Raw genomic sequence first — 189,361 nt, 5'->3', positions numbered from 1 at the left:
CGGTAAGGTCAGGTCGGAACGGAGCGGATTCCGAACGACCTTCGGAGGCGGCCTGTCCGCCCTCGTAACGAGGCAGTATCCGAAACGCTGACGCGGTGAACACGAATCCTCGAAGGGTTTGTCGAGTGCCCGTCGGTCTGAGAAAGCCCAACGATACCTCCGAGTCTGACGACGTTTCAGCGACTCCCTGCTGGCAAAAACAACAGATGGGAGTCACCAACACCGAGGATAGGAGTAACGGCCACTTGGCATGGCCAGTCAGCCACCGACCACGACTACTGGGTTAGATGTGAACTCCCGTGAAGTGGCGAAGTCATGGTTGCGAACCTGAAACTCCCACCGCTCGGGATTCCTCCGCCTTCAGGCGGAGGAGGATGTCAATGGTCCAAATGCCTCATTCAAGCCAGTAAGCGCGTTGGAGAAGCGAATCGCTTCTTCAAGGCGCTCACGGTCGTTCGTGATCGCCCAGTGATTCTTGCGGTGTCGGACCAGGCCGCGACTCTTTAATCGGCTAAGGTTCGTCGCAACCGTGTTCGGGTCGCGATCAATGGCCGCAGCGATCTCACTCCGCTTCCACGCCTTCTCATCATTCTCAAGAAGGAATTTGACGATAGCTTCTCCAGTGGTGAGTTCTTTTCCACCTCCCGCTTCTTCGAACTCATCGATTTCCATTGGCATGGTCGCTGTTACCCCGTGCCACTGTAAAAGTGTGCTGCCGTGAACTGTGATTCTGTGGTGAAGAGGCCATTCAGCTCTTAACCAACACAAGTCGGTTGGACAGCGAATTGTTGGTTAATACGCTGGAGGAGAAAGGAATCAGCCATTGTGCTGACCATCTGGCGCCTGCCACGCATTCTCGCCGAATGTTTAACACATCTGAAATTGAACTCCTGGGTGGAAGGAGAGTCACACGCTCCTCCTTCCCCCCTAATGACCGACAGTCCGCCGGCACTTGGACACTGTCCGAACTGCGACCGTGAGATCACAGCAGCGTGGACGCTCATCGAATACGAACAGGCGGACGGAGAGACAGGTGTTTTCGCGGAATGTCCCTTGTGTGACGAAGTCGTGAGGCCGGAGTAAGTAGACAGGTCCCGTACTACGGTGCTGAGCCAGGTTCGATACTCGAAGCAGGTTGGATAGTATATTCAATCACAATGCGCTCATACGTTACCGCCGTTACATACTAAGTCAAACGTAGTATCGAAACGAAATTTAATTATTTTGGGCTCTATAGTTTCGCTAGACGTGAAGCCGACGACTCCGTTATAAATGACTGTGTTAATCGTCGAGTTCCTCGGCGACGGAGTCCGGAACCGCGTCCGGGCCCCCGGCCGCGGCGTCGGCGATGTCCGCCTTCTCCGGCCCCTCGGTCTGCGACGTGAACTCGGGGTCGAACAGCCGGAGCGCGGTCCGGATCGTCTCCCAGTCGTCCTCGCCGGCGGCGTCCCGGAGCGAACGCGTCGGCGCCGCGAGCAGCTGGCCGACCAAGGCGTCCGCTAGGTCCGCGACCGTCTCGCGCTGCTCGTCGGTCAGATCGCCCTGCGCCTCCAGCTTCGACATCGCGCGGTCGAGTTCGCGCGCCTTCACCCGATCGGCGCCGGCGTACATCGCCGAGATGGCGTCGTCCGCGCGCTTACGCTTGTACGCCTCCAGGATGCGGTCGAGCTCGTCGTCGATGATCGACTCGACCTTCCGAGCCTCTTCGGCGCGGCTCTCTCTGGTCCGACGGGTGACGTCTTCGAGGTCGTCGATGTCGTAGACGGTGACGCCCTCGCGGGCGCCGGCCGCGGGGTCGACGTCGCGGGGCTGCGCGATGTCGATACAGACGAGCCGGCCGGCGCCGTCGACGTACGATGGGTGGACGACGAGGTCGGGGCTCCCGGTCGCGGTGACGACGAGGTCGGCCTCGGGGATGATCGCGGGCAGGTCCGCGAGCGACACCGCCTCCGCGGGGGTATCGACCTCCTCGACGACGAACTCCGCGTGCGGCACCGTGCGGTTCGCGACGACGATCTCCGAGACGGCGGTGTCGTCGAGCGTGCGGGCCGCGAGCGTCCCCATCTCGCCGGCACCGACGACGACGGCCGACCCGTCGGTCAGGTCGATCTCACTCGCCGCCAGCCGGACCGCCGCGGAGCCGAGCGAGACGACCCCCTCGTTGATCTCGGTCTCCGTCCGCGCGCGCTCGCCGACGTGGAGCGCCTTCGTCACGGCGTCCTTGAGAACGGGGCCGATCCCGCCGGCGGACTTCGACTCCTCGTAGGCCTCGCGTAGCTGGCCGATGATCTGGTCTTCGCCGAGCACGAGCGACTCAAGCCCGGAGGCGACGCGCATCAGGTGTTCCAAGCTCTCTTCGTGGTCGAGCCGGCGGACCGCCCCGCCGCGCACGTCCGGCGCGAACGTCGATAGCGCCGTCGTGCCGTCGACGGTCCGGTCGGTGACGACGTACGCCTCCGAGCGGTTACAGGTCTGTACCGCGAACGCCTCCTCGACCCCTTCGCGTGCGAGTAGGTCCGAGACGGTCGCGCGGACGCCGTCGCCGCCGGCGGCCTCGATCTCGTCGACGGTGGCGTCGGCGTGGGCGACGCTCACGCCGGCGATCGCACCCGTCTCTCTCATCGGTCGAGTACCTCCTCGATCACGGTGTCGGCCTCTTGCCGTCCGTTGGATCTCCCCTTTTGTAAACCCTTCCAAACCCCCCGGGATCTGACAACGCGCCGGACCGCTTCCCGACGTTTCTCGGGCGCCACGCCGGCGGATTTCAGCTCCTCGCGGATCTCTCCCGAGAGCGCCGCCATCTCGCCGGCGCCCTCGATCTCGGCCTCGATCCGCTCGCGTAACGCCTTCGCGAGCGCGGGGCTCGTCCCCCCCGTCGAGAGCGCCACGGTCACCGGGTCGTCCTCGATCGTCGCCGGCACCACGACGCTCCCGGGGTCGCGGCCGCCCGAGACGTCCGTGCGGTTGACGAGTTTTCCCCGGTCGAGCGCGGCCGCCTCCACCGCGGCGTTGACCGCGGCGTCGTCGGTCGCGGCGACCGCGAGCGCCGGGTCGAGCCGCTCGATCCAGTCGGCGACGGCGTCCGCGTCCGGCGCGGCGCGGACCAGTTCGATCGGTTCATCGGACCCGGACTCGCCGTCGCCGGCCTCTTCCGCGAGCGACACCAGCCGCTCGTCGAACTCGGGACTGACGACGACGACGCGCGCGGCCTCGTCGAACCCCCTCGCCTTCCGCGAGCCGACGGCGCCGCCGCCGAAGACGACCACCGTCTCGCCCGAGAGGTCGTGGTACAGCGGCGTCACGGCGCACCTCCGTGCGTCGGAGATCGGCGGGTCACGCCGTGTTGCTGTCCGCCCGGTCCGCGATGCGGATGCCGGTCTTCTTCAGGATGCGCGTCGAGAACAGGGTGTCCCAGTCGTCGGCGCCGACGTCCCAGTGCTCGTCCATCAGTTCTCTCACCTCCGCGATCCGACGCTCGCTCTCCGCCTCGGTGCGGCCGTGCGTCATCGCGAAGAAGTTGTACTCCCAGACGCCCGCGTGTCGCGGCCGCTCGTAGCAGTGCGTGACGAAATCCAGCGCCGCAACGGCGGGACCGACCTCGTCGAGCGCGTCCTCCGGAACGTTCCAGACCGTCATCCCGTTCTCCGTGTAGCCGAGCGCGTAGTGGTTGGGGATGACGCCGACGCGGCGCACCTTCCCCTCGCGCTCGAACCGCTTGATCGTCTCGATCACCCAACCGAGGTCGGCGTCGAGTGCGGCCGCCACGTCGGCGTACGGCGTCTCGGTCACCGGCAGCCCGCCCTGGATCTCGACGACGAGGTCGCGCTCGTCGGGCGTGAGCGTCCCGCGGTCGCTCGGCTCCACGGCGGGCCCCAAATCCGACAGGTCGACGTCGCCCTCGGGGACCGGCCCGTCGACGAGGAACTTCGCGCCGACGTGGAACTCCCGGAGCTTCGGGAGGTTGTACGTCTCCTGACCCGTCGCGGCCTCTATCTCGGCGAGCACCTCCTCGACGCGGTCGCTCCCGTCCTTGTCGGGGTCCGGGTGGTCCGCGACGCTCACCACGAACCACATGTTGAGGTGGGGGTGTTCCCGCTCGTAGTTGTGCGCGACAGCCGTGAACTCGTTAACGGTGTCCGCGATCGCCTCGTAGCGGTTCTCCGGAGCGTGCATCGCCACGAGCGAGGCCGCCCCGCCGATCTCCTCGGCGTTGACGAGCGCGCCGAACCGCGAGAGGATTCCCTCCTCGTCGAGCTCGCGGACGCGCTCGCAGAGCGCCGGCCCGGTCACGTCGACGCCGCGCTCGCGGAGCGCGGTCGCCGCCGCGTCGAAGGGGCGCTCCGTCACGGGGAAGCCGCCCTGGAACGCGTTGATGATCGCGCGGTCGAGCGCCGTCAGGTCCGCGTCGACCTCTTGCATGAGACGAGTTCGGAACCGAGCGAGAATAAGCGATCCGGCCTGCCTCCGCGGAGCTACTCCTCGGCGTCGCGCGCGATGTCCGCGAGCGACGACCGCGGGCCGCGGGTCGCGTCGTACACGGCCCGCTCGCCCGGGATCCGGAGGCCGTACAGCTCGCCGGGCACCACGACGTCGAGGACGACGCTGTCGCCCGGCTCCCGGCCGTTCGCGTCCAGCCACGCGACCAGCCGGTTCGTCCCCTCGCCGCCCTCGCGGGCGAGCCGCCGGTTGTCGAACGCGCCGCGGAGGAGCCTCCCCTTCGAGTCGGCCGCGACCCGCGCGTGGTACTCCTCGCGGTCGAACGCGACGCGAATACGATCACCCGCGCTCACGCCGAGCGCGTCGCAGGTCCCGGACTCGACGCGCCCGTCGAGCGCGTCGTCCTCGGGGAGCCTGACGCAGGGCCGGCGAGTGCCGCCGCTCCGGGCGAGCGAGACGCGAACGGAGGAAACGTCCTCGCCGTCGGAGGGAACGCGAGGCATCGGGGCGCCGTTACTCGTCGGCGTCGTCCGCGTCGCCCTCGCCGAACGCGGCCGCCACGTCGCCCTCGCCGTCGACGACGCTGGCGTTGATCTGTGCGACGTCGTCGTCGATCTCGCGACCGCGGACGGTGATGCGCTTGCGCTCGCCCTCGCGGGACGGCTCGAAGCCCACGCCGCCCTCTAAGAGGAGCTCCTTCAGGCGCGTGCCGGAGACGTCCTCGCGCATCGGGCGCCCGGTCTCGTCGGAGCCGCCGGTGAGTTCGATGGTGTGCTCGGGGAGCCCGACGGCGTCGCCGCCGATCTCGTCGCCGAGTTCGCGACCGAGGAATCGGTTGGCGTCCTGTCCGTCGACCTCTCGCTGGAACGTCTCGCCGGTCTCGGGGTCGGCGACGACGACTTTGAATTCTGCCATGCGCGAACCCAGTCCCCCGCGCATAAAAAGCACGTCGAAACGTCGGAACCGCGCGCCGCGCCGCGCTCAGCCGTCTGCCCCGTCGACGCGTACGTTCCGCCGCTCGCCGTCGCCCCACGGACCCTCGACGAACGCGGCCTCGACCGCGCGGGCGACGGCCTCCGGGTCGTCGGGGCCGCCGGCGCCGGCGACGCTCCCGACCGATTCGGGGTCGAACGGCACGTCGAGCGCGTCGTAGACGGGGTCGGTGACTCGCGCTATCGGACCGGAGTCCGCCGCCGAGACGACGAGGACGCCCGCGACGAGGGCCGCGTCGGCGCGGACGCGCTGAGCGAGGCCGGCGACCTTTCCGCCGGCGGTCGCGTTCTCTCCGCCCGCAACCCGGAGCGAGTGATCCCCGGGACAGAACGCGGCGGACGGCTCTCCCCGGACCACGTCGGCGCCGAGGCCGCCGAGCGCGTCGCGGAGCGTCGCGGTCGCGGTCTCGTACCGGGAGTCGATCGACCCGCGCCCGTCGCCGGTCGGCACCGCGACACCGAACGAGAGCGTCGACCCGGTGTACGCGACCGCGCGCCCGCCGACGTCGCGCTCGACTACCGGGAAGCCGGCGTCGCGCGCCGCGCGCTTTGCCGCCTCGAAGCCGGGCTCCCGAGCGTCGCGCCGGCCGAACGCGACCTGTCGCGGCGGCGCGGTGACGCGCACCGCGGGGACGCCTTCCGCGGCGGACGCGAGCAGGTCGGCGGTCGGCTCACGGTCCGCGGCCGGCGTCGCGAACTCGCCCCTGTACACGCGCATATCGAGCCCGAAGCCCGCGGCGCACAAGCGCTTTGCGCCGAGCGCGGCGGTGTGCCGCCCACGCTCGCAGCGCGCGGAGACGAGGATGCCCGACGGCCGGGGCGTGACACAACAGTTTTGTCGGCCCTGAAAGTGGTACACGTATCGATGAGCGACCTCGGCGCGCTGCCGGTCCAAGCGTACCTGACCGCCTGCCTGCTGGCGGGGGTCATCGGGCTCTGGCTCGGCCGGGTCGCGTGGCGGGAGCGCGACGAGCCGGGCGGGCTCGAGGTCGCGCTCTACCTGTTCTGCGGCGGCGGCGTCTCCCTCCTGTACGCGCTCCGAGTCGCTGCGCCCGGCGAGGTCGCGATGACGGTCGCGCTCAACCTCGCGACGCCGCTTTTGGGCGCGCTGCCCGTCCTCTGGATCCTCTTCGCCTTCGCGTTCACCGGGAACGACCGCTGGCGGACGGAGAACCGGATCGTCGCGCTCGCGACGCCCGCCTTCGTCTGGGTCCTCCTCGCGTGGTCGAGCGGCACCCACGGGCTGGCCCGGCGCTCGGTGGTCCCCGTCGCCGACGGCCCGTTCACGCTGCTCGGGTACGAACTGGGTCCCGCCGGGGGCGCGTTCGTCCTCCTCGCGTACGGGCTGTGCGTCGCCGGCGCGCTCCTGGTCGTCGACCTCTACGAGCGGACCGGGAACCGCTATCGGCTCCAAACGTTCGTCGTGCTGCTCGGCACGCTGTTCCCGTTCCTGGCGGGCGTGGCGACGTTCGTCGACCTCGGGAGCTACGCGCACCTCTCGTGGCTGCCGACCGCGTTCGTGATCCACGGCGTGTTCCTCTACGGCACCGTCTTCTGGCTCGGCACCCTCGACGCCGCGGTCGTCGCCCGCGACACCGCCGTCGAGGTGATGCAAGACCCCGTCATCGTCTCCGGCTCCGACGGCCGCATCCGCGACCTCAACCCGGCCGCAGAGGCGATCCTCCCGCCGGACGCGGTCGGCTCGACGCTGTCGGAGGCGTTCCCGCGCCTGGAGGTCGGCGTCGAACACCCGACAACTATCGGCGACCGCCAGTTCGACATCCAGGAGAACCCGATCACCGACCCGCGCGGGACGGACCGCGGACACGTGTTCCTGCTCCGGGACGTGACCGCGCGCGAGCAGCGACAGCGCGAGCTCGAACGGCGAGAGGCCGAGCTCGAACGGCAGAACGACCGATTGGCGGAGTTCGCCGGAGTCGTCTCGCACGACCTTCGGAACCCCCTCGCCGCCGCGTCGGCGGCCGTCGAACTGGCCCGCCAGCGCGGCGACGACTCGGACGGCGCCTTAGAGCGGGCCGCGAACGCCCACGACCGGATGGACGACATGATCGAGGGGCTGCTCGCGCTGGCGACGGCGGGAGAGACGGTCGACGACCTCGACCGCGTCTCGCTGGACGGAACGGTAAGGCGCGTCTGGTCGCGGCTCGAGACCGCGGACGCGACGCTGACCGTCGAGGGCGACGCGACCGTCCTGGCCGACCGCGACCGCCTCGAACAGCTGACATCGAACCTGTTCCGCAACGCGATCGACCACGCGGGCGAGGACGTCGCCGTCACCGTCACCGTCGCGACGGACGGCGACGCGGTCGCGCTCGCGGTGGGCGACGACGGCCCCGGGATCCCGCCCGAGGAGCGCGAGCGCGTCACCGAGCGCGGAGTGTCGCTCGGCGGCGGTACCGGGCTCGGGCTGGCCATCGTCGGCGACATCGTCGAGGCCCACGGCTGGACGCTCTCGGTCGCCGAGTCCGACACCGGCGGCGCGCGCTTCGTGATCGAGGGGATGGAGGCGGCGGACTCGTGACGGGAGCGCCGGCGGACGGGGACGACGGGGACGCCGCCGACGACGACGCCGAAGCCGACCCGCACGCGGCGACCGTCGCGCTCCCGGCCGCCGTCGTCGAGCGGTACGAGAAGTTCTCGCGGTTCAACTCCCCGTATCCCGCCCACGACCGCGGGCACGCGGTGGACCTCTATCCCGGCGACGGCGTCGGGCGCTCCCCGGTCGCCGGGGTCGTCCGCGAGGTCCGGACCGTCGGCTGTCCGGACCGCCCCTACGCGGCCGACGAGGACCACCTGATCGTCGTCGACCTCGCCGACGAGTGGTGCGCCCGCGCCGACGCCCAGCCCGGAACCGTCGCGCGGATCCTCCACGTGATCCCCGAGGTGGCTCCCGGCGACCGAGTCGCCGTCGGCGACGCGCTCGGCCCGACGACCCGCTCCGGCTTCTTCGGGCAGTGGGTCGACGACCACGTCCACCTCGGCTTCCGTCCGCCGGACGCGGACCCCCTCCGAGCCAGCGGATCGCTCCCGGTCGCGGCGGATCACCCCGTCGAGCCGGTCGCGTGGGACGGGACGGGAAGGGTCGTCGAGCGCGGGCCGACCCATGTCGTCCTCGACGGGCCGCGGCGCGGGGCCGACTCCGCCCCGCCGTTCGCGGCGCTCGCGAGCGACGAGGGCGTCCCGCTCGACGGCGGACTGACGCACTACGCGGGCGGCGGGACGTTCGAGGGAGCGGGAGAGGCGCCGCCCGTGCCGACCGAGCCGGTGACCGCAGCGAACGGAACGACGCTGTCGCTCTTCGGGACCGAGGTCGGAACGGTCCGAGCGGACGGCACCGACGCCGGGGCGCCCCGCGTCGAGTGGGCGCCCGTCGACCTCCTCGCGAACGGCGAGCGCGTGACCGGACTGTCGCTGTTCGCGGCGCGCGGCGACCGCTTCGGCGTCAAGGTGGTCTGCCCGGACCGCGAGTTCGCGCTCGGCGAGTCGGTGACGGTCGAGGTCGCCCCGAGCGAGGACCCGATCCGGCTCGGCGTCGGCTGAGTGCGGTCGTCAATCGATCGCCGGTTGTCGCGCGTTTCCGGGGGCTACAAGCCGTCCCGGAAAGAGTCTCGGACATGGACCGTACGGACATCGCGGCGATGGAGCCGCTCCCAGACGCGGCGACCGACTTCGTCAGGCGGAAGCTCGAAGACGACCACGGCTACCTCTCGTGGCTGAACACGTCGGTCGAGGTCATCGAGCGCGGCCGCGTCGTGCTCTCGATTCCCTTCGACGAGAAGCTCACGAACGCCGGCGGGCGGACGATCCACGGCGGTGTCGCGGCGACGCTGATCGACACCGCGGGCGGCGTCGCGCAGCGCACGACGTTCGAGGACCCGCTCGACGGCGACGTCGCGACGGTGAACCTCAACGCGAACTACCTCCGGCCCGCGGACGGCGACCTCCGGGCGGAGGCCGAAGTCGTCCGGGCCGGCGGCTCGATCGGTGTCAGCGAGATGACCGTCACCGCCGGTGACGCGAGGCGGGAAGCCGAGGGAGCCGGCGAGAGCGACGGTGACCGCACCGAGGTCGTCGTCGGTCAGGGCTCGTTCCGGCTGTTCCGCGAGTAGCCCGGGAGGTCGGCGAGGATCGCGTCGAGACCGGGGTGACCCTCGGCAGCGACCGCGCCGTCGGCGCCCGCAGCCCCGGCGGCGGCGTCAGCGTCGCCGTCGGCGCCCGGACCGCCGAGCTCCGCCGCCAGCGCCGCGACCGGCTCGCGGTCGACGCGCTCCGGAGCGGCGCGGACGACGACCGACTGCTCGCCGAGCGGAACGAAGTCGCAGCCGAGCCGTTCCGCGGTCTCGCGGAGTCCGAGGCCGGCGTCCGCGTCGCCGGCGGCGACCGCGCGGACCGGGCTCTCGAACGCCTTCGCGGCGCGCTCGTAGCCGTCGATCCGCTCGGCGAGCGCTCGGCGGCCGGCGTCGCGCTCGTCCGCGAGGTCGTCGAGCGCCGCGTCGAGGCTGCGCCGGAGCCCCGAGACGGTCGGCCGGTTTCGGAAGCGGAGGTCGCGGTCGACGAGGTCCGCGAGCCCCGTCACGCCCTCGGGGTTCCCGTCGGGGACGGCGAGGCCCCACTCGCGGCTCCAGCCGCCGAGCGCCTCGGCGTCGACGTCGCGGTCGGTCGGGCCGGCGGTCACCGCCACGTCGGGGACGCCGTCGCGGAGGCGGCGGAGTCCCTCGCGCGAGCCCACGGCGAGGTATCTCGGATTTTCGAGCCGGTCGAGCAGGCGGTTGAGCGCGGGGTCGTCCTCGCCGACGCCGAGGAGGGTGGGCGGACGCACGTCGGGCGAGAACAGGTCGACCGAGACCGTCTCGCCGACGTCGAGGTACTCCGTGTCCGGGTCGACCGCGACGACGCCGTCCGCCTCAACGAGGCTTGTCGTCGCGCCCGACCCCTTGTCGACCGGGTAGACGAGCGGGCGGTCGTCGCCCCCCTCCGTCGCGGCCTCGTCGAGGTCGAGCAGTCCGACCGGCATCAGCCGGAGGCGCCCCTCGCCGTAGCGCTCGCCGACGCCCATCCGGCCCTCGACGGTCGCCGTCGCCGGTTCGGGCTGGCCCGCGGCCTCGCGGATCGCGGGCGCGACGAACGTCCGGAAGATGGTGAGCGCGGACACCGGGTAGCCGGGGAGGCCGATGTACGCCGACTCGCCGGTACGGTCGCTCCCCCCCGCCGCCTCGCTCCCGCCGCGGTCGAGCCGCCCGACAAGCATCGGCTTGCCGGGCTTGACGGCGACGCCGTGGAGGAGCAGCTCGCCCCGCGCCTCGATCACGCGGTAGATCACGTCGACCGCGCTTGCCGAGGTCGACCCCGAAGAGAGGACGAGGTCGCACTCGTCGGCCGCCCGGCGGAGCAGCCGCTCCATTTCGTCGTAGTCGTCGCCGGCGTGCGGGTAGAGCACCGGATCGCCGCCCGCCTCCTCGACGCCGGCGGCGATCGTCGTCGAGTTCACGTCGTATATCTCGCCGCGCTCGGGGTCGAGCTCGTCGCCCGGCCGGACGAGCTCGTCGCCCGTCGAGACGATGCCGACGCGCGGGCGACCCTTGACCGGGACCTCGTCGACGCCGAGCGCGGACAGCAGCCCGATCTCGCGGGGCGTCAGTCGCGTGCCCGGACCGAGCGCGCGGGCGCCGGCGGCGATGTCGGTCCCCGCGGTCATCACGTGGTCGCCGGGCGCGACCGAGGTCCGGACGGCGATCTGCGAGGCGCCGTCATCGTCGGCATCGTCGCCCGTGCCGACCTCGTCCGTCCGCTCAACCATCACGACCGCGTCCGCGCCGTCGGGCATCACGGCGCCCGTGGAGATCTCCGCGCAGGTGCCGGGTTCGACCGCGACGTCGGGCGCCGCGCCGGCGTGGACCGCGCCGATCAGGTCGAGCTTGGCGGGATCCGCCTCGTCGGCGCCGAAGGTGTCGCGCGCGTGTACCGCGTACCCGTCCATCGAGGCGCGGTCGAAGCCCGGGACGTCGATGGCGGCATCGACCCGCTCGGCGAGGACGCGCCCGCGGGCCTCGCGCAGCGGGACCGTCTCCGGCGTGGGAGAGAGGTCGAGGGAGTCGACGGCCTCCCGGGCGGCCTCGGGGGTCGCGAGGTCGCGGAACTCCTTGCGGTCGCTCACGGCGTCACCTCCCAGAGCTCGACATCGACCGGATCGCCGGCGTCGAGCCCCTCCCGCGGCTCCGGGACGACGACCCAGCCGTCCGCGAGCGCGACGCTAGAGAGGATGCCGGAGCCGCTGGCACGGGTCGGCGTCGCGGTCGGGAGCGCGCCGTCGCTCTCTTCGTCTTCGTCGGGGGACCCGAGCGTCACCCGCGCGAACGTCCGCACGCCGGGCTCGCTCGCCACCTTCCGTTCGAGCGTCGCGCGCCGCGTCGGGAACGCGTCGGCGTCGGTCCCGCCCGCGCGCTTCATCGCGGGCCGGAGGAACTGGGCCGCGTTGACGATGCACGCGACCGGATACCCCGGGAGCGAGACGACCGGCGTCCCCTCCGCCGCTCCGAGACACACCGGGTGGCCGGGCTTCAGGGCGACGCCGTGGACGAGCACCTCGCCGAGGCCGTCGACGACCTCTGGGATCAGGTCCCGCTCGCCGACGGAGGAGCCGCCGGTGGTGACGACCACGTCGGCGTCGAGGTCGGCTTCGACTGCCTCGCGGAGCGCGTCCGCGTCGTCGGTGACGACGTCTCGGTACCGCGCCTCGCCGCCCCAGCGCTCGACGAGCCGGGAGACGGTGAGCCCGTTGGTCTCGATCACCTCGCCCGGGTCGGGGTCGGACTCGACTAACTCCTCGCCGGTCGGGATCACGGCGACCTCGGGCGGCTCCCGGACGGGGACGCTGTCGAGGCCGACCGAACGCAAGAGCCCCAGATCCGAGGGCCGGAGGACGTGGCCGGGCTCGTAGAGCCGCTGGCCGTCCGCGACGTCCTCGCCGGCCTCGCCGACGTTCTCGCCGGTCGCGACCGCGTCGAACACCTCCACCTCGTCGCCGACCGCCTCGACCTGTTCGATCATCACGACCGCGTCCGCCCCCCCGGGCACCGCGCTGCCGGTGTGGACGCGCACGGCCTCGCCGGGCGCGACCGCGTCGGCCTCGGCGGACTTGGCCGCGAGGACAGCGGGCGAGCGGTCGCCGGCGCCGAAGGTGTCGCTCGCGCGGACCGCGTACCCGTCCATCGCGGCCCGGTCGTACCCCGGCACCGGCGCGGGCGCGTCGATCGGTTCGGCGACGACGCGGCCGTCGGCCGCCTCGACCGGGACCGACTCCGTCCGTTCGTGCGGGGTGACGGCGTCGAGCAGCGTCGCCCTCGCGTCCGCGACTCGGGTCCGCCGCTTGAACCCGGACTCGCGTCTGTCGTGGCTCATACGATTCCATACGCGGCCGCGGGCAAAAACCCCGTTCTCCCCGGTCGCCGTCGCCCCGGTCTCGGTGTCTCAGGCGAACCAGGAGAGGAACCGCCGGGTGCGGTGGACCGACTGGAGCGCGGCGACCTTCGCGGCCACCGCCCCGTCCACCGCGGTCCGCTTGGTGGCCCGCGCGCCGCGGGCCGCGCCGGTCCGCGCGTAGTACGCAGACCGGCGCCCGGCCGCGCCGACGTAGTGTTTCACGGCCATCCGGATCGGCGCGCGACGGCCCTCGACCGTCGTCGTGCCGCGGCGGATCGCCGCCAGCACGTCGTCGGCCGTGACCTCGCGGACGGACTCGGCGCCCTCGACCGTCAGTTCGGTGAACGCCCGGCCGACGTACTGGAGGTGGTGCGCGTCGCTCGCCGCAATTCCCGGGTAGCCGTGTTTCGCCGCGAACCGACGCGCGCGGCGGTTGCGGTATCCCGTGAACAGCCACGCGTTGAACACCTCGATGGCGTCGACCTCGGCGACCGGCGCGGCGGGCTCCGACTCCGGGTCCGGCTCCGTTCCGACCACTCCGGCGTCGGGGGCGCCGTCAGCCGCGACGGGTTCGTCCGCGTCCTCGGCCGATCCTGGCGTCGGAATGTTGCGCTGGCGGACGCCGTGGCGCGACCGCTGGAACGGGTGGGGGACGATGGCGACACCGCCGCGGTCGCCGATCCAGCGGACCGTCTCGGCGTAGGGGCGCCCGCGGGGCGGCATCCGCTCGACGCCGATCGCCAGCAGGTGGCCGTGCGCGGTCGACACCTCCACGCCGGGGATGCCGATCAGCCCGTACTCGGAGGCGATCTCGGCGGCGCGCTTCGACTCTCGGATCACGTCGTGGTCGGTGATAACGACCGCGTCGAGTCCGATCTCGGCCGCGTGTTCGAGTATCAGCTCGACCGGCTCGTGGCCGTCGTAGCTCCCCTCGGAGTGGACGTGTGGGTCGATGCTGACGGTGACGCGAGACACGCTCGGACTACGCGGCGGGAGGTATATAAATGGGCGAACGACGGCCGTCCGACGACTGACTCCCAGGCATTCATAAATTGATTCGCGGTGGCGCGTGCCTTCGAGCGGCCGCCCTCGGCGGCCGCGAGGAGCACGCGCGAGGGACGCGGTGAGCGCTCGGAGAGCGCGAACCGCGAGGCTGGGGAGGCGTGAGGTGCTGTGCGGTGCCGGGCGGGACTCAAAGGGGCAGCCGTGAGGACGGCGCAGACGACGTAAGTAGCGTGGCGCTACGCGCCACGGAAAGCCGGCGGCAAAGCCGCCAGCGACACCGCAGGAACGAGCGCAGCGAGTGACGAGGAGCGCAACGAGTGTGCGCCGTCCTCACGGCTGGGGCTTTGGCGGTGTTCGTCGTCGATCCGTTGTCGGCTATTTATAAGCAAGCGGCTGGGGCTTCGGCAATGTTCACCACCGAACCGTTTTTATAAACAACACCGAACGCAATTCGCTCGATTCAGCCGAACAGACCCTTAATCCGGTCGACGACCGAGCCGCCCTCGTCGTCTTCCTCGGCCTCCTTCCGCTGCTGTTCGCGCAGCTCGCGGAGCTTCGCGGCCTGATCGTCGGTCCCCTGACCGCTGTCGGTCTTCACGTCGCCGCCCTGGAGACCCTTCAGCTCGGAGACCGCGTCGTTGACCGTGCCGGAGGTCGTCCGCGTCTCGGTGGCGGACCCCGCGAGCTTCTCGGTGTCGACGTCCGCCTCGTCGACCGCGCCCGTGTTCAGCTCCAGCCGGCGCGTCTCGGAGCGCTCGACGCCGCCCCACGTCAGCTCCGCGTCCTCCAGCTCGCGCTCGATGTCGGCGCGGACCGACTCTTCGGTGACCGCCTCGCCGTCAGCGCCCGTGGCTCCCGACCCGCCGGCGTCCGCGGCGTCGGCTCCGGTGCCCGCACCGGCCGCCGCGCTCCCAGCGGCCGCGCCGCCCGTCGCGCGCTCGACGCGGTGGGCGACTAAGGCGCCGCCCGTGGCGCCGATGACCGCCACCAGCCCGACGGTGTAGACCGCGACGACCTGCGCGCTGTAGTCGGGGTTGGGGACGACGTTCCAGTTGTACGGATACGCCCAGACGAACGCGCCGGTGCCGACGAGCGTCACCGCGACGCCGGCGCCCGCGAGGTACAGCATCCGGCGGTCCACCGGCAGGAGGACGACGATGCCGAAAAGCAGCGCGGGGAGGCCGACCGCGCCCGCGACCGCGGCGACTTCGCGGACCGCGTACGTCGAGAGCGCGGTCGGGTCAAGCGTCGCGCTGTAGAGGAACACGACGACCCCGATCACCCCGAGCGCGATGCCGGCGGAGAACAGCCCGAACCCGGCGTACACGTCGATCGTCCGGTCCGGGTCGCCGACGTAGCGACGGTAGTACTCGATGAGGACGTTCTCGTCGTCCGCTTCGCTCATATCCGAACGTTTCCGCCGAGTGTAATGAACGTTTCCGCCGAGTGTCCCGACTGTTGCCACGGCCGCGCGGTCGACCCACCGGCCGCGTCGCGGCCCTCCCCCGCCCGATCCGTGCGTTTTTCACCGCGGGCGATAAGGCTACACGCGAGAATCCGTGACGCTTGAGTGCCCCCGCTGCGGCGCCAGCCTGTCGTCGCTCTCGCTCGGCGCCGCCACCGCGGTCGCCTGCGACGACTGCGGCTACGCCGACGTCGAGGCCGACCACTCCGGCGAGCCGGAGTTCGCCGAGAGCTGGGCGGACGCGCTCGCGCGCTTCGAGGAGAATCAGTAGCCCCCGACCTACGAACCAGTCGCCGCCGATCCACGAACCAGTCGCCCCTGACCCACACCATGCCAACGCTCGACATCACCGACGACCACGCCGACCGGATCGAGGCGCTCCGCGAGGAGTTGGAGGCGTCCCACGCCGGCCCGTACGCCTCCGTCGACCGCGAGGACACGCTCGCGTACCTGCTCGACCTCGCGGACGCCGTCGAGGACCCCGACCGCGTCGCGGCGCCCCAGAGCGGTGACGGGAGCGACGACGAGCCAGTCGAAACCACCGACGCCGCGGCCGACTCGGTGGCGTCCGCGGTCCCGTACGACCGCGACCGAGCCCGCGAACTGCTGACGGCGCGGAACCGACGGGACAGCGACCCCGACCCGGACGACCCGATGGACCTGTCCGACATCGCCGCCGCGTTCGATATCACCGGGCGCAGCGAGATGACGAAGGACGAACTCATCGACGCGATCCTCGACGCGGCCGAGGAGCTGGCCGCCGACCCCTTCGCGGGCGTCGATATCGACCTCGACGGGGATTCGGAAGCGGCCGGCGACGACGCGTCTGGCGACGACGGGGACGACGCGTCTGGCGATGACAGCGACGACTCCGCGGCCGACGAGGGGAGCGACGGCGACGACTCCGCGGCCGACGACGGCGGCGCCGGACAGCTAAACGCGATGATGAGCCTCCTCGACACCCACGACGACAAGTGGCGGGAGGCGGACGGCGACGCGCGGTACGAGGTCGACCTCCCGGACGGGAGCGTCGAGACGGCGCGGACGAAAGACGACGTGCGCGCGCTGCTGTTCAGGAACTACTGACCACCACACCGACCCATGGGATTCATCGACGCGGTCCGCGCGTGGCTCTTCGGCGCGGACGACGACGCGGAGGACGCCGGCGAATCGGGCGACGAAACGACGCCGAGCGGCGGCGACGAGGACGGCCCGAACGCGACCGACGCCGCCGAACCCGACGGGCTCGACCCCGCGGCCGCCACCGAGACCCGAACCGCGAGCGCCACCGACGACGCGGTCGACGCCCTTCGCGACGTCCGGCGGTCGCAGGAGGCGGCGGAGTCGTCGGAACCGGGAGGCGGGGTCCAGACAGGGTCCTCGAACGAGGGGGACCAGCGGCCGCCGGACGACGGCCGTACGAAGCCGGCGGACGACGGCGGTACCAACGGTTAGGTACCCGGAGGCGTACAGGGGAGTATGACAGACGCGGACGCGCCCGGCGACGCCGGCGAGTTTCAACACCTCGACGACCTCCCCGACGACCCGACCGACCGGGAGTACGTGGAGCGGACGATCAGGCTCTCGGAAGAGGCTGTGGAGGCCGGCAACACGCCGTTCGGCGCGCTGCTCGTCCTCGACGGCGAGGTCGTCGGCGAGGCGCACAACGAGACGCGGACCGAGGGCGACGTGGCCGCGCACCCCGAGCTGACGCTCGCGCGGTGGGCCGCGCGCGAGCTCGAAGCCGACGAGCTCGCGGAGTGTACGATGTACGCCAGCACGGAGCCGTGCCCGATGTGCGCGACCGCGATCCACTACGCGGGGATCGGTCGGGTCGTCTTCGGCGTCGACGGCGAGACGCTCGGCGAGCTCTCCGCCGACGTGGTGCCGATTCCCCTCGAAGAGGTGATCCGGCGCGCGGACGGCGACACGACCGTCGAGGGACCGATCGCCGTCGACGCCGCGATGGCGGTCCACGACGACTTCTTCCGCAAGTCGTGAACGCGGGATCGGGCTCCGACGATGCGAGAGAATCCGACGACGGCGCGACGGAGACCGACGCCGACAACGCGAGAGAGACCGCCGCCAGCCACGCGGCCGCCGCCGGCTCCTCGGCAATCCTCTCCGTCGGCGCCGCGGCGATAGACGAGTGGTATGCGGTCAGCAACCTCCCGGCGCCGGACGGCGGCGCGTTCGCGCACGAGGTCACGTCCGCGTTCGGCGGCGTCGGCGCCAACGTCGCGGTCGCGCTCGACCGCCTCGGCCGCGACGCGGGGCTCGTCAGCCGCGTCGGCAACGACGAGTACGGGCGGCGCGCGCTGGCGTACCTCGCCGAAACCGGCGTCGACGCGAGCCACGTCGCGGTCGGCGACGACCCCCACACGCGGTCGCTCATCCTCTGCGACCCCGACGGGGAGCGCGCCATCGTCACCGCGGGCGAGAGCTTCCGCGGCCTCCGGCTCGGCGACGACGCGCTCGCGGCGATGGCCGACGCCGACGCCGTCTTCCTCACCGCCTACGCCCCCGACCGCGCGGCGCGGCGGGTGCTCGACCGGGTCGAGTCGCTCCGGGAGAGCGCGGCCGAGTCGGGTGACGCCCCGCCCGCGCTCGTCTTCGATCTCTCCGGCCCGGTCGAGGAGCTGGTCGGGCGGGGGACGGAACCCGAGACGATCCACCGGTTCCTCCACCGAGCCGACCTGTTCGTCGCCGACGGGGTTGCCGCGCCCGCGTTCTTCGGCTCGGCAGCGGCCGCGGTCGAGCGCATCGCGGACGCGCAGACCCGGGCGGTCGGCATCGATTCGGGACTCGGACCGCGCTCGCGACGCGGCCCGACGTGGCCCCGCGCCGTCCTCACGCACGGCGCGGACGGGATGACGGCGATTACGGGCGGTGAGGCGGCCGAGTTCGACGCGTTCGACGTCGAGACGGTCGACACGACCGGCGCCGGCGACGCGTTCACCGCGGGGCTGATCGACCGGTGGATCGCGGAGGGAGCCGAGGAATCGTCTGCCGACCGCGACGCCGTCGCTCCCGGCGTCAGGTTCGCGGCCGCGGTCGCCGCGATCAACTGTACGAGCCGGTTCACCCAACCGGGGCTCCCGACGCGGAGCGAAGTCGAGTCGTTCCTCGCGGAGGGGGGGATCGATCCCGACGGGAGCCGATAGCAAAGGCTGGACTCGGACGAATCACCGCACCGCGTCGGCGGCCGCAACGAGGTCCGCGACGCGGTCGGCGTCGACGGGGCCGGTCGTCTCGCCGCCCTCCTTAAGCGCGGTGCCGACGATGGCGCCGTCCGCGACGCCGAGCAGGTCGGCGACCGTCTCCGGCGTGACGCCGCTGCCGACGAGGACCGGCGTGTCGAGGCCGTGGCGCTCGCGCTCTGCGACGACCGCCTCAAGGGCCCCTGCGTCGACCGCCTCGCCGGTCCCGGCGCCGGAGGCGATGACGGCGTCGGCGAGGCCGCGCTCGGCGGTGTCGGCGAACGACTCGGCGGTGTACCCCTCGGGCGTCAGCGGCGCCGAGTGCTTCACGTCGGTGTCGGCGAAGACGCCGACGTCGACGCCGAGGCGGTCGCGCAGGCGGAGCGTCTCGTGGGCGCGCCCTTCGACGATCCCCTGATCTGTGACGCGGGCGCCGGTGTGGACGTTCACGCGAACGAAGTCGGCGCCGACTGCGGCGGCGACCGAGAGCGCGGCCTCGGCGTCGTTCCGGAGGACATTGATCCCGAGCGGGAGGTCGGTTTCGTCGGCGACCGCGGTCGCGGCGCGCGTCACGCCGGCGACGACGTGGGGCGGGACCTCGTCGGGGTAAAAGGGCGCGTCGCCGAAGTTCTCGATCACGATCCCGTCGACGCCGCCGCGGTCGAGCGCCCGCGCGTCGCTCGCGGCCCGGTCGACCGCCGCGCGCATCGCCTCGCGCCCGTCATCTGGCGCTCGGGGGGCGCCGGGCAGCGGCGGGAGGTGGACCATGCCGAGCAGCGGCGCGCCCGTACCGAAGGTGGATTCGAACTCCATCGTCGGGGCCGAGGAGACGCCCGGACAAAAGCCTCCCCACAGCGTTTAGGCCGCCGGCCGCGTGGGGCCGATCGAGATGGGAATCGACGCGACGACGCCGAACGACGGGGACGTGACGCTCGTCTTCTCGCTCGGCGCCGCGCGCTCGCTCGCCGACCCGGCCGCGGCGTTCGCCGACGCGCGCCGGTGGAGCCGGCACGTCGGAATCGTCGCGAACGAGGCGGACCGGGTCGCGGCGTTCGCCCGCGACCACGGAGTCGACAACGATTACGAGCTCACGCAGTGGGACAAGTGGGGGACGCTCGCAGACGTCCGCGAGGAGAGCGCCGCCCCGCGGTACGTCTTCGTCGGCATCACCCGCGCCGACGAGCGCGTCGCGACCGAGACCGGCTACGAGTTCCTGCGAGTCGACGAGGCCGCCGAGAAGGCCGGCTGGGAACTCTCGGAGCCGGGTGCGACGGGAGCCGGGGGCGCAGGCGGCGGCGACGCGGGGGGCGACGGGCGCGACCTCGGGCGCCTCGGCCGACTGCGCCGAGCGGTCCGGGACGCGCTCTCTCGTTTCCGGTGAGCTCCGGTCCCTGTTCGTCGGGACCGGCGGGCCTCGCCCGCGGAAGGTACAAACCGCTGGTCGCCCAATGTGGGGTATGTCCTCACCGCTCGCGGACGAGCCGGTCGAGCCGGCCGACGACGACGCGGAACCGCTCAACGCAGACGAGTGCGCCGACTACGTCGCCGAACTGGGCGACGCCTGGGAGGTCGTCGACGACCACCACCTGGAGGCGAGCTACGAGTTCCCCGACTTCGAGACGGCGCTGGCGTTCACGAACGACGTGGGCGAGCTCGCCGAGGCGGAGTGGCACCACCCGGACATCGCGCTGTCGTGGGGCGAGGTCGGGATCGAGATGTGGAGCCACGAGGTCGGCGGCCTCACCCGCGCCGACTTCGTGATGGCGGCGCGGATGGACCGTCTGTACGCCGACTACGACGAGTGACCGGGGGCCTGACCCGGCACATCAACGAACGGGTTTAAACCCCTGCCGGCGAAACGACAGGTAATGAGCGAGAACGTCTTCCTGGTCCCGATAGACCCGGAGAACTTCGACCGAACGGTCCGGTCACCCGTCGATCTCACCGACTACCCGGATCGCCCCGAGCCACTCGCGGACCTCGACGAGACCCGCCTGTGGGCCGTCGACGACGACAGCGGTAACGGGTCGACGTTCGAGAAGATGGGGGCGGGCGACCTCCTCCTGTTCTACGCCGACGACGAGTACGTCGCGACCGGCCGCGTCGGCGAGGCGTTCGCGGACGACGACCGCTGGGCGAGCGGCACGTTCTGGACCGCGTTCCCGACCACCCGGGTGTACACGGTCACCGACTTCAACGCGGTCTCCGCGTCCAAGCGCGCCGTCAATCGCATCTTTGACTACTCGTCGTCGTACACGCCCGGCTTCATGCGCGTCGCCGACAGCCGGGTGAACGCGGACCTCTCGTCGATCGAGTCCGCGCTGGAACACTACACCAAGCGCAACGCCTGAGCGAGGGCCGCCGGACCACTTCTCAACCGTCGATCACGTCGGTGAGCGCCGCGTACGCCGGCTCGTACGCCGCCGCCACGCGGTCGGGGTCACCTCGAACCTCGCCGGCCAGCGCCGGCAGCGCGACGGTCGCGAGCGGTTCGATCATCTCCGTCACCGCGTCGACGTGCTCCTCGCGGGACCCCTCGCGCGGGCTGCCGGCGGCGACCGCGCGGGCCTTCGCGTAGCGGTCGCCCGCGTAGATCCGGGCGCGGCCGGGGTCGACGACGGCGACCGCGTCGGCCGTGACCGGCCCGTCGCGGGGGAGCGTCCCGGCGACGTCGGCGTACGACTCGACGACGACCGGGACCGGCGTGCGCGCGACGCGCTCCGCGAGCCGTTCGATCGCGGGGAGGTGCGACTCCGCCATCACCTCGTTGAAGGCGGGCACGTCTCGCACGCGAGTCGCGTCCGCGAGCGGGAGACGCTCGGCGAGCGCGTCGGGGAGCAGCCCCGCGTCCTCGGCCGCGCCGTTGACGACGAACCGCGTGCCGGAGTCGGTCGTGACGCGGTCACAGAGGAACGTGCGGTCGGCGTCGCCGAGCATGCCGGTCCGGCCCGGCGTCGGCTTCCAGAGCCGGTGGACGGGGTTGATCGACTCGGGCGTGACCGCCGAGGGCGACGGCGCGGCGTCGTCGACCGGCGCCAGCGCGCGAGTGTTCGCGGTCGCGAGGGTGCGGGCGTCCTTCCCGTAGAGGCGCCCCGCGTCGGTCGCGACCCGGTAGTCGTCGTGGTCGAACCAGAAGTCATTGCCCGCGCGTGGCTTGACGCCGACCGCGTCGCCCGCGCGTTCGGCGAGGTGCGCGACTAACCCCGCCGAGAAGGTGGTCTTCCCGGCGTCGACGCGCGCCCCGCCGGCGACGAGGTAGGTCGGCGGACCGGACGGGTCCCCGGTCACGCGGACTCGTCGGTGGCGGTTTCCCCGTCTGGTTCCTCATCCGTCGCGAGCCCGTAGTACCCCGGCCCGTCCTCAGACAGCGGCTCGGCAATCACCATCTCCTCGGCGTGGACCATCACCCACGGGACCGCCCAGTCGACCAGCACGGCCTCGGTGTCGGGGTCGACCTCGGCGTCCGGCTCTACCCCCTGAAGGAGGCGACCGATCTCGGGGATCGTGTACATCTGGTCCGGCTCGAACAGCTCGGCGGGCTCGTAGAAGTCGCACGGGTAGGTGGCGTCGAACGCCGATTTCGGTTCTGGCATGCGCGAGGATACGCGACCGCGTCCGTAAACGCTGCCGATACGGTTCGAATCGAGGCGATGACACGCAGTACAATGCGGTGGCGCGTGCCTGCGAGCGGCCGCCCTCGGCGGCCGTGAGGCAGCACGCGCGAGGGAGTCGCGGCCGCTTAAAAGCGGCCGCGACGAGGCTGGGGAGGCGTGAGGCTGCGGTGCTGTGCGGGGCGGGGTGGGGCTCAAAGGGGCAGTCGGCTCCGGGAAGACGGCCGAAGTAAGCAGCGTGGCGCTACGCGCCACGGGTAGCCGGCGGCAGAGCCGCCGGCGACACCGCAGCGAACGGAGTGAGCGAGGAGCGTGGTTCGAGAGAGCAAAGCTCTCTCGTCATCCCGAAAATCAGAGATTTTCGGGCGACAACGAGGCCCTCGACCGGAGCCGACTGGGGCTTTGGGGGTGTTTGCCGCCGATCCGTAGTCAGCCATTTATAACCGGGCGGCTGGGGATTTGGAAGTGTTCTCCGCCGATCCGCGGTTAGCTATTTATAAGCGAGCGACTGGGTATTCGGAGATGTTATCCGCTGATCGACCGCCGATTACTGACAAACCAGCCGGTCTCAACGAATCCGTCACTCCTCGGGCGACGTACTGCGAAAAATGCGGATCTCGACGCGCGTAACGCGTCCTCTCGAACGCGCTTACTCGAACAGCTCGACGGCCTGCTCGTAGCGATCCGACGGCTCCTCCCAGTCGACGACCTCGAAGAAGTTGTCGACGAACTCGCCGCGAGCCGGGCCGTAGTCGTGGTAGTAGGAGTGCTCCCAGACGTCCAGCGCGAGAATCGGGTGACCGCCCCAGACCGCGCCCTGGTCGTGCTTGTCGACCACGACGTTGCGAAGCTGGTTCGAGAACGTGTCGTACACCAGAAGCGCCCAGCCGCTGGCCGCGGAGGCCGCCGCCTCGAACTCGCCCTTCCAGGCCTCGTACGAGCCGAAGTCCTCCTCGATGCGGTCGGCCAGCGAACCCTCGGGCTCGTCGCCGCCCTCCGGCGACATGTTCTGCCAGAACAGGTCGTGGAGGATGTGGCCCGAGGAGTTGTGGGTCACGTTGCGGATGGCCCCGCCGGACGAAGAGAAGTCGTGGGACTCACGGTTCTCTTCGAGCGTCTCTTCGGCGGAATTCCAGCCGTTTACGTACCCCTGATGGTGGGTGTCGTGATGCCATTCGAGCACCTGCTCGGAGATGTGCGGTTCCAGCGCGTCGTAGTCGTACGGAAGCGGATCGAGTTCGTAGCTCATGTCTGTATCACCTATCACGAACATGTGCCGGAAACCTGTTAAAGATAATGCGGCACGCGGTACCACGCGTCACCGGACGTGAGTGTTACCGGTCGCTTCAGGCGATCAGCGGTGTGGTAGCGGTTCCGGGAGACAGGAGCGCGAGCCCGGAAGCCAGTCCTGACCGACGGACGGGACGAAGGTGTAACCGATTTAAGTTACTCCTAGACGGGCCGCGTCCGAGGCGAAAATGTGCCGGACGCGCTACTGTGGGACTGGGATTTCGAACCACGGTCGCTCCCTGCGGTCGCTCTCTGATTCGAATCCCGCACGGTTCTCGCGCGGCGCGAGAGTGCGCCGCGCTCGACACGGTGGGACTGGGATTCGAACCCAGGAAGCCGTGAGGCTACCTGCTTTCAAGGCAGGCGCAATGGGCCACTCTGCCATCCCACCAGTTCGGTCGTCTCGACGGAGTCGTCCGGTCCAGCGCCCGACCGTCGGTGGTACGACCGGGCGAGCAGAACTGGAACCGACGGAAATCACCGCGACGAGACGTTGTCGGATGATCACTCCCGAGGAGTTTGAAGCTATCGTTCTCTCGGCTTCTCGCCGGGCGATCCGGCGGGAGCCGCTTGTCGAGCGCACCGAGAGAAGGAGCAACCTACTCGGCGGCGGCCGACCCGCGTCGGCTCCGGACCACCTCCATCAGCGACTCGTCGATCGTCACGCTGCCCCGGGTCACGCGGACCCAAGCGGCGATCAGAGCGAGCAGCGCAAGCGACGGGAGGCCGAGCAAGAGCAACTCCACCGGCCCCGATCCGAGACTCCGTTCGAGCCGGACGAGCGCCGGGAACCCGCTGCCGGCCTGCCCGAAGACCGACGCGACCCAGAAATTCGTCGCGAAGTGGAGCCCGACCGGGAACGCGAGGCTCCCGGTGAGAACGTAGGCGGCCGCGAAGTAGACGGCCGCTGCCATCGCCTGCCCGGCGGCGAAAAGCGGGGTCGCGCCCTGCGCGGCGACGAGCGCATGCGCCGGACCGAAGACGAGAACGTTCGCGCCGCCTGCGGCCCAGACCGCCCGCCGCGGGGACAGCCCGCGCGCGGCGAGCCCCTCGCTCGCGTTGAGGATGAACACTCCCCGGAAGAGCAGCTCCTCCCAGAGTCCGATGGCGGCGAACGCCAGCGCCGTCGCCGCGACCGCGACGACGACCGCCGGGGCACCGTTGCCGCTCGCGACGCCGGGAGAGAGGGTCTCGACGACGCGTCCGGACCCGGTCGCGAGCAGCAGGCCGGTGAGCAGCCCCTGAAAGACGCACCCGGCCGCGACCGCCGCAAGGAAGTCACGCGCCCAGCGACGGTCCACTTCGAGCCCGTACCCGCGGAGTGGCCGCTCGCCGGGGACGAGCGAAGCCACCAGCGCGTACGCTCCGAGGGCGGCGACCACGAGTAGCGCCACCGGTCCGTTGACCAGCACGCTCGGCAGGTCGACGCGTTCAAGCAGGCGCCCGCCGCCGAGCAGGACGCCGAGGACCACGCCGAACCCGAGCAGGATCCGCCACGTCGCGCGTATCCGACGCCGATCGCGGCCCCACACTACCCGTCGGACCACGTCCGTCGCTGACAGCGCCATCGTGACAACTGTATTACGAGTGATCGAAAATAAAACTCCGGGCCGCTCGGCCGCGTTCGCCGGTCTCAGTCCCGAACCAGCCGCTGCTCGCCGTCCTCGACGATCACGTCTAGCCCCTTCTCGTGGACGAACGCCGCCGTGTAGTTCGGCACCACGCGCTCGGCCGCGAACCGCGCCCGCAACATGGGAACCACGTCGAGCAGGTCCTCGCCGGTCTCCAGCGAGGGCGACGGTTCCACGAAGTCCACCGAGCGGTCCGCGTCGCGGCCGCGCTCCGCGAGCGTCGGCAGCGCCGGCGCCTCGAACGCGCCGTCGAAGTCGATCGGCTCGGTGAAGCCCGCGTAGTACGCCCGCCCGTTCGACGAGGGGCCGAGGACGATCTCGGTCGTCCGCAGCTTCATCGCCGCCGAGTCGACGTTCGTCCGCGAGAGCAGCGGCGCGGTCGGGGTGACGACCGCGACGGAGTCGGCGCCCTCCTCGCGCAGCAGGTGCGTGACGGTGTTGCCGGCGCGCGCGCCGAATGAGGAGCCGACCTGCCGCTCGAAGCGCACCTCGTCGGTCCCGCCGAGGGTGTCCGCGACGAGCGTCCGCAGCTCCGCCTCCGGGCTCGTCTCGGTCCGGTACTCGGCGGGAAGGTCGTCCTCGTCGGGGAAGTTGACGAGGAGCTCGCCGCCGGAGCGGTCGACCGCGAGGACGGCGTCGCGGAACTGCGCCTCGTAGAGGTCGGCCGCCTCGGCGGGCGACAGCGGCGTCGACTCGGCGATCGCGGCTCCGACAAGCCCCTCGCGGGGCGGGTTCGCCAGCAGGGCGACGACGGTCATACCGGATCGCGGCGCGGGAGCGCCTTCAACTCGCCGCTTCGATTCGGACGGAGGCCGGCGCAGAAGTGACCCGCCCGGAGGCGGCCGGGCGACCGGGACCGATCAGGAGAAGTCGCGCCGCATCGCGATCTCGAACCACGGGCAGAGTCGGAGCTGCCGGTACAGTCCGGGGTTCTCGTGGAGGTGGTCGTAGTCGGCCCACAGCATGCCGCCGATCTCCTCGTCGTCCGGGTCCAAGGCGGTGTCGTCGAGGGTGACCTTCAGCACCGCGCACACCTCCCACTCGACGCCCTCGTTGGGGTAATAGCGCTTGTACTCGAACTTGTCAGTCACGCGGAGGTCGTCGTACTGGTCGGGCGAGATGCCCAGCTCCTCTTCGAGGCGCTGCTCTGTGGCGTCCTCCTGGGACTGCCCCTCGACCGGGTGGGAGGCGACCGTGCCGTCCCAGTGGCCGTCCCACAGTCGCTTGTTCGGCGCGCGCTGGGCCAACAGGATCCGACCGTCCCTGTCGAAGACGAGGCAGGTGAACGCGCGGTGGCGGATCCCGTCGCCGGTGTGCGCGTCGAGTCGGTTCACCGTCCCCTGCGCGACGTCCTCAGGGTCGACGGCGATGACGTCCTGAAGCGCGTTCTCGTGGTCCGTCTCGCTCTCGCCGCCGGTGTCGCTCGCGCCGGTGCCGGCGGGGTCGCCCGGCTCGCCCGCGTCTTCGGAACTCATGCGCGGTACGTCGCGGACCAGCGCTAATAAGGATTCGATACGGCGGCCGAGCGTCCCCACCCGCCGCCGGCGAACCCCCAATTTCTCCCGACGTTCCGCCCGCCTCCCGCCGGCGAACCCTCCGATTCCTTCCGACGTTCCACCTGCCTTCCGCCGGCGAACCCGCTGCTTCCCGCCGGCGCTTCGACGCTCTTAACCGCGTCCCGGCGCTACTAGCCGCGGATGAGTGACCCGGCGCTCGACGTTGTCGAGTTCGTGTTGACGACGCACTTCTACACGCAGGACCGCGACCTCGACGAGAACGACCTGCCGCCGCGCTTCCGGCAGGTGTTCTGGTCGGCCGACGCCGCCGAAGATGCCCCCGGCGGCGTGGAGCGACCGCTGAAGGCGACCGACGAGACCACCCGCACCGCGACCGGCGTCGAGCGGCCGTGGGAGGCGGTCTCCGACCTCCTCTTCACCCAGCGGACGGAGTTCTCCGGCGAGATATCGCTGACCCAGCCGTCGATGGGGCTGGAGTGGTACCGCGACCGCGCGGGCGACGACCGGATCGCCGGGAACCCGACGATCGTCGCCGCCATGGAGGCCGCCGAGGACCTGACGGCGCCGGTGACCCGCGAGGAGGCCCGAGACGACGTGCGACCGGTCCAGGCGGACCGCGTCTGGATCGACGCGCTGCTCGCGGAGTACTTCGACGAGGACGAGGACGGGGAGATGCTCGACCTCGTCAACGTCCGCGCGCCCGAAGAGATCGAGACGACGCTGGCCGATCTCGTGTTGACCGGCGACCAGGAGGGCGAGATCCAGAAGATCGTCAAGGCGATCGAACACCGCGAGTACCTCGCGGAGATCGGCCTGCGCGAGATCGGAAAGCTGCTGTTCGTCGGCCCGCCGGGCACCGGGAAAACCACCGTCTCGCGTGCGCTCGCCCACGAGCTCGGGCTCCCGTTCGTCGAGGTGAAGCTCTCGATGATCACGAGCCAGTACCTCGGCGAAACGTCGAAGAACGTCGAGAAGAGCTTCGAGGTCGCCAAGCGGCTCTCGCCGTGCATCCTCTTCATCGACGAGTTCGACTCGGTGGCGAAGACCCGTCGCTCGGACGAGCACGCCGCCTTGAAGCGCGCGGTCAACACCCTCCTGAAGTCGATCGACGAGGTGTCGCTGGTCCGCGACGAGGTCCTCCTCATCGGCGCGACGAACCACCCGGACCAGCTCGACGCCGCCGCGTGGCGCCGGTTCGACGAGATCGTCAACTTCCCCAAGCCGGATCGAGACATGCGCGCGGACATCCTCCGCGTGGTGACAAAGGAGATGAAGATCGCCGACTTCGACCCCGAGGAGGTCGCCGACCGGACCACCGGCCTCACCGGCTCCGACCTCCGGATGGTGCTCCGGGAGGCCGTCCTCGGCGCGCTCACCGAGGACCGGATGACGATCACGCAGGCGGACGTGATGGCGGCGGTCGCGGACTTCGAGGAGCGCGACAACCTCAAGAATATGGACATGATCGACGGGGAGGGCGCCGAGGTCCTCGGCGAGACGGGCTCGAACGACGCACACGACCACGGCGATCACGACCACGATCACGGCGACCACGACCACGGCGGGGAGGGCGGCCGCGACGAGGGCTCCCCGGACCCGACCCGCGGCGCCGAGCCGCAGGGACGGACGCAGGACTGACGCGCGTCTCCTTTTCCGCGGCCGGAATCGGACCACCCGCGAACCCGGCGATTCAGCGGCGGACGCCGACGACCGTGTAGCCGAACCCGCGGTCGACGATCCGCGGATCGAGGCCGGCGTCGTCCATCGCGGCCGCGAGGTCGCTCGGCGTTCGGAACCGCGAGTCCATTCCGATCGCGTGCTCGCCGGCGACGAGCAGCCGGCCGAGCGGGTGCGCCGGGTCGAACTCGCGGACGACCAGGGCGCCGCCGGGCGCGAGCACCCGCGCCGCCTCCGCGAGCGCTGCGTCCTGATCCGGCAGGTGATGAAACGCGTCGACGACCGTGATCGCGTCGACGCTCGCGTCGCGGAACGGAAGTCCCCCCGCGTCGCCGGCGACGCCGGAGAGCCCGCGGCCGCGACGCGCCCGCGAGAGCATCTCGACGGAGGCGTCGACGACCGTGATATCGGGACCGGTCAGCGCGGCCGCCGCGCGGCCCGACCCGCCGCCGACGTCGAGGAGGCGCTCGATCGGCCGCGCGGCGTGGTCGAGCCCCGCGGCGAGCGCCTCGCCGTCCGCCGGCGGCATCGCGAGGTCGTACAGCGGCGCCACCCGGTCGAAGAAGTCCACGTCGCCGAGTCCGTACATGGCAGAGACGAGCGCGGCGAGGGTCAAAGAGCCACCGGCCTATTTACGCTCTCGCCGCCGTACGGCGCCCATGGAGTACGCGCTCGTGTGCCCGCCCGGCGAGGGGGAGACCCTCCGGCTCGACTACCGGGCGTTCGCGTACGCCGGAAAGTTCGTCGTCGGCGCGCCGGGCAAGTCGGTGATCCGGACGCCGGACGGGCGCCCGGCCGCCCCCGACTGGGAGCCCGACGAACCGCTGCCCGACACGGTCGACCCCGCGGCGTTCGACGAAGACGTGATCGCGGCCGTCTCGTTCTCGTCCGACCGGACCGACCCGGCCTGCTGTCGGCTGCGGTACGTCACCGTCCACGCCGCGCGGCGCGGCGAGGGTATCGGCCCGCGGCTGATCGACGAGACCGTCGCCGACCTCGCGGTCGCCGGCTTCGACCGGGTGCGGATCGCCGTCAACAACCCGTTCGCGTACGAGGCGTGCCACAAGTGCGGCTTCGCGTACACCGGCGAGCGCACGGGGATCGCCGAACTGGAACTGGAGCGCCCGGCCGGGTCGCCCGCGGACGTCGACCCCGAGCGCTACCGCGAGGGGCTGGCGGCGTTCCGCGAGACGGACGGGGAACTGAGCCGGGCCGAGCGCCGGTTCGTCGCCGAGCGACTGGAGCGCGGCCCGCCGCAGGTGGAAGGCGGGACGGACTCCGCGAGGGAGCGCTAGTTGAGCGCCCAGATCGCGTAGTTGAGCGCGGTCGCGAAGGAGACCCACGCGAGATAGGGGAGGAGCAGCGCCGCCGCGCGGCGGTCGACGCGGTCGAAGGCCCGTATCGTCGCGACGACCAAGGGGAGGAGGACGACGAGGACGACGAGCCCGAGGTCCGGGCGTTCGAGTCCCCAGAAGACTGGCGACCACGCGACGTTGACGACGAGTTGGACACTGAACAGCGCGAGCGCGGTCCGAACGCGTCCCGTCGGCGCTCCGCCGTCGCGCCCGGCGAGGGAGACGAGCGCGGCCGCGGCGCCGCACAGCGCGTACAGTATCGGCCAGACGACGCCGAACGCCCAGCCCGGCGGGTAGAACGCCGGCAGTTCCAGCGACGCGAACCACGCGCTCTCGGTCGCGGTGAACGGGACGCCGAGCGCGCCGATCAGGTTGACGGCGACCGCCGCACCGGCGATGCGGAGCGCGTCGCGTCGGTCCGGGAGTCGGGAGGTCGCGGTCGTCGCCATGGGGTGACGTTCGCGGGGAGCGGGCTTAAATCCGGCTCAGATCGCGTCGTAGTCCTCGCGGAACGTCTCCAGCGTGGCCGCGAGCACGCCGATCACGATGGGGCCGACGAACAGCCCGGTGAACCCGACGGAGTAGATACCGCCGAACACGCCGAGGAGGATGACCGCCGGGTTCAGATGCGCCTGCTGGTCGATGACGAGCGGCCGAGCGTAGTTGTCCACCATCGCGATCACCGCGACGCCGTAGACGGCGAGGAATATCCCGGCGGTCACCTGATCAACGATAACGAGGTAGGCGGCCGCCGGCCCCCACACGAAGAAGGCGCCGATGAGCGGCAACAGCGCCAGCACCGCCATCACGAACGTCCAGAACACCACGTTCGGGATCCCGGCCGCCCACAGGCCGACCCCGGCGACCAGCGCCTGGAGCAGCGCGACCGAGATGTGACCGATGACGACGCCGCGGGTCATCACGTCGACGCGGTCGACGAGGTCGGCGGTGACGTCCGGGGGAAGCGGGCTCGTGTCCCGGATCCACTTGACGAACGCCGGGCCGTCGATGAGGGTGTAGTACACCAGAAACAGCGCGAGCGAGAGGCCGACGGACGCCCGGATCGTCGTGGTGAGCACGCCGCTTAAGCCGCCGAACAGCGTCTGGATGAGGAGTTCGCCGATCGTCTGGAGCGCGTCGCCGACCTCCGGGTCCTGACCCGTGATCGCGGCGATCTCCGCTTCGATCGCCGCGACGTCGACGGAGGACTCGCCCGCCGCGATGGCGGTGAGGTCGCGGACGAACACCCACGTGATGTACGCGAGCGGGAGGATTACGGCGACGATGGCGGAGAAGATGAGAGTCAGCGCCGACAGCATCTGCCCGAAGCGCTTCGAGATGCGCCGGCGGAGCCAGCGGGTGAGCCGGCGGTGGAACGGGTAGAGGACGAACGCGAGGATCGCCGAGGCGACCACGTACTCGACGAACGGGAGGATGACGAAGAGGGTCAAGAGCGCGACCGACCCCATGAGGAGGAGGAGGAACGATTGCCCGCGGTTCATAGGCCACCGTGTTTCCGGCAGAGTATAAACGTGGCCGGCGACCGGACGCGACCCCCGCGTTACGCGGAACCGGCGGCAGAACGGAACGAAAGAGAGCCGAAACTTCGAGCCCGCTCAGGCGCTCGCCTCGTCCTCGTCGAGTCCGGGCGCGGTCGCGGGGTCGACCTCGTCCGGCTCCTCCGTGTCGCCGCCGACGACCGTCTCCCCGTCGTCGGTCTCGACGTACACGTCGTCGGCGAAGCCGGCCAGCGCGTTCTCGTACTCGGGCTCGTCGAGCTTCTCCGGGGTCTCTGGCGCCTCGACGACGCCCTCGGGCGGGCGGAACTCACCGAGCGGGTCGTCGATCGTAATCGAGTATCGGGAGAAGAAGGACTCGTACCGACGGTAGTGGGGCTCCAGCTCTTCGCTCGGGATCTCCATCATCTCCGTCCAGCCGTGGTTGAAGAAGTCGAAGTTCGCCTGAATGTGGGTGATCTCGCGGGCCTCGGCCTCCGGGAACCCCGCCTCCAGCGCGGCGACGTACGTGTCCATCGTCGCGTCGAAGAAGCTGTCGAGGTGGTCTCGGCGCTCCTCGCGGCGCTCCTCGTCGGCCTTGTTGAGGAAGATGCTCGTGTGGAGGTCGACGAGCTTGTCGTTGGCGACGTCGCCGACGACCGGCGTGGTCAACGCCTTCTTGGCGGCCCAGTGGCGGATGTTCTGCCGGATTTTCATACGCTTCGTTGGGACGGGACGCTCTTGAATCTGTGGCGTCGGAGCCGAGTCCCCCGACTCGCTCCAGCCGCGAGCGGGCGGCGCGTGGTCGTGTGCGACGCCGACCCCGCCGCGGAACTGTTATTGCGCTCAGAGAACAATATTGCGGTAGACATGGCAATGAGTGAGAGCGACGACGACTGGGCGGCGCAGGTGGAGGCACAGCGACGGGCGAAGGTCCAGCAGTTCCGCGACTCGGCGCGGTCGCCGCTGCCGGTCTCGATGCGCGGCGACGCGTTCCCCGGACTGGCGTACTTCGACCCGGACCCGGCGTTCCGGTTCGAGCTGCCGGTTCACGAACACGACGAGAAGGAGACGGTCACCGTCGAGACGACCGCCGACGGCGAGCAGACGTATCGCCGCTGGGGGGAGTTCCGCTTCGAGGTCGACGGCGAGGCAGCGATGCTTCAGGCGTACCGACCGGCCGACGGCGCGGACCGCTTCTGGGTGCCGTTTCGCGACGCGACCAGCGGCGAGGCGACGTACGGCGCGGGGCGGTACCTCGACTTGGAGCCCGACCGCGACCGCGTCGACGGCGAGTGGATCGTGGACTTCAACCTGGCGTACAACCCGACCTGCGCGTACAACCACGCGTACGAGTGCCCGCTCGTCCCGACGGAGAACTGGCTCGACGTCGCGATCGAGGCTGGCGAGAAGGACTTCCCCGCGGAGCCGGCCGGCGCGGACCACTGATCGGTCGGGCGCGACCGACCCCGGAGCCGGCGCAGAAGCGCTTTTTGCGGCGATTGCGGGAGATTCTCACGCTGCGAGACGCGGATGACAACCCACATTAACCATGAATCCGAACGCCCGCCCATGAGCGATTCGTACGTGATCGTCGGTGACGGTATCGCGGGCGCCTCGGCGGCCGAGACGCTCCGCGAGGAAGCGCCCGACGCCGAGATCACGGTTCTCACGGACGAGGGTGAGTCCCTCTACAACCGGATTCTGATCAAGGAGTACGCGAAAGGGAAGCTCCCCGAGGCGCCGATCTCGATCCACCAGGAGGACTGGTACGACGAGCACGACGTCGACCTCCGACTCAACACCGTCGTCGTCGACATCGACGTCGAGAACGACGCGGTCCACACCCACGCGGGCGAGACGTTCGAGTACGACTCCCTCCTGCTCGCGATCGGCGGCACGCCCCAGCAGCTCCCCGTCGGGAACGCGGACGCCGACGGGATCCACCACTTCTGGACGTTCCAGGACGCCCGCCGGATAAAAGAGAGCGTCGAGGGCGCCGAGAAGGGCGTCATCGTCGGCGCCGGCCTGCTCGGCATCGACTTCGCGGCCATCTGCGGCGCGCAGGGCGTCGAGGCGAAATACCTGATGCGGGGCGACAACTGGTGGCGCTACGCGCTCTCGGAGGAGGGCGCCGAGATCATGCACGAGGCGATGCGCGAGCGCGGCGTCGAGCCCGTCTTCGGCTCCGGGGTCGACCATTTCGAGGTCGACGACGACGGCCACGTCGAGGCCGCGGTCGACCCGAACGGCGAGCGCTACGAGTGCGACTTCGCGGGCGTCGCCATCGGGCTGAACTTCAACACCGAGCTCGTCGAGGAGACGCCGCTGGAGCTCGACGACGGCATCGTCGTCGACGAGTTCATGCGCACGAACGTCGACAACGTGTTCGCCGCGGGCGATATCACCACGTTCAACGACCTCATCCTCGGCGATCGGGCGAAGAACGGCTCGTGGGGCTCCGCCAAGGAGCAGGGGACGATAGCGGCCCGCAACATGGTCGACTACGGCAGCGAGGCGTTCGAGTGGGTCTCCTCGTACTCGATCACCCACTTCGACTTCCCGTTCCTCTCCTTTGGCCACCCGACGCTCGGCGACGACTCGGTGGAGGCGACCACCGCCGAGGGCGAGTGGCGCCGCGTCGCGCTGAAAGACGGCAAGGTCGTCGGCGGCGTGCTCATCGGTGACCTCTCGCCGCAGTCCGCGTTCAAACAGCTGATGCGCGAGGGGCGCGACGTGAGCGAGCAGACGGACCGCCTCATGGAGCCCGGCTTCTCGGTCGACGACCTGGCGGCCCCGACCGAGCAGTAGCCCGCCGGCGCCGCCCCGTATCGGCGGCCGCCGATCGCGGCGACGGCTTCGCGGCGAGCGAACGCTCCCGGTGCTTTTTACCGTGGACGCGCCTTCCCTTTTTATATGTCATCCGGATCGTCACGGCCCCCCGCCGGCTTTTTCGCCTCCTTCGTCGAGGGGTGTTCCGATCCGGTCGTCTCCGTCGACGGGACGGGGGCGATCGTCTACGCGAACGCCGCCACCGAGGCGGTCCTCGGGTACGATCCGTCCGACCTTCGCGGCCGCGAGCTCTCGTCCCTCGTCGCCTCCGAGGCGGCCGACGAACGCGCCCGGTCGGTCCGCGAGCGGCTCGCACGGGTCGAGGGGCTCGGCGACTGCGGGAGCTTCTCCGTCCCGGTCCGACACGCGGACGGCCACACCGTGACCTTCTCCGTCCGGTTCCACGAACACGCCGCCGGAGACGAGCCCGGCGGCGACGGAAGCGATACCGTCCCGGACGCGGCGGCGGGCGACTCCGACGCGGCGGCGGGCGACTCCGACGCGGCGACTGTCGACATCGACGCGGAAACGGACGACTCCGACACCGTCTACACGGGGATCTTTCGGGACGGCGTCGAGGAGGTCGGCGGAACGGTGACCGAGACGTTCCGGAACCTCGTCGAACACGCCGGCCACGCCATCTACGTCACCGACACCGACGGGACGATCGAGTACGTCAACCCGGCGTTCACGGACCACACCGGCTACGAGCCGGAGGAGGCCCTCGGCGAGACGCCGGCGATCCTCAAATCCGGCGAGATGCCCGACGAGTACTACGACGGGCTGTGGTCGACGCTGCTGGACGGCGGGGTGTGGGAAGAGGAGATAATCGACCGCCGACGGGACGGCGAGCCGTACCACGCCCATCAGACCATCGCGCCCGTCACCGACGACGACGGCGAGGTGTCCCGGTTCGTCGCGATCCAGACGGACATCACGGAGCGGAAGGCGGCGATGGGACAGCTGAAACAGTACCGGGACATCGTCGAGCGGCTCGACGACCCGGTTCTCCTCCAGAACCGCGACGGGGAGTTCGAGCTGCTGAACGAGGCCGTAAGCGAGTTCGCCGGGATCGACCGCGAAGCGCTGTACGGCACCGACGAGTTCGCGTTCATGGACCCGGAGACGGCGGCCGAGATCGACGGGCGGCGGCGAAAGGTGCTCGAAAACGAAGAGATGAGCGAGTACGAGATATCGCCGACGTTTCCCGAGAGCGAGCGCGAGGCGACGTTCAGCACGCAGCGGTACCCCTACTACGACGCCGACGGCGAGCTGGCCGGGACCTTCGCCATCTGCCGCAACGTCACCGACCGGAAGGTTCGCGAACGGGAGTTGGAGCGGTACGAGCGCGCCATAAACGGCGCGACGGACCTCATCGCCGCGGTCGACCGCGACGGGCGGCTGCTGTTCGCGAACCCGCAGTACCGCGAGTACCACGGGCTGGGCGACGGTGACGTGACCGACCTGACGCTCGCCGACGTCGTCCCGGAGGAGGGGTACGACGACGTCGAGCGACAGGTGGAGCGGGCGCTCCGCGGGGAGTGGGTGGAGTACCGGACGACGCGGACCCACCCGACCCGGGGGAAGCGGACGTTCGACGTCCGGTACTACCCGCTCGACAGCCCCGACGAGGAGGCGCTCGCCGGGGTCGTCGGCGTGCTTCGGGACGTGACCGACAGCGAGAATCGCGCGCGGCAGCTCAGGGTCGTCGACCGCGTCCTCCAGCACAACCTCCGGAACGCGCTGACCGTCGTCCGCGGCCGGGCGGAACAGATCGCGGCGGGCGAGACCGAGCCGGGCGCCGCCGCGGAGTACATCGTCGCGCGGGCCGACGACCTCCTCGAGACGAGCGAGAAGGCCCACCACATCACCGAGATACTGAGCGACGCGGCGGAGACGGAGCCCGTCGACGTCGGTCGCGTCGTCAGACAGGTGGCCGCCGCGGCGGCCGACGAGTTCCCGAGCGCGACGGTCGACGTCTCGGTGCCGGACGACGGGGTCGCGACGGCGTCCGCGACGACGTGGCTCTCGCGGGCGGTCGACGAGCTGATCCGGAACGCGGTCGTTCACCACGACCGGGACCGACCGACGGTCGGCGTGTCGGTCGAGGTTCGTCCCGACGCGGTCGAGGTACGGGTCGAGGACGACGGACCGGGGCTGACCGAGATGAACCGGGACGTGCTCGTCGACGGCACCGCGGTCGACGCGTTGTACCACGGCAGCGGGCTCGGCCTCTGGCTCGTCTACTGGGTCGTTCAGCAGTCGGGCGGCTCGGCCGCGGTCGCGGACGCGGAGCCCCGCGGCACGGCGGTCACGGTCACGCTCTCCCGGGCACGCGACCGAGTCCCAGACAACTGAGGCGTCACCGTCGCGTTCGCGGCGGGGCGACGCTCGTCGGCGCGAAACGCTTATGATTAATCGTGTTATATGGTACCACATGTCACTAAGGGACACCGGGCGACGAGTACGGCTCCGCCGCACCGGTCGCGTTCCGGCCGACGCGCGGGTGCGCCACTACGACGAACTGGACGACGAGGAACAGGGCGTCGTCCGGGAGTTAGCGGGCAAGCCGTGGACGGCGCCGGAGACGGGGGACCTCGACGACGGCGACGTGGTGAAGTTCACCGACTACTACCGAGTACGGTCGCGGTGAGGGCGGCCGCGTCGCGGGGTGCGGTCGCACGGCGGTGATGGGTCGGGGGCGCGCAGTGTATCGGTCGCGGGCGCGGCCGCCCGGAAGCGAAGTTGTTTTCGCCGGCGGGGAGCTAGCGGAGCCATGGACAGCGGCGGATCCACAGACATGACGCTCGCGTTCGAGTTGGAGGCGCTGAAAGCGCTCGCGGACCCCAACGCGGTGTTCAACAACGCCCGACAGTGGACCGAGTACGTCGGGGTCGTCAGCGAGAAGCCCACCTACGTCGTCACGAACTTCACGCGGAAACACCGCGTGCGACAGGACTTCTTCTCCGGCCCGCGCGGCGTCGAGGAGAGCTTAGAGAACATCAGCGGGCAGTTCGACACGGACCGTCACGTCTTTGTGGGGGTCGACGACGAGGACGAGGCGGTCGCCGAGGCGACCGGCTGGGAGTTCCTCGGCGTCGAGGACGCCGCCGAGGCCGCGGGCTGGACGCTCGCGACCGGCGAGGCGACGGACGAGGCGCCCGAAGAGCAGACGCGCGACGACTGGCCCTGAGGAGACCGGGAGGTGTTTTGACGCGGGCGACGAATGCGGTGCCATGAGCGACGACCACGGCCACGACGAAGGCTCCGATCACCACGGCCACGACGAAGGCTCCGACCACCGCGAACACGAGGAGGGTTCTGACGACCACGACTCTCACGACCACGACTCTCACGACCACGACTCTCACGACCACGACTCTCACGACCACGGACACCAGCACGGCCACGACGCGGACTCCGACCACCATCACCACGACGTCGACTCGGTCGCGGCCGCGGTCGTCACGGTGTCCTCGTCGCGCACCGCGGAGGAGGACCCGGCCGGGAACTACATCGCGGACGCGTTCGAGGCGGCGGGCCACGATGTCGTGGTCCGCGAGCTAATCGGTGACGACTACGACAGCGTTCAGGGGGCCGTCGACCGCCTCGCCCGTCGGAAGGACACGGACGTCGTGGTGACCACCGGCGGGACGGGAGTCACGCCGGACGACGTCACACCGGAAGCGGTTCGGACGCTGCTCGCGAAGCCGCTCCCAGGGTTCGGCGAGCTGTTCCGCCGGCTCTCTTACGAGGAGGTCGGCACGCGGACCATCGGGTCGCGCGCGACGGCCGGGGTCGTCTCCGCCACCGCGGTGTTCTGTCTGCCGGGCTCCGAGAACGCGGTCCGACTCGGCGTCGACGAGATCATCCTCCCCGAGGTCGGCCACCTCGTCGGACTCGCCGGACGCGGGCTCGACGACGAGAAGGAAAGCGAGGACGAGGAAGGCGACGGCGAACCGTCGGACGAGAGCGCCTGACGCGCCGACGCTTCAGACCCCGGTGAGGAAGTTCCTGATGAGGTCGTGGCCGGATCCGGTCAACACGCTCTCCGGGTGGAACTGGACCGCCTCGATCGGGTACTCGCGGTGGCGGATCCCCATCACGATGGACTCACCGTCGTGGTCGGTGGTGGCCGTCACCGCGAACGCGTCCGGCACCTCGGTGGCCGCGAGCGAGTGGTAGCGGCCGGCCCGGAACCCCTGGTCGAGCCCGCGGAACACGCCCTTCCCGTCGTGGTCGACGGGGAACGCCTTGCCGTGGACCGGTTCGGGGGCGTGCCCGACGGTCCCGCCGTACTCGTAGACGGCGGCCTCCAAGCCGAGACAGACGCCGAGCGTGGGAACGGTCCGGGAGAGTTCGCGCAGCACCGACATGGTCACGCCCACGTCGCGGTCGTTCTTCGGGTGACCCGGCCCCGGGCTAACGATCACCGCGTCCGGATCCGCCGCTTCGATCTCCGCGAGCGACGCGGTGTTCTTGAACACGTCGACGGCGACCGGCTCGCCGTCGATCGTCTGGTCTGAGACGTACTCGACGAGGTTGTACGTGAACGAATCGAAGTTGTCGACGACGACGACGTTCATCGCTCCGCCTCCGCGCCCGTGGTGACCGGGTCGCCGTCGGCAGACCCCTCGCCCGCCTCGCGAATCCGGTCGATCGCGGTCAACACGCCGTCCATCTTCTGTTCGGTCTCCTCGTACTCCGCGGCCGGGTCGGAGTCGGCAACGAGGCCCGCGCCCGCCCGCACGCCGACGACCGACTCCTCGCCCGACTCGTCGAGCGTCGCGGTCCGGATGACGATCGCGAAGTCGGCGTCGCCGGTCCACGAGTAGTAGCCGACGCCGCCGCCGTACGCCTCCCGCGGCGTCGTCTCGAGGTCGTCGATGATCTCCATCGCGCGGACCTTCGGCGCGCCGGTGAGCGTCCCCGCCGGGAACGTCGCGCGCGTCGCGTCGAACGCGTCCGCGTCGGCCGCGAGCGTCCCCGTCACGGTCGACTCGATGTGCTGGACGTGGCTGTACTTCAACACGTTCATGAACTCCTCGACGCGGACGGAGCCCGGCTCCGAGACGCGCCGCACGTCGTTGCGCGCGAGGTCGACGAGCATCGTGTGTTCGGCGCGCTCTTTCCCGTCGGCGAGCATCTCGCCCGCGAGCCGCCGGTCCTCGACCGGGCTCGTGCCGCGCGGGCAGGTGCCCGCGATCGGGTTCGAGACGACCCGGTCGCTCTTCACCGACACGAGCGTCTCCGGGCTGGCGCCGACGACGCTCCGGTCGTCGTGGCGAAGCACGTACATGTACGGCGAGGGGTTCACGTCGCGCAGCGCCGCGTACAGCCCCAGCGAGTCGACCTCGCCGCGGAGCTCCCGGCTCCGCGAGATCACGCCCTGGTAGATGTCGCCGTCGAGGACGTGCCGTTTCGCCTTGCGCACCGCCTCCTCGTACTCCTCGCGCGGGTCGGCGGACTCCTCGCGCACGCGGACCCCGTCCGGGTCGGGCGGCGACGCGGCCTCCAGTTCGGCCGCGACGCGTTCGGCCTCCGCGACCAGGTCGTCGTAGACCGCGCCCGGGTCGTCGTCGACGCCGATCACGGGCGTGAACACGAGTTCGGCGCCGCCCTCCTTCTCGTCGAAGACGACGGTCCGGGTCGTGAGCGCGAACTCCGCGTCGGGAAACTCGGTCTGCGGGCGCTCGACGCCGACCTCCTCTAACCAGAGGTCGTAGACAGCCTCGTACGCGAGGAAGCCGACGAACCCGCCTGAGAGGATCTGCCGGTCAGTGTCGGGGAATCCCCGCAGGCTCACGTCGGGGAACGCGGCGCGAACGCGGTCGACCGCGTCGCCGGCGGCGGGGCCGAGGTCGCCGGGGCTCGAACTGCCGGCAGCGGTCGAACTGCCGGCAGCGGTCGAACTGCCGGAGCCGCCGGTGCCGACGAACTCCGCCGCGGGCCCGAGTTCGGTCACCTCGGTGCGGTCCGGGTGGACGGAGACGATCGCTTCGGGGTCGTATCCGACGAACGAGTACCGGGCGTGCTTGTCCGCCTTCCCGCCCGAGGTGAACGCCCCGTCGGGGTCGCTAGAGGCGACCTTCTCGCCGGACTCGAGGAGGAAGCCGTACGGCCCCTCGCCGACGAGCGTCGCGTACGCGCCCAGCGGGGTGACGTCGGCGTCGAGCGCTGCCGACGCGCGGACGACGACCGGCTTCTCGGCGTCGGCGGCGAGCTCGACGAACTCGGCCTTCGAGCGGTCGAGTGGGGGGTCCGGGTCGCTCATGCCAGCTCCATCTCCCGGCCCGCGTTCGCGACGAAGCGGGCCACCGCGTTGTGGTCCTTCCGCCCGCCCTCGATCTCGACGCCCGAGGCGACGTCGACGGCGAATGGGTCGGCGACGCGGACGGCCTCGGCGACCGTGTCGGCCGTGAGCCCGCCCGCCAGCACGACGGGCGTGGTGAGCCGGGCGGCGAGCTCGCCCGTCGCGCGCCAGTCGTGCGTCTCGCCGGTGCCGCCCGCCCCCGAGTCGTCGGTTGAGTCGACGACTAGGGCGTCGACCGCGCCGTCGAGCTCCCTTGCGCGGGCCGGGTCGTCGGCGTCGACCGTGAGCAGCACCCTGCGCTCGGTCTCCGCGCGGATGTACCGCAGCTCGTCGACGGTCCACTCGCCGTGGAGCTGGATCGCGTCGGGCGCCACCGTGCGCGCGAGTTCGACCGCGCGCTCGGCGGAGTCGGGCATCGTCACGAGCGTGCCGGTGACGAAGGGGGGCACGGCCGCGAGCAGCTCGGCGGCCGTCGCCGGGTCGACCTCGCGCGGCGAGTCGACGGGGACCTCGGTGATGACGCCGACCGCGTCCGCGCCCGCCTCGACCGCGGCGCGGAGGTCGGCCTCCCGAGTGATCCCGCAGATCTTCACCCGCGCCATCAGTCGTCGTCCTCCGCGGTCGTCTCCGGGCCATCAGTCGGCGTCGATTCCGCGTCGGCCGCGAGGGACTCGCCGTCGCCGCAGAGCGCCGCGAACTTCTCCGCGGCCGCGCCGGAGTCGATCGCCTCGGCGGCGCGCTCGACGCCCGCCGCGAGCGTGTCGGCCTCGCCGGCGACGTAGATGGCGGCGCCGGCGTTCGCGAGGATGAGGTCTCGCTTGGGGCCCGTCACGGAGCCGTCGACGATCCCCCGCAGGTCCGCGGCGTTCTCCTCGGGCGTCCCGCCCGCGACGGCTTCGATCGGGGCGCGATCGAGCCCGAGGTCGGCTGGCTCGATCGTGAACTCCGTCACGTCCTCGCCGTCGACCTCGGCGGCGACCGTCTCCGCGTGGATCCCGATCTCGTCCATGCCGGCGCCGTGGACGACGAGGGCGCGCTCGACGGGCATGTGCGCGAGCGACCGTGCGATGACGGGCACGAGGTCGGGGTCGTAGACGCCGAGCACCTGCGCGTCGGCGCCGGCGGGGTTCGTGAGCGGGCCGAGGACGTTGAAGATGGTCCGCATCCCGAGCTCCTTGCGGGGGCCGATGACGGCCTTCATCGCCGGGTGGAAGACGGGCGCGAGCATGAAGCCGATCCCGTCTTCCTCGATCGCGTCCTCGACGGCCGGCGGCTCGGCCTCGACGTCGGCGCCCGCGACCTCCAGCACGTCCGCGCTCCCCGAGGAGGAGGAGACGGAGTAGTTGCCGTGCTTGGCGATCGGCACCCCGGCGCCCGCAGCGACGATGGCGGCGGTCGTCGACACGTTGATCGTGTCGTAGTCGTCGCCGCCGGTCCCGCAGGTGTCGACGAGCGGCGCCCGGTCGGGCTCGATCGTCCGCGCCGCGTCGCGCATCCCCTGCGCGAACCCGGCGATCTCGGCCTCGGTCTCGCCCTTCGTCCGGAGCGCGGCGAGCAGCGCCCCGATCTGGGCCTCGGTCGCCTCCTCGAAGACGAGCCGCGCGGCCTCGCGCGCCTCCTCGACAGTGAGATCCTCCCCGTCCGTCACGCGCTCGACCGTGTCGTTGAGATTCATTGTGTCCACCGATGTAGTATTCCGCGTTGTGATGTACAAGTGTGTACACTGATTTAACGCTGTCGCCGCGACGTGAAACGATAGCACGCGGAGGAGAACGGGGCTGACGCGGAGGAGAGAGGAGGCTGACGCGGAGGGAAGCAACGCGGAGATCAGCAGCGCCGCGGCCGGCAGCGGCGACGGAGTCGTTACGCCGCGTCGAGCGCGGTCGACCCGTCGGCCTCGACGACGACGACCGGGACCTCGGCGTCGCCGACGACCGTGTCGGTGGTGGAGCCGAAAACGAAGCGGCCGACGGTTCCGGTCGTCGGCGCGCCCACGACGACCAAGTCGTAGTACGCCGACTGCTCGACGACCGCGCCCGCCGCGGTCCGATCCTCGACGAGCCACCGGTCCGCCCGTTCGAAGCCGCCGAGCCTGTCCTCGGCCGCGTCGAGGAGCCGCTCCCCGGCCACGGCGTAGTCGCTGGCGTCCGAGTCGCCGTCGGCGACGGCGGTCCCGCTCGCTTCCCCGTCGGGTCCGGCGTCGGCGAGCGCCGCGTCCGAGGGGACGACGTGGAACAGTTCGAGCCACGCGTCGGTGGCCGCCGCGATTTCTCGGGCCACGTCGACGGTCGCCCCCGAGTGGGGGCCGGGGCCGACCGCGACGAGGACCGAGGAGACGCGGTCGGGGCGCGCCGCGCGGTCGGCGCCGTTCAGCGACACGTCGGCAGCCGTCGGGACGTCGCTCGCGTCGTCGACCGCCGGTCGGATCACGGAGTCGCCGACCGCGGGCGAGCCTGCGTGGCCGGCTCCCCCAGTCCCGGCGGAACCGCCCGACTCGCCGCGGGCGCCGCCGTTTCGGGCCCCACCCTCTCGGGCGTTTCCGCCGCCGGCGTCGCTCCCGTTCATACCCGAACGTCTGACGCTCGTCAGATAAATCCCGTTGGTTCCCCGTTGGTGACCGGTTCGAGACGGGCTGCCGTCGGGCCGAACCGGGGCGCCGGGTCGGGAGGTCCGGCGCGCGCTACTCGCGGAAGAACTCGTCGCGCTCGAACGGCTCCGCCTGGCCCTCGACCGCGAGGACGTCGAGCGCGGTCACCTCGGCGCCGACGCCGAGCAGGCCGGCGAGGCTCGGCTCGGTCCGGCCCTCGTCGCCGGAGATCAGCTCCTTGATGTAGAGGCCGCCCTCGCCGCGGATCTCGACGGTCGCGTGGCGCGGGTCGTCGCGTTCGGCGGTCGCCTCGTACACGTCGCGCTCGCGGGTGATGCTCGCGCGGCGGTGGTCGACCCGGTTCGGCGTGTACTGCTCGACGGTGGCTCCCTCCAGCTCGGCGACCGCGTCGGCGAGGGCGTCGGCGTCGACGTCCGCGTCGAAGGTCACCTGTGCCCGGTAACGCTTGCCGGCGTCGTGCTCCTTCACGCGCTCGACCATGTCGTAGGTCGCGAGGCGGAGCCCCTCGACCTCGACCGCGCCGTCGGCGAACGCGTTGATGTCCGACTGGAGGCGGTCGGTGTCGACCCGGCGTCGGCGCGGCTCCTCGACCTCGATCACGAACGGGCGCCCGGTGCCTAACATCAGCGCGTCGACGTCCTCGCGGCCCGCGCCGTGGAACGTCGCCTCGGTGCCGTCCATCACGTCCTCGACGATCGGCGCGGTGTACTCCTCGACGCTGTCGTCGTAGAGGTAGCCGGAGCCGCCGCAGTGGTCGCAGGGGTCCGCGCCCTGCCGCCCGGAGCCCTTACACTCGCGGCAGGGCCACTCCGTCTGGGGAATGTCGCGCTCCAGTTTCCTGTAGCGGCCGTAGACGAACGTGGAGTTGATCTTCGCGTCGACCGCGTCGTCGGCCAAGTCGATCGTGAACTGGACGTCCGGGCGGTCGAAGGAGACCTCGGTGTCGGTGAGCCGGCCGAACCGCTTGCCGACCTCGCGGTTGAACTCCGACTTGAACGGTTCGCCCGCGTCCTCGTCGAGGCCGGCGTCCGCGCGGAGCAGCGCCTCGTTCTCCTCGATGAGCGGCGGCGGGCGCGTGCCGACGTTGTACGTCGCGAACTCGATCCCCTCGACCGCCTCGGCGGCGCGCTCGGCCCATTCGTCGAACTCTGCGCAGCGCCCCTCACAGACCCAGCAGTCCGCGACCGCGACCGGCTCGTGGTCCTCGTCGTCGCGCAGCGAGAGCGACACCCGGAGCGCCGAGCCGCGGTCGGCGTTCGACAGCCCGAAGCTCCGGCCGGCGACGAGCCGGCCGAGACAGGCGTCGCACACCGGCCCGGTCTCGGTCGCGCGCGCCGCGACGTCGAGTACGTCCATACGCCCTCCAACGCGCCGCGTGGTAACTGTCTTACTACTCGGTCGGGGTACCGTCGTTCACTTCGGTCGGGAGAGAACGCCGCAGTCGGATCGTTCAATGTCGCCCGGGCGGAGGAACTCGTATGGGAACGCCACTCGACTCGCGGGAGGAGCAGGTCGCCGAGGTCCTCGACCGGCTCTACGAGGAGTACCCCGACTCGACCATCTCGCTCAACTACTCGAACCGCCTCGAGCTGCTCATCGCGGTCATCCTCTCGGCGCAGTGCACCGACGAGCGCGTGAACAAGGTCTGCGGCGAGTTGTTCGAGGCGTACGAGACGCCCGAAGACTACGCGAACGCGCCCCAAGAGGAGCTGGCGGAGGCGATCAACTCGATCACCTACTACAACAACAAGGCGAAGTACATCCGCTCGGCGTGCGCGGACATCGCCGAGGAACACGACGGCGAGGTCCCGGACACGATGTCGGAGCTGACGGAGCTGGCCGGCGTGGGCCGCAAGACCGCGAACGTCGTCCTCCAGCACGGCCACGACGTCGTCGAGGGGATCGTCGTCGACACCCACGTCCAGCGGCTCACGCGCCGGTTGGGGATCACCGAGGAGGAGCGCCCCGAAGCGATAGAGCAGGACCTGCTCGATATCGTCCCCGAGAGCGACTGGCAGCAGTTCACCCACCTCATGATCGACCACGGCCGCGCGACGTGCACGGCGATCAACCCCGACTGCGCCGACTGCGCGCTCGCCGACGTCTGCCCCTCCGAGAAGGGGGACGGCGACGTCGACCTCGCGAGCGGCGAGGCCTGGTAGGCGAGGCGTGGGAGGCAAAGCGTGAGATACGAACCGATAGCGTTCGGGAGGTAGTATTTAAAGCCCCCACCGATGGGGGGAACCGGCGGAATCCGTCTCGGCGAGGGGGAACCCGCTTTCCGATTTATACGTGTCTCCGGCGTATCCAGAAGTGAGGAGAGACACAATGTCCACGAAAACCACAAACGAGTTCGGCGGGGAGATAGGCGGCGTCACGTTACTGGGGAAGGCGCACTCGCTGTCGGCGCTGTTCATCGTCCTGCTCCGGGCGACCATCGGCGGGATGATCCTGTTCGCGGGCCTCGGCAAGGTCTCCGAGTGGCCGTTCGACGCCGCGGGCTACCTCGCGAACGTCGGCTCGGCGAGCCCGGTCAGCGGGATATACGCCGCGATGGCGTCGAACGCCGCGCTGATGGAGATCGTCAACGTCGTCGTCCCGGTCACGCAGCTGCTCATCGGCGCGGCGCTCATCACCGGTGCCTTCGTCCGCCTGGCCGCGCTCGGCGGGGCGATGCAGATGATGCTGTTCTACCTCGGCGGGTGGAGCGGCGAGGCGCTCGCCCTGTTCGACTCGACGCTGGTGTACGCGATGGTGTTCCTCACGGTCGCGGCGTTCGGCGCGGGCCGCGTCCTCGGCCTCGACGCCTACATCGAGGAGTTCGAGGTGGGCGGACAGGCGCTCGTCGAGAAGTTCCCGGCGCTCCGGTACGTCCTCGGCTGAACGGGGGCGAGACCGGGCGAGGGGAATCGGGCGGTGACGGCTCACCGCCGACTCGTTTTCGAGACGCGGAGTACAGTTCGGTCGGTTCGATTTTCGTACTCGATTTTGTAACGGAGAGGGGCCGCGTTGCTACCGCTCATTTATAAATGAATGACTGTCGATCGGTGGAGAACACCTCCAAAGCCCCAGCCGTGAGGACTCGATGCGCTCCCTGCGGTGCTTACTGCGGCGTGCTTCGTCCTCACGGCTGCCCCTTTGAGTCCCACCCGCACCGCACAGCACCGCAGCCTCACGCCTCCCCAGCCTCGCCGCTCGCTTCCTCCGGTCGCTCGCGGCGTCCCTCGCGCGGTGCTGCTCGGCCGCAAAGCGGCCTCGCAGGCACGCGCCACCGCGACCGCCAGTTGTTTATAAGTGAACGAGTCGACTGCGCGGACTATTTAAATATGTATTCGCGACACCGACGCTCCGCTTCGGGTTCCAATCCATATAAGACCGCGCGGGCGGAACGGAGGCGTAATGCAACTCGGTTCGCGGGACGCGTTCTCCCGGATGGGGACGCTCGGCATCGAGGAGGAGTTCTACATCGTCGATGCCGACGGCTACCCCACGTCCGGGACGGACGACCTCGTGTACGGCCGCGACCCGCCGGCGGCGGTGCCGGAGGGGTTCGACCACGAGCTGTTCGAGTGTACGATCGAGGCCCAGACCGAGACGACCGAGGACACCGCGGAGGCCGCGGACGCGCTCGCGACGGTCCGCGAGGCGCTCGTCGACCACGCCGCCGCGGACGGGTATCAGATTGCGGCCGCGGGCCTCCACCCGGAAGCGAAGTGGCGCGAGCTCGACCACGTCCAGAAACCGCGGTACCAGGCGCAGTTGGACCGCATTCAGTACCCGCAACACCGGAACACGACCGCGGGGCTCCACGTCCACGTCGGCGTCGACGACGCGGACAAGGCCGTCTGGGTGGCGAACCGCCTGCGGTGGCACTGCCCGGTCCTGCTCGCGCTGTCCGCGAACTCCCCGTTCTGGAACGGGTTCGACACCGGGCTCGCCTCGGCCCGCGCGAAGGTGTTCGAGAATCTCCCGAACACCGGTATCCCCTCCGCGTTCGACGATTTCGACGCCTTCCAGCGGTACGAGCGCCGGATGGTCGAGACGGACTCCATCGCGGACCGCGGCGAGCTGTGGTTCGACGTGCGCCCCCACACTGGCCACGGCACCGTGGAGGTGCGCGCCCCTGACGCCCAGCGCAATCCCGAAGTGACCCTGGCGCTCGCCGAGTACGCCCGCGAGCTGGTCGTCGACTACGCCGAGCGGTACGAGGACGGCGAGTCGCCGCCGGCGCTACGCCGCGAACTCCTCGACGAAAACAAGTGGCGCGCGATCCGGAACGGCCACGACGCCGCGTTCGTCGACCGCGACAGCGAGGGAACCACCTCGCTCGGCGAAGTCGTCGACGCCGAGTGCGACCGGCTCGGGATCGACGGCATCCGCGAGGTGTACGAGGCGGAGAGCGGCGCCGCGCGCCAACGCCGGATCCGCGAGGAATCGGGCGCCGACGCGCTGCGCGCGGACCTCCTCGTGGAGCCCTGAGCCCTCACGGAGACGTGGACCGCCTCGGGAGGCCGCCGCATCGGCCGTCTCGGCCGCGTCGGCCGCGGCAGCGGGCACTGCGCCGGGAGCGCGTTTCGTCGGAATAAAAGCGACGAGAAACCCTTTTGACCGCGTAGCCCCCAGCTTCCAGCATGACCACGGACGATTCACCGATTGACCCGGTCGACGACCCGGAGGAGTCGCCGACGGAGCGGACCCGCGAGGAGCTTCGGAAGACGAAAGAGCGGCTCGGCGAGGGCGCCGACAGGGCGGTAAAGGGGTTCGACGACAACGTCGTCGACCTGCTCGCGTGGCTGCTCGACACGGAGACGCGCGCGCGGATCTACGTCTACCTCCGCGACAACCCCAACAGCACGAGCGACGAGGTCGCCGACGGCACGGGGCTGTACCCCAGCACCGTCCGCGAGGCGCTCGCCGAGCTCCACGACGAGGGCACCGTCGAGCGCGGCAAGCGGAAGGCGGAGGGCGCCGGCAACAACCCCTACGAGTACGAGGCCATCGCGCCGAGCGAGCTGGTCCGCGGCGTCGTCGGCGACGTCCAAGCGGAGCTGAACGCGGTGTTCAACCTCGACCGCCGGCTCGGCGGCGAATCGCCCGACGGCGACACCGAACCCGTCCAGATCTCCGTCGACGGCGAGGAAGGCACCGAGGGCGAGAGCGGTGACGACGAGGCCGACGACGAAGACGTGCGGGAGGCGGACGAGGGCGCCGGCGACGACGAAGCCGAGAGCGACGACGAAGCCGATGGCGACGACGCTGACGCCGACGAGCCGGCGAACTGAATCGGCCGACGACTCGACCCCGCAGGCCCGATCTCGTCTGTCCCGACCCGACCCACCCGCCCGCGGTTCGGGACCTTTTAAGTTCGACCCGCGCAACGGAGACGCATGAACGTCGCGCTGGGGGGTACGTTCGACCCCGTTCACGACGGCCACCGTAAGCTGTTCGAACGGGCGTTCGAGCTGGGTGACGTCACCGTCGGGCTCACCTCCGACGAACTGGCGCCGGAGACCCGGCACGTCGAGCGATACGTCCGCCCGTACGACCGGCGCGAGCGCGACCTCGAAGCGGAGTTGGCCCCGCGGGCCGAGACGCACGACCGCGAGTACGAGATCCGCGAGCTGACCGAGCCGACCGGCATCGCGGTCGAGCCGGAGTTCGACGCGCTGATCGTCTCTCCCGAGACGAAGGCCGGCGGTGAGCGTATCAACGAGATCCGCCGCGATCACGGGCACGACCCCCTCGATCTGGTCGTCGTCGACCACGTCGCGGCCGAGGACGGCGAGCGCATCTCCTCGACGCGGATCGTCGCGGGCGAGATCGACGAACACGGCAACCTCACCCCCGACCGCGAGGGGCGGGGCGCGACGCGTCCGGAATGACGGGCGACGATGCGACTGAGGGAGACGCGGCCGCGTCGCGCCGCGCGGCGCTCCGCCGGATCGCGGTCGGCGAGACCGGCTTCGAGCGGGCGACGGTGTGGAGCGCGGTCGGCTTCGCGCTGTCGTACGTCGCCTTCGACGCGACGGCGGCGGTCGGCCTCGGCGGCGCGGAGACCGCCGGCCTCTTGGCGGCCGTGACGGCGATCGGCGCGGTCGCGTTCGCCGCGACCGGCGGCGGCGCGCTCCCGGCGATACTGCTCGCGTACGGACCGTTCGCGGGGACGCTGCTTCGGGAACTGGGCCCGGAGCCGTACGTCCTCCCGCTCGCGTCCGGCAGCCCGGCCGCGGCCGCGTTCACCGCCCCGCTCGCCCTCGCCGGCGCGGTCGCGGTCGCGGTGGGCGCCGCGTCGGCGGTCGTCGGCTACCTCCTCTCCCGAATTACGGCGTCGCGGTAGCGTCACTACGCGAACCGTTGTCTCAGCCGTCGATTTTCCCGTTCAGAACCTTCGCGGCGACGAGTATCGGGTCCCACACCGGACTGAACGGCGGCGCGTACGCGAGGTCCAGCCGCTCGACCTCAGCGACGGTCATGTCCGCCTCGATCGCGGTCCCGAGCGTATCGATCCGGATCGCCGCGCGGTCAGTACCGACGATGCTCCCGCCGAGGAGCCGCCCCGTGTCGCCGTCGGCGACGAGCGTCACGTCGGTCTCGGCCGCGCCCGGGTAGTAGCCGGAGCGCGACCCCGCGGTCACCGTCTCGCTGACCGGGTCGAAGCCGGCCGCCTCGGCCTCTTCTGGGTCCAGTATCCCGACGCGGGCGGCCTCGGTGTCGAACGCTTTCACCGCCGCGGTGCCCGCGATGTCGCCGACGAGCGTCGGGTCGCCCGCGACCGTCGCACCGATGGCGCGCCCGGCGCGATTCGCGGTGAGGCCGAGCGGGACCCAGTCGGGTTCGCCCGTCACCGCGTGGCGCGCGGTCGCGCAGTCGCCCGCGGCGTACACGTCCGGCAGGCTGGTGCGCCCGTGGTCGTCGACGCGGATCGCCCCGCCCGCGCCGAAGTCCACGCCGGTGCCCTCGAGGAGGTCGGTGTTCGGTCGGATCCCGACGCCGACGACGGCCATGTCGACGGGGACGCGGTCGGTGGTCGCTCCGTCGGCGTCGCCCCCGATCTCGACCGCCTCGATCCGGTCGTCGCCGACGAGCGCCTCGACCGGCGCGTCGGTGTGGACCGTGACCCCCTCGGCTTCGAGCGCCTCCTCGACGCGATTTCCGACCGCCTCGCCGAACGGCGAGAGGAGGTGGCCGGAGCGGTGGAACACGTGGACTGAGAGCCCGCGCTCCGAGAGCGCCTCCGCGACCTCGACGCCGACGTACCCCCCGCCGACGACCGCGGCGGTCTCGGGCGCCGGCATCGCCGCGTTGCGGTCGACGCGCTCGCGGTCGACCGCGCTCACGTCGGCGCGCTCCGGGTCGTAGGCGTCCGGCTCGGCGACGTACGCGTCGATTGCGGCCGCCGCGTCCATGTTATGCAGCGTGAACGCGCCGTCGACGCCGCGCACGTCGAAGAATCCGGTGGTCGCGCGCGCGCCGGTGGCGACGAGCAGGTCGTCGTACGCCTGCTCGAACCGATCGCCGTCGGTCGTCTCGACGGTGACGCGCTTCGCGTCGGGGTCGACGGCGACGACCTCGCTGCCGCGCCGGAGGTCGATCCCGCGCTCGTCGACGTCGCTCGGGGACAGCGAGAGGAGGTTCGACATGCGGTCGACGTAGCCGGCGATGAAGTAGGGCATCCCGCAGTAGGCGTACGAGATCCACCGGCCCTTCTCGAAGACGACGACCTCGCCGTCGGGCGCCTCGCGCCGGAACTTGCTCGCCGCGCTCAACCCGGCCGCGTCGGCCCCGACGACCACGAACGGATCGCTCATAGCCGGACATCGACGGGACGCGTGAAAAAGTCACGCCGCCGGTGCGGCCCGAACGCGCGGCCGGGTGAGTGCGGCCCGAACGCGCGGCCGGATAAGTGCGGCCTCCCGCGGCCGGATAAGTGCGGTCTCCCGCAGTCGGCGCCGTTCAGTTGTCCTTGTCGTCCGCCAGTCGCGAGAGCGTCTCGCGGGCGTTCGCGACGGCCTTCTCCTTTTTCGCCGGGTACGCCTCGACTTTCGTGCGGACGGTGAGCCCCGGACCGAGCCGAACCTCATGGCGGAACGCCGCCTGCTTGTCGAGGCGGAGGAACAGCGCACAGTTGTCGTCGACGCGCTCGTCGAGTTCGTCAAGGACCCGGTCGAGGTCCTCCAGCTCGGCGAGCCGGTCGAGCACGTGTCGCATCTCGTCCGCCCGTTCGACGCGCGCCGAGAGCACAACGATCCGGTCCCCGTGGTGGCCCGCGTTCTCGACGCGGTCGAGTTCGACGTCCTCGGGCAGCAGGGAGCGGAGCGCCTGCTCGACGCGTTTGACGTCCTCAGTGGCGTACGAGAACGCGCGGAGGTCGACGTAGTGGAAGGGGACTTTTGCCATGCGGTACGGTGGGGCGGCGTTACTCCTCGCTCTCGACGGCGTCGAGCGCGTCCTCGGGGACGCCCGTCTCCTGGCCGTCCTCGAAGCTGACCGTGTACGTCGCGTCGCCGAACATCGTCTCCATCACCTGCGTAATCGTCCCCGTCTCGCCGTCGTACTCGCTGTGTTTGTCGTGGAGCACGACCTCGTCTTCCTTCTCAAAGCTCATGGCGTCTCGTTCCGCCGGGACGGTTAAAAGCGCGCGGATCCCGACCGCGGCGACGGGTTCGGACCCGCGGAAGCGACGGGGCGTCGCCCCGGATCGCCTCACAGAATCGCGACCAGCGCCGCGCCGAACGCGATCATCAGCGCGAGCCCCACCGCGAGCCAGACGACGGCGCTGTCGACGGCGAGCGCGACCGCGACCGCGGCGGCGACCGCGAGCAGCCCGAAGGCCGCGCCCGCGACCCCGCCGCGTCGGACCAGCCGGTCGAGCGCGTTCACCGCCTGCTGTCGGGGCGGCACGTCCGGCGTGCGCTCCGGAGGCGCCGAGAACCGTTCGTCGACGGCGACCGACTCCTCGGGAGTGTCGGGCGAGGGGTCGACCCGCACGTCGACGTACGTCGTGTTCGACCCGTAGCCGGTGACGATCTTCAGCTTCCCGCGGACCCGTTCGTCGACGTCGGCCGTCCTGACGTGGACGTGGCGGGTGGCCTCATCGCCGACGAAGTGGTTGCCCTCGTCGAGCGCGGCCACCCGGTCGAGGTCGTCGTCGAAGTGGAGGTGTACGTGCGTCGAGCGCCCGGTGTTCTCGAGCACGACCGGAAACGGTCCGTCGGTGACGAACGAGTCCGGCGCGTCGATGTCGTGGACCGTCTCCCCGTTCAGTTCGACGTCGAGTGTCGGCACGGCTGAGACCACGGCCCCGTACTAAAAAAAGATTCACACGATCGAGGGGTTTTCGGGGGCCGGAACCGGCGTCAGAGTCGCCGACTCCGTTCCGGGGGAAGCGCTACGCCGCGGCCTCTTCGCGCATGTCCGGCGGCAGGAGGTTCGGGATCCCGTCCTCAATCGGGTACGTCTCGCCGCACTCCGTACAGGTGAGCGTCCCGGCGAGGACCTCCTCGTCGTCCGCGTCGTCGACGTCGAGTTCGAGGGGCGCCTTGTCGAGCGGGCAGCAGATCACGTCCATCAGGGATTCCTTCATACCGCTCGGTTGGGTTGGACCGATAAAAAAGCGTGCGGGTCGCGGCCGGTGCGACGCGGCCGGCGCGTCCGAGCGATTCGGGCGGGGCGGCGCCCGAGGGGTCCGAAGCGGCCGCCGCGTCCGAGCGGGATAATAACCTCTTTGCCGTCGCGTGCCCCCCTCCGTGATATGGGAATTCCGGCGGAGCGGATCGAGCGGCTGTTCGCCCTTGCCCGCGAGGCGGTCGTCGACAACGAGTACGACCGCGCCCGCGAGTACGTCGCCCGCGCCCGCCGGATCGCCGAGCGGAACCGCTGTGGGATCCCATCGGAGCTCTCCAGGCGCGCCTGCGACGACTGCGCCGTCTACCTCCGACCGGGAAAGACGAGCCGCGTCCGGACGCGACCCCGTCGCGTGGTCGTCCGCTGTCGGGAGTGCGGGGCGACGGCGCGGTACCCCTACGGGGGGGAGTGATCGCAGCGGTCGCTGGTCTACGACGCTACCCTCTCGACGTGGCCATCGTGTCGCCGGTCGAACCGGGACACCGAAACGACTAATTCGTGTTTCGGGGAACACGGGGACTGTGACCGGATACGACGCGGTTCTCTTCGACAACGACGGCGTCTTAGTCGAGCCGCCGACCCACGAAACGGCGGTCGAAGCGACGCGGGAAGCGTTCGACGAGGTGGGCGTTCGAGACCCGAGCCAAGCACACGTCGACGACATCGTACACGGGACGACCGTCGAGAGACTGCGTGAGATGTGTACCGCCTACGGCGTGGACGTGGAGACATTCTGGCGAGCCCGCGAGCGGCTGGACGAGCAGTCTCAGTTCGAGAAGTTCGAGTCGGGGTCACGTACGCTCTACGACGACGTTCGGAGCATCACGAACCTCGAGCAACCCCGGGGCGTCGTGAGCAACAACCACCACAGCACGGTCGAGTTCGTGTTGGACTTCTTCGACCTGCGGCAAGCGTTCGACACCTATCACGGCCGAGAGAAGACCGTCGAGAGTCTGGACCTGAAGAAACCGAACACGCACTATCTCGACCGGGCGGTCGCGGAGCTCGGCGCCGAATCGGTGCTCTACGTCGGCGACAGCGAGAGCGACGTGAGAGCAGCGCACCGGGCCGGGTTGGATTCGGCGTTCGTCCGGCGGCCACACTGCCGGGAGACGAACCCCTCCGTCACGCCCACCCACGAAATTGAGTCGCTCCGCAATCTCGTGGCCATAACGGACGCGTGAGTGAGAGGGTGACCCCGGCGGCGCGTGCCCCCGAATCGAACTGACGATCCGTGTCCATCCAGAGTCGCCGGAACGAGTCGAGTAAAATGGACGAACTCCACCCTCGAGGACGGATTACCGAGCGCGCTCGCGCAGCGAAGCCAGCACCGCGGCGGTGCCGTCCATGAACCCCTTCCCGGCCACCTCGTCGGCGGCCTCCCGGGCGGCGGCGTCCGCATTGGCGACCGCGTACGACTCGCCGGCGACGCCGAACGTCGAGACGTCGTTCTCGCTGTCGCCGACCGCGACGAACGCGGCGGGGTCGAGTCCAAGCGCGTCGGCGACGACGCGGAGCGCCCGTCCCTTGCTCACGCCCGTCGACTTGACGTGGTAGGCGTAGCCGGTGTCGACGACCTCCACGTCGTCGACGGCCGCGGCGACCTCGCGCAGGAGCGCCTCGTCCGCGTCTGTCGAGAGCGCGACCTCCGTCTCGCGCCAGCGGTTCACCGTGTCGCCGTCGCCCCACCCGATCTCCCCGCCGCGCTCGCGGAACGCCTCGACGACCGCCCGCGCCGCGTCCGGGTCGCCGACGACCGTCGTCTCGCCGTTGACGTACGCGACGCCGCCGTTCTCCGCGATCACCGTCTCCTCGCGGCCGAGGAAGTGCGCGAGCGCGACCGGGTACGGGAACGCCTTCCCGGTGGCGAACACGATCGGCGCGTCCCACGCGGGCAACAGCTCGAAGGCTCGCGGGTCGATCCGACCGGTCGGCGTCGTCAGCGTGCCGTCGATGTCGAGCGCGAGGGGCGGAACCATACCCCGAGTCGGCGACTCGGCGACAACTGTCTTCCGTTCGATCGGTTCTGTTACGTAGCGGAGTCAGAGCGACTGGGAGGTTATTTATAAGCCGAGCCGAGGTGTTGCTGTCGGCCTTTATAAGTAGTTCGCGAGTTGGCGGTGATGAACTCCAAAGCCCCAGCCGCTCGCTTATAAATGGTTGGTGGAGAATCGGGAACGAACACCTCCAAAGCCCCAGCCGCGACGACTCGCGCGGCTTGCTGTGCTCCTCGCTCAGTCGCTTCGCTCCTTCGCTGCGGTGCTTACTGCGCCGTGCTTCGTCCTCGCGACTGCCCCTTTGAGTCCCGCCCGACCGCGACCGCACAGCACCTCACGCCTCCCCAGCCTCGCGGTTCGCTCGGGGCTCTCTGCGGTCGCCCCTCACTCACCGCGTCCCTCGCGCGTGCGACTCGCGCCCTGTCGGGCGCTCGCAGGCACGCGCCACCGCCTATATATTTATAAGCGATTGCCGCCGTCGCCTACGCCTTTAAAAGAACCGTATCGCTGCTGTTGATCCAGTTGGGTCGGCCCCGCGGCCGCTATCCGGTCCGGACGCGTCGGTCGAACAGCTCCCGGAAGACGACCGTCGGGAAGATCGGCACGAGCCGACTCGGCGGGCGGCCCTTACCGTCGCTCTGGTGGACGGTGACGCGTTCGAGCAGGCCGCCGTCGGCCAGCTCGTAGAGCACGCGCCGCACCGTCGACGCGGAGAGGTCGACGCCCGGGCGCGCCGCGATGGCCTCGGTCGCCACGCCGACCGTCGACCGCTCCTCCTCCGAGAGGCCGGCGAGCTCGTAGAGGAGCCGCTGGCGGCTCTCGGGGAGCGCGAGCACCCGCCCCAACGACACGCAGGGGCGGGGGACGCCGTCGATGCCGGCGTCGACGTCGCCCGAGCGGATCGTCGACGCGCCAGCCCGCTCCGCGTTGACCGCCGCGCCCATCACGGCGGCGAGCGCGTCGTGGGCGTCGCCCGCGGCCCACTCGACTATCTCGCGGATCTGGTCGTGGGAGAGCGCGTCGCGGCCGAGCCCGGTCGAACACCGGCTCGTCAGCAGCTCGACGAGCACGTGTCGGCGGTACTTCGCGAACTCGACGGTGGTCTCCGGCTCCCAGTCGATCGCGTCCGGCGGGTCGCGGCCGAGACAGGCCGGGGTGATCCGCTGGCCCACGTCGGTGAGCCAGTCGATGAGCGTCGCCGCCGTCGGCGTCTCGGTCTCGTTCGTGTGGTCGACCGCGACGACGAGGTCGGGGCCCGTGCGCATCGCGTCGCGCAGCGAGTCGGCCAGCTCCTCGGTCCCGATCCCGTGGTCCGGAACGGGGTCGTCGCTCATCGCGGCCAGCATCGCGTGGTACAGCCGGAATTTGGTCGACGCCTTCCGGGCGTCGACGTAGACGAACCCCGGGATCGTCGGCTCCACCGCCCGCGTGCTCGTCTGGATCGCGCGGCGCGGACCGCTGTGGCTCGCGAGCCGGCCGAACAGCGCCGAGACGACCGCCGACTTCCCGCTCCCCTTCGGGCCGTACACGTAGACGCTCGGCGGGAGCGACCCGGTGAAGGCGGGCTCGAACACGTCGAGGAGCCGCTCTATCGCCGGCCCGCGCCCGACCGGCGAGTCGACGTGCCTGACCGGCGAGATGGCCTCGAAGTCGGCGAGGACGCTCATGCCAGCGTCGTAGCCGAGCCGTCGTTCGATCCGGTCGTCGATATTCACGGTCGGCCCTCCGGGACAGCCGCACAAAACCGCCCCGACTCGGGACGGGCCGACGGCTCCCGGGGCGGACCGAATCGCGCTCCCGAGCCGCCGCCTACCAGTGAGCCGGCTTGTACCGATTGATGACTACCGTCGAGACGACGAAGACGACACCGCTGATGAGGCCGGCTATCACTCCGACCGCGAGCCGGACCGCGGGCGTCCCCTCCGAGACGACCGCCATCACGGCCGCCACGACCCCAATCACGATGAGGAGGTTCCGTCGGTCCCGTCGGTCCAGCCCGATCCGATCCAACATACCACGTCATCCTGGCCGGGGAAGTTAAACGCCCCGCGTTCGCCCCGCGACCGCCGCCCGCCCGGCGGGCGGACGGCGGCGCGGTCGACTCGGGTCGACGAGCGGGGTCGCCCCGATGGAAACCTATACGACCGTCGGGCGAACTACGACGGGTATGTCGAACGATCCGGCCGTGGAGACGCTGCACACGGTCGACGACCGAAGCAAAGTCGTCGCCGTCCTGTCGACGGCGGCCGCGTTCGGGGCCGGGATGTTCACGATCGGCGACATCGAGTTCGTCTCGATCGCCGCGGCCGCGGTCGGCGTCGGCGTCCGGTTCGGTTCGGTGTGGTGGGGTGCCCGCGCCTTCGTCGAGCGCGAGGCGGCGACGGTGGCCGAGCAGCCGACCGCCGGGAGTTTCCACCACGGAGCGCTCGGCGTCGCGCTCGCGACGGCCGGCAGCCTGGCGCTGGTCGCCCGCTACCTCGGCGGGGCGGTGTCGACTGTCGCCGTCGCCGCCGCCGCGGTTGCCGTCGTCGCGTTCCTCGTTCTCTCGGCGCTGCTCCCCGAGGAGTGACGTTCGCGCGCGAGCGCACTCGCTAGGACACCGGTCGCTGTCCGGGTGGTTCCGACCGACCACGGGTGAGCGAAGTGCCATAATAAAAATACTGCCGAGAGCGGCGTCGCGTTAGATCCCCGTGCCGGGAATCCAGACGCCCCAGTTGAGCAGGCCGGCGATGACCAGCAACCCGATCGTCAGCGTCCACACCACGATGGCGGCCGCCGGCGGGTCGAAGTGCGTGTCGGAGTGGGCGTAGAACACGCGCTGGCTCGCTTCCCCGACGACCGCGGAGAACATGCCGAACACCGCGCCGAACAGCAGCGCCGGCGCGGCGCCGAACGCCAGCGGCGCGGTCAGGTCCGCGGCCGACAGGTCGGTGAGCATGAGGATCCCGTCCTGCCACGTCGCGAGGAAGGCGGTCGCGCCCGCCAGCGTCATGTGGTGGGTGACGGGGATGCGGTCGACGCCGAGGTTCAGGAACAGCAGCGACGCTGCGCTGATCCCGAAGCCGGCGAAGACGGCGATGAGGCCGTGCCCGCCGCTTATCATGTTGTACGTGATGACTGCCGCACCGAGACCGGTGAAGAACCCGATCGCGGCGACGTGCGACCACTTGTACATGTTCGGCAGCCACGGCTCGACGGCGAGCCGGTCCTCGCTGGCCTTCCCGCCGTCGCCCTTGACCTCGCCGGGGTCGCGCATCTCCTCGCGCTCGAACGGTCCCATGTCGAAGTAGCCGTTCGCCTTGTCGCTGACCGTGCCGACGATGCTGTACCCGAAGACGGCCCGGACGACGATCGCGCTGATGACGATGCTCACCGGGATCGGGTCGACCGGCAGCGCGAGCTGCCGAGAGAGCTGTTCGATGAGGACGCCGAAGACGCCGAAGACGGCGCCGACGGCGAGGATGTCCGGTTTACTCCCCAGCGCGAAGCCGATGTCCTTCGCGTTGTGGTAGTCGAATCCGGATTCCATATACCCCTTATTGGCCGCGTAGCCGGCCGCCGCCACGCCCCCCGCGAAGGAGATGTGCGGCCCGAACACCGGCCCGAAACCGACGTCAACCCCGAAGCCCCCGCCGCCGAGCGACCCGCCGATGACGAGGAACCCGGTGAAGATGAACGCCGGCAGCGCGCCGAGCGCCGCTCCGAACGCGCCGCCCGCGAGCGCCCCGAGGAGGATCCCGGGGTTGGTGAGGCTGTCGATGACGTCGGTCGGGGCGCCGGGCTCGTACCCGACCTGTAGCACGGTGTCGGCCGCGATGGCCAACTCCGGTAGCAGTTCGACGCTCATTTACTCCTCCTCCTCGTCGTCGATCGCCCAGTTCTTCGAGCGCTCGACCGCGTCGTCCCAGCGGCTGTACAGCTTGTCGACCTCGCCCTGTGACTTCTCGGGGGTGGACTCGCGGTCGACCTGCCAGTTGTCGCGCAGTTCGTCCACGTTGTCCCAGTACCCCACCGCAAGCCCGGCGGCATACGCCGAGCCGAGCGCGGTCGTCTCGTCGACCTCCGGTCGCGCGATGTCCGTCTGGATGATGTCGGACTGGAGCTGGCAGAGGAAGTTGTTCTTGACCGCGCCGCCGTCGACGCGGAGCGTCGTGGTCTCCACGCCGGAGTCGGCCTCCATGGCCTCGGCGATGTCGCGGGTCTGGTAGGCGATCGACTCGAGCGTCGCCCGCACGATGTGCTCCTTGCCGGTGCCGCGGGTCATCCCGACGATGGTCCCGCGGGCGCGGCCGTCCCAGTGCGGGGCGCCGAGCCCCGTGAACGCCGGGACCATGTAGACGCCGTCGGTCGAGTCGACCGACCGAGCCAGCTCCGCGGTCTGGGCCGCGTTGTTGATCAGGTCGACGTCTTCGAGCCACTCGATGGCGGCGCCGGTGATGAAGATGGACCCCTCCAGCGCGTACTGGACGGGCTCGCCGGACATCTGGAACCCGATCGTCGTCAGCAGTCCGTGATCGGACTCGACGGCGTCGGTGCCCGTGTTCATCAGGTAGAACGAGCCGGTGCCGTAGGTGTTCTTCGCGTCGCCCTCGTCGAAGCAGGTCTGCCCGAACAACGCGGCCTGCTGGTCACCCAGCGCGCCCGCGACGGGGACCTCCTCGCCGAGGAAGCCGTCGGGGTCCGTGTGTCCGTAGTAGTCCTCGTCGGACGAGGGGCGTACCTCGGGCACCATCTCCTTCGGCACGTCGAACTCGTCTAAGAGCTCGTCGTCCCACTCCAGGTCCCGGATGTTGTACAGCATCGTCCGGGATGCGTTGGTGACGTCCGTGATGTGGTTCCCCGTCAGGTTGTAGATGAGCCACGAGTCGATGGTACCCATCACGAGCTCGCCGGCGCGGGCCCGGTCGCGCAGGTCGCCGCCGCGGGAGCTCTGCATCTTGAGCGGCTCCGCGTTGTCGAGGATCCACTCGGTCTTGGTCGCAGAGAAGTACGCGTCGGCCTCGAGGCCGGTCTTCTCGCGGATCTCCTCGACTTTCCCGTCGTCTTGAAGCTCCTCGACGCGGTCGGTCGTCCGCCGGTCCTGCCACACGAGGGCGTTGTGGACCGGTCGGCCGGAGTCTTTGTCCCAGACGATCGTCGTCTCGCGCTGGTTGGTGATCCCGATGGCATCGAGCTGGTCGGCGTCGAGCCCCGCGTCCGCGAGGCCGTCGAGGACGACCTGTTGGGTGTTCTCCCAGATCTCTATCGGGTCGTGTTCGACCCATCCCGGGTTCGGGTAGATCTGTTCGTGCTGTTCGTAGGCGTTCGCGACGACCTGGCCCTCATGGTCAAAGACCATGAATCGGGTGCCGGTCGTCCCCTGGTCTATCGCACCGACGTACTGTGTCATGTTGTGGATCCCTCCTGTGGCGCTGGTCCGTGTGCGGCGGTGACCGGGTCGCCCCCGCCGTCGGGGGCGATCCCGGAGCCGCGTTCGCTGTCGCGTCGCGCGACCGATCGGTCAGACCCGTCCGGAGCCGACCCGAGGCGGCCGCGAGGCGTATCGACGCCGCCGCGACATATCTTCACGGAAGCTACCACGCCGGTCGTGAACATAATGTACTACCATAATAATCTTCCTGTTGAAATCCGAACTTCGCCGTGAGTGAAAAAGTGTAATATAAAAACCCATCGGCAGCGACAGGGATTACAGTACTTGAATGACCCTGATAGTTATGGGTAGGACACCTCGGGAGGTAAAGTAAAGTGGTCGTGGTCCAAGGGCCTCGCATGGACAGACAAGTGGACGTCGTCGTCGTCGGTGGGGGGTCGACGGGGTGCGGCGTCGTCAGGGACCTGGCGCGACGCGGGCTCGACACGGTCCTCGTCGAGAAGGGGAACCTGACGCACGGCACGACCGGACGGATGCACGGCCTCCTCCACAGCGGCGGCCGCTACGCGGTCTCGGACCAGAAGAGCGCGAAGGAGTGTATCGAGGAGAACATGGTCCTCCGCGACATCGCGGCCCACTGCGTCGAGGAGACCGGCGGGCTGTTCGTCAAGCGACCGGAGGACTCCGAGGAGTACTTCCAGGAGAAGTTAGAGGGGTGTAAGGCGTGCGACATCCCGGTCGAGGTGATCGACGGCGAGGAGGCGCGCCGCCGCGAGCCGTACCTCGCGCGCGACGTCGAGAAGGCGATCGCCTTGCCCGACGGCGCGGTCGACCCGTTCCGCCTGTGCGTGTCGAACGCCGCCGACGCCCGCGAGCACGGCGCCCGGATCGAGACGCACGCCCCGGTGACCGACGTGCTCGTCGAGGACGGCGAGGTCGTCGGCGTCGAGATCGAACACGAGACCGGCCCCGGGAAACGCGTCCATCACGAGCCCGGGACGACCGAGGAGATCCGCGCCCGCCACGTGGTCAACGCGACCGGCGCGTGGGCGGGCAACGTCGGTGGAATGGCCGGCGTCGACGTGGAGGTGCGCCCCTCGAAGGGCGTGATGACGGTGATGAACACCCGGCAGGTCGACACCGTGATCAACCGCTGCCGGCCGAAGGGCGACGCCGACATCATCGTCCCCCACGAGACCGCCTGTATCCTCGGCACGACCGACGAGGAGGTCGACGACCCCGAGGACTATCCCGAGGAGGACTGGGAGGTCGACCTGATGATCGAGACGCTCTCGGAGCTCGTGCCGGCGCTCGAAGACGCCCGGACGCTCCGCTCCTTTTGGGGCGTCAGGCCGCTCTACGAGCCGCCGGGAACGGGCACCGAGGACCCGACGGACATCACCCGCGACTACTTCCTCCTCGACCACGGCGACCGCGACGACCTCCCGGGGATGACGACCATCGTCGGCGGGAAGCTCACGACCTACCGGATGATGGCGGAGTCCATCTCCGACCACGTCTGCGAGGCGCTCGGCTATGAGGCGACCTGCGACACCGCCGATGCGCCGCTGCCGGGCTCGGAGAGCGAGGCGCGCATGGCGGAGCTGATGGACGAGTTCGGGCTGCGGTCGCCGGTCGCGCGGCGCTCGGGCCAGCGGCTCGGCTCCCGGGCCGACGACGTGCTCGACGAGTACGACCCGAACCCGATCGTCTGTAACTGCGAGAGCGTGACCCGCGCGGAGGTCCAGGACGCGATAGGCGAGGCGGGCTCCGACCTCAACGCGGTCCGCCTCCGGACCCGCGCCTCGATGGGCAACTGTCAGGGCGGCTTCTGTACGCACCGCATCGCCGCGGAGCTCGCCGAGGAGTACCCCGAGCCGGTCGTCCGCGACGCCGAGGACGAGCTGTACCAGGAGCGCTGGAAGGGCCAGCGCCACGCCCTGTGGGGCGAACAGCTCTCGCAGGCGATGTTGAACCACCTGCTCCACGCGACGACGATGAACCGCGACGGCGACCCCGCGAGCCTCGACGGCGAGGTCGACTTCGGCGCGTTCGACGCCGGACCGGAGTCGCCGGACGCCGCCGATACCGACGAGTCCGGATCGGCCGGAACTGCGGCCGCCGACGGTGGCCGCGCAGACGACGACGCGGCTACCGACGGGGGTCGCTGATGGCGATAACCAGCGACGTCCTCGTGATCGGCGGCGGCCTCGCCGCGGTCACGGCCGCGGTGTCGGCCGCCCGAGAGGGCGCCGACGTGCGGCTCGTCTCGCACAAGGCGAGCACGCTGCGGCAGGCATCCGGGCTGATCGACGCGCTCGGCTACGTCCCGGCGACGGAGCCGGCGAAGCCGCTGCGCGACGGGCCGCCGACCGCGGGCCGGAACCTCGACCCCGACGAGTGGCCAGACCCCGAGGGGCCGCTCGCGGACCCGTTCGACGGGATCGACCGGCTTCCGGAGTCGCACCCGTATCGAGTCGTGGGTGGCGAGGCGCTCCGCGATGGGCTCGACCTGTTCGACGACCTCGCCGGCGACGCGTACCGCGGCGGCCACACCGACCGCAACGCGCTCGTTCCCACCTTCGGCGGCGCGGTGAAGCCGACGGCGCGGTACCCCGCAGCCGCGGAGGCGGGGCTCGCGAGCGACGACCGACCGATGCTCGTCGTCGGGTTCCGGTCGCTCACGGAGTACGACGCGCGCGCCTTCGCGGGGCGGCTGGAGGCAGCGGGCGTCCCGTTCGACGTCGCGGGCGCGGAGGTCGAGTTCGCGGAGGCGTTCCGCGCCGACGCGAAGATAACCCGGCTCGCGAAGGCGCTCGACCACGACGAGGCGATCGACGGGACCCCCGCCCGGGAGGCGCTCGCGAAGGCGGTCTCGCCGCACCTCCACGACGTGGTCGACGGAGACGGCGGCGTCGACCGCGTCGAGCGGGTCGGCTTCCCCGCGTTCCTCGGCGACGACGAGGGCGAGGAGGTCCGCGAGGAACTCGCCGACCGGCTCGGGGCCGACGTCTTCGAGATCCCGATGGGGCCGCCGAGCCTCCCGGGACTCCGCTTAGAGGACCGGCTGTTCGACGCGCTCGACGCCGAGGGGGTCCGGTTCGAGACCGGCAACCCCGTCGTCGGCGTCGAGTCCGCGGCCGACGGGCGAGTGGAGGCGGTCGCGGTCGACCGGAAGGGGCGGACGGCGCCGTACGGCGCCGACGCGTTCGTACTGGCGACCGGCGGCCTCGTCGGGAAGGGGCTCGACTCCGACCGGGAGGGCGTCCGGGAACCGGTGTTCGACCTGTACGTCGACCAGCCGGACGACCGGTACGAGTGGTTCGTCGACGACGCGTTCGGTGACCAGCCGTACGCGCGGTTCGGGGTTCGGCCCGACGAGCGGTGTCGGCCCACGGACGCCGACGGTGAGGCGCAGTACGAGAACGTGTTCGCGGCCGGCGGGGTCGTCGGCGGCGCGGACGCGGCGAGAGAGAAGTCCGCGAGCGGGGTGTCGCTCGCGACCGGCCTCGAGGCCGGGCGGCAGGCGGCGACGGAGGCGAACCAATGACACGACACACCGAGGACGACGACGCGGGGGACGCGAACGGGGCGAACGACCGGAGCGGCGACCGCGAGGGAGGTCGCGAGAACCCCGGCCGCGGGGGGTGCGGCTGCGGAGAGCCCGCCCCCGGCGTCCCGCAGGCCGGCCGCGACGAGCAGCCGTCCGTCTTCGTCACCGACGGGGGGGACGTTCCGGAGGCGGACGTGACCGACGACCGCGACGCGGCGCGGACCGGCGGGGAGTCGACAGCCGACCGTGCCGCGACCGACGGCGGCGTCGAGAGCGCGTCGGGCGGGACCGAGAGCGCGACCGGCGGGACCGACTCGGCGGAGCTCGACCCCGAGGCGTACGACCCCGTCGACGTGTTCCCCGGCGGCGACCTCGACCTCCGCGAGGGGGCCGACTCCTGTTACAAGTGCACGAGCTGTGACACCTCGTGTCCGGTGGCGGAGGTCGACGACGAGTTCCCCGGCCCGAAGTTCCAGGGCCCCGAGCAGTGGCGACTCAAGCGGAAGGAGGACCACGACATCGACGAGTCGATCACCTCCTGTTCGAACTGCATGCGCTGTGACGACGCCTGTCCCTCCTCGGTGCCGCTCTCGCAGATGCACAACGAGGCGCGCGGGCAGTACGTCGAACGGCAGATGGAGAAGCTCTCCGTCGAGTACATTCGGAACCGAATCTTAGCCAACTACCGCACGTCGGCGAGCCTCGCGAGCATGTTCCCGCGGACGGCGTCGTTCGCGATGAACTTCGGCCCCGCGCGGTGGGCGATGGAGAAGGTGATGGGGATCCCCAAGGAGCGCGACTTCCCCGAGTTCGCCACGGAGACGTTCCGCGAGTGGTGGAAGGCACGCGGCGGCGCGAACGTGGAAAACTCCGACAAGCGCGTGGCGTACTTCCACGGCTGCTACTCCAACTACAATACTCCCGAGGTCGGCAAGGCATTGGTCTCAGTCTACGAGCACTTCGGCTACGAGGTGATGGTGCCGCCCCAGAAGTGCTCGGGCACGCCGATGTTCGCGAACGGGATGCTGAAGGACGCCCGCCGGCACGCCGAGACGAACGTCGAGAACCTCGTGGAGGCCATCGGCGAGGGCGCCGACGTGATCGCCTCCTGTACCTCCTGTTCGTTGTCGCTGCGCCAGGAGTACCCCGAGCTGTTCGACCTCCACGGGATCGAGGACCTCGCAGAGCACACGTTCGAGGCGCTGGAGTACCTCCGGATCCACGAGAACCTAGAGGGCGAGCTCGACGCGGCCGGCGGGCTCGACGACGAGCGCGCGTTCGCGTACCACGCGCCGTGTCACGCCCGCAACCAGGGGCTCTCGCGGCAGGCGGTCGAGACGTTCCGCGACGTCGACGGCGTTCGGATGGAGGACGTCGGCGACTCCTGTTCCGGCATCTCCGGCACGTACGGCTGGAAGGAGGAGAAGTACGAGAAGTCGATGGAGATCGGCGCGGAGATGTTCGAACACATGGAGGACGCCGAGGGAGAGGTCGGGATGACGGAGTGTCCGACCTGCGCGATGCAGATGGAACACGGCACCGGCTACGAGATCGAACATCCCCTCCAGCTGCTCGAAGAGGCGCTGGACGCGTAGGCGGCTCCGGACGGAGGCGCTCTGGACGGAGGCAGCTCCGGGCCGCCGCCGACGACCCAGCGTCCGACCGCGAATCGACCGCCGGGATCGCGGGTGCGAACCCCCGGCAGTGATCTGCCCGGTGGCCGGTGTTCGCTCTTCTCAACGCCGATAACCGCGTGAGAATCCTTATGAGTCGAACCCGCTCAAGACGGAACACGTGACTCTCGAACAGTTTCTCAACCGCTTCGGCGGACCCGAGCGCTCCGTGGTCGTCATCAACCGGACCGACCCGGACCCCGTTTTGAACATGCTCGTGGACACGTTTGGCGACGACGCAGTACGGGTGGTCGAAGGGCGAGTGACTGACGGCCGGAGCGACGGCCGGATGACCGACGGCGCGGGCGACGGCCGCGTGATCGACGGCGCGGGCGACGGCCGCGTGATCGACGGCGCGGGCGACAGCGGCGTGATCGACGGCGCGGGCGACAGCGGCGTGATCGACGGCGCCGGGCGGACCGAACCCGACCGGGCCGCCGGTCTCACCGCGCGAGAACTGGCGGCGACCAGCGCGGTCGACGGGGACGGGAACGTCGGTCCGTCGCTCGACGTAGAGGTCCTTCGCCGTCACGAGGACGTCCCGTTCGACGGCGGCGACCCGGACGATATCGAGAACCTCGTGCTGCTCATGGAGGGCGACGAGGTGGTGGCGGGCTCGACGCTCGACGAGCTGGGCGACGCAGTGCTTTTCGTCAACTCCGATCTGTACGTCACGGGCAGTCGGTCGCTCGGCGACATCGACCTCCCATCGGTGATAAGCGGCCTCGACGACGCGACGTTCACGCTCCGGGGGTACCCCGAGTCAAATCGACAGAAACTGCTTCTCATCACTATCTCGCGGTTCATCGAGCGAGCGGCGTGGACCGCCGGGGACGGCACCCTGCGCTCGTCGTTCCAGCGGCTCTCGCGCATCGACGACGAGATCGGCACGCGGGAGGTGTACGAGCGGATCTCCCGGACCGGTATCGACACGCACCTCTACGGCGTCCCGGACGAGCTTCCGACGGACCTCGACGCGGTGATCCACGCCGGGAGCGACCCGGACTTCACCGACAGCTGGTTCGTCGTGTACCGTCCCCCGGAGGGGCCGCACCCGGCCGAGACCGACCCGAACAGCGACCTCGTCCGGGGGATCGAGGGGGGCGTCGGACTCCTCGCGGTAGAGACAGAGCCCCGTGTCTGGCGCGGCCTGTGGACGTTCGATTCGGACCGGCTCTCCCGGGTCAACCGGTACATCGAGCGGAAAATGTAGCGTCGCCGTCAATTTCCTCCCGGTCGAGGCCGTCCGTATCCAACCCGTGCGTTCATATTCTCGGAGCGGTGACGGGCGGCCATGTTCATGGAGCGGTCCGCGCTCGTCGACGACGGGCGCCCGATGCGCGGGTACGGGGTCGCGGTGACGCCCGGCCGCGACGGGCCGCTCGTCTTCGTCGCCGGCTACGGCGAGCCGAACCGGCTGTACACCCGGACGGACGGCCGCTTTTCCGACACCGCCTGCGGCATCGTCGCCGACGGGACGCGCCACGGGATGGGCGTCTGCGCGGCCGACCTCGACGCCGACGGCTGCGAGGAGGTGTACGTCCACAACTGCGCGCGCGGCGTCGACGGCGGCGACCCCGACCTCCTCTTGAGCCGGCTGGAAGCCGACCGGTACCGCTGGACCGACGTGTTCGCCCGCGGGGTGAACGCCGACCGCATCGACGTCCGGGCCGGTCGGTCGGTCGCCGCGCTCGACCGGCTGGGAACCGGCCGGTACGGCGTCGCCGTCTCCGGCTACGCGGCCCCGCTCGCGTTCTACGAGCTCGGCGACGACGGCGAGGTCACCGACATGGCCGAGGCGGTCGGGTTAGAGGTCGAGGGGGGCTGTCGGTCGCTGCTCGCGGTCCCGTACCGCTCGCGCGAGGGCGACCTGTTCGCGGGCGTCGAAGGCGGCCCGAACCGCCTCTTCAGCAACCGCGACGGCCACTACGCGCGGACGGACGGCGGGCCCGACCTCTCGGACCCCGGCGGCGACACGCGCGGCGCCGCGGTCGTCGACGAGGGCGGCACGTTCGCGCTCGCGGTCGGCAACGAGTCGGCGCCGAGCCGCCTCCTGCGCTGCTCGCCGAACGGCGGGTACGACGACGTGGCCCCGGCCGCGCTCCGCGACGTGGGGGCGGTCCGCACGGTCGTCGCCGCGGACTTCGACAACGACGGGCGCGAGGAGCTCTTCTTCAACGTCTGTGGCGCCGAGAACCGACTGTTCGAGCGTGTGGACCGCCCCGGCGAGCCCCCCGAGTGGGAGTCGGTGGACCTCGGAGCGGCCGCGGAGCCGGACGGGTTCGGCACCGGCGCGGTCGCGGCCGACCTCGACGCGGACGGCGCCGTAGAGCTCCTCGTCGTCCACGGGGAGGTCGCCGCGCAGCCGGTGACGGCCTACGGCGACCCGGACGCGCCGGACGCCGGCTGGCTGCGCGTGCGTCCGACGACGCGGCACGGCGCGCCGGCGCGCGGCGCCGTCGTCAGCCTGGAGACCGAAGACGGGGTCCAGCGGCGGACGGTCGACGCGGGCGGGGGCTGCCTCTGTCAGACGGAGCCGGTCGCCCACTTCGGGCTCGGGGGCGCGGAGCCGCTGCGCGTGGACGTGCGGTGGCCCGACGGCCGCGAGCGAACCGTCGTCGGTCCGAGCGCCGACCGGGAGATCACGGTCAAACATCCCTCTCGCAAGGCGACCGACCGCGACGCCCGGACGCGCCGGTAGTGGGCGAGGGACGCCGCGCGAGGGGCGGCCGACTCCGCGGTGGCCGCCGTGGCCAGAACTGCCGCCCTTCGCGGGTTCAAGTGTCCCCGGGCGTACGGAGAGGTATGGTAGATCCGACCTCGGAGCTCGAGGAGGACGTCGACGAGGAGTCCGCGCCGAGCTGCGCGACGTGCGGCGAACCGGCGCTGGGGACCGGGCATCGAACGGTCACGTGGGTCGACAGCGGCGACGCCGTCCACCGACACTTCTGCTCGGAGTCGTGTCGCGCGGAGTGGGACGACGAGCGGCCGTCGGCGGACGGTTGACATCCTCCCCGCGCTAAAGCGCGAGGATTCCACGAAGTGGAGTTTGAGGTTCCGTGTTTCCTCTGGGTTCAAGTACGCTTTCGCGTGACCCTTCGACGGTAGCCGTCCGATTGTGACCGGGGACGGACATTACAACGGGTACAGCCCTGTCAACAGGGCCTTCCCATCCAGACGCGCTGGACGTTTCACGGGGAATACCGTTTCCCTCCACGACAGGGTTTTCAGCCTGCTGGGCACCGCCATTCGCGTCTCCATGAGAAGGACGTGGCGGGCTGGGTCTGGTTTTTTTACCCATCACGGTCGCTGGTCGAAGACCAGTAGACGGTGAAACCATCGTGCCGTGCGTGGGGAAGACCATCACCGTGTGATATAGTCGAACCCCACATAAAATCGAGGATTCCAAACGCAGACGGCTATCGACGATGGATTGCGGAGTTGATTGTCGAATTCGTCCGCGCGCTAAAGCACGGGGCTTTCTCCTTGATTCTCCGTAATCGAGAGATAGCGGCGGCCAGACGGTCGATGAAGGCTATCCGAGGCGAGACCGCAGACGGCGGGAGGCTTTTTGCCCGCGGGGGTGGTATCGTTCGGTATGATATCGCTCGACGAGGCCGTGACGGCCCGACTGGAGTCACACGGGGAGCGCTTCGAGGTCCTGATCGACCCCGACGCCGCGCTCGCGATCAAACGCGGTGAGTTCGACGGGGAGTTAGAAGAGGTAATCGCCGCCGAGGACGTCTTCGAGAACGCCTCGCGGGGAGATCGCCCCGCGGAAGAGGACTTAGAGACCGTCTTCGGCACCACGGACCCGCTCGCGATCATCCCCGAGGTCGTCGAGCGCGGGGAGATCCAGGTCACCGCCGAGCAGCGCGCGGAGATGCAAGAGCGGAAGCACAAACAGCTCGTGAACACCATCACGCGCAACGCCGTGAACCCGCAGATGGACGACTCGCCGCACCCGCCCGAGCGGATCGAGCGCGCCTTGGAGGAGGCCGGGTTCCAGGTCGACCCGATGGAGCCGGTGGAGAACCAGGTCGACGACGCGCTCGACGCGCTCCGGCCCGTGATCCCGATCCGGTTCGAGGAGGTGACGATGGCGGTCCAGCTCCCGGCCGACTACGCGGGGTCCGGGCAGGCGCAGATCCGGGAGTTCGGAGATTTAGAGCGCGAGGAGTGGCAGAACGACGGCTCGTGGGTCGGCGTGTTGACCTTCCCGGCCGGGCTTCAGAACGACCTCTACGACCTCGTCAACGAGGTCACGTCCGGCGAGGGCGACGCCCGCGTGATCAAGGACAAAGACGAGCTGCGAACCCGCTGACGCCGACGCGGATCGGGGGTAACTCACGGCCGGATTTTCACCGCCTCCGGGAGGTTGATACCGGCGGGACGCGGGGCGGATCGCATGCATCCACGCGCGGCGGAGTTCGAGGAACGGGCGCGGGAACGGTACGGCGTCGACGTAGAGGTACTGGAGTTCGACGCGGGCACGGAGACGGCGGCCGCCGCGGCCGAGGCGCTCGGCTGCGAGACGGGCGCTATCGCGTCGACCATCGTCGTCTCGCTCGCCGGCGGCGAGCTGGACGGCGGGCTCGCGGCCGCGATCACGAGCGGCGCGAACCGGCTGGACCTAGACGCCGTCGCCGACCACTTCGGCGCCGACGCCGCCGAGATGGGCGATCCGAACCGGATCCGCGAGGAGGTCGGCTGGAGCATCGGCGGCGTCCCGCCGATCTGCCACGACGCCGCGGTCCCGACCGTCTTCGACCCGACGCTCACCGACTACGACACCGTCTACGGCGCGGCCGGGACGCCGAGCACGGTGTTCGCGGTCCCCCCCGAGCGGCTCGCCGACCTCGCGAAGGCGGCCGTCGTCGACCTCACCGAGTGACCCGCGGCGTCGCGCCGTTTTCGAGGCCGCGCCGTCGAGTTGTTAAGCCGGGACGCTCTTTACGCCCGTGTTATTAACTTCTAGTTGTGAAATAATAACCTTTTTCTGTTAATCGGTGGTACCGACAGGTATGACTCACTCACGGCGGTCGGTACTGCGGCGGGGGGCCGGGCTCGCGGTCGCGGGAACCGCGGCGTCGCTGGCGGGATGTTCCGGCGCCGTGGACGACGGGTCCGCGGGGTTCGATTCCGGGTACGCCGCCTTCTTCACCCTCAACGACTGGGCGAACGAGGTGGCCGGCGAGAACGCGGAGTTCGAGGACCCGGTCGACGTGGGCCAACTCGGCCACGGGTGGACACCGGACGGCACCCTCGCGACGGACGTCGCGGGGACGGACGCGTTCGTCTACCTCGACGATCCCGAGTTCTCGTGGGCGCAGGATCTGGCTGAGACGCTTGAGAACGACTACGACTCCGTCACCGTGATCGACGGGCTCGCCGGGCTCGAAGACGACCTCCTCGATTGGGACCACACGCACGAGGACGGAGAGAGCCAGGACGAAGAGAGCCACGGCGAAGACGGTCACGACGAAGATGGTGGCGACGAGGACGAACACGACGAGGACCGCCAGCACGACCCCCACGTCTGGGTCGACCCGGTGTTCGCCGCCGACATCGTCGAGACGATCGCGGCGGGGCTGGGCGAGGCGGACCCGGACAACGCCGACGCGTACGCCGCGAACGCCGACGCGTACGTCGAGCAACTCGACGCGGTCGACGACGCGTTCGAGTCGATCGCCGAGGAGGCCGCGCGCGACGTGGCGGTGTTGGCGGGCCACAACTCCTTCCAGTACCTGGAGGCGCGCTACGGGTTCCGGCTCCACTCGCCGGTCGGCGTCTCGCCGCAAAACGAGCCGACGCAGTCGGCGATCGCCGACACGATCGACCTCGTCGACACGGAGGGGATCGATGTCGTGCTGTACGACCGCTTCCAGTCGCCGCGGCTCGCCGAGTCGATCGTCGAGAACAGCGACGCCACGGAGGCGGTCCCCGTCACGCCCGCCGGCGGGACGACGCGGGAGTGGAACGACGCCGGGTACGGCTACCTCGAACAGATGACCGAGATCAACGTCCCCGCATTCGAGCGGGCGTTCGGGGCGCAGTGAGCGGGACGACTACCGGGCCGCCGACCGGCTGGTCCGTCCCCCGGCGCGACGGCGGAGTAAAAGAGCTAAACGTGCGGCCGACCCAGAACGGACACACGCAGTGAGCGAAATCGTCGACCTCGACGGCGTAACCTTCTCTTACGGCGACACGGTCGCCGTGAGAGACGTCTCCCTGACCGTTGAGGAGGGAGATTTCCTCGGGCTCGTCGGGCCGAACGGCTCCGGGAAGACCACCCTCCTCCACCTCATGCTCGGGCTCCACGAGGCCGACGAGGGGACAGTGGAGCTGTTCGGGCGCCCGATCGAGGAGTTCGACGATGGCGGCCGGATCGGCTACGTCTCCCAGAAGGCGACGAGCCGGGGCGGCGCGATGCCGGTCACCGTCCGCGAGTGCGTCACAATGGGCCGGTTCGCGCACGCCGGGCGGGGGCGGCTCTCCGACGCCGACCGCGCCGCCGTCGCGGACGCCATCGAGACGGTGGGCATCGAGGACCTGGCCGACCGGCTCGTCTCGGAGCTGTCCGGCGGGCAGAAGCAGCGCGCGTACATCGCCCGGGCCCTCGCGAGCGACGCCGACCTCCTCGCGCTCGACGAGCCGACGGTCGGCGTCGACGCCGAGTCGCGCGACGCCTTCTACGCGCTCCTCGACGACCTCAACGGCGACGGTATCACGGTCATCCTCATCGAGCACGACATCGGCGTCGTCACCGATCGCGCGGACCGCGTCGCCTGTATCAACACCGAGCTGTACCACCACGGGGACACCGAGTCGTTCGTCGAGAGCGACGCCCTCGCGGAGGCGTACGGCGCGACCGGACAGGTCGTCCACCACCACCACTGATGAGCCGAGAATCGGACGCCGAGACCGCACGTCGAGCCGACCGGGGACGCCGCCGGACCGCGGAGCTCGTCGGTATCGGACTCACGGGCGTCGTCGCGGCGGTCATGCTCGCGTTCCTTCTGCTGTACTGGGCGCAGGACCTCCCGGTCGCGAGCGACCTGTACGGCGCGTTCCGCTCGCTCGGGCGCGGGATGGACGCCGCGTTCGGCACGAACGTGTTCCGGCACCCGATCATGTGGCAGTCGATGGCGGTGGGCGTGCTCGTCGGCGTCGTCGCCCCGCTCGTCGGTTCGTTCCTCGTCCACCGCGAGATGGCGCTGATCGGCGAGACGCTCGCGCACACCGCGTTCGCCGGCGTGGCGGTCGGGATCCTCGTCACCTCCTCGACCGGGTGGAACGGGTCGCTGCTGCTCGTCGCGCTCGCGGTGGGGATCCTCGGCGCGCTCGCGGTCCAGTGGCTCACCGAGCGCACCGACGCCTACGGCGACGTGCCCATCGCGATCATGCTCAGCGGGAGCTTCGCGGTCGGGACCCTGATCATCAGCTACGGCGACGGGCTCACCGGGGTCAACATCCAGGGCTACCTGTTCGGGAACCTCGCGGTCGTCACGCCGGAGGGCGCGCGGCTGATGGGCGCGCTCTCCGTGTTCGTCGTCGCGGCCGTGGCGCTGACGTACAAGCAGCTCCTCTTCATCACCTTCGACGAGCAGGCCGCGCGGGTCGCCCGGCTGAACGTCACCGGCTACAACACCCTGCTCGTGGTGTTGACCGCGGTCGTGGTCGTCGGCGCGATGCAGGTGCTCGGCGTCATCCTCGTCGCCGCGATGCTCGTCGTCCCCGTCGCGGCCGCCTCGCAGGTCGCCCGGAGCTTCCGGGAGACGATGTACCTCTCGGTGATCTTCGGCCAGCTGTCGGTGATCGGCGGCTTCGCCGTCTCGATCGGACTGAGCCTCCCGTCGGGGGGGTCGATCGTCGTCACGGCGATCGCGGTGTACCTCGCGACCATCGTCGGCTCCGGCTTCTCGGTGAAGGCCATCTCGGCGCACGGGTGACTCGGACGGGCCGCGCGAGCCCGAAACGACGGCCGCTCCGGCCGCGTCCGGTTTCCACAGACCCTTATGTCGCGGCCGCGACTGGCCGGTATGGGAGATACCGAGACCTACACGGTCACCGGCCCCGACGGTGACGAAGAGTCGTTCGAACTGCCCGCCGGCCTCGTCGACGTGCTCAGCGAGCAGGGCGAGCCCGCGACCGCCGTCGTCTCCGACGTGGTCGTCCAGGCGATGGCCCAGCAGGCGCACGTCATCGTCCACCACAGCGAGGGCGAGGTGCCCGAGGACATCGCGGAGATGAACGAGACGGCCGCGGAGCTGTTCGAGGAACGCTTCGGGCAGCCGCTCGAAGAGGCGCTCGGCCACTCGCACTGAGCGGGTTCGACGCGACGGTCTACCCGAACGAGTTCGCCCGACCGGCCGCTTAAGCCGGTCGAGGCCCTATCTTTTCGTATGTCTACCGACCCGGACGGCGCGGACGCGCCGGTGTTGATCTTCGACGGCGACTGCCCGTACTGCTCGGTCGCGGCGGTCGCGCTCCGACGGCTCGACGGCGTCGTCGCAGTCCCGTGGGAGGCCGACCCGGTCGGGCCGTTCCTCGACGCACAGTTCGGCTCCCGTCCGTTCGCGATGGTGTTCGTCGACCCCGTCGAGCGCCGGGTGTACGCGGGGCGGTCGGCCGCCGAGGAACTGGCCGAGCGCGCGGGCACCCCCGGTATCGTCGGCGGCCTCGTCCGCGACAACTACGACACGATCGCCGGCGTCGTCGGGGCGCTGTCGGGCCGCGACCGCGACCCGGCGGACGTCCACGACACGTACCGCCTCGAGGACGACGCGGGCGAGATGGTGACGTCGCTCCGGGCGGCCGCCGACGAGGCGCCGGCCGCGCTGTCGTGATCGGGGCGTCGGCCGCGGTCCCGACGGTGATCGACCGATGAGCGACGCCGCGGTGGGGAGCTACACCCTCGTCGTCGACCTCGCGGAGGACGCGACGCTGTCGGCGGGCGCGCTCGGCGAGCACCGCCTGCCGGCCGGCGCGTACGCGTACACGGGGAGCGCGCTCGGCGCCGGCGGCTTCTCCCGGGTCGACAGACACCGACGGACCGCGCGCGGCGAGCACGACGTCCGCCACTGGCACGTCGACTACCTGCTCGGCCACCCGGCCGCGCGGATCGACCGGGTCGTGCGGAGCGTCGGCGTCGACGTCGAGTGCGCGGTCGCGGAGCGCCTGCCGGCCGGCCCGGTTGACGGGTTCGGCGCCTCGGACTGCGGCTGTCCGAGTCACCTCGCGACCGGCGACCGGGACGAAGGCGACTGCGACGCCGACGAGGCGCTCGACGCCCTCGCAGAGCGCGCGTTGGCGGCGCACGAGGCGGCTGTCGCAGCGTCGGACGACCCGAACGCGACCGTCGAGGTCGTCGCGGGCGACGCGGAGGAGTGAGGCCGTCCGGACTGCGCCCAGTCAGAGGTCGTAGCGCTCGACGACCTGCCGTAACTGTTCTTCGCGGCCGTCCATGGCGTCGTCGCGGAGGGCTTCCTCGTCCTCGGTCGGACACGCCAGGTCGGGGACCGGCGTCGGGCGCCCCTCGTCGTCGAGCGCGACGAAGGTGAAGTAGGAGGTGGTCGTCCGTCGCGTCTCGTCGGTGCGGGGGTTCTCGGCGCGCACGTCGACTTTCACGTCGACGCTCGTCCGCCCGGTGTTGAACACGTACCCCTCGATGATGGCGACCTCGCCCATCTCGATGGGGGCGATGAAGTCGACGTGGTCCATCGAGGCGGTGACCACCTGTCGGTTCGCGAAGCGCATGCCAGCGATGGCGCCGCAGATGTCCATCCAGTGTAACACGGCGCCCCCGAGCGCACGGCCGAGGTTGTTCGTATCGTTCGGGAGCAGCATCTCCGTCATCTCGGTGTGCGAGGAGGCGAGCGTGGCCGTCTCGTCCATGGCCGTCGTGGGAGGGCCGGCGACTTGAACGGCCGGCTTCGGCGGCCCGGCGGACGCCGAAGCGCCGGACGGGGAGGTCGACGTCGAAGCGGCGGTCTCAGCGATCCTCGGAGGGGTCGCCGTCACCGCTGAACCGGATCGAGTCCCGCGGACGGCCCGCCTCGTCTATCACTTCGTCGGTCACGACGACCGGACAGTCGACGCGCACGGCGAGCGCGAGCGCGTCGGAGGGGCGGGCGTCGAAGACGAACCGCTCGGGTTCGCCGTCGTCGTAGCGCTCGGCGTCGACCTTCGCGTAGAAGGTGCCGTCGTGGAGGTCGTCGACGCGGACCCGGTCGATCGCGCCGCCGAACTCCGTGAGGATGTCGACGAGGAGGTCGTGCGTGAGGGGTCGGTCGAACGGTTCGCCCTCCAACGCCATCCCGATCGACCGGGCCTGGTCGCCACTGACGAATATCGGGACGTACTCGCCGCGCGCGGAGAGGATCACCGCCGGGACGTCGCCGCTCGGCGCCGAGCCCGCTCCGACCCCGACGACCTCGGCTTCGTGTTCCATACGCGAACGTGGTGACGGCGGTTTGAATAGCTGTCCCACGCGCGGGCCGTTCGGCTCGGCGGCCGGCCCGCCCTCGCGCCGCCTCAGTTCCACGGAGTGGTCGCCTCGGTTCGATGCGAGTGGTGTCTCAGTTCGACGCGCGGTACCAGTACGCCCACGCGAGCGTGAACACGAGCGCGGCGCCGAGGAAGAAGACGATCCCCGGCTCGACGAGCGAGACGGCGTACTCCGCGAGCGGGTCGCCAATGAGTTCGATCGCGCCGTCCGCGCTCTCGGCGGCGGTGTCCTGGTCAGGAGCGCTCTCTATGGTGGGACCGTCGGCGCCGTCCGCCCCGCTCCCGTCGGCGCCGTCGGTGGTCGCCGTTCCCGCGTCGCCGCCGCCGGAGGCCCCCGCGTAGCCGCCGGCACCCCCGAGCGAGCCGACCGCGAGGAGCCGCTGGACCGCGACCGCCGCGAGGCCGATGAGCCCGTACCCCCCGAGCAGGCGCATGAGCGCGGTCTTGATCCCGGTCGACTCCTCGGAGCCGCCCGCGAACAACACGAGCGGCTCGTCGGCGGCGGCGTACACGTCCATCTCGCGGCCCTTCTCGGAGTAAGCCGTGTCGACGACCTCGACGAGGTCGGCGTCGTCGAGCCGCGAGAGGTGGTACTGGACGTTCTGGAGCGAGGTGTCGACCTCGTCGGCGAGTTCGGACTTCGTGGCCGGCCGGTCGTGGAGCGTCGAGAGGATCGCGCGCGCCGTCTCGGAGCCGAGGGCGGCAATGAGGTCGTCGGCCTCGTCGTCGTCGACGCCAACGACCCGGGGTTCGCGCTCCTCGGGCGTCGCGTCCGGCAGGGAGGGCAACAGCCGGGACATGCGAACAGTTGAGACGCGTGAGAATACAAACTTGTTGGATCGTTGGGGCGGGTCGCCGGGCGGCCGGTGCGCGGAGCCCGCTATCGACTCACAAACCCTAAACGCGGTGACCGAGTACGACGGGTGATGACAGAGACGTCACGGGGGAGCGACGACGAGGCGCCCCCGTCGACCGACCGGCCCTCGCGGACCGACGGCGGCGACCTCGAGCGGGAGCCGCGCCGCGACTCTGCCGACGAGGGGAGGGTCACGGTCGTCGGGACCGCGCACGTGTCGGAGCGCTCCGTCGACGAGGTCGAGGAGACGATCGAGCGGGAGCGCCCCGACGTCGTCGCCGTCGAGCTCGACGAGGGGCGCTACCGCCAGCTCAACGGCGAGACGCCCGACGACCTCGACGCCAGCGACCTGCTCAAGGGGAACACCGTGTTCCAGTTCCTCGCGTACTGGATGCTCTCGTACGTCCAGACCCAGCTCGGCGAGCGGTTCGACATCGAGCCGGGCGCCGACATGAAGGCCGCCGTCGACGTCGCCGAGTCGCTCGGCATCGACGTGGCGCTCGTCGACCGCGACATTCAGACGACGATCCAGCGGTTCTGGGCCCGGATGACGCTCACGGAGAAGCTCCGGCTCGTCGGCGGGCTCGCGTTCGGCGTCAGCGACCCGCGCGTCGCCGGCGTGATCGGCGGCCTCCTCGTCGGGATCCTCGCCGGCCCGGCGATCGGCCTCTTCGGCGGCGCCGTCGGGATCACGAACGCCGTGCTAACGAGCGTCGCCGCGGGCGTCCTCGTCGCGCTCGTCGTCGGCATCGCCGTCGATCAGGTCGGCACGCTCGCGCTCTCGCCGGACCAGCGGCTCTACGCCGCGGTCGGCACCGGGCTCGCCGCCGGGGTCGCGGCCGGAGTCACTGGCGTCGCCGACGGGCTCGTCTCGGCGTACCTCGGCGGCTTCGCCGTCGCCGCGATCGGCGGCTTCGGGATCGGTATCGGATTGGGGCTCCTCGTCGGCGCCGTCCTCGCGGTCGCGGTCGGCGCGCTCGCCGGCGGCGACGTCGACGCGGAGGCCGGCGGGATCGAGGAGCTCGACGCCGCGGACCTCACCGACACGGACGTGGTGACGATGATGATGGAGGAGTTCCGGCAGTTCTCCCCGGGCGGCGCGGAGGCGCTCATCGACGAGCGCGACGCCTTCATCGCCCACCGCCTCGTCGCGCTCCGTGAGGCCGGACGCGACGTGGTCGCCGTCGTCGGCGCCGGCCACCGCGCGGGCATCGAGGGGTACCTCGCTGACCCCGCGACCCTCCCGCCGATGGACGACTTGGTCGGACAGGAGTCGGGCCGAGGACTCCCGTGGAAGAAGGCGATCGGCTACGCGATCACGGTCGGCTTCGTCGGCTTCTTCCTCCTGCTGGCGCTTGGCGGGGCCGGGAACGCGTTCCTGCTCCGGCTGTTCGGCGCGTGGTTCCTGATCAACGGCGTCTTTGCGTTCGCGTTCGCGAAGGTGGCCGGCGCGCGCTGGCTCTCGGCCGGCGTCGGCGGCGCCGTCGCGTGGCTGACCTCGATCAACCCGCTGCTCGCGCCCGGCTGGTTCACGGGGTACGTCGAGCTCCGGAGCCTGACGGTGAACGTCGCCGACATCGGGGCGCTCAACGACCTGCTCGCCGACGAGACGCGCTCCGCGACGGAGCTGGTCTCCGCGATGCTCGACGTGCCGCTGTTCCGGCTCATCGTCGTCGTCGCGATGACGAACGTCGGGAGCATCGTCGCGAGCTTCCTCTTCGCGGCGTACGTCATCCCGGCGATGTTCGGCGCCGAGGTCGGCGGCGTAGAGGACGTCGGCCGGCTGCTCGTCGAGGGAGCGCTCAACGGCGTCGACCTCGTGCGCGGCGCCGTGGGGGGGATCGCGTGAGCGGCGCCGGGACGTTCTCCGGGCGCCGGATCGCGGGCCTCTACTTCAGCGGGACGGAACTCCGGGACCTGCTCGTCGCGTGGCTCGCGCTCGGCGTCGCGTTCATGCTGTTCTTCGTCGGCGGGTCGGGGGGGATCAGCCGGATCCTCGCCGCGGGCGTGCTCCCGCCGCTGTTCGTCGCCCTCGCGACCGCCGGGGTCGCATTCCTGCTCCACGAGGTCGCACACAAGGTCGTCGCGGTCCACTACGACCAGGTCGCGGAGTTCCGCGCGGACAACAGCATGCTGTTCCTGGCGGTGATGAGCTCGCTTCTGGGGTTCATCTTCGCCGCGCCGGGCGCCGTCCACCACCGCGGGCGGCTGACGCCCCGCGAGCACGGGCACATCGCGCTCGCCGGTCCCGCCGTGAACCTCGGGCTGATGGTCGTCTTCTTCCCGCTGTTCGCGCTCGGCGGGGTCCTCGGCAGCGACCTCGTCACGATCCTCGGCGCGCGCGGCATCGCGATCAACGCGTTCCTCGCGGCGTTCAACCTCGTTCCGTACGGCCCCCTCGACGGGAAGACGGTGATGGGGTGGAGCAAGCCGGTCTGGGCGGCCGTCTTCGTCCCCTCGGTGCTGCTCGCCGTCGGACTCGTCTTCGTCGTCGGGCTCGGGTTCGGCGGGCCCTTCTGAGGCGCAGGCGGCGCGACCGCGTCCGGCCGCCTCCGACCGCTCCCCGCCGGAACGGTGCGTTTTTGCTCCGCGGGCGTGGCCCAACACACATGACCGAGGGCGACGGGGACGGCGACGGCGGACCGGGCGACGACGAACTCACCTACGCGGACGCCGGCGTCGACATCGACGCGAGCGAGGCCGCGACCGCGGCGCTGATCGGCGCAGTCGGGGCGGACACCGAGGCGGAGGGCTCCGGGAGTGAGTACGCCGGCCTCCTCGACATCGGCGACCGCTACCTCGCGCTCGCGACCGACGGCGTCGGGACGAAGCTGCTCGTCGCGGAGGCGCTCGGCGACTACTCGACGGTCGGCATCGACTGCATCGCGATGAACGTCAACGACCTCGTCGCGGCCGGCGTCCGCCCCGTCGCGTTCGTCGACTACCTCGCGGTCGACGAGCCGGACGAGCGCTTCGCCGAGCAGGTCGGCGAGGGGCTCGCCCGCGGCGCCGAGCTCGCGGACATGGAGCTCGTCGGCGGCGAGACCGCGGTGATGCCGGAAGTGGTCCGCGGGCTCGACCTGGCCGGCACCTGCGCCGGCCTCGCCGCGAAAGACGGCGTGTTCGACGGCCGCGCGGAGCCGGGCGACGCCCTGGTCGGCTGGCGCTCGTCGGGGATCCACTCGAACGGCCTCACGCTGGCGCGGGAGGCGGTCACGCGCGGCCACGCCTACACCGATCCGTGCCCGTTCGGCGACTACGAGACGCTCGGCGACGCGCTGCTCGAACCGACCGCAATATACACCGACCTCCTCGACCCGATGCGCGACCGCGGCGTCCGCGGCGCGGCCCACGTCACGGGCGGCGGCTGGACGAACCTCGAACGCCTGGGCGCCCACCGCTACGTGATCGACGACGCCTTCGACCCCCAGCCGGTGTTCGAGTTCGTCCGGGCGGAAGGGAACGTCTCCGACGAGGAGATGCACCGAACGTTCAACATGGGGACCGGATTCGTTGCCGCCCTCGACCCAGAGGACGCGGCGCCCCTTGCCGACGCGACCGACGGCCGCGTGATCGGACGCGTCGAGGCCGCCGAGGCCGGCAGCGGCGAGGCGGCCGAAGCGACGGTCGAGGTCCGCGGTCTGGAGCTGTAAGCGCTCACGTCCGAGATACCGGCGAGCGTTGCGGTCGCCGGAGAGCGGCGGCGCGTCGTGCCGCCGAATGACCGCTTATCACCGCCGTCGGCCTACGTCCGGCAGATGACTAACGGGGCCGCGGCGAACGACGACACGGGAGGCGGCGGAGGCGACGGCTCCGGACGGGGCGTCGAGCGCGACGGCGACGCAGACGGCGAAGACCAAGCGGACGGCGACGGCGACGCGGACGGCGAAGGCGACGGCGACGCGGGAGACGGGTCAAGGCACCTCGACGACGTCGAGGACGGCGCGGGCTGTACGGAGATCTGGGAGCGGCTCTCCGAGCGCCGGGAGGAGTGAGAGGGATCGGTCGGGAGCGGACGCCTACGACAGCTGCGCCGCGATGTCGGCCTCGGTGATGATCCCGACGGTCTCGCCGCCGTCGGTGACCATCACGGCCTTGTAGTGGTCGAGGAGGTTCCGGACCTCGTCGACGGTCGCCGACGGCGCGACCGTCGGGAACGACTCGCTCATCACCTCGCTGACGGGGTGGTCGCCGACGTTCTCGCCGGCGTGGACGACGTCCCCCTGACTGATCGAGCCGACCGGCACGCCGTTCTGGAGGACGGGGAGCTGCGAGTACGCCTCCGCCTCCATCAGCTCGACGGCCGCGCTCACGGCGTCGTCCGGCGCGACGCTGATCACGGTCTCGTTCATCAGGTCGGTCGCGCGCACGACCTCCCCTTCCGCCTCCTGGAGGGCGTTGACGATGCGGCGCAGCGTCGAGAGCCGCGGGTCGACGTCCCCGCCTTCGATCCGCGCGATGAGGGGCTGCGAGACGTCCGCGGCGTCGGCGAGCTCGCTCTGGGTCAGATCCAGTCCGGTCCGGCGCTCGCGGAGGTCCTGTGGCGTCGGCAGTTCCATGCCGACTAATTACTTAAGGTTATTAGAAAAGCTTTCGGCACCGACCGAAATCGCGCCGGAGGGCGGCCTCGCGCCTATCGCTCCGACGCGTCCTCGTCCTCGTCGGCCTCGGTCTCGAAGACGTCGATGACTTCGAGGGGGACGTCGCGGAGCGCGCCGCCGACCTCGCTTTTCGCGATCCGCTCGGCGTGCTCCTCGCTGTCGGCGTTGAAGACGTCGATCTCGAGGAGGAGCCCGACCAAGGCCGTGTTCGCCGCGAGGAAGGCGGCGTCGAACGGCTCACCGCAGGCCGGACAGCCGGTGACGCCGGGCTCGACCTCGACGTACTGCTTGTCCGTCTCGTTGAGTCGCTTGCCGGCTTCGCTGACCGCGACGCCGATGGCGTCGTCGGTCTCCTCGACGTCTCGGACCAACCAGGCGGCTTCCATCGCGACTTCGTAGTTGCTCATATCCGGGCGGAGGGGACGCAGGGTTTCTTGTCTTGTGGTTCGCCCGCGGTCGGCGGCGGGCCCGCCGACCCCTCCGAACGGGGCGCGATCCGCCGTCTACAGGCGGTCGACGATCGCCGCGGTGACTTCGTCGGTCGTCGCCGAGCCGCCGAGGTCGCCGGTGCGCGGGCCGTCGGCGAGGACGCTCTCGACGGCGTCGCGCACCCGCTGGCCCTCCTCGATGTGACCGAGGTACTCCAACAGCATGGCCGCGGAGAGGACCGCCGCCGTCGGGTTCGCGATCCCCTCGCCGGCGATGTCGGGCGCGGTGCCGTGGACCGGCTCGAACAGCGCGTTCTCGTGCCCGATGTTCGCCGACGGCAGCAGCCCAAGTCCGCCGACCAGCCCGGCGGCCAGATCGGAGAGCACGTCGCCCGCGAGGTTCGGGCAAACGATCACGCCGTACTGGCTCGGGTCGAGCGGGAGTTTCGTCGCGAACGCGTCCATCAGCTCCTCGTCGGCGTCCACGCCGCGCTCGTCGGCGACCGACAGCACTTCATCGCGGAACCGCCCGTCCGTCTCGCGCATCACGTTCGCCTTGTGCGCGACCGTGAACCCCTCGTCGGGGTCGCCCGCGGGACCGCGCCCGTCTTCGATGAAGCCGCAGGCGTACTCCGCCAGCTCCCGAGACGCGGACGAGGTGACGACCCGCGTCAGCGTCGAGAGGTCCTCGCTTAGGCGGTCCTCGTGGCCCGAGTAGACGCCCTCGGTGTTCTCGCGGAGGAAGACCACGTCCGTCTCCGGGCGCAGCGCGTCGACGCCGGGGTACGCCTTCGCGGGCCGGACGTTGACGAACGAGTCCACGGCGTCTCGAAGCGGAAGGATGACGTCGGCCGCGGTCTCGCCGGCCGCGCCGAACAGCGTCGCGTCCGCCTCGGCCGCGAGGTCATACGTCTCCGCCGGGAGCGCTTCGCCGGTCGCCTCCTCCGTCGCGTCGCCGGCCTCGCCCCGTACGAACTCGAACCCGAGGTCGAACGCCTCTAACACCTCGACTGCGGCGGGAACGACCTCTCGGCCGATCCCGTCGCCCTCGATGACGGCGATCTCCTCGCCCATTCAGTCGTCACCCTCGACGTAGGGTAGCTCGTCGACGGTCGCGTCGACCTTGCTCCGGTTCGAGTACATCAGCGCGGTCGTGTCCCAGATCCCCTCGACTAACGCCTCCCGCATCGCGTCGTCGACGTTGACGTCGATCGTTTCGTCGCCGTACGTGACGGTCTTCGCCTCGACGTCGATCTCGACATCGCCGTCCGGGTTCGCCTCGATCCACTCTTGCAGCTCGGTGACCGTCTCGTGGTCGGCGGTGACCGCCGGGATCCCGAGCGACTTACAGTTGTCGCGGAAGATCTCGGCGTACGACTCGCCCACGACGCCGTCGATCCCCCACCGCATCATGGCCTGCGGCGCGTGTTCTCTGGAGGAGCCGCAGCCGAAGTTGGAGTTGACGACCGCGATCGACGCGCCCTCGAAGCGGTTGAGCGGGTGGTCGTTGAACTCGCCGTCGTCGTCCCGCCGAGCGTCGTAGAAGAGGTAGTCCGCCATGTTGTCGAACGTGACCTCCTTCATGAACTTCGCCGGCAGGATCTGGTCGGTGTCGACGTCGTCGCCCGGGATCGGCACGCCGGTCCCGGAGACGTCGGTGATGTGTTGATCGCCCGCGTCGTTCGAGCTCATCAGTCCGCCACCTCCTCGACGCCGCCGGCACCGCCGGTCGGCCCGTCGTCCAGGTAGTCGCGCGCGTCGGCGACCTCGCCCTCGACCGCCGCGGCCGCGACCATCGCGGGACTCATCAGGACGGTGCGGCCGTCCTTCGACCCCTGCCGCCCGATGAAGTTGCGGTTCGAGGAGGACGCGCACACCTCGTCGCCCTCTAAGGCGTCGTCGTTCATCGCGAGGCACATCGAGCAGCCGGCGCGCCGCCACTGGAAGCCGGCGTTGATGAAGACCTCGTCGATGCCGCGCTCCTCGCACTGCTGGCGCACGGTCTCGGAGCCGGGGACGGCCAGCGCGCGGACGCCCTCGTCGACGGTGTTGCCCTCGAGGATCTTCGCGGCCTCCTCGAAGTCCGAGAGGCGGCCGTTCGTACAGGTGCCGAGGAACGCCACGTCGACGTCGTAGCCGAGCATCGACTCGCCGGGCTCGATCTCCATGTGATCGAGCGCCTGTTCGGCGGCCTCGCGGTCCGTCCGCCCCTCAAAGTCGTCCGGGTCCGGGACCGGATCGGAGACCTCGATCACCTGTCCGGGGTTGATCCCCCAGGTGACGAGCGGGTCGATCCCGTCGGCGTCGATGGTGACGACGTCGTCGTACTCGGCGTCGTCGTCCGACGCGACCGACTCCCAGTACGCCTTCCGCTCCTCGAACGCGTCGCCCTCGGGGGCGTACTCGCGGCCCCGTAAGTACTCGTAGGTCGTCTCGTCGGGGTTGATGTAGCCGGCGCGGGCGCCGCCCTCGATAGACATGTTACACACCGCGAGCCGGCCCTCCATGTCGAGCGCTTCGATCGCGGGGCCGCCGTACTCGTACACGTGACCGACGCCGCCGTCGACGCCGAGCTCCTGGATCACCTTCAGGATCACGTCTTTCGCGTAGACGCCGGACCCGAGTTCGCCCTCCACGTTGACCCGACGTACCTTCTGTTTGTCCGCCGCGATACAGCCCGTCGCCAGCACGTCTCGGATCTGGCTCGTCCCGATGCCGACGCCGATGGAGCCGAACGCGCCGTGGGTGGCGGTGTGGCTGTCGCCGCAGGCGACCGTCATCCCGGGCTGAGAGAGCCCCAGCTCGGGAGCGACGACGTGGGTGATCCCCTGCTTGCCGGACTCGAAACCGAAGAACGTGATCCCGCTCTCGCTGACGTTGCGTTCGAGCGCGGAGAGCATCTCCTCGGCCTGGTCGTCGGCCAGCGGTCGCTCGCGCTTGTCGGCCTCGGTGGGCGCGATGTGGTCCGTCGTCGCGAACGTCTGGTCCGGGTACGCAACGTCGAGCTCGCGCTCGCGGAGCATCCCGAACGCCTGCGGGCTCGTCACCTCGTGAACGAGGTGGAGCCCGATGAACAGCTGGTCCTGCCCGTTCGGCAGCTCCGTGACCTTGTGTCGCTCCCACACCTTGTCGTACAGCGTTCCCTCGCTCATCAGGCCGACACCTCGGCCGTCTCTTCCTCCTCGTCCTCGCCCGACTCCTCCCACGCGAACAGGCCGCGCAGCTCCTCGCCGACGGCCTCGATCTCGTGGTTCTTCTCTGCGTTCCGAAGCTGGGTGTAAGAGGGGCGTCCCGCCTGGTTCTCCGCGATCCACTCGCGGGCGAACTGGCCGTTCTGGACCTTTTCCAGCACTTCCTCCATGTTCTTGCGGGCGTGCTCGTCGACGACGACGTCGCCCTGCGTGAGCCCGCCGTACTCGGCAGTGTCGGAGACGGAGTCCCACATCTCGCCGAGCCCGCCCTCGTACATCAGGTCGACGATGAGTTTCAGCTCGTTGAGGCACTCGAAGTACGCCATCTCCGGGGAGTAGCCGGCGTCGACGAGAGTCTCGTACCCCTGCTTGACGAGCGAGGTAACGCCGCCACAGAGGACGGCCTGCTCGCCGAACAGGTCGGTCTCGGTTTCCTCGCGGAACGACGTCTCGACGACGCCGGCGCGAGTACAGCCGATCGCGGCCGCGTACGCGAGCCCCTCGTCGTGGGCGTCGCCGGTGGCGTCCTGGTACACCGCCAGCAGGCCGGGCGTCCCCTCGTCGTTCTCGTAGTTACGGCGGACGAGGTGGCCCGGCGACTTCGGCGCGACCATCGTCACGTCGACGTCCTCGGGCGGTTTGATCTGGTTGTAGTGGATGTTGAACCCGTGCGCGAACTGGAGCGTGTCGCCCGCGTCGAGGTTCGGCTCGATCGCGTTCTCGTACACGTCCGGCTGGACCGTGTCGGGGACGAGGACGCTCACCACGTCGGCCTCGGCGGCCGCGTCCGCGGGGGTCTCCACGCGGAGCCCGTCGCTCTCGGCGGCGGCCCGCGAGGAGCTGCTCTCGCGGAGGCCGACGATCACGTCGACCCCGCTCTCGGAGAGGTTCTGCGCGTGCGCGTGGCCCTGCGAGCCGTAGCCCAGGACGGCCACCGTCTTGTGGGCGATGGCCTCCTCGTCGGCGTCGTCGTCGTAGTATACTGTCGAGTCGAACGTCTGCGTGTCGTCTTCGGTCATGTGTATCGTGTGGGGTTGCTGCGGGTCGCGTGTCAGTCGTCGTGCGTGGTCGGTTCGCCGGCCGTTCCGGGCTTCTCTCCGGGCGCCGTCGGGGTGTCGCCGCGCGCGAGGGCGGTGGGCCCAGTTCGCGCGATCTCCACGATGCCGAACCGCTCGAAGGCGCCGATCGCGTTGTCGATGCTCGCCTTGTCGCCGGTGAGCTCGACGGTGATCGTCTCCGGGCCGGCGTCGACCGTCCGGCCGTCGTACATCTCGGAGACCGCGTGGACCGCGGCGGGGTCGTCCGCCTCGACCTTCAGCAGGACGAGCTCCGAGGTGACCGCGTCGCCGGCGACCTCGCCGACCGAGATGACCGGCTTCAGCTTCGCCATCTGCTTTTCGATCTGGTCGATCCCGGGGTCGGTCTCCTCGACGACCATCGTGATCCGCGAGTGGCCGTCGACGGTCGTCGGACCGACGGTGAGGCTCTCGATGTTGAACTGCCGGCGGGAGACGAGCCCGGAGACGCGCGCGAGCACGCCGGGCTCGTCCTCGACGAGCGCCGAGATGACCGCGCGCCGCGACGCGTGTTCGGCCTCGACGACGGGGTCGATCCGGATCCCCTCGAGGTTCCGTCGCCCCTCGGGGTGGTCGCGCTCGTCCGGACCGGGCTGTTCGCCCGGGAGCGGGCGGGAGTCGGCGTCTGGAGTCGCGCGCGACTCGCCGCCGGCACCGGAGGCGTCGCCGCTCATAGCTGGTCCTCCGCGGCCGCGAACTTCCCGTTCGCGCCGCCGCTCGGCACCATCGGCAGGACGTTCTCCTCCGGGTCGACGTGGAAGTCGATCACGGCCGGCCCCTCGTACTCGAGCGCCTCTTCGACCGCGGGCGCGACCTCGTCGTAGTCGTCGACGCGGAGGCCCAAGGCGCCGAACGCCTCCGCGAGCTTGTCGAACTCGGGCATCCACGTGTAGTCGGAGGCCATGTGACGCCCCTCGTAGAAGGCGTCCTGCCACTGCCGGACCATGCCGATGTACTCGTTGTTGAGCACCGCGATCGTGAGGTCAAGCTCCTCGCGGACCGCGACCGACAGCTCCTGCATCGTCATCAAAAAGGAGCCGTCGCCGTCGAAACAGACCACGTCGCGGTCTTCCTCGCCCATCGTGTCGGCGGCGACGCGCGCGCCGACCGCGGCCGGGACGCCGTACCCCATCGTGCCGAGGCCATGCGAGGAGACCCACGTCCGGGGCTCCGAGTACGTCCAGAACTGCGAGGCCCACATCTGGTGTTGGCCGACGCCCGTGGTGACGATGGTGTCGTCGTCGGTCGCCTCGTCGAACGCCTCGACGACGAACTGCGGTTTCAGCGGCTCGTCGTCGGGGGTCGCGTACGTGAGCGGGTACGTCTCCTTCCACTCGTCGCAGCGGTCACGCCACGCCTCGGCGTCGGGCGCCTCGCGGACCGCGGCGGTCAACTGGTCTAGCACGCGGCCGGCGTCGCCGATGAGCGGGTAGTCGGCGTACACGTTCTTCGAGATCTCTGCCGGGTCGATGTCGACGTGGATCACCTCGGCCTCGGGCGCGAACGTGTCGATCCCGCCGGTGAGCCGGTCGTCGAACCGGGTGCCGACCGCGATCAGGCAGTCGGTGTGGGTGATAGCGAGGTTCGCGTAGCCGGTGCCGTGCATCCCGGCCCACGAGAGCGAGAGGTCGTCGTCCTCGGGGAACGAGCCGATGCCCGGCATCGTCGTCGTGACGGGGATGCCGTAGCTCCGGGCGAACGTCCGCGCCTCGGCGCTCGCGTCGGCCTTGATGACGCCGCCGCCGAACAGGCAGACGGGACGTTCGGCGGCCTCGATGACGCGCGCGGCCTCCTCGACCGCGTCCGGGTCGGCGTTCGGGTCGGGGTCCGTCCCCGCGGGGGGCGTCGCCGGACCGGGCGTCCGATCCGTCTCGGCCTGCGTGACGTCTTTCGGGAGGTCGACGAGCGTCGGGCCGGGCCGCCCGGCGCGCGACAGCTCGAACGCCTCGCCGACGGTGTCGCCGACGGTGTCCGCCTCGCCGGCGAAGTAGTTGTGCTTCGTGATGGGGCGCGTGACGCCGACCGTGTCTGTCTCCTGGAACGCGTCGTTCCCGACGAACTCCGTTGGGACCTGCCCGGTCAGCGCTAACATCGCGTCCGAGTCCATGTCGGCGTCGGCGATGCCGGTGACGAGGTTCGTTGCGCCCGGCCCGGACGTTGCCATACAGAGCCCCGGCTCGCCGGCGACGACGCCGTACGCGTCGGCGGCGTGAGAGGCGCCCTGCTCGTGGGCCATCGTCACGTGTCGGATCGAGGAGTCGTACAGGGCGTCGTAAACGGGCATGATCGCGCCGCCCTGAACGCCGAAGGCGGTCTTCGCGCCCGCGGCTTCGAGGGCGGCGACGACCGACTCGGCGCCGGTCGAAACGGGCCCCGCGGCCTGTTCGTCGTCCGGGTCGGTCGGCTCCTCGGTCGCGGCCGCTTCCGAGGCGTCGTCCGACCCGTCTGCGTCGGATCGCGGCTGTGCTGCTGTGTCGCTCATTGTCGTGGGGGTGTGCGGTGTGCCATCTGGCGGGTTCTCGTGTCGGTCGCTGGGAACGCGGGGCGGGCCGGCGCGCCGTTCCCGTCTTTCGTGCGGAACTCTGCGCGTCGGGAACGGCCCGGCCGCCGGCGTTCGGCGGTGCGTCGCGTCGGTGAGGAAGGGATGGTGTAGGGGGTTATACCCCTACAATACTCGGCGCGACGGCTGCCGGAACGCTCGCGTGCGCCGCGGCCGTGGTGTGCCGTCGCATCTCGACCTGAGCAACGCGGCCGGGGTATAAATTCCTGTCGGGAGCCCGGAACGGGACGGCGCCCGGTGCGCTCCCGCGACCCGCCTCGCGGTCGCTCGGGGGGCGCTCCGGTCGGGGAGGGGGCCATCAGACCCGGACCTCCTCCTCGCGCGTGACGTCCGCCTCCTCGGCGAACCGCTCGACGTCGCCGGCGGTCACCTGCCGCTTGCCGGCGCCGTACTCCTTGACCCGCTTGGTGATCGTCCGGACCTCGCTGTCCGTCGGGTCGAAGCCGGCCTCCACCAGGTGCTTGCGCACGCTGTGGGTGCCGGTGTGTTTGCCCAGCACGAACTCGCGCTCGGCGCCCACCATCTCCGGGGTCATCACGCCGGTCTCGAACGTGTCGCTGTTCTCGATGACGCCGGCGGCGTGGATGCCCGACTCGTGGGCGAACGCGTTCCGGCCGGTAACGGGCTTGTTCGCCGGGACCGGGATGTCCGAGGCCTCCTCGACGATCCGGGCCAGCTTGGTGATCTGGGTCGTGTCGATGCCGGTGTCGACGCCGTACACCGACTCGACGGCCATCACGACCTCCTCGTAGGCGGCGTTGCCGGCGCGCTCGCCGATGCCGTTGACCGACACCTGCGCCTGCTCCGCGCCGTTCTCGAAGCCCATGATCGCGTTCGCCGCGGCCATGCCGAAGTCGTCGTGGGTGTGGACGTCGACGCGGGCGTCGGTCGCCTCCACGACGGCGCTGACCGTCTCGCCGAAGCTGGTCGGCATCCCGACGCCGCAGGTGTCGGGGATGTTGATCCAGTCGGTGCCGGCCTCGGAGACGGCCTCGACGATGTCCACTAGGTAGTCCGGGTCCGTCCGGGTGGCGTCCATCGGCGAGAACATACACTCGACGCCGGCGTCTTTTACCTGCTCGACGGCGTCGACCGCGCGCCCCTTCGCCTCCTCGCGGGTCGCGTGCATCGAGTCCTCCAGCTGCACGTCGCTGGTGGAGACGAACACGTGGACCATCTCGACGCCGGAGTCGATGGCGGCCTCGATGTCGCCATCGACGACCCGCGCCAGCCCGCAGACGGTGGTGTCCGTCGCGGCGGCGATGTCGCTGACGGCCTCGAACTCCGCGTCCGAGTTGACCGGGAACCCCGCCTCGATGACGTGGGTGTTCATGTCGTCCAGCGTCGCCGCTATGCGGCGTTTCTCGTCGTAGCTGAACGACGTACGTGGTGACTGTTCTCCGTCTCGCAGGGTCGTGTCGAAGATCCGTACCGGACCTATATCGACGTTAGAAGCTATCGTGCCCTGGAAGAACTCGATCCGCCGGGGTGTCCGACGAAGCCTCCGTGATGTCTGTCATCGGTTTACGACAAGTCGGTCGAGTACTTAACGGTTTGGACGATCGCAAAATCGGAGCGGACCGGCAGTCGGGGGCGACGCGCGGTGCGAACGATATATCGCATGACTGCGCCGGTGTATATACACCTTAAGGAGGTTATACACACACCGATGATCCGGCGCGTATTCCGATCCGGAACTCGATTAATAAGTTCGATCGACGTTCGTTTCGTTCGGACTGCGGCCGGCGCGCGGCCCGTGCCAGCCATCCGCACCGACAGATCGCAGACGTCACTACCGCCGGAGCGCGGACGCCATTACCGCCCGAGCGCGGCCGTCACCTCGCGTCGGAGCGCGACCAGTTCGGCGTCCGCCCGCTCGCGCGGACGATCGATGTCGACGTCGACGACCGACTCCACCGTGCCGGGCTGGCCGCCGAGGACGACGACGCGGTCGGCGAGGTAGACGGCCTCCTCGACGTCGTGGGTGACGAGGACGATTGTCGTCCCGCGCGCCTCCCACACGTTGAGCAGGTGGTCCTGCTGGTCCGCCTTCGTCAGCCGGTCGAGCGCCGAGAAGGGCTCGTCGAGCAGCAGCACCGAGGGGTCGTACGCCAGCCCGCGCGCGAGCGACACGCGCTGGGCCATCCCCCCGGAGAGCTCGTCCGGGCGGCTCTCGGCGAAGCCGCCGAGCCCGACCGTCTCGATCAGGTCGTCGACGCGCTCGCGGGCCCCCGGGCTGTCTGGGTCGACGTCGGCGGGGAGCCCGACGGCGACGTTCTCACGCACGTCGGCCCAGTCCAGCAGCCGCGGCTCCTGGAACACCATGCCGACGGCGTCGCTGCCGCCGTCGCGGACATCCGTCCCGTCGACCGCGACGCGCCCGCCGAACTCGGCTTCGAGGCCCGAGAGCACGCGCAGCAGCGTCGACTTCCCGCAGCCCGAGGGGCCGACGACCGCGACGAACTCGCCGTCCGCGACCGCGAGGTCGACGCCGTCGAGCGCGACCGTGTCGTCGTACCGCTTTCGGAGGCCGTCGACCGCGAGGACGGGATCGGAAGATGCGGCGGCGGCCTCCGACGACGGGGCGTCCGCGTCAGCGTCCGACGACACGGTTTTTCACCTCCTTCACCGCGACGTCCGAGCAGTTGCCGAGGAAGGCGAACAGCAGGATCGACCCTACGATGATGTCGGGCCGCGCGAGGGTCCGCCCGTCGCTGAGCAGGAACCCGATCCCCTGACTCGCCGCGATCAGCTCGGCGGCGACGACGAACATCCACGCCAGCCCGACGCCGCCGCGGATCCCGACGAGCAGGCTCGGGAGCGCGGCCGGGAACACGACCCGGCGCAGCGACTCGGCGCGGTCGAGGTCGTACACCTCGGCGACTTCTAGGAGCTCCTCGTCGACCGCCGCGATGCCGGTCGAGAGGTTGAGGTACACCGGGAAGAACGCGCCGACGGCGATGAGCAGCACCTTCGCGCTCTCGCCGATGCCGAACCAGAGGAGGAACAGCGGCACCCACGCCAGCGACGGGATGTTCTTCAGACTCTGGAGGAGCGGGTCGAGCAGGTCGCTCGCCGCCCGCGAGAGCCCGGTCGCGGTCCCGAACAGGATCCCGACGCCGATCCCGAGCCCCGCGCCCAGCACCACGCGCTGGAGCGTGATCGCGACGTGTCCCCACAGCTCGCCCGACGCGGCCAACCCGTAGAGCGTCTCCGCGACCCGCAGCGGCGCCGGAAGCTGGTGGGCCGCGAAAACGCCGGTCGCGACGGCGACGTGCCACACGAGGACGAGGGCGACGGGGACGAGCAGTCCGAGAAACGGCCGGAACCGGCTCGCGGCGGGGAGCGGGAGCGGGCCGAGCTCACGCGACTCCGCGCCGCGGGCCGCCCCGCCGGCCGCCGACCCGCGGCCGGCGTCGGACTCCCGGGAGACGTCCGACTCCCGGCGGGTGTCCGCCGCCATCTCAGACGACCTCGCTCGCGAACTCGGCGTCGATCAGCTCGTCGACGTGGCCGCCGGGGTCGGCGTCCTCGGTCACGAGCCCCTCGCGTTCGAGGATCGGCGAGAGGTCGGAGAGCAGCTCGCGGTGCGGCTCGCCCGGGATCGGTCCGGAGAGGTCGTTCCGTTGGGTGAACACCCGCTCCGCGACCGGCCCCGACATCTCGGAGGCGTCCGCGAGGATCCCCGCGGTCGCCTCGGGGTTCTCGACGGCCCAGTCGCGACCGCGCTCGTACGCCTCGATCACGCGGCGGGCGTCCTCGGCGTGGTCGGCGAGGAACCCGTCGAGGAAGTTCAGGAAGCCGTAGGTGTTGTACCGCGGCTCGCGGAAGAACAGCTCCGCCCCGTCGTGTTCGAGCTCCAGCTCGGCCATGTGGGGGTCGAGGCCGGCCCACGCGTCGACGTCGCCGCGGACCAGAGCGGACTGCCCCTCGGGGTGCTGGAGGTTCACGATCTCGACGTCCTCCTCGCTCAGCCCGGCGTCGTCGAGCGCCTGTAGCAGGAAGAAGTACGGGTCCGTCCCGCGCGTGGCGGCGACGCGGCTCCCCTCGAGGTCCTCGACCGACCCGATCCCGGTCTCCTCGAAGGTGACGAGCGCGGTCCACTCCGGCTCCGAGTAGACGTACGGCGTCGTGATCGGCACGCCGTTTGTGCGGGCCATCAGCGCCGCGATGCCGGCGGTCGAAGAGACCTCGGCCTCGCCGCTCTGGGCGTACTCGTTCGCCTGGTTGCTCCCGAGGCTCAACACCCACTCCACGTCGGTGTCGGTGTCCGCGAACGCCTCCTCGACCCAACCCTTCTCGCGTAACACGAGACTGACCGGGTTGTAGTACGCGTAGTCGACCGTCAGCGTCCCCAGTTCGCCCCCGCCGCCGCCCCCGACGCAGCCGGCGACGAGCGAGCCGCCGATCGCCGCGCCGGTACCGCGCAGGAATTGTCTTCGCTCCATCGTGACTCCGCCTACCGGTGCCACTCATAAGGAGATATGGCTATGGAGAATATTCAACTACGACTATGATGCCCCATAGTTATTTAATTCCGCCAATGCGAGCGGTTCGCACGGGCCTCGATCGTCGCGTCACCGCTCCTGCCGGCCCGTCGCGCCTCGTCGACCCCGCCTCCCACATCGGCGAATCAGTTCGGCTCCCGTTCCCGCTTCCGGACTATCTTGCTGGTTGTGTGGGCGGCCGCACCGTCGACCGTGGGAGATGCCCCGGTTGCGGGGTCCGAGCGGGCGGCTCGGCCGCTGGGTTTCCGTCTCGGCCGTTACATACCCATGTCGGCCGCGGCGTCGGGGACCGGGAGGTCGGGGACCTCGACGCCGAGTAGCTCAGCGGCGTGGTCGAGCGCCATGTCGAACCCGTAGTATCGCTCAAGCTCGTCGCCGTCGGGGCCGGTCCGGACCTTCAGCATGGCGTACCCCTCGGCGTTCTGTGCGACGGTCGCCTCGCGGCCGTCCCGCGAGAAGGTGAGCAGGCGTTCGCCGCCGGTCTCCTCGTATTGCCCCTCGATACCGTTCGCCGACGTTGCCTCCGTGTCGGTCATACGCGTGGTAGGGCCCGATCCCTGTCGAACCTGTCGGTCCGCCGGGCGGGTCGGCGGGTGGTCGACGCCCCGCTACCGCGGGTCCCAGCCGTGGAACTCCGTCCCGGACTCCAGTTCGAGGTCGAACGCGTCGATCATCCCGCCGAGCGCGTCGTACCCCTCGGCCGCGGCGGCGATGCCGACAATCGTCTCGTCGTCGTACAGCGCCGCGATCTCGTCGTGAGCGACCGCGTCGACCTCGCCGCGGACGACCGCGAGCGCGTACTCGACGAGGACCGTCTCCTCGTCGCCGAAAGGCGCGAGGTCCCCGCTCCCGAGCGCCGCGATCTCGTCGTCGTCGATCCCGACGCCCCGGGCGATGTTGACGTGCTGGTGCCACTCGTAGCGGTTCCCGATCTCGCTCGTGACCGCCAGGATGACGAGCTCGCGCTCCCGGTCGGTGAGGCCGCTGTCGGTCCACAGCGACCCAAGGAACGACCGGAGCCCCGCCAACACCTCGGGGTTGTTGCCGATCGACTGGTACACGTGAAGCGGCTTCCCCTGGAGCGACGACTCCAGGAGGTCCTCGTACTCGTCCGGCACGTCCGTCGCCTCGGCGTAGGGAACGCGGGCCATGGCGGGTAGTCACGTTCGCGGGGGATAGGTGTACGCGACTCGGTATCGTTCGCCGCGATCGGTCTCCCGACCGATCGACCGGGAACCGCGAGTCGTCGGCGACGATCCGCGATGGCAACCTTAAGGGACGCCACGCACCAACTGGCGGCAATGAGTACCGAGGTGACCCGCCGGCGGGCGTGGGTGATCGCCGCCCGGCCCCAGACGCTCCCGGCCGCGGCCGCGCCGGTGGTCGTCGGCGTCGGGCTGGCGCTCGCAGACGGCGTGTTCGCGCCGCTGCCCGCGCTCGCGGCGCTCGTCGGCGCGGCGCTGATCCAGGTCGGCACGAACTTCGCGAACGACTACTACGACGCGATCCAGGGCGCCGACACCGACGACCGCGAGGGGTTCACCCGCGTCGTCGCCAGCGGCCTCATCGAACCCGCGGAGGTGAAGCGGGCGATGTGGCTCACGTTCGCGGCCGCGATCGGCGTCGGCACCTACCTCGTCGCCGTCGGCGGCGTTCCGATCCTCGTGATCGGGCTCGCCTCGGTCGCGGCCGGGATCGCCTACACCGGCGGGCCGTACCCGCTCGGCTACCACGGGCTCGGCGACCTCTTCGTGTTCGTCTTCTTCGGCGTGATCGCCGTGACCGGGACGTACTACGTCCAGGCCGCCGCGCTGCTCTCCGGATGGTTCCCGCTCGGGATCCCCGACGGGACCGTCGCGCTCGCGGCGGTCGTCGCGAGCCTCCCGATCGCCGCGCTCTCGACGAACATCCTCGTCGTCAACAACCTCCGGGACCGCGAGGAGGACGCCTCGACGGGCAAGCGCACGCTCGCCGTCCGGTTCGGCTACCGGTTCGCCCGCGCCGAGTACCTCGCGATGCTCGCCGTCGCGTATCTAGCCCCGCTCTGGTTCGTCGCGCGCGGCGACGGCCTCGGGGCGCTCCTCCCGCTCGTCACCCTCCCGCTGGCGGCGGCCGTCGCGCGGACGGTGCTGACGGAGACGTCCGGCGAGGCGCTCAACCCCGCGCTCGAATCGACCGGCAAACTGCTCGCGGCGTACGCCGTCGCGTTCGCCGTCGGGCTGGCGGTGTGACCGACGACGACCCCCGCGGCGGAGGCCCGCGCCGCGCAGTGCGACATCGCTCGTTCGCGCTCGACCTGACCCGACCGCTCGGAACGGCCGCCGGGGAGATACGTCGCCGAGAGGGGTTCCTGATCGCGGTCGAGCGCCGGGGCGACGGCGCGGAATGGGCGATCGGCGCGGGCGGGGCGGGCGGCGCGGACGGAGCGGGCGGCTCGGTCGGCCTCGGCGAGGCGACCCCGCTGCCGGGATGGACGGAGTCGCGCGAGGCGTGCGCGGCGGCGCTCGACGGACTCGACGGTCGAGCGGAATCCCAACCGCCGCTAGCGGCGCTCGACGCGGAGTCGACGCCGGCGGCGCGACACGGCCTCTCCCTCGCGCTCGCCGACGCCGCGGCGCGCGACGCCGGTGAGCGACTCTCGGACCGGCTCGCGGACGAGGCCGGCATCGACGCGACGCCCGCCGACGCCGTTCCGGTCAACGCGACCGTCGGGGACGGTTCCCCCGAGGCGACCGCCGCCGAGGCGAGGCGGGCGGTCGAGGCGGGGTTCGACTGCCTCAAGCTGAAGGTCGGCGCCCGCGACGTCGACGCCGACGTCGAGCGCGTCCGTGGGGTCCGCGAGGCGGTCGGCGACGCGGTCGCACTCCGAGCCGACGCGAACGGCGCGTGGGACCGGGAGACAGCGCGCCGCGCGCTCGACGCGCTGGCCGCGTTCGACCTCGCGTACGTCGAGCAGCCGCTCCCGGCCGACGACCTCGATGGGCTGGCGTCGCTTCGCGAGGACGGCGGTCGGGCAGATCCCACCGCGTCGGTCCCGATCGCGGCCGACGAGTCGGTCGCCGCTCACGGGATCGACGCGGTGCTGGACGCGGGCGCCGACGCGGTCGTTCTTAAACCAATGGCGCTCGGCGGGCCCGATCGAGCGCTCGCGGCCGCGCTGCGGGCGCGGTCGGCGGGCGTCGACCCCGTTGTCACCACCACGATCGACGCGGTCATCGCGCGGACGGCCGCGGTCCACGTCGCGGCCGCGGTCCCCGACGTCTCCCCGTGCGGGCTCGCGACCGGGTCGCTGCTCGACGAGGACCTGGCGCCCGACCCTTGTCCGATCGACGACGGGCGGATCGCCGTTCCGGCGGGGCCGGGGCTCGCGGGCGACGCCTTCGACGACCTGCGACGCCGGTGAGTTCGGGACCCCGCTCGAATTCGCGGCTCGCCGCAGGGGGACGGACTTTTTACCGCGTCCGGCGAACGGAGGCGTATGAGCGAGTGGACCGACGCCATCGTCGGCGAGCGCATGACCGTCGACAACCAGTTCAACGAGCGCGTCGCGGCGTCGCGCTTCTCCAGCCAGGAGTGGGGACTGATCATGACGGCCACGGAACTGGAGATCGAAAACGCCGATGACCCCGAGGCGGCGCGCGTCGTCGCGGACACGTCGAGCCTCCCCGCGATCATGCCCGAACTGGAGAACCTCCGGTCGCAGATGGCGGGGATGGGCGGCGCCCCCGGCGGCGACGCCGGGGGATCGGGCGGTGGCGGCCTCGTCGACTCGATCAAGGGCGCGCTCGGGCTCGGCGGGGGCTCGGACGGCCCCTCGGACGAGGAACTCGAGGCCGCCGAGCGGCTGACTCAGGAGTACGCCGACGAGCTACAGGCGCACTTAGAGGAGGTCGGCAAGTGGGAGCAGGTCCGCGTCGCGTACCAAGAGTAGAGTCGGCTCGCGGCGACAGCGGCACCGAGCGTTCGCCCGACCGACGTCACTCCACGTCGCTGCCGCGGAACAGCGTCAGCTCCTCCGCCTCGTAGATGCTGATGAGTTCGCTGACGATCTCGTCGTACTCCTCGTCGTCGACCCGAAGCGCGTCCAGCCGCTCGACCGTCTCCTCGTCGAGGTGTATCTGGGGCATACGCGGCGGTTCGTCGTCCGGGAATAAAATATGTCGGCAGAGTGGAAATCGATAGACAGTGGACACGATAGATCGAAGGGCTCCGCGAACTAGAACCGATCAGTCATGGCGTTCGGACTCGGCATCCTGATTGACTACCTCTGTGGAATCGGACTTTGGGGGTTCGTCGTCGGAAAGGGCTAGTCGGGCCGCCGACTCGATATGCTCTGCGGTGAGATCGTCGTTTTGGAGAACGATGTCGCCGAACAGGCGAAGCACGGGCCCTTTCTTATTGTGTAACTCAAAAATCTCGGATGTGTCTGTATATCCGATGTCACGCTTAGTTCCGGCCAAAAACGGCGTTGAATCGAGGAATTCGGTGACCACTCGATAGTCCGTCCCAAGTAGTGCCTCTGTCGAGAGAAACGACCAGAACCGAACTCGGAACGAGTCCGGTGCGGTAGGATGAAACGAGTACACCTGCGTCGGAAGTCCTCTATCGAGCGCAACGACGCTGCCCGGGTCACCAACGAATCGTGCCGATAGATCGCTTGAGTCGGACGTTAGTCGCGCTGCGACGACGACCGGACATCCCGCGGAGAGTAGTCCGACAAACGTCCGAATGTGGTGCGGTTCGAGGGGATTTTCGAACACCGCCCCGCTCAGGCTACCCCGGTCGATCGCGTCGACGGCAGCGCTGACATCTTTGGTCCCTTCGAACACGGACATAGCTGGGGCGTGTAGATCTGAACCGGCGTTTCCGGCCGTGATATCGACGGAGTCTCCAGCGGCCTCAACGACGCTATTCCGCATCGGGAATTCGGAAAAAACGAGATCGAGTTCGGGGTCGGATAGGGTATTAGCGACCGCATCACTATTCGGGTCGGCATACACGGTCCACGACCCGATTCCGTCGGGGACTTCTGGATCGATCAGCGTTTCTCTAATATTCCGTGCGCGCTCTTTCCCGTCACAGAGGAAGGCGACAGTCACGTCTCCGCGCTCGGAGATCCCGCGCCGCAGTCGGTTTTCGTAGGCCGCTGGTGTCAAAACGGACGCTCCGGCGGGTATCAGCTCCGTTTCAGGGTCCGGATCCGGATCCGAACCGGCGTCTACTCCGCCTGAGATCGCTAAGCCGACAGGCGCGTCCGACCGTGCCGAGTCGGAAGTACCGCGGATGCGAATTGGAGCGAGGACTCGCGCGAGATGTGGGAGCAGTTCCGCGGCCGCGGGCGTGGGACGCAAGGTGGCTTTTGTCGGCCACGCAGGGGCGTGTGGTACGACGGTCTCGGGATCGACCTCTAGATACTCTATCAGCCGCTCGCTCATCGGCAGGTCCGCGAGGTTTGGTGGGTAAAACGGGAGATCAGGTCCGACCGCCTCGTACTCGTAGCGATTCGACGGCGTGTACCCCTCGATCCGCGCGAGCGTGTCGAGGAAAAACCAGCTCCGGAGAAGCTGTTCAACGCGGCATTCGAGCGCTCGTCCCTCGGTCGGGAGCCGTTCTTCGTAGCCATTATCGAACCGGATCGCCGGAGCGTCGCCGATCTGAACCCGAGCGCCGAGATAGTACGAGAGCGTCGAGAGACGGTACACATCGGCGTACGTCGGTCGGACGATCACTTCGACACCGGTGTCCGGCGTGACGAGCGGAGTCGGAATCTCGAGAGTGTCGCCGCGCTCGATCCGGGGCGGGTACCCGCGGAGAGTCGGCCACGATCGTTCCGGCGAGAACTCCCTGATCGACGAGCCGAGTACCGACACCGCCTCCGCGAGGGCGGCCGGATCGTCGGGGACCGTGATCGTCGCCTCGGGACGCGTGTGAAACGAGCGAGCGCCGACCGTCACCGTACGCGGGCGGTCAAACACGAACTCGAAAGGCCCGGAGCTTCGAACCTCATTCACAGCGATTTCGACGTCCGTCACCCGAATATACACCTTCGTTACCCCGTTGACCTCGATACAGTAGTCGGCACGGGGGAACTCCGTCGCCTCACCGGGGCGCTCAATGAATTCTCCGTCGCTGTCGCGGACGTTTACAGTCGAGTACTCCGCGACCGACATCGACGCCGCCTCGAAACTGACAGCCCGATCGACTGGGAATGGGAAAAGCTCCAGCAACGCCGGCGAGAGATCCGGCTCGCGGTCGACGTGGAGTTGCATCCGTTCACCCTCGATCGCGTCGTGAACGGTGAGCGTCCTCCCGTCGACCTCGAACCCGATACGTCCGCCGGCTGACCCGTCTTTCACAGGATCTTTCTGATTCTCCAACACGTATGAGGATGTCGGTGATTGCTGCGATATGGTACTGAGACGCGTGTGCCTTGGTTTCTCGTGACTCGGCCGCGACGTCGACGAAATATTATCACCCCTCGGACCGGAGGGACTCGCATGGACGGCGCCCAATCGGAGCTGATCGAGCGGGCGCTCGCCGCCGCGTTTCCGGATCGGACCGTGGACCGGGTGACGGGGGTCGGTCCCTCCTGGAACGGCGCCAACGAGACGGTCGGGGTCGTCTTCGCCGACGGGGAGCGGGCGTTCCTCAAAGTCGCCCTCGCCGATGAGAGCGGCCGGCTCGCCCGGGAGTGCGCCGTGCTCCGGTACGTGGGCGCGTACGGCCCGCTCCCGGTCCCCGAGGTGTTGGCGGCCGAGCCCGACGGCGACCCGGCGTACCTCGCGACGGCGCCGGCGCCGGGCCGAGAGCTGTTGGACGTCTACGAGGCCGCGAGCGACCGGGAGCGCGAGCGACTGATCCGCCGGGTCGGCGCCGCGCTCGCCGCGCTCCACACCGACCGGTTCGCGGGCCACGGCGAGATCGTCGGCACTGGCATCGAGATCGGGACCGCAGCGGGGGAAACAGCGACCGCCGCAAAAGGAACAGCGACCACCGCGGAAGGAACGGCAATCGCCGAGAACGACGCACTGCCCGGCCTCTCGATCGAGTTCGCGTCGTGGACGGACGTACTGCTCGCGACGGTCGAGCGGACCCGAGAGATCGGGACCTCGGAGCGGCTCGCGGACCACTACGACGCGGTCGTCGACTGCGTTCGCGCGAACCGAGCGCTGCTCGACGAGGCGCCGGCCGCGCTGCTCCACGGCGACGTCGCGAAGCCCAACCTCTTCGTCGACGGCGACGCCGTGGCGGCGATCGACTGGGAGCTGTCGCACGTCGGCGACCCCGCCCGAGACCTCGTCCGCGCTGAGGACCAGCTGCTCAACGGCTTCGACTCGACCGGGCCGGAGCGGTTCGCCGCGGCCCTGCGAGCGGGCTACCGCGAGCGCGCCGGCGGCCTCCCGGCGGGGTTCGAGCGCCGGTGCCCGGTGTACGAGGTCGTCAGGACGCTCGGACGCTCGGGGTTCATCGACCAGTGGGCGACGTACCTCGACGAGCCGCTCGACGCCCTAGTCGAGCGCGCGGACGCCGAGCTGCGGGCGCGGCTCGACGCGGTCTGAGGGTAAGGCCAGTTCGACGAGGTCGACGCGGTCCGATACCGCGGGCTCGGCGAGGCCGACGCGTTACCGGTTCCACGCCGCGTCGTCGGGATCGATCTGCCGGTCTCCGGGGTCGAGCGCGTCGACTTCCTCTAGGTGGGCGTCGGGCAGGTCGACGTCGACCGCGGCCAAGTTCTCTCGTACGTGGTCGGCGCGCGCCTTCGGGATCGGCACGATCCCGCGGTCGACCGCCCACGCGAGCGCGACCACCGCTGGCGAGCAGTCGTTGCGCTCGGCTATCTCGGCGATCGCCGGGTCGTCGAGGATCTCGCCGCGGCCGAGCGGGGAGTAGCCCACGAGGCGGTGGTCGAACTCCTCGGCGAGGGAGCGGAGCTCGGGCTGCTGAAACCGCGGGTGACACTCGACCTGGTGGGCCGCGATCGGCGCGTCGAGGATCTCGCAGGCCTCGCGCAGCAGGTCGGGGGTGAAGTTCGAGACGCCGACGTGGTCCGTCACGCCGGCGTCGCGGAGGTCGTCGAACGCGGGCAGCGTCGCCTCGGCGTCGTAGGCCCGGATCGGCCAGTGGACGTAGAGGAGGTCGACGCGGTCGAGCCCGAGCCGGTCGAGGCTCTCGCGGGCCGTCTCGCGCACGTCTTCGGGCGCGAGGTTCTCGGGGTGGACCTTCGTGGCGACGACCACGTCGTCGCGGTCGACGTCGCTCTCGGCGATCCCCGCGCCGACCGCGGCCTCGTTGTCGTACATCTGCGCGGTGTCGACGTGGCGGTAGCCGGCGTCTAGCGCCGCGGCGACGGTGTCGGTACAGGTCTCGGGGTCGTCGAGCCCGGAGGTTCCGAGCCCGATCGACAGGTCCAGCGGTGGCACGCGAGACGGTTCCGCCCGCGGGATGAAAAAGGCGTGCGAGCCGGCACGCCGCGATCCGAGAGTTCGGCGATCCGGCGGTCCGGCGAGTCCGGCGATCCGGCGAGTCCGGCGATCCGGCGAGTCCGGCGATCCGGCGAGTCCGGCGATCCGGCGGTCCGGCGGTGTCCCGCGCCTCGCGCGCCTCCCGGTGCCAGCAGCCTTAATCCGTCGCGTCCGTAGGATCGCTCGATGGTGACCGGCCCTGCGCTGCCCTCGACCTCTGAGCCGCTCCCGCTCGGGGTACTCTCGGACCCGATCCTCGTCGATCCCGGGCCGCGACTGCTTCGCGCGGTCGTCGAGGCGTACTGCGAGATCGCTCCCTCGCTCGTCGCCCCGAGCGTCGCGGAGTTGGCGGGAGAAGCGGGCGAAGAGAGCGGTCCCGATAGCCTCGATCTCCCGCCGCTGAAGCTGTTCGCGGGCGAGGCCGCGGTCGCGGCGTCGACCGCGGGGTTCCGCTCGGCGAGTCGGCTCGCGGCGCTGCTCGACGCCGACACGGTCGACCTCCGCGTCCTCGACGTGCCGCAGCCGAACCCGGTGCTCGCTGGCGCCGAGACCGGGTTCGCGCTGATCGGGAGCGAGACCGACGAGGGGGGCGTGGAGGCGGCTGAGGAGGCGGCCAAGGGAAGGTGGCACCGCGTCGGCGACGACGCCTCGCTCCGCGAGCGGTACGTCGCCGAGTTCGCGGCGGCCGAATCCCACCGGCTCCGGACACCCAGCCGGCGGCGCGTGTACGAAGGGTTCGCGGCGCGGTGCGACGAGTCGATCGCCGCCGCCGTGCTTCGCGCGCTCGACGCCGAGGTCGACGGGGATTCACCGACGGCCGCCGGTCCCGACCCGGAGGGGGCCCGGGTCCGCGCCTACGCGGTCGGCGCCCGAGAGGGCGTCCTCGACCGCACCCTCCGGCGGGCCTGCGAGGACGCGGGGCTCGGGAGCCCCTCGACGTTCACGCGGATAAAGCGGCTCCTGCGGGAGGCCGACCTGATTGAGACGGTATCCGAGCCGCAGCCAGTCGGGCGGCCACGGGAGCGGCTCGCGGCCCGCGGCGCGCTTGAAGCGGCGGAAACGCCGGCAGAGCTGGTCGAAGCGGTTCGAGACGTGACCGAGTGAGAGATCGGACGCCCGGGTCGGGGCGTCAGGCCGGACCGGTCAGTCGTCTTTCGTCTTGATGTCCGCCGAGAGCCCCTGCGCCATCTGGATCTCCTTCGAGTTGTTCAGGGTCCACGCGGTGCGGTCGGTGACGGCCTCGATCGCCTCGCGGGCCGAGGGGTAGCCGTTGCCGGACTTCTTTACGCCGCCGAAGGGGAGCTGGACCTCGGCGCCGATACACGGGAGGTTCCCGTACGCCAGCCCCAGCTCGGCGCGGTCGCGATAGTAGTTTATCTGCCGGTAGTCCTCGGAGATGATCGCGCCGGCGAGGCCGTAGTCGGTGTCGTTCTGGATCTCCACGGCGCGCTCGATGTCGCCGTCGTACTCGAGCAGGGCGACGTGGGGGCCGAACACCTCCTCTTGGGTACAGCGCAGGTCGGCGTCGGGGTCCGCCTCGTAGACGAACGGACCGACCCAGTAGCCGTCCTCGTGGCCGTCCGGGATCTCCTCGTCGTCGAGTTCGGTCCGGTCGACGAGCACGTTCACGCCCTCCTCGCGGGCCTCCTCGTTGTTCCGGGTGACCTTCTCCCGGTGTTCCTCCTCGATGAGCGGCCCCATGAAGGTGTCCTCGTCGAGGGGGTCGCCGACCGCGACCGACTCCGCGACCTCGACGAACCGCTCCTTGAACTCGTCGTACACGTCGGTGTGGACGATCAGGCGCTCGGAGGAGACGCAGCGCTGGCCGGTGGTCTTGAAGGAGGACATCACCGCGGAGTGGACCGCAGTGTCGAGGTCCGCCTCCTCGGTGACGACAATCGCGTTCTTGCCGCCCATCTCGCAGGCGGCGCGCTTGCCGGCGACGCCGCCGAGCTTATCCTGAATCAGGTGACCGACCTCGGCCGAGCCCGTGAAGATGACCGTCTCGACGTCGTCGTTCTCGACGATCGCGTTGCCCGCGTCGCCGAACCCCTGGACCATGTTGAACACGCCGTCGGGGATACCCGCGTCGTCGAACATCTCCGCGATGATCTGCGCGCACCACGGCGTCTGCTCCGCCGGCTTGAACACCACGGTGTTCCCCTCGACCAGCGCGATGGCCATGTGCCAGTAGGGGATCGCGACCGGGAAGTTCCACGGCGTGATGCAGCCGGTGACGCCGCGCGGCTTCCGGCGCATGTACGCGTCCTTCGAGGGGATCTCCGAGGGGACGATGTCGCCCGACGGGTGGCGGGCGTCGCCCGCGGCCCACTCGACCATGTGTGCGGCCTCGACCACGTCGGCTTTCCCCTCGCTGATCTCCTTCCCGCACTCCTTGGTGACGATCTCGCCGAGCTCGTCGGTGCGGTCGCGGAGCTCGTGGTACACGTCCCAGAGGTACTCGGCGCGCTGTACCCGGGAGAGCTCGCGCCACTCCTCGAACGCCGCGTCCGCGGCGTCGACCGCGCGGTCGACGTCGTCGGGCGTCCCGTGTCGGAACTCTCCTAACGACTCCCCAGTCGCGGGGTTCTCGCTCTCGAACGTCTCGGAGCCGTCGCCGTCGACCCATTCGCCGTCGATGTAGTGCTGGTAGGGCTGCGCCATGATTGAAGCTTCCAGTCGGCACGTCCAAATAACCCACCCTACCATGGTCGGCAGGGTCTTTGTCATGCGGTACCAGGATAAGCTGAACAATGGCGACAACCGACGCGGACGGGGCGGGAGAGTGGGCCGGAACCAGGCTCACGCTCGATCTGTGGCATCCGAACTGCTGGGCGATCGAGGCGACGGGCAGGACCGACGGCGGCGTGTTAGCACACGCGATATACAACTCACCGAGGGCCGAGAGCGACGCGCCGAACACGGTGAACGGTCTGTTCACGGCGTTTGGAGACACGAACGCCGAAGTCGAGGCGCTGCTCGACGCAATCCGCGAGTCCGACCGCGCGGGGAACCTCTTGGAGCTACAAGAGCGGTTCGGGCGCGCGCGGGACGCCCCGGGCAACGTCGTCCGCGAGTTCTTCTTAGAGTACGACCCGGCCGACATGGTGTGCCCGACGCTGCTGGAGCACGGGTTCGTCCACAGCGCGCCGGTCAGGATCGAGGCCGGGCGAGAGGAGTGGCAGGTGTGTTTCGTCGGCGAGCGGACGGATATCCGGGAGTCGCTCGACGCGGTCCAGGAGGCGGCCGGCGCGGAGGTATCCGTTGAGTCGATGTCGTCGTCGGGCCACGGGGGGCGGACCCCCCGCGAACAGCGGCTCGACACGCTGACGACGACCCAGCGGAAGGTGTTCGAACACGCCCGCGAGACGGGCTACTACGAGTGGCCCCGGGAGGCGTCGACGCGCGAGCTCGCCGACGACTTGGACGTCTCGAAGACGACGCTGCTCGAACACCTCCGGAAGGCGGAGGCGAAGCTGCTGGACCCGTGATCGGCGGTTTCGACGGCGGAGGGAGGGTTACAGAGCGTTGGTTGCGATACGACATTTAAATACCCGCAACTGGTGGCGACGAGTGTTTATAAATGAAGGCGGTGGCGCGTGCCTCCGAGCGCCCGAAAGGGCGTGAGGAGCACGCGCGAGGGACGCCGCGAGCGACCGGAGGGAGCGAGCGGCGAGGCTGGGGAGGCGTGAGGCGCTGTGCGGTCGCGGTCGGGCGGGACTCTCAAAGGGGCAGTCGCGAGGAGGGCGCAGGCGACGTAAGAACCGCAAGGAGCGAGCGAAGCGAGCGACTGAGGATCGCAGCGAGCGTGCGCCCTCCTCGCGACTGGGGCTTTGGAACTGTTCTCTGCTGATCTGCTAGTGGCTATTTATAAGTGAGCGACTGGGGCTTTGGAACTGTTCTCTGCTGATCTGCTAGTGGCTATTTATAAGTGAGCGACTGGGGCTTTGGAACTGTTCTCTGCTGATCTGCTAGTGGCTATTTATAAGTGAGCGACTGGGGCTTTGGAGGTGATCGCCGCCGATTGCCAGTCTGCCATTTATAAGCGGGCGGCTGGGGCTCTGGAGGTGTCCGTCGTCGGTCCGTCAATCACTCATAAACAGCTGACCGCAACACCACGCTCTGAGTGATAAATCGTAACGCCCGATCGTCGGTTCCTGACCCAGTTCGTTCAGTTCCCGACGATCGCCCGCAGCGCGAACAGCGCGTTCGACTTGCGCTCTCTGATCCGCCGGTAGAAGTACGAGAACCACTTGGAGCCGTATGGGATGTACTGGTACACCATCACGTCCTCGTCGGCCGCGAGCTCGAACTGCGCCGACTCGCGGACGCCGGTCAGCATCTGGACCTCGTAGGGCGTGCCGTGCTCGGCGTACAGCTCCCTCGCGTAGTCGATCATGGCGGGGTCGTGGCTCCCGACCGCGACGCCGTCGTCGAACGCCTCGAACATGTACGCGAGGCAGTCGCGGTACGACTCGTCGACGCGGGCCTTCTCCTTGTACGATATCTCCGGCGGCTCGTCGTACGCGCCCTTGACGAGCCGGACCTTGCCGGGGAGGTCGGCGAGCCGTTCGAGGTCGTCTCGGGTCCGCTTTAAGTTCGCCTGCACGCAGACGCCGACGTTGCCGTCGGTCTCGACCGCGTGGCGCTCGAACGCGTCAAGCGTCACGTCCGTGGTCTCGTGGTCCTCCATGTCAATCCAGACGAAGGTGCCCGTCCCGTCCGGGCCGGTCGCCGCGGGGGCGTTGGCCGCCTCGACGATGCGCGCGAGGTTCTCCTCGAAGACGTCGTCGCCGATGTCGAGGCCGATCTGGCTCGATTTTACGGAGACGCAGGCGTCGACGCCCTGCTCCGCGATCGCCTCGACGAGGTCGACGTACGCGTCGGCGTCGGCGTCGGCGGGCGGTCGCTCCTCGTAGTGTTCCCCGAGGAGGTTCAGGATGCCGGCCACACCGCGGCCGTTGAGCGCCTCGACGTGCGCGAGCGCCGCCTCCGGAGTCTCTCCGGCGACGAAGTTGCTCGCGATGGGCGGGATCATACGAGTAGTTCGAGGCGGGATCGGTATATATCCGCACCCGACCAATTATTTCACGGATTTTTGTCGGACAAATAGTCCCCGGTTCGCACGGACTCCTCGAACCGCGACCGCCGAACCGACCATGGACGGGCCGGGGTTAAGATACCCTGATGTGTTCGGAACTATCGTAATAATATGTCACGAGATACCACGGATGCGGCGGACCGACGGACGCTGCTGAAACTGACCGGCGGTGCGGGGCTCGTCGCCCTGTCAGGCTGTCTCAGCACGACCGACGACGGCGGCGACGGGGGAGACGGCGGCGACGGCACCGACGGCAGCGACGGGGGAGACGGCGACGACGGCGGCGACTCTACCGACCCCTACGAGATCGGGATGGTCGACTCACAGACCGGCTCGCTGTCGTCGTTCGGCGAGCGGAACCAGCGCGGCGTCAACCTCGCCTTACGGCACGTGAACGACGTCGGTATCGGCGGGCGAGAACTCGACATCCTCGTCGAGGACTCCGAGAGCGAGAACCAGGGCGGCATCGCCGCCGCACAGAAGCTCGTCAATCAGGACGGCGTCCCGTTCCTCATCGGCGCGGTCGGCTCCGGCGTCTCGCTGGCCATCTACGAGAGCGTCGTCGAGGGCACTGACGTCGTCCAGCTCAGTCAGAACTCCACGGGGCTCGAGCTCACGAACTTCCCGGGCCTGCTCCGGATGTCGCCGTCGGGGCTCAGCCAGGCGAACGCGCTCGCGGACCTCATCGCCGAGGACGGCTACGACGAGGTTGCGCTCACCTACGTGAACAACGACTACGGACAGAGCCTCGCCGACGCGTTCGTCGACGCGTGGGAGGGCGAGCTCGCGTACGAGAACTCACACGACCAAGACCAGCAGTCGTACTCCGGCGTCATCTCGGAGATGAACAGCTCCGACGCGGAGGCGTGGCTGTTCATCACCTACCAGGCGGAGTTCGCCACCATGGTCAACGAGGTGTTCTCCTCGGGGTACGAGGCGCAGTTCTACGGCGCCGACTCCGTCTCCGGCGACGACGTGCTGGAGAACACTCCCGAGGGGAGCATGGACGGCATGAAGATCGTCGTGCCGTCCGCGCCGGTCGAAGAGGAGAACTTCCAGTCGTTCGCGTCCGCCTTCGAGGACGAGTACGACCGGCAGCCGACGTCCTGGGCGGCGTACGCCTACGACTGCGTCGTCAACGCCGCGCTCGCGATCCAGGCGGCCGACGAGTTTACCGGAGAGGCGCTTCAAGAGACCGTGCGACGCGTCTCCGGTCCCGACGGCGAAGAGGTGACCTCATTCGAGGCCGCAAGCGAGATCCTCGCGGACGGCGGCGGCCCGGACGACGTCAACTACCAGGGCGTCAGCGGCCCCATCGACTTCGACGAGAACGGGGACCCGATCGGGTTCCTCCAGGTACAAGAGGTCCAAGATCACGACTACGAAGGCATCGACTTCATCGAAGGCTGATCCCGACAGATGACCGTCCTCGGATACATGGCGAACGGGCTCGTCTTCAGTAGCATCATCGTCCTCGGCAGCATCGGGCTGTCGCTCGTGTACAGCATCGCCGACTTCGCGAACTTCGCGCACGGCGACACGATGACGATCGGCGCGTACACCGCGCTCGTGACCTTCGGCGCCGTCGGCGGGCTCGGCGGGGCGGTGTTGGGGCTCCCGTTCGGCTTCTTCGTCGCGCTCGTCGTCGGCATCGGCGTCGCGGCGGTCGTCGCCGTCGCGACCGAGAAGCTGATCTACGAACCGCTCGACATCGATTCCATCGGGCTGTTGATCACGTCAATCGGGATCGCGTTCATCTACCGCGCGCTGATCCAGATCGGGTTCGGCTCCGACTTCACGCGGTTCGACGTCCAGCAGCTCCGCCCGATCGAGTCGCTCGTCCCATACGGCGTCCGGGTGACGCTTCACGACGTCGCGATCGTCGCCTCCGCGGTGGTGCTCGTCGTCGGGCTCCACGTCCTGCTCCAGTACACCGACCTCGGTCGGAAGATGCGAGCCATGGCGGACAACCCCGACCTCGCGCGGGTCAGCGGTATCCGAACGAAGCGAGTCAAGCTGTGGACGTGGGTCATCGGCGCCGGGCTCGCCGGCGCGGGCGGCGTGTTCCTCGGCCTGTTCAACCAGCTCTCGCCGCGGATGGGGTTTAACCTCCTGTTAGTGATCTTCGCCGCGGTGATCCTCGGCGGGATCGGCTCCGTCTACGGCGCGATGGCGGGCGGCTTCCTTATCGGCATGATAACCCAGTTAACGCCGTTCTTCTCCAACGTCGTCGAGGCGTTACCGATCGGGCCGGGGTGGCTCGCGACCCTGCTCGAGAATCTGATCACCATCGAGTACGCGAACGCGATCGCGTTCGTGATCATGGTCGTGGTGCTGTTGGTTCGCCCCAACGGGATCGCCGGTGAGGGGGCGACATGAGCCTCCTCGACGACCCGAGGGCTACGTTCGCCGACCTGACTCGACCGGAAGGGTGGGTTCTCGGCGTCAGCGTCGCGTTCGCGCTGTTCCTCCTCGTCGCGATGCTCACGGGCGCGCTCGGGCCGACGTACTTCCTGTTCCTCGTCGGGCTGGCGGGGATGTACGCGCTGCTGTCGTTCGGGCTGAACGCCCAGTGGGGGTTCACCGGACTGATCAACTTCAGCGTCGCCGCGTTCTTCGGGATCGGCGCGTACGGGTCCGCGCTGATGACCGCGAGCAGCTCGCCGATCGCGGGGGGGTTCAACCCGCTCGTCGGGCTCGTCGTCGCGCTCGTCGTCGCGCTCGTGCTGGCGCTGCTCATCGGGATTCCGACGCTCCGGCTCCGGACCGACTACCTCGCGATCGCGTCGCTCGGGCTCGCGGAGGTCGTCCGGCTGGTCGTCCTCAACGAGCGCTGGCTCACGAACGGCAGCGCCGGGGTGCGCGGCATCCCGGGCTTCTTCCAGGGGTGGCCCGTGCTCTCGACGTTCCCGGAGGCGATGCCCGGGCTCCGGCTGGTGGTGATCCCCGGGTCGCCGATCATCCTCGGGACGTCGTTCTGGCAGTCGCTGCTGAACGTCCTGCTCGTGCTCGCGTTCGCCGGCGTGACGTTCTTCGTCCTCCGGCGCGCGCACCAGTCGCCGTGGGGACGCGTGCTGCGCACGATCCGGTCCGACGAGGACCTCGCGCGGGCGCTCGGGAAGAACACCTACTCGTTCAAGATGCAGTCGTTCATCCTCGGGAGCCTGATCATGGCGCTGGCGGGCGTCTTCTACACCCACCTGAACCTCTACGTCGGGCCGGGCGATCTGGACCCGATCACGACGTTCTACGCGTGGGTCGCGGTGATACTGGGCGGCAGCGGATCCAACCGCGGGGCGCTGTTCGGCGGCATCGTGATCGTCACGATCCGCGAGGGGACGCGCTTCCTGAACGACGTGGCGCTCCCGATAGACCCCGCGCCGATGCGGCTGCTGTTGATCGGGGTCGTGATCGTCGCCGTGATGCGCTACCGGCCGCAGGGGGTCCTCCCGCCGCAGCGGGAGCTGATCTGGCCGAGTGCGGTCGACGGTCGGGCGACGCCCGAGACGCCCGACAGCGGCGTCCGCGAGCGCAAGGGAGGTGGCGGCGATGAGTGAGGGCGCGCTGCCCAAGCAGGACCCGGTCCTGCGCGTCGACGACCTCCAGAAGTCGTTCGGCGGGCTCGCGGCGACCGACCACGCGACGTTCGGCGTCGAGCGCGGCACGATCACCGGGCTCATCGGCCCGAACGGCGCCGGCAAGTCCACGCTTTTCAACCTCATCTCCGGCTTCTACGAGCCGGACGGGGGGACAGTCGAGGTGAACGGGACCGACGTCACTGGCATGGAGCCGTACCAGGTCGCTGACCACGGGCTCATCCGGACGTTCCAGACGCCGCGCAAGCTTGAGGGGATGACCGTCCGCGAGGCGATGTTAGTCGGCCCGCGGAAACAGCCCGGCGAGTCGTTCCTCACGCTGTTCGCCTCGCCCGGGTCGGTCTCGGAGAGCGAGTCGGCGAACCTCGCCGAGGCGGAGCGGATACTGGAGGAGTTCGAGATCGACCACCTCGCGACCCAGCCCGCGACCGACATCTCCGGCGGGCAGATGAAGCTCGTCGAGCTCGCTCGCGCGATGCTCGCGGAGCCTGAGGTGCTGCTGCTCGACGAGCCGGTCGCGGGCGTGAACCCGACGCTGGCGAAGAAGCTGAAAGACCAGATCCGGCGGCTCAACGAGCAGGGGACGACGTTCCTGCTCATCGAACACGACATGGAGTTCGTGATGGACCTGGCCGACCCGATCGTCGTCTTGGACCAGGGGCACGTCCTCACTGAGGGGACCCCGGAGGGAGTCCGCAACGACGACCGCGTCATCGACGCGTACCTCGGAGGCGGAACATGAGCGACGGCATGACAGACGACACGACCGGGGCCGCGGACGGGCCTCACGGCGGAACGGATCCCGTGCTCTCGCTGTCTGGCGTCGACAGCGGGTACGGCGAGGTACAGGTGCTCGACGACTGCTCGGTCCGGCTGGACCCGGGCGAGATCGTCTGTCTCGTCGGCCCGAACGGGGCCGGGAAGTCGACGGTCCTCAAGACCGCCTTCGGGATGTTGACTCCGTGGACGGGAACCGTCGCGTACCACGGCCGCGACATCGGCGGGATGGCCCCGGAAGAGATCGTCCGCGAGGGGATCGGCTACGTCCCGCAGACCGACAACGTGTTCGGCTCGCTGACGATCGACGAGAACCTCCGGATGGGCGGCGTCGCCCGCGACGGCGGCCTCGAGGAGGTGATCGAGACGCTGTACGACCGGTTCCCGATCATCGAGCGGAAGCGGAGCGCGAAGGCGAAGACGCTCTCCGGCGGCCAGCGCCAGGTGCTGGCGTTCGCCCGCGCGCTCGTGATGGAGCCCGACGTGCTCCTCATCGACGAGCCGTCCGCCGGGCTCGCGCCGAACACCGCCGACGACGTGTTCGAGGACGTCAAAGCGGTCAACGACATGGACACGGCGATCCTCATGGTCGAGCAGAACGTGACGAAGGGGCTCGGCATCTCCGACCGCGGCTACGTCCTCGATCAGGGGACCGTCAGGTTCGAGGGGACGCCCGAGGAGCTGCTGAACGACGAAGAGGTCTCGCAGCTGTACCTCGGCGGCTGAGGCGGCCGCCCTCGGTTTCGACCCCCTTCGTCGGCGCACGCCGACCGCAGCGCAGTCCCGCTCCACCCCATGACAGCCGCGCTCGAACGCTACGCCTTCGCGCTCGCCCCGCTCGCAGCCGCGGCGCTGTGGGGCGGGATGTACGTCGTCAGTAAGTGGGGGTTCGCGCTGATCCCGCCGGTAACCCTCGGGTTCCTCCGCGTCGCGCTCGGCGCCACGGTCCTCTGGCTCGTCGTCGTCGGCCGCGGCGGGGCGCCGCCGACGCGCGCCGAGTGGCCGACGTTCGCGGCGCTCGGGGGCTGGGTGACGCTGACGGTCGCCACGCAGTTCGTCGGCACCGAGTTGACGAGCGCCAGCCAGGGATCACTGTTGACGGTGTTGACGCCCGTGTTCACCGTCGCGCTCGGCGCGCTCGTCCTCGACGAGCGCGTCACGGCAGCGAAAGCCGGCGGGATGACGGTCGCTGGCGTCGGCACCGCGGTCGTCCTCGCCGGGCAGTACGAACTCGCGTCGATCGCCGCCGGCAACCTCCTCGGCGTGGCGCTGCTGCTCGTCGGGAGCGCGGCGTGGGCCGGCTACACCGTCTGGGGACTCCGCGCAGTCAGGCGCCACGGGGCGCTCCGCGCGGCCACGTACTCCTCATTGGCGAGCGTTCCGCTGTTGGGGACACTCGCCGTCGGCGAACTGTGGTATCTCGGCGTATCGCCCGCCGCGCTCCCGCTCACCGTCGAGTCGGTGGGCGCCGTGTTGTACCTCGGACTCGCGTCGACGGCAGCGGCCTGGTTCCTCTGGTACAAGGGGTTAGCGTACGTCTCGGCCGGGACCGTCGCCGTGTTCTTCTTCGCCCAGCCCGTCGTCGGGGCGGCGCTCGGTGCGGCGCTGCTCGGGGAGGCGCTCGGCTCGGGCTTCCTCGTCGGCGGCGCACTGATGGCCGTCGGCATTTGGATCGTCAGCCGCGAGCGTGCGGACTCCGTCGCCGAATCGGCGGGTCCGACCGCGGAGTGAGCGGGTCGACCACGGAGTGAGTGGGCCGACCGCGGAGTGAGCGGGCCGACCGCGACGTCGAGCAGCTACGTGGTCCGCTTTTCCAGCTCGCCTATCAGCTCCGCGGCGGCGAAGTCGTGGTCCGGCCGGATCGCGACGAAGTCGAGGAATCTACGCGCCGCGAGGAGCTCGTCGGCCGAGTAGCTCGTCAGCGCGGCCTCGATCGCGTCGGCCGCGCCGATCAGCGGCTCTAACGCCGCGAGCGCGCTCGCGAGGTCGTAGGCGCGCGCCGCCTCGCGGCCGTCGTCGCTCACGCGGGTCGCGTCGATGACGTAGAGCTCGCCGTCCGCGACGAGGACGTTCTCGGCGCGGAGGTCGCCGTGCGCAAGCCCGGCGTCGTGGACCGTTCGCAGCGTCGCGAACAGATCGGGCGCGAGCCCGGCGACCGCCTCGGCGTCGAGCTCGCCGAGGGTGCGGAACTCGGGGAGGTACTCCAACACGAGGACGCCGAGGTCGCCGACCTCGAACGCCTCGACCGGTTCGGGCGCGTTGACGCCGAGTTCCCGGACCCGCCGGGTCGCCTCAAGCTCATGGCGCGCCATCTCGTAGGGCGTCTCGTGACGCTCGAAGAACCCCTCCGTGCCGGCCGAGAACGCGCCGAGGTTTCGCCCCGTCGTGAACAGCGCGTGGACGATCGTGTTCTGGCGGGTGATCACCTTCACGAAGAGGTCGTCGTCGACGACCATCGGGGTCGACAGCCAGTTGTCCGCGTCGAGGAACCGCACGCGGACCTCGTCGCGGTCGTACCGGGCCGCCAGCTCGCGCGCGACCCGCTCGACGTCGGGCCAGTCGACGCGACCGCGGACGAGCTCCCGGAACTCCATAGCGGCGGAACGCGGCGACGCCTCATAAGTCGTCGGCTCGCGGGTGGAGGCGCGGTCGCCGAAGCGGCCGGGTCCCGCGCCCCCGACGGGGCGGAGTCACGCGGTTCCGTTCGCCCACGTGCGCTCCGGGCCGCCGCCGTCGAGGAAGCGGGCGCACTCGGTCTCGAGCGATCCCTCGGCAACCCCGGAACAGCCCACGTACTCGCCGTTCTCCAGCCAGAGGACGCGCGTCCCCTCGTCGCCGAACGAGAGCGGTCCGGACGAGCGCGGCTCGTACGAGAGGCGCACCCGATACTGGATCCCGACGCGACAGTCGTCGCTCCCGTTCGCCGTCGGGTCCGAGTCGGCGCGTTCGTCGGCGGCGGCCGAGTCGATGTACACGCGGAACGCGCTCAGGCGGGCGCCGCGCGGCGAGGTCCGCTCGGTGGCGACGGAGAGGTTCGCCGCCGCGTCGCCGGTCTCGACGAACCCGACCCGGTCGACGGAGCCGCCGCCGGTCCGGCTCGACGCGTACGTCGCCACGTCGTCGGCGCAGCCGACGTCGAGCCGCTCGACGGACTCCACCGACAGCCGCGGCGGTTCCGATTCGGCGCCGATACCGGCGATCCCGTCGGCGCCGGCGACGTCGGCTATCGCGACCGCGCCGAGCGCGACGGCCGCGACGAGGGCGACCGCGAGGACTACCTGCTGAGGGCGGAGGGCCATACGCGCCGCGTGGGCCCCCGTTCGGGAAAAGGACGCGGTTGTTCACGGTCGTTCGCATCGTTTATGCCCGCGGGTCGCAATTCTTGCCCATGGACTTCGAGGTACCCGCCGAACACCGGATGATACGCGACACCGTCCGGGAGTTCTGCGAGGAGGAGATAGCGCCCGTCGCTCAGGAGATCGAGGACGAACATCGCTTCCCCGAGGAGGTGTTCGAGTCGCTCGCAGACCTGGACATGATGGGCGTCCCGGTCTCCGAGGAGTACGGCGGCCTCGGCGGCGACCAGCTGATGTACGCCTTGGTCACGGAGGAGCTCGGGCGCGTCTCCGGGGGGATCGGGCTCTCGTACGCCGCGCATACCTCGCTGGGCGCGAAGCCGATCGAGCTGTTCGGCACGGACGAACAGAAAGAGAAGTGGCTCCGCCCGCTCGCGGAGGGCGAGGGGCTCGGCGCGTGGGCGCTCACGGAGCCCGGCAGCGGCTCCGACGCCTCCGACATGGACACGACGGCCGAGTACGACGCCGACGCGGGAGAGTACGTGCTCAACGGCACAAAGCAGTTCATCACGAACGCGAACGTCGCCAACTCGATCCTCGTGAAGGCGGTGACGGACCCCGAGGCCGGCTACGACGGCATCTCGACGTTCATCGTCGACCCCGACGCGGACGACGGGTTCGAGGTGACGACCGTCTGGGAGAAGATGGGGCTCAACAGCTCGCCCACCTGCGAGATCGCCCTCGACGAGGTGCGGATCCCGGAGGACCGGCTGCTCGGCGAGGAGGGCGAGGGGTGGAAACAGACGATGAAGACGCTCGACGGCGGCCGGATCTCCATCGCCGCGCTCTCGGTCGGGCTCGCGCAGGGCGCCTACGAGGCCGCGAAGGGGTACGCGGGCGAGCGCGAGCAGTTCGGCAAGCCGATCGCGAAGTTCGACGCGGTCCGCGACAAGGTGGTCCACATGCACCGCCAGATCGAGCGCGCCCGGCTCCTCACGCACCGAGCGGCGACGAAGTACGACGCCGGCGAGTCTGTCACCCGCGAGTCGGCGCTCGCCAAGCTCGACGCCAGCGAGGCGGCCCGCGAGGTTGCCGAGGAGGCGGTCCAGACGCTCGGCGGCTACGGCTACACCACCGACTTCGCGCCGCAGCGCTTCTACCGCGACGCGAAGCTGATGGAGATCGGCGAGGGGACGAGCGAGATCCAACACGTCGTCATCGGTCGCGAGCTCGGCCTCTAACCGGTCGCGTTCGACGCCTCAACCGTCCGGCGACCGATCGGACGACTCCGTCTCAGGGGAACTCGATCAGGTCGTCGTCGACCGCGCACAGACTCTCCGCGAGCCGCGAGCCGTCGGGGACCGCCCGCCGGAACGGCTCGGACCCGAATTTCGCCTCGCCGTTGACGGAGACCAGCCCGAGGCCGGCGGAGTCGCCGTCGAGGCCCGTCAGGAACGCGATGGTGCGGACCGCAGGCACGTCGCCCGCCCGCGCATCCGGGTCGACGGAGCCGTACAGCGTGCGGTTCGTCGCGACGTGGTGGACGCAGGTCGGCGTCGGCGCGAAACACAGCAGGTAGCGGGCGCCCGGCTCGGTGCGACCGAGTTTGGGGCGGAGCGCGTGGCGCTCGTCGGCGTGGAAGTACCGCTCCATGCGGCGGTACTGCCGGAGGACCTCGTTCGCGCCGGTGGCGCGGCGAACCGCGGCGTCCGCCTTGAGCTCGATCACGCGGTCGACCGCCTCGGGCGTCCGCGTCCGGACGAACAGGTCGACGACTCCCTCCCGACCGTCGGCGTCGTACGGCTCTTCGAGCCGGATCGCCGGCGACTCGGCCGTCGCCTCGTAGTGTTCGACGAGTCGGGTCGCCAGCGCGTCTTCGCGCATGCGTTCCGCGACGTCGCGGAAGGCGATAAACCCCGCTCTCGGTGTCGGGGCGGGGGGACCGTCGACCCGCCACATAGCGGCGCGGAACGTTCCTGCGAACCGAAAGCTATCACGGGGTTTGTAAGGCCTCGGCCCCTACATGAGCTGATGTCTGATAAACTGTCCAGACGGCGGTATCTCGCCGGAACCGGCGCCGCGCTGACCATCGGCACGCTCGCCGGCTGTTCCGGCGGCGGCGACGGTGGCGACGGATCCGACGGCGGCGACGGCGGGAGCGCCGTCGACGACGTGCCCAGCGAGATCGACGAGTACCTCTCGGACGCCCGCATGTACGAGGGAACGATCATGGACCTCACCGGACAGGACGAGGTCACCGTCGAGGTCGGCGCCGGCGACGTCGGGTTCGCCTTCTCGCCGGCGGCGATCCGCATCGACTCCAGCACAACCGTCGTCTGGGAGTGGACCGGGAACGGCGGCGCGCACAACGTGGCCTCGGTCGAGGGGTCCGAGTCCGACTTCAACAGCGGTGACTCCGTCTCCGAGGAGGGGGCCACCTTTGAGCAGTCCTTCGACAACACCGGAATTCAGCTGTACCAGTGTACGCCTCATCAGGCGAACGGGATGCTCGGCGCGATCGAAGTCGTCGAGGCGTAAGCGGCTCTCGACGGTCGGTCCGAACACGGTTTTTTCGCCCGCAACTCCGCGTTCACGGATACACGGAGCGCACGGCTTCACCGGTGAGCGAACCCACAACTACTCGTGACGAACGAGATTGAGGAGTCCGACACCCCGACACCAGCCGTCGAGAGGGTCGTGTGCGTATCGCTACCTCGGAAGGCGGTCGCCGGCTGCGGGCTTCACAATAGTCTCCGAAGGAAAATTGTCACGAGTTCGCGCGTCGATGAGACGCGGGTGGTTGCCACTCGAGACTGACGGCTCGTCTACTCGGCGTCACTGAACGCGTCGACGAACGACGGGTGGGTGCCCAGGTAGGCGCCGAGGACGCTCAGGCCGACCATGTACGACACAGAGATCATCAGCGAGACTGCCAGGGTAGCGACGATGATCGCCGTCAGCCCCGTGGCGCTCCCGAGGAGACTCCAGATGACGACCGCGAACACGGTGACGACCGGGACGGTGGCGAACAGGCCGGCCAAGCCGCCGGTTCGGACGGCACTGCTATCGGATCCACGGTTGAGGTAGCCGGAGACCCCGCCACCGATGACGGGAGAGAACGGCACGAACGACGCGACGATCGTGACCATCGCCCCGAGGATGGCGTTTCCGGTCGTGCTCGGCGAGACGATCCCGGTCGCGTCGAAGCGGCGTCGCGCGCGGGTCTGGAACCCGAAGAACGCGATACCGGCCACGACCAGCATCACGCCGGTTAGTGTCAAGCTGACTCCGCTTCCCCAAATGAGGGCGTAGACCGCGTCGATCAGTTCCAGGTCGCTCATCTCGGTCGACGTGATCCGTCCGGAAGCTACCCAAGACGCGACTCGGTCGACGTCCGCGAACCCGGCGAGGAGGTATCCGGCAGCTCCGAAAATCCCTCCAACGAGCACGAGGAACGACGAGATGGCCACGTCGAGCGTTCTGCTCAGCGGCTGCGCCTGCTCCTCACGGTTCTGTACGACTGTCTCCTCGTCAATTATTGCTGAGGACATAGGGTGGATACGATCTGTACGGACACATAGCTCCCGCCGTATCCATCCGTGCCTTATACGTTGAGACGGCTCTGTTGAATTCGCAGACGGCGACTGGACTCACTGTTTAACGGCCTGTTTGACGTCGTAGACTGCGGCGGCGAGCATAATCTAACAGAACTGACAATACCATGCTTACCCTCGGACGGCGCCGCCGTCCGAGCGCTTGATCACCGAGTTCACGGTATCACACACCGATCGCTGGTTGTAGAGATCATGGTTGGTCCGGGCGTTTTGCGCGCGATCGTACGGCGCGAAGATGGCGGTGCTCGATCAGCGGTCGAACGCCTCCTGCGCGAAGTTTCTCGCAGAAACTCATATGGTCGTAGCCCTCGTCGGCGCCAAGGGTCCGCAGGTCGCCTTGCGGAACGCAGGCGACCTGCGGGCCGAGATTCGTCTCGTTGGGCCACTTCGAACCACGACGAACGTCGATAACCGCACCCTGCGCGGTGTCGACGAGAAACGCGGCTTTGACAGTCTGTGTCTCACGGTCACGCCGCTTGAGAGAGGCGTCTCAGCCTCGGACAAGCGGGAATGTCATGCGACCCGTTGCAGTTCGGGAGTCTCGACCAACAGGACTGGGCTCGCTCAACTCCGCCTCAAAATCGACGGTAAGTTCCTCGGCGGGGTGGCTGGATAGTGGATTGAGGATGAAACCGAGGTGGATGTTCGCTTCGCCAGGGGCGCTTGAACGCCCTGCGGACGGCTTACCGAGGTCCTCGGCCTCGATAACCGTCCAGCCGGTGGGATCTCTATCGAGGGTGAATGTCGGGGTGTCCCCGGTTGTCGGCGAGCGGAGGTAGATGTTCGCGTCGAAAACGCTCCTATCGACGGGGGGTGCGCGGAGACGCAGGCTCAGGTGATCCGTAACCAGTCCCTTCCGGTGGTGGACCACAACGCTGAACGGGATCCACTCAGGACCAGATTCGGGGGTGGCAGGGAGGGGTACGTCCTGACGAAGCATGAAAGACACATCGGGATCCGCTTCGTCCCCGAACACGAGGTGGCGTTCCCGACCATCCATCTGGGTCAGTTCACGCTGTGCTCCGAAGCTCGGTTCGGACCGAATCGGACTCAATCCCTGACACCCGGCCAGAGCGAGCGTTACGACTGCCGCTGTTCCGGCGAGGAATTTCCGCCGCCCAGGGCCGCCTGAATCGTGGTTTGGACTCCTCTCAGTTCGAAGTTCACTCCGTGAATACGACTGTCGAGTCATACTACGGATACGCGAGTCGAGAGCATGACTTCGTAGTGAGAACTGATAGCAAACACCCCCTTAGATTGAGTATCACCGGACATTCCACGGACGCCCACTAACGGTACGGGTCCCTGAGATCGGGCCCCTAGTCGTTCCTGGCGGAGACGTGTTCAACGCGGTCCGTGACGGGTTCGGCGACTGCCGCGGCGTGGTTGTCCTCGTGGGCCAAATGGCTGTGCTTGAATCCAGTCGGGTATTTCAACCCGTAGCCGAACGCACGGTCCATCCCGATGTGGGCCGCCCAGATGAGCGAAACCCACACGACCGGCGTCAGTCCCGTGACAAAGCCGACTGCCCCGAGTGAGACCGGAGCAACGTAGGTGTGGAACGCATTGTAGAGGCGGCTCCCGACACGGGCCCCCGCGAGATAGCCGAGCATCGAGAGGTCCGGGGCGAGCGCGAGTACCACGAATAGCCACACCGGCGCCCCGAGCGTAAAGTACGCCGCGGTCGCAACACCGAACAGGGCAATTCCCTCGAGACGAAGAACGGTTCTCGGATCCATGAGAACAGGACCCTCGACAAGAGCATAAGATGATATGAACGTATGTTAGCACGGCTTTGTCGACATCGTAACAGAGAGCGATATCTCACACGGGCGTGCGACTGTTCTCGGGCGTACAGATACTCCAGTAGAGATACTATATCAGACGATCAGGTGTGGAATACGTTAATCTCGTCTGTGACGTAGCCTTTGACCGAGGAATAGAGATAACATGATAGAAAACAGACAAACGGTATGTAAGAGGTGTGGTGGCCCAACCGGCGTCACCGATGTCCTCGTAACGCATTCTCTCTCTGACCCGCTGGTCGTCTCCGAATGCGTTCGCTGTGGGTCGATCGTCAGGATTGGCGCTCACCAGTGGTAGGGTCGCAGCTCCACTGAGCGGCTGATTATACCAGACTACACATCACCCGCGAATGGGTACGGCGAAAAGGTGTTGACGTTCGACCGCATATATAGTAGGTCGTATCAATGCCCAATCCTCACCTTCAAACGGCGTCCGCATGCGGAGATTCAAGGCTTGAACTCGTAGCCTGGGGGTATACACCTCCGAATTCGACTCCGAACAGAGTAGATCCGTGACCGCCGGGCAGGGTATTGATGGCCCATAGGCTGGCGAGCGGTAGCCGGGTACACCCCTCGACTATCGCGTGGTTCGGTATCGGTGCGGTCATTGGAGCATTCTGCTGGACTGCCGCATCGCTGCTGGAGCCCGTCGTGTTCGGTACTAGACCGTACGACGCGACCGTGTTCGACGTCTTCAGGCTCCTGGGTTGGACGCTGATAATCGGTGGGGCGGTTGGAGTGCCAGCTACACTCGGCGACCGGTACGGGCGAATTGGCCGAGTCGGCCTCGGTGTGGCAACTTCCGGGATGGTTCTGATCGCAGGGCTGTACGTTCGGGCCGTCGCTGTGTTGGTGTCGGCCGGCTTCCAAGCGGTCCCCGCAACCGGAGAGAACACCCTGGTTCTCATTGCTGCATATGGGGGCCATAGCCTCGTGGTCGTCGGCGCCGGCCTGCTCGGAATCGCCCTGTGGAGGGGGCCCGATCGCCCGGCGATCACGGCTGTGCTTCTCGTATCCGCAGCCGTGCTTCCAGTGGGGATGCTCCTCCCCGTCGACGTGCTGCCGGCGGTGCTTCGAACGCCGTTGCTACGGCCCAACAACCTCCTCGTGCCGTTCGGAGTCGCCTGGGCAGCCCTCGGCGTCCTCGTTCACCGTCGAGCAGGCCGACGGGACTAAGTCGCTCGTCCCGTGGCGACCGCCTCGGCTCGAATGGCCCGACACTGGTTCCCGAACAGTTATTCTGTCCCGTTTAGAGTTGTTACTCTATGAGCATATTTGGGGAGTTCCGCGTGCCTCCAAGCGCCCTCGCTCTCTCCGAGACGTTCGATGCTGAACCGACGACGGTCGTCGAGATCGACCGTCTCGTCGCCTCGGACATGGAGTCCCTGACCCCGTATTTCGTCGTCTCGGGGGTATCGAACGCGGCCTTCGAAACCGCCGCCAGTGCGGACGACTCGATCGACACCCTCCGGCGGATCCAAGACGCCGAGACGCGAACGATGTACCGCGCGACGTGGGGGGACCACGTCGAATCCCTCGCCCAAGAGTACACGAGCGAGGGAACGTCAATCCTCAAAGCCAGGGGAGACGCCAGCGGGTGGGACCTCCGAATCCGATTCGACGGTCAGGCGCAGATCGGCGAGTTCACCCGGTACCTCCGTGACCACGGGTTCTCGTTCGACCTGGTACGGCTCCACGAGATGACCGACGCCAAGACCGGTAGCAGATTCGGGCTCACCCCAAAACAACAGGACGCACTCACGACGGCCTGGCAGATGGGATACTTCGATCTTCCGCGAGAGACGTCGATGGCGGCCGTGGCCGAGGAGTTGGGTATCACGCCGCAGTCGCTCTCCGACCGTCTACGCCGGGCCCAGCACACGCTCATCGGTGACACGCTACGTGCGGCGACGCCCGTCGATCGAGACAGTACCTTCGGTAACTGAGTGAGGTTTCAGACCTGGAGAATCGAGTCGTAGCCCGGTCAGCAATAGATACGAGCCACCGGTGACGGCTTCAAGAATTAAACGGCCGGTTCTGTTGAAATCTCCTGTCGCTGACAATATCGGCGTGGGAGATACGGAGGATACAGTCATCACGAGACCCGCGTCATTTTCTCAGATGAATCCTGAATCAGCCGATAGAATGTATCTAAACATGTTTCAAAGAATTTCAGGGGTGGTCTGAATATGAATTTAGCAGCATGGTTATCAATGCTCCGGGACGTAATTGTTCTCAAGGAGACATTCTGTGAATGATATCTCAATTGGACTACCAGTATCGGGGCTTAACGCTCTACCCGCAGAATTAGCTATCTTGGATTCGGAGGGGACGATTGTCCTGGTAAATGAGGCTTGGGAGAGGTTTGCTGACGAGAACTATGGGCGTGACCCGGAGTACTGGGTCGGTGACAACTATTTGGAAGTGACTGAACAGGCGGGGGAAGGAGGAGCCGCAGGCGATGTTCTTGAAGGGTTACGGACACTGTTAGATGGGAACACGGAATCGTTTCGCGTTGAATATCCGTGCCATTCTCCAACCGAACAACGATGGTTCATAATGTATGCCGCAGAATTCGAACATAACGGAGAACAGCATGTTCTTGTGAGTCATCATAATATCACTGACCGAAAGTTGGCTGAAATGCAATCAAATGCCCGAGCAGAACAACTCCATTCTTTATTTGAAGTTCTGACTCACGACATTCGCAACCCGCTGAATGTTATTGATGGATACACCGAAATGCTTGCTGCTGATTTGGGTGATGTCGATGAACTCAACAAAATAAGACGAGCAGCACAACGAATTACAGAGATCATGGAAGCAACGTTAGAGTTCACGAAGACTGATGCGCTCACAGAAGTAGAATCACTTGAATTGAAGGAAATAGCCCGTGAGGGATGGAAATCAGTTGCAACAACCGACGCCACGCTCTCCGTCATAAGCTCGAAACAGATACTTGGAGATCGGAGGCTCTTGTTACAATTATTCGAGAACCTCTTTCGGAATGCGATAGAACACGCCGGCAACGACTGCACAGTGACTGTCGGTCCGCTTGGAACTGGGTTCTATATTGAAGATAATGGAAGTGGGATTCCACAAAACATACGTGAGAAAGTAACTGGGGCAGATTTCTCTACCCGTGGAACTGGCGGATTAGGACTCCCGATCGTACAATCAATAGTTACTGCCCATGGTGGCAACCTATTGATTACAGAAAGTTTCGAAGAGGGCGCTCGCTTCGAAATCACAGACATGGATGTCGCTTCCGATTATCCAGAGCATGTCGCTAATGGTGGCTGATTACCCTGTATTGATCGATCGCTCCCTCCCGTAGATCTGTCTCGGTTCGTACCACATTCGCGCCCTGTATTCAGCACAGTTTCTCCAAGCTATCAGCGATTGAGGATTTCAACAGACCCAACCGACCCTATTCGCCTCGAATCGTTCGCAGGGAGACGTCGCCCACGTCGCTGAAGACGTGGACGCGGGAGCCGCCGGCGTTGAGCCGGCCGGAAACCCGCCCGCCCCCGGACTGAACTCCGGTGAGCGGGAGGTCGGAGTCGACGCCGGCGTTGGACTCGGCTACCACGTCGAGGTCCAGCGTCTCGGCGATGCCGACGACGACGTCACCCATCTGGGTACCGATCTCGACGTCCGTTCGGAGGCCCGCGAGATCGACTTTGATCTGGCCGAGTTCGGTTCGGACGCGGTCCAATCCCGCTACGTCGTCGGCGAGGATCGTTCCGAGTTCCGACTCGAGGGTGAGGTAGCCGTCGGCGCGCGCGGCCGTCACGTCCCCCAGATTCGTTCGAGCGACCGTGTCGCCGCGAGTGTCGAACAGGGCGACGTTGCCGAGCCGAGAGGAGATCGAGGAGACGATCGGTCCGGCCGTGCCCTGTGGGACAGTAATCGATACGTCCGTCCCCGGCGAGGAGCGGGTGAACCACGTCGCGTCGTCGTCGAGAGTCGTTTCGACGGTGAGAACGTCGCCCTCGACCCCGATCTGAACGGTGATGTCTTCGAGGCCCCGAGCTCCGGCGACCGATCGCTTGAGAACGCGAACCCCTATCTCGTCGGTGTTCACCGCTCGCACGGTGGCGTCACCGATGGCGTTGACGACCCGTATCTCCTGAACATCGGCCGGCGCGAACGTAGCTGTAACGGCCTCTGTCACCTCGTCCCGCAGGAACGGGCCGCGAGCGAGACAGCCGGACAGCGATCCGACGGCTACAACGGCTCCGGTACCGAGGAACGCGCGGCGGCTCACGGACTGTGGATCCGATAGGTGGGCTCGAGTACTCATCTCACCCGAGTATACGACGAGGATCGGCTGATGATTGGTGCCGTACCCATCCGGTAATTAAATAATCGGTCGACGGCCGCCATCTGCGTTGGTGAAGGCACGGAGTATATAAAAGGCGGATAGGTACGGCGAGCACAATCTTGCGGCCGCTTCCCGTATTGAGCGCTGTATGAGTCAGCTTGATGAACAACGCGGCAAGCGTTCTGACGGAATCGCGATCGAGCTCGTCGGACTGAACAAGCGGTACGGCGACGTCACCGCGCTCGACGGCGTCTCCTTGACAGTCCGCGAGGGAGAGATCTTCGGCTTCCTCGGCCCCAACGGCGCCGGGAAGTCGACGACGATCGACATCCTCCTCGACTTCGTCCGTCCCTCGGCAGGGACGGCGACCGTTTTGGGGTACGACGCACAGACGGATTCGCTGGCGGTGCGACAGGCGGTCGGGGTACTCCCGGACGGCTATCACCTCTACGATCGGCTGACGGCCCGACAGCACCTCGAATTCGCGATCGCCTCGAAAAGCAGTGACGACGATCCCATCGAGCTGCTGGAGCGCGTCGGAATCGCCGACGCGGCCGACCGAAAGGCCGGTGGCTTCTCGAAGGGGATGAGACAGCGCCTCGTCCTCGCGATGGCGCTCGCCGGCTCGCCGGAGCTGCTGATCCTCGACGAGCCGTCGACCGGGCTCGATCCGAACGGAGCACGCGAGATGCGCGACATCATCCGCGCGGAGCGCGACCGCGGGGCGACGGTGTTCTTCTCGTCGCATATCCTCGAGCAGGTCGAGGCGGTCTGCGACCGCGTCGGAATCCTCCGAAACGGGGAACTGGTCGCCGTCGACACCATCGACGCGCTTCGGGACGCCCTGGGGACCGACGCTCGACTGGTCCTCACGGTCGAGTCGGTGACCGACGACATGGTCGGCGCGGTCGCTACCCTTCCGGACGTGACCGGCGTCCGCGCCGACGGTGAGCGTCGCCTGACCGTGTCGTGCGCGTCGGACGCGAAGTCGGCGGTCATACGCGCCGTCGAGGCGGCCGGCGGGACCGTCGTCGACTTCGACGTCGAGGAGACCTCCCTCGAAGAGATGTTCGCGGCCTACACGACGGACGAATACCCGGCTACGAACAGCGAAGGCGAGGGGGATAGCGGGCTCGTGACTCCCTCGGCCGACGGCGAGGAGGTGCGCGCATGAGCTGGGCCGTCGTCGCTCGGAAGGATTTCCGGGACGCGCGGCTCTCGAAGGCCCTCTGGGCCGTTACCGCCGCGTTCGTCCTCCTCTCGGCAGGGCTGGCGGTCCTCTACGCTACAGTCCCGGAACTCAGCCAGGACATCGGCGAACTGAGCACCCTCGGCTACCTGACGCTCCTGCTGGCCGTGATGACGCTTTTCGTCTCGGTCGCGGCGATCGTCATCGGTGCGGGAGCGATCGCCGGCGAACGCGACCGCGGCTCCAGCAAGCTCCTGTTGGGCTTTCCCCACAGCCGCGCCGACGTGGTTCTCGGGAAGCTCATCGGGCGCACCGCGGTGCTCGCGGTCGCCATCCTCGTCGGACTCGCCGTCACGCTGGCGGTGATCGTCGCGCTGTTCCCGACGTTCTCGCCGGTCGACTACGCGATCTTCGCCGCGGTTACGCTCCTGTTTGCCCTCGTGTACGTGGGGATCATGGTCGCCGTCTCCGCGACGACCGGGAGCGGCGGGCGGGCGATGGCGTTCGGGGTCGGCGTGTTCATCCTGCTCGAGTTCCTCGGCGATCTCCTGGCTCCGGCGGTCATGTTCGTCGTGAACGGGTTCTCTTTCGGCGGACTCGAGACGGTACCGGGCTGGTACGCGTTCCTCAACGTCGTCACGCCGTCGGCCGCCTACCAGAACGCCCTCGGATGGTTCCTCGGTGACGGTACCGCGGCAGCCCTGACCCTCGGCGGAATGCTGGACGGCCCGGTTCCGTTCTACCTCACGGGATGGGCCAGCGTCGCCGTGCTTGTGCTCTGGCTCGTCGTTCCGCTGGCGCTCGGCTACCGCAGCTTCGCCGCCGCAGACCTCTGATCGGATCGGCCTGCTTTCACTCTCGTATTCGCGCTGCCCAGATGGCGTCCCGGTTCCGTGACCCGCCGATTAGCGTAGATTGACATCCCCCTCCGGCTGAAGCCGGTTGTAATTGATGCTTTCGGCGTTGTGAGACGGGATTGATCTGAGAGAGGGGTTAAGCTTGACTGTGAAAAGAGTTAACGCGAATTCGGTTGAGTGTTCTCTATGAATCTCCGGCGCAACCTCTACGTGGCCGCGTTTGTCGGGGCGTCGTTGTCGTACATTTTCAACGTCCTCGCCTTCACGGGCACGTTCGACGTATTTCGTTGGTTCGTGTTCGCCGTTATCTTCCTTGGATTCACGTATGGATTCGAGAAGTTCATCGGTTGGCAAACTGGCTCGGCTTGATGTTCGCTGCTGACCACATCCCCTGTACTGAGCGATTCACTACCGGAAAAGCGAGGCGTGACTTCTCTGAAACGCGCGGTAATCTCGGATAGTTTCAAAAGTACGAGTCGAAGCGACACGATTCCGCGGTCTGGTCGCACCGTCGTGAGTTCCAGATCACGATTGACGTATTTAAGACACGGACTGGTACGGCGTACCGCTTCACTACTGATACTCACATAGTCAGAAGCAAGCGAAACAGAAGCGTCGCGTCTCTTCGCTGCGTTCCTCATGTCCACTACTATCCACAGTCAGGCAGACGCACAGTCCCGCGGTATCGATAGCCCCCGACGGGCGATTCTCGTCGCTCTCGGGCTACTGTTTGCCGCAGCTATTCCCCCGTTAGCGATCGTTGAGGGCTTCAAGCTCGTACAGGCGCAGTTCGGGTACGGTGGAGACCTCGCGGTCACGTTTGTCGGCGGAGGTCTCCTCGCGACGATAGCGATCGGCCTGATCGGCGTTGCGTACCACCGCCTCCGACCGGTTACCGTCCACGTGCCGCGACGGCTCCCGACGTTGCGCGAGGGCGGCTGGGTCGTCGCGGGTATCGCCATCTCGTTCGTCGCCGCGATCCTGATCGGCGTCGGGATGCAGGTACTCAATGTAGTACCACCAACCAACTTCAGTGCCGCTGCGGCCGCTGAACGGCCGGTTTTAATCTACGGCCTAGCGATCGTTGGCGCGCTGTTCATCATCGGCCCCATCGAGGAGTACTTCTACCGGGGGATCGTTCAGGGCCGACTCCGCGAACAAATGGGGCCGGTAGCGGCCATCGCCATCGTTTCCGTCGGCTTCGCGCTGGGACACGTTCCGAGCTACTGGATCGGCGGATCGGATCTCCTCTCGCTGGGCGTTTTCTTCGCCCTCCTGAGCATCGCCGCCGGATCGGTCGTCCTCGGTGCGATCTACGAGCGCACGCGAAACCTCGTCGTGGTCATCGTAATTCACAGCCTGATCAACGCGATCAGTTTCAGCTTGGCGCTGCTCGCCGCGCTCGGAGCGTGATCGGGAGATAAAACCGAGGTATTTCCAATCGTGCCCGGGGCAGTTGTACGTCGGTGTTCTCGCGGCGATGCTGGCGTTCGGCGTGCTCGCCAGGCCCACGGTCGAGACGCTGGCGCCCGGTCTCTCCGTCATCGGTATCCGTGTCGTCGTCAGCTGGCTGTTCGTCGCACTCGTCGTCGGCTTGGTCGCCTGGCTGGGCTGGTGGCGGAAGGTCCGGCTGACTGCGCCGATAGCGTCGGGCGGTCGCCGGTATCTCCTCGCGTTGGCCGCCCTGTTGCTCATCCCGCTGGGAGCAGCTCTCGCGCTCGCGCCGGCACCACTCGCGGTTCCGGAGTTTACCATCTACGACGGACAACCCCTCTCCACGGCCGGCGTCGTCGCGCTCGTCGGCGTTGGGTTCGCCCTCGGCGCGGCCGTCTCAGTCTCGGGGTACCGACGAGAGGAACGACCACCGGACGTCGACGATCCGGTCGTGTTCGCTGGTGACCGTCGGCCGCGCGAGGTGGTCGTTAGCGTTGGCGCCGATCTCGGCGAGCCGCGACAGCGCCTCCTCGAGCGTGCGGTCCGAGCGCTTCACGGCGGAATCGCGTTCGTAGGGGGCGTCGATCGGGTTCGCCCGCGAGTTCGAGATCGCGATCGCGTCGGTGAGCTCGCCGCCGATCGCGTGCGGCGGCTGGTGGAAGTGCCAGTCGCCGACCGTGAGGAACAGCCAGACGTCGCCGTTGATGGCGTGGTACTCGCCGGTGACGCCGTCGGCGTCGTACGCGACGACCCGCGAGAGGACGGCGGTCTTGAGCCGGTAGAGGGCGTCCTTCCGCGCCGAACGCACGTTGCTCTCGGTGACGTCGCCGCGCTCGTAGGCAGCGGTGGCCTCGTCGGCGAACTGCTTGGCGACCTTGTTGACGACGTACAGCGATTCGAGCAGGTCGTCCGTCGGTTCGAGCGGAGTCACGGAAGGTACCCGTCGCGTGCTGCGACTGAAAGCGACTGCGGCCGTCGCGCGGATATGCGTTTCGGGATCCGAACCCCGCTTCCGGTCCGTTCGGTGTTGACGACGGGGGGTTCCGGATGGTTAATTCTTTAAGCGCCGGGACGAAGTGGGAGGTAAGATGGCGCACGACTCCGTAAAGCTGTATACGGCGATATACGTCGCCCTTCTCGCAGCGGCGACGCTGAACTTCCTCCTCTTCGAGTCGACCATCGTCGAGTTCACGTACGCGCAGGCGCTCGGCGGCACGCTGGTGATCGCGACGGTCAAGACCCTGCTCATCGTCGCGTACTTCCAGCACCTCCGGTGGGAGAACCGCTCTTTGACCTACCTGATGGGGCTCGCGCTCGCGCTCACCATGCTGCTGATGGCGGCCGCGACGTACTCCATCTCGTAGCGACCCGCGTTTCTCCGGCCGCTTTTCCGCGGCGCGCCACCGCCACTGCGACCCCGCTTCCTCCTGTTTGACGTTCGTCCCTGGGCCGCCGGCTCGCCACCGGTGTATTACTAGGTGATATTAGTTAGTTATATCCGGGCGCGGAACGAGCGGCAGACGAGATGGGATTCAGCGACCGTCTCCTCGAAGCCGGATCGGAGGTATGGGACGCACAGAAGGAGCACCCGTTCGTCGTCGAACTCGCGGACGGCACCCTCGACGAGGCGGCGTTCCGTCACTGGGTGAAACAGGACTACCGGTACCTGCTCGATTACGCGCGCGTCTTCGCGGTCGCGGGGACGAAGGCCGACGACGAGGAGACGACGCGGCGGCTCATCGGAACCGCGCACGGCACGCTCGCCGACGAGATGGACCTCCACCGGTCGTTCGCCGCCGACTACGGGCTCTCGCCCGCGGACCTGGAGGCCGTCGAGAAGGCGCCGACCTGCGCCGCGTACACCGACTTCCTCGTCCGGACGGCCCACGAGGGCTCCGTCGCGGAGATCGCGGCCGCCGTCTACCCCTGCGGACAGGGCTACCTCGACGTCGCCGACCACATGGCGGCGCTCGCGACGGCGGACCACCGGTACACCCCGTTCATCGAGAAGTACACGAGCGACGCGTTCCGCGAGACGGTCGCGTGGATGCGCGACCTCGTGGACCGGTACGGGGAGGCGTACCCGGGCGAGCGCGACGCCATGCGGGCGGCGTTCCTCCGGAGTGCCCGCCTCGAACACGCGTTCTGGGAGATGTGTTACACCCGGGAGACGTGGACGGTGTGAGGACGGAGACGAACCCGGAGCCGACGCCCGTTGCGCGCGGTGGAAATCCCGACCGAGTTTTTAGTAGTCGGAGTGATATCTGCCCACATGGACCTACGTGCCGCAACCGCCGAAGACGTCGACGCGGTCCGGTCGGTCGCCCGCGAATCGCTCGTGGCGTCGTACGGACACGCCGTCGACGAGGAGCTGTTGGACGAGGCCGTCGAGGAGTGGTACGACGCCGGCGACCTCGGCGACGACGTCGACGACGACGACGCGGTGTTCCCGGTCGCCGTCGTCGACGGCGTCGTCGTCGGCTTCGCGGAGAGCTACGTCGTCGGCCGCCGCGAGCGCGTCGGCGAGATCGACTGGCTCCACGTCCACCCGGACCACCGGGAGTCGGGCATCGGCTCCGCCCTCCTCGAACGCGTCGAGTCCGCGCTCCGGTCGGCCGACGTCGACCGCATCGAGGCGCGCGTGCTCGCCGACAACGAGGCGGGCACGGCGTTCTACGAGCGCGAGGGGTACGAGCTCGCCGGCGAGCGCGACGTCGACATCGGCGGCCAGACGTTCGCGGAGCGGGAGTACCGGAAGCAGGTCGGCCGGCTCACGGGTATCTCCGAGGCGATCTACGAGACCGAGGAGGGCGAGGCAGTCCACGTCGCGTTCGACGAGAGCGACCGCGGCTCGCAGGCCCCGTTCTACGTCGCGTACGCCGACCCGGACCACGGGCGACGCTACGGCTACCTCTGTGGCAACTGCGAGGGAACGGACATCGCGATCGACACCATGGACCGGATGGAGTGTCGCGACTGCGGGAACCGCCGGAAACCGACGCGGTGGGACGCGGCCTACTGACGTCGTTCGACCCCGCCGCCGCGACTGTTGTATTTAAAGGGTCTCTTTCACGCCGATGACGCGTTCCTCGGCCTCGCGGCCGGGGTCCCACTCGCTCCCGTCGCGGTCCGACTCGCGGTGTTCCTCGACGGTCCGTTCCATCGCCTCGTCGACCGGCGTCGACTCCCAGCCGAGGTCGGCGAGCGCGCAGGTGTCGAGCAGGTGCGGGTACTCGCGGTAGAGGGTGAAGTCGTCGGGTTCGAGCCCGCCGGCCGCCAGCGCGTCCGCGCTCGCCGTGACGAACTCGCAGTCGACGCCCGCGACGTCGGCGATCGTCTCCAGCGTCTCTCGCAGGGTGAGCGCGCGCCGGTCGCCGACGTTGTACGCCGCGCCCGGATCGCCGCGCTCGGCGACGATCCGCAGCGCGCTCGCGACGTCCTCGACGTACGCCCGGTGCCAGAGGTTCTGCCCGTCGCCGGGGACGACCACGCGGTCGTGCGAGAGCACGCGGTCGATCCAGTAGTCGAGCCGCTCCGTGTAGTCGTGCGGGCCGTAGACGATACACGGGCGGACGGCCATCGCCGCGACGCCCTCCTCGGCGGCCGCGAACACCGCGCGATCGCCCTCGGCCTTCCGGTTGCCGTACGTCGCGCCGGAGTCGTCGGTCGCCTGCGCGTCGGTACACGGCTCCAGCGGCGTCTCGCCTTCTCGCTTGGGAATCTCCTCGGCGGCGTAGCTGGAGCCCGACGAGATGTACACGTAGCCGTCGACGTCGGCGAATATCTCGGTCGCGGTCTCCACGTCGGCCGGCTGGTAGGCGACGCAGTCGATGACGATATCCGGGTCGACCGACAGCTTCGCGGCGCGCAACGCGGTCTCGTCTTTGCGATCGCCCTCGACGTGGGTCACGCGGTCGTCGCCCGTGAAGGGGTTCTCGTGGTTCCCCCGGTTGAATATCGCGACCTCGTAGTCGTGTGTCAGCAGTTCCTCGACCGTGTGTCGACCGATGAAACGCGTCCCGCCGACGACGAGCGCCGAGTCTGTCATACCCGGGATCGGTCGAGCGAGGTGAAAAGCGTGGCCGAACCGGAACGCGACGGGCCGGCTCAGTCGTCGTCGCGGGGACCGTCGCCGCGCCACCGGCGGTACAGGAGGTACGCGACCCCGAGGCCGATCCCCCAAGTCCCGACGCCGAACATCGCGACCGCGACTCCGGAGAGGAACTCGCCGAGCGGAACGCCGAACATACCCGAGTTCGGCGCGTCCGCCACATAAACGCTCCGAGAGGGGGTAGCTTCTCGGGCCGGGAGGTCGTACGGCCGCGCATGACTGAACGCAGTCGCCGGCGACCCTGGCTCGCCGCCCTGCTCGCGCTCGTCGTCTCCGGGCTGGGCCACGCGTACCTCCGCCGATGGGCCCGCGCGCTCGGCTGGTACCTGGCCGTCACCGCGGCCGTGGTCGCGTTCGTCCCCGAGTCCGCCATCTCCGGCGCGTTCGCCGGCGACCCGCCGGCGGTCCGAGAGGTCGCGCCCGCCGCCGCTGTCGTCGGCGCCAGCGTGATCGACGCCTACGTCGTCGCGCTCCGAAACAACCGGGCGTACGAGCGGGAACGCGGCGAGACGGGCGCGACGGACGCCACGGACTCGACTGACGACGGGACCGCGAATACGACGACCGCGGCCTCCGCGGAGACGACGGCCGGAGACGGGACGGTGCGCTGTCCGGCGTGCGGCAAGGAGACGGACCCCGCGGTCGACTTCTGTCAGTGGTGTGCGGAGCCGCTGGGCGATGCCGACGGCGCGTGAGGTGACGAAGGCGAAAAAACCGTACCGCGAGCCGCCTCAGAAGAGGTAGAACAGCGGGAAGATGAACACCCAGACGATGTCCACGAAGTGCCAGTAGAGGCCGAAGTACTCGATCGGCCGCTCGTCGTCGAGGTAGTGGCCCTGGTACGCCCGGACGAACAGGAAGATGGCGATCACCAAGCCGAGCAGCACGTGGATCCCGTGGAGCCCGGTCGTGACGTAGTAGATCGACGCCTGGATCGGATCGCCGTGGGCGTTCGCGGAGATTGTCACGCCGCGGTCGAAGATCTCGTGGTTCCACTCCCACAGCTTGATCGCCATGAACGTGAACCCGAGCAGGATGGTCGCCCCGAGCGTCGCCAGCAGCCCCTGCCGGCTCTTGCGGCGGGCCGCGACCAGCGCTAAGATCACGGTGAACGAGGACGTGATCAACACGAACGTGTTGATAAGCCCCGGTAGCGACTCCGTCAGCGGCGACCAAGTCATCCAGCCCGCGTTGTAGCGGACGAAGATGGCCGCCGAGAGGAACGCGCCGAAGACGATGACGTCGGAGGCGAGGAAGAACCACATCCCCAGCTTCACCTTCTCGACGCCGTTGAACGGCCAGCGCTCGGCGAACTCGGACGGAGGCGCGTAGAAGTCCTCTAAGCCCCACTTCACGCCGGTGTAGAGGAGCCCGAGCATTCCGGCCACAATCGCGATCGGGTAGAGCGCGTTGGAGATGACGACGTCGCTCTGGAGCGCCGTCTCACCCAGTTCGACGGTGACCGCGTCGGCGAACCCGGAGAAGCCGAACAGCGTGACGCCGAGCGCCAGCGAGAGCGCGAACGGCCAGATACTGGCGTGGCTCGCGTGCTTGTCCCAGTACGGGTACTCGGAGATGTGCGCCGAGTGGCTGTCGCCGCCGTCGGTGGCGACGTCGCCGTTGTCGTCGGTCTTCATCGCGGGCCCGCCGTCCGGCACGTAGTCTTTCACGAACTCCAGTTTCCCGGAGGCGTACGACGGCCGGTTCGGCCAGTTCTCAAGCGGCGGGGGCGAGGAGACCGCCCACTCCGCGGTCCGCGAGTAGTCCCACGGGTTGTCGCCGGCGGGCTCGCCGGAGACGTAGGACTTCGCGAAGTTGTAGAACATGATGAAGAACGAAAGCCCGAGCACGAACGCCCCGATCGTCCCGAACTGGTGGTATATCTGGAACTCGGGGTTGTACTCGAACACCCGGCGGGGGGTCTCCCAGCCGAGGAACATCGAGAAGTAGACGGCGTTGAACCCGAGGAAGAACACCACGAAGTGGAGCTTCCCGAGGAACTCGTCGTACATCTTCCCCGTTATCTTCGGGAACCAGTAGTAGGCCCCGCCGAACAGCGCCGTCGCGCCACCGAACATCACGTAGTGGAAGTGCGCGACCACCCAGTAGGTGCCGCGGAACTCGTAGTCGAGCACGATAGCGCCGAGGAACACCCCGGTGATGCCGCCGAGGATGAACAGCAGCAGCGCGCCGAACGCGAACAGGAACGGCGTCGTGAACTGGATCCGCCCCTTGATCAGCGTGTAGATCAGCGAGAAGACGACCAGGTCGAAGGGAAGTGAGATCCCGATGGTCGTCGCCATCATCAGCGTCTTGATCTCCAGGTTGATCGTCGTCAGGAACATGTGGTGCATCCACACGAGGAACGACTGGACGGAGATCAGACAGATGGAGATGATCACCCACTTCCGACCGACGAGGCGACGCCCGGAGAACGTCTGGAACAGCTCCAGCATGACGCCGAGCGCCGGGAAGAAGACGATGTACACCTCCGGGTGGCCGAAGAACCAGAACAGGTGCCCCCACAGGAGGGAGCCGCCTTCGGTCGCCGAGAAGTAGACGCTCCCGAGGACGCGATCGGCCGCGAGGATCAGCCCGACCGCAAGCAGCGCGGCGAACGCGAACAGCATCATCCACACGGTCGCGAGCATCGACCAGGTGAACATCGGCATGTCCATGATCCCCATCCCTTCGGCCCGGGAGTGATGGATGGACGTGAGGAAGTTCACCGTCGACGCCGTGGTGCCGGTGACGAACATCGCGAGCGCGAGCACCGCACCGGTCGACCCGATGCTCGGCGTGTACATCGGCACGTTGAGCGGGGCGTATATCGTCCACCCCGCGGAGAGCGTCCCGCCCTGGAAGAAGCTGACCGCGAGCAGGAGACCCGAACCGAGGTAGAGCCAGTAGGATAAGGCGTTGAGCCGCGGGAACGCGAGGTCGTCCGCGCCGATCTGAAGCGGGACGAAGTAGTTCGCGAAGCCGAACGCGAACGGCGAGAGGAACCAGAACACCATTATCAGCCCGTGGGCGGTGACGGCCTCGTTGTACGCCAGTCCGGAGAGGATCTGGCTCGTCGGGTCCCACAGCTGGAGGCGGATGAGCAGCGCCATCACGCCGCCGAACAGCAGGAAGAACAGCGCCGTAATCGTGTACAGGATACCGACGTCCTTGTGGTTGGTCGTGACGAACCAGCGCTTCACGGAGGTCGTCGGCGGGAGTCCGCTCATGCGCTCACCCCGCTCTGCGCCGCGGCTTCGAGCCCGGAGGCCTGGATGCTGGCGCTCTCGGAGCTGTTGCCTGTGTTAGCGTACCACTCTTCCCACTCGTCTTGCGGAATGACGGTTACCTGGCCCTTCATGGCGGAGTGGCCCGCACCGCACAGCTCGAAGCACTCGACGCGGTAGGTCGCCTCCCCGCCTTGCGCCTCGACGTCCTCGGAGCTCACCAAGAACCAGTTCTCGTTGTAGTCTCCGGGGATCGCGTCGGATTTTATCCGTAAGTCTGATGAACCGAAGTTGTGCCAGACGTCCCTCGACGTGATGTTGAGGTCGATCCGCTGGTCGGCCGGCACGATCAGTTCGCCCGTTTCGGTGTGGCCGTTCGGGTACTCGTAGTCCCAGCCGTACTGGTAGCCTTCGACCATGATCTCGATGTCGCCCTCACCGTCCGTGTCCGGGCCCTGCTCGACGTAGAGGAGCAGCCCGTACGCGTACACGACGAGGCTGATGACGACGATCGCGCTCAACCCGAACGAGAGGAAGAGCTTCTTCGCTTTCGGACCGCCCTGTCCCGTTGGGAGCTCGCCGACGACCGGTGCGTCGAACTCCTCGTCCGACCGGTTCCCGTCGTCGCGGTACTTGTACACGTTCCACAGCGTGTACGCCACGACGATGGTGCCGACGAGGGTACCGAGCGCGAGGAAGACGAAGAAGATCTCGTCGAAGACCTCCGCCTGTGCGCGCCAGTCGCCCCCCTGTTGTAGGATAACTGGGTCTATCATGTTCGTCTGTCTGCTCTTGTAACTCCCTTGGCGATGGTACACTTATCTCTTGTGTAGCGGGGCGGGGGAAAGGGGCCGTCGAGGCGTCGAGATGGCCGTCCGAACGCGGCGCGGACCGCCTCCCGGAGCGTGCCTCGCGACGCGGACCGCCTCCCGGAGCGTGCCTCGCGACGCGGACCGCTTGCCGGAGCGTGCCCCGCGGCGGCACCCGCCTCCGGGAGCGTTCCTCGCGGCGGTACCCGTCTTCCAATCGAACCCCGCGACGTCTCTCATTCCCCAAACCGAATCCGCGGATTCGTCCGTCGGCGCGGGTGCGCCGGGAGCACCGACGAGCCGAAGCGGACGCGTCGAAGGGTATTTGTACGCGCGAACGGACGCCATAACAACGGATATCCATGACATCACTCACCCTCTTGAGTACGGGGCTGATGGGGCTCCTCGTCGTCGCCACGTTCGTCGCGGTCGCCGAGATCGGGGCGAAGCGGGTCGCTCCCGGCGACGACGAGGCGGGCGGGCGCTACGAGGCGATCGTCGGGGCCCTCGGCGAGGTCGCCCGAACGCCGGTCGTGTGGGCGGTCTCGTTCGTCGGCATCACCGTCCTCGTCGGCGGGAGCATCCTCCTCGGCGTCGGGAGCTTCGGGATCCCGGAAGGGCTCGCCGGGACGCTGGTGAACGTCGCGTACCTGGTCGTCGGCCTGCTCCTCGTCGGCTTCGTCTTCCTCGGCGCCTACTTTGCGACGCGGAGCCGCGGACTCGGTAACGCCCACGGCGTCGCCGCCGGGACCTTAGCGACCGGCGCCGCGTTCCTCGTCCTCGTCACCGTCCAGCTGGTCGTCGGCGTCGTCGGCTGAACTCGTCCGTTTCTGCGTCCGTCCGCTCGTCGAAGGTCCCCCGCTCTCAACGTCGGGCCTCGGTGTCCGAGCCGCGGAGCCCACCGTCGAGGCCGAGGCCGACGCGCGCGCCGTACCGGTCCCACACGACGACGAGCGACGGGACGAGCAGGATCGAACAGAGGTACGCGTAGAACACGCCCAGCGCGAGCAGGATGCCGAAGTCGCGGAGCAGGGGGATCACGGCGAGCCACAGGACGCCGAGCCCGGAGACCGTGGTGAGCATGCTGCCGGTGAGCGCCCCGCCCGTCCCGGCGATGGTGACGTCGAGCGCCTCGTCGATCGGCAGGCCCGCCTTGTACTCGTCGACGAAGCGGTGGACGAAGTGGACGGTGTAGTCGACGCCGAGCCCGATCGAGACGGAGAGGATCGGCGCGTTGATCGGCGTCAACGGGATGTCGAACAGCCGCATCGACCCGACGAGCAGCCCGACCGTGACGAGGACGGGAACGAGGTTCAAGAGGCCGTAGACGGCCTTCCCCTCGAGGTACGCGTACGACAGCGCCAAGAACAGCGCTGTGAGCCCGAAGGCGGCGAAGAGGCTCCGGATCGCCGACTCGGTCAACAGGTCGATCACGGCCTCGTTGACGACGAGGTCGCCGGTCGGCACGGCTTCGAGCGGGGTGCGCTCGGCGAGGTCGCGCACGTCCGCGACCGCCTCCGAGTTGTCGACGCCCGGCTCGATCGTGTAGTCGATGCGCGCGCTGCCGCGGTCGGCCGCCACGTACCCGCGCGCTTGCCCCTCCGCGGAGGAGTCCAAGAGCGCGTCGTACACCTCGTCGACGTTCCGGTCGGGAACGCCGTTGCCGAGGCGGTCGTTGCGCTCGACGAGCGCGGCGAACTCGGGGTCCCGCTCCGCACGATCCTCGATCACCGTAACGATGCTCGTCGCCTGCGCGCGGCGCTCGTCGGTCGTCGCGAAGGTGTCCGGCGGGTTCCGCGTCGTCCGGTCGATCAGCTCCAAGGCGTCGTCGTCTCTGACCGACTGGTCGACGTACAGCGTCACCGATCCCACGAAGTCCTGTTCGAACTCCTCCTCGAAGAGGGTCAACACGTCGAGGAACGTGTACTCCGTCGGCGCGAACGGCTCCGGGAGGTCCGCGTACGTCTCCAGTCGCTCCTCGTCCGGAAAGAACGCCTCCTCCGAGAACTCCGTGTTCACGCCGGTGCCGTAGGCGCCGCCGACCGCGCCGCCGACGAGGAGGAGAGCGACCACCGCGACGGGGGCGATCCGCGAGAGGTCGACGCCCACGTGGAGGACCCGGGCGAGCCGCGAGCCGCCGGAGCCGAGCGCGGTCGTTCCGAACTCGGGGATCGGGAGGCGCTCGCGCCACCGGTCGGCGAGCACCTTCGCGGCCGGGAGGTAGACGCCGAAGACCAGCAGCGTGAACGTGATCCCGGCGGCCGCGACGATCCCGAAGTCGCGGTTGGGATCGAAGGGGCTCACCACGTTGGAGACGAGCCCGAACACCGTGGTGATCGTCACGAGCAGGAAGGCGATGAGCAGCTGGTCGGTGGTGGTCCGCATCGACCGCTCGATCCCGGTCCCGGTCGCCCGCTCCTCGCGGTAGCGGTTGACGATGTGGATCCCGAAGTCGATCCCGACCGCGAGCAGGAGCGGGAAGACCGTCACCAGCGAGTCGGAGAAGGGGATCCCGGCGTACCCCATGAACCCGAACGTCCAGAGGAGCGAGATGAGCAGCGCGGAGATGCCGATCGCCATGTCGATCGGGTCGCGGTAGGCGAAGATCAGGAAGCCGACGATCAGAATGAGCGCCGCCGGAAAGACGATGATCGCGGTGTCCGTCAGCAGCGCGGTGATCTCCGACTGGAGGACGCCGTCGCCGAAGAGGATCGCGTTCTCGCCCGCCTCGTTCCCCGGCACCGAGTCGACGACGCCGACGCTGCGCGTCTGGAGCTCAGTCACCCGCGCCGTCGTCGCCGCGTCCGGTAGGTCGTAGGTGATCCCCACGATGGCGGTGTCCGCCGCCTGGGCAGTGGGGTTGTAGTCGACGGACACCTGCGACGCGATCGCCCCCGTCTCGTCGGCGTCGTCGATCGCCGCCCGCAGTTCGGCCGGCGTCGCCTCGGCCACGGCGTCGCGGCGCTCTCCCGCGTCCGCCGCGTCCGGGTCCAGTTGCCGCGCGATCGCGTCCGCGTGGCTCGACGTCGACGCGACCCGGAGCGTCGAGCGCGACTCCAGCCGATGTTGGGTCTCCAGCGTCCGGACCAAGGCGTCGCGGGAGAGGACGTTATCGTCGGAGACGATCACCTGCGCCGACGTCGCGGAGCCGCCGATCGACGTCTCGAACTCCTCGTCGATGTCGTCGAGCGCCTGCTGTGCGGGAATGTCCTGCGTGAACTGGTCCGCGCCCGCGCTCGTCTCGATGCCGGTCAGTCCCCCGGCGAACGCGACGGTGACGAGGAGGAAGATCGCCAGGACCGCCAGCGGGCGCTCCGTGACGACGCGGTCGATCTCCTCTATCAGCCGGTCGGCCGCGGTCACCGGTGCCCCGCTGTCCGGCGCGTGCTCGCTCGGCGTTCGGTGGCGTGTCCGCTCATCGGATCACCGCCGTCGGTACCAGACGGCGCCGCCGACCGCGGCGACGACCAGGAGAACGCCGACGGCGATCAGCCCGGTCGGCGTGCCGCCGTCGTCGACGGGCGCGGTCACCGACACCGGGACCTGTGTGACGTCCGAGATGCGGTCGTTGCCCCGCTCGTCGTCGTACCGGAAGTCGATCTCGATCGGGTGGTCCTCGACGCTCGCGCTCCCCGCGGCGGACACCTCGAACCAGATATCCTCGGACTCGCCGGGTTCGAGCTCGTCGACGAACGCCTCGTCGTTGACCGCCGTCAGCGGGCTGTCGGCGTAGAGGCCGGCGTTGATCGACGCGAGGGTCTCCGGCCGCCGGTTCGTGATCGTGGCGTTGATCCGCCGCGTCTCGCCGGCGGGGATCGTGGCGTTCTCGACCGCGAGTTCGAACTCGGGCTGCCGGGGCGCCACCTCGACGCGACGGGTCTCCTCGACCGTGAGCGTCGCGTCGCCGCTCTCGTACTCCGTCGTGAACCGGAACTGCCGGGGGCCGGGGTCGGCGCTCCCGCTCACGTCGGCGTCGAAGGTGAAGTTCGCCGACTCGCCGGCGGGGATCGTCGGGAGCGCGTACCGGCTCTCGCCGAGGCTCACCCGGTTGCTGCCGGAGTCGGCGACGAGGACCGCGTCCTCGACGTCGAGCGGCCCCTCGTTCGTGAGGGTGCCGGTGACCGTCCCGGAGTACCCGACCTCGAGCGTGCCGGAGACGCCGTCGAGCGAGAACGACTGCTCGCGGACCGGGACGACGCCGGCGCGCGCGGCCGCCGCGGTCGCGTCGACGCCGTCGGGATCGCGGTAGTCGACCGTCGAGGAGAGCGCGTACGCGCCCTCGCCGAACGACTCGCCGACCGAGGAGTCGAACGTCACCGTCCGGTTCTCACCCGGCGCCCAGTCGCCGACGAACGACTGGCCGCCGCCCTCGCCGGACCCGAGCCGGACCCCCGGGCTGGTCGTGGTCCCGGAGACCACCGCGTCGCGGGCGGTCTCGTCGCCCACGTTCGCCATCGTGACGGTCACGTCGCCACCCCCACCCACCTGCGCGTCGGTGTCGGTCTCCAGCACGGCGAACCGCGCGCCGTCGTCGACGACGATGGTCAGGTCGAAGCGGTCGATGCCGCGCCGGTCCTTGTGGTCGTTGAACTCGGGGATTACCTCGAAGGTGTACCGGTACCGAGCGGTTGCCTCCACCTCGTACCTCCCGTCGGGTACGTCGTCGGGCACGGTCACGTCGAGCGGGACGGAGACCGGGCTCGCGGAGGTCGGCACGTCGCCGACCGGGATCTCGCCGTCCTCGACGTCGATCGGCACGCCGCCGTCGTCGATCTCGAGGGTGAGCCCGCGCGCGGTCGTGACCCGGGAGTCGAGCTGGTTGCCGATCGTCATCTCCCCGGTGTTGACGATGTCGACCGTGACGGTCGACTCGGCGCCGCTCGGGACCGACCGCTGCGAGGCGAAGAGTTCCAGCACGGGCGACCCGCGGACCTGTCTGTCAGTCGGGTCCGATTCGGTGCCTGCCTGCGCGACGACGCCGTCGGCGATCGGGCCGTCGATTCCGGAGAGCGCCGCGGCGTCGCCGCCGTCCGCCGTCCCCGCGCTCGTGGCCGCGGCACCGGCGAGCGAGACGCCGACGAGCAGCGCGGTCACCGCGACGAGGGCGAGCGCGGCGGTCGCGAGCCGCGCCGACCGACTCATCGATCCCCTCCGCCGGACCGGTGGGAGGGTCTGGTCGCGCGGAGCGACCGGTCGTACCGTGACGCGTCGGGTCGAGTCATACGTCTCTGTCAGGCGCCGGCGGCATAAGCGTGTTGAATGAACGTTCAATCAGGAGGGATATATACCGGACTCCTCTAGGCGGCGTATGAACGACCCGTTCGCGGAGCCGTCGAACACCCGACAGGCGATCCTCGGCGCGGCGTTCCGCGCGCTCTGTGAACACGGCTACGCGAACGTCACGATCCAGCGGATCGGCGACGAGTTCGACAAGAGCCCGTCGCTGGTGTACCACCACTACGACGGGAAAGACGAGCTGTTGATCGACCTCCTCGGGTTCCTGCTCGACGAGTTCGAGGCGTCCATCGGGGACGGGGGCGTCGCGGGGCCGCGGGACGACGGCGCGGCGGCCGCGAGCGACGTGCCCGAGGTGGCTCCCGAGGAGGCCTTCGACCGCTCGGCGCGGGAGCAGCTCGACGGCTACCTCACGGCGGCCGTCGACCCCGCGTCGCTCGACGATCCGTACGCCCCCGACGCGCGGTTCGTCACGGTGATGACCGAGCTGCGCTCGCAGGCCGCGAGCGACGAGGCGTACCGCGACCACTTCGACCGAAGCGACCGGGTCTTCGGCGAGTACCTCGAACGGCTCGTCCGCGAGGCGGCGGTCGACGTCTCCGGTGAGGGCGCCGAGGCGGCGGACGACGAGCGGACCGTGGCCGCGGCGGAGGTGGCCGCGACGCTCCAGACGTTCGCGACGGGCGGGATGTTCCGCTGGGCGACGACGAACGAGCGGGCGTGGGTCGCGGACTCCCGTGCCGGGATCGACCGCTACCTAGAGACGATGCTGCCGCTCGTCGAGACGACCGGTTCCGAGGGGTAGCGGCCGAAGCCGCGGCCGACGGACGCGAGTGCCGTCAGCGGTCGGTGACGCCCTCGGCGTCCATCCGGGACACCTCCTCTTCGAGCCACTCGCGGAGCCACTTCACGCGCTTGATGCGCTGGTGCGCGATGCTCTCGGCGGTGTCGGAGACGACGCGCTCGGTGTGGTCGCGGGCGCGTTCGAGCACGCGGTCGACCATCTTGGCGGCGTCCATGTGCGTGCGCGACTCGTACCCCATCCGCAACAGCATGAGGACGGCGCCGTTGGCGCCGACCTTGTCGAGCACGTCGGCTTCGATCAGACACCGGCTCTCCAAGGGGACGTCGTCGAGGTCGCCGGTGTACGAGTGGTCGACGACCGCTCCGCACACCTCCTCGATGAAAGACTCGGGGTAGTTGCCGCGGCTCTGGAGGTACTCGCGGGTGACGCGCGCGCCGGCCTCCGCGTGGACGTCCTGTTCGGCCTCCAGCTTGGCGACGTCGTGGAAGACGGCCGCGACCCGGACCACGTCGACGTCGGCGCCCTCGGCCTCCGCGATCTCCGTCGCGAGGTCGACGACGTTGAGGATGTGGTTGAACCGGTACGACGCCGAGTGCCACGGGTACCAGCGCATCCGGCCGCCGTCGTCCTCGCTCTCGACGCTGGCCGCGAGGTAGTCGCGGACGAACCCTTTCATCTCCTCGAAATCCTCGTCGCTCACCTCCGTTTCCTTAATTTCGACGCCCACGGGGACCACCTCGGGCGAAAAGATCGTGATTCATTACCGTCACCGAGGAGCGTTTCGGTCTTAGGCGTTACGACGGAGTCTCCCGCCGGAGATGCGGCGGACGTCGGGAGCGCGGGCGGCCCTCCCGCGAGGGGAGAGACGAGCGCCGCCGCGACGCGGGACCCTTAACAGGGTCGCGAGCGCAATGTCGTCTATGTCGAGCCCCTTCGGAAGCGGCGACCGCGCTCGGTTCCAGCGGGCGGCAGCGGTCAACGTCGCCGGCAACGCGGTGAAGATCGCCGTGGAGGGGGCGGCGGGGATCGCGTTCGGCAGCGTGGCGCTGGTGGCCGACGCCGCCCACTCGGTCGCCGACCTCGTCGCGAGCGCGGTCGTGTTCGTCTGGGGGGGCTCGCGGTACGAGAGCGCCGACGAGACGCACCCGCACGGCCATCAGCGCATCGAGCCGCTGACCGCGTTGCTCGTCGGCGCGACCATCGTCATCCTCGGGCTCCTCCTGTTGCGCGAGTCGGTCCTCGGACTGCTCGGAGCGCACAGCCCGCCCCGGAAGAGCCTCCTCCTCGTCGCCGCGCTGCTGTTCGCGATGGCGGACATGTACCTGCTGTACTGGTACACCGAGCGGGTCAACGCCGACCTCGGCTCGACCGCGCTCACCGCGCTCGCGGTCGACTGCCTCAACGACATCTACACCACGATCGCCGCCCTCGTCGGCGTGTTCGGCGTGTTCCTCGACGTCCCGATCCTCGACCCGGTCGCCGGCGCGCTCGTCAGCGTCCTCGTCGTCTACCAGGGGGTCGAGATCGGCCGCGAGAACGTCACCTACCTCGTTGGCGGGGCCCCGCCGCCGGGCGACCGGGAACGCGTCGTCGCCGCGCTCCGCGATAACTCCGCCGTCGAGGGCGTCCACGACCTCACAGTGTTCTACGACGGGACGGACCTAGAGGTCGAGGTCCACGTCGAGGTCGACGGCGAGATGACGCTCCGCGAGGCCCACGACGTGGAGACGGAGCTGGTCACGACCCTCCGCGCGCTGGAGGACGTCGGCGACGTCCACGTCCACCTCGACCCCTCCGGGCTGGGAGAGTGGAAGGACGCGCCGGAGGGGTCGGACCCTTCGGGGACGTCGGGCGCTCGCGGCGGCGACGCAGGCCCGCGAGAGTGACCGGACGGGAGGTCCGAAACCGCCGGCTGCGTGCGGGTTTTGTCCCTCCGGACCCTACTTCCGAATATGCTCGGTCGCCGCTGGCTGGAGATGACGTGGCGGGACGGACTGTTCGCCCACTGGCCCGTCGACCCGGCGACTGTCGCCGCGTCGCTCCCCGACGCGCTCTCGGTCGCGACCCACGACGGCGACGCCTACCTCGGGGTCGTCCCGTTCGTGATGGACGACATCCGGCCGCGCGGAGTGCCGATGGGGCTGTCGTTTCCCGAGCTCAACCTCCGGACCTACGTCGACGGGCCGGACGGCCCGGGCGTCTACTTCCACAGCCTCGACGCCGACGACCGGCTCGGCGTCGCGGTCGCTCGCGGGCTGTTCCGGCTCCCGTACTACCGCGCCGAGACCGACGTTCGGCGCACCGCAGCGGGCGACGGGCTCGGCCGCCGGGGCGTCGACACGGACGAGGGCGACGCCGTCCGCTTCGCGAGCCGCCGCGTCCACAGGGGCGCCCCGCACGCGCGCTTCGACGCGACCTACGCGCCGGCCGGCGAGGCGTTTACCCCCGAGCCGGGGTCGCTGCCCGCATTCCTGCTGGAGAACTACCGGTTCTACACCGCCGGTTCGGGTGGCCGACTGTACGTCGGCGAGATCGACCACGATCCGTGGACGCTGCGACCCGCGGCGGCGGAGATCCGGGCGAACACGCTGTTCGCGGCCAACGGCTTCGAGGCTCCCGAAGGCGACCCGGTGCTCCACTACGGCGAGCCGATCGCGGTCACCGCGGACCGGATCAGGCGAGTCTGAGGGCCGGCGGGGAGTCCGCGGGAAGCCCGGCAGCGGTCGGTTCGCTCACGGGAACAGCCCGCGATACTCGTGGGCCTTCGCCGTGCGCTCCAAGGCGAGCGTGTACGCGGCGGTGCGCAGGTCGGGCAGGTCCTTCGCGTCGTACTGCTCGATTGTCTCGTCGAACGCGGTGCCGATGCGGCGCTCAAGCTCGGCGTTGACGGTCTCCAGCGGCCACGAGAACTCCTGGGCGTTCTGGACCCACTCCAGGTACGAGACGATAACGCCCCCCGCGTTCGCGAGGATGTCCGGCACGACTTGGATGTCGCGCTCAGTGAGGGCCTTGTCGGCGGCCACCGTCGTCGGACCGTTGGCGGCCTCGACGATCGCGGACGCCCGGAGGTCGCCGACGTTTTCGTCGGTGATCACGCCCTCGACGGCGGCCGGGATGAGCACGTCGACGTCGAGCGTCAACAGTTCCGCGTTGGTGATCGCGTCCGGGTTGTCCCAGCTGGACCCGTCCGCGCCGCCCCGGTACTCGCCCGCGACGTACTCCTCGATCAGCCCGCCGGCGTCGACGTGCGCGCCGAGCGCCGCCACGTCGAGCCCGTCGCGGTCGTACGCCGCGCCGGTGACGTCCGAGGTGGCGACCACGTTCGCGCCCGACTCGTCGAGGAGCCGGGCCGCGTTCGACCCGACGTTCCCGAACCCCTGAATCGCGATGGAGGCGTCGGAGAGGTCGCGGTCGAGGTACTCGAAGAGCCGCTCGGTGACGAGCGAGACGCCGCGGCCGGTTGCCTCGACGCGGCCGGGCGTCCCGCCGATCTCCAGCGGCTTCCCGGTGACGACCTGCGGGATGGAGTGCCCCTCGTACATCGAGTAGGTGTCCATCATCCACGCCATCGTCTGCGGGTTCGTGTTCATGTCCGGGGCCGGCACGTCGGTCTCTGGGCCGATCATCCGGCGGATCCCCTCGGTGTACCGGCGGGTGAGCCGTTCGAGGTCGCGCTCGGTGAGGTCCTTGGGCTCGCAGATCACGCCGCCCTTCGCGCCGCCGTATGGGAGGTCGACCAGCGCCGTCTTCCAGGTCATCCACCCGGCGAGCGCCTCCACCTCGCGCTGGGTGACCGAGGGGTGGAACCGGACGCCGCCTTTAAATGGGCCGCGCGCGCTGTCGAACTGGCAACGGTACCCCTCGAACACCTCGACCTCGCCGGACTCCAGCTCGACCGGGAGCGTCACCTTCAGCGTACGCTCGGGGTGTTTGAGCCGCTCGAACACCCCGTGATCCACGTCTGCGTACTCCTCGGCGCGGTCCATCTGGGCGAGCATGTTCTCGAACGGATCGTCGGCCATGGCTGGCACGACTCGATCACCCGTGATATCGGTTTCGGCAAGTATCGCCATCGGGAGAGAATATGTATCACGGTTTTTCACCCGTTTTTCTTCGGCGTGTCCGGCCGGACTTATACGTCGGGGGCGTCAATCGCCGGCCATGACACACGGACGCGAGACGGGGGACCGTCGATGACGGCACAGACGCTCCACCCCCGAGTCCAGGTCGTGTGGGTCCTCCGCGCGGTGCTGCTCTCGGCGCTCGTCACCGCCCCGTTCGCCGGCGGCGCGTACCTCGAGTACCTCCCGCGGTGGGCACCGGTCGCCGTCGGGGCCGTCGCCCTGACGCTCACGGTCGCGCACGCGCTGCTCCGCTACCGCCGCTGGAGCTACGAGATCCGCGAGGACGCGATCTACCTCGACCGCGGCGTGATCACGCAGGTGCGGACGACGGTGCCGCTGGTGCGGATCCAGCACGTCGACTCCCGGCGCGGCCCGATCGAGCGGAGCGTCGGGCTCGCCTCCTGCGTGGTGTACACCGCCGGATCGCGGGGCGCGGACGTCCGAATACCGGGGCTGACGCCGGACGGCGCGAGCGACCTCCGCGAGGAGCTGAAGCGGCTGGCGATCCGCGCCGACGGGGAGGACGCGGTGTGAAGCTGGCGCCGCAGTCGGTCCCGTACCGGGCGCTCCAGAAGGCGGCCGGGACCGCCGTTGCGCTGTTCGTGATCGTGAACAGTGGCGGGTTCGGCCTCCCGTTCGCGGTCGGCGGCGGGGCCGCGGTCCTGCTCGTCACCTTCGCCTACGAGATCGCGTACTACCGCCGGTTCGAGTACGTCCTCACCGCGGACACGCTCGACATCTCCTCCGGCGTCATCTCCCGGCGCGAGCGGGAGATCCCGTACCGGCGGATCCAGAACGTCGACGTGAGCCGCGGCGTCGTCCAGCGCGCGATCGGCGTCGCCGCAGTCGATTTAGAGACCGCCGGCGGCTCCAGCACGGAGGGGTCGATCCGGTTCGTCACGCCCGAGGAAGCGACGCGGCTCCAGCGCGAGGTCCAGCGGCGGAAGTCGGCGGCAACCCGTCGGGACGATGACGGCGAGGCGGCGGGCGCCGACAGCGAGGCGGCGGGCACCGATGCCGAGGCGGTCGACGCCGGCCGCGACGACGCGTTCGCGCCGGACGAGGAGGAGCTGTTCGCCATCTCGCCGAGCGAGCTCGCCCTTGTCGGGGCGTTGTCGTTCGACGGGCGCCTGATCGGGCTCTTAGCGTTCCTGAGCTCCGGGTCGTTCCCGGTGCTGTCAAGCTTCCTGCCGGAGACGTCGGCCGCCGCGCTCACCGCGACGGCGTTCGTCGGCGTGGCGGCGCTTTTCATCGCGTCGTGGCTCATCGGCGCGGGGCTCGCGTTCTCGAACTACTACGGGTTCCGGCTCGCTCGCGCCGGCGACGAGCTACGCTACGAGCGCGGGCTGTTCCGCCGGTACAGCGGCTCGATCCCGACCGAAAAGGTCCAAGCGCTGCGGATCACTGACAACCCGGCGAAGCGCGCGCTCGGCTACGCGAGCCTCTCCATCGAGACCGCGGGGTACGCCCCCGGACAGGGCCCGGAGTCCGGCAACCAGTCCGCCGTGCCGATCGCCGCGACCGAGCGCGTCTACCGGCTCGCACACGAGATCGAGTCGTTCGGAACGCCGGAGTTCAGTCGGCCGCCAAAGCGGATCAGGTGGCGGTACGTCATCCGGTACGCGATGATCGTCGGCGTCCTCACCGGGATCGCGTACGGGGTGAACTGGTACGTCTCCCCGTCGCTCCCGTGGTACGGCGTCGCCGCGCTCCTCGTCGTCGTCCCGCCCGCGGCGCACCTGAAGTGGAAACACCGCGGCTACTGGGTCGGCGAGGACCACCTGCTCACGCGCAACGGGTTCTGGGGCCGCACCGTCGCGGTCGTCCCGTACTACCGGATCCAGAACGTGATCGACAGCCGCACCGCCTTCCAGCGCCGGTGGGGCGTCGCGACGATCGTCGCCGACACGGCGGGGACCAGTTCGCTGACCGGCAGCGACGCCGCAGCCGTCGACTTCGAGGTCGGTGAGGCCGAGGCGCTGAAGGAGACGCTCACAGAGCGGCTCGCGACCGCCGTTGCGGAGCGGCGGAGCGGCGGAACCGACTCGTTCGAGTGGCTCGATGAAGACATCGGGGGAGAGGAGGGAGTCGTCCGTAGCGGACGGACCGGCGGGGACGGAGAAGTCGACCGCGACGAGGCGGCTCGCGGCGAGGCGGCCGGCGTCGACGCGGCCGGCGGCGAGACGACCAGCGCCGAGGCGGCCGGCGGAGGCGGCCCCGTCGAGGACGCGGTCGTCAACGCGGAGGCGGACGACACGGTGACCGAGGAACCCGACGAGGACGACCTCGACGTCCCCGACGACGGCGTCGTCCGCCCGGACTTCTCGCCGAGCGGTCGCGACTACTCAGAGCCGGCAGAGCGGATCGACACGGGCGGGTACGCCGTCGACCAGAACCCGTCGGACGCCGACGTCGCTCACGGCCCCCGAGCCAACGAAGCGGGCGACCCGGACGAGACGGAAGAGGACCGGGACGGAGACGGAACGAACGGCGACCGCAACGAGGACGAACGGGCGGACGCCGACGACGCAGACGACGGCCCCGCGAACGACGACACCGCCGGCTCGCGTGACTGAACCGCGCGGCTGACTGCGCTACTCGTCGAGCAGCTGTTTGGCGATCGTGTTCCGCAACACTTCGCTCGTTCCCTCGTAGATCTCCGAGAGCTTCGCGTCGCGGTAGAAGCGCTCGGCGGGGAAGTCCTTGGTGTAGCCGTAGCCGCCGTGGATCTGGATCCCCTCGTTGGCGACCTCGCGGGCGATCTCCGAGGCATACAGCTTCGCCTGTGCGGCCTCCTTGATGTAGTCCTCGTCGCGCATCTTCAGGTCGGCCGCCTCGTGCATCAGTAGCTCCGCGGCGCGGGCCTTCGTGTCCATGTCGGCGAGCTTGTGCTGGATGGCCTGGAAGTCGCTGATGGGGCGGTCGAACTGCTCGCGCTCCTGGGCGTAATCCTTCGCCTCGTCGAGGGCGGCGCGGGCGATGCCGACCGACCGGGCCGCGATGGTGATCCGGCCGCCGTTGAGCGTCTTCAGCGCGTGGACGAATCCCTCGCCCTCCTCGCCGAGCCGCCGCTCCTCGGGGATCCACATGTCGTCGAACCGCAGCTCCGCGGTCGGACACCCCTTGTCGCCGAGCTTGTCCTCGGTCCCCTCGACGACGAACCCGTCGTCCGCCTCGGGCCGCACGACGAACGAGGAGATGCCCTTCCGGCCGGCGTCCGGGTCGGTCTTGGCGAACAGCGTGACCGTGTCCGCGACGGAGCCGTTCGAGATCCAGAGCTTCCCGCCGTTGACGACGTAGCCGTCGCCGTCGCGCTCAGCAGTGGTCGACATCGCCGGCACGTCCGAGCCGGCCTCGGCCTCCGAGAGCGCGAACGCGCCGATGTCCTCGGCGGTGTTCAGGGCGGTGAGGTACTCCTCCTTCTGGGCCTCGTCGCCGAACTCGTAGAGCATGTTGCCGGCGAGCGAGGTGTGGGCGGCGACGACGGTCCCGAGCCCCCCGGAGCCGCGGGAGATCTCCTCGAGCCCGATCGCGTAGCTGTGGTAGTCGAGGCCGGCGCCCTCGTACTCGACCGGGAACGGCATGCCCATGAGCCCGAGGTCGGCCATCTCCTCGACCAGGTCCGCTGGGAACTCGTCGGTCTCGTCGATCTCGGCCGCGCGCGGGACGACCTCCTCGTCGACGAACTCCGCGACCGTGTCGCGGATCTGACGCTGCTCTTCGGTGAGCGTGAACTCCATGGTGGAGCGTTCGGCCGGGCGGACTTAGCCGTTTCCACACGGTTGTACACGGGTCGACGGTTCGTCGGCGCGGACAGGGACCGAGTCGTGCGGTTTCACCGCCCCGGACGGCGAGCGACAGTCGGCCGGCGTTCCACGAGGGTTTTTATGCGTTGTGCCGTAAACACGGGCAACTGAATGAGCGGACGAGAACACGGCCCCGGCGAGGCCGACCTCGAGTGGTGTCACGAGGCGGTCCAGGGGGTCTCGCGGACCTTCGCGCTGACGGTCGACGTGTTAGAGGAACCGATGGCCTCGCAGATCTGCGTCGGCTACCTCCTCTGTCGCGTCGCCGATACGGTCGAGGACGCCGGCCACATCCCGCCGGACGCCCAGAGCGACGTGTTGCGGACGTACCGGCGGGCGATCGACCCCGACGACGAGACCGACATCGGCGAGTTCCGCGAGGCGGTCGACGAATGGTTGCCCGCCGAGCGCGACGACGACTGGACCGTCGTCGCCGAGGCGCCAACCATCGCCGCGACGTTCGCGGAGCTCGATCCGGAGGCGCAGGCAGCCATCGTCCCGCCCGTGTTGGAAATGGTCGACGGGATGGCGATGTTCGTCGACCGCCACGCCACCGAGGGCGGCCTCCGCATCGACGACCGCGACGAGTTAGAGCAGTACTGCTACTACGCGGCCGGCACCGTCGGCAACCTCATCACGAACCTGCTCACCCGCGGCGACATCGGCGAGGAGCGCGCGAGGCGCCTGCGGGAGACCGCCGAAGAGTTCGGGCTCCTCCTCCAGCTCGTGAACGTCTCGAAGGACGTCTACGACGACTACACCGAGGAGAACAACGTCTACCTCCCCGCCGAGTGGCTGGAGGCCGAGGGTGTCGACCAGGAGCGCGTCGTCCACCCGGAGAACCGCGAGTCGTCCGCGCGCGTCGTCGGCCGCACCGCCGACTACGCCCGCTCGTTCCTCGACGACGCGCAGGCGTACTTAGAGACGATGCCCCTCTCGAATGGGAACACGATGGAGGCGTGGACGGTCCCGTACCTGCTCGCGGTCGGCACCCTCCGCGAGCTCGGGAGCCGCCCGGAGGACGCGCTCACCGAGACCGGCGTGAAGGTGTCCAGACAGGAGGTGTTCGCGGTGATGTCCGCGGCGAGCGACGTGGGCCGCGACTCGCTCGCGGAGCTGCGGCAGACGATCGCCCGGACACCGTTCCACCGCGCCGTCGGCTCGGCGGACTGAGGCGCCGCGCTCCGACGCCGGTCGTCGCCGGTTTTCCCCGCCCGTTTCTCACAGCCGCGACCGCGCCCGCGACACCGCGGGGACGCGCACGCCGGTCGTCTCCCCGAGCGCCTCGGCCGCGCTCAGCAGCCACTCCGCGCGCTCAACCCGCGAGTCGAGGTCGCCGGGCCCGATCCGGTAGCGCTCGACGAGCTCCTCGACGGTCGCGCCGCCGATCCACTCGTCTAAGATCCGCGCCGTCTTCACCGACTCCAGCCACCCCTCGAAGTCGTCCGGCTCGGTCATGTCCGTGGTGAGGTGCGCGGCGTTGCTCCGCGCGAACCGGTATATCTCGGCGCGCTCGGCGTTCCCGAGGTAGGTGTCCTGCATGTCCGGCGTGTCGCAGATCACCTCGAATGCGGTGAGCGTCGTCGCCTCCGGGAGGCCGGCCGCCGCGCGAAGCCCGGCGACGATCCGCTCGCCGGTCTCGGGGCGCACGTACTGCTTCGAGGTCGTCTCGCCCACGGCGGTCGCGACGAGCCGGTAGTCCTCGACGCCGCCCGTCTCCCGGGCGACCATCCCGGCCGCGACGAGGTCGTCGACCGCGACCGCGACCGCGTCCGCGAGGCCGCCCGCGCCCGTCTCCCGCGCGTAGAACGTCCCCTCGAACACGTCGAGGATCTCCGTCTCGGTGGCCGCGAACCCCGTCGCGATCGCCGCGAGGACGTGCGTCCGGAGCGCGGCCGGGTCCGCGAGCTGCGACTCGACGGCCTCCGGCTCCCCTTCGACGTACCGCTTGTGGACTTCCTCGCGCGTGTCCGCGTCGGCGACGAGGACCGCCTCGCCGTGCGGGTCGAGCCCCGGGCGCCCCGCGCGGCCGCACATCTGGTGGACCTCGAGCGTCGGGATCCACGACATGCCGCCCTCCCCGTACCGCCGCTGGTCGCGGACGACGACCCGCCGGGCCGGCACGTTGACCCCCGCAGCCAGCGTGGGCGTGGCACAGATACAGGCAACGTCGCGCTCGCGGAACGCCGACTCGACGACCGCGCGGTGGCCGGAGCGGAGCCCGGCGTGGTGGAACGCGACCCCCGCCCGCAGGCAGTCGGCGAGCTGTCGGCCGGTGAGCGTACCGTCCACGTCGGTGACCTCCTCGGCCGCCGCGGCGGCCGCGTCTTCGACCCCCAGCGCCGCGGCGAGGCCGTCGTCCGCGAGCCGCTCCGCGAGGTCGACCGCCTCGCGCCGGGAGCGGACGAACGCGAGACACTGGCCGCCGTCGGCGACCGCGTCGGCGACCAGGGCGGCCGTAGCCTCGGTCGGGTCGGTTCCGTCCTCTTCGCCCGAACTATCTTCGCCGACTTCGGTTTCGGCGACGTCGACGGAAAGACTCGTGCCGTCGTCGAACGCGACCTCGCCGCCCACGGCGACGCCGGTCCGGAGGTCGACCGGGCGCCACGCGGACTCGACGAGGGCGGCGTCGAGCCAGTCGGCGATCGCGTCGGGGTTGTCGACGGTCGCCGACAGCGCCACCGTCTGGAGGTCGGGGTTCCGGCGCCGGAGCGTCGCCAGCGTCACTTCGAGGGTGGGCCCGCGACGCTTCGCGCCCAGCAGGTGGACCTCGTCGACGACGACGCAGGCCAGCTCGTCGACCCACGAGGCGCCGTTGCGGATCGCCGAGTCGACCTTCTCGCTCGTCGCGACGACGACGTCGTTGCCGGCGAGGGCCTCGCCGGTGGCGTCGAAGTCGCCGGTGGAGATACCGACGTCGACCCCGGGAAGGGCCGCGAACGTCTCGTACTTCTCGCGGGCGAGCGCGCGAAGCGGGCAGACGTACAGGCCGGGACCGTTTGCGGTCAGCAGCGCGAGCTGCGCGATAAACGTCTTGCCCGAGGCGGTCGGCACCGCCGCGACGACGTCGGCGCCCTCGCAGACGCCCGCGTCGACCGCGTCGCGCTGCGGGGGGTACAGCTCGCGCACGCCGCGCTCGGCGAAGTGGTCGACGACGGGCTGAGACAGCGGCAGGTCCCGGACGCGCATGTACCGCTCGTTCGGCGGGACCGGTGATAAATAGTCGGCGGAAATACCCCTACGGCGTCGGCGGAAATACCCCCTCGGCGTCGGCGACCGCTACGCGTCGGTGTCGAAGTCCTGGAAGAGCTTCTCGTAGTCGTCGTCGTCGGTCGCGACCGCGTCGCGGGACTTGTCGGCCCGCTCGCGGAGCTCCTCGATCCGATCGGTGAGCCGCTGGTACTCCGCGTTGTCCGCGAGGTCCGTGGCGCTCTTTTCGGCCTCCAGCATCGCCTTCTTCGAGGTCAACGAGAACAGCTCCTGTACCTCCGAGTCGTACTCGCCGCGCCGCAACAGCCCCTCGACGGTCTCGCGGAGCGTGTCGCTCGTGACGGGTTTGACGAGGTAGTCGTCGAACCCCATCTCTAAGATGTCGAAATCCGGCTCGACGGCGGTGACCATCGCGACCCGGCAGTCGATGCCGCGGTCGCGGACGGCGGTGAGGACCTCGTCGCCGGAGAGACCGGGCATCCGGCGGTCGAGGAGTATCGCGTCGACCTCGTTGTCGGCCTCGTCCAGCTGGTCCAGCGCCTCGCGGCCGCCGTACGCGGTTCGAACGCGGTACTCGTCGCCGAGCCAAGCGGCGTACAGGTCGGCCAGATCGGGTTCGTCCTCGACCACGAGGACCAGCGGCGGTTGCTCACTCATGGATGACCGGAGCGAGGGGGTGTTCGCTCACACGTTTCGTCTCGCCGCTGGCTATATTAAAATACCTCTTCGACGCGCCGTCCAAACGGGTGTTCAACGGGCGGGTTCCTCAACTGGCGGCGAGGCCGGACACTGGGACGGGACCGAACCCGGACCCCTCCGGCCGGCGATCGACCGTGGTTACTCGCCCGGGCTGTAGTTGGGCGCCTCGTCCGTGATCATCACGTCGTGCGGGTGGCTCTCGCTCTGGCCCGCCGAGGAGACGCGGACGAACTCCGCGCGCTCGTGGAGGTCCGGGACGGTCTCCGCGCCGACGTACCCCATCCCGGAGCGCATCCCGCCGGTGAGCTGGTGGAGCTCGGAGGCGAGGCTTCCCTTGTACGGGGTCGCCGCCTCGACGCCCTCGGGGACGAACTCCTCGTCTTCGTCCTCCTCTTTGAGGTAGCGGTCGCCGCCGCCGGACTTCATCGCGCCGACCGAGCCCATCCCGCGGTACTGCTTGTACTTTTTCCCGTTCATCGTGATGACGCGGCCCGGGGCCTCGTCGGTGCCGGCGAAGTAGGAGCCGAGCATCACCGCGTCGGCGCCCGCCGCGAGCGCCTTGATCGCGTCGCCGGAGTAGCGGATGCCGCCGTCGGCGATCACTGGCACGCCGTGGTCGGCGGCGACGTCCGCGACCTCCGCCACCGCGGTCATCTGGGGCATGCCAGCGCCGCTGACGACGCGCGTGGTACAGATCGATCCCGGCCCGATGCCGACCTTCAGCCCGTCGGCGAAGTCGACCGCGGCCTCTGCGGCCTCGCGCGTGCCGACGTTCCCGACGACGACGTCGGCGTCGACGGTCGCCTTGATCGCCTCCGCGGAGTCCAAGACGTTGAGGTTGTGCGCGTGCGCGCAGTCGATGAAGATGACGTCGACGCCGGCCTCGTCGGCCGCGACGGCGCGCTCTTCCTCGAAGGGGCCCACGGCGACGCCGGCCAACAGGCGCCCGCGCTCATCTCGGGCAGCCTCCTCGTGCTCGCGGCGCTGGAGGATGCCCTGCATCGTCACCAGTCCGACGAGCCGGTCGCCGCCGTCGACGATGGGGACGCGCTCGATCTTGTGTTCGTACATCAGTTCGAGCGCCTCGCGGGCCTCGACGTCCTCCGGCGCCGTGATGACCTCGTCCGTCATTGCCTCGCGGACGGCGTCGTCCTCGCCGACCTCCAGGTACGGGCGGATGTCGGTGCCGGAGATGATCCCGAGGACGGCGTCGTCCTCGTCGACGACGGGGGCCCCGGAGACGCCCTGTCGCTCCATCACGGCGTCGGCCTCGCGGACGGTGTCGTCCGGCGAGACGGTGACGACGTTCTCGCGCCGGATGACGAGTTCGTGGGCGCGCTTGACGCGCTCGACCTCGGCGGCCGTCTCCTTGACGGTCATGTTGCGGTGGAGGACGCCGAGACCGCCCTCGCGCGCCATGGCGATCGCGAGGTCGCTCTCGGTGACGGTGTCCATCGCCGCCGACAGCACGGGAACGGTGAGTTCGACACGCTTGGACACGCGGGTAGAGAGGTCCGCGTCGTCGGGCTCGACCCGGCTCTCCTTGGGGCGGAGCAACACGTCGTCGAACGTCAGCGCTTCCGGAACCTCGAGCTTCGCCGAGAATCGGCCAGAATCTGTCGCCATATAATCCGTCACGAACGGCCGATGAAAAGCGTTGCGAGACGGCACGGACGTGGTTGTTGGTCACATCCAAGTCCGTGTTGCATCCACGATCGTGGTCATTTATGGGAAAACCGCGCGCGGCGCGCGAGGGCTCGAACAGCTACTCGCCGCCGGGGGACGATGACTTGCCGCCCAGGGCGATGGCTTTCCGCCCGGGGCGATGACTTCCCACCCGGGGACGATGGCTTGCCGCCCAGAGGCGATCGGCGGTCGCGGGCACGGCCACCGAGAGATGATCGGAGAAGGTCGGAAACCGTCGACGTATCGTCGTCGAATGTGGGCGTTCGTCGTCGATCCTTCGTGTCGTGCGGACATGTCTCACACAACCTTTAACGCGACCGAAACACGTATATCAGGTATGGACTCCGACAGTCCCGTGAACGCGCGCATCGCCGGCCAGCCGAACGCCGTCCTCGGCGTCCGCTTTACAGCCGGCAATCCGCGCAAACCCTTTACATGGGCTCGTCGGACCTCCCGCGGCGTGGACTCCGCGTGCTGGTCCCCCGACCATCGCGAGTCGCACGCGTCCCACCGCCACCCCGCCGGTCAGGGCTATCGTCCCTAAATGAGCACGTCACGCCACCCGGTCGCCCTACGGCTCGAACAGCAGGTCGGGAGCGCGACGAGGCTGCTCGCGACCGTAATGGCTCTGCCGCTCATCGACGGCATCTTCCCCGCCTTAGTCGTCGCCGGCGTCCTCGGATCGGCCACGGGCGTCGTCGAGACCGGGATCCTCATCTTCGGCGGTTCCGCGACCGCGGCGGTGATCCTCGCGGAGATGGACGGCTCGCGGCGGGAGATGGTCACCTCAGTGCTACTAATCGGCGCGGTGATCATTCCGGTCGCCGCCGTTGAGGCCGCCTTGGCGCCGACCCTCCAAGGGGTCCTCGATCTCCCCGTCTTCGAGCGGTTCGCCGGGCTCGTCATCCTGACCATCGCCGCCAAGACCGCCAGCTCGGAGGTCGGCGAGTACCTGCCGAGCCCGGGCGTAATCATCGGGCTCGGCCTCGTCGCGAGCTTCAACCCGTCGGGCTTCGCCTGGGAGACGTCGACCGAGTACGTGGTCAACGGCACCGCGGCCGCCGGCGTGGGCGTGGCGTTCGCGCTGTCGATCGCGCTGCTGTCCCCGCACCTCCGCGGCCGCGTCGACATCGACCGGTTCCGGTTCGGCTCCGCGGTCGCGTTGGGCGTGCTCGCGCTGCCGATCCTGCTCGGTCCGTTCGACCTCATGCAAACCGAGGCGCCGGTCGCGCTCGCGGTCCTCGCCGTGACCGCCCTCTTCGCGTACGACCCGAACGCGACCGGACCGGGAAGTGTCGACGATGACGCTCCCGACGACGACGACGCCCCGGACGGTTCCGCCGACGGAACGGACGCGCTGGACGACGGCCCGAGCGACTCCGGCGAGGAGTCGGACGCCGACGCGCCGAGCGATCCGCCGCTCGACGCGCCGCCGGAGGGGCCCTCGCCCATCGTCGACGACGACGTCGCCGTCCTCGCGAACGGGGGAGAGGGGCGCGAGACCGACGACGACTCCGACCCCTTCACGGACGACGACTCCCGAGCGCCCTGGCTGTGATCGGGGGCCGTCGACCGCGGGCACCGCGTGTCGCCCCACGCCGTTCGTCGCGGCGGGGGCCGAACGTGTCGCGGGGGTTTAGGTGCTCGGCGCCGAACGGCGGGTATGTCGAACCGCGTCGTTCAGGGGCGGATGGTGACGCCAGAGAAGCTCGCAGAGCTGGTCGAAGGGGAGTCCGTGCTGGAGGCCGAGTCGATCGCGGACGCCGACCGCGACTGTCCGGAGTGCGGCGGCGACGTCATCTCGGTCGGGTATATGCCGAGCGTGACCGAGTTCGTCACCGGCTACAAGTGCCAGGACTGCGATTGGAGCGACGACGACCGGTCATAGCGCCCGTCGGATCGCCGAGGCGTCACGCGCTTTCGGTCGTCGCCGTCGCGTCCCCCGAACGCCGTCGATCGAAACCCCTTTATCCGCGTTTCGGCAACGGTCTGATGCGAGATCACGCGGGGCTGTGGCCAAGCCAGGCATGGCGACTGACTCCAGAGGCTTGCGCCCGGGACGACACTCCAGACTGATATACCGAGCGGCCGACTGATCATCGGTCGCGTTGACGACCCTCTGGAGTTCCGAGGCGCACCGGAGATATCAGTCGATCGGGGGTTCAAATCCCTCCGGCCCCACTTCCTGCCGTCGCGAGCAACACCACGAGCGACGGCGACGTGCTGAGGAGGGATTTGAACCCAGCGGACGAGCGGAGCGAAGTCCGCGTGGTTCACAATCCCTCCGGCCCCATATTACTCCGAAACACTCTGTAATTGGCAGCAGAGGACCTGTTCGTTAAATTCTCCGCCTCCGAGGATAGTTATATTTCATTCGATCAGGGGATGATGAGACGCGCCATGATACGATTTGGAAACAAGATGTAAAGCGAAAGTAGACTATCTTGAGCGTCCTCAATGCGCCTAAGCTCTCCACCCTATTCTGGCAAAAACACCGTGAGAGGTATAGATAACAGATAGCTCTCTCACTAGAAATCAGAATCGGAATTCAAATGCCCGAATGGTTGTAACATGGGATGTCCGAATGTCAGAAGATAGCAGTTCTACCCACGTACCCAGCCAGCCCGTTGTTGTCCAAGAAGATACCCATCAAAACGAAATTCCAGAGAATATCGACTCAGAGCTGTATTCGGCAGACAGCCCCACTAACTCGTTCCACGAGTTCACGATCGAGCGTGGAGACGACCTCGTTGAAGCACTCCGCAATAACGGCTACACGGTCAAATTCAGAGAGCGGTGACATTCAGCTTGGACTTCGTTGGGACACGTAGAAACGGATAGGTTCGGTGTGCTTAGTCTGTGTGAGGCATGGCTCACTCCTCGTCAGTCGGTTCCAACGGAAGACGCTCGGGATCGGAGTAGGGGAAAAGAAGCGTACTCGACGGACAGGAACGGGCTCGTCGACCGGTCAGCGGCGTCGAAAATTCGATTCGGCTTCCAACTACCGACGCGCCACGATCCGCGCGGCCATCACACCGACGAGCGCGATCATGCCCGCCATCGCGAGGTAGATCCCCAGCCCGATTATTTCGCCGTTCGAACCGTTCACGCCCGCGAGACCCAGGAACACGAGGGCGATGACGGCGTGGAGCGCAAACACGCCGGACGGGACGTTCGCGCCGAGGTCGAATCCGATCTCCATACTCTCGCTTCGGGCAGCGACGGAAAAAGTCGTCCGGTCGAACCGCGCGACCCCGGCCGCGACCGGCGCGGCCGCCACACTAAAGCGACCCCGACGCGACGGCTACCCCGATGACCGACGCCCGCTCTCGACGCGAGTGGCTCGCCGCGGTCGGCGCGGCGACGACCGCCGCCACGGCCGGCTGCGCCTCCCTCGACAGTCCGCCCGTCGACGACGAGGAGCGGGAGGCCCCGGACGTGGACCCCGGCACGGGAGATCCGACGCCGCAGACGATTCCTCCGGGCGTCGCGCAGTTCCGCGGGTCGCTGGAGCGGTGGGGATACTACCCCGACGAGACGGTGCCCGACGCGGTCGAGGAGGCGTGGCGGATCCCGGAGGTGAACACCGGCGAACACAGCGCCGCGAAGGCGAGCGCCGTGCCGACCCCCGACGGCGGGATCGTCCTCCCGGGCGACACCGGCGAGCTCCTCGCGATCACGGCCGACGGCGACGTCCGCTGGCGCGGCGAGACCGACATGGAGGGCCGCGGGCTCCACGGGACGCCGGCGGTCGCGGACGGCCGCGCGTACGTCGGCGCGTACGACGGTGTCTGCTACGCGTTCGCGCTCGACTCCGGCGACCTGGAGTGGTCGACGAACCTCGGCGGCTCGATCGGGTCGAGCCCGCTGTACCTCGACGGCGAGCTGTACGTCTCCGTCGAGTTCCCGGACCCCGAGGGCCGGCTGTTCGCGGTCGACGCGGAGACGGGCGACGTCACCTGGGAGGAGCCCGACCACCGGCCCACAGACCACCCGCACTCCTCGCCCGCCGTCTCGCTCGACGCCGGCCGGATGGTGTGCGGGTCGAACGACGGCTACCTCTACTGCTGGAGCTTCCCGGACCTAGAGTTCCAGTGGCGGTTCGCGACCGACCCGCCGGAGTCGAACCAGGGCGAGATCAAGGGGCCGATCGCGACGTACGACGGCGCCGCCTTCTTCGGCTCGTGGGACTTCAGCGTGTACCGTGTGGACCTAGCGACGGGCGAGGAGGACTGGCGCTTCGAGACGGGCGACCTCTCGATGACGGGGCCCGCGATCGACCCCGAGCGCGACGTCGTGTACATGGGGAGCCACGACGACCACCTCTACGCGCTCGACGTGTCGACGGGCGAGATGGAGTGGCGCTTCCGGACCGGCCGCCCGCTCACCGGCTGCGCGACGACCACGGGCGACCGCGTGTTGACGGGCTCGAAGGACGGGTCACTCTACGCGCTGGAGGCAGACTCCGGCGACGAGGTGTGGCGGGTCGAACACGACGGGTGGGTGACGAGCACGCCCCGCGTCGTCGACGGCGACATCTACTACGCCGAGCGGGCGCCGGACCCGCACGGCGACGACACCGACGGCGGCGGCTACAAGCTCGTCGCCGCGGAGTGAGAAAGAGTCCTCCGAGTCGTCGGTCACAGCACGTCGCCGATTCGGACCGGCTCGCCGTCCAGTTCTGGGTCCTCGGCGACGATTGTTAGGACCTCGTGGTCGGTAACGTCCCGGTACGACTTCCCGGTGGCCTCCTCGATCAGCGTCTTCTCCAGTTCGAACTCGGTCCCCTCGTAGACGACGTCGACCCCGCGGTCGGTGAACGTCAGCTCGGTACTCATGCTTCCGGCTACTCCGCGCGAGATGATAAGCGGCACGCACCCCGGAGCCGACGGCGACGCGGCGCGTGACGCGGGGCACCTGCGACGGACGCAGCGCAACCGCCGTCAGATGGCCTTACACGCGGCGTCGTGTCCGGAATCGCAGAGCCGTTCGAGCGTTTCGCACGCCTGTTCGTTCCCGTTTGCGCAGAGCCGCCGAGCGAGCGCGACCGTCGCCGCCGAGGTGGTGACTCCGTCGGACTCGTCTGCGCCGTCGGCGCTGTCGTCGTCAGCGGCGTCGGAGCGATCGATACGGCGTGTCCGCCTCCGGCGACTCTTCCGCGTCGGGCGGCCGGAACGGTTCGGTCGGCCGTGCCTCCGTGGCATATAGTAGCACACGCCTCAGTCGATAATAAATCCGAACCGGCTGTGCGAACGATACGCACACCGATACCCGGGTGCTCGCCAGTAGGCCGCGTTTCGCGGGAGAAATCCCGCAGGAAAGGGACGCTTCAGTCGTCGTCGTCGCGCATCTCCGAGAGGCGGCCGACGAGGTCGTCGGTGTCGGCGTCGCCCTCGATGGAGACCTCGCCGTCGTGGTCGTTCTCGTGGACGTTCACCGCGTCGTCCTCGTCGGTGTCGACGTCCTGGTCCTTCTGTTCGCTCTCGTCGTACGATCCGAATCCCATGAGCGTTCCTTCGGCGGCGCACTGAAAAGCGCGGCGACCGCGATCCCGTGCGATAGCGATTCACTCGCGGGCGTAGTGGACGCTGCGGGCGGCGGAACCCGTTCGCGTCCGACGCTCGTCCGACGCCCCGTACCGTTTATACCCGCGGGGCGACTGCTCCCGGTGTGTCGCTGCGAGGAGACGGCCCAATAGAGGAGCTCGCTATCCCCTCGGGGACGACCGTCGAGGAGCACGACGTCGTCGTCGACGGCGACGTGCTCGTGGGCGGGCAGTCGACGGTCAAGCTCGGCGTCCGCGGTCGCAACGTCGCGGTCGGCGAGCGCGTGCGCGTCGCCAACGACATCGAGGCCGAGGGCGACTGCCGGCTCGACACCTGGTGTTCCGTCGACGGCAACGTGCTTGTCGGCGAGGACGCGTACCTCGGCGAGCGAGTGACCGTCACCGGCCGCCTGATGGTGTCGGGCGACCTCGACATCGGCGACGACGTGACGATCGAGGAGGGGTTCGAGGCCAACGGCTGGATCGTCATCCGCAACCCCGTCCCCACCATCGTCTTCTACTTCATCGTTCTCTCGCAGCTGCTGCGCGTCGGCGAGACCGACGCGGCCGACGAGCTGGCGGAGGCGCTCGCCGACGGCGACGACGTCCGCGACCCCCTGCTGATCCCGCGCAGCGCCGAGATATCCGACGACGCCTGGCGCGTGTCGACTCCGGCGACCGTCGGCGACGACTGCCGCCTCCACGGCAACCTCCGCGCGACGTCGATCCGCGTCGGCGAGCGCAACGAGGTGTTCGGCTCGCTGCGCGCCCGCGAGGACGTCACCGTCGGCGCCGACACGGTCATTCACGGCGACGTGACGACCCGGGGCGGCACCGTGACCGTCGAGGGCGGCGCGCGCGTCCTCGGCGACGTCTCCGCCGGCGATCTGGTGGTGTACGACGGCGCGGAGATTCAGGGCACCCTCCGGGCGCGCGGCGAGATGAAGCTGATCCAAGAGACGGAAGGAGCGGTCGACGACGCGGACGAGGCGGACGCTGACGAGGAGAACGAGGCGGACGCTGACGAGGAGAACGAGGCCGACCCTGACGAGGCGAACGAGACCGACACTGACGACGTCGACGCCGCCGACATCGATAGCGACGACAGCGACTCAGAGCCGGACGACGAGCCGGTCGAAAACGAGTCGCCGGCGGACGATGACGGAGAGGAAGTGGAAGCCGACGAGGAGGCGACCACCGAGGAAGCCGACGACGACGAAGCCGACAAAGCGGAGGCGACCGCCGAGGAGGCCGCGCCGATGACGGCGGACGCGACCTCCGAAGACGAGTCCTGAGCGCGAGCGAATTCGGCGTCGGAACCGGTTGCCCAGTCCGAGGTCGGAAACCGCTTCGACGACCCGTGGCGACGGCGTATCCCGGTGGTTCGGGGCCTATCGGATCCGATCAGTCGCCGTCCCTCTCCGGGGCCCCGACGAACACTTGCTCGTCCAGCGCCTCGCAGACCGCGTCGGCGAGCGTCCGGAGGTTCACGGTGTCCTCTCGGTTGTACGAGACGAGCGTCTCGAGGGCCTCGTCGCTCCCGCGCTCGTACTCGTGCCAGAGCCGGACCGCGTCGCGGCCGGAGATGTCCGGGCGGTCGCGGTCGATCCCGAGCTGTTTCTCGATCGGTTTCAGCCCGCCGGAGAGCCCGATCCGCTTCGCCGGGTACATCAGGTCGAGGTGCGGCGTGTCGATTTCGACGTCGAAGGAGGTCTCGAGGAAGGGCACGTCGAAGCGCGCGCCGTTGAACGTCGCGAGCAGGCTCGCGTCCGCGAACTGCTCGCGGAGCCGCCGCGCGGTGAGGTTCTCGCCCGCGACGAGCGTCGTCGTCTCGCCGCCCTGATGGAAGCTCACGGTCGTCACCCGGTCGCGCCGCTCGTCGAGGCCGGTCGTCTCGATGTCGAAAAAGCAGGTCTCCTCGCGGAAGTTCTCGTAGAGCCGCCAGCGCTCGCCCGACGGGAACTCCCGGTCGAAGTACGCGGAATCGCCGTCGTCGAGCCGCGCGAGCGCCTCTGCGATGAACGACTCGATCCGTTCGGCGGTCGTCGTCCCCACGCCCGCGACGTCGACCGCGGGGTCGAACTCCTCCCACGTCGTGACCCCTCGCTCCCAGAGGCGCCGTTCGGTCGTCTCGCCCACCCCCTCGACGGGGATGAAGCTGTTCTCGATGCGCATGTCCGTCCCGGAGCGACGCGCGGGGAAAAAGCCGACGGGAACGGCCGCGGGGCCGGGAAGGGGAGAAGTGCTAACAGGGTTCGACGCGGAGACGCGATCGTGACCGACCGACCGATTCGACCGACGAGAGAAGTGGAACCGGCGAGATGAGCCGGGCGGACCCGGCCGACGTCACGCTCGTCGGCCACCGCGGCTGCGCCGGGCAGTACCCGGAGAACACGGTCGCCGCGGTCGAGCGCGCGGCGCCGCACGTCGACGCGGTCGAGGTGGACGTGCGCCGTTGCGGGAGCGGCGAACTCGTCGTCTTCCACGACGCAGAACTCGACCGGCTGACCGGCGCGTCCGGGCGCGTCGCGGAGGCCGCTTGGGGCGACCTCCGCGAACTGACGGTCCTCGACTCCGACGAGCCGGTCCCGCGGCTCGGCGAGGCGCTCGCGGCTGCGCCCGACGACCTTCTCGTCAACGTCGAGATCAAGGAGCCGGACGCCGCGAGCGACGCGCTCGATGCGGCCCGTCGGGCGGAAAACGACGCGCTGTTCTCTTCGTTCTACCCCGAGGGGTTGGTGACGCTGCGTGACCGCGATCCGACGACGGACCGCGCGCTGCTCGTCGCAGACGGAACTCCGGAGCGTGCGGTCGAGACGGCGACCGACCTCGGCTGCGTCGCGGTCCATCCGCCGATCGATCTCGCGACCGATCCGGGGTTCGTCGAGACGGTACACGAGGCCGGACTCGCCGTGAACGCGTGGACCGCGACCGACCGCGAGGACGCGGCGCGGCTCCTCGCGGCCGGGGTCGACGGGGTCATCGCCGACCGGTGGGACCTGTTTTAGGTCGGAACCGAAGCGACGGGGCCCCGAGGTGCCTCCTCGTCGCCGTCAGAGCGGGAGGTGCGTCGCCTGCGAGGCGACGACGAGCCACGTCACGAGCAGGGCGTTGAGGACGGCACCGACCCACACCCGGCCGGTGCGGTGGAAGCTGTACGTCGAGACGGCGCCGACGCCGATCAGCACGCCGACGAACTGGAAGGCGATGATCGTCTGGAGCGCCGTGGCCGGCAGTGGCAGCGCGCCGGTCGCGAACAGCCAGCCGTACTGAACCGCGAGGAACCCGACGAACGGGCCGGCGAGCAGGCCGACGTTGCCAGCGATCGCCCGGCGCAGGGAGTGGGTCGCCGCCGGGGTGCGCAGCCGGCCGTGGAGCAGCAGTTCGAGCGCGAGGAAGAACGCGAGGAACGCCGGGAAGTAGCCGATCCCGATCCGGACGTGGAGCGCGCTCGGTGGCTTCAACGCGAGGATCCACGCGCGGAAGTCGAGCGTGAAGACGGCGTCGAACGCCAGCAGCAGCCCGAGCAGCGCGAGCGCGGTCCCGCCGGCGATAGCGACGGACCGAGCCAGCGTTCCCGCGCCGCCGCCCGCGTCCAGCCCGTACCGGGCGCGCGCCTCCGCGAACGTCCGGTCGCTACGGAGATGCCAGACGCCGAGCAGGAGGGCGATGATCGCCGCGTTCCCCAGGATCCACGCGACGATGCTGTTCGTCTCGTTCTGCGGCGTCACCGCGGTCAGCGGTATCAGTTGGCCCCCGAGGAGCATCAACGGATAGTAGGTCGCGACGGGGAGCAGGGCGGTCAGCGCGACCGAGAGCCCCCAACCGAGGTCGCGCTCGGCGACCGGCTCCGGAACGGACCGCGTCGCCGCGGAGAGCGCGCCCGCCTCCGAGAGCGTCCCGATCGTCGGGAAGAGGAACAGGAAGCCGCCGAGCAGCGCGACGGCGGTCCCCAGCTCCTTCCAGTGCCAGATCTGGTCGCTCGGGTCGAGCGACGTCTCGCCGCCCGTCGTCCGCTCGATCCACTGAACGGTCTGTCCGACCGCGGTCGGCGAGTGGTGCGTTCCGGGGTGCGTCGTGCCGGGCTGGTACAGCGCCCGTGCGGTCCCCGACTCGAAGTCGCCGTACACCGCGCCGGTCTCGATCGCCTCGTCGGTGCCGAACACGGACTGGAGCTTCTCGCTTTCCGGGGTCGCCGGCGCGGTCCCAGTCTCCCACATCAGCTGGTGGAACTCGTCGTACTCGGCGTACACGACGCCGAGGTTCCGCGGGAACGTCGCGTTACCCGGCGGCGCACCGGCCGAGCCGGTCGACGAGCCGGCGAGGACCATGGACTCGTACCGGTCCGGATACGTCGCGGCCGCCGCGACGGACGCCCAACCGCCCATCGAGTGGCCTTCGAGCGCGATCTGGTCCTCGTCGACGAGTTCGTGCTCGGAGAGATATGCGAGCGCGGGCGGACCGCCCCATCCCTGCGAGAACGCCGGCGGGTCGGAGTAGCCGTGACCGGTCTGGTCGATCGCCAACACGACGTGGCCGCGCCTGGCCAACTCGATCGCGAACGGCGCCTGCGTCTCCTTGCTGTTGATGTACCCGTGGGTCGCCAGCACGCCCGGCGCCGGGTCGTCGGCGCTGACCCCGGGCGGGACGTAGAGGTACGCGTCGATCGTTCCCCCTTCGGTCTCTATCTGCGTCTCCTGAATCGTCACGTCGCCGCCGGCGGTGTGTCCCCACCAGCCGACGACGCCGCCGAGGAGTACCAGCGCGAGCGCGATTCCAAACAGTACGAGCGTGTTTCTGTTCATAGTTACTGATGACCGTAGGTCAGTCATGAATATTAGAGACATATAATGGTGTGCGAAGCGGAATCCGGTCGATAAACACGTCGACGGGCCGTGACGACGTCCGCGAGGCGGCCGGCGCCCGCCGCGGGGAAACTGACTCGCCTGCGTCGAATTGAAGCCGGTTCGCGCCGACGGTCGCGTATGTGCGGCCGCTACACCCTCTTCACCCCGACCGACGATCTCGAAGCCCGCTTCGGCGCCGACTTCGGCGACCGCGAGCCGAGCTACAACTGCGCGCCCGGGCAGTCGCTCCCGGTGATCGCGGACGAGGAACCGACGGAAGCGACGCGGATGGAGTGGGGGCTCACCCCCTCGTGGGCCGACGAGTCGTTCGACCTGATCAACGCCCGCGGGGAGACGGTCCGCGAGAAGCGGAGCTTCGCCGACGCCTTCGAGCGCCGGCGCTGTCTCGTCCCAGCCGACGGCTTCTACGAGTGGGTCGGCGGCGAGCGTGGGTCCGGAAAAACCCCCTACCGCGTCGCCTTCGAGGACGATCGCCCGTTCGCGATGGCCGGGATATACGAGCGTTGGGAGCCGCCGACGCCGGAGACGACCCAGACTGGGCTCGGCGCGTTCGGCGGCGGAAGCGGGGGTGAGGACCGCGACGGGGGTGCCGACGACCAGGACGTGATCGAGACGTTCGCGATCGTCACCACCGAGCCGAACGACCTCGTCGCGGACCTCCACCACCGGATGGCGGTAATCTTAGACCCCGACGCGGGCGAGGAGGAGACGTGGCTTCGGGGCGACGCGGACGAGGCCGCCGGCCTCCTCGACCCGTATCCGAGCGACGACCTCGCCGCGCATCCGGTGTCGACGCGGGTGAACTCGCCGAGCGTCGACGCGCCGGACCTGATCGAGCCCGTCGCCGGCGACTGAGCGGCGACCGCCGGCGGAGGGGTTCGCCGCGGCTCAGCGCGGTCGGCGCACGACCGCGGCCGCGGAACTCAGGGCGCGACCAGGTCGACGACCGTCTCGTCGTCGACGACGACGTTGTACGCGCCCTCGTCCTCGTTCCAGAGGACGAGCCCGTTCTCGACGAAGACGACCGAGCCGTAGCCGGCCTCGCGGAGGTCGCGGTTCAGCGCGGTCTCGCGGGTACAGACGAGGTAGTGGTCCGTCGCCTGCGAGCCGTCGCCGACGCGGTAGAGCGCGTTGTCGCCCTCGCTTAAGTCGTGGCTCAGCTTCACCGCGAGCAGGTTCACCCGGTCGGTGACGTGCCGCTCCGACTCGGCCATGCGCGCGCACCGCTCCGCGCTCGCCTCGATGTCGACGCGCCGCTTCCCGTCGGGGCGCAGGATCGAGTAGGCGAACTGGACGTCGACGTTGACGAACTCGCCCGGCTCGTCGGTCTCGCCGCGCGCCGTCGCCTCGTCGAGCCGTCGCTGGAATGGCGGGACCGCGAGGTCGGCCGCGACGTCGAACGACCAGCCCGGGTCGCTCGGGACCGCGTCGGGCCACAGCCGCAGCGCCGGCGAGTAGATCTCGGCGTCGCGTCCCGGGTCGCCGCCGGACGCGACGACCTCGCGCTCGACCCGCCGGAGCCCGATCGCGGTGTTCCGGTCGGCCGGCGCGAACGCGACGAGGCTCCCGTCGGGCGCGAGCGCGTCGAGCGCGGCGTCCGCGACCGCGACCGGGTCGGCGAGCTCCGAGAGGACGTTGCCGAAGAGCACGAGGTCGAAGGAGTCGTCCGTGTCGGAGGCAGGTCCTTCCTCCTCGTCGAGCCCGAGGAACGCTTCGGCCGTCGTCTCGTGGACCGTCGTCCGGAAGTTGCGGCCGGTCTCCTCAAGCATTCGGTCGAGGACCGCGGTCGCGGCGCTCGGCTCGACGGCGTGGTACTCGACGACGGCGTCGTCGGGGAGGTAGTCGTGGAGTCCGAGCGCGGGGCCGCCCACGCCCGCGCCCACGTCGAGGACGCGGAGCGTCCGGTCGAGCAGGCCGTTCTCGGTCAGGTCGTCGAGGACGTACCCGACTGTCGCGTAATACGCCGGCAGGTGGTATATCGCGTAGCCGAGCGCTGCGACGCGGTCGTACTCGACCTCGTTCTCGTAGAGGTAGTCCGTCTTCAGCCGGCGGACGCGCTCGCGGATCTCGTCGCCGGACTCGCCGCGGTGCCAGTTCGCGCCGTACTCGCGGACCAACAGGTCCTCGACCGCGAACGCGTACGCCTCCGGCAGCGCCGCCGGCGCCCAGCCCGGCGGGTCGACCGGGCTCTCCTCGACGGGGACGAAGGCGCCGTCCTCGCGCTCCCGGAGCCGGAGGCCGAACGCCTCCTCGCGGAGCGTCTCGCGGACGACCGCCGGGTGGGGGGTCCCCTCGATGTACTCGGCGATCTCCTCGGGGTCGATCGGTCTGACGTTGCGCAGGTAGTTCGCGTTGTTCCGGACCGCGGTTCTGTCGATCATTGGGTTCTCGTCTGCCTCGGGTCGTCTCACTCCAGTCGGTCCCGCCCCTCGCCGTCGCCGCGGGCGCGCTCGTAGAGGGCGGCGAACGCCTCGTCGTCGGCGTCCGCGATCGCCGCCGCGGCGTCGGCCACGTCCTCGGCGCCGTCGAAGGCGCGCTGTATCTCGGCGTACACCGCGGGCGACCCCTCGGTGACGGTGTCGGCCACCTCGTCGAGCGCGGCCGAGACGGGGGTGTGGAACTCCTCGCGGACCGGGTCCGCGGCGAGCCGCCACGCGAGCACCGCCGCGTGCGCCCCCGCCTGAACGGTCTCCATCGCCTCGTCGTGTTCGGCCGCGGTCGTCTCGAAGACGTCGTTGCCGCCGGCCTCGATGGCGGCCGAGAGCGACTCCACCGCCGGCCCGTCCTCGTCGACGACGACCGCGACGTTGCCGGGCACGCGCGGCGGGGCGAAGAGCGGGTGGTAGCTCGCGCGTTCGAGGTCGGGGGCGTGCTCGCGCATCGCGGCGAGCGCGTCGGTCATCTCCCCCGAGACGTCGACTATCGCCCGCTCCGCGCGCGGCGCGTACGCCTCGACCGCCGCGGGCACCGCCGACATCGGCACCGCGAGACAGACGAGGTCGTGCGTCGTGTCCCCGTCGACGTCGACCGTCCGGGCGTCGCGCCCCGCTGCGGCGTCGGCTGCGACTGCCGGATCGCGGTCGGCGAACGCGACGCTCGCGTCGACCGGCGCGGCGTCGGCGGTGTCGGCGACCCAGCGTCCGATCTCGCCGGCGCCGACCACGAGGAGGTCCATCGGTTACGGGAACGCAGGTGACGCGCCGGTTAAAAGGACTCGCCTCGGGGCGGGGAGGCGCCGAGAGGTCTTCGGTGGTCCGTCCGGGCTCACCCCTCTGCGCCGAGCCGACCGACCACGCCCGTGCCGGGCGAGATGGACCGGACCGCCGGCAGCAGCGCGAGCGCGATGGCCAGCTCCAGCCCGCCGACCGCGAGGAACGCGGGGGTGTAGCCGAACGCCTCCGTGGTGCTCCCGCCGATGAGGAAGCCCGTGAGGAAGCCGAGCGAGCCGAACACGTTGAACAGCCCCATCGCCGCGCCCCTGACCTCCGGCTCGACGAGGTCGGTGACGAGCGCCATCGTCGCCGGCGCCATCAGCGCGCCGCAGACGCCGACGAACACCATCAGCCCCGCGGCGACGGGGTAGGCCGGCGCGACGCCGACGCCGATGGTGACGACGCCGTACGCGAGCGAGCCGGCCACCACGGGGAGGAAGCGCCCGATCCGGTCCGAGAGAGCCCCGAACGGCGACTGGAGCAGCGCGAACGGGACGAAAAAGAGCGCGAGCGTCGCGCCCGCGCCGGCCGCCGAGAGCCCGAACGTGGCCGGGTCCTGGAAGTAGTAGACGCCGACCAAGGCGAAGAAGCCCGCCGTCAGGCGGTCGACGAAGCCGAACGCGAGGGGGACGAGGAGGCCGGGGGTCGTCCGGGCGCGGGCGAGCACGTCGCGGAAGCCGACCTCGTCCGGCGTCTCGGAGTCGGCTTCTCGCTCCGTCGAGGCCGTCGCCGCCCGGTCGCCGACGGTCGCCGCGAGCACCCCCGCCGCGGCCAGCACGACGGCGCCGGCGTACACCGGGTAGAGCGCGCCGAGGTCGGCGAGCGCCCCGCCGACGACCGAGCCGACCGCGGCGCCGAGCCCGATGGCGAGCCCCGCAGTCCCCATGTTGCGGCCGTTGCCGCCGCGTAAGTCCATCAGGAGCGTGATCGAGAGCGAGAACGCGCCGATGGTGAGCGCCCCCCCGACGACCCTGACGAGGAGCGCGGCCTCGAAGCCGAGGCCGAGCCCCGGCAGCGACGCGAGCGCGACGTACGACGCCGCGCCGCCGAGCGCGCCGGTGACGATCAGCGGGACCCGCGTCCCGAGCGCGTCCGAGAGCGCCCCCCAGACGACCGCGAACGTCACGAACGCCCCGAACTCGGCGACGAGGAACCACATCCCGGCGTCGATGCCCGCGGGCGCGCCGAGCGCGACGACGAGGGCCGGGACCCCGGGATAGAGGAGGACCTGCGAGATCAGGACCGCGAGGACGACCGCGCCGAGCCGGCGGCGGTCGGCCGCGTCCGCGTCGGCCCCGGAGGTATCGAGATCGACGGAGGCGGAATCCTCGGCGGACCGGTCGGCGTCGCTCATCCGTTTATAAAACGGGTCGAACGGGCAAAAGATCCGCGCTCCGGGGCGTGTCGCCGCTCGCGGTTCGGACGGGCGGTCGCGTCCCCCCCGTCTCAGAGTTCGGCGTCGATCGCCGCGGCGATCGACTCTGCCGCGTACCCCTCTTCGACCGGGCTCCCGTTGACGAATATCGTCGGCGTCCCGGAGACGCCCATCGACTCGCCCTCGGACTTGTCGCTCTGGGCGGCCTCCTCGTACGCCGTGAACTCCGCGTCAGAGAGGACCGCGCAGGGGTCCGCGCCGGCGGCCTCCGCGGCCGCGCCGAGCGCCTCGCCGCTGTAGTCTCCCTGCGACTCGTAGGCGGCCGAGGCGAACTCGAAGAACGCCTCGTCGCCGTTCCGGGCGCCGACGCCGCGTGCCGCGCTGGCGACCGGGACCGCCCAGGTCTCGTTGACCGGGAGCGGGAAGTCCCAGTGCTGGTAGTGGACATCGCCGGGGTCGATGTACTCCTCGCGGATCGTCGGGAAGTGGTCGAGCTTGTACGTCGCGCAGTGGCCGCAGGTGAAGTCCTCGAACGCCTGAACGGTCACGTCGGCGTCGGGGTTTCCGAGGGTCGGCCGGTAGTCGAGATTCGGGTCCGTCGGCTCCGAGAGAGAGCAGTCGTACTCGCCGGTGTCGATCGCGCTCTCGCCGCCATCGCTCCCCCCGCCGAGGCAGCCGGCGACGCCGACGACGCTGACCGTCGCTCCGGCCGCGAGCAGGGACCGCCGCGTGCGTTCCATATCGCCTGGTGGGGTCGGCGCGCACTTAACCGCTCCGCGACCGGGCGAGGGGCGTCGTCGCGTGCGGCCGCCCCGCTCCCGAACGCTTTTGCCGCCGCCTGTCGACGCCCACGTATGAGCGACTGGGACCTCGACCTGCGGGACGCCGAGGCGAAGATGGACGAGGCGTTCGCGGCGGCGGGCGACGTCGTCCTCGGCGTCTTGGACGGCACGACCGACCCGGAGGAGTGGGTCCGCAGCGTCGACTACGGGAACACGCTGGTGTTGTCGATCGAGGGCGACCTCAACGAGCTCGCCGCCCCCTTCGCGCGCGACGTGAAGGACATGGACGGCGAGCTGATGCACTTTCGCGGCTTCCTCGTCGTCACCCCGCCCGGCGTGAGCATCGACACCGATCGGCTGAGCGACTCGGACGACGACGAGGCGGAGGGGAACGAAGCGGAGGGAGGCGAGTCGGAGGCACACGGAGGGAACGACGCCGACCGCGAGGTTGCCGGTTCGGACGCACCCGCTGACGAGCGCTGAGCCCGGCCACTACCCCTCGCCGACCATCCGGTCTTCCTCGTCCCACTCGCGCTCGCGCAGCTCGTACTTCTGTATCTTCCCGGTCGCGGTCGTCGGGAGCTCCGCAACGAACTCCACCTCGCCGGGCGTCTTGTAGTCGGCGACGCGCTCGCGGACGAACGCCTTGAGCTCCTCGGGCGTCGCGCCCGCGTCGTCTGGGTCGCCGCTCTCCGGGACGACGAACGCCTTCGGCGTCTCCCCCCAGCGCTCGTCGGGGGCGGGGATGACGGCCACGTCGGAGACGACGTCGTGTTCGAAGAGGGTATCCTCTAACTCGATCGAGGAGATGTTCTCCCCGCCGGAGATGATGATGTCCTTCTTCCGGTCCTGGATCGAGACGAACCCGTCCTCGTCGACGACCGCCAGGTCGCCCATGTGGTAGTACCCTTCCAGCCGCTCCGAAAACGCCGCCTCGGTGGCCTCGGGCTTGTTCCAGTAGCGGTCCATCACCTGGTTGCCGCGGACGACGATCTCGCCGATCGTCTCGCCGTCGGCGGCCACGTCCTCGCCGTTCTCGTCGACGACGCGCACGTCCGTACCGAGGTAGCCGATCCCCTGCGTCTTCTTGACCGCGAAGCGGTCGTCGGCCCCCTCGTCGAAGTGGCGCTTCGCGTCCGAGGTGGTGATCAGCGGGCCCGTCTCGGTCGCGCCGTACACGTGTTTGAGCTCCCAGCCGAACTCCGCTTCGACGGTGCGGATCGTCGCCTCCGGCGGCGCCGCCCCCGCGGTGGCGACCCGCACGTCGTTCGCGCCGGTCGTGGCGCCGCCGTGTTCGGCGTGATAGTCGCCGAGCATGTTGAGGACGGTCGGCGCCGCACAGAAGTACGAGACGTCCTCGGTACGAATTTGATCGAACGCATCCGCGACGTCGACTCCCCGGGTACAGACGTGTCGGGCGCCCGCCCCCGTGATCGCGTAGATGTGGCCCCACCCGTTGACGTGGAACATCGGCAGCGTCCAGAGGTAGACGTCGTCGTCGGTGATCTCCTGGTGGATCGAGATGAGGTAGGCGTGGAGCGTCTCGGCGCGGTGGGTGCGGCAGACTCCCTTCGGATCGCCCGTCGTTCCCGAGGTGTAGTTGATCGTGATGACGTCGTCCTCGTCCATCTCCGGCCGCTCGTAGGCGTCCGGGTCCGCGGCGTCGAGCGCGGCGTCGAACGACTCCCACTCGCCCTCGACCGCGTCGGCGTCGTTCGTGAGGAACGTCTCGGTGGGCACCTCGTCGCGGATCGCCTCAACGTTCCCCGCGTACTCGGCGTCGGCGTAGATGGCGTCGACGCCGGCGTCCGAGAGCATGTACGAGAAGTCGTCGGGCGTGAGCCGGTAGTTCAGCGGCGCGTGGATCGCGCCGACCTGCATCGCGCCATAGGCGGCCTCCAGGTGGTAATGCGTGTTCGGGTCCAACACCGCGACCCGGTCGCCCTTCTCGATCCCGCGCTCCTGAAGCGCGGCGGAGAAGCGGTCGGCGCGCTCGCCGAGTTCGGCGTACGTGTATCGCGTCCCGTCGACCGCGAGGACGGCCTCTTCGTCGGCGTAGTGTCGCCGCGCCCGGTCCAGGAAGTCCGTCGTCAACAGCGGCTTGTGCATCGTCTATCACTATCGATGATGTGTGAAATCGTTTGCGGCCGACGCAAGGGAGGGGCGGTCGCGGGAGCCTTTTCACGGTCGGTCGCGGATAGGTGAGAAATGAGCGACGAGTCCGGCGGGTCGGCATTCTCGGAGGGATACGTGGTTCCGATCGCGGGGCTGTTGGCGTTCATGTTCGCGCTGATGGCCGGACTCACCGCGCAGCGAGCGCTTTCCGGCGACCCGGCCGACGTCGCCGTCCCGGTCGGGTTCGCCGCCATCGCGGTGCTCGCGCTTCGGATCCGCACGAAGGCCGTCGCGGCGCGGTCGGAGGGCGACGAAGACGAGGATGAGGAGTGACGAGCGGACCGATTTCAGCCGTCCGCGCGAGGGAACCCGACCGCCGCGGACGCGTGGACGAATCGCACACCGGCGTCGGGATCAGAACCCTTAACAGTCGCACGCGATTTTGCTACGATAGCGGGATGGGATAGCCAGGAGATTCCGCCGGGCTCATAACCCGGAGATCGGTAGTTCAAATCTACCTCCCGCTATCTTTTGTCGAAGCCGACCGACTCCTGACCGACTGCTACCCTCCTACCACCGTCTCCGTGTTGCGGAGCCGCTGCCACCGAACCCGGAAGCGATTTCCGTCGCGCTGTCGTTTCCTCGCGTATGGATTACGAATCGAGCCTCGACCGCGCGATGGAGGAGGTACCGGATCTGGGCGGCTCGGACGAGCGGCTGTCCGTTCCGGACCCCGAAACACAGAAGGACGGGGCGTTCACCCGTCTGACGAACCTCTCCGGAATCGCCGACGCCCTGAGCCGCGACCCCGAGCACGTCCACTCGAAGATCCAGCAGGAGCTCGGGACCGCGGGCCAGTACGAGGACGGCCGCGCCCGCTACAGCGGGAACTTCCGCGAGCGCGACTTCCAGGCCGCGATCGACTCGTACATCGAGTCGTTCGTCACCTGCTCGGAGTGCGGCCTCCCCGACACGCGACTGGAGACCGAGAACCGGACGCCGATGCTCCGCTGTGAGGCCTGCGGTGCGTTCCGCCCGGTCGCGAAGCAGAACACCTCCAACACCCAGCGGCAGGAGGACGCCGTCGAGTCGGGCAACACCTACGAACTCGAGATCGTCGGCACCGGCCGCAAGGGCGACGGCGTCGCCGAGCGCGGCGAGTACACCATCTTCGTCCCCGGCGCACAGGAGGGTGAGACCGTGACCGCCTACATCAAGAACGTCTCCGGCAACCTCGCGTTCGCCCGCCGCGAGAACTGAGCGGTCGCGACGGGGGCCGCCTCGTTGCGCCCCATCTCCGGCGTTCCGCTACCCGACCGTTTATCCGCGCGTTCGCGTATCCTGAGCCATGGCCACGCGACTCCCCGAGTCGGCCTTCGACGACCGGCTCGCTGCCGTCCGAGACCGACTCGCCGACACCGACGCCGACGCCGCGACGTGGGTCGGCGCGACGGCGATAGAGTACCTCACCGGCTTCCACCACATCCAGACGGAGCGGCCCGTCGTCCTCGCGGTCACCGACGACCGCGTCGAGGTCACGGTGCCGAGACTGGAGGTCGAGCGCGTCGAGCCGAATCCGCGGATCGACGCCGTCCATCACTACTTCGACTACCCAGGCGGCGAGCCCGTCTCGGTCGCCGTCGAGATGCTCGACGGCCTCGGCGTCGACGCGATCGCGGCCGACGTGGACGGGCCGCCTGGCGTAATGGGGTACGAAGGTCCGGCGTTCTCCGAGTCCCTCGACGTCGAGACGCAGTCGTGGGTCGACCGGATGCGCTGGGCGAAGTCCGACGCCGAGGTCGACCTGATCCGCGAGTCGGCGAAGTGGGCGAACCTCGGCCACCGCTACCTCGCCGACTTCTCCGAGCCGGGCGCGCACCCGGCGACCGTCTCGCAGCGCGCGTCGACCGAGGCCTCCCGCGCCATGCTCGACGCGCTCGGGGACGCCTACAGCGTCCGCGTCCGCGGCGACGGCCCGGTCCACGCCGGCTACATCTCCGGCGAGGAGACCGCGCTGCCGCACGGCCACACCCCGAACGAGCGGCTCTCCGAGGGCGACGTGCTCGTCACCGGCGCGACCGCCAACGTCGACGGCTACCGCTCCGAGCTGGAACGGACGATGTTCGTCGGCGACTACTCCGACGAGCAGGAGCACTACTTCGAGCTCATGCTGGAGGCGCAGACGCTCGCGATCGACGCCTTGGGCCCGGGCGTCCGGGTCGCCGAGGTCGACGAGGTCGTCTGGGAGTACTTCGAGGAGCAGGGGGTGACCGACCTCGCGCAACACCACGTCGGCCACAACATCGGTCTCGGCGCCCACGAGCCGCCGTACATCGACCGCGGCTGGGGCGAGCGCTACGACGGCGACGACGCCGTGATGGCGCCCGGTCACGTGTACACGATAGAACCCGGCCTCTACACCGACGAGTACGGCTACCGCCACTCCGACACGGTCGCGATCACCGAGTCGGGAACGGAACGACTCACCAACTTCCCGCGTGACATCGATTCCAACGTCGTCTGAGCGAGCCCCGTCGCCGGAGGCGCTCGCCGCACCGTCACGTCGCTCCGCCCCGTCGCTCTGTCACTCGACCCGCTCGACCGCGACGCGGTGTCCGGTCTCGACCGCGTGGTCGCGGCTGATTCCCTCCGCGTCCTCGGGAACGTCACACAGGCGTTCGAGGGAGCAGTCGCGGCAGACGAGGTGGTACCGTTCGCTGCGTGTGGCGGCGTCCATGCGCTCGACACCCCTTCCGACGGCATAGTTACGAACCGCTTGCTCCCGGGTAACGAGTCGTTAGGCGGCGCGAAACGCGGCCGTCCTCACTCGCTCGTCGCGGGGCGCCGCGACTCGAACCGGTCGAGCGCGACCTCCAACATGTCCGGGCTGACCGGCTGATACTCCTCCCGCTCGTGTTCGGGTAGGTACTCCCTGACGCCGTTCCAGGAGTCGCGGGCGTACCGGGCGTCGAGCAGGACGCGGACGCCGCGCTCGTCCGGCCCGCGGATGACGCGGCCGACCGCCTGTCGGGCCTTCCGCACTGCCGGGACGGTGAGCGCCGTCTCGAAGCCCGACTCGAACCGGCGGTCGTAGGCGGTGATCACCGCGCGGGTCTGCGGCCGCGCCGTGTTGATGATCGGAACGCCGCAGACGACGGCCGCGGAGAGCCGGTCGCCGCGGTAGTCGACGCCCTCCGTGAGCGTGCCGCGGAGGCTCGTCACCAACACCTTGCCGTCGCCGGCGAAGAAGTCGTCCTTCAGCGACTCCGTCTCGCGGTCGCCCGACGACTCGTCGAGCAGGACCGGCTTGTCGAGTCGGTCGGCGAGCGACTCCGCCATCCACGTCGCCTCCGCGTAGCTCGGAGTCCCGACGAGGACGTTCCCGTCGCGGCGCGCGACCGCAGCCGTCGCGTCGATGTGCGCGAGCCGCGTCGGGTTCTCCTCGCCCGGCGCGCCGCGGTTCTGGTGGGTGAACTTCGGCGCGTCGACCGCGAGGCTCGCGCGGTTCGCCGCGGGGAAGGAGAGGCCGTACGTCCGTTCGACGACCGGACGGCCGCGCTCCGCCAGGTGGTCGAGCCCGGTCACCTCCCGGAACAGGTCCATCGGCTCCAGCGTCGCGCTCATGAGGACGCCGCCGCCGAAGTCGGCGAGGCGGTCCCCGATCGGCTCGCTCGGCAGGCAGTTGTGGAGCGCGAGGCGCGCGTTGTACGCCCGCCGCCACGAGTCCGGGGGCTCCGTCTCGTCGAACGTGCGTTCGAGCTCGATCGCCCGGAAGAAGTCGGTGTGGCCCTCGCGGTACCAAGCGTTGAGGGTGCGGCCGACGCCGGGCGCCGCGCGCTGCTTGTCCTCCTCTTCCAGCGAGTCGAGGACGCGCTTGACGACCGCGCCGACCTGCTCGGCGCGCGCCCAGACGCGCTCGCCGTACCCCTCGCCGTCCGCCCAGTCGGTGATCTCGTCTTCGCCCGGCTCCTCCGGGTCGCGCAGCGGGATCTCCGTATCGTCGAGCTCGCGCATCGACGCCCGCCAGTCCGGGCGCTCGCGGTCGAGGTACGCGGTGACGCGCCGGTCGAGTTCGCCGCGGAGGTCGGCGTAGAACTCCCGGACCGCCTCGATCTCCTCGATCGTCACGTCGGCGTCCTCCAGTTCGCCGCGGACGAGCGCGGCGTCGTCGGACTCCGCGCCCGCCGACTCGAACGAGAGCGGTTGGACGACGCGGGTGAGCTCGTTCTCGGCGTCGCGGAGGCTCGCGTCCGCGACCGCGTCGCTCACGAGGTCCCGAACGCGCGGTTCGAGCATGTGCGCCTCGTCGCAGACCACGAACGTGGAGTCGTCCAGCAGCGCGCCGGTGAAGGTCCCGGTGGTCACGGGGTCAAACGCGTGGTAGTAGTTGCCGATGACGACCTCGACCTCCGGCACGAGCGCGCCCATGATCGAGTGGGGACACGAGCCGTGGCCCGCCGCGAGCCGGACGAGCTCGTCGGCGTCGACGTGGCCGAGCTCGGTCACGTCGAACGGGACCGCCTCCGCGGGGTCGCCGTCCTCCGGCAGGTCGTCGAGGAAGCCGGCGTAGAACGGGCAGAACTCGACGTCGTCGTACGCCTCGGTGTCCGGCCGGTACGGCGTGGGCTCGCCGTCGACGCTGAGGTAGTCGGCGGCGCCGGAGCCGTCGGCGGACGAGCCGTCGCCGGCGGCCGCGCCGGCGGGTCCCGCCGAGCCGGAGTCCATGAGCCCGACCTGCTGGCTCCGCGCCTCGCTCACGAGGTTCGAGGTCGTCGTCGCGCCGCCGTCGCCGACGAGGTTCCGGGTGCGCTCGCGGAGCCCCTCGCAGCGCTCGTACACGTTCTCGGGATCGATCCCGCCGCGGTTCTCTCGCGCGTACGGGCAGACGTCCGCCTTCCCGACGAGCGTGAGCCCGGAGACGGGGTCGTAGCCGTCGGGGAGGTCGTCGTTTATCGCCCGGAGGTCCGTCTCAAACTGGCGCAACTGCTGTTTGACGCTGGTGAGGACGAAGACGCGCTCGAAGTCGGAGTCGGGGTCGCGGACGCGGTCGAGCCCGGCGGTGAGCGCGAGCATCGTCTTTCCCGTCCCACAGGCGCCCTCGAGGGCGAGAAAGCCGCCGTCCTCGGCGGCGTCGACGGCTGCGTCGATGCCGTCGGCCTGCTCGGGGTAGGGTTCGGGGTGGCCGAAGAGGTCGGCCCACGGGGGCGAGTCGGTCACGAGAGCGAGTTACGCGCCATGCGATTTAAACGCTTCATCGCCGGCAGCGGGCCGCAGTCGGCGCCGCCGACGCGTCGCTGCCGGACGGCGCGCGGACGGGGACGAGCCGGCCTCACTCCACGATGTCGTGGAGGTCGGAGAGCCGGTCGATCTCCCAGGTCGGCCAGACGTTCAGCTCCCAGTCCCGGCGGTGGGGGCGGCGGATGAACGCCGAATCGATCCCCGCGTTCTCGGCCGCGCGGACGTCCGACTCGTTGTCGCCGACGAAGAGGGCGTTGCCCGCGTCGAGGTCGCCGAGCGCCTGCTCGATGTAGTGGGGGTTCGGCTTGCGGAGCTGGAGCGAGTGGATCGTCGGCTCGCGGCCGTAGGCGGCGCCCATGCGGTCGAAGCCGTCGAAGTGGTCGACGAGGAAGTCGACGGTCGCCTGCTGGTTCGACGAGACGATCCCCATCTGGACGTCGAGGTCCTGGAGCTCGTCGAGGTCGTCGTACGGGGTCTTGCGGCCCTCGCGGGCCTCCTGCTGTTGGGCCCGCGACACCACGTCGTCGCGCGTCCGCCAGAACGACCCCGGATCGAGGTCGTACGTCTGACAGACGGTGCCGACGCTGCCGGGTGTCGCACCGATGGTCATCTGCTCTACGTCGTCCGGATCGGGCTCCTCGACGCCGCACTCCTCGAACGCGTTCCGGGTCGCATCCCGGAGCACGTCGAAGCGCGTGCGGCCCACGAGGACACCGTCGTTGTCGAACACGACGGTATCGTACGTCATAGCCCCCATTCACGGCCGGCAGGGATAAGCGTTTCAGTGACGCTCTCAACGGCGAGAATCGACGTGTTGCGGCCGTTCTCCGAGAACAATCAGTCCCTATCGGTCGGTTTTACCTGCCGCCCGAGCGTGGGGCGAGCCATGCGAATCAGCGTCATCGGCGGCAGCTCGATCGACGAGGAGACGGCGGCGGTCGCGGAAGCGCTCGGCGAGCGCCTCGCGGAGCGCGGTCACGCCGTCGTCTGCGGCGGCCTCGGCGGCGTCATGGAGGCGGTCTGTCGCGGCGCCCGCGCTGCCGACGGCGAGACGATCGGGATCCTGCCGACGGACGACCGCGGGGACGCGAACCCGCACGTCACGGTGCCGATCGCGACCGGGATGGGCCACGCGCGCAACGCGCTCGTCGTCATGAACGGCGACGCCGCGGTCGCGGTCGACGGCGCGGGCGGCACGCTCTCGGAGATCGGCCTCGCGCTCGCGCAGGGTCGCCCCGTGGCGGGACTCGACACGCACGACGTCGACGGCGTCGAGGCCGTCGATTCGCCCGCGGCGGCGGTGGAGTACGTCGAGCGCGTCGCTTGGACCGACTGACCCCCGGCAGGGTCGGCCGCCGGTCTCGGTCCGGTCAGTCGTCGTACTCGACGCCCGTTATCTCGAACCTGGCCCCGCCGCGCGAGCTCTCCGAGACGTCGATCTCCCACCCGTGGGCGCTGGCGACCTCCGAGACGATGTTGAGGCCGAACCCGGTCCCGTTCGCGTCCGTCGTGTACCCCACCTCGAACACGCGCTCGCGCTCCTCGGCGGGGATGCCCGGGCCGTCGTCCGCCACGAAGAAGCCGGACGGGAGGACGGCGCCGGCGCGCGTCGTCGTGTACATCGGCGAGATGTCCCCGACGACGACGGTCACGTCATCGGCGCCGTGGTCGACAGCATTTCGGAACAGGTTCTCCAGCAGGCGCTTCAGGCGCCCACGGTCCGCGAGGATCCGCCGGTCGGTGTCGACGACGAGCGTCGCGTCGCCGCTCGCGACGTTTGCCCAGCACTCGTCAGCGAGGGCGGACAGCTCGACTGGTTCGAGCTCCCCCGGCTTCTCGCCCTGCTTCGCGAGCGTCAACAGGTCGCTTATCAGTTCGAGCGTGCGGTCGACCGCGGACGCCGCGGCGTCGACGTGGTCGGGGTCGCTCTCGTTCCGCGCCAGTTCGAGCCGCCCCTGCGCGACGTTGAGCGGGTTCCGAAGGTCGTGAGAGATCCCGTGAACGAGCCGCTCGAGGCGGTCGCGCTGTCGCTCAGCCTCCGCGACAGCGCGGGCAGACGCGACGGCGTTCGATATTCGGTGGACGAGAGCGGGGGTTCGGTCCGAGTCGGCGTGCGTCCGGGCGACGTCGGTGGCGCCTGCCTCGAACGCCTCGGCCACAGCCGACGCGTCGAGCGGCTCGACGGGACAGAACACGATCGGGAGGGACGAGTGGTGGTTGCGGACCGCTTCGACGGCGGGGAGGCCGGTGGGCTCCGCGGGCCGCCCGACCGCGACCAGACAGTCGACGGGCGAGTCCCGGAGGATGTCCAAGGCCGCGTCGACCGCCCCGACCGACTCAACGACGAGGCGGTCGTCGGCGCGCTCCAGAGACGTCTTGAACTCCGCCGCTTGGTCCCGCGTACTCGCGACCAAGACGACGGCGATCGAACTCCTTGGAGCGGACATCCCGGGGAACCCTCACCCAACGGGCGTACGCTTGGGTGATAAACGTTAGCTTGAAACGCGTCAGACGGGCACATGACTCGCGCCGTACCGCGCCGCCCGCGGCCCGTTCAGGCGAGTCGGTCGCTCGCGATCTCCGCGCCCTCGACGAGCGCTTCGAGCTTCGCCCACGCGATCTCGGGGTCGACCATGCCGAGGCCGGCCTGCGTGCCGAAGCCGCAGTCGGGCGCGGCGACGAGCGGGGTCCCGTCGTCGACCGCGTCCGCGACGCGCTCCAAGCGGTCCGCGATCGTCTCGGGGTGGTCGATGATGTTCGTCTTCACGTCGACGACCCCCGGCATGAGCGTCCAGCCGTCGGGAACGGGGTGCTCCGCGAACGCGCGGTACTCGTGCTGGTGGCGCGGGTTCGCCTGCTCGACGCTGAGCCCGGTGATGTCGGCCTCGTAGATCAAAGGCAGCATCTCGGCGAGGTCGGTGTCGAGGTGGTGGGGCCCCTCGTAGCTGCCCCAGCAGGTGTGGAGCCGGACCTGCTCGGCGGGCACGTTCGCGAGCGCCTCGTTGAGCGCCTCGACGTGGAGCCGCGTCGCGTCCTTCGCGGCCGCCAGCGGTTTCTCGGCGTACGCCGCGGTGTGGCCGACCGTCAGCAGCTCCGGGGCGTCGATCTGGAGCGTGAGGCCCGCGTCGGCGACGAGCTCGTACTCGGTCTTCATCGCCTCCGCGACCGCGAACAGGTACTCCTCGTAGTCGCCGTAGTGGTCGTCGACGTGCGTGGCGGTGACGACGCTCGGCGACGCCGCGGTCATGAACGCGTCGTCGACGTCGCGGTCCGCGGCCGCGAGCGCGTCGGTGAACTCGTCGATCTCTGCTTCCGCCTCCTCGCGGCCGGTGTACTCGATCGCCTCGGTGACGACCGGGTGCATCGAGAGGTCGATCACGTCGGTCTTGAACGTCTCCTCGGCGTAGGAGGGGAACTCCTGGAGGTCGGCCCACAGCTCGGTCTCCCGCTTGCCGTCGATGCCGCTCAGCCGGTCCGCGACGTACCAGTTGAACGAGACGCGGGACTGCTCGCCGTTGTTGATCGAATCCAGGCCGACCTCGACCTGCCGGTCGACGACGTCGCGGGTGGCGTCCGCGACCGTCTCGTCCCACTCGTCGGGGTCGACCGCCTCGCCGTCCTGGCGGCGGGTGAGCAGGTCGAGCAGTTCCGGGGGTCGCGGCAGGCTACCGATGTGCGTGGTGGAGATGTGGCCGTCGTTCGTCGTCATCGATCCGATCGACGTGGCGCTCCCGCAAAAAGAACGGAGGACCCGGAAGCGCCGGCGGCCAGCGACTGGTAATTAGATGTAATTAAAATTTATCAGCCCGTCGCGAGAGGGACTCGGCAATGAGCGACTACACCACCATCTCGCTGCGGAAGGAGTTCGTCGCGGACGTCGAGGAGTACATCGAAGACGAGCCGTTCGGTTCGGTGAAGGAGTTCGTGAAACACGTCGTCGTCCAGGAGATGGAGTCCGACGACGGGATCTCCGAGAGCGAGGCGAAACAGATCGCCCAGAAGCTTCAGGACCTGGGGTACATGGAATGAGCGGAGGACACGGGGAAGCACAGTCGATGGGTCTCGCGGAGGTCGAACGCGCTGACCTCATACTGCTCGCGATCCCGCTCGCGTTCTGCGCCGTGTACGCGGTCGGATCGCTCCTCGCCGGAGGGTACGCGGCGCCCGTGGCGGGCGCGTCGCTCGCGGCGGCGGCGCTCATAGTCGACGGTCTGTTCTGGCATCCACCAAACGAGACGTAGGGGGTGTCGCGGTGAAATCGGAGAAAATCAGCGTGCTGCGCTGGGTCGCGCCCTACCAGGTGTCGTGGAACGTGTCGAACTCGATCGAGTCGAGCGGCTTCTCGCCGATCGCGGCCTCGTACTCGCCGGGCGTCAGCATCGGCTTGTGGAACCGCGGGCCGTCGTCGGTCGTGATCCGCGGGCAGCCGGTGTTGACGAACGCGTCCATGTCGAAGTTGCGGAGGCGGTCCGGCGTCACCTCGTCCATCGTGATCAGGTAGGCGTTCTCGTTGTTCTCGACGATCTCCTGGGCCTTCTCCCAGCGGCCCTGGCCGATCTTCGTACAGAAGATGACGCCCCACTTCTCGGCGCCCATCGCCTTGTGGACCGAGGCGTAGCGCTGCTTGAGGAACTGGTCGTGTTCCGCGACCGACACCGCGTTGTTGACCGGGTCGGCGATGACGACGCGCTTGTCCGGGTGCTCCATCGCGAGCCCGACCGGGTGGAACTTCCCGCCGCCGACGTACAGCACCTGTTCGGCGTCGATGTCCGCGGAGGCGTAGTTGCAGCCGAGCACCTGGCCCTCCTTCGTGAGGCGGTCGTCGCCCCGACGGGTGTGGACCTCGTAGCCGCGCTCTTCGAGCCAGTCCGTCATCTCCTCGAAGCGGTTCATGTGCTGGGCCGTGGTGACGAGCCCCACGTCGGCGTCCTCCTCGGGGGGCGCCAGCTCCTCCGCCAGCGCGTCCTCCATGATCGGGAAGGGGTCGACGTTCGAGAAGAGGGGGACATAGACGATGCTGTCGGACTCCTTCATCGGCGTGTGGCCGAAGTGGACGAACACGTCCGTCCGGCGCATCAGGTACGTGTCGAGGTCGCAGGCGCCGTAGCAGGGCTGCCCGGAGAGCATGAAGGTGACGTCGTCGGGCGCGACCTCGCGGAGGTCGTCGGCGACCTTCGGGCCGCGGCGCTTGAGCCCCTCGGGGAACTGTAAGCCGACCTTCGACGCGTCGCGCTCCTCGATGGCCTCGAGAATCCGATCGAGTTCGTAGTCCCACTCGCGGTCGTGTTTCAGGGCCATCCCCGTCTTCGTGAGGTCGCCCTCCGTGGAGCCGCTCATACGGACCGAATTGTGCGGCAGGACGGTTAAACGGCGCGTTCGGCGACGGCTGGTGTAACCGCTCCCGGTTACTAGATCCGAGGTCGGCGGCGTCGGCCGGTGTTCGATCTCGCCGAGCGTCTTCGTGTGCCTGCCGCGGCCGACGGACCTAACGGCCGTCCCCGCCAACCGACGGCCGATGACCGACATTCCGCTCGAGCACGTCCACGTCGCGCCCGACGACAGTCCCGACGGCGAGCCCGCGCCGGCCGTCTTCGTCCTCCACGGCCGCGGCGCCGACGAGGAGGACTTACTCCCCGTCGCCGCCGAGCTGCCGGACGACCACCACGTCGTCAGCCTGCGCGCGCCAGACCCGCTTCAGGGCGGGTACACCTGGTACGAGCTCGACCTCTCGGCCGGCGGGCTGGAGTCGAGCCAGCCCGACGCCGAGGACTTCCGCCGGAGCCTCGATCTGATCGTCGAGAGCGTCGAGGCCGCGGTCGACGCCCACGGCCTCGACGCCGACCGGATCGGCCTGCTCGGGTTCAGCCAGGGCGCGATCACCAGCCTCTCGCTCCTGTTAGAGGAGCCCGACCGCTACGCGTGGGTCGTCGCGCTCCACGGCTACCTCGCCGAGTCGCACGCGGACCTCGACCCGGACGGGATCGAGGGCAAGCCGGTCTTCGTCGGCGCCGGCGCCGGCGACCGCGTGATCCCCGAGTCGCGGACGACGGCGGCCGTCGACCGGCTCGAAGCCGTCGGCGCCGACGTCACCCACGGGAGCTTCCCGGGCGGCCACGGCATCGGCCCGCAGGAGCTCGAGGCGGTCGTCGAGTTCGTCGCGTCGCGGGCGGCGTAGCGGGCACCGGAAGTCACCTCCGAGCCCCGGCTCCGGCAGGTTCAAACCGCTCGGCCACGATGTCCGGATATGAGCGTCGAACAGGTCTCCATCGAGGACCTCGGCCGAGAGCTCGGCGAGCGGATCGCCGAAACCCCGGAGTACGAGCGCTTCGAGGAGGCGAGAGCCGCGGTCCAGCGTGACGCGGAGGTCCAAGAGCGGATCGACGAGTTCGAGCAGCTTCGCGCGGAGTTCATGCAGGCCCGCCAGACCGGGCAGGCGACGAACGACGGGCTCCGGCGCGTCCAGGAGGCGCAAGACGAGCTCCACTCGATGCCGGTGATGAGCGAGTACCTCGACGCGCAAGACGAGCTTGAGGACACGCTCGAAGCGGTCAACGAGGCCATCTCCGAGCCGCTCGCCGTCGACTTCGGCGGCGAGGCCGGCGGCTGCTGCCAGGACTGACGACGGTCCGCGACCGCCGTGGCGGCGGATCGGGTGCCGAGCCGCGAGGCGGCTGCGGCCGACTTTTTATATCAGATACCGACCCACGCCCGCCGTGATAGCCGTCGCCGGCGGCAAGGGCGGAAGCGGAAAGACCACGACCACTCTCGGGCTCGCTCGGGCACTCTCGCGGCGCGGTGCGCCGGTGGTCGCGGCCGACGCCGACTGGGACCTCCCGAACCTCGCGCGGCTGGCCGCAGAAACGAAGCCCGAAGCCCCAACGGAGATCGGAAGTGAACGCCCGCCGGTCGGCGCCGAACGTCGTGCTGACGGGACGAACGCGCGGACGGTCCTCGACGCGGTCCGCGGGCCGGAGCTGATCCGTCCCGATCGGTCGGCACCGACGGTCCTCGCGGCTCCGGACGCGCCCCGGTCGGTCGACGCGGGCGCGACGTTCGGCGCGCTCGACGGCGCGACGCCCGACGGCGCACCCGTTCTGCTCGACAGCCCGGCCGGCGCGTCACCGGACGTGGCCGCGCCCCTACGGGCGGCCGACCGTGCGCTGATCGCGACGCCGCTCCGGCGCGCCGCGCTCCGCGACGCGGCGAAGACGGCGGCGATCGCCCGCCGGCTCGACTGCCCGCCGGTCGGCGCGGTGGTGATCGGCGAGGCGAGCGTGCCGGACCGGGTGGCGACGCTGCTCGGGTGTCCCGTCCTCGGGGCGATCCCCGACGGCGGGGCCGCTCCGCTGTCCGACCCGGCCGTCCGGACCGCGTACGACGACCTCGCCTCGCGGCTCGGCGAGACCGCGGCGGCGAGCGGGTGGCAGATCGCGTGAGGATCGCGCCCACCGGCGACGCCGGAACGGCCGAGGACGGGGGTGCGACCGGCCGAGAGGGCCGCCATCGACAGACCCAAACGTCCACAGGCGGCAGCGATCGTATGGAGACGCTCCCGACTGGGATCTCGGTGCTGGACCGGCAGTTCGGCGGAGGGCTCCCGAGCGGTAGCGTCGTCGTGTTGAAGGCGAACCCCGACAGCCAGTCAGAGCTCATCCTGAACCGGTTCGCCCGCGTTCGCCGGTGCCGCTACCTCACGACCGTCCGCTCGGCCGACGCGGTGGAGGCCGCGCTCAGCCGCGACGGCGACGAGGAGACGACCGTCGAGGCGACGGACGACATCGGCGACCTCGACGAGGCGGCGTCGTTGGTCGGCGACATCCCGGAGGACGGCACGCTGATCGTCGACTCCGTGGAGCCGCTGGAGGAAGGCGCGTCACCGGCCGCGTACGCCGAGTTTCTCGACGGGGTGCGGTCACGGGCCGTCGACGCCGGCGGCGTCGCGCTGCTCCACGCGCTCCGCGGCGGCGAGGACCCGGAGACGCGACGCGTCACGGAGCAGGTCGCGGACGTGGTGTTCGACCTCCGCACGACCGTCACCGGGACGGAGATCGCGAACCGCCTCGTCGTCCCCAAGTTCCGGGGCGGCGCCGCCCTCGAAGAGCCGCTGAAGCTGAAGCTCACAGACGAGGTCGCCGTCGACACGAGCCGCGACATCGCCTGACGCTCTCGTTCATTTGGTTTCGAGCCTACAGCACGACGGACACGAGGAGGACGAGCGCGCCGACGACGGCCGCCGCGACCGCCCAGTTCCGCGCGGCGTCGAACGCCCCGTACGGCCCGCCCTTCCGCGAGAAGAGGTACAGCGCGTAGACGGCGAGCGGCGCCAGCGTCGGGAGCGTCGCCGCCGAGACGACGCCAGTGAAACTCGACAGCAGCGCGATCGCGACCGTCGCCGCGCCCGCGACGCCGGCGACGAGCGCGTCCTCGCGTGCCCGTTCGATCTCCATACTCGGTGTTGGACGGGTCGGCGGGCAAAAGGGATCCGTTCGCCGGTCGTGGCTGTCGCTCACCGGTCACGGCTGTCGCTCGCGGGGCAGCAGTCGCTCGCCGGACAGCGAAAACGGCAGAAGTAGGGAGTCGGTAGACGCGACGTCGACTACTCTTCGTCGATCTCGTCGACGATCTCGTCGGCGTCGACGTCGACGTCCTCGAGCGCCTCCTCGATGTCGACGTCGCCCGCGCCGGCGCCGCCCATGCCGCCCATCATGCCGCCGAGACCGCCCATGCCGCCGCCCTCGATGACCTCCTCGACGACCACGCGGTCGAGGTCGAGGCGGCTCATGAGGTCTTGGGCGATCTGCTGTTTCTGGAACATCCACTGCTGGTTCATCTGCATCGCCTGCGTCGCCGTGACGTAGAGGACGTCCTTCTCGACCTCCTCGGTCTCGACGGTCTCCTCGCCGTCGTCGTCCTCGGTGACGGTCTCCTCTTCCTCGGTGACCGTCTCGATGCGGACCTCCGGGGCCTCCTGGAGGTACATTCCGAGCATGCCGGACGCCTGCTCCTCGCGGTCGTCGATCGCCTCGAGGATCTCGTACTCGTACTCGAGGTCCTCACCGGCCAGCGGGTGGTTGAAGTCGACGCGGGCGCGGCCGCCGATGATCGTCTCGAGGTGGCCCTGGCGGTTGTCGATCTGGATCTGCGCGCCGGGGTAGCGGTCGTCCTCCGGGATCTTATCGGCCTTGACCGTCTCGACCTCGTCGGGGTCGTACTCGCCGAAGGCGTCGTCGGCGGGGACGTCGACCGTGCCCTCGTCGCCGACGGCGCCGCCGACGAACGCCTCCTCGACGGAAGGGAACACGTGGCCGGCGCCGAGCGCGATGATGCGGGGCTCGAACTCGTACTCGTCGACGTCGATCTCGGCGTCTTCGGCCGTCTCCTTGTCGGTCGTGTCGATAACACGGCCGTCGTCGGCCGTTCGGATCGTGTACGCGACGCGGACGAAGTCGCCGTCTTCGAGTCCGTCGGCGTCAGTCTCGGTCTCGGTCTCCTCGGCCTCGTCGGCCGCGTCCGCTTGCTCCTGATCGCTCATACCTGAAGGTCACCTGTTACACCCTTAAGAAGCACGGTTCGGCCCGAAGGCCGCCGACGAACGGAGGAGAGCGGCGGTTCTGGGGGCCGCGGCCGCCGAACGGGTGTCGGCAGGCCGTCGCGAAGCCCCACTTGGCGGGCCGTCGTGAACCCTCGCGGAGTCCCGGGCCCCTTATGAACGCCCCGGACGCACCCTCGGGCATGTACGAGGTCGAGATCAAGGTCCCGGCCGACCTGGACGCGACGCGGGAGCGCCTCCGGGAGGTCGGCGCCGAGCGCGTCGCCGCCAAGCGACAGCGCGACACCTACTACGACGCGCCGCACCGCGAGTTCGCCGAGACCGACGAGGCGCTCCGGATTCGTCGCGAGACGCCGCTGGCGGGAGGCGGCGGGTCGTCGGCAGGAGATGACGGAGGATTGTCGGAGGGACCGCCCGACCCGGCGGCGACGGTCACCTACAAGGGACCGCTCCTCGAGGAGGCCTCGAAGACGCGCACCGAGCACGAGACGGGCGTCGACGACGGCGAGGCGCTCGCCGCGGTCCTCTCGGGGCTCGGCTTCGAGCCGGCCGCAACGGTGGAAAAGCGGCGGGAGTTCTGGTCGTACGACGGGTTCACGGTGACGCTCGACGCCGTCACCGGACTCGATGAGTACGTCGAGATCGAGCGGGAAGTCGAGGCGGAACGCGAGGTCGACGCGGCGCGCGACGCGGCGGTCGAGGCGCTCGACCGACTCGGCCTCGACGCGGACGAACAGGTCCGGACCTCGTATCTCGGACTGCTGCTGGCGGGCAAAAGCGACTGACTGCGGCGGGGGCTACGGCGCGGCCCCGTTGTCTGCGTCGCTCCCGTCGTCCGCGGGCCGCTTTTTCGAGAGAACGGTCCGCTCGAACTCGCAGACGAGGACGTCGTCGTCGCCGTCGACGACCTTGAACGCCTCCACACGCATGGTGACGACGCCGCGCTCGCCGTCGCTCGTCTCCCGCTTGTCGGTCACCGTCGACCGCGCGCGGATCGTGTCGCCGTGGAACACCGGGTTGGGGTGTTCGACGCCGTCGTACGAGAGGTTCGCGACGATTGTGCCGTCGGTCGTCTCCGGGATGGAGACCCCGACCGCGAGCGACATGGTGTAGAGGCCGTTGACCAGGCGCTCGCCGAACTGCGTGTCGGCGGCGAAGTCGGCGTCGAGGTGGAGCGGCTGCTGGTTCATCGTCATGTCACAGAAGCGCTGGTTGTCGGCCTCGCTTATCGTCCGTCGCTTCGCGTGCTCGATGGTCTCGCCGACCTCGAACTCCTCGTAGTACAGTCCGGGCATGACGCGCTGGTCGACCGGCGGCGTGAAATCGGTACCGCTCTTTACTGGGGGGTTATACAGATTCGAGGAGAATACCTGCGGCTTTAGCCGCAGGATGAATCCGACAGAACTCTACACGAACCACTGTCCGGTGGTATCCCCGAGTTTCCAAAGTCCGCAGTTTCAAGTGGTGTCAATTCGTATCTGAGGGTAAGGTCAGGTCGGAACGGAGCGATTCCGAACGGCCTTCGGAGGCGGCCTCGCCGCCGCTAATGAGACAATATCCGAAACACCAACACGGTGAACGCGAATGCCAGAAGCGTTCGTCTGTGCCTGTTGGTCGAGCAAGCCCAAAGATACCTCCAAGTCCGTCGAAGTGTCGGCGACTCACCTGCTGGCAAAAATAACAGGTGGGA

General features: G+C 69.5%; 196 protein-coding genes, 3 tRNA genes and 1 pseudogene. 100 read left to right on the top strand and 100 right to left on the bottom strand.

The window, feature by feature from the left end:
• Positions 1 to 360: 360 nt before the first annotated feature.
• The gene (locus tag F3H13_RS09235) at positions 361 to 678 is read right to left on the bottom strand and encodes a helix-turn-helix domain-containing protein (RefSeq protein ID WP_149798747.1); all 318 of its coding nucleotides are present in this window, start codon (positions 676 to 678) and stop codon (positions 361 to 363) included.
• Between the two features lie 252 nt (positions 679 to 930).
• On the opposite strand from F3H13_RS09235, the gene F3H13_RS16720 reads away from it, so the two are divergent.
• Positions 931 to 1,083 (top strand): DUF7837 family putative zinc-binding protein, encoded by a 153-nt coding sequence (locus F3H13_RS16720; protein WP_449405061.1) that lies wholly within the window; start codon positions 931 to 933, stop codon positions 1,081 to 1,083.
• A 198-nt stretch (positions 1,084 to 1,281) separates the two neighbouring features.
• Here the strand turns inward: F3H13_RS16720 and hemA are convergent, their stop codons facing one another.
• The 6 genes from hemA to F3H13_RS09205 form a co-directional block, all read right to left on the bottom strand.
• On the bottom strand, positions 1,282 to 2,622 hold the full coding sequence (gene hemA, locus F3H13_RS09230) for a glutamyl-tRNA reductase (protein ID WP_149798746.1): 1,341 nt from the start codon (positions 2,620 to 2,622) through the stop codon (positions 1,282 to 1,284).
• A complete protein-coding gene (locus F3H13_RS09225; protein ID WP_149798745.1) occupies positions 2,619 to 3,302 on the bottom strand; it encodes a precorrin-2 dehydrogenase/sirohydrochlorin ferrochelatase family protein in 684 nt (227 codons plus the stop codon). Before F3H13_RS09225 ends, hemA begins: the two co-directional genes overlap by 4 nt.
• Before the next feature lie 31 nt (positions 3,303 to 3,333).
• Entirely contained in the window at positions 3,334 to 4,419 is a 1,086-nt protein-coding gene (ahbB, locus tag F3H13_RS09220; RefSeq protein WP_149798744.1) for a siroheme decarboxylase subunit beta, read from the bottom strand.
• Between the two features lie 53 nt (positions 4,420 to 4,472).
• On the bottom strand, positions 4,473 to 4,940 hold the full coding sequence (locus F3H13_RS09215) for a DUF7112 family protein (protein WP_149798743.1): 468 nt from the start codon (positions 4,938 to 4,940) through the stop codon (positions 4,473 to 4,475).
• 10 nt (positions 4,941 to 4,950) lie between these two features.
• Positions 4,951 to 5,352: a 30S ribosomal protein S6e gene (locus F3H13_RS09210; RefSeq protein WP_149798742.1), complete on the bottom strand. Its 402-nt coding sequence runs from the start codon at positions 5,350 to 5,352 to the stop codon at positions 4,951 to 4,953.
• 66 nt (positions 5,353 to 5,418) lie between these two features.
• Entirely contained in the window at positions 5,419 to 6,147 is a 729-nt protein-coding gene (locus tag F3H13_RS09205; protein WP_149798741.1) for a lipoyl protein ligase domain-containing protein, read from the bottom strand.
• A 147-nt stretch (positions 6,148 to 6,294) separates the two neighbouring features.
• Between F3H13_RS09205 and F3H13_RS09200 the strand changes: the two genes are divergently transcribed.
• The 3 genes from F3H13_RS09200 to F3H13_RS09190 all read left to right on the top strand — a co-directional run bounded on the left by F3H13_RS09200 (position 6,295) and on the right by F3H13_RS09190 (position 9,559).
• Complete coding sequence (locus F3H13_RS09200) at positions 6,295 to 7,971, top strand: sensor histidine kinase (protein ID WP_149798740.1); 1,677 nt, start codon at positions 6,295 to 6,297, stop codon at positions 7,969 to 7,971.
• A complete protein-coding gene (locus F3H13_RS09195; protein WP_149798739.1) occupies positions 7,968 to 8,990 on the top strand; it encodes a hypothetical protein in 1,023 nt (340 codons plus the stop codon). Before F3H13_RS09200 ends, F3H13_RS09195 begins: the two co-directional genes overlap by 4 nt.
• A 74-nt stretch (positions 8,991 to 9,064) precedes the next feature.
• Positions 9,065 to 9,559 (top strand): PaaI family thioesterase, encoded by a 495-nt coding sequence (locus F3H13_RS09190; RefSeq protein WP_149798738.1) that lies wholly within the window; start codon positions 9,065 to 9,067, stop codon positions 9,557 to 9,559.
• Here the strand turns inward: F3H13_RS09190 and F3H13_RS09185 are convergent.
• The 4 genes from F3H13_RS09185 to F3H13_RS09170 all read right to left on the bottom strand — a co-directional run bounded on the left by F3H13_RS09185 (position 9,529) and on the right by F3H13_RS09170 (position 15,279).
• Positions 9,529 to 11,604 carry a molybdopterin biosynthesis protein gene (locus F3H13_RS09185; RefSeq protein ID WP_149798737.1) on the bottom strand — a complete coding sequence of 692 codons (2,076 nt, stop codon included), beginning with the start codon at positions 11,602 to 11,604 and terminating at the stop codon, positions 9,529 to 9,531. The two genes, F3H13_RS09190 and F3H13_RS09185, sit on opposite strands and share 31 nt — an antisense overlap.
• The gene (locus F3H13_RS09180; protein WP_149798736.1) at positions 11,601 to 12,848 is read right to left on the bottom strand and encodes a molybdopterin molybdotransferase MoeA; all 1,248 of its coding nucleotides are present in this window, start codon (positions 12,846 to 12,848) and stop codon (positions 11,601 to 11,603) included. Before F3H13_RS09180 ends, F3H13_RS09185 begins: the two co-directional genes overlap by 4 nt.
• Positions 12,849 to 12,917: 69 nt before the next feature.
• Positions 12,918 to 13,844: a CehA/McbA family metallohydrolase gene (locus F3H13_RS09175; RefSeq protein ID WP_149798735.1), complete on the bottom strand. Its 927-nt coding sequence runs from the start codon at positions 13,842 to 13,844 to the stop codon at positions 12,918 to 12,920.
• A 490-nt stretch (positions 13,845 to 14,334) separates the two neighbouring features.
• Positions 14,335 to 15,279, bottom strand: a complete 945-nt coding sequence (locus F3H13_RS09170) for a DUF7139 domain-containing protein (protein ID WP_149798734.1) — start codon at positions 15,277 to 15,279, stop codon at positions 14,335 to 14,337.
• Between the two features lie 154 nt (positions 15,280 to 15,433).
• Between F3H13_RS09170 and F3H13_RS16220 the strand changes: the two genes are divergently transcribed.
• From F3H13_RS16220 to F3H13_RS09150, 5 genes are all read left to right on the top strand, one after another.
• Positions 15,434 to 15,610, top strand: coding sequence for a hypothetical protein (locus F3H13_RS16220; RefSeq protein ID WP_188128040.1), 177 nt, complete (start codon positions 15,434 to 15,436; stop codon positions 15,608 to 15,610).
• A 59-nt stretch (positions 15,611 to 15,669) separates the two neighbouring features.
• Positions 15,670 to 16,425 carry a Rho termination factor N-terminal domain-containing protein gene (locus F3H13_RS09165; protein ID WP_149798733.1) on the top strand — a complete coding sequence of 252 codons (756 nt, stop codon included), beginning with the start codon at positions 15,670 to 15,672 and terminating at the stop codon, positions 16,423 to 16,425.
• 15 nt (positions 16,426 to 16,440) lie between these two features.
• Positions 16,441 to 16,794 carry a hypothetical protein gene (locus F3H13_RS09160; protein WP_149798732.1) on the top strand — a complete coding sequence of 118 codons (354 nt, stop codon included), beginning with the start codon at positions 16,441 to 16,443 and terminating at the stop codon, positions 16,792 to 16,794.
• Positions 16,795 to 16,818: 24 nt separating this feature from the next.
• Entirely contained in the window at positions 16,819 to 17,340 is a 522-nt protein-coding gene (locus F3H13_RS09155; RefSeq protein ID WP_149798731.1) for a nucleoside deaminase, read from the top strand.
• 116 nt (positions 17,341 to 17,456) lie between these two features.
• Complete coding sequence (locus F3H13_RS09150) at positions 17,457 to 18,503, top strand: carbohydrate kinase family protein (RefSeq protein WP_188128042.1); 1,047 nt, start codon at positions 17,457 to 17,459, stop codon at positions 18,501 to 18,503.
• 21 nt (positions 18,504 to 18,524) lie between these two features.
• Here F3H13_RS09150 and F3H13_RS09145 read toward each other — a convergent pair whose 3' ends face one another.
• Positions 18,525 to 19,352, bottom strand: a complete 828-nt coding sequence (locus F3H13_RS09145) for a BtpA/SgcQ family protein (RefSeq protein ID WP_149798729.1) — start codon at positions 19,350 to 19,352, stop codon at positions 18,525 to 18,527.
• 76 nt (positions 19,353 to 19,428) lie between these two features.
• Here F3H13_RS09145 and F3H13_RS09140 point away from each other — a divergent pair, with 76 nt between their 5' ends.
• The 3 genes from F3H13_RS09140 (at position 19,429) to F3H13_RS09130 (ending at position 20,890) form a co-directional block, all read left to right on the top strand.
• The gene (locus tag F3H13_RS09140) at positions 19,429 to 19,920 is read left to right on the top strand and encodes a DUF7124 domain-containing protein (protein ID WP_149798728.1); all 492 of its coding nucleotides are present in this window, start codon (positions 19,429 to 19,431) and stop codon (positions 19,918 to 19,920) included.
• Between the two features lie 76 nt (positions 19,921 to 19,996).
• On the top strand, positions 19,997 to 20,344 hold the full coding sequence (locus tag F3H13_RS09135) for a 4a-hydroxytetrahydrobiopterin dehydratase (protein WP_149798727.1): 348 nt from the start codon (positions 19,997 to 19,999) through the stop codon (positions 20,342 to 20,344).
• A 63-nt stretch (positions 20,345 to 20,407) separates the two neighbouring features.
• Positions 20,408 to 20,890, top strand: a complete 483-nt coding sequence (locus tag F3H13_RS09130; protein ID WP_149798726.1) for a hypothetical protein — start codon at positions 20,408 to 20,410, stop codon at positions 20,888 to 20,890.
• Between the two features lie 22 nt (positions 20,891 to 20,912).
• Here F3H13_RS09130 and F3H13_RS09125 read toward each other — a convergent pair whose 3' ends face one another.
• The 7 genes from F3H13_RS09125 to F3H13_RS09095 form a co-directional block, all read right to left on the bottom strand.
• Positions 20,913 to 21,827, bottom strand: coding sequence for an ATPase (locus F3H13_RS09125; RefSeq protein WP_149798725.1), 915 nt, complete (start codon positions 21,825 to 21,827; stop codon positions 20,913 to 20,915).
• Positions 21,824 to 22,132, bottom strand: coding sequence for a DUF5827 family protein (locus tag F3H13_RS09120; RefSeq protein ID WP_149798724.1), 309 nt, complete (start codon positions 22,130 to 22,132; stop codon positions 21,824 to 21,826). The genes F3H13_RS09125 and F3H13_RS09120 overlap by 4 nt, the downstream gene beginning before the upstream one ends.
• A gap of 667 nt (positions 22,133 to 22,799) precedes the next feature.
• Positions 22,800 to 23,399 carry a superoxide dismutase gene (gene sod, locus F3H13_RS09115; protein ID WP_149798723.1) on the bottom strand — a complete coding sequence of 200 codons (600 nt, stop codon included), beginning with the start codon at positions 23,397 to 23,399 and terminating at the stop codon, positions 22,800 to 22,802.
• Between the two features lie 348 nt (positions 23,400 to 23,747).
• A tRNA-Ser gene (locus F3H13_RS09110) sits at positions 23,748 to 23,831 on the bottom strand.
• A 208-nt stretch (positions 23,832 to 24,039) separates the two neighbouring features.
• The gene (locus F3H13_RS09105; protein WP_149798722.1) at positions 24,040 to 25,008 is read right to left on the bottom strand and encodes a CPBP family glutamic-type intramembrane protease; all 969 of its coding nucleotides are present in this window, start codon (positions 25,006 to 25,008) and stop codon (positions 24,040 to 24,042) included.
• Positions 25,009 to 25,073: 65 nt separating this feature from the next.
• Positions 25,074 to 25,829 carry a DUF2064 domain-containing protein gene (locus F3H13_RS09100; RefSeq protein ID WP_149798721.1) on the bottom strand — a complete coding sequence of 252 codons (756 nt, stop codon included), beginning with the start codon at positions 25,827 to 25,829 and terminating at the stop codon, positions 25,074 to 25,076.
• A 102-nt stretch (positions 25,830 to 25,931) separates the two neighbouring features.
• Positions 25,932 to 26,546 (bottom strand): NUDIX hydrolase, encoded by a 615-nt coding sequence (locus F3H13_RS09095; RefSeq protein ID WP_149798720.1) that lies wholly within the window; start codon positions 26,544 to 26,546, stop codon positions 25,932 to 25,934.
• Between the two features lie 222 nt (positions 26,547 to 26,768).
• Between F3H13_RS09095 and F3H13_RS09090 the strand changes: the two genes are divergently transcribed.
• Positions 26,769 to 28,226: an ATP-binding protein gene (locus tag F3H13_RS09090; RefSeq protein ID WP_149798719.1), complete on the top strand. Its 1,458-nt coding sequence runs from the start codon at positions 26,769 to 26,771 to the stop codon at positions 28,224 to 28,226.
• Positions 28,227 to 28,278: 52 nt separating this feature from the next.
• Here F3H13_RS09090 and F3H13_RS09085 read toward each other — a convergent pair whose 3' ends face one another.
• The gene (locus tag F3H13_RS09085; protein WP_149798718.1) at positions 28,279 to 28,854 is read right to left on the bottom strand and encodes a class I SAM-dependent methyltransferase; all 576 of its coding nucleotides are present in this window, start codon (positions 28,852 to 28,854) and stop codon (positions 28,279 to 28,281) included.
• 70 nt (positions 28,855 to 28,924) lie between these two features.
• On the opposite strand from F3H13_RS09085, the gene F3H13_RS09080 reads away from it, so the two are divergent.
• The gene (locus F3H13_RS09080; RefSeq protein ID WP_149798717.1) at positions 28,925 to 29,560 is read left to right on the top strand and encodes a GNAT family N-acetyltransferase; all 636 of its coding nucleotides are present in this window, start codon (positions 28,925 to 28,927) and stop codon (positions 29,558 to 29,560) included.
• Here F3H13_RS09080 and F3H13_RS09075 read toward each other — a convergent pair.
• From F3H13_RS09075 to F3H13_RS09065, 3 genes are all read right to left on the bottom strand, one after another.
• Positions 29,557 to 30,069 (bottom strand): TspO/MBR family protein, encoded by a 513-nt coding sequence (locus F3H13_RS09075; protein ID WP_149798716.1) that lies wholly within the window; start codon positions 30,067 to 30,069, stop codon positions 29,557 to 29,559. The two genes, F3H13_RS09080 and F3H13_RS09075, sit on opposite strands and share 4 nt — an antisense overlap.
• A gap of 36 nt (positions 30,070 to 30,105) precedes the next feature.
• Complete coding sequence (locus tag F3H13_RS09070; RefSeq protein WP_149798715.1) at positions 30,106 to 31,122, bottom strand: AI-2E family transporter; 1,017 nt, start codon at positions 31,120 to 31,122, stop codon at positions 30,106 to 30,108.
• 114 nt (positions 31,123 to 31,236) lie between these two features.
• Positions 31,237 to 31,833: a DUF6149 family protein gene (locus F3H13_RS09065; protein ID WP_149798714.1), complete on the bottom strand. Its 597-nt coding sequence runs from the start codon at positions 31,831 to 31,833 to the stop codon at positions 31,237 to 31,239.
• 153 nt (positions 31,834 to 31,986) lie between these two features.
• On the opposite strand from F3H13_RS09065, the gene F3H13_RS09060 reads away from it, so the two are divergent.
• The 6 genes from F3H13_RS09060 (at position 31,987) to F3H13_RS09035 (ending at position 37,928) form a co-directional block, all read left to right on the top strand.
• Positions 31,987 to 32,565, top strand: a complete 579-nt coding sequence (locus tag F3H13_RS09060) for a DUF1684 domain-containing protein (protein WP_149798713.1) — start codon at positions 31,987 to 31,989, stop codon at positions 32,563 to 32,565.
• Positions 32,566 to 32,688: 123 nt separating this feature from the next.
• Positions 32,689 to 33,927: an NAD(P)/FAD-dependent oxidoreductase gene (locus F3H13_RS09055; protein ID WP_149798712.1), complete on the top strand. Its 1,239-nt coding sequence runs from the start codon at positions 32,689 to 32,691 to the stop codon at positions 33,925 to 33,927.
• A gap of 105 nt (positions 33,928 to 34,032) precedes the next feature.
• Positions 34,033 to 36,306, top strand: coding sequence for a PAS domain S-box protein (locus F3H13_RS09050; protein WP_149798711.1), 2,274 nt, complete (start codon positions 34,033 to 34,035; stop codon positions 36,304 to 36,306).
• A 79-nt stretch (positions 36,307 to 36,385) separates the two neighbouring features.
• Entirely contained in the window at positions 36,386 to 36,601 is a 216-nt protein-coding gene (locus F3H13_RS09045; RefSeq protein ID WP_149798710.1) for a hypothetical protein, read from the top strand.
• Positions 36,602 to 36,724: 123 nt separating this feature from the next.
• Positions 36,725 to 37,141, top strand: a complete 417-nt coding sequence (locus F3H13_RS09040) for a DUF7124 domain-containing protein (RefSeq protein ID WP_149798709.1) — start codon at positions 36,725 to 36,727, stop codon at positions 37,139 to 37,141.
• A 43-nt stretch (positions 37,142 to 37,184) separates the two neighbouring features.
• Positions 37,185 to 37,928, top strand: a complete 744-nt coding sequence (locus F3H13_RS09035) for a MogA/MoaB family molybdenum cofactor biosynthesis protein (protein ID WP_149798708.1) — start codon at positions 37,185 to 37,187, stop codon at positions 37,926 to 37,928.
• A 12-nt stretch (positions 37,929 to 37,940) separates the two neighbouring features.
• On the opposite strand, the gene trpG is transcribed toward F3H13_RS09035, so the two are convergent.
• The 6 genes from trpG to F3H13_RS09005 form a co-directional block, all read right to left on the bottom strand.
• The gene (gene trpG / locus F3H13_RS09030; protein WP_149798707.1) at positions 37,941 to 38,534 is read right to left on the bottom strand and encodes an anthranilate synthase component II; all 594 of its coding nucleotides are present in this window, start codon (positions 38,532 to 38,534) and stop codon (positions 37,941 to 37,943) included.
• Complete coding sequence (trpE, locus tag F3H13_RS09025; protein WP_149798706.1) at positions 38,531 to 40,222, bottom strand: anthranilate synthase component I; 1,692 nt, start codon at positions 40,220 to 40,222, stop codon at positions 38,531 to 38,533. The genes trpG and trpE overlap by 4 nt, the downstream gene beginning before the upstream one ends.
• Entirely contained in the window at positions 40,219 to 40,863 is a 645-nt protein-coding gene (locus F3H13_RS09020) for a phosphoribosylanthranilate isomerase (protein WP_149798705.1), read from the bottom strand. Before F3H13_RS09020 ends, trpE begins: the two co-directional genes overlap by 4 nt.
• Positions 40,863 to 41,936: an anthranilate phosphoribosyltransferase gene (gene trpD, locus F3H13_RS09015; RefSeq protein WP_149798704.1), complete on the bottom strand. Its 1,074-nt coding sequence runs from the start codon at positions 41,934 to 41,936 to the stop codon at positions 40,863 to 40,865. The genes F3H13_RS09020 and trpD overlap by 1 nt, the downstream gene beginning before the upstream one ends.
• 188 nt (positions 41,937 to 42,124) lie before the next feature.
• Complete coding sequence (locus F3H13_RS09010) at positions 42,125 to 42,826, bottom strand: universal stress protein (protein ID WP_149798703.1); 702 nt, start codon at positions 42,824 to 42,826, stop codon at positions 42,125 to 42,127.
• 115 nt (positions 42,827 to 42,941) lie between these two features.
• The gene (locus F3H13_RS09005) at positions 42,942 to 44,225 is read right to left on the bottom strand and encodes a tRNA pseudouridine(54/55) synthase Pus10 (protein ID WP_149798702.1); all 1,284 of its coding nucleotides are present in this window, start codon (positions 44,223 to 44,225) and stop codon (positions 42,942 to 42,944) included.
• 122 nt (positions 44,226 to 44,347) lie between these two features.
• On the opposite strand from F3H13_RS09005, the gene nth reads away from it, so the two are divergent.
• From nth to F3H13_RS08975, 6 genes are all read left to right on the top strand, one after another.
• Positions 44,348 to 45,031, top strand: a complete 684-nt coding sequence (nth, locus tag F3H13_RS09000) for an endonuclease III (RefSeq protein WP_149798701.1) — start codon at positions 44,348 to 44,350, stop codon at positions 45,029 to 45,031.
• 166 nt (positions 45,032 to 45,197) lie between these two features.
• Positions 45,198 to 45,752 (top strand): DoxX family protein, encoded by a 555-nt coding sequence (locus F3H13_RS08995; protein ID WP_149798700.1) that lies wholly within the window; start codon positions 45,198 to 45,200, stop codon positions 45,750 to 45,752.
• Between the two features lie 516 nt (positions 45,753 to 46,268).
• Positions 46,269 to 47,348 (top strand): glutamate--cysteine ligase, encoded by a 1,080-nt coding sequence (locus F3H13_RS08990; RefSeq protein WP_149798699.1) that lies wholly within the window; start codon positions 46,269 to 46,271, stop codon positions 47,346 to 47,348.
• Between the two features lie 152 nt (positions 47,349 to 47,500).
• Positions 47,501 to 48,151 (top strand): winged helix-turn-helix domain-containing protein, encoded by a 651-nt coding sequence (locus tag F3H13_RS08985; protein ID WP_149798698.1) that lies wholly within the window; start codon positions 47,501 to 47,503, stop codon positions 48,149 to 48,151.
• 105 nt (positions 48,152 to 48,256) lie between these two features.
• A complete protein-coding gene (locus F3H13_RS08980) occupies positions 48,257 to 48,751 on the top strand; it encodes a phosphopantetheine adenylyltransferase (protein ID WP_149798697.1) in 495 nt (164 codons plus the stop codon).
• Positions 48,748 to 49,206 (top strand): hypothetical protein, encoded by a 459-nt coding sequence (locus F3H13_RS08975; protein WP_149798696.1) that lies wholly within the window; start codon positions 48,748 to 48,750, stop codon positions 49,204 to 49,206. The genes F3H13_RS08980 and F3H13_RS08975 overlap by 4 nt, the downstream gene beginning before the upstream one ends.
• A 22-nt stretch (positions 49,207 to 49,228) precedes the next feature.
• Here F3H13_RS08975 and F3H13_RS08970 read toward each other — a convergent pair whose 3' ends face one another.
• The 5 genes from F3H13_RS08970 to F3H13_RS08950 form a co-directional block, all read right to left on the bottom strand.
• Positions 49,229 to 50,677, bottom strand: a complete 1,449-nt coding sequence (locus tag F3H13_RS08970; protein ID WP_149798695.1) for an FAD-dependent oxidoreductase — start codon at positions 50,675 to 50,677, stop codon at positions 49,229 to 49,231.
• Between the two features lie 145 nt (positions 50,678 to 50,822).
• A complete protein-coding gene (locus tag F3H13_RS08965) occupies positions 50,823 to 51,266 on the bottom strand; it encodes an RNA-binding protein (protein ID WP_149798694.1) in 444 nt (147 codons plus the stop codon).
• A 19-nt stretch (positions 51,267 to 51,285) separates the two neighbouring features.
• On the bottom strand, positions 51,286 to 51,474 hold the full coding sequence (locus tag F3H13_RS08960; protein WP_004050211.1) for a hypothetical protein: 189 nt from the start codon (positions 51,472 to 51,474) through the stop codon (positions 51,286 to 51,288).
• 98 nt (positions 51,475 to 51,572) lie between these two features.
• Positions 51,573 to 52,154, bottom strand: coding sequence for a DUF7524 family protein (locus F3H13_RS08955; protein WP_188128039.1), 582 nt, complete (start codon positions 52,152 to 52,154; stop codon positions 51,573 to 51,575).
• A gap of 103 nt (positions 52,155 to 52,257) precedes the next feature.
• Complete coding sequence (locus F3H13_RS08950) at positions 52,258 to 52,452, bottom strand: methytransferase partner Trm112 (RefSeq protein ID WP_188128038.1); 195 nt, start codon at positions 52,450 to 52,452, stop codon at positions 52,258 to 52,260.
• Positions 52,453 to 52,620: 168 nt separating this feature from the next.
• Between F3H13_RS08950 and F3H13_RS08945 the strand changes: the two genes are divergently transcribed.
• Both F3H13_RS08945 and F3H13_RS08940 read left to right on the top strand, forming a co-directional pair.
• Positions 52,621 to 52,905, top strand: a complete 285-nt coding sequence (locus F3H13_RS08945; RefSeq protein ID WP_149798692.1) for a ribonuclease P protein component 4 — start codon at positions 52,621 to 52,623, stop codon at positions 52,903 to 52,905.
• Between the two features lie 109 nt (positions 52,906 to 53,014).
• Positions 53,015 to 53,677: an HAD family hydrolase gene (locus tag F3H13_RS08940; protein ID WP_149798691.1), complete on the top strand. Its 663-nt coding sequence runs from the start codon at positions 53,015 to 53,017 to the stop codon at positions 53,675 to 53,677.
• 114 nt (positions 53,678 to 53,791) lie between these two features.
• On the opposite strand, the gene F3H13_RS08935 is transcribed toward F3H13_RS08940, so the two are convergent.
• The 3 genes from F3H13_RS08935 to F3H13_RS08925 form a co-directional block, all read right to left on the bottom strand.
• A complete protein-coding gene (locus F3H13_RS08935) occupies positions 53,792 to 54,472 on the bottom strand; it encodes an HAD-IIB family hydrolase (RefSeq protein WP_149798690.1) in 681 nt (226 codons plus the stop codon).
• A gap of 560 nt (positions 54,473 to 55,032) precedes the next feature.
• The gene (locus tag F3H13_RS08930; RefSeq protein ID WP_149798689.1) at positions 55,033 to 56,205 is read right to left on the bottom strand and encodes a Cdc6/Cdc18 family protein; all 1,173 of its coding nucleotides are present in this window, start codon (positions 56,203 to 56,205) and stop codon (positions 55,033 to 55,035) included.
• 94 nt (positions 56,206 to 56,299) lie between these two features.
• Positions 56,300 to 56,503 (bottom strand): hypothetical protein, encoded by a 204-nt coding sequence (locus F3H13_RS08925; RefSeq protein WP_149798688.1) that lies wholly within the window; start codon positions 56,501 to 56,503, stop codon positions 56,300 to 56,302.
• A gap of 154 nt (positions 56,504 to 56,657) precedes the next feature.
• On the opposite strand from F3H13_RS08925, the gene F3H13_RS08920 reads away from it, so the two are divergent.
• Positions 56,658 to 57,059, top strand: a complete 402-nt coding sequence (locus F3H13_RS08920) for a hypothetical protein (protein ID WP_149798687.1) — start codon at positions 56,658 to 56,660, stop codon at positions 57,057 to 57,059.
• 111 nt (positions 57,060 to 57,170) lie between these two features.
• Here the strand turns inward: F3H13_RS08920 and F3H13_RS08915 are convergent, their stop codons facing one another.
• Together F3H13_RS08915 and glpK are read right to left on the bottom strand one after the other, a co-directional pair.
• The gene (locus F3H13_RS08915; protein WP_149798686.1) at positions 57,171 to 58,337 is read right to left on the bottom strand and encodes a hypothetical protein; all 1,167 of its coding nucleotides are present in this window, start codon (positions 58,335 to 58,337) and stop codon (positions 57,171 to 57,173) included.
• Entirely contained in the window at positions 58,338 to 59,879 is a 1,542-nt protein-coding gene (glpK, locus tag F3H13_RS08910) for a glycerol kinase GlpK (RefSeq protein ID WP_149798685.1), read from the bottom strand.
• A 380-nt stretch (positions 59,880 to 60,259) separates the two neighbouring features.
• On the opposite strand from glpK, the gene glpA reads away from it, so the two are divergent.
• From glpA to F3H13_RS08840, 14 genes are all read left to right on the top strand, one after another.
• Positions 60,260 to 62,032 carry an anaerobic glycerol-3-phosphate dehydrogenase subunit GlpA gene (glpA, locus tag F3H13_RS08905; protein WP_149798684.1) on the top strand — a complete coding sequence of 591 codons (1,773 nt, stop codon included), beginning with the start codon at positions 60,260 to 60,262 and terminating at the stop codon, positions 62,030 to 62,032.
• Positions 62,032 to 63,411 (top strand): glycerol-3-phosphate dehydrogenase subunit GlpB, encoded by a 1,380-nt coding sequence (gene glpB, locus F3H13_RS08900; RefSeq protein ID WP_149798683.1) that lies wholly within the window; start codon positions 62,032 to 62,034, stop codon positions 63,409 to 63,411. The genes glpA and glpB overlap by 1 nt, the downstream gene beginning before the upstream one ends.
• A complete protein-coding gene (locus F3H13_RS08895; RefSeq protein WP_149798682.1) occupies positions 63,408 to 65,009 on the top strand; it encodes an anaerobic glycerol-3-phosphate dehydrogenase subunit C in 1,602 nt (533 codons plus the stop codon). The genes glpB and F3H13_RS08895 overlap by 4 nt, the downstream gene beginning before the upstream one ends.
• A gap of 199 nt (positions 65,010 to 65,208) precedes the next feature.
• Positions 65,209 to 66,300 (top strand): hypothetical protein, encoded by a 1,092-nt coding sequence (locus F3H13_RS08890; protein ID WP_149798681.1) that lies wholly within the window; start codon positions 65,209 to 65,211, stop codon positions 66,298 to 66,300.
• 81 nt (positions 66,301 to 66,381) lie between these two features.
• Positions 66,382 to 67,788: an ASPIC/UnbV domain-containing protein gene (locus F3H13_RS08885; RefSeq protein WP_149798680.1), complete on the top strand. Its 1,407-nt coding sequence runs from the start codon at positions 66,382 to 66,384 to the stop codon at positions 67,786 to 67,788.
• A gap of 104 nt (positions 67,789 to 67,892) precedes the next feature.
• The gene (locus tag F3H13_RS08880) at positions 67,893 to 68,093 is read left to right on the top strand and encodes a DUF7576 family protein (RefSeq protein WP_149798679.1); all 201 of its coding nucleotides are present in this window, start codon (positions 67,893 to 67,895) and stop codon (positions 68,091 to 68,093) included.
• Between the two features lie 592 nt (positions 68,094 to 68,685).
• Positions 68,686 to 69,411, top strand: coding sequence for a ribosome assembly factor SBDS (locus F3H13_RS08875; protein WP_149798678.1), 726 nt, complete (start codon positions 68,686 to 68,688; stop codon positions 69,409 to 69,411).
• A gap of 84 nt (positions 69,412 to 69,495) precedes the next feature.
• On the top strand, positions 69,496 to 69,981 hold the full coding sequence (locus tag F3H13_RS08870) for an aminoacyl-tRNA deacylase (RefSeq protein WP_149798677.1): 486 nt from the start codon (positions 69,496 to 69,498) through the stop codon (positions 69,979 to 69,981).
• A gap of 130 nt (positions 69,982 to 70,111) precedes the next feature.
• Entirely contained in the window at positions 70,112 to 71,146 is a 1,035-nt protein-coding gene (locus F3H13_RS08865; RefSeq protein WP_149798676.1) for a metal ABC transporter substrate-binding protein, read from the top strand.
• Positions 71,147 to 71,246: 100 nt separating this feature from the next.
• Positions 71,247 to 71,987, top strand: a complete 741-nt coding sequence (locus tag F3H13_RS08860) for a metal ABC transporter ATP-binding protein (protein WP_149798675.1) — start codon at positions 71,247 to 71,249, stop codon at positions 71,985 to 71,987.
• A complete protein-coding gene (locus F3H13_RS08855; RefSeq protein WP_149798674.1) occupies positions 71,987 to 73,039 on the top strand; it encodes a metal ABC transporter permease in 1,053 nt (350 codons plus the stop codon). Before F3H13_RS08860 ends, F3H13_RS08855 begins: the two co-directional genes overlap by 1 nt.
• A gap of 90 nt (positions 73,040 to 73,129) precedes the next feature.
• Positions 73,130 to 73,414 carry a DUF7545 family protein gene (locus F3H13_RS08850; RefSeq protein WP_149798673.1) on the top strand — a complete coding sequence of 95 codons (285 nt, stop codon included), beginning with the start codon at positions 73,130 to 73,132 and terminating at the stop codon, positions 73,412 to 73,414.
• Positions 73,415 to 73,492: 78 nt separating this feature from the next.
• Positions 73,493 to 73,936 carry a thiol-disulfide oxidoreductase DCC family protein gene (locus F3H13_RS08845; RefSeq protein WP_149798672.1) on the top strand — a complete coding sequence of 148 codons (444 nt, stop codon included), beginning with the start codon at positions 73,493 to 73,495 and terminating at the stop codon, positions 73,934 to 73,936.
• Between the two features lie 37 nt (positions 73,937 to 73,973).
• Complete coding sequence (locus tag F3H13_RS08840) at positions 73,974 to 74,480, top strand: GIY-YIG nuclease family protein (RefSeq protein WP_149798671.1); 507 nt, start codon at positions 73,974 to 73,976, stop codon at positions 74,478 to 74,480.
• 21 nt (positions 74,481 to 74,501) lie between these two features.
• Here the strand turns inward: F3H13_RS08840 and F3H13_RS08835 are convergent, their stop codons facing one another.
• The 3 genes from F3H13_RS08835 to F3H13_RS08825 all read right to left on the bottom strand — a co-directional run bounded on the left by F3H13_RS08835 (position 74,502) and on the right by F3H13_RS08825 (position 76,396).
• Positions 74,502 to 74,984: an acyl-CoA thioesterase gene (locus F3H13_RS08835; RefSeq protein WP_149798670.1), complete on the bottom strand. Its 483-nt coding sequence runs from the start codon at positions 74,982 to 74,984 to the stop codon at positions 74,502 to 74,504.
• Between the two features lie 97 nt (positions 74,985 to 75,081).
• Positions 75,082 to 75,540, bottom strand: coding sequence for a bifunctional nuclease family protein (locus tag F3H13_RS08830; protein ID WP_149798669.1), 459 nt, complete (start codon positions 75,538 to 75,540; stop codon positions 75,082 to 75,084).
• Positions 75,541 to 75,667: 127 nt separating this feature from the next.
• Entirely contained in the window at positions 75,668 to 76,396 is a 729-nt protein-coding gene (locus tag F3H13_RS08825; protein ID WP_149798668.1) for an ArsR/SmtB family transcription factor, read from the bottom strand.
• A gap of 126 nt (positions 76,397 to 76,522) precedes the next feature.
• Here F3H13_RS08825 and F3H13_RS08820 point away from each other — a divergent pair, with 126 nt between their 5' ends.
• The 4 genes from F3H13_RS08820 (at position 76,523) to F3H13_RS08805 (ending at position 80,447) form a co-directional block, all read left to right on the top strand.
• A complete protein-coding gene (locus F3H13_RS08820; RefSeq protein WP_149798667.1) occupies positions 76,523 to 78,301 on the top strand; it encodes a TraB/GumN family protein in 1,779 nt (592 codons plus the stop codon).
• Entirely contained in the window at positions 78,298 to 78,972 is a 675-nt protein-coding gene (locus F3H13_RS08815; protein WP_149798666.1) for a metalloprotease, read from the top strand. Before F3H13_RS08820 ends, F3H13_RS08815 begins: the two co-directional genes overlap by 4 nt.
• Before the next feature lie 89 nt (positions 78,973 to 79,061).
• Positions 79,062 to 80,105 (top strand): phosphoribosylformylglycinamidine cyclo-ligase, encoded by a 1,044-nt coding sequence (gene purM / locus F3H13_RS08810; protein ID WP_149798665.1) that lies wholly within the window; start codon positions 79,062 to 79,064, stop codon positions 80,103 to 80,105.
• A gap of 105 nt (positions 80,106 to 80,210) precedes the next feature.
• The gene (locus tag F3H13_RS08805) at positions 80,211 to 80,447 is read left to right on the top strand and encodes a hypothetical protein (protein ID WP_149798664.1); all 237 of its coding nucleotides are present in this window, start codon (positions 80,211 to 80,213) and stop codon (positions 80,445 to 80,447) included.
• A 24-nt stretch (positions 80,448 to 80,471) separates the two neighbouring features.
• Here F3H13_RS08805 and F3H13_RS08800 read toward each other — a convergent pair whose 3' ends face one another.
• The 14 genes from F3H13_RS08800 to F3H13_RS08735 all read right to left on the bottom strand — a co-directional run bounded on the left by F3H13_RS08800 (position 80,472) and on the right by F3H13_RS08735 (position 93,967).
• Entirely contained in the window at positions 80,472 to 81,011 is a 540-nt protein-coding gene (locus F3H13_RS08800; RefSeq protein WP_149798663.1) for a CBS domain-containing protein, read from the bottom strand.
• A 74-nt stretch (positions 81,012 to 81,085) separates the two neighbouring features.
• Positions 81,086 to 81,460 carry a DUF555 domain-containing protein gene (locus F3H13_RS08795; protein ID WP_149798662.1) on the bottom strand — a complete coding sequence of 125 codons (375 nt, stop codon included), beginning with the start codon at positions 81,458 to 81,460 and terminating at the stop codon, positions 81,086 to 81,088.
• 96 nt (positions 81,461 to 81,556) lie between these two features.
• On the bottom strand, positions 81,557 to 82,555 hold the full coding sequence (locus F3H13_RS08790) for an isocitrate/isopropylmalate family dehydrogenase (RefSeq protein WP_149798661.1): 999 nt from the start codon (positions 82,553 to 82,555) through the stop codon (positions 81,557 to 81,559).
• Entirely contained in the window at positions 82,556 to 83,173 is a 618-nt protein-coding gene (leuD, locus tag F3H13_RS08785) for a 3-isopropylmalate dehydratase small subunit (protein WP_149798660.1), read from the bottom strand.
• Positions 83,173 to 84,633 carry a 3-isopropylmalate dehydratase large subunit gene (leuC, locus tag F3H13_RS08780; protein WP_149798659.1) on the bottom strand — a complete coding sequence of 487 codons (1,461 nt, stop codon included), beginning with the start codon at positions 84,631 to 84,633 and terminating at the stop codon, positions 83,173 to 83,175. Before leuC ends, leuD begins: the two co-directional genes overlap by 1 nt.
• Positions 84,633 to 85,691, bottom strand: a complete 1,059-nt coding sequence (gene ilvC, locus F3H13_RS08775; RefSeq protein ID WP_149798658.1) for a ketol-acid reductoisomerase — start codon at positions 85,689 to 85,691, stop codon at positions 84,633 to 84,635. The genes leuC and ilvC overlap by 1 nt, the downstream gene beginning before the upstream one ends.
• Positions 85,692 to 85,723: 32 nt before the next feature.
• Positions 85,724 to 86,422 (bottom strand): acetolactate synthase small subunit, encoded by a 699-nt coding sequence (ilvN, locus tag F3H13_RS08770; RefSeq protein ID WP_149798657.1) that lies wholly within the window; start codon positions 86,420 to 86,422, stop codon positions 85,724 to 85,726.
• Complete coding sequence (gene ilvB / locus F3H13_RS08765; protein ID WP_149798656.1) at positions 86,419 to 88,230, bottom strand: biosynthetic-type acetolactate synthase large subunit; 1,812 nt, start codon at positions 88,228 to 88,230, stop codon at positions 86,419 to 86,421. Before ilvB ends, ilvN begins: the two co-directional genes overlap by 4 nt.
• Positions 88,231 to 88,606: 376 nt before the next feature.
• Positions 88,607 to 89,788, bottom strand: a complete 1,182-nt coding sequence (locus tag F3H13_RS08760; protein ID WP_449405062.1) for a LeuA family protein — start codon at positions 89,786 to 89,788, stop codon at positions 88,607 to 88,609.
• Positions 89,789 to 90,123: 335 nt separating this feature from the next.
• The gene (locus F3H13_RS08755; protein WP_149798654.1) at positions 90,124 to 90,918 is read right to left on the bottom strand and encodes an ABC transporter ATP-binding protein; all 795 of its coding nucleotides are present in this window, start codon (positions 90,916 to 90,918) and stop codon (positions 90,124 to 90,126) included.
• The gene (locus F3H13_RS08750) at positions 90,902 to 91,771 is read right to left on the bottom strand and encodes an ABC transporter permease (protein ID WP_149798653.1); all 870 of its coding nucleotides are present in this window, start codon (positions 91,769 to 91,771) and stop codon (positions 90,902 to 90,904) included. The genes F3H13_RS08755 and F3H13_RS08750 overlap by 17 nt, the downstream gene beginning before the upstream one ends.
• A gap of 1 nt (position 91,772) precedes the next feature.
• Complete coding sequence (locus tag F3H13_RS08745; RefSeq protein WP_149798652.1) at positions 91,773 to 92,756, bottom strand: aliphatic sulfonate ABC transporter substrate-binding protein; 984 nt, start codon at positions 92,754 to 92,756, stop codon at positions 91,773 to 91,775.
• Positions 92,757 to 93,073: 317 nt separating this feature from the next.
• Complete coding sequence (locus F3H13_RS08740) at positions 93,074 to 93,352, bottom strand: DUF7111 family protein (protein WP_149798651.1); 279 nt, start codon at positions 93,350 to 93,352, stop codon at positions 93,074 to 93,076.
• 72 nt (positions 93,353 to 93,424) lie between these two features.
• Positions 93,425 to 93,967: a carboxymuconolactone decarboxylase family protein gene (locus F3H13_RS08735; RefSeq protein WP_149798650.1), complete on the bottom strand. Its 543-nt coding sequence runs from the start codon at positions 93,965 to 93,967 to the stop codon at positions 93,425 to 93,427.
• Between the two features lie 150 nt (positions 93,968 to 94,117).
• Between F3H13_RS08735 and F3H13_RS08730 the strand changes: the two genes are divergently transcribed.
• The 3 genes from F3H13_RS08730 to F3H13_RS08720 all read left to right on the top strand — a co-directional run bounded on the left by F3H13_RS08730 (position 94,118) and on the right by F3H13_RS08720 (position 96,747).
• Positions 94,118 to 95,047: a 1,4-dihydroxy-2-naphthoate polyprenyltransferase gene (locus F3H13_RS08730; protein WP_149798649.1), complete on the top strand. Its 930-nt coding sequence runs from the start codon at positions 94,118 to 94,120 to the stop codon at positions 95,045 to 95,047.
• The gene (locus F3H13_RS08725; RefSeq protein WP_149798648.1) at positions 95,044 to 96,219 is read left to right on the top strand and encodes a mandelate racemase/muconate lactonizing enzyme family protein; all 1,176 of its coding nucleotides are present in this window, start codon (positions 95,044 to 95,046) and stop codon (positions 96,217 to 96,219) included. Before F3H13_RS08730 ends, F3H13_RS08725 begins: the two co-directional genes overlap by 4 nt.
• 75 nt (positions 96,220 to 96,294) lie before the next feature.
• The gene (locus tag F3H13_RS08720) at positions 96,295 to 96,747 is read left to right on the top strand and encodes a DUF5799 family protein (protein WP_149798647.1); all 453 of its coding nucleotides are present in this window, start codon (positions 96,295 to 96,297) and stop codon (positions 96,745 to 96,747) included.
• Positions 96,748 to 96,793: 46 nt separating this feature from the next.
• Here F3H13_RS08720 and F3H13_RS16215 read toward each other — a convergent pair whose 3' ends face one another.
• Together F3H13_RS16215 and F3H13_RS08715 are read right to left on the bottom strand one after the other, a co-directional pair.
• The gene (locus F3H13_RS16215) at positions 96,794 to 96,943 is read right to left on the bottom strand and encodes a DUF7557 family protein (protein ID WP_017342927.1); all 150 of its coding nucleotides are present in this window, start codon (positions 96,941 to 96,943) and stop codon (positions 96,794 to 96,796) included.
• A 99-nt stretch (positions 96,944 to 97,042) separates the two neighbouring features.
• Complete coding sequence (locus F3H13_RS08715) at positions 97,043 to 99,172, bottom strand: hypothetical protein (protein ID WP_394349064.1); 2,130 nt, start codon at positions 99,170 to 99,172, stop codon at positions 97,043 to 97,045.
• Positions 99,173 to 99,313: 141 nt separating this feature from the next.
• Between F3H13_RS08715 and F3H13_RS08710 the strand changes: the two genes are divergently transcribed.
• A complete protein-coding gene (locus F3H13_RS08710; RefSeq protein WP_149798646.1) occupies positions 99,314 to 100,375 on the top strand; it encodes a phosphotransferase family protein in 1,062 nt (353 codons plus the stop codon).
• A 63-nt stretch (positions 100,376 to 100,438) separates the two neighbouring features.
• Here the strand turns inward: F3H13_RS08710 and F3H13_RS08705 are convergent, their stop codons facing one another.
• The gene (locus tag F3H13_RS08705; protein ID WP_149798645.1) at positions 100,439 to 101,236 is read right to left on the bottom strand and encodes an aldo/keto reductase; all 798 of its coding nucleotides are present in this window, start codon (positions 101,234 to 101,236) and stop codon (positions 100,439 to 100,441) included.
• A 228-nt stretch (positions 101,237 to 101,464) separates the two neighbouring features.
• On the opposite strand from F3H13_RS08705, the gene F3H13_RS08700 reads away from it, so the two are divergent.
• On the top strand, positions 101,465 to 102,382 hold the full coding sequence (locus F3H13_RS08700; protein ID WP_149798644.1) for a transcriptional regulator TbsP domain-containing protein: 918 nt from the start codon (positions 101,465 to 101,467) through the stop codon (positions 102,380 to 102,382).
• A gap of 39 nt (positions 102,383 to 102,421) precedes the next feature.
• Here the strand turns inward: F3H13_RS08700 and F3H13_RS08695 are convergent, their stop codons facing one another.
• Positions 102,422 to 103,942: an aldehyde dehydrogenase family protein gene (locus tag F3H13_RS08695; RefSeq protein WP_149798643.1), complete on the bottom strand. Its 1,521-nt coding sequence runs from the start codon at positions 103,940 to 103,942 to the stop codon at positions 102,422 to 102,424.
• Positions 103,943 to 104,031: 89 nt separating this feature from the next.
• On the opposite strand from F3H13_RS08695, the gene F3H13_RS08690 reads away from it, so the two are divergent.
• Complete coding sequence (locus F3H13_RS08690) at positions 104,032 to 104,769, top strand: helix-turn-helix domain-containing protein (RefSeq protein WP_149798642.1); 738 nt, start codon at positions 104,032 to 104,034, stop codon at positions 104,767 to 104,769.
• Between the two features lie 680 nt (positions 104,770 to 105,449).
• On the opposite strand, the gene F3H13_RS08680 is transcribed toward F3H13_RS08690, so the two are convergent.
• The gene (locus tag F3H13_RS08680; protein WP_149798641.1) at positions 105,450 to 106,316 is read right to left on the bottom strand and encodes a proline dehydrogenase family protein; all 867 of its coding nucleotides are present in this window, start codon (positions 106,314 to 106,316) and stop codon (positions 105,450 to 105,452) included.
• Between the two features lie 174 nt (positions 106,317 to 106,490).
• On the opposite strand from F3H13_RS08680, the gene F3H13_RS08675 reads away from it, so the two are divergent.
• The 6 genes from F3H13_RS08675 to F3H13_RS08650 all read left to right on the top strand — a co-directional run bounded on the left by F3H13_RS08675 (position 106,491) and on the right by F3H13_RS08650 (position 112,483).
• Complete coding sequence (locus tag F3H13_RS08675) at positions 106,491 to 107,789, top strand: ABC transporter substrate-binding protein (protein ID WP_149798640.1); 1,299 nt, start codon at positions 106,491 to 106,493, stop codon at positions 107,787 to 107,789.
• A 9-nt stretch (positions 107,790 to 107,798) separates the two neighbouring features.
• Positions 107,799 to 108,758: a branched-chain amino acid ABC transporter permease gene (locus F3H13_RS08670; RefSeq protein ID WP_149798639.1), complete on the top strand. Its 960-nt coding sequence runs from the start codon at positions 107,799 to 107,801 to the stop codon at positions 108,756 to 108,758.
• On the top strand, positions 108,755 to 109,936 hold the full coding sequence (locus F3H13_RS08665; protein WP_149798638.1) for a branched-chain amino acid ABC transporter permease: 1,182 nt from the start codon (positions 108,755 to 108,757) through the stop codon (positions 109,934 to 109,936). Before F3H13_RS08670 ends, F3H13_RS08665 begins: the two co-directional genes overlap by 4 nt.
• A complete protein-coding gene (locus F3H13_RS08660) occupies positions 109,929 to 110,717 on the top strand; it encodes an ABC transporter ATP-binding protein (RefSeq protein WP_149798637.1) in 789 nt (262 codons plus the stop codon). The genes F3H13_RS08665 and F3H13_RS08660 overlap by 8 nt, the downstream gene beginning before the upstream one ends.
• On the top strand, positions 110,714 to 111,478 hold the full coding sequence (locus tag F3H13_RS08655; RefSeq protein ID WP_188128037.1) for an ABC transporter ATP-binding protein: 765 nt from the start codon (positions 110,714 to 110,716) through the stop codon (positions 111,476 to 111,478). The genes F3H13_RS08660 and F3H13_RS08655 overlap by 4 nt, the downstream gene beginning before the upstream one ends.
• 69 nt (positions 111,479 to 111,547) lie before the next feature.
• The gene (locus F3H13_RS08650; RefSeq protein ID WP_149798636.1) at positions 111,548 to 112,483 is read left to right on the top strand and encodes a DMT family transporter; all 936 of its coding nucleotides are present in this window, start codon (positions 111,548 to 111,550) and stop codon (positions 112,481 to 112,483) included.
• Positions 112,484 to 112,548: 65 nt separating this feature from the next.
• Here the strand turns inward: F3H13_RS08650 and F3H13_RS08645 are convergent, their stop codons facing one another.
• Both F3H13_RS08645 and F3H13_RS08640 read right to left on the bottom strand, forming a co-directional pair.
• Positions 112,549 to 113,346: an RIO1 family regulatory kinase/ATPase domain-containing protein gene (locus F3H13_RS08645; protein ID WP_149798635.1), complete on the bottom strand. Its 798-nt coding sequence runs from the start codon at positions 113,344 to 113,346 to the stop codon at positions 112,549 to 112,551.
• Between the two features lie 96 nt (positions 113,347 to 113,442).
• The gene (locus F3H13_RS08640; RefSeq protein WP_149798634.1) at positions 113,443 to 114,051 is read right to left on the bottom strand and encodes a hypothetical protein; all 609 of its coding nucleotides are present in this window, start codon (positions 114,049 to 114,051) and stop codon (positions 113,443 to 113,445) included.
• Between the two features lie 89 nt (positions 114,052 to 114,140).
• On the opposite strand from F3H13_RS08640, the gene F3H13_RS08635 reads away from it, so the two are divergent.
• Positions 114,141 to 115,289, top strand: a complete 1,149-nt coding sequence (locus tag F3H13_RS08635) for an acyl-CoA dehydrogenase family protein (RefSeq protein ID WP_149798633.1) — start codon at positions 114,141 to 114,143, stop codon at positions 115,287 to 115,289.
• 52 nt (positions 115,290 to 115,341) lie between these two features.
• Here F3H13_RS08635 and F3H13_RS08630 read toward each other — a convergent pair whose 3' ends face one another.
• Complete coding sequence (locus F3H13_RS08630) at positions 115,342 to 115,932, bottom strand: hypothetical protein (RefSeq protein WP_149798632.1); 591 nt, start codon at positions 115,930 to 115,932, stop codon at positions 115,342 to 115,344.
• A gap of 147 nt (positions 115,933 to 116,079) precedes the next feature.
• Between F3H13_RS08630 and F3H13_RS08625 the strand changes: the two genes are divergently transcribed.
• Positions 116,080 to 116,586: a halocyanin domain-containing protein gene (locus F3H13_RS08625; RefSeq protein ID WP_149798631.1), complete on the top strand. Its 507-nt coding sequence runs from the start codon at positions 116,080 to 116,082 to the stop codon at positions 116,584 to 116,586.
• A 287-nt stretch (positions 116,587 to 116,873) separates the two neighbouring features.
• Here F3H13_RS08625 and F3H13_RS08620 read toward each other — a convergent pair whose 3' ends face one another.
• The 3 genes and pseudogenes from F3H13_RS08620 to F3H13_RS08610 all read right to left on the bottom strand — a co-directional run bounded on the left by F3H13_RS08620 (position 116,874) and on the right by F3H13_RS08610 (position 119,401).
• Positions 116,874 to 117,599, bottom strand: a complete 726-nt coding sequence (locus F3H13_RS08620; RefSeq protein ID WP_149798630.1) for a DUF5518 domain-containing protein — start codon at positions 117,597 to 117,599, stop codon at positions 116,874 to 116,876.
• A 150-nt stretch (positions 117,600 to 117,749) separates the two neighbouring features.
• A pseudogene (locus F3H13_RS16355) lies at positions 117,750 to 118,143 on the bottom strand (transposase); the annotation flags it as partial.
• Positions 118,144 to 118,981: 838 nt separating this feature from the next.
• Positions 118,982 to 119,401 carry a DUF4260 domain-containing protein gene (locus tag F3H13_RS08610; RefSeq protein ID WP_149798629.1) on the bottom strand — a complete coding sequence of 140 codons (420 nt, stop codon included), beginning with the start codon at positions 119,399 to 119,401 and terminating at the stop codon, positions 118,982 to 118,984.
• 600 nt (positions 119,402 to 120,001) lie between these two features.
• On the opposite strand from F3H13_RS08610, the gene F3H13_RS08605 reads away from it, so the two are divergent.
• From F3H13_RS08605 to F3H13_RS08595, 3 genes are all read left to right on the top strand, one after another.
• Complete coding sequence (locus F3H13_RS08605; protein WP_149798628.1) at positions 120,002 to 120,643, top strand: hypothetical protein; 642 nt, start codon at positions 120,002 to 120,004, stop codon at positions 120,641 to 120,643.
• Positions 120,644 to 120,732: 89 nt separating this feature from the next.
• Positions 120,733 to 121,413 (top strand): helix-turn-helix domain-containing protein, encoded by a 681-nt coding sequence (locus F3H13_RS08600; protein WP_149798627.1) that lies wholly within the window; start codon positions 120,733 to 120,735, stop codon positions 121,411 to 121,413.
• Positions 121,414 to 121,717: 304 nt separating this feature from the next.
• Positions 121,718 to 122,770: an ATP-binding protein gene (locus tag F3H13_RS08595; protein WP_223174398.1), complete on the top strand. Its 1,053-nt coding sequence runs from the start codon at positions 121,718 to 121,720 to the stop codon at positions 122,768 to 122,770.
• Positions 122,771 to 122,897: 127 nt separating this feature from the next.
• On the opposite strand, the gene F3H13_RS08590 is transcribed toward F3H13_RS08595, so the two are convergent.
• Entirely contained in the window at positions 122,898 to 123,644 is a 747-nt protein-coding gene (locus F3H13_RS08590; RefSeq protein WP_149798626.1) for a DUF4097 family beta strand repeat-containing protein, read from the bottom strand.
• A gap of 298 nt (positions 123,645 to 123,942) precedes the next feature.
• On the opposite strand from F3H13_RS08590, the gene F3H13_RS08585 reads away from it, so the two are divergent.
• From F3H13_RS08585 to F3H13_RS08570, 4 genes are all read left to right on the top strand, one after another.
• Positions 123,943 to 124,968, top strand: a complete 1,026-nt coding sequence (locus tag F3H13_RS08585; RefSeq protein WP_149798625.1) for an ABC transporter ATP-binding protein — start codon at positions 123,943 to 123,945, stop codon at positions 124,966 to 124,968.
• Positions 124,965 to 125,819, top strand: a complete 855-nt coding sequence (locus F3H13_RS08580) for an ABC transporter permease subunit (RefSeq protein WP_149798624.1) — start codon at positions 124,965 to 124,967, stop codon at positions 125,817 to 125,819. Before F3H13_RS08585 ends, F3H13_RS08580 begins: the two co-directional genes overlap by 4 nt.
• A 207-nt stretch (positions 125,820 to 126,026) precedes the next feature.
• A complete protein-coding gene (locus tag F3H13_RS08575) occupies positions 126,027 to 126,209 on the top strand; it encodes a hypothetical protein (RefSeq protein ID WP_149798623.1) in 183 nt (60 codons plus the stop codon).
• A 270-nt stretch (positions 126,210 to 126,479) separates the two neighbouring features.
• Entirely contained in the window at positions 126,480 to 127,253 is a 774-nt protein-coding gene (locus tag F3H13_RS08570) for a CPBP family intramembrane glutamic endopeptidase (protein ID WP_149798622.1), read from the top strand.
• A 418-nt stretch (positions 127,254 to 127,671) separates the two neighbouring features.
• Here the strand turns inward: F3H13_RS08570 and F3H13_RS08565 are convergent, their stop codons facing one another.
• Positions 127,672 to 128,205, bottom strand: a complete 534-nt coding sequence (locus F3H13_RS08565) for a hypothetical protein (protein ID WP_149798621.1) — start codon at positions 128,203 to 128,205, stop codon at positions 127,672 to 127,674.
• Positions 128,206 to 128,362: 157 nt separating this feature from the next.
• Here F3H13_RS08565 and F3H13_RS08560 point away from each other — a divergent pair, with 157 nt between their 5' ends.
• From F3H13_RS08560 to F3H13_RS08550, 3 genes are all read left to right on the top strand, one after another.
• On the top strand, positions 128,363 to 128,638 hold the full coding sequence (locus F3H13_RS08560; protein ID WP_149798620.1) for a cytochrome C oxidase subunit IV family protein: 276 nt from the start codon (positions 128,363 to 128,365) through the stop codon (positions 128,636 to 128,638).
• Positions 128,639 to 128,799: 161 nt separating this feature from the next.
• Positions 128,800 to 129,459, top strand: coding sequence for a thiaminase II (gene tenA / locus F3H13_RS08555; RefSeq protein ID WP_149798619.1), 660 nt, complete (start codon positions 128,800 to 128,802; stop codon positions 129,457 to 129,459).
• 87 nt (positions 129,460 to 129,546) lie between these two features.
• Positions 129,547 to 130,296: a GNAT family N-acetyltransferase gene (locus tag F3H13_RS08550; RefSeq protein WP_149798618.1), complete on the top strand. Its 750-nt coding sequence runs from the start codon at positions 129,547 to 129,549 to the stop codon at positions 130,294 to 130,296.
• Between the two features lie 33 nt (positions 130,297 to 130,329).
• On the opposite strand, the gene F3H13_RS08545 is transcribed toward F3H13_RS08550, so the two are convergent.
• Complete coding sequence (locus tag F3H13_RS08545) at positions 130,330 to 131,322, bottom strand: NAD-dependent epimerase/dehydratase family protein (RefSeq protein ID WP_149798617.1); 993 nt, start codon at positions 131,320 to 131,322, stop codon at positions 130,330 to 130,332.
• A gap of 59 nt (positions 131,323 to 131,381) precedes the next feature.
• Entirely contained in the window at positions 131,382 to 131,522 is a 141-nt protein-coding gene (locus tag F3H13_RS16205) for a hypothetical protein (RefSeq protein ID WP_188128035.1), read from the bottom strand.
• A gap of 78 nt (positions 131,523 to 131,600) precedes the next feature.
• Here F3H13_RS16205 and F3H13_RS08540 point away from each other — a divergent pair, with 78 nt between their 5' ends.
• Positions 131,601 to 132,080 (top strand): DUF7575 domain-containing protein, encoded by a 480-nt coding sequence (locus F3H13_RS08540; protein WP_149798616.1) that lies wholly within the window; start codon positions 131,601 to 131,603, stop codon positions 132,078 to 132,080.
• A 36-nt stretch (positions 132,081 to 132,116) separates the two neighbouring features.
• Here the strand turns inward: F3H13_RS08540 and F3H13_RS08535 are convergent, their stop codons facing one another.
• Together F3H13_RS08535 and coxB are read right to left on the bottom strand one after the other, a co-directional pair.
• The gene (locus F3H13_RS08535; RefSeq protein WP_149798615.1) at positions 132,117 to 134,615 is read right to left on the bottom strand and encodes a cbb3-type cytochrome c oxidase subunit I; all 2,499 of its coding nucleotides are present in this window, start codon (positions 134,613 to 134,615) and stop codon (positions 132,117 to 132,119) included.
• Entirely contained in the window at positions 134,612 to 135,388 is a 777-nt protein-coding gene (gene coxB / locus F3H13_RS08530; RefSeq protein ID WP_149798614.1) for a cytochrome c oxidase subunit II, read from the bottom strand. Before coxB ends, F3H13_RS08535 begins: the two co-directional genes overlap by 4 nt.
• 428 nt (positions 135,389 to 135,816) lie before the next feature.
• Between coxB and F3H13_RS08525 the strand changes: the two genes are divergently transcribed.
• The gene (locus F3H13_RS08525) at positions 135,817 to 136,239 is read left to right on the top strand and encodes a hypothetical protein (RefSeq protein ID WP_149798748.1); all 423 of its coding nucleotides are present in this window, start codon (positions 135,817 to 135,819) and stop codon (positions 136,237 to 136,239) included.
• A gap of 46 nt (positions 136,240 to 136,285) precedes the next feature.
• Here the strand turns inward: F3H13_RS08525 and F3H13_RS08520 are convergent, their stop codons facing one another.
• Positions 136,286 to 138,784, bottom strand: coding sequence for an efflux RND transporter permease subunit (locus F3H13_RS08520; RefSeq protein ID WP_149798613.1), 2,499 nt, complete (start codon positions 138,782 to 138,784; stop codon positions 136,286 to 136,288).
• A 60-nt stretch (positions 138,785 to 138,844) separates the two neighbouring features.
• Complete coding sequence (locus F3H13_RS08515) at positions 138,845 to 140,563, bottom strand: COG1361 S-layer family protein (RefSeq protein ID WP_149798612.1); 1,719 nt, start codon at positions 140,561 to 140,563, stop codon at positions 138,845 to 138,847.
• A 166-nt stretch (positions 140,564 to 140,729) separates the two neighbouring features.
• Between F3H13_RS08515 and F3H13_RS08510 the strand changes: the two genes are divergently transcribed.
• The gene (locus F3H13_RS08510; protein ID WP_149798611.1) at positions 140,730 to 141,461 is read left to right on the top strand and encodes a TetR/AcrR family transcriptional regulator; all 732 of its coding nucleotides are present in this window, start codon (positions 140,730 to 140,732) and stop codon (positions 141,459 to 141,461) included.
• Between the two features lie 34 nt (positions 141,462 to 141,495).
• On the opposite strand, the gene F3H13_RS08505 is transcribed toward F3H13_RS08510, so the two are convergent.
• Positions 141,496 to 142,197, bottom strand: coding sequence for an HD domain-containing protein (locus F3H13_RS08505; RefSeq protein WP_149798610.1), 702 nt, complete (start codon positions 142,195 to 142,197; stop codon positions 141,496 to 141,498).
• 184 nt (positions 142,198 to 142,381) lie between these two features.
• Here F3H13_RS08505 and F3H13_RS08500 point away from each other — a divergent pair, with 184 nt between their 5' ends.
• Together F3H13_RS08500 and F3H13_RS08495 are read left to right on the top strand one after the other, a co-directional pair.
• The gene (locus tag F3H13_RS08500; protein WP_149798609.1) at positions 142,382 to 143,347 is read left to right on the top strand and encodes a cation diffusion facilitator family transporter; all 966 of its coding nucleotides are present in this window, start codon (positions 142,382 to 142,384) and stop codon (positions 143,345 to 143,347) included.
• Between the two features lie 66 nt (positions 143,348 to 143,413).
• Complete coding sequence (locus F3H13_RS08495; protein WP_149798608.1) at positions 143,414 to 144,148, top strand: YqjF family protein; 735 nt, start codon at positions 143,414 to 143,416, stop codon at positions 144,146 to 144,148.
• A gap of 45 nt (positions 144,149 to 144,193) precedes the next feature.
• Here F3H13_RS08495 and F3H13_RS08490 read toward each other — a convergent pair whose 3' ends face one another.
• Positions 144,194 to 145,483 (bottom strand): Glu/Leu/Phe/Val family dehydrogenase, encoded by a 1,290-nt coding sequence (locus F3H13_RS08490; RefSeq protein WP_149798607.1) that lies wholly within the window; start codon positions 145,481 to 145,483, stop codon positions 144,194 to 144,196.
• A 171-nt stretch (positions 145,484 to 145,654) separates the two neighbouring features.
• Between F3H13_RS08490 and F3H13_RS08485 the strand changes: the two genes are divergently transcribed.
• Positions 145,655 to 146,119, top strand: coding sequence for a PH domain-containing protein (locus F3H13_RS08485; RefSeq protein WP_149798606.1), 465 nt, complete (start codon positions 145,655 to 145,657; stop codon positions 146,117 to 146,119).
• A complete protein-coding gene (locus tag F3H13_RS08480) occupies positions 146,116 to 148,161 on the top strand; it encodes a PH domain-containing protein (protein ID WP_149798605.1) in 2,046 nt (681 codons plus the stop codon). The genes F3H13_RS08485 and F3H13_RS08480 overlap by 4 nt, the downstream gene beginning before the upstream one ends.
• Before the next feature lie 18 nt (positions 148,162 to 148,179).
• On the opposite strand, the gene F3H13_RS08475 is transcribed toward F3H13_RS08480, so the two are convergent.
• Positions 148,180 to 149,325: an acyl-CoA dehydrogenase family protein gene (locus F3H13_RS08475; protein ID WP_149798604.1), complete on the bottom strand. Its 1,146-nt coding sequence runs from the start codon at positions 149,323 to 149,325 to the stop codon at positions 148,180 to 148,182.
• A 177-nt stretch (positions 149,326 to 149,502) separates the two neighbouring features.
• Between F3H13_RS08475 and F3H13_RS08470 the strand changes: the two genes are divergently transcribed.
• Positions 149,503 to 150,564 (top strand): phytoene/squalene synthase family protein, encoded by a 1,062-nt coding sequence (locus tag F3H13_RS08470; protein WP_149798603.1) that lies wholly within the window; start codon positions 149,503 to 149,505, stop codon positions 150,562 to 150,564.
• 48 nt (positions 150,565 to 150,612) lie between these two features.
• Here the strand turns inward: F3H13_RS08470 and F3H13_RS08465 are convergent, their stop codons facing one another.
• The 3 genes from F3H13_RS08465 to guaB all read right to left on the bottom strand — a co-directional run bounded on the left by F3H13_RS08465 (position 150,613) and on the right by guaB (position 154,926).
• Positions 150,613 to 152,580, bottom strand: a complete 1,968-nt coding sequence (locus F3H13_RS08465; RefSeq protein WP_149798602.1) for a DEAD/DEAH box helicase — start codon at positions 152,578 to 152,580, stop codon at positions 150,613 to 150,615.
• Between the two features lie 90 nt (positions 152,581 to 152,670).
• Positions 152,671 to 153,258: a HalX domain-containing protein gene (locus tag F3H13_RS08460; RefSeq protein ID WP_149798601.1), complete on the bottom strand. Its 588-nt coding sequence runs from the start codon at positions 153,256 to 153,258 to the stop codon at positions 152,671 to 152,673.
• Between the two features lie 180 nt (positions 153,259 to 153,438).
• Positions 153,439 to 154,926 (bottom strand): IMP dehydrogenase, encoded by a 1,488-nt coding sequence (gene guaB / locus F3H13_RS08455; RefSeq protein ID WP_149798600.1) that lies wholly within the window; start codon positions 154,924 to 154,926, stop codon positions 153,439 to 153,441.
• A 604-nt stretch (positions 154,927 to 155,530) separates the two neighbouring features.
• On the opposite strand from guaB, the gene F3H13_RS08445 reads away from it, so the two are divergent.
• The 4 genes from F3H13_RS08445 to F3H13_RS08430 all read left to right on the top strand — a co-directional run bounded on the left by F3H13_RS08445 (position 155,531) and on the right by F3H13_RS08430 (position 157,786).
• Positions 155,531 to 156,544: a DUF5794 domain-containing protein gene (locus F3H13_RS08445; RefSeq protein ID WP_149798598.1), complete on the top strand. Its 1,014-nt coding sequence runs from the start codon at positions 155,531 to 155,533 to the stop codon at positions 156,542 to 156,544.
• A gap of 105 nt (positions 156,545 to 156,649) precedes the next feature.
• The gene (locus F3H13_RS08440) at positions 156,650 to 156,874 is read left to right on the top strand and encodes a DUF5795 family protein (RefSeq protein WP_149798597.1); all 225 of its coding nucleotides are present in this window, start codon (positions 156,650 to 156,652) and stop codon (positions 156,872 to 156,874) included.
• Positions 156,875 to 156,992: 118 nt separating this feature from the next.
• Positions 156,993 to 157,167, top strand: a tRNA-Trp gene (locus tag F3H13_RS08435).
• 403 nt (positions 157,168 to 157,570) lie between these two features.
• A complete protein-coding gene (locus tag F3H13_RS08430) occupies positions 157,571 to 157,786 on the top strand; it encodes a hypothetical protein (RefSeq protein WP_149798596.1) in 216 nt (71 codons plus the stop codon).
• 201 nt (positions 157,787 to 157,987) lie between these two features.
• Here the strand turns inward: F3H13_RS08430 and F3H13_RS08425 are convergent, their stop codons facing one another.
• A complete protein-coding gene (locus tag F3H13_RS08425) occupies positions 157,988 to 158,188 on the bottom strand; it encodes a hypothetical protein (RefSeq protein ID WP_149798595.1) in 201 nt (66 codons plus the stop codon).
• Positions 158,189 to 158,298: 110 nt separating this feature from the next.
• Here F3H13_RS08425 and F3H13_RS08420 point away from each other — a divergent pair, with 110 nt between their 5' ends.
• Positions 158,299 to 159,603, top strand: coding sequence for an outer membrane protein assembly factor BamB family protein (locus F3H13_RS08420; protein ID WP_149798594.1), 1,305 nt, complete (start codon positions 158,299 to 158,301; stop codon positions 159,601 to 159,603).
• Between the two features lie 23 nt (positions 159,604 to 159,626).
• Here F3H13_RS08420 and F3H13_RS08415 read toward each other — a convergent pair whose 3' ends face one another.
• Together F3H13_RS08415 and F3H13_RS08405 are read right to left on the bottom strand one after the other, a co-directional pair.
• Positions 159,627 to 159,824: a DUF5800 family protein gene (locus tag F3H13_RS08415; protein WP_149798593.1), complete on the bottom strand. Its 198-nt coding sequence runs from the start codon at positions 159,822 to 159,824 to the stop codon at positions 159,627 to 159,629.
• 491 nt (positions 159,825 to 160,315) lie between these two features.
• Positions 160,316 to 160,492, bottom strand: a complete 177-nt coding sequence (locus tag F3H13_RS08405; protein ID WP_006113283.1) for a DUF5786 family protein — start codon at positions 160,490 to 160,492, stop codon at positions 160,316 to 160,318.
• A 164-nt stretch (positions 160,493 to 160,656) separates the two neighbouring features.
• Here F3H13_RS08405 and F3H13_RS08400 point away from each other — a divergent pair, with 164 nt between their 5' ends.
• Positions 160,657 to 161,826 (top strand): polymer-forming cytoskeletal protein, encoded by a 1,170-nt coding sequence (locus F3H13_RS08400; RefSeq protein ID WP_149798591.1) that lies wholly within the window; start codon positions 160,657 to 160,659, stop codon positions 161,824 to 161,826.
• Between the two features lie 109 nt (positions 161,827 to 161,935).
• Here F3H13_RS08400 and F3H13_RS08395 read toward each other — a convergent pair whose 3' ends face one another.
• Positions 161,936 to 162,706, bottom strand: a complete 771-nt coding sequence (locus F3H13_RS08395; RefSeq protein WP_149798590.1) for a ribonuclease H-like domain-containing protein — start codon at positions 162,704 to 162,706, stop codon at positions 161,936 to 161,938.
• A gap of 146 nt (positions 162,707 to 162,852) precedes the next feature.
• Between F3H13_RS08395 and F3H13_RS08390 the strand changes: the two genes are divergently transcribed.
• Complete coding sequence (locus tag F3H13_RS08390; protein ID WP_149798589.1) at positions 162,853 to 163,539, top strand: glycerophosphodiester phosphodiesterase; 687 nt, start codon at positions 162,853 to 162,855, stop codon at positions 163,537 to 163,539.
• A 45-nt stretch (positions 163,540 to 163,584) separates the two neighbouring features.
• Here F3H13_RS08390 and F3H13_RS08385 read toward each other — a convergent pair whose 3' ends face one another.
• Positions 163,585 to 165,336, bottom strand: coding sequence for an alpha/beta hydrolase family protein (locus tag F3H13_RS08385; protein WP_149798588.1), 1,752 nt, complete (start codon positions 165,334 to 165,336; stop codon positions 163,585 to 163,587).
• Between the two features lie 180 nt (positions 165,337 to 165,516).
• On the opposite strand from F3H13_RS08385, the gene F3H13_RS08380 reads away from it, so the two are divergent.
• Positions 165,517 to 166,254 (top strand): SOS response-associated peptidase, encoded by a 738-nt coding sequence (locus tag F3H13_RS08380; RefSeq protein WP_149798587.1) that lies wholly within the window; start codon positions 165,517 to 165,519, stop codon positions 166,252 to 166,254.
• 68 nt (positions 166,255 to 166,322) lie between these two features.
• Here the strand turns inward: F3H13_RS08380 and F3H13_RS08375 are convergent, their stop codons facing one another.
• The 4 genes from F3H13_RS08375 to F3H13_RS08360 form a co-directional block, all read right to left on the bottom strand.
• Positions 166,323 to 167,780 carry a small ribosomal subunit Rsm22 family protein gene (locus F3H13_RS08375; protein WP_149798586.1) on the bottom strand — a complete coding sequence of 486 codons (1,458 nt, stop codon included), beginning with the start codon at positions 167,778 to 167,780 and terminating at the stop codon, positions 166,323 to 166,325.
• 26 nt (positions 167,781 to 167,806) lie between these two features.
• The gene (locus tag F3H13_RS08370) at positions 167,807 to 168,574 is read right to left on the bottom strand and encodes a prephenate dehydrogenase/arogenate dehydrogenase family protein (protein WP_149798585.1); all 768 of its coding nucleotides are present in this window, start codon (positions 168,572 to 168,574) and stop codon (positions 167,807 to 167,809) included.
• Between the two features lie 89 nt (positions 168,575 to 168,663).
• Positions 168,664 to 169,965 carry an MFS transporter gene (locus F3H13_RS08365; protein ID WP_149798584.1) on the bottom strand — a complete coding sequence of 434 codons (1,302 nt, stop codon included), beginning with the start codon at positions 169,963 to 169,965 and terminating at the stop codon, positions 168,664 to 168,666.
• Between the two features lie 92 nt (positions 169,966 to 170,057).
• Entirely contained in the window at positions 170,058 to 170,726 is a 669-nt protein-coding gene (locus F3H13_RS08360) for a DsbA family protein (protein ID WP_149798583.1), read from the bottom strand.
• A 114-nt stretch (positions 170,727 to 170,840) separates the two neighbouring features.
• Between F3H13_RS08360 and F3H13_RS08355 the strand changes: the two genes are divergently transcribed.
• Positions 170,841 to 171,251 carry a DUF5779 family protein gene (locus tag F3H13_RS08355; RefSeq protein WP_149798582.1) on the top strand — a complete coding sequence of 137 codons (411 nt, stop codon included), beginning with the start codon at positions 170,841 to 170,843 and terminating at the stop codon, positions 171,249 to 171,251.
• A 9-nt stretch (positions 171,252 to 171,260) separates the two neighbouring features.
• Here F3H13_RS08355 and F3H13_RS08350 read toward each other — a convergent pair whose 3' ends face one another.
• Positions 171,261 to 172,877 carry a long-chain-fatty-acid--CoA ligase gene (locus F3H13_RS08350; RefSeq protein WP_149798581.1) on the bottom strand — a complete coding sequence of 539 codons (1,617 nt, stop codon included), beginning with the start codon at positions 172,875 to 172,877 and terminating at the stop codon, positions 171,261 to 171,263.
• Positions 172,878 to 172,976: 99 nt separating this feature from the next.
• Here F3H13_RS08350 and F3H13_RS08345 point away from each other — a divergent pair, with 99 nt between their 5' ends.
• The 4 genes from F3H13_RS08345 to F3H13_RS08330 all read left to right on the top strand — a co-directional run bounded on the left by F3H13_RS08345 (position 172,977) and on the right by F3H13_RS08330 (position 175,407).
• Entirely contained in the window at positions 172,977 to 173,216 is a 240-nt protein-coding gene (locus tag F3H13_RS08345; RefSeq protein WP_149798580.1) for a hypothetical protein, read from the top strand.
• 119 nt (positions 173,217 to 173,335) lie between these two features.
• Positions 173,336 to 173,410: transfer RNA gene (locus tag F3H13_RS08340), tRNA-Met, on the top strand.
• A 121-nt stretch (positions 173,411 to 173,531) separates the two neighbouring features.
• Complete coding sequence (locus F3H13_RS08335; RefSeq protein ID WP_149798579.1) at positions 173,532 to 174,143, top strand: translation initiation factor IF-2 subunit beta; 612 nt, start codon at positions 173,532 to 173,534, stop codon at positions 174,141 to 174,143.
• Positions 174,144 to 174,231: 88 nt separating this feature from the next.
• Positions 174,232 to 175,407: a M24 family metallopeptidase gene (locus tag F3H13_RS08330; protein ID WP_149798578.1), complete on the top strand. Its 1,176-nt coding sequence runs from the start codon at positions 174,232 to 174,234 to the stop codon at positions 175,405 to 175,407.
• Positions 175,408 to 175,467: 60 nt separating this feature from the next.
• Here the strand turns inward: F3H13_RS08330 and F3H13_RS16200 are convergent, their stop codons facing one another.
• The 3 genes from F3H13_RS16200 to F3H13_RS08320 all read right to left on the bottom strand — a co-directional run bounded on the left by F3H13_RS16200 (position 175,468) and on the right by F3H13_RS08320 (position 178,869).
• Positions 175,468 to 175,620, bottom strand: a complete 153-nt coding sequence (locus F3H13_RS16200; RefSeq protein WP_188128034.1) for a hypothetical protein — start codon at positions 175,618 to 175,620, stop codon at positions 175,468 to 175,470.
• Between the two features lie 86 nt (positions 175,621 to 175,706).
• A complete protein-coding gene (locus tag F3H13_RS08325) occupies positions 175,707 to 178,100 on the bottom strand; it encodes an ATP-dependent DNA helicase (RefSeq protein ID WP_149798577.1) in 2,394 nt (797 codons plus the stop codon).
• Positions 178,101 to 178,212: 112 nt separating this feature from the next.
• The gene (locus F3H13_RS08320; protein WP_004598188.1) at positions 178,213 to 178,869 is read right to left on the bottom strand and encodes an HAD family hydrolase; all 657 of its coding nucleotides are present in this window, start codon (positions 178,867 to 178,869) and stop codon (positions 178,213 to 178,215) included.
• Between the two features lie 138 nt (positions 178,870 to 179,007).
• Here F3H13_RS08320 and F3H13_RS08315 point away from each other — a divergent pair, with 138 nt between their 5' ends.
• The gene (locus F3H13_RS08315) at positions 179,008 to 179,457 is read left to right on the top strand and encodes a TIGR00725 family protein (protein ID WP_149798576.1); all 450 of its coding nucleotides are present in this window, start codon (positions 179,008 to 179,010) and stop codon (positions 179,455 to 179,457) included.
• Positions 179,458 to 179,491: 34 nt separating this feature from the next.
• On the opposite strand, the gene F3H13_RS08310 is transcribed toward F3H13_RS08315, so the two are convergent.
• Positions 179,492 to 180,568, bottom strand: coding sequence for a sensor histidine kinase (locus tag F3H13_RS08310; RefSeq protein WP_149798575.1), 1,077 nt, complete (start codon positions 180,566 to 180,568; stop codon positions 179,492 to 179,494).
• Between the two features lie 107 nt (positions 180,569 to 180,675).
• Entirely contained in the window at positions 180,676 to 181,830 is a 1,155-nt protein-coding gene (locus F3H13_RS08305; protein WP_149798574.1) for a cobalamin-independent methionine synthase II family protein, read from the bottom strand.
• A gap of 119 nt (positions 181,831 to 181,949) precedes the next feature.
• Here F3H13_RS08305 and F3H13_RS08300 point away from each other — a divergent pair, with 119 nt between their 5' ends.
• The gene (locus F3H13_RS08300; protein ID WP_149798573.1) at positions 181,950 to 182,150 is read left to right on the top strand and encodes a hypothetical protein; all 201 of its coding nucleotides are present in this window, start codon (positions 181,950 to 181,952) and stop codon (positions 182,148 to 182,150) included.
• Positions 182,147 to 182,362, top strand: a complete 216-nt coding sequence (locus tag F3H13_RS08295; RefSeq protein WP_149798572.1) for a hypothetical protein — start codon at positions 182,147 to 182,149, stop codon at positions 182,360 to 182,362. Before F3H13_RS08300 ends, F3H13_RS08295 begins: the two co-directional genes overlap by 4 nt.
• A 52-nt stretch (positions 182,363 to 182,414) precedes the next feature.
• Here F3H13_RS08295 and dph2 read toward each other — a convergent pair whose 3' ends face one another.
• Positions 182,415 to 183,458 (bottom strand): diphthamide biosynthesis enzyme Dph2, encoded by a 1,044-nt coding sequence (dph2, locus tag F3H13_RS08290; RefSeq protein ID WP_149798571.1) that lies wholly within the window; start codon positions 183,456 to 183,458, stop codon positions 182,415 to 182,417.
• A gap of 178 nt (positions 183,459 to 183,636) precedes the next feature.
• Here dph2 and F3H13_RS08285 point away from each other — a divergent pair, with 178 nt between their 5' ends.
• The 4 genes from F3H13_RS08285 (at position 183,637) to F3H13_RS08270 (ending at position 186,282) form a co-directional block, all read left to right on the top strand.
• Positions 183,637 to 184,296: an alpha/beta hydrolase gene (locus F3H13_RS08285; RefSeq protein ID WP_149798570.1), complete on the top strand. Its 660-nt coding sequence runs from the start codon at positions 183,637 to 183,639 to the stop codon at positions 184,294 to 184,296.
• A gap of 69 nt (positions 184,297 to 184,365) precedes the next feature.
• Positions 184,366 to 184,740: a YlbF family regulator gene (locus tag F3H13_RS08280; RefSeq protein ID WP_149798569.1), complete on the top strand. Its 375-nt coding sequence runs from the start codon at positions 184,366 to 184,368 to the stop codon at positions 184,738 to 184,740.
• A 94-nt stretch (positions 184,741 to 184,834) separates the two neighbouring features.
• Entirely contained in the window at positions 184,835 to 185,557 is a 723-nt protein-coding gene (locus F3H13_RS08275; protein WP_149798568.1) for a MinD/ParA family ATP-binding protein, read from the top strand.
• Positions 185,558 to 185,661: 104 nt separating this feature from the next.
• Positions 185,662 to 186,282 (top strand): RAD55 family ATPase, encoded by a 621-nt coding sequence (locus F3H13_RS08270; protein WP_149798567.1) that lies wholly within the window; start codon positions 185,662 to 185,664, stop codon positions 186,280 to 186,282.
• Between the two features lie 25 nt (positions 186,283 to 186,307).
• Here F3H13_RS08270 and F3H13_RS08265 read toward each other — a convergent pair whose 3' ends face one another.
• Entirely contained in the window at positions 186,308 to 186,568 is a 261-nt protein-coding gene (locus F3H13_RS08265) for a hypothetical protein (RefSeq protein ID WP_149798566.1), read from the bottom strand.
• Between the two features lie 149 nt (positions 186,569 to 186,717).
• Positions 186,718 to 187,653, bottom strand: a complete 936-nt coding sequence (locus tag F3H13_RS08260) for an FKBP-type peptidyl-prolyl cis-trans isomerase (RefSeq protein ID WP_149798565.1) — start codon at positions 187,651 to 187,653, stop codon at positions 186,718 to 186,720.
• 200 nt (positions 187,654 to 187,853) lie between these two features.
• Between F3H13_RS08260 and cyaB the strand changes: the two genes are divergently transcribed.
• Positions 187,854 to 188,456: a class IV adenylate cyclase gene (gene cyaB, locus F3H13_RS08255; RefSeq protein ID WP_149798564.1), complete on the top strand. Its 603-nt coding sequence runs from the start codon at positions 187,854 to 187,856 to the stop codon at positions 188,454 to 188,456.
• A 12-nt stretch (positions 188,457 to 188,468) separates the two neighbouring features.
• Here cyaB and F3H13_RS08250 read toward each other — a convergent pair whose 3' ends face one another.
• Positions 188,469 to 188,966 (bottom strand): MaoC family dehydratase, encoded by a 498-nt coding sequence (locus tag F3H13_RS08250; RefSeq protein ID WP_149798563.1) that lies wholly within the window; start codon positions 188,964 to 188,966, stop codon positions 188,469 to 188,471.
• Positions 188,967 to 189,361 lie beyond the last annotated feature (395 nt).

Source organism: Halorubrum xinjiangense, assembly GCF_900102375.1.
Classification (GTDB): domain Archaea; phylum Halobacteriota; class Halobacteria; order Halobacteriales; family Haloferacaceae; genus Halorubrum; species Halorubrum xinjiangense.
Note: the sequence above shows the minus strand (reverse complement) of the source record. Positions and strands in the feature narration are given on the sequence as shown.

Bases quoted from the DNA above. Each gene is read 5' to 3' on its own strand.
- F3H13_RS09235 (WP_149798747.1), bottom strand. From the start codon at position 678: ATGCCAATGGAAATCGATGAGTTCGAAGAAGCGGGAGGTGGAAAAGAA.
- F3H13_RS16720 (WP_449405061.1), top strand. From the start codon at position 931: ATGACCGACAGTCCGCCGGCACTTGGACACTGTCCGAACTGCGACCGT.
- hemA (WP_149798746.1), bottom strand. From the start codon at position 2,622: ATGAGAGAGACGGGTGCGATCGCCGGCGTGAGCGTCGCCCACGCCGAC.
- ahbB (WP_149798744.1), bottom strand. From the start codon at position 4,419: ATGCAAGAGGTCGACGCGGACCTGACGGCGCTCGACCGCGCGATCATC.
- F3H13_RS09215 (WP_149798743.1), bottom strand. From the start codon at position 4,940: ATGCCTCGCGTTCCCTCCGACGGCGAGGACGTTTCCTCCGTTCGCGTC.
- F3H13_RS09210 (WP_149798742.1), bottom strand. From the start codon at position 5,352: ATGGCAGAATTCAAAGTCGTCGTCGCCGACCCCGAGACCGGCGAGACG.
- F3H13_RS09205 (WP_149798741.1), bottom strand. From the start codon at position 6,147: ATGCGCGTGTACAGGGGCGAGTTCGCGACGCCGGCCGCGGACCGTGAG.
- F3H13_RS09200 (WP_149798740.1), top strand. From the start codon at position 6,295: ATGAGCGACCTCGGCGCGCTGCCGGTCCAAGCGTACCTGACCGCCTGC.
- F3H13_RS09190 (WP_149798738.1), top strand. From the start codon at position 9,065: ATGGACCGTACGGACATCGCGGCGATGGAGCCGCTCCCAGACGCGGCG.
- F3H13_RS09180 (WP_149798736.1), bottom strand. From the start codon at position 12,848: ATGAGCCACGACAGACGCGAGTCCGGGTTCAAGCGGCGGACCCGAGTC.
- F3H13_RS09170 (WP_149798734.1), bottom strand. From the start codon at position 15,279: ATGAGCGAAGCGGACGACGAGAACGTCCTCATCGAGTACTACCGTCGC.
- F3H13_RS09165 (WP_149798733.1), top strand. From the start codon at position 15,670: ATGCCAACGCTCGACATCACCGACGACCACGCCGACCGGATCGAGGCG.
- F3H13_RS09160 (WP_149798732.1), top strand. From the start codon at position 16,441: ATGGGATTCATCGACGCGGTCCGCGCGTGGCTCTTCGGCGCGGACGAC.
- F3H13_RS09155 (WP_149798731.1), top strand. From the start codon at position 16,819: ATGACAGACGCGGACGCGCCCGGCGACGCCGGCGAGTTTCAACACCTC.
- F3H13_RS09145 (WP_149798729.1), bottom strand. From the start codon at position 19,352: ATGGAGTTCGAATCCACCTTCGGTACGGGCGCGCCGCTGCTCGGCATG.
- F3H13_RS09140 (WP_149798728.1), top strand. From the start codon at position 19,429: ATGGGAATCGACGCGACGACGCCGAACGACGGGGACGTGACGCTCGTC.
- F3H13_RS09135 (WP_149798727.1), top strand. From the start codon at position 19,997: ATGTCCTCACCGCTCGCGGACGAGCCGGTCGAGCCGGCCGACGACGAC.
- F3H13_RS09130 (WP_149798726.1), top strand. From the start codon at position 20,408: ATGAGCGAGAACGTCTTCCTGGTCCCGATAGACCCGGAGAACTTCGAC.
- F3H13_RS09120 (WP_149798724.1), bottom strand. From the start codon at position 22,132: ATGCCAGAACCGAAATCGGCGTTCGACGCCACCTACCCGTGCGACTTC.
- sod (WP_149798723.1), bottom strand. From the start codon at position 23,399: ATGAGCTACGAACTCGATCCGCTTCCGTACGACTACGACGCGCTGGAA.
- F3H13_RS09105 (WP_149798722.1), bottom strand. From the start codon at position 25,008: ATGGCGCTGTCAGCGACGGACGTGGTCCGACGGGTAGTGTGGGGCCGC.
- F3H13_RS09100 (WP_149798721.1), bottom strand. From the start codon at position 25,829: ATGACCGTCGTCGCCCTGCTGGCGAACCCGCCCCGCGAGGGGCTTGTC.
- F3H13_RS09095 (WP_149798720.1), bottom strand. From the start codon at position 26,546: ATGAGTTCCGAAGACGCGGGCGAGCCGGGCGACCCCGCCGGCACCGGC.
- F3H13_RS09090 (WP_149798719.1), top strand. From the start codon at position 26,769: ATGAGTGACCCGGCGCTCGACGTTGTCGAGTTCGTGTTGACGACGCAC.
- F3H13_RS09085 (WP_149798718.1), bottom strand. From the start codon at position 28,854: ATGTACGGACTCGGCGACGTGGACTTCTTCGACCGGGTGGCGCCGCTG.
- F3H13_RS09080 (WP_149798717.1), top strand. From the start codon at position 28,925: ATGGAGTACGCGCTCGTGTGCCCGCCCGGCGAGGGGGAGACCCTCCGG.
- F3H13_RS09075 (WP_149798716.1), bottom strand. From the start codon at position 30,069: ATGGCGACGACCGCGACCTCCCGACTCCCGGACCGACGCGACGCGCTC.
- F3H13_RS09070 (WP_149798715.1), bottom strand. From the start codon at position 31,122: ATGAACCGCGGGCAATCGTTCCTCCTCCTCCTCATGGGGTCGGTCGCG.
- F3H13_RS09065 (WP_149798714.1), bottom strand. From the start codon at position 31,833: ATGAAAATCCGGCAGAACATCCGCCACTGGGCCGCCAAGAAGGCGTTG.
- F3H13_RS09060 (WP_149798713.1), top strand. From the start codon at position 31,987: ATGGCAATGAGTGAGAGCGACGACGACTGGGCGGCGCAGGTGGAGGCA.
- F3H13_RS09055 (WP_149798712.1), top strand. From the start codon at position 32,689: ATGAGCGATTCGTACGTGATCGTCGGTGACGGTATCGCGGGCGCCTCG.
- F3H13_RS09050 (WP_149798711.1), top strand. From the start codon at position 34,033: ATGTCATCCGGATCGTCACGGCCCCCCGCCGGCTTTTTCGCCTCCTTC.
- F3H13_RS09045 (WP_149798710.1), top strand. From the start codon at position 36,386: ATGTCACTAAGGGACACCGGGCGACGAGTACGGCTCCGCCGCACCGGT.
- F3H13_RS09040 (WP_149798709.1), top strand. From the start codon at position 36,725: ATGGACAGCGGCGGATCCACAGACATGACGCTCGCGTTCGAGTTGGAG.
- F3H13_RS09035 (WP_149798708.1), top strand. From the start codon at position 37,185: ATGAGCGACGACCACGGCCACGACGAAGGCTCCGATCACCACGGCCAC.
- trpG (WP_149798707.1), bottom strand. From the start codon at position 38,534: ATGAACGTCGTCGTCGTCGACAACTTCGATTCGTTCACGTACAACCTC.
- trpE (WP_149798706.1), bottom strand. From the start codon at position 40,222: ATGAGCGACCCGGACCCCCCACTCGACCGCTCGAAGGCCGAGTTCGTC.
- F3H13_RS09020 (WP_149798705.1), bottom strand. From the start codon at position 40,863: ATGGCGCGGGTGAAGATCTGCGGGATCACTCGGGAGGCCGACCTCCGC.
- trpD (WP_149798704.1), bottom strand. From the start codon at position 41,936: ATGAATCTCAACGACACGGTCGAGCGCGTGACGGACGGGGAGGATCTC.
- F3H13_RS09010 (WP_149798703.1), bottom strand. From the start codon at position 42,826: ATGAACGGGAGCGACGCCGGCGGCGGAAACGCCCGAGAGGGTGGGGCC.
- F3H13_RS09005 (WP_149798702.1), bottom strand. From the start codon at position 44,225: ATGGACGTACTCGACGTCGCGGCGCGCGCGACCGAGACCGGGCCGGTG.
- nth (WP_149798701.1), top strand. From the start codon at position 44,348: ATGGGAACGCCACTCGACTCGCGGGAGGAGCAGGTCGCCGAGGTCCTC.
- F3H13_RS08995 (WP_149798700.1), top strand. From the start codon at position 45,198: ATGTCCACGAAAACCACAAACGAGTTCGGCGGGGAGATAGGCGGCGTC.
- F3H13_RS08990 (WP_149798699.1), top strand. From the start codon at position 46,269: ATGCAACTCGGTTCGCGGGACGCGTTCTCCCGGATGGGGACGCTCGGC.
- F3H13_RS08985 (WP_149798698.1), top strand. From the start codon at position 47,501: ATGACCACGGACGATTCACCGATTGACCCGGTCGACGACCCGGAGGAG.
- F3H13_RS08980 (WP_149798697.1), top strand. From the start codon at position 48,257: ATGAACGTCGCGCTGGGGGGTACGTTCGACCCCGTTCACGACGGCCAC.
- F3H13_RS08975 (WP_149798696.1), top strand. From the start codon at position 48,748: ATGACGGGCGACGATGCGACTGAGGGAGACGCGGCCGCGTCGCGCCGC.
- F3H13_RS08970 (WP_149798695.1), bottom strand. From the start codon at position 50,677: ATGAGCGATCCGTTCGTGGTCGTCGGGGCCGACGCGGCCGGGTTGAGC.
- F3H13_RS08965 (WP_149798694.1), bottom strand. From the start codon at position 51,266: ATGGCAAAAGTCCCCTTCCACTACGTCGACCTCCGCGCGTTCTCGTAC.
- F3H13_RS08960 (WP_004050211.1), bottom strand. From the start codon at position 51,474: ATGAGCTTTGAGAAGGAAGACGAGGTCGTGCTCCACGACAAACACAGC.
- F3H13_RS08950 (WP_188128038.1), bottom strand. From the start codon at position 52,452: ATGAAGGAATCCCTGATGGACGTGATCTGCTGCCCGCTCGACAAGGCG.
- F3H13_RS08945 (WP_149798692.1), top strand. From the start codon at position 52,621: ATGGGAATTCCGGCGGAGCGGATCGAGCGGCTGTTCGCCCTTGCCCGC.
- F3H13_RS08935 (WP_149798690.1), bottom strand. From the start codon at position 54,472: ATGGTTCCGCCCCTCGCGCTCGACATCGACGGCACGCTGACGACGCCG.
- F3H13_RS08925 (WP_149798688.1), bottom strand. From the start codon at position 56,503: ATGTTGGATCGGATCGGGCTGGACCGACGGGACCGACGGAACCTCCTC.
- F3H13_RS08920 (WP_149798687.1), top strand. From the start codon at position 56,658: ATGTCGAACGATCCGGCCGTGGAGACGCTGCACACGGTCGACGACCGA.
- F3H13_RS08915 (WP_149798686.1), bottom strand. From the start codon at position 58,337: ATGAGCGTCGAACTGCTACCGGAGTTGGCCATCGCGGCCGACACCGTG.
- glpK (WP_149798685.1), bottom strand. From the start codon at position 59,879: ATGACACAGTACGTCGGTGCGATAGACCAGGGGACGACCGGCACCCGA.
- glpA (WP_149798684.1), top strand. From the start codon at position 60,260: ATGGACAGACAAGTGGACGTCGTCGTCGTCGGTGGGGGGTCGACGGGG.
- glpB (WP_149798683.1), top strand. From the start codon at position 62,032: ATGGCGATAACCAGCGACGTCCTCGTGATCGGCGGCGGCCTCGCCGCG.
- F3H13_RS08895 (WP_149798682.1), top strand. From the start codon at position 63,408: ATGACACGACACACCGAGGACGACGACGCGGGGGACGCGAACGGGGCG.
- F3H13_RS08885 (WP_149798680.1), top strand. From the start codon at position 66,382: ATGTTCATGGAGCGGTCCGCGCTCGTCGACGACGGGCGCCCGATGCGC.
- F3H13_RS08880 (WP_149798679.1), top strand. From the start codon at position 67,893: ATGGTAGATCCGACCTCGGAGCTCGAGGAGGACGTCGACGAGGAGTCC.
- F3H13_RS08875 (WP_149798678.1), top strand. From the start codon at position 68,686: ATGATATCGCTCGACGAGGCCGTGACGGCCCGACTGGAGTCACACGGG.
- F3H13_RS08870 (WP_149798677.1), top strand. From the start codon at position 69,496: ATGCATCCACGCGCGGCGGAGTTCGAGGAACGGGCGCGGGAACGGTAC.
- F3H13_RS08865 (WP_149798676.1), top strand. From the start codon at position 70,112: ATGACTCACTCACGGCGGTCGGTACTGCGGCGGGGGGCCGGGCTCGCG.
- F3H13_RS08855 (WP_149798674.1), top strand. From the start codon at position 71,987: ATGAGCCGAGAATCGGACGCCGAGACCGCACGTCGAGCCGACCGGGGA.
- F3H13_RS08850 (WP_149798673.1), top strand. From the start codon at position 73,130: ATGGGAGATACCGAGACCTACACGGTCACCGGCCCCGACGGTGACGAA.
- F3H13_RS08845 (WP_149798672.1), top strand. From the start codon at position 73,493: ATGTCTACCGACCCGGACGGCGCGGACGCGCCGGTGTTGATCTTCGAC.
- F3H13_RS08840 (WP_149798671.1), top strand. From the start codon at position 73,974: ATGAGCGACGCCGCGGTGGGGAGCTACACCCTCGTCGTCGACCTCGCG.
- F3H13_RS08835 (WP_149798670.1), bottom strand. From the start codon at position 74,984: ATGGACGAGACGGCCACGCTCGCCTCCTCGCACACCGAGATGACGGAG.
- F3H13_RS08830 (WP_149798669.1), bottom strand. From the start codon at position 75,540: ATGGAACACGAAGCCGAGGTCGTCGGGGTCGGAGCGGGCTCGGCGCCG.
- F3H13_RS08825 (WP_149798668.1), bottom strand. From the start codon at position 76,396: ATGTCCCGGCTGTTGCCCTCCCTGCCGGACGCGACGCCCGAGGAGCGC.
- F3H13_RS08820 (WP_149798667.1), top strand. From the start codon at position 76,523: ATGACAGAGACGTCACGGGGGAGCGACGACGAGGCGCCCCCGTCGACC.
- purM (WP_149798665.1), top strand. From the start codon at position 79,062: ATGACCGAGGGCGACGGGGACGGCGACGGCGGACCGGGCGACGACGAA.
- F3H13_RS08805 (WP_149798664.1), top strand. From the start codon at position 80,211: ATGACTAACGGGGCCGCGGCGAACGACGACACGGGAGGCGGCGGAGGC.
- F3H13_RS08800 (WP_149798663.1), bottom strand. From the start codon at position 81,011: ATGGAACTGCCGACGCCACAGGACCTCCGCGAGCGCCGGACCGGACTG.
- F3H13_RS08795 (WP_149798662.1), bottom strand. From the start codon at position 81,460: ATGAGCAACTACGAAGTCGCGATGGAAGCCGCCTGGTTGGTCCGAGAC.
- F3H13_RS08790 (WP_149798661.1), bottom strand. From the start codon at position 82,555: ATGGGCGAGGAGATCGCCGTCATCGAGGGCGACGGGATCGGCCGAGAG.
- leuD (WP_149798660.1), bottom strand. From the start codon at position 83,173: ATGAGCTCGAACGACGCGGGCGATCAACACATCACCGACGTCTCCGGG.
- leuC (WP_149798659.1), bottom strand. From the start codon at position 84,633: ATGAGCGAGGGAACGCTGTACGACAAGGTGTGGGAGCGACACAAGGTC.
- ilvC (WP_149798658.1), bottom strand. From the start codon at position 85,691: ATGACCGAAGACGACACGCAGACGTTCGACTCGACAGTATACTACGAC.
- ilvN (WP_149798657.1), bottom strand. From the start codon at position 86,422: ATGAGCGGCGACGCCTCCGGTGCCGGCGGCGAGTCGCGCGCGACTCCA.
- ilvB (WP_149798656.1), bottom strand. From the start codon at position 88,230: ATGAGCGACACAGCAGCACAGCCGCGATCCGACGCAGACGGGTCGGAC.
- F3H13_RS08750 (WP_149798653.1), bottom strand. From the start codon at position 91,771: ATGGCGGCGGACACCCGCCGGGAGTCGGACGTCTCCCGGGAGTCCGAC.
- F3H13_RS08745 (WP_149798652.1), bottom strand. From the start codon at position 92,756: ATGGAGCGAAGACAATTCCTGCGCGGTACCGGCGCGGCGATCGGCGGC.
- F3H13_RS08740 (WP_149798651.1), bottom strand. From the start codon at position 93,352: ATGACCGACACGGAGGCAACGTCGGCGAACGGTATCGAGGGGCAATAC.
- F3H13_RS08735 (WP_149798650.1), bottom strand. From the start codon at position 93,967: ATGGCCCGCGTTCCCTACGCCGAGGCGACGGACGTGCCGGACGAGTAC.
- F3H13_RS08730 (WP_149798649.1), top strand. From the start codon at position 94,118: ATGAGTACCGAGGTGACCCGCCGGCGGGCGTGGGTGATCGCCGCCCGG.
- F3H13_RS08720 (WP_149798647.1), top strand. From the start codon at position 96,295: ATGAGCGAGTGGACCGACGCCATCGTCGGCGAGCGCATGACCGTCGAC.
- F3H13_RS16215 (WP_017342927.1), bottom strand. From the start codon at position 96,943: ATGCCCCAGATACACCTCGACGAGGAGACGGTCGAGCGGCTGGACGCG.
- F3H13_RS08710 (WP_149798646.1), top strand. From the start codon at position 99,314: ATGGACGGCGCCCAATCGGAGCTGATCGAGCGGGCGCTCGCCGCCGCG.
- F3H13_RS08700 (WP_149798644.1), top strand. From the start codon at position 101,465: ATGGTGACCGGCCCTGCGCTGCCCTCGACCTCTGAGCCGCTCCCGCTC.
- F3H13_RS08695 (WP_149798643.1), bottom strand. From the start codon at position 103,942: ATGGCGCAGCCCTACCAGCACTACATCGACGGCGAATGGGTCGACGGC.
- F3H13_RS08690 (WP_149798642.1), top strand. From the start codon at position 104,032: ATGGCGACAACCGACGCGGACGGGGCGGGAGAGTGGGCCGGAACCAGG.
- F3H13_RS08680 (WP_149798641.1), bottom strand. From the start codon at position 106,316: ATGATCCCGCCCATCGCGAGCAACTTCGTCGCCGGAGAGACTCCGGAG.
- F3H13_RS08675 (WP_149798640.1), top strand. From the start codon at position 106,491: ATGTCACGAGATACCACGGATGCGGCGGACCGACGGACGCTGCTGAAA.
- F3H13_RS08670 (WP_149798639.1), top strand. From the start codon at position 107,799: ATGACCGTCCTCGGATACATGGCGAACGGGCTCGTCTTCAGTAGCATC.
- F3H13_RS08665 (WP_149798638.1), top strand. From the start codon at position 108,755: ATGAGCCTCCTCGACGACCCGAGGGCTACGTTCGCCGACCTGACTCGA.
- F3H13_RS08660 (WP_149798637.1), top strand. From the start codon at position 109,929: ATGAGTGAGGGCGCGCTGCCCAAGCAGGACCCGGTCCTGCGCGTCGAC.
- F3H13_RS08655 (WP_188128037.1), top strand. From the start codon at position 110,714: ATGAGCGACGGCATGACAGACGACACGACCGGGGCCGCGGACGGGCCT.
- F3H13_RS08650 (WP_149798636.1), top strand. From the start codon at position 111,548: ATGACAGCCGCGCTCGAACGCTACGCCTTCGCGCTCGCCCCGCTCGCA.
- F3H13_RS08645 (WP_149798635.1), bottom strand. From the start codon at position 113,346: ATGGAGTTCCGGGAGCTCGTCCGCGGTCGCGTCGACTGGCCCGACGTC.
- F3H13_RS08640 (WP_149798634.1), bottom strand. From the start codon at position 114,051: ATGGCCCTCCGCCCTCAGCAGGTAGTCCTCGCGGTCGCCCTCGTCGCG.
- F3H13_RS08635 (WP_149798633.1), top strand. From the start codon at position 114,141: ATGGACTTCGAGGTACCCGCCGAACACCGGATGATACGCGACACCGTC.
- F3H13_RS08630 (WP_149798632.1), bottom strand. From the start codon at position 115,932: ATGCGCGAAGACGCGCTGGCGACCCGACTCGTCGAACACTACGAGGCG.
- F3H13_RS08625 (WP_149798631.1), top strand. From the start codon at position 116,080: ATGTCTGATAAACTGTCCAGACGGCGGTATCTCGCCGGAACCGGCGCC.
- F3H13_RS08620 (WP_149798630.1), bottom strand. From the start codon at position 117,599: ATGTCCTCAGCAATAATTGACGAGGAGACAGTCGTACAGAACCGTGAG.
- F3H13_RS08610 (WP_149798629.1), bottom strand. From the start codon at position 119,401: ATGGATCCGAGAACCGTTCTTCGTCTCGAGGGAATTGCCCTGTTCGGT.
- F3H13_RS08605 (WP_149798628.1), top strand. From the start codon at position 120,002: ATGGCCCATAGGCTGGCGAGCGGTAGCCGGGTACACCCCTCGACTATC.
- F3H13_RS08600 (WP_149798627.1), top strand. From the start codon at position 120,733: ATGAGCATATTTGGGGAGTTCCGCGTGCCTCCAAGCGCCCTCGCTCTC.
- F3H13_RS08585 (WP_149798625.1), top strand. From the start codon at position 123,943: ATGAGTCAGCTTGATGAACAACGCGGCAAGCGTTCTGACGGAATCGCG.
- F3H13_RS08580 (WP_149798624.1), top strand. From the start codon at position 124,965: ATGAGCTGGGCCGTCGTCGCTCGGAAGGATTTCCGGGACGCGCGGCTC.
- F3H13_RS08575 (WP_149798623.1), top strand. From the start codon at position 126,027: ATGAATCTCCGGCGCAACCTCTACGTGGCCGCGTTTGTCGGGGCGTCG.
- F3H13_RS08570 (WP_149798622.1), top strand. From the start codon at position 126,480: ATGTCCACTACTATCCACAGTCAGGCAGACGCACAGTCCCGCGGTATC.
- F3H13_RS08560 (WP_149798620.1), top strand. From the start codon at position 128,363: ATGGCGCACGACTCCGTAAAGCTGTATACGGCGATATACGTCGCCCTT.
- tenA (WP_149798619.1), top strand. From the start codon at position 128,800: ATGGGATTCAGCGACCGTCTCCTCGAAGCCGGATCGGAGGTATGGGAC.
- F3H13_RS08550 (WP_149798618.1), top strand. From the start codon at position 129,547: ATGGACCTACGTGCCGCAACCGCCGAAGACGTCGACGCGGTCCGGTCG.
- F3H13_RS08545 (WP_149798617.1), bottom strand. From the start codon at position 131,322: ATGACAGACTCGGCGCTCGTCGTCGGCGGGACGCGTTTCATCGGTCGA.
- F3H13_RS16205 (WP_188128035.1), bottom strand. From the start codon at position 131,522: ATGTTCGGCGTTCCGCTCGGCGAGTTCCTCTCCGGAGTCGCGGTCGCG.
- F3H13_RS08540 (WP_149798616.1), top strand. From the start codon at position 131,601: ATGACTGAACGCAGTCGCCGGCGACCCTGGCTCGCCGCCCTGCTCGCG.
- F3H13_RS08535 (WP_149798615.1), bottom strand. From the start codon at position 134,615: ATGAGCGGACTCCCGCCGACGACCTCCGTGAAGCGCTGGTTCGTCACG.
- coxB (WP_149798614.1), bottom strand. From the start codon at position 135,388: ATGATAGACCCAGTTATCCTACAACAGGGGGGCGACTGGCGCGCACAG.
- F3H13_RS08525 (WP_149798748.1), top strand. From the start codon at position 135,817: ATGGGGCTCCTCGTCGTCGCCACGTTCGTCGCGGTCGCCGAGATCGGG.
- F3H13_RS08515 (WP_149798612.1), bottom strand. From the start codon at position 140,563: ATGAGTCGGTCGGCGCGGCTCGCGACCGCCGCGCTCGCCCTCGTCGCG.
- F3H13_RS08510 (WP_149798611.1), top strand. From the start codon at position 140,730: ATGAACGACCCGTTCGCGGAGCCGTCGAACACCCGACAGGCGATCCTC.
- F3H13_RS08500 (WP_149798609.1), top strand. From the start codon at position 142,382: ATGTCGAGCCCCTTCGGAAGCGGCGACCGCGCTCGGTTCCAGCGGGCG.
- F3H13_RS08495 (WP_149798608.1), top strand. From the start codon at position 143,414: ATGCTCGGTCGCCGCTGGCTGGAGATGACGTGGCGGGACGGACTGTTC.
- F3H13_RS08490 (WP_149798607.1), bottom strand. From the start codon at position 145,483: ATGGCCGACGATCCGTTCGAGAACATGCTCGCCCAGATGGACCGCGCC.
- F3H13_RS08485 (WP_149798606.1), top strand. From the start codon at position 145,655: ATGACGGCACAGACGCTCCACCCCCGAGTCCAGGTCGTGTGGGTCCTC.
- F3H13_RS08475 (WP_149798604.1), bottom strand. From the start codon at position 149,325: ATGGAGTTCACGCTCACCGAAGAGCAGCGTCAGATCCGCGACACGGTC.
- F3H13_RS08470 (WP_149798603.1), top strand. From the start codon at position 149,503: ATGAGCGGACGAGAACACGGCCCCGGCGAGGCCGACCTCGAGTGGTGT.
- F3H13_RS08465 (WP_149798602.1), bottom strand. From the start codon at position 152,580: ATGCGCGTCCGGGACCTGCCGCTGTCTCAGCCCGTCGTCGACCACTTC.
- F3H13_RS08460 (WP_149798601.1), bottom strand. From the start codon at position 153,258: ATGAGTGAGCAACCGCCGCTGGTCCTCGTGGTCGAGGACGAACCCGAT.
- guaB (WP_149798600.1), bottom strand. From the start codon at position 154,926: ATGGCGACAGATTCTGGCCGATTCTCGGCGAAGCTCGAGGTTCCGGAA.
- F3H13_RS08445 (WP_149798598.1), top strand. From the start codon at position 155,531: ATGAGCACGTCACGCCACCCGGTCGCCCTACGGCTCGAACAGCAGGTC.
- F3H13_RS08440 (WP_149798597.1), top strand. From the start codon at position 156,650: ATGTCGAACCGCGTCGTTCAGGGGCGGATGGTGACGCCAGAGAAGCTC.
- F3H13_RS08430 (WP_149798596.1), top strand. From the start codon at position 157,571: ATGTCAGAAGATAGCAGTTCTACCCACGTACCCAGCCAGCCCGTTGTT.
- F3H13_RS08425 (WP_149798595.1), bottom strand. From the start codon at position 158,188: ATGGAGATCGGATTCGACCTCGGCGCGAACGTCCCGTCCGGCGTGTTT.
- F3H13_RS08420 (WP_149798594.1), top strand. From the start codon at position 158,299: ATGACCGACGCCCGCTCTCGACGCGAGTGGCTCGCCGCGGTCGGCGCG.
- F3H13_RS08415 (WP_149798593.1), bottom strand. From the start codon at position 159,824: ATGAGTACCGAGCTGACGTTCACCGACCGCGGGGTCGACGTCGTCTAC.
- F3H13_RS08405 (WP_006113283.1), bottom strand. From the start codon at position 160,492: ATGGGATTCGGATCGTACGACGAGAGCGAACAGAAGGACCAGGACGTC.
- F3H13_RS08395 (WP_149798590.1), bottom strand. From the start codon at position 162,706: ATGCGCATCGAGAACAGCTTCATCCCCGTCGAGGGGGTGGGCGAGACG.
- F3H13_RS08390 (WP_149798589.1), top strand. From the start codon at position 162,853: ATGAGCCGGGCGGACCCGGCCGACGTCACGCTCGTCGGCCACCGCGGC.
- F3H13_RS08385 (WP_149798588.1), bottom strand. From the start codon at position 165,336: ATGAACAGAAACACGCTCGTACTGTTTGGAATCGCGCTCGCGCTGGTA.
- F3H13_RS08380 (WP_149798587.1), top strand. From the start codon at position 165,517: ATGTGCGGCCGCTACACCCTCTTCACCCCGACCGACGATCTCGAAGCC.
- F3H13_RS08375 (WP_149798586.1), bottom strand. From the start codon at position 167,780: ATGATCGACAGAACCGCGGTCCGGAACAACGCGAACTACCTGCGCAAC.
- F3H13_RS08370 (WP_149798585.1), bottom strand. From the start codon at position 168,574: ATGGACCTCCTCGTGGTCGGCGCCGGCGAGATCGGACGCTGGGTCGCC.
- F3H13_RS08365 (WP_149798584.1), bottom strand. From the start codon at position 169,965: ATGAGCGACGCCGACCGGTCCGCCGAGGATTCCGCCTCCGTCGATCTC.
- F3H13_RS08360 (WP_149798583.1), bottom strand. From the start codon at position 170,726: ATGGAACGCACGCGGCGGTCCCTGCTCGCGGCCGGAGCGACGGTCAGC.
- F3H13_RS08355 (WP_149798582.1), top strand. From the start codon at position 170,841: ATGAGCGACTGGGACCTCGACCTGCGGGACGCCGAGGCGAAGATGGAC.
- F3H13_RS08350 (WP_149798581.1), bottom strand. From the start codon at position 172,877: ATGCACAAGCCGCTGTTGACGACGGACTTCCTGGACCGGGCGCGGCGA.
- F3H13_RS08345 (WP_149798580.1), top strand. From the start codon at position 172,977: ATGAGCGACGAGTCCGGCGGGTCGGCATTCTCGGAGGGATACGTGGTT.
- F3H13_RS08335 (WP_149798579.1), top strand. From the start codon at position 173,532: ATGGATTACGAATCGAGCCTCGACCGCGCGATGGAGGAGGTACCGGAT.
- F3H13_RS08330 (WP_149798578.1), top strand. From the start codon at position 174,232: ATGGCCACGCGACTCCCCGAGTCGGCCTTCGACGACCGGCTCGCTGCC.
- F3H13_RS16200 (WP_188128034.1), bottom strand. From the start codon at position 175,620: ATGGACGCCGCCACACGCAGCGAACGGTACCACCTCGTCTGCCGCGAC.
- F3H13_RS08320 (WP_004598188.1), bottom strand. From the start codon at position 178,869: ATGACGTACGATACCGTCGTGTTCGACAACGACGGTGTCCTCGTGGGC.
- F3H13_RS08315 (WP_149798576.1), top strand. From the start codon at position 179,008: ATGCGAATCAGCGTCATCGGCGGCAGCTCGATCGACGAGGAGACGGCG.
- F3H13_RS08310 (WP_149798575.1), bottom strand. From the start codon at position 180,568: ATGTCCGCTCCAAGGAGTTCGATCGCCGTCGTCTTGGTCGCGAGTACG.
- F3H13_RS08305 (WP_149798574.1), bottom strand. From the start codon at position 181,830: ATGACGACGAACGACGGCCACATCTCCACCACGCACATCGGTAGCCTG.
- F3H13_RS08300 (WP_149798573.1), top strand. From the start codon at position 181,950: ATGAGCGACTACACCACCATCTCGCTGCGGAAGGAGTTCGTCGCGGAC.
- F3H13_RS08295 (WP_149798572.1), top strand. From the start codon at position 182,147: ATGAGCGGAGGACACGGGGAAGCACAGTCGATGGGTCTCGCGGAGGTC.
- dph2 (WP_149798571.1), bottom strand. From the start codon at position 183,458: ATGAGCGGCTCCACGGAGGGCGACCTCACGAAGACGGGGATGGCCCTG.
- F3H13_RS08285 (WP_149798570.1), top strand. From the start codon at position 183,637: ATGACCGACATTCCGCTCGAGCACGTCCACGTCGCGCCCGACGACAGT.
- F3H13_RS08280 (WP_149798569.1), top strand. From the start codon at position 184,366: ATGAGCGTCGAACAGGTCTCCATCGAGGACCTCGGCCGAGAGCTCGGC.
- F3H13_RS08270 (WP_149798567.1), top strand. From the start codon at position 185,662: ATGGAGACGCTCCCGACTGGGATCTCGGTGCTGGACCGGCAGTTCGGC.
- F3H13_RS08265 (WP_149798566.1), bottom strand. From the start codon at position 186,568: ATGGAGATCGAACGGGCACGCGAGGACGCGCTCGTCGCCGGCGTCGCG.
- F3H13_RS08260 (WP_149798565.1), bottom strand. From the start codon at position 187,653: ATGAGCGATCAGGAGCAAGCGGACGCGGCCGACGAGGCCGAGGAGACC.
- cyaB (WP_149798564.1), top strand. From the start codon at position 187,854: ATGTACGAGGTCGAGATCAAGGTCCCGGCCGACCTGGACGCGACGCGG.
- F3H13_RS08250 (WP_149798563.1), bottom strand. From the start codon at position 188,966: ATGCCCGGACTGTACTACGAGGAGTTCGAGGTCGGCGAGACCATCGAG.